Annotated in this window: 132 protein-coding genes, 20 pseudogenes, 1 riboswitch and 1 other annotated feature (1 of these 154 only partly in view); of the genes and pseudogenes, 58 read left to right on the top strand and 94 right to left on the bottom strand. The window is 59.1% G+C overall.

The genetic code is table 11. The annotated features are described in order from the left end of the window. Positions 1 to 204 precede the first annotated feature (204 nt). Positions 205 to 480 carry an acyl carrier protein gene (locus X757_RS142395; protein ID WP_023679571.1) on the top strand — a complete coding sequence of 92 codons (276 nt, stop codon included), beginning with the start codon at positions 205 to 207 and terminating at the stop codon, positions 478 to 480. 105 nt (positions 481 to 585) lie between these two features. Here X757_RS142395 and X757_RS142400 read toward each other — a convergent pair whose 3' ends face one another. The 3 genes and pseudogenes from X757_RS142400 to X757_RS01000000165235 all read right to left on the bottom strand — a co-directional run bounded on the left by X757_RS142400 (position 586) and on the right by X757_RS01000000165235 (position 2,110). Further along, positions 586 to 1,140, bottom strand: coding sequence for a hypothetical protein (locus X757_RS142400; RefSeq protein ID WP_156933478.1), 555 nt, complete (start codon positions 1,138 to 1,140; stop codon positions 586 to 588). 51 nt (positions 1,141 to 1,191) lie between these two features. Next, entirely contained in the window at positions 1,192 to 1,371 is a 180-nt protein-coding gene (locus X757_RS142405; protein WP_031194388.1) for a hypothetical protein, read from the bottom strand. After that, positions 1,368 to 2,110, bottom strand: a pseudogene (locus X757_RS01000000165235) (IS6 family transposase). Before X757_RS01000000165235 ends, X757_RS142405 begins: the two are co-directional and overlap by 4 nt. 278 nt (positions 2,111 to 2,388) lie before the next feature. Between X757_RS01000000165235 and X757_RS142410 the strand changes: the two are divergent. From X757_RS142410 to X757_RS01000000165230, 3 genes and pseudogenes are all read left to right on the top strand, one after another. Beyond that, on the top strand, positions 2,389 to 2,766 hold the full coding sequence (locus X757_RS142410) for a hypothetical protein (protein WP_023693588.1): 378 nt from the start codon (positions 2,389 to 2,391) through the stop codon (positions 2,764 to 2,766). A 234-nt stretch (positions 2,767 to 3,000) separates the two neighbouring features. Next, positions 3,001 to 3,164 (top strand): annotated as a pseudogene (locus X757_RS1000000167025) (DUF1403 family protein); the annotation flags it as partial. A 154-nt stretch (positions 3,165 to 3,318) separates the two neighbouring features. Next, positions 3,319 to 4,002, top strand: a complete 684-nt coding sequence (locus tag X757_RS01000000165230) for an IS6 family transposase (RefSeq protein WP_245275100.1) — start codon at positions 3,319 to 3,321, stop codon at positions 4,000 to 4,002. A gap of 137 nt (positions 4,003 to 4,139) precedes the next feature. Here X757_RS01000000165230 and X757_RS01000000165225 read toward each other — a convergent pair. Then, a pseudogene (locus X757_RS01000000165225) lies at positions 4,140 to 5,997 on the bottom strand (potassium transporter Kup); the annotation flags it as partial. Positions 5,998 to 6,499: 502 nt separating this feature from the next. On the opposite strand from X757_RS01000000165225, the pseudogene X757_RS1000000167020 reads away from it, so the two are divergent. Then, positions 6,500 to 7,391 (top strand): annotated as a pseudogene (locus tag X757_RS1000000167020) (IS3 family transposase); the annotation flags it as partial. Next, positions 6,751 to 6,867: a sequence feature (AL1L pseudoknot), on the top strand. It overlaps the preceding pseudogene by 117 nt. Here X757_RS1000000167020 and X757_RS1000000167015 read toward each other — a convergent pair. Continuing rightward, a pseudogene (locus X757_RS1000000167015) lies at positions 7,370 to 8,817 on the bottom strand (IS30 family transposase). The pseudogenes X757_RS1000000167020 and X757_RS1000000167015 sit on opposite strands and share 22 nt — an antisense overlap. A gap of 30 nt (positions 8,818 to 8,847) precedes the next feature. Here X757_RS1000000167015 and X757_RS142415 point away from each other — a divergent pair. From X757_RS142415 to X757_RS142435, 4 genes and pseudogenes are all read left to right on the top strand, one after another. Then, a pseudogene (locus tag X757_RS142415) lies at positions 8,848 to 9,150 on the top strand (integrase core domain-containing protein); the annotation flags it as partial. Positions 9,151 to 9,683: 533 nt separating this feature from the next. Then, entirely contained in the window at positions 9,684 to 10,226 is a 543-nt protein-coding gene (locus X757_RS1000000169120; protein WP_245261469.1) for a hypothetical protein, read from the top strand. A 247-nt stretch (positions 10,227 to 10,473) separates the two neighbouring features. After that, on the top strand, positions 10,474 to 12,219 hold the full coding sequence (gene virD4 / locus X757_RS142425) for a type IV secretion system ATPase VirD4 (protein ID WP_023727267.1): 1,746 nt from the start codon (positions 10,474 to 10,476) through the stop codon (positions 12,217 to 12,219). A 642-nt stretch (positions 12,220 to 12,861) separates the two neighbouring features. Beyond that, positions 12,862 to 15,396, top strand: coding sequence for a two-component system VirA-like sensor kinase (locus X757_RS142435; protein WP_031251512.1), 2,535 nt, complete (start codon positions 12,862 to 12,864; stop codon positions 15,394 to 15,396). A gap of 863 nt (positions 15,397 to 16,259) precedes the next feature. Here X757_RS142435 and X757_RS01000000165220 read toward each other — a convergent pair. The 4 genes and pseudogenes from X757_RS01000000165220 to X757_RS1000000167010 all read right to left on the bottom strand — a co-directional run. After that, positions 16,260 to 16,866: pseudogene (locus X757_RS01000000165220) on the bottom strand (coproporphyrinogen III oxidase); the annotation flags it as partial. Between the two features lie 912 nt (positions 16,867 to 17,778). Next, positions 17,779 to 18,156: a ParB N-terminal domain-containing protein gene (locus X757_RS142445; protein WP_023727262.1), complete on the bottom strand. Its 378-nt coding sequence runs from the start codon at positions 18,154 to 18,156 to the stop codon at positions 17,779 to 17,781. Positions 18,157 to 18,642: 486 nt separating this feature from the next. Then, complete coding sequence (locus tag X757_RS142450) at positions 18,643 to 19,440, bottom strand: hypothetical protein (protein WP_156933477.1); 798 nt, start codon at positions 19,438 to 19,440, stop codon at positions 18,643 to 18,645. 138 nt (positions 19,441 to 19,578) lie between these two features. Beyond that, on the bottom strand, positions 19,579 to 19,866 hold the full coding sequence (locus X757_RS1000000167010) for a hypothetical protein (RefSeq protein WP_081726247.1): 288 nt from the start codon (positions 19,864 to 19,866) through the stop codon (positions 19,579 to 19,581). 565 nt (positions 19,867 to 20,431) lie between these two features. On the opposite strand from X757_RS1000000167010, the gene X757_RS1000000167005 reads away from it, so the two are divergent. The 4 genes from X757_RS1000000167005 to X757_RS1000000169110 all read left to right on the top strand — a co-directional run bounded on the left by X757_RS1000000167005 (position 20,432) and on the right by X757_RS1000000169110 (position 24,432). Then, a complete protein-coding gene (locus X757_RS1000000167005; protein ID WP_084567147.1) occupies positions 20,432 to 20,851 on the top strand; it encodes a hypothetical protein in 420 nt (139 codons plus the stop codon). A 193-nt stretch (positions 20,852 to 21,044) separates the two neighbouring features. Then, the gene (locus tag X757_RS142460) at positions 21,045 to 22,700 is read left to right on the top strand and encodes an MFS transporter (protein WP_031242934.1); all 1,656 of its coding nucleotides are present in this window, start codon (positions 21,045 to 21,047) and stop codon (positions 22,698 to 22,700) included. A 258-nt stretch (positions 22,701 to 22,958) separates the two neighbouring features. Next, a complete protein-coding gene (locus X757_RS142465; RefSeq protein ID WP_023727258.1) occupies positions 22,959 to 23,741 on the top strand; it encodes an NAD(P)/FAD-dependent oxidoreductase in 783 nt (260 codons plus the stop codon). Between the two features lie 499 nt (positions 23,742 to 24,240). Beyond that, positions 24,241 to 24,432, top strand: coding sequence for a hypothetical protein (locus X757_RS1000000169110; protein WP_023727257.1), 192 nt, complete (start codon positions 24,241 to 24,243; stop codon positions 24,430 to 24,432). Between the two features lie 176 nt (positions 24,433 to 24,608). Here X757_RS1000000169110 and X757_RS01000000165210 read toward each other — a convergent pair. Further along, a pseudogene (locus X757_RS01000000165210) lies at positions 24,609 to 25,962 on the bottom strand (radical SAM protein). A gap of 1,010 nt (positions 25,963 to 26,972) precedes the next feature. Here X757_RS01000000165210 and X757_RS142475 point away from each other — a divergent pair. The 5 genes and pseudogenes from X757_RS142475 to X757_RS142485 all read left to right on the top strand — a co-directional run bounded on the left by X757_RS142475 (position 26,973) and on the right by X757_RS142485 (position 30,369). Next, positions 26,973 to 28,130, top strand: coding sequence for a porin (locus X757_RS142475; protein ID WP_023727254.1), 1,158 nt, complete (start codon positions 26,973 to 26,975; stop codon positions 28,128 to 28,130). A 33-nt stretch (positions 28,131 to 28,163) separates the two neighbouring features. Then, positions 28,164 to 28,410 (top strand): annotated as a pseudogene (locus X757_RS0134740) (thiazole synthase); the annotation flags it as partial. Further along, positions 28,407 to 29,004, top strand: a pseudogene (locus tag X757_RS01000000165205) (thiamine phosphate synthase); the annotation flags it as partial. The pseudogenes X757_RS0134740 and X757_RS01000000165205, both read left to right, overlap by 4 nt. A gap of 48 nt (positions 29,005 to 29,052) precedes the next feature. Then, positions 29,053 to 29,364 (top strand): bifunctional hydroxymethylpyrimidine kinase/phosphomethylpyrimidine kinase, encoded by a 312-nt coding sequence (locus tag X757_RS1000000169105; protein WP_352840212.1) that lies wholly within the window; start codon positions 29,053 to 29,055, stop codon positions 29,362 to 29,364. A gap of 510 nt (positions 29,365 to 29,874) precedes the next feature. Continuing rightward, positions 29,875 to 30,369, top strand: a complete 495-nt coding sequence (locus X757_RS142485) for a MaoC family dehydratase (RefSeq protein WP_031246656.1) — start codon at positions 29,875 to 29,877, stop codon at positions 30,367 to 30,369. An 800-nt stretch (positions 30,370 to 31,169) separates the two neighbouring features. On the opposite strand, the gene X757_RS142490 is transcribed toward X757_RS142485, so the two are convergent. Further along, entirely contained in the window at positions 31,170 to 31,646 is a 477-nt protein-coding gene (locus X757_RS142490; RefSeq protein WP_023727249.1) for a type II toxin-antitoxin system VapC family toxin, read from the bottom strand. Beyond that, positions 31,643 to 31,945, bottom strand: a complete 303-nt coding sequence (locus X757_RS142495; RefSeq protein ID WP_023671839.1) for a hypothetical protein — start codon at positions 31,943 to 31,945, stop codon at positions 31,643 to 31,645. The genes X757_RS142490 and X757_RS142495 overlap by 4 nt, the downstream gene beginning before the upstream one ends. A 390-nt stretch (positions 31,946 to 32,335) precedes the next feature. Between X757_RS142495 and X757_RS1000000166990 the strand changes: the two genes are divergently transcribed. The 4 genes from X757_RS1000000166990 (at position 32,336) to X757_RS142510 (ending at position 36,913) form a co-directional block, all read left to right on the top strand. After that, positions 32,336 to 32,680 (top strand): recombinase family protein, encoded by a 345-nt coding sequence (locus X757_RS1000000166990; RefSeq protein WP_023727248.1) that lies wholly within the window; start codon positions 32,336 to 32,338, stop codon positions 32,678 to 32,680. A gap of 623 nt (positions 32,681 to 33,303) precedes the next feature. Continuing rightward, positions 33,304 to 34,641 carry a serine hydroxymethyltransferase gene (gene glyA / locus X757_RS142500; protein ID WP_023727247.1) on the top strand — a complete coding sequence of 446 codons (1,338 nt, stop codon included), beginning with the start codon at positions 33,304 to 33,306 and terminating at the stop codon, positions 34,639 to 34,641. 54 nt (positions 34,642 to 34,695) lie between these two features. After that, complete coding sequence (metK, locus tag X757_RS142505) at positions 34,696 to 35,871, top strand: methionine adenosyltransferase (RefSeq protein WP_023727246.1); 1,176 nt, start codon at positions 34,696 to 34,698, stop codon at positions 35,869 to 35,871. Positions 35,872 to 35,920: 49 nt separating this feature from the next. Then, a complete protein-coding gene (locus X757_RS142510) occupies positions 35,921 to 36,913 on the top strand; it encodes an adenosine kinase (RefSeq protein ID WP_023727245.1) in 993 nt (330 codons plus the stop codon). A gap of 615 nt (positions 36,914 to 37,528) precedes the next feature. Here the strand turns inward: X757_RS142510 and X757_RS142515 are convergent. Continuing rightward, positions 37,529 to 37,717 (bottom strand): hypothetical protein, encoded by a 189-nt coding sequence (locus X757_RS142515; protein WP_023727244.1) that lies wholly within the window; start codon positions 37,715 to 37,717, stop codon positions 37,529 to 37,531. A gap of 25 nt (positions 37,718 to 37,742) precedes the next feature. Between X757_RS142515 and X757_RS01000000165200 the strand changes: the two genes are divergently transcribed. Both X757_RS01000000165200 and metE read left to right on the top strand, forming a co-directional pair. Further along, positions 37,743 to 39,437 (top strand): trehalose-6-phosphate synthase, encoded by a 1,695-nt coding sequence (locus X757_RS01000000165200; protein WP_023727243.1) that lies wholly within the window; start codon positions 37,743 to 37,745, stop codon positions 39,435 to 39,437. A gap of 568 nt (positions 39,438 to 40,005) precedes the next feature. Then, positions 40,006 to 40,208, top strand: a riboswitch (cobalamin riboswitch). A gap of 94 nt (positions 40,209 to 40,302) precedes the next feature. Further along, positions 40,303 to 42,654, top strand: coding sequence for a 5-methyltetrahydropteroyltriglutamate--homocysteine S-methyltransferase (metE, locus tag X757_RS142520; RefSeq protein ID WP_031251506.1), 2,352 nt, complete (start codon positions 40,303 to 40,305; stop codon positions 42,652 to 42,654). Positions 42,655 to 43,099: 445 nt separating this feature from the next. On the opposite strand, the gene X757_RS142525 is transcribed toward metE, so the two are convergent. Next, complete coding sequence (locus X757_RS142525) at positions 43,100 to 44,155, bottom strand: cytochrome-c peroxidase (protein ID WP_023727240.1); 1,056 nt, start codon at positions 44,153 to 44,155, stop codon at positions 43,100 to 43,102. Between the two features lie 911 nt (positions 44,156 to 45,066). Between X757_RS142525 and X757_RS142530 the strand changes: the two genes are divergently transcribed. Then, a complete protein-coding gene (locus tag X757_RS142530; protein ID WP_023671848.1) occupies positions 45,067 to 45,420 on the top strand; it encodes a hypothetical protein in 354 nt (117 codons plus the stop codon). 137 nt (positions 45,421 to 45,557) lie between these two features. On the opposite strand, the gene X757_RS1000000168145 is transcribed toward X757_RS142530, so the two are convergent. Then, positions 45,558 to 46,640 carry a glycosyltransferase family 10 domain-containing protein gene (locus tag X757_RS1000000168145; RefSeq protein ID WP_198024426.1) on the bottom strand — a complete coding sequence of 361 codons (1,083 nt, stop codon included), beginning with the start codon at positions 46,638 to 46,640 and terminating at the stop codon, positions 45,558 to 45,560. A gap of 1,083 nt (positions 46,641 to 47,723) precedes the next feature. On the opposite strand from X757_RS1000000168145, the gene X757_RS142535 reads away from it, so the two are divergent. Further along, positions 47,724 to 48,197, top strand: a complete 474-nt coding sequence (locus X757_RS142535) for a MucR family transcriptional regulator (protein ID WP_023727239.1) — start codon at positions 47,724 to 47,726, stop codon at positions 48,195 to 48,197. Between the two features lie 203 nt (positions 48,198 to 48,400). Here the strand turns inward: X757_RS142535 and X757_RS142540 are convergent, their stop codons facing one another. Then, on the bottom strand, positions 48,401 to 48,613 hold the full coding sequence (locus tag X757_RS142540) for a cold-shock protein (protein WP_023671852.1): 213 nt from the start codon (positions 48,611 to 48,613) through the stop codon (positions 48,401 to 48,403). Between the two features lie 371 nt (positions 48,614 to 48,984). Here X757_RS142540 and X757_RS142545 point away from each other — a divergent pair, with 371 nt between their 5' ends. The 3 genes from X757_RS142545 (at position 48,985) to X757_RS142550 (ending at position 52,472) form a co-directional block, all read left to right on the top strand. Continuing rightward, entirely contained in the window at positions 48,985 to 49,212 is a 228-nt protein-coding gene (locus X757_RS142545; RefSeq protein ID WP_245275098.1) for a hypothetical protein, read from the top strand. A gap of 1,098 nt (positions 49,213 to 50,310) precedes the next feature. Further along, positions 50,311 to 50,493, top strand: coding sequence for a hypothetical protein (locus X757_RS1000000165855; RefSeq protein ID WP_023727237.1), 183 nt, complete (start codon positions 50,311 to 50,313; stop codon positions 50,491 to 50,493). Between the two features lie 521 nt (positions 50,494 to 51,014). Next, positions 51,015 to 52,472 carry an NAD-dependent succinate-semialdehyde dehydrogenase gene (locus tag X757_RS142550; RefSeq protein ID WP_198024425.1) on the top strand — a complete coding sequence of 486 codons (1,458 nt, stop codon included), beginning with the start codon at positions 51,015 to 51,017 and terminating at the stop codon, positions 52,470 to 52,472. Between the two features lie 52 nt (positions 52,473 to 52,524). On the opposite strand, the gene X757_RS142555 is transcribed toward X757_RS142550, so the two are convergent. From X757_RS142555 to X757_RS142575, 6 genes are all read right to left on the bottom strand, one after another. Then, the gene (locus X757_RS142555; RefSeq protein WP_023727235.1) at positions 52,525 to 54,528 is read right to left on the bottom strand and encodes a class I tRNA ligase family protein; all 2,004 of its coding nucleotides are present in this window, start codon (positions 54,526 to 54,528) and stop codon (positions 52,525 to 52,527) included. Between the two features lie 338 nt (positions 54,529 to 54,866). Next, positions 54,867 to 55,646: a phytanoyl-CoA dioxygenase family protein gene (locus tag X757_RS142560; protein WP_023727234.1), complete on the bottom strand. Its 780-nt coding sequence runs from the start codon at positions 55,644 to 55,646 to the stop codon at positions 54,867 to 54,869. A gap of 93 nt (positions 55,647 to 55,739) precedes the next feature. Then, a complete protein-coding gene (locus X757_RS142565; protein WP_023727233.1) occupies positions 55,740 to 56,153 on the bottom strand; it encodes an FAD-dependent oxidoreductase in 414 nt (137 codons plus the stop codon). Next, positions 56,150 to 57,412, bottom strand: a complete 1,263-nt coding sequence (locus X757_RS142570; RefSeq protein WP_245275097.1) for a lysine N(6)-hydroxylase/L-ornithine N(5)-oxygenase family protein — start codon at positions 57,410 to 57,412, stop codon at positions 56,150 to 56,152. Before X757_RS142570 ends, X757_RS142565 begins: the two co-directional genes overlap by 4 nt. A gap of 275 nt (positions 57,413 to 57,687) precedes the next feature. Then, positions 57,688 to 57,951 carry a hypothetical protein gene (locus X757_RS1000000169785; protein WP_373432852.1) on the bottom strand — a complete coding sequence of 88 codons (264 nt, stop codon included), beginning with the start codon at positions 57,949 to 57,951 and terminating at the stop codon, positions 57,688 to 57,690. 774 nt (positions 57,952 to 58,725) lie between these two features. After that, complete coding sequence (locus tag X757_RS142575; RefSeq protein WP_031215249.1) at positions 58,726 to 58,944, bottom strand: hypothetical protein; 219 nt, start codon at positions 58,942 to 58,944, stop codon at positions 58,726 to 58,728. 83 nt (positions 58,945 to 59,027) lie between these two features. Between X757_RS142575 and X757_RS142580 the strand changes: the two genes are divergently transcribed. After that, positions 59,028 to 59,723: an OmpW family protein gene (locus X757_RS142580; RefSeq protein WP_023671865.1), complete on the top strand. Its 696-nt coding sequence runs from the start codon at positions 59,028 to 59,030 to the stop codon at positions 59,721 to 59,723. Positions 59,724 to 60,067: 344 nt separating this feature from the next. On the opposite strand, the gene X757_RS1000000169780 is transcribed toward X757_RS142580, so the two are convergent. The 3 genes from X757_RS1000000169780 to X757_RS1000000166965 all read right to left on the bottom strand — a co-directional run bounded on the left by X757_RS1000000169780 (position 60,068) and on the right by X757_RS1000000166965 (position 61,380). Further along, the gene (locus tag X757_RS1000000169780) at positions 60,068 to 60,319 is read right to left on the bottom strand and encodes an ArdC-like ssDNA-binding domain-containing protein (protein WP_023671866.1); all 252 of its coding nucleotides are present in this window, start codon (positions 60,317 to 60,319) and stop codon (positions 60,068 to 60,070) included. 426 nt (positions 60,320 to 60,745) lie between these two features. Then, the gene (locus X757_RS142590; RefSeq protein WP_023671867.1) at positions 60,746 to 60,961 is read right to left on the bottom strand and encodes a helix-turn-helix domain-containing protein; all 216 of its coding nucleotides are present in this window, start codon (positions 60,959 to 60,961) and stop codon (positions 60,746 to 60,748) included. Positions 60,962 to 61,134: 173 nt separating this feature from the next. Next, entirely contained in the window at positions 61,135 to 61,380 is a 246-nt protein-coding gene (locus X757_RS1000000166965; RefSeq protein ID WP_084629627.1) for a helix-turn-helix domain-containing protein, read from the bottom strand. A gap of 128 nt (positions 61,381 to 61,508) precedes the next feature. Here X757_RS1000000166965 and X757_RS142595 point away from each other — a divergent pair, with 128 nt between their 5' ends. Beyond that, the gene (locus X757_RS142595; protein ID WP_023671869.1) at positions 61,509 to 61,787 is read left to right on the top strand and encodes a DNA -binding domain-containing protein; all 279 of its coding nucleotides are present in this window, start codon (positions 61,509 to 61,511) and stop codon (positions 61,785 to 61,787) included. An 8-nt stretch (positions 61,788 to 61,795) separates the two neighbouring features. Here X757_RS142595 and X757_RS1000000169100 read toward each other — a convergent pair whose 3' ends face one another. From X757_RS1000000169100 to X757_RS0134690, 8 genes and pseudogenes are all read right to left on the bottom strand, one after another. Then, positions 61,796 to 62,227, bottom strand: coding sequence for a DUF2285 domain-containing protein (locus X757_RS1000000169100; RefSeq protein WP_245272149.1), 432 nt, complete (start codon positions 62,225 to 62,227; stop codon positions 61,796 to 61,798). 121 nt (positions 62,228 to 62,348) lie between these two features. After that, positions 62,349 to 62,606: a transcriptional regulator domain-containing protein gene (locus tag X757_RS1000000169775; RefSeq protein WP_023671871.1), complete on the bottom strand. Its 258-nt coding sequence runs from the start codon at positions 62,604 to 62,606 to the stop codon at positions 62,349 to 62,351. Positions 62,607 to 62,639: 33 nt separating this feature from the next. Beyond that, positions 62,640 to 63,266 carry an acyl-homoserine-lactone synthase gene (locus tag X757_RS142605; protein ID WP_023671872.1) on the bottom strand — a complete coding sequence of 209 codons (627 nt, stop codon included), beginning with the start codon at positions 63,264 to 63,266 and terminating at the stop codon, positions 62,640 to 62,642. Between the two features lie 90 nt (positions 63,267 to 63,356). Beyond that, the gene (locus X757_RS142610; RefSeq protein WP_023671873.1) at positions 63,357 to 64,085 is read right to left on the bottom strand and encodes a LuxR family transcriptional regulator; all 729 of its coding nucleotides are present in this window, start codon (positions 64,083 to 64,085) and stop codon (positions 63,357 to 63,359) included. Between the two features lie 538 nt (positions 64,086 to 64,623). Continuing rightward, positions 64,624 to 66,030 carry an aminotransferase gene (locus X757_RS142620; RefSeq protein WP_023727228.1) on the bottom strand — a complete coding sequence of 469 codons (1,407 nt, stop codon included), beginning with the start codon at positions 66,028 to 66,030 and terminating at the stop codon, positions 64,624 to 64,626. Positions 66,031 to 66,280: 250 nt separating this feature from the next. Beyond that, positions 66,281 to 69,346 carry a TrlF family AAA-like ATPase gene (locus X757_RS142625; protein WP_023727227.1) on the bottom strand — a complete coding sequence of 1,022 codons (3,066 nt, stop codon included), beginning with the start codon at positions 69,344 to 69,346 and terminating at the stop codon, positions 66,281 to 66,283. Between the two features lie 516 nt (positions 69,347 to 69,862). After that, complete coding sequence (locus tag X757_RS1000000168135) at positions 69,863 to 70,072, bottom strand: hypothetical protein (RefSeq protein WP_023727226.1); 210 nt, start codon at positions 70,070 to 70,072, stop codon at positions 69,863 to 69,865. Between the two features lie 380 nt (positions 70,073 to 70,452). Next, positions 70,453 to 70,701: pseudogene (locus X757_RS0134690) on the bottom strand (Lrp/AsnC ligand binding domain-containing protein); the annotation flags it as partial. 154 nt (positions 70,702 to 70,855) lie between these two features. On the opposite strand from X757_RS0134690, the pseudogene X757_RS1000000166960 reads away from it, so the two are divergent. Then, a pseudogene (locus tag X757_RS1000000166960) lies at positions 70,856 to 71,185 on the top strand (IS21 family transposase); the annotation flags it as partial. A gap of 310 nt (positions 71,186 to 71,495) precedes the next feature. Here the strand turns inward: X757_RS1000000166960 and X757_RS1000000169095 are convergent. The 15 genes and pseudogenes from X757_RS1000000169095 to X757_RS1000000168125 form a co-directional block, all read right to left on the bottom strand. Further along, a pseudogene (locus tag X757_RS1000000169095) lies at positions 71,496 to 71,696 on the bottom strand (Lrp/AsnC family transcriptional regulator); the annotation flags it as partial. Positions 71,697 to 72,290: 594 nt separating this feature from the next. Continuing rightward, the gene (locus X757_RS142635; protein ID WP_023727223.1) at positions 72,291 to 73,835 is read right to left on the bottom strand and encodes a fumarate hydratase; all 1,545 of its coding nucleotides are present in this window, start codon (positions 73,833 to 73,835) and stop codon (positions 72,291 to 72,293) included. A gap of 6 nt (positions 73,836 to 73,841) precedes the next feature. Next, a complete protein-coding gene (locus tag X757_RS142640; protein ID WP_023727222.1) occupies positions 73,842 to 75,275 on the bottom strand; it encodes an NAD-dependent succinate-semialdehyde dehydrogenase in 1,434 nt (477 codons plus the stop codon). 201 nt (positions 75,276 to 75,476) lie between these two features. Then, complete coding sequence (locus X757_RS142645; RefSeq protein ID WP_023727221.1) at positions 75,477 to 76,403, bottom strand: LysR family transcriptional regulator; 927 nt, start codon at positions 76,401 to 76,403, stop codon at positions 75,477 to 75,479. Positions 76,404 to 76,536: 133 nt separating this feature from the next. Then, positions 76,537 to 77,433 (bottom strand): CoA ester lyase, encoded by an 897-nt coding sequence (locus X757_RS142650; RefSeq protein WP_245275096.1) that lies wholly within the window; start codon positions 77,431 to 77,433, stop codon positions 76,537 to 76,539. Between the two features lie 123 nt (positions 77,434 to 77,556). After that, positions 77,557 to 78,708 (bottom strand): CaiB/BaiF CoA-transferase family protein, encoded by a 1,152-nt coding sequence (locus tag X757_RS142655; protein ID WP_023727219.1) that lies wholly within the window; start codon positions 78,706 to 78,708, stop codon positions 77,557 to 77,559. Positions 78,709 to 78,721: 13 nt separating this feature from the next. Continuing rightward, a complete protein-coding gene (locus X757_RS142660) occupies positions 78,722 to 79,975 on the bottom strand; it encodes a methylaspartate ammonia-lyase (RefSeq protein ID WP_023727218.1) in 1,254 nt (417 codons plus the stop codon). Between the two features lie 1,222 nt (positions 79,976 to 81,197). Then, positions 81,198 to 82,753: pseudogene (locus X757_RS01000000165175) on the bottom strand (IS66 family transposase). Between the two features lie 410 nt (positions 82,754 to 83,163). After that, on the bottom strand, positions 83,164 to 84,207 hold the full coding sequence (locus tag X757_RS142665) for an IS110 family transposase (protein WP_023727215.1): 1,044 nt from the start codon (positions 84,205 to 84,207) through the stop codon (positions 83,164 to 83,166). Positions 84,208 to 84,231: 24 nt separating this feature from the next. Continuing rightward, positions 84,232 to 84,567, bottom strand: coding sequence for an IS66 family insertion sequence element accessory protein TnpB (gene tnpB / locus X757_RS01000000165170; RefSeq protein WP_084629622.1), 336 nt, complete (start codon positions 84,565 to 84,567; stop codon positions 84,232 to 84,234). Further along, on the bottom strand, positions 84,548 to 85,021 hold the full coding sequence (locus tag X757_RS1000000166945) for a transposase (protein ID WP_084629619.1): 474 nt from the start codon (positions 85,019 to 85,021) through the stop codon (positions 84,548 to 84,550). Before X757_RS1000000166945 ends, tnpB begins: the two co-directional genes overlap by 20 nt. A gap of 382 nt (positions 85,022 to 85,403) precedes the next feature. Further along, complete coding sequence (locus X757_RS142675; protein ID WP_023727213.1) at positions 85,404 to 86,561, bottom strand: IS110 family transposase; 1,158 nt, start codon at positions 86,559 to 86,561, stop codon at positions 85,404 to 85,406. Positions 86,562 to 87,180: 619 nt separating this feature from the next. Further along, positions 87,181 to 88,023 carry a hypothetical protein gene (locus X757_RS142680; RefSeq protein ID WP_023727212.1) on the bottom strand — a complete coding sequence of 281 codons (843 nt, stop codon included), beginning with the start codon at positions 88,021 to 88,023 and terminating at the stop codon, positions 87,181 to 87,183. Beyond that, the gene (gene ectB / locus X757_RS142685; RefSeq protein WP_023727211.1) at positions 88,013 to 89,272 is read right to left on the bottom strand and encodes a diaminobutyrate--2-oxoglutarate transaminase; all 1,260 of its coding nucleotides are present in this window, start codon (positions 89,270 to 89,272) and stop codon (positions 88,013 to 88,015) included. Before ectB ends, X757_RS142680 begins: the two co-directional genes overlap by 11 nt. 118 nt (positions 89,273 to 89,390) lie before the next feature. Then, entirely contained in the window at positions 89,391 to 89,762 is a 372-nt protein-coding gene (locus X757_RS1000000168125) for a hypothetical protein (protein ID WP_156933473.1), read from the bottom strand. Positions 89,763 to 90,341: 579 nt separating this feature from the next. Here X757_RS1000000168125 and X757_RS142690 point away from each other — a divergent pair. Then, positions 90,342 to 91,601 (top strand): acetyl-CoA carboxylase biotin carboxylase subunit family protein, encoded by a 1,260-nt coding sequence (locus X757_RS142690; RefSeq protein ID WP_023727210.1) that lies wholly within the window; start codon positions 90,342 to 90,344, stop codon positions 91,599 to 91,601. A 49-nt stretch (positions 91,602 to 91,650) separates the two neighbouring features. Then, a pseudogene (locus X757_RS1000000166940) lies at positions 91,651 to 91,871 on the top strand (transposase); the annotation flags it as partial. A 289-nt stretch (positions 91,872 to 92,160) separates the two neighbouring features. Here the strand turns inward: X757_RS1000000166940 and X757_RS1000000165850 are convergent. Then, on the bottom strand, positions 92,161 to 92,961 hold the full coding sequence (locus X757_RS1000000165850; protein WP_198024424.1) for a bifunctional 2-polyprenyl-6-hydroxyphenol methylase/3-demethylubiquinol 3-O-methyltransferase UbiG: 801 nt from the start codon (positions 92,959 to 92,961) through the stop codon (positions 92,161 to 92,163). A gap of 11 nt (positions 92,962 to 92,972) precedes the next feature. After that, positions 92,973 to 93,188 carry a hypothetical protein gene (locus tag X757_RS1000000168620; protein WP_198024423.1) on the bottom strand — a complete coding sequence of 72 codons (216 nt, stop codon included), beginning with the start codon at positions 93,186 to 93,188 and terminating at the stop codon, positions 92,973 to 92,975. A gap of 799 nt (positions 93,189 to 93,987) precedes the next feature. Here X757_RS1000000168620 and X757_RS142695 point away from each other — a divergent pair. After that, entirely contained in the window at positions 93,988 to 94,782 is a 795-nt protein-coding gene (locus tag X757_RS142695; protein WP_023727206.1) for a winged helix-turn-helix domain-containing protein, read from the top strand. Between the two features lie 560 nt (positions 94,783 to 95,342). On the opposite strand, the pseudogene X757_RS1000000166935 reads toward X757_RS142695, so the two are convergent. Both X757_RS1000000166935 and X757_RS142705 read right to left on the bottom strand, forming a co-directional pair. Further along, positions 95,343 to 96,295, bottom strand: a pseudogene (locus X757_RS1000000166935) (IS630 family transposase). 41 nt (positions 96,296 to 96,336) lie between these two features. Further along, positions 96,337 to 96,975, bottom strand: a complete 639-nt coding sequence (locus X757_RS142705) for a 4'-phosphopantetheinyl transferase superfamily protein (protein ID WP_198024422.1) — start codon at positions 96,973 to 96,975, stop codon at positions 96,337 to 96,339. Positions 96,976 to 97,442: 467 nt separating this feature from the next. On the opposite strand from X757_RS142705, the gene X757_RS142710 reads away from it, so the two are divergent. Both X757_RS142710 and X757_RS142715 read left to right on the top strand, forming a co-directional pair. Then, positions 97,443 to 104,513, top strand: a complete 7,071-nt coding sequence (locus X757_RS142710; RefSeq protein WP_023727203.1) for a hybrid non-ribosomal peptide synthetase/type I polyketide synthase — start codon at positions 97,443 to 97,445, stop codon at positions 104,511 to 104,513. Positions 104,514 to 104,777: 264 nt separating this feature from the next. After that, positions 104,778 to 106,127: an aspartate aminotransferase family protein gene (locus tag X757_RS142715; RefSeq protein WP_023727202.1), complete on the top strand. Its 1,350-nt coding sequence runs from the start codon at positions 104,778 to 104,780 to the stop codon at positions 106,125 to 106,127. Between the two features lie 205 nt (positions 106,128 to 106,332). Here X757_RS142715 and X757_RS142720 read toward each other — a convergent pair whose 3' ends face one another. The 13 genes from X757_RS142720 to X757_RS1000000169455 form a co-directional block, all read right to left on the bottom strand. Next, positions 106,333 to 107,520 carry a M20 aminoacylase family protein gene (locus tag X757_RS142720; protein ID WP_023727201.1) on the bottom strand — a complete coding sequence of 396 codons (1,188 nt, stop codon included), beginning with the start codon at positions 107,518 to 107,520 and terminating at the stop codon, positions 106,333 to 106,335. A 75-nt stretch (positions 107,521 to 107,595) separates the two neighbouring features. Then, positions 107,596 to 108,480, bottom strand: a complete 885-nt coding sequence (locus X757_RS142725; RefSeq protein ID WP_050593967.1) for an ABC transporter permease — start codon at positions 108,478 to 108,480, stop codon at positions 107,596 to 107,598. A 16-nt stretch (positions 108,481 to 108,496) separates the two neighbouring features. Further along, the gene (locus X757_RS142730; protein ID WP_031251493.1) at positions 108,497 to 109,318 is read right to left on the bottom strand and encodes an ABC transporter permease; all 822 of its coding nucleotides are present in this window, start codon (positions 109,316 to 109,318) and stop codon (positions 108,497 to 108,499) included. A 155-nt stretch (positions 109,319 to 109,473) separates the two neighbouring features. Further along, the gene (locus tag X757_RS142735; protein ID WP_023727198.1) at positions 109,474 to 110,517 is read right to left on the bottom strand and encodes an extracellular solute-binding protein; all 1,044 of its coding nucleotides are present in this window, start codon (positions 110,515 to 110,517) and stop codon (positions 109,474 to 109,476) included. A 29-nt stretch (positions 110,518 to 110,546) separates the two neighbouring features. Further along, positions 110,547 to 111,671, bottom strand: a complete 1,125-nt coding sequence (locus tag X757_RS142740; protein WP_031251491.1) for an ABC transporter ATP-binding protein — start codon at positions 111,669 to 111,671, stop codon at positions 110,547 to 110,549. Continuing rightward, positions 111,653 to 113,056, bottom strand: coding sequence for an amidohydrolase family protein (locus tag X757_RS142745; protein WP_023727196.1), 1,404 nt, complete (start codon positions 113,054 to 113,056; stop codon positions 111,653 to 111,655). The genes X757_RS142740 and X757_RS142745 overlap by 19 nt, the downstream gene beginning before the upstream one ends. Continuing rightward, on the bottom strand, positions 113,053 to 114,702 hold the full coding sequence (locus X757_RS142750) for a class I adenylate-forming enzyme family protein (protein WP_050593966.1): 1,650 nt from the start codon (positions 114,700 to 114,702) through the stop codon (positions 113,053 to 113,055). Before X757_RS142750 ends, X757_RS142745 begins: the two co-directional genes overlap by 4 nt. After that, positions 114,699 to 115,538, bottom strand: a complete 840-nt coding sequence (locus X757_RS142755; RefSeq protein ID WP_023727194.1) for a MaoC/PaaZ C-terminal domain-containing protein — start codon at positions 115,536 to 115,538, stop codon at positions 114,699 to 114,701. Before X757_RS142755 ends, X757_RS142750 begins: the two co-directional genes overlap by 4 nt. Then, positions 115,535 to 116,458: an SDR family NAD(P)-dependent oxidoreductase gene (locus X757_RS142760; RefSeq protein WP_023727193.1), complete on the bottom strand. Its 924-nt coding sequence runs from the start codon at positions 116,456 to 116,458 to the stop codon at positions 115,535 to 115,537. Before X757_RS142760 ends, X757_RS142755 begins: the two co-directional genes overlap by 4 nt. Beyond that, positions 116,458 to 116,859, bottom strand: a complete 402-nt coding sequence (locus tag X757_RS1000000169770) for a Zn-ribbon domain-containing OB-fold protein (protein ID WP_023727192.1) — start codon at positions 116,857 to 116,859, stop codon at positions 116,458 to 116,460. Before X757_RS1000000169770 ends, X757_RS142760 begins: the two co-directional genes overlap by 1 nt. A gap of 14 nt (positions 116,860 to 116,873) precedes the next feature. After that, positions 116,874 to 117,986, bottom strand: a complete 1,113-nt coding sequence (locus X757_RS142770) for an acetyl-CoA acetyltransferase (protein WP_023727191.1) — start codon at positions 117,984 to 117,986, stop codon at positions 116,874 to 116,876. Positions 117,987 to 118,581: 595 nt separating this feature from the next. Then, positions 118,582 to 119,346, bottom strand: a complete 765-nt coding sequence (locus tag X757_RS1000000166930; protein WP_050593965.1) for a serine hydrolase — start codon at positions 119,344 to 119,346, stop codon at positions 118,582 to 118,584. Positions 119,347 to 119,350: 4 nt separating this feature from the next. After that, on the bottom strand, positions 119,351 to 119,854 hold the full coding sequence (locus X757_RS1000000169455; RefSeq protein WP_280940385.1) for a serine hydrolase: 504 nt from the start codon (positions 119,852 to 119,854) through the stop codon (positions 119,351 to 119,353). Between the two features lie 363 nt (positions 119,855 to 120,217). Between X757_RS1000000169455 and X757_RS0134660 the strand changes: the two genes are divergently transcribed. The 4 genes from X757_RS0134660 to X757_RS1000000169445 all read left to right on the top strand — a co-directional run bounded on the left by X757_RS0134660 (position 120,218) and on the right by X757_RS1000000169445 (position 122,790). Continuing rightward, positions 120,218 to 121,075: a MaoC family dehydratase gene (locus X757_RS0134660; protein ID WP_031251486.1), complete on the top strand. Its 858-nt coding sequence runs from the start codon at positions 120,218 to 120,220 to the stop codon at positions 121,073 to 121,075. Positions 121,076 to 121,204: 129 nt separating this feature from the next. After that, positions 121,205 to 122,065 carry an IclR family transcriptional regulator gene (locus X757_RS142775; protein ID WP_156933471.1) on the top strand — a complete coding sequence of 287 codons (861 nt, stop codon included), beginning with the start codon at positions 121,205 to 121,207 and terminating at the stop codon, positions 122,063 to 122,065. A 325-nt stretch (positions 122,066 to 122,390) separates the two neighbouring features. Next, entirely contained in the window at positions 122,391 to 122,564 is a 174-nt protein-coding gene (locus X757_RS1000000169450) for a 7-cyano-7-deazaguanine synthase (RefSeq protein ID WP_280940384.1), read from the top strand. A 64-nt stretch (positions 122,565 to 122,628) separates the two neighbouring features. After that, positions 122,629 to 122,790: a 7-cyano-7-deazaguanine synthase gene (locus X757_RS1000000169445; protein ID WP_023727186.1), complete on the top strand. Its 162-nt coding sequence runs from the start codon at positions 122,629 to 122,631 to the stop codon at positions 122,788 to 122,790. Positions 122,791 to 123,124: 334 nt separating this feature from the next. On the opposite strand, the gene X757_RS142780 is transcribed toward X757_RS1000000169445, so the two are convergent. The 6 genes and pseudogenes from X757_RS142780 to X757_RS142790 form a co-directional block, all read right to left on the bottom strand. Next, positions 123,125 to 123,970 carry a radical SAM/SPASM domain-containing protein gene (locus X757_RS142780; protein WP_023727185.1) on the bottom strand — a complete coding sequence of 282 codons (846 nt, stop codon included), beginning with the start codon at positions 123,968 to 123,970 and terminating at the stop codon, positions 123,125 to 123,127. A 359-nt stretch (positions 123,971 to 124,329) separates the two neighbouring features. Beyond that, positions 124,330 to 125,329, bottom strand: a pseudogene (locus X757_RS01000000165155) (1-aminocyclopropane-1-carboxylate deaminase); the annotation flags it as partial. Positions 125,330 to 125,654: 325 nt separating this feature from the next. Continuing rightward, positions 125,655 to 125,966, bottom strand: coding sequence for an exopolysaccharide production repressor protein (locus tag X757_RS1000000166920; protein WP_245275101.1), 312 nt, complete (start codon positions 125,964 to 125,966; stop codon positions 125,655 to 125,657). A gap of 41 nt (positions 125,967 to 126,007) precedes the next feature. Then, a complete protein-coding gene (gene fdxB, locus X757_RS142785; protein ID WP_023727183.1) occupies positions 126,008 to 126,325 on the bottom strand; it encodes a ferredoxin III, nif-specific in 318 nt (105 codons plus the stop codon). Positions 126,326 to 126,565: 240 nt separating this feature from the next. Then, a pseudogene (locus X757_RS01000000165150) lies at positions 126,566 to 127,011 on the bottom strand (DUF269 domain-containing protein). 330 nt (positions 127,012 to 127,341) lie between these two features. Next, entirely contained in the window at positions 127,342 to 128,511 is a 1,170-nt protein-coding gene (locus X757_RS142790; RefSeq protein ID WP_023727181.1) for a TlpA disulfide reductase family protein, read from the bottom strand. A 725-nt stretch (positions 128,512 to 129,236) separates the two neighbouring features. Here X757_RS142790 and X757_RS142795 point away from each other — a divergent pair. Then, on the top strand, positions 129,237 to 129,518 hold the full coding sequence (locus X757_RS142795) for a hypothetical protein (RefSeq protein WP_156933470.1): 282 nt from the start codon (positions 129,237 to 129,239) through the stop codon (positions 129,516 to 129,518). Positions 129,519 to 129,821: 303 nt separating this feature from the next. Here the strand turns inward: X757_RS142795 and X757_RS142800 are convergent, their stop codons facing one another. From X757_RS142800 to X757_RS01000000165145, 12 genes and pseudogenes are all read right to left on the bottom strand, one after another. Next, entirely contained in the window at positions 129,822 to 130,709 is an 888-nt protein-coding gene (locus X757_RS142800) for a universal stress protein (RefSeq protein ID WP_023727179.1), read from the bottom strand. A gap of 98 nt (positions 130,710 to 130,807) precedes the next feature. Next, positions 130,808 to 131,512 carry a response regulator transcription factor gene (locus X757_RS142805; RefSeq protein ID WP_023727178.1) on the bottom strand — a complete coding sequence of 235 codons (705 nt, stop codon included), beginning with the start codon at positions 131,510 to 131,512 and terminating at the stop codon, positions 130,808 to 130,810. A gap of 108 nt (positions 131,513 to 131,620) precedes the next feature. After that, on the bottom strand, positions 131,621 to 132,100 hold the full coding sequence (locus tag X757_RS142810; RefSeq protein ID WP_023727177.1) for a NifX-associated nitrogen fixation protein: 480 nt from the start codon (positions 132,098 to 132,100) through the stop codon (positions 131,621 to 131,623). Between the two features lie 17 nt (positions 132,101 to 132,117). Further along, positions 132,118 to 132,615 carry a nitrogen fixation protein NifX gene (gene nifX / locus X757_RS142815; RefSeq protein ID WP_023727176.1) on the bottom strand — a complete coding sequence of 166 codons (498 nt, stop codon included), beginning with the start codon at positions 132,613 to 132,615 and terminating at the stop codon, positions 132,118 to 132,120. Continuing rightward, entirely contained in the window at positions 132,581 to 133,963 is a 1,383-nt protein-coding gene (nifN, locus tag X757_RS142820; RefSeq protein ID WP_023727175.1) for a nitrogenase iron-molybdenum cofactor biosynthesis protein NifN, read from the bottom strand. The genes nifX and nifN overlap by 35 nt, the downstream gene beginning before the upstream one ends. Before the next feature lie 9 nt (positions 133,964 to 133,972). Then, on the bottom strand, positions 133,973 to 135,463 hold the full coding sequence (gene nifE, locus X757_RS142825; protein WP_023727174.1) for a nitrogenase iron-molybdenum cofactor biosynthesis protein NifE: 1,491 nt from the start codon (positions 135,461 to 135,463) through the stop codon (positions 133,973 to 133,975). Positions 135,464 to 135,525: 62 nt separating this feature from the next. After that, on the bottom strand, positions 135,526 to 137,067 hold the full coding sequence (nifK, locus tag X757_RS142830; RefSeq protein WP_023727173.1) for a nitrogenase molybdenum-iron protein subunit beta: 1,542 nt from the start codon (positions 137,065 to 137,067) through the stop codon (positions 135,526 to 135,528). A gap of 126 nt (positions 137,068 to 137,193) precedes the next feature. Continuing rightward, positions 137,194 to 138,696: a nitrogenase molybdenum-iron protein alpha chain gene (nifD, locus tag X757_RS142835; RefSeq protein WP_023727172.1), complete on the bottom strand. Its 1,503-nt coding sequence runs from the start codon at positions 138,694 to 138,696 to the stop codon at positions 137,194 to 137,196. A 97-nt stretch (positions 138,697 to 138,793) separates the two neighbouring features. Next, positions 138,794 to 139,687, bottom strand: coding sequence for a nitrogenase iron protein (nifH, locus tag X757_RS142840; RefSeq protein WP_023706403.1), 894 nt, complete (start codon positions 139,685 to 139,687; stop codon positions 138,794 to 138,796). Positions 139,688 to 140,161: 474 nt separating this feature from the next. Then, positions 140,162 to 141,418, bottom strand: coding sequence for a type II toxin-antitoxin system HipA family toxin (locus tag X757_RS142845; protein ID WP_023727171.1), 1,257 nt, complete (start codon positions 141,416 to 141,418; stop codon positions 140,162 to 140,164). Further along, positions 141,393 to 141,719: a helix-turn-helix domain-containing protein gene (locus tag X757_RS142850; protein WP_023727170.1), complete on the bottom strand. Its 327-nt coding sequence runs from the start codon at positions 141,717 to 141,719 to the stop codon at positions 141,393 to 141,395. Before X757_RS142850 ends, X757_RS142845 begins: the two co-directional genes overlap by 26 nt. Before the next feature lie 215 nt (positions 141,720 to 141,934). Then, positions 141,935 to 142,806, bottom strand: a pseudogene (locus X757_RS01000000165145) (IS3 family transposase); the annotation flags it as partial. 864 nt (positions 142,807 to 143,670) lie between these two features. Here X757_RS01000000165145 and X757_RS1000000165835 point away from each other — a divergent pair. Continuing rightward, complete coding sequence (locus tag X757_RS1000000165835; RefSeq protein ID WP_023727169.1) at positions 143,671 to 144,381, top strand: toll/interleukin-1 receptor domain-containing protein; 711 nt, start codon at positions 143,671 to 143,673, stop codon at positions 144,379 to 144,381. A gap of 134 nt (positions 144,382 to 144,515) precedes the next feature. After that, positions 144,516 to 144,959 (top strand): SOS response-associated peptidase family protein, encoded by a 444-nt coding sequence (locus X757_RS01000000165135; protein WP_245275095.1) that lies wholly within the window; start codon positions 144,516 to 144,518, stop codon positions 144,957 to 144,959. Positions 144,960 to 145,375: 416 nt separating this feature from the next. On the opposite strand, the gene fni is transcribed toward X757_RS01000000165135, so the two are convergent. From fni to X757_RS142890, 9 genes and pseudogenes are all read right to left on the bottom strand, one after another. Next, on the bottom strand, positions 145,376 to 146,479 hold the full coding sequence (fni, locus tag X757_RS142855) for a type 2 isopentenyl-diphosphate Delta-isomerase (RefSeq protein WP_373432853.1): 1,104 nt from the start codon (positions 146,477 to 146,479) through the stop codon (positions 145,376 to 145,378). A gap of 28 nt (positions 146,480 to 146,507) precedes the next feature. After that, positions 146,508 to 147,410 (bottom strand): hypothetical protein, encoded by a 903-nt coding sequence (locus X757_RS142860; protein WP_023727165.1) that lies wholly within the window; start codon positions 147,408 to 147,410, stop codon positions 146,508 to 146,510. Beyond that, a complete protein-coding gene (locus X757_RS142865) occupies positions 147,407 to 148,966 on the bottom strand; it encodes a hypothetical protein (RefSeq protein WP_023727164.1) in 1,560 nt (519 codons plus the stop codon). Before X757_RS142865 ends, X757_RS142860 begins: the two co-directional genes overlap by 4 nt. A 134-nt stretch (positions 148,967 to 149,100) precedes the next feature. Then, a complete protein-coding gene (locus X757_RS142870; protein WP_023727163.1) occupies positions 149,101 to 150,090 on the bottom strand; it encodes a polyprenyl synthetase family protein in 990 nt (329 codons plus the stop codon). A 148-nt stretch (positions 150,091 to 150,238) separates the two neighbouring features. Beyond that, a complete protein-coding gene (locus X757_RS142875; protein WP_023727162.1) occupies positions 150,239 to 151,582 on the bottom strand; it encodes a cytochrome P450 in 1,344 nt (447 codons plus the stop codon). Next, positions 151,582 to 152,424 (bottom strand): SDR family oxidoreductase, encoded by an 843-nt coding sequence (locus tag X757_RS142880; RefSeq protein ID WP_023727161.1) that lies wholly within the window; start codon positions 152,422 to 152,424, stop codon positions 151,582 to 151,584. The genes X757_RS142875 and X757_RS142880 overlap by 1 nt, the downstream gene beginning before the upstream one ends. Positions 152,425 to 152,592: 168 nt before the next feature. After that, positions 152,593 to 152,718 (bottom strand): annotated as a pseudogene (locus tag X757_RS1000000169765) (ferredoxin); the annotation flags it as partial. 1 nt (position 152,719) lies between these two features. Further along, positions 152,720 to 154,009, bottom strand: a complete 1,290-nt coding sequence (locus X757_RS142885; protein ID WP_023727160.1) for a cytochrome P450 — start codon at positions 154,007 to 154,009, stop codon at positions 152,720 to 152,722. 91 nt (positions 154,010 to 154,100) lie between these two features. Next, entirely contained in the window at positions 154,101 to 155,303 is a 1,203-nt protein-coding gene (locus tag X757_RS142890; RefSeq protein ID WP_023727159.1) for a cytochrome P450, read from the bottom strand. Between the two features lie 1,555 nt (positions 155,304 to 156,858). Here X757_RS142890 and X757_RS142900 point away from each other — a divergent pair. The 7 genes from X757_RS142900 to X757_RS142930 all read left to right on the top strand — a co-directional run bounded on the left by X757_RS142900 (position 156,859) and on the right by X757_RS142930 (position 162,794). Further along, complete coding sequence (locus X757_RS142900) at positions 156,859 to 157,392, top strand: peroxiredoxin (protein ID WP_023727157.1); 534 nt, start codon at positions 156,859 to 156,861, stop codon at positions 157,390 to 157,392. A gap of 68 nt (positions 157,393 to 157,460) precedes the next feature. Then, complete coding sequence (gene rpoN, locus X757_RS142905) at positions 157,461 to 158,897, top strand: RNA polymerase factor sigma-54 (protein ID WP_023727156.1); 1,437 nt, start codon at positions 157,461 to 157,463, stop codon at positions 158,895 to 158,897. A gap of 56 nt (positions 158,898 to 158,953) precedes the next feature. Then, positions 158,954 to 160,171, top strand: coding sequence for an MFS transporter (locus tag X757_RS142910; RefSeq protein ID WP_023727155.1), 1,218 nt, complete (start codon positions 158,954 to 158,956; stop codon positions 160,169 to 160,171). Positions 160,172 to 160,295: 124 nt separating this feature from the next. Beyond that, positions 160,296 to 160,586, top strand: a complete 291-nt coding sequence (locus X757_RS142915) for a hypothetical protein (RefSeq protein ID WP_023727154.1) — start codon at positions 160,296 to 160,298, stop codon at positions 160,584 to 160,586. 31 nt (positions 160,587 to 160,617) lie between these two features. Then, complete coding sequence (locus X757_RS142920) at positions 160,618 to 160,989, top strand: type II toxin-antitoxin system RelE/ParE family toxin (protein WP_023727153.1); 372 nt, start codon at positions 160,618 to 160,620, stop codon at positions 160,987 to 160,989. Then, complete coding sequence (locus tag X757_RS142925) at positions 160,989 to 161,384, top strand: XRE family transcriptional regulator (RefSeq protein WP_023727152.1); 396 nt, start codon at positions 160,989 to 160,991, stop codon at positions 161,382 to 161,384. Before X757_RS142920 ends, X757_RS142925 begins: the two co-directional genes overlap by 1 nt. 66 nt (positions 161,385 to 161,450) lie before the next feature. Further along, a complete protein-coding gene (locus X757_RS142930; protein WP_031251478.1) occupies positions 161,451 to 162,794 on the top strand; it encodes a hypothetical protein in 1,344 nt (447 codons plus the stop codon). A 171-nt stretch (positions 162,795 to 162,965) separates the two neighbouring features. Here X757_RS142930 and X757_RS01000000165130 read toward each other — a convergent pair whose 3' ends face one another. Both X757_RS01000000165130 and X757_RS142935 read right to left on the bottom strand, forming a co-directional pair. Further along, positions 162,966 to 163,637 (bottom strand): reverse transcriptase domain-containing protein, encoded by a 672-nt coding sequence (locus tag X757_RS01000000165130; RefSeq protein ID WP_245275094.1) that lies wholly within the window; start codon positions 163,635 to 163,637, stop codon positions 162,966 to 162,968. 850 nt (positions 163,638 to 164,487) lie between these two features. Next, positions 164,488 to 164,784 (bottom strand): hypothetical protein, encoded by a 297-nt coding sequence (locus tag X757_RS142935; RefSeq protein WP_023727149.1) that lies wholly within the window; start codon positions 164,782 to 164,784, stop codon positions 164,488 to 164,490. A gap of 1,179 nt (positions 164,785 to 165,963) precedes the next feature. On the opposite strand from X757_RS142935, the gene X757_RS142940 reads away from it, so the two are divergent. The 7 genes from X757_RS142940 to pglZ all read left to right on the top strand — a co-directional run. Next, positions 165,964 to 166,569, top strand: coding sequence for a DUF1819 family protein (locus tag X757_RS142940; RefSeq protein WP_023727148.1), 606 nt, complete (start codon positions 165,964 to 165,966; stop codon positions 166,567 to 166,569). Further along, positions 166,566 to 167,174 (top strand): DUF1788 domain-containing protein, encoded by a 609-nt coding sequence (locus X757_RS142945; protein WP_245275093.1) that lies wholly within the window; start codon positions 166,566 to 166,568, stop codon positions 167,172 to 167,174. Before X757_RS142940 ends, X757_RS142945 begins: the two co-directional genes overlap by 4 nt. Before the next feature lie 5 nt (positions 167,175 to 167,179). After that, entirely contained in the window at positions 167,180 to 170,719 is a 3,540-nt protein-coding gene (brxC, locus tag X757_RS142950) for a BREX system P-loop protein BrxC (protein WP_156933469.1), read from the top strand. Positions 170,720 to 170,825: 106 nt separating this feature from the next. Next, positions 170,826 to 171,989, top strand: coding sequence for an ATP/GTP-binding protein (locus X757_RS142955; protein ID WP_023727145.1), 1,164 nt, complete (start codon positions 170,826 to 170,828; stop codon positions 171,987 to 171,989). A 10-nt stretch (positions 171,990 to 171,999) separates the two neighbouring features. Further along, positions 172,000 to 172,551 carry a hypothetical protein gene (locus tag X757_RS142960; RefSeq protein WP_023727144.1) on the top strand — a complete coding sequence of 184 codons (552 nt, stop codon included), beginning with the start codon at positions 172,000 to 172,002 and terminating at the stop codon, positions 172,549 to 172,551. Then, positions 172,551 to 175,997 (top strand): BREX-1 system adenine-specific DNA-methyltransferase PglX, encoded by a 3,447-nt coding sequence (gene pglX, locus X757_RS142965; protein ID WP_023727143.1) that lies wholly within the window; start codon positions 172,551 to 172,553, stop codon positions 175,995 to 175,997. The genes X757_RS142960 and pglX overlap by 1 nt, the downstream gene beginning before the upstream one ends. Beyond that, positions 175,997 to 176,924, top strand: partial view of a BREX-1 system phosphatase PglZ type A gene (pglZ, locus tag X757_RS142970; RefSeq protein WP_245275092.1) — the 5' portion only. 1,580 nt of this gene lie beyond the right edge of the window; 928 of the gene's 2,508 nt are visible here — the first part of the coding sequence; its start codon is at positions 175,997 to 175,999; its stop codon lies off the right edge, out of view. Before pglX ends, pglZ begins: the two co-directional genes overlap by 1 nt.

The raw sequence follows: 176,924 nt of genomic DNA, 5'->3' as shown, positions 1-176,924 counted from the left end.
GACTGGCTCACGTGAAAGAACATAGTCAAACTGCTTGCTATCGTGGACTGCGGTTACCTTCAGGGCATGCATCGGCGATGAGGCGCCGCATTGCGGCATCATCGTCAATGACAAGAACATGTTTCAACGGCACACCTGGTTTGGGGGTTGCGCCCCGATCAGGGTTGCATTACCTGAATCTGCAAGCAAAAGGCTGTATTAGTGATGACATTACTTGAAATTGAACAACTGGTTCTCAAAACCCTCAATGCTCTAGTTGCCGAAAAAGTAGAGGTGTCGATGACAACCAGAATGCGGGATCTCGGCCTCGACAGCCTCGACTATAACGAGCTTGCTACGGCGATCGAGAGCCGACTTGGCTGGTTTGTCGACGATTACAAGCTCTGGCAATACGAGTCCGTAAGGCATGTCGCCGACGCCGTCGCCAGTCAGGAGTTGCGCACCGCGGAACCACCAGCAGTGCGACAAGTGCTGGAGTAGTGCTGTAGGCACAGGTTACGGTGAGGGCAGCTTGGGCGGCGGTAGCTATTGCCATTGCTCCGCTGTGGTTTCTATTCGTGACTGGTGTGTTTGAGAACTGTTGGGTCAGCCCGGTCCATGTCGCAGTGCCGATGCCCCTTTGGTGGCGTTGCCCGCAATTGCGATCGCTGCGCCCAGGGCACCAATGCTGACGGTCGTTGTCAGGCCACCCGTTGAATTGTTGTCAGAGGCAACAGTGCCCACCACACCATCCCAATTGGTGGTCGTATAGACCGACATGTTGTCACGGAACACGCTCTCACTATACGTGGTCACGATCGTTGCCGTCGTACCGGTTGGCACGAGGGCCGACCACACTGACAGATAGACCACACCAGAATTGAAGATGCTTTCCACCTGAGCGAGAAGGGTGGCAGCCACACCCCCAATCGTCATACTGTTGACGGTCACTGCACTTTCGGTCTCAGTTGTCACGATGACACGACGATTAGCGTGTGGCGCGACAAGAAGCGGAATGCTGGTGTGGGTGTAAACGGTCGTGGCAGTCGAGTCTTCGTGAGTGCCATTGAAGACCAGATCTATCGGGAACATTTTCTCCCAGACGCCCGAGCTGCGCACATAGACCTGTCGAGCCTTGGTCCAGAGGCTTGAGATTTTCACCCATACGGCTAGCCGCCCCCCAGACCCCGGAGGCTTTGACGTAAAGGGCCATTACGGCTGCACCCAGAAATCACCGTCCACGCCGCCAGAAGGGGCAGCGGCCGAGATCGTGACGCTGCGATTTGCCATCGTGCCGACGCCGAGAAGCGCCTTGGTCTGGGCAATGGACTGCGGTCGACGATAATTGTCCCCGGTGCCGTCACTCGACACGCGACCGACGAAGCTCGTCACAGCGTCGGCACCTGTGGCGTAGGTCGAGCGGTACAAACGCGTCGTGATATCACCAGCGCCATCGCGCTGAGGCGATGAACATGTATGGCGAGAGCAGAACGTTTGGGGCGGGACGAAGAGGTTGCGGAGGGCTGACAAGGTCGAGACGAAGCGTTGCAGGCCTCCCGGCGATCGGACCTCTGCATCATCCGCTCCCGTTTTCGCGGCGGCACATGGGAATTCTCCGCTCCGTTGTTCAACCCCTTGTGCGACCGGTGCTTGACGTCCGGCATCACCTGTCGCTTTGCCGCTCCATACGAGCGCAGCTAGTCGATGATCATGCGCTTCGGCGCGAGCCCCTGCTTCTTCAACGGCCGCGTCAGCAAGCGCTTGGCGGCCTTGGTGTTGCGGCGGTTTTGCACGATTTCGTCCAGCACATATCCATCCTGGTCGACGGCGCGCCACAACCAAAGCTTTTTGCCGGGCGATGGTGACGACCACTTCGTTCAGGTACCAGACATCATTCCGGCACGGCGGCTTGCGGCGCAAGCAGCGAGCGCAGTCCAGCCCGAACTTAGATGCCCCACCGGCGACTTGTCTCATACGAAACCACGATGCCGCGTTCCAGCAGCATTTCCTCAACCAGGCGCAGGCTCAGCGGAAACCGGAAATAAAGCCAGAGCGCGTGGGCGATAATAGGCGGCGGAAATCGGGGGGCGTGTAGCTGACGGCGGGCGTATTCATGCCCCCCGGCGTCCATGTCGCAAATCTTGATGATTGCTTTGTGTGTCAAGCCCGCCGCAGGTCTCAACGCGTTCATATGCAGACATTGTGAAAATCGCCCTATTCCGCCTTTTTTTACCGCCCCTTAAGTCCCCCGCTCGCATGCTTGTCGATGCATTGAACTCATAGCCATCGGCCAAGGATTTTGGAAAATATGGTTCCGCTCGCAGCAGAAAACGTGAGAGTCGCTGTAGGCCTAACGTCAAGGGGAGAGAGCGGTTTGATTGGACGAAATGGGTACCGGAGTACCGAGTCATGAAGCCACGAGGTAATCTGGTCCGACTGAAGCAATTTCAGGTGAATGAGAAGCGGCGACAGTTGCACCAGCTAGACATCATGATTGCCGATTTCGAACGCATGGCGCGAGAACTGGACTTCCAGATAAACGCCGAGGAAACGAAGGGCGGCATCTCCGATGTCAATCATTTCGCTTATCCGACGTTCGCCAAGGCCGCTCGCCTACGTCGTGACAACGTCAAGAATTCGCAATCGGACCTTCTGCGGCAGAGAACCGCAGCCGAGCCATGCCTCGCCGAGGCTGAAGCAGAGCTCTCCAAGGCGCAATTGCTAGAATCGCGCAGCGGCAGAGGCCACGACCTCGAACCCGGCAACCGAAGCGCCATGATCGGCTGAGCCGGACGGCTTCAGTGCGCCTCAATTCGCGACACCGACTGGCCGTTGGCGCGCGAGAGGCGTGCGGGCACTGTAAAGATATCAGCGTCTTGATGCAGCGATAGCTGGTCGGGACGGCTGTCATGCTGCGGCGACATACGCGATTTTGTCCAGATTTGCATAGCGGCGTTACGCAGGTATGGGGGAAAGTGGAATTGGTTGGCAATCGGATCATCGGTGGAGACGAACCGCTGCCGGCGGACCGGCGCCTGGCGGCAACGCCTGGCGCTTTCGGCGGCGGCGGTAACGGCAAAGCAGGCTGGCCGCGTCGAGGATGAAGCGGCCCCTGCGTGATGCCGTTCTGCTCACGGCCGGGAGACGGGGTCGGCCCCGCCGGCCGGATGCTGCTCGCTTGGCGCGGCACCGTAAAGTCAACCGACAGCTTATGAAGATGTGCTTACATTGGGCCATGTCAGAAGTTGCTCGTGGTCCGCTCTATGGTCGCCACCGCTTTCCCCCGAGATCATTGCGCACGCGGTATGGCTCTACTTTCGCTTTCCGCTCAGCCTGCGCATGGTTGAGGACATGCTGGCGGCCCGCGGCATCATCGTCACGCATCAGACCGTTCGAAGCTGCGCGGAGAAATTCGGACGGCATTTCGCCCAGGAGATCAATATCAGCCGGCTGCCTGGGCGACAAATGGCATCTCGACGAATGTGTCGTGGCTATCAGTGCAAGAAGCAGTGGCTCTGGCGTGCCGTCGATCAGGACGGCTTCGTCCTCGAAGTGCTGGTACAAAGCCGCCGAAATGCCAAGGCGGCAAAGCGTCTGATGCGCAAGTTGCTGAAAGCTCAAGGGCGGACACCACGGATCATGATCACCGACAAGCTCCGATCCTATGATGCCGCCATGCGCGACCTCATGCCCGGCCTCGAACACCGGTCGCACACAGGCCTGAATAATCGAGCGGAAAATTCGCACCAGCCGACCCGACGACGCCAAAGGATCATGAAACGCTTCAAGTCGGCACGCCAGCTTCAGCGGTTCGTTTCCATCCATGATCCGATTGCCGACCTGCTCACTTTCCCTGCAATGCGCTGTCATCGGCTCAACATCGAGACCTGCGTAACGCTCCCATGCAAATCTGAACAAAATCGCGTGTGTCGCCACAGCGTGACAGCCGTCCCGGCCAGCTATCGCTGCATCAAGCCGCTGAAACTTACAGTGCCGGGCGCGCTGCTACCTGAATTTCCTTAACGCTCATTCAATGTGACAGCACCGATTCTTCTCAACCGCGGCATGCCCTAAATCGCCACCTGCGTGCCGATCTCGACCACACGTCCGGTCGGGATCTGGAAATACTCCGTCGCATCGGCCGCCGAGCGGGCGAGCNGCGTGCCGATCTCGACCACACGTCCGGTCGGGATCTGGAAATACTCCGTCGCATCGGCCGCCGAGCGGGCGAGCGCGATGAACAGCTTGTCCTGCCACACCGGCATGCCGGAATTGGGCGATGCTTTGAGCGAGCGCCGCGACAAGAAGAACGACGTCGTCATGATGTCGAACTTCCAGCCCTGCTTGCGGCAGATCGCCAGCGCGCGCGGAATGTTGGGCTGCTCCATANGCGGTGCCGGACACCAGCTGCGGCTTCTTCTTCAACAGATTGCCGGCGAGGAAATCGAGCGGGATTTCGTTGCGACGGGTCTTGTCGAACAGATAGCGGCTGCCGCGCACCCAGGTCCACATCGCCAGAACGATGGTGAAGGCCACCGCAAGCGACGCCCAGCCGCCCTCGAACACCTTGACGATGTTGGAGGCAAAGAAGCCGATGTCGATGAATGCGAACACCGCCGTCATCGCCACCGCCACCCACAGGCGCCATTTCCAAATGCGCGTCATGACGACGAACAGCAGCACCGTCGTCACCAGCATGTTGCCGGTCACCGAGATGCCATAGGCGGAGGCNATGCGCGTCATGACGACGAACAGCAGCACCGTCGTCACCAGCATGTTGCCGGTCACCGAGATGCCATAGGCGGAGGCCAGCTTGCTCGATTCGCCGAAACCGACCACCAGCAGCATCACCGCCAGCGCCAGCAACAGATTGACACGTGGCATGTAGATCTGGCCCGACTGCCGTTCCGAGGTGTGCAGGATTTCGAGACGCGGCAGCATATTGAGCTGCACCGCCTGCCTGGTCAGCGAGAAGGCGCCGGAGATCACCGCCTGGCTGGCGATAACCGTCGCGGCGGTTGCCAGCACCACCATCGGGATCAGCGTCCAGCCTTCGTTCATCTCGAAGAATGGGTGGCCGACGTGACCGTTCTTCGCCAGCACGAAAGCGCCCTGCCCAGCATAGTTGAGCAGCAGGCAGGGAAACACGATCCACAGCCAGGCGACCACGATGGGCCTGCATCCGAAATGGCCGAGATCGGCATAGAGTGCTTCGGCGCCGGTGACGGCGAGGAAGATGGCGCCGATGGTCACGAAAGCGACGTCGGGCGAATGGATCAGGAAGGCGACGATGTAGTGCGGGCTCACCGCCCACAGGATTTCTGGATCGGCGATGATGTGGTTGAGACCGGAAAGGCCAATTGCCAGGAACCATACGGCGGTCACCGGGCCGAACACCAATCCCACCCCGCCGGTGCCAAAGCGCTGCACCGCGAACACCATGGCCAGGATGACCAGTGTCAGCGGCACCACATAGGGCTGGAAGGTCGGCGTGACGACGTTCATACCCTCGACAGCCGACAGCACCGAAATCGCGGGCGTGATGACCGCGTCGCCGAAAAACAGCGAGGCGCCGACGATGCCGATGCCCAGGATCACCGCCGACCGCTTGGGGAAACTGCCGCGCGCTAGCGCCATCAGCGACAGCACGCCGCCCTCGCCGCCGTTATCGGCGCGCAGCACGAACATGATGTACTTGATNGCCATCAGCGACAGCACGCCGCCCTCGCCGCCGTTATCGGCGCGCAGCACGAACATGATGTACTTGATGGTGACGATGATAGTCAGCGACCAGATGATCAGCGACAGCACGCCGAGGATATCGCCGCGCTCGGCGACATTGCCGCCCGACGACGCCACCAGCGCCTCACGGAACGCGTAGATCGGGCTGGTGCCAATATCGCCATAGACAACGCCGAGCGCGCCTAGCATCAGCACCTTGGGGCTTTGCTGTTCGATTGCCGGATGGCTCGACTGTTCGACGGGTTCTGCCTCGCTACCGGTATTGGTAAGGACCATGGACGACACTCCGATAAGGGGCGGCCCTCTACCTTTGCTGCACTGCAATATCAAGTGCCGCGACGTAATGGCTCCGGATGCGGACCGCATTTGTTGCCGCACCGGCGGATTGTCTCATACGAAACCACGATCCCGCTCCCGGGCCATTTCCTCGACGAGACACAGGCTCAAGGGGACCTGAAGGAGGGCCAGACCGGATGGGCGATGATCTGCGGCAGGAAACGATGGCGCTGCTTGTAGCTGACGGCATATCTTTCTCCTTTGTGTGTCTGCCAGACGAGCGGGCGGGCACGGAAGTGGTCGCGCTCTGGCTGCCAGACATACTCGTCCAACCTGATGAAAACCTGACTTGTACACCCAGCCCAAACAGGTGCGAGGGATCGGTTATTACCAAAGGCTCTGAGGGCTGATTCTCTAGGGTTTCCGCCCAGATTGATCCGTGCCCCTTGTTGTGTTCCGCCCCGGGTTGATCGGAGGCTCCAACTCCTGAGAAGGTGGAACCATGACAAGCAAGGCGACCAACAAGTTCTCTCCCGAGGTCCGGACCCCCCGCGGTGCGGCTGGTTCTGGATCACGAACGCGAGCATACGTCGCGCTGGGCGGCGGTTTCATCGATCGCCGCCAAGATCGGCTGCAAGAAAGCCGAGCGTGACGGCGGCGTGCGCGCCGGAGTTCCCACGGATGCTGCGACGAAACTGAAGGCTCTGGAACGCGAGAGCCGCGAGCTTCGCAGGCCAACGAGAGCAGGGCTTCCGCGTATTTTGCCCAGGCGAAGCTCGACCGCCGGTTCAGGCCACGATCGCGTTCATCGACGATCACCGCAAGGCGCATGGGGTTGAGCCGATCTGCAAGGTGCTGCCGATCGCCCCGTCGACCTACCACGACCATGTCGCCAAGCGCGTCGACCCCTGCCGGCTGTCGGCTCGGGCAAGATGGGATACAGCCTCGAAGCATGAGGTCCGACGGTTTGAGGCGAACTTCCGCGTCTACGGCGTTCGCAAGGTCTGGCGGCGGTTGCGTCGCGAGGGCTTCGACGTCGCCCGCTGCACGGTTGCCCGCTTGATGAAGGCCATGAGCCTCGAAGGCATCGTCCGCCGATCCGCACTACGGTGAGCGACAAGGCCGCACCTTGCCCTCTCGACCACGTCAACCACCAGTTCCACTGCTCCGCGCCGAACATGCTGCGGGTCTCCGACTTCACCTGCGTCGCGACCTGGACGGGCTTCGTCTATGTCGCCTTTGTCATCGACACCTATGCCCGTCGGATCGTCGGCTGGCGGGTGAGCCGGACGGCGCATGCAGCCTTCGTTCTCGATGCCCTGGAACAGGCTCTCGATGATCGGCGGCCCGTGCGGGGAGGCGGGCTCATCCATCACAGCGATAGAGGCAGCCAAGGCGGATTCAACCGGATCGTCGCAACACCGGCATCATACTGTCCCCCAAGGAGTTGGTCGAGGAGTTCGGCAGGTGTTTTCCAGCCGAGCGTTTTGCGCGGTCTTGTGTTGATAGCATGGGCGACTGCGTCCAGTTCCCGGGCTGTGTGCCGACTGAGATCCGTGCCCTTTGGAAAGTACTGTCTCAGCAAGCCGTTGGTGTTTTCGTTGGAGTCTCGCTGCCACGGGCTTGGGGATCGCAGAAGAAAATCTCGAGCCCGGTGTCGATGCGCAGGTCGGCTGCTGCGCCATTTCCGCTCCATGGGCCCAAGTCAGCGACTGACGCAGTTGCTCGGGAAGTTTGCCCATGGATCGGGCTATGGCTCTGCGGACTGCTTCAACGCCGTGGCCGGCAAGTGGTGGACCGTTCTTGATGCGCAGGCTCTGCTGATAGCCATTGCATGCGCGGCAGGTGAAGCACGCATTGTGAAGCGTGAACTTCGTTCCACGAGCGTACCGATCGCCTAGCTTCCGAGGCCAAGGATGAGGTCGCCTTCCCAATGTCCGGGGACAGCCCGATCGGCAATTTCGGCCGGACGGTCGCTTATTATAAGGGCGTCTCCAATGAAGGACTTGTTGCGAACTCGGGCCCGTTCGCGCGGTACGCGCGTTCGGGCGGTACGCGCAACGCTCGGCCTGAACGCAGACATGCGGTCAGTCCTCGGCGCAATGCTCCGCGTCCTTGAATGTACAAGGACTGATAGATCGTCTCGTGGCTGATCCGCATGGTTTGATCCTCTGGGTAATCGATCTGAAGCCGATTTAGCGATCTGCTCGGGGCTCCAGGTTGCCGACCACCTCCGGCTCTGTCGTTTTTTCCACACCCACCTTGGGGCCCTCGAATGAGGCGCCATTGGGGTTGGTGACTTTGCCGGCCAAGCGCTCCTCAACATATTCACGCAGAGCCGGATTGACCGCCAGCTTGCCAGGAGGCCGGCGGGACTCACGATCGGCGTGCCATTGGGCGGCACTGGCCGGTAATCCAGATTGCCGCTACGCGTCGCGGCATTGCGCCTGACCTCCCGCGAGATTGTGCTCGGCGGCCGACCTAGCTTACGAGCAATGGCCCGGATGCCGATCCCCTTGGCAAGCTCAAGCGCAATATCCTCGCGCTCCCGAAAGAAAGATATCGCCCCGAAGGCGGCTTCGCCCACGGCGCCAAATGCGTTGGCGGCATCCCTCCTGTACTCCGAAACCAGCGCGGACCAAGAGGCGTTGATGTACCGGCATCCAGTGCGGCCTCCTCGCTCGAATGTCCCAAGGCAATAGCTTGCCAGAACCGGAAGCGATTCTCACGCTGCCAGGCAGGCGGACGCCCGGGCGAATCCAGCTTCTTTCGAGTGCACCGATCTAAGCGCGTTGGTGAACCGTCATTGCCACCTCCAATCCCTTGGTGTCGCGACGACCGGTTGAATCCGCCCAATACGTCAGCATTCGATACACCGAGCGCTTGGCGGAGGCCGGCGTCGAACCCTCGGTGGGCAGTGCCGGCGACTCTTTCGATAATGCTCTCGTCGAAACGATCAACGGTCTTTACAAGGCCGAGGTGATCCATCGACGCGGACCCTGGCGCTCATTTGAGGCCGTCGAGTTCGCCACGCTCGAATGGGTCGACTGCTTCAACAATCGCCGGCTGCTGGAGCCCATCGGCAACATCCCGCCGGCCGAAGCCGAGGAACGCTACTACGCCATGTTGGATGAACCAGCCATAGCCGCGTAACTCAAACGAAACGGCCTCCGGAAAGCCCGGGGCAGTTCACATCGCATTTGATGCCAGCTTCATCGTATTTTCTTCGGCTTGGACGGGCACTTGGCAGACCCACAGAGCTGGGAACCCTTTGCCATACTACAACTGTAACATCATATCGGTTTAGCAGGTCAAGCTTCGGTGGTAACCTCTGGGTAGAATAACTACTTTGGAGGCGAGCAATGGATCGCGATAACAAACGGGCACGCGCAGCTGCAAGATCATCTCAAGGCGTGGGGAGCAGTAGCCTCCGTGACGTTCCAGAGGGGCCATTGAGCGATGTTGCAGAACGGCTGGTAACCGCTAACCCGCGCGATACAGCGCGAAATCTTGGGGGCTTCAAAGGCCTCGGGACGCACGAGCGAACAGCCGTTCGGGGCACTCAACCCGGGCCAGAAACTGACCTCGCGAGATTTGAAAGGCGGACCAATCGGCTTGGACGATCAGCCATCAATCTGGCCGCGACATTAACAGCCGAATTGGGGTACAGCACGGATGACATAGCATTGCAGAAAGTCGGAGCGGCCAGTAATCTAGGCAATTACCTAACGCCAGGGCTGCAAGATGCTATTGTTAATCGCATTGGCAACATGGATCCGCCGTCGCAAGCTCTCGGAACTTATTACGTTGCGCCACACTTCAGTAAGTTTACTGAGGAAAACAAATCTCGCATTCTTGATCAGGCCATTGGATTGGCTTCTTCTGATCCGGATGGCAATGTCAGAAACATGGCATCCAATGCTATTCTCAACATGTATCACCAGTTCGACGCAAATCAACAGGCCCAAGCTCACTCAGTTTTTCCCGGCATGCAAGACATCTTGCCGCACATGCCGCCGCCGCAGCATGCAGCAGAGGAACGGAGTGCGAATCTGGACGGCCACATAGCAGGTATTGAGGCTGCAGTCCGTGATACAGTAGGCCCGCAAACCTCCTATGAACAGCTGCAGCGGGGTGCTCAAGTCGGGCGGTCCATAAGCCAAGCCTACAATCACGCCCGAGAGGACCTAATGGAGGCCACCAGAAGCAGAGATCGCTCCGGCCGTTGATGTCTCGGCCATGGTACAGTGACGCTTTCTCTCCCGAATTCCGTCTACGGCCTTGCCGTTTCCAATTCGCTGGCCGTTGACGTACCTGCTTAGTGTAACTTTCAAAAACCACGTCTGCCGGGTGATGCGCTGCAAGCATCGCACCACCCACTGCGGCATCGATCTGTCGAGCGGCGACATCGCGCGACGCCGGTTCGGTCTCTGAAGCACGCGCAGCATTAGCTACGGCTAATCCGGCAATGGAACAATGCTTTCAACAAAAACGACGCCCCCCAACATAGCCATTAGCATCGCGTGCTCACTCGCCGTGGGCTTCTGTGCGGCAAGTCTTTACGCAACCTTCCGCCACGGCGGCAGCGGCGAGGCTCTGATGGCGTTTGATGTCCGTGCCTTTTGGTTTGAAACGCCCTTCTATTTGGGTTTCGCAACCCCCGTTTTCTATCGGGGCGCGGCTATCGTGCTCTCGACGTCCGCGGTCGTCTTGCTGATTCAGCAGATCGTATTGCGCCGCAAGCTCGAACACCACGGGACGGCTCGTTGGGCTCGAGTGGATGAAATGCGACGCACGGGATATCTGCGACGATACCGTGGCGTGACAGGGCCGGTGTTTGGGAAGACAAGTGGCCCTTTCTGGCCTGGCTACTTCCTGACCAATGGCGAGCAGCCTCACAGCCTCATCGTTGCACCGACCCGCGCTGGCAAGGGCGTCGGCATAGTCATTCCAACGCTACTTACATTCAAAGGCTCGGTGATAGCTCTGGACGTCAAGGGGGAGCTCTTTGAGCTCACCTCGAGGGCGCGCAAAGCCGCAGGTGACGACGTGTTTAAATTCGCGCCGCTGGATTCGGAGCGGCGCACAAACTGCTACAATCCGCTGTTGGATCTTATAGCGCTGCCTCCACAGCAGCAATTCACCGAAGCCCGCCGCTTGGCGGCAAACCTGATTACGGCCAAGGGGGAGGGCGCGGAAGGTTTCGTCAGCGGCGCGCGAGATATCTTTGTCGCGGGAATCCTTGCCTGCATCGAGCGGGGCACGCCAACAATCGGCGCCGTCTATGACCTCTTCGCCCAGCCGGGGGAGAAGTTTAAGCTCTTCGCGCGACTCGCCATGGAGACTCAGAACAAAGAGGCACAACGCATCTTCGACGACATGGCGGGGAACGATACGAAAATCCTAACCTCCTACACTTCCGTGCTCGGCGATGGCGGGCTCAACCTGTGGGCGGATCCCGCTGTAAAGGCGGCCACAAGTCGCTCGGACTTTTCGGTCTATGATCTTCGCCGTCGCAGAACGTGCATCTATCTTTGCGTTGGTCCGAACGACCTTGAGGTGATCGCGCCTTTGATACGCTTGTTTTTTCAGCAAATCGTTTCAATTCTGCAGCGGTCGCTGGCCCGCCGGGATGAAAAGCACGAGGTTCTCTTCCTGCTCGACGAGTTCAAGCACTTGGGTAAGCTTGAGGCGATCGAGACCGCAATCACGACTATCGCGGGCTACAAGGGGCGTTTCATGCTCATCATCCAAAGCCTTTCGGCACTGACGGGGGCTTATGGAGAGGCTGGCAAGCAGAATTTTCTCAGCAATACCGGACTGCAAGTGTTCATGGCCACGGCTGATGACGAGACTCCGAACTACATTTCCAAGGCCATCGGTGAATACACCTTTGAAGCAAAATCGATTTCCCACAGCCAGGCGCGAACGTTCGACTGGACCATTCAGAATTCACATCAAGGTGCACCGCTATTGCGTCCCGAACAGGTTCGGCTGCTCGATGACGACTACGAGATTGTTCTCATCAAAGGTCTGCCACCATTAAAATTGAGGAAGGTGCGTTATTTCTCGGATCGCATTCTGAAACGCATCTTTGAACGCCAGACAGGCGCCCTCCCGGAGCCGGCGCCCTTGACGGGAGCAGAGGAGGCGCTCTCCGCCGAATCTCAACTCGATGACCCGCTGTGTGAATTGGCGCAGGACTTTGACGATACAGTTTGATGTGAGGCTGGTGTGGACCCGGCGAAATAGTAATCCATCCCGTGTAACAGCTTTGTCGCAGGTGCAGGACGCCGGCTTGGAAGACGGGCAAGCGGTCCAGGCCCGGCGAGTGGGCTTTGAGCAGCACGTGTCCGAGGCGCTCCGGCCGCTGTTCGATGGTCGAGCTGACGAGCCGCCTACCGATCCAGAGGAGCTTCTGCGACTGGAAAAGGGGTTTCGCGAGGTGCTTCAGCGAGGGCAGGATCATCAAGCCGCCTCGTCTTTTTTCAGCGATCCAAGGATGCCCGCTGGACGGGATGACCCCAAGGGAAGCGTGTCGGACGCTTTCGCAGCAGCCGGCTCTAGGCACGCCGGAGTTGAGGCCGCCGCCCCGCCAGTGTTAGCTGCCAGCCAACAGCAGATCCGGCCCTCGCCAGTTGCGTTTGACCGACCGGTATCATCCTCGGCTGCTGCAGGCGTGCGCTTGTATGCCCCTTCGATGATCTCTCGGAAGACCAGTTCCGAAAACTGCGATCAGTTGCCCGCCTTGTGCTGCCGCCTCGCCGTCGAGGTCGAAACGCCCGCGAATCAATGGAAGGTCAGCGGGCCATGGGGGCAGAGTGCTACGGCGTCTACACCGCCTATTTGAGGGGAGAGGTACACTTGGCTTTCCTGTTCCAGCAGCATCCGGCCGCACACCGACGCGATGGGGAGCTAGAATTCAAATCGGACCTTCGCAAGGCACGCACCGCGGATCAAACGCCGTTCGTTTGGGAAAAATGGCTCAGTACCGACAAAGCTTCTGTAATGGCCCTAGTGGCCTCGGTCGCGCTCTTGGTCGCGATACAGTGGCAAGACCCCCAGATCAACGAGGCGGTCCTAAGCGAACTGCGGACGATTCAGATCAACTACGCATTGCTCCAGCGAGACGTCGCCCGCGCAGACATGGTATTGGACTTCCGTTCCGTTGCTTCTACCGGGCAAGCATTAAAAAGGAACCTTCAAAACTACCAACGCCTTGTTGAGATCTCGCCCAATGAGAGCTCCGGGGTGCACTCCAGGTTGGTTGCACAGCTCAAAAATTCCCTCGAAAACACAGAAGCTGCCATCTCGGCCTCGGCCGCGCAAAATGAGCTTCTGCAAAGCTCTCTGGTACGCTTTGCTCGCTCGGCTAATCGCCTTCGGGGGGGAGTGTCGAACAGGCCTGAATTTTCCAATCTGATCCTTCAATTTTCGGCCAGACCGGGATTCAGCCTCGCATTACAAATCGATCAGTCTCTCCGCCGACTTCCTCCTAGCCAGGACCAAGTCACGGAGGATGTTGCCCGCGAGGGCCGCGCTATCCTGTCCTCAATGTTGAGGTTGGACCGCGCTGTCAATCGGATCCCATCCTTCGACACGTTCGCCAAGGCTGCCGAATTGGAGCGAGAACATCTGAAAGCCTACAGCTTCGCCAGCGCGCAAGCGCAGCGTACACGACTTTTCTTTGGCTTGGTGTCCATATGCCTCTGCTTGTTTGCGACCATTCGAGCCTCCACGCTGCATGTGCGGACGAACCGGTTGGAAAGGCGGTTAGAGCTTGAAGCGGCGATGAGTGAGATCGAAGCTTGTTTCATCGACAGTCAAGCAACGAAGGCTTCGCGGCGCTTCTCCACCGAAGCAGCGCTTAGACTCATTCAATGCGTTTTCAATGCGGATCAATGCGCGCTTGCTCTGGTGGATCCGAGTATCAGCAGGAATACCGAGTACTTTGTCGCGAACAAGCGCATGCGCGTCTGGAACGCCACGCTAATCAATGAAGTCGTCTCACTTGTACACCCGGAACAGCCAGTGTTTCGCGTCGTTCCCGCCTCGGAAGTGGTTCGGACTGCCGTAGGCACTACCGGTGTTTGTCAAATTGTTGGTTGCAGGGCCTCCGATCAGCAGGCTGCGGTTTGTATCCTTGTTTTTGAAGGAGATCGCTCACCACCCTCCACAGACGACCTCCTGGTTCTGGCGAGCGCTACTGTGCGTTTAGGCAACCATCTTGAAATGCAACGTGTACACACGGAACGTAACCTTTTTGAGAGTCGATGGGAGCATGCGGAAAGGCTGACGGCTGTCGGCACAATCGCAAGCGGCGTTACACATGAATTCAATAATGTTCTAGGAGCAATAGTCGGCTACGCAGAGATGGCTAAAGGTCTTGTGCGTCGCCCCTCGAGAATTCGGGGCCACATCGGCCAAATTATCTTGGCCAGCAACCGAGCCAAACTGATTATTGACCAAATTTTGTCACTAAGCCGAAATCGGAAGCGCGTGACGATGCCTTTCGACGTCTCGGAGAGTGTAATGGATCTCGCGCCATTGCTGCGGGTTGCACTTCGTGTGGATGTTCAGTTGAACTTCAAGATCAACGAGTGGCAAACGGTAATCGAGGGCAGCCCGACCGAGATACAGCAGATCCTTATGAATCTATGCAAGAACGCATCGGAGGCTCTCTTGAATGAGGGCCGTGTCGAGATTAGCGTTTCTCGCGCTCACGTCTGTCAAACGAAGCCCGTGGCTAAGGGCACCTTGAAACCGGGAGATTACGTTCTCCTCTCCATCAGCGACGATGGCCAAGGAATCGCAAGTTCGGTGCTTCCGCATATCTTTGAGCCCTTTTTTACCACGCGCTCTCGCGTCGGCGGGACCGGACTGGGTCTTGCTGCAGTGGACCGCCATGTGAGCGCGCTCGCAGGATGCCTTGACGTCACCTCGGCTGTTGGCCGAGGTACACGCTTCGATCTCTACTTACCGGCCTGCGCTGAGGAGCAGGTCAGAGCTGATAGCGCGTTCGGCCCATGCGATGGATCACTTGGCAACGGAGAAATCATTGCAGTCGTTGACCCCGATCCAGCAGCGTTGGAGATCTACAAGGATAAGATCGCCGCGCTGGGTTATAAGCCGGTCGGCTTCGCGACCTTCGAGAGTCTTTGCGACTGGATCGAGAGCGGGAAGGCAGCCGACCTCCTAATTTTCGATAAAGCGACTTTCCTCGGGCCAGGACAGCCCGAAGCCGTACGTACCACCCTGATGACGGTGCCGATCATCGTCGTTGGTGGAAGCGACCCCATGCCGATCACATCTGGTAATCAGACCTTCGTCCTTTGGCTAGCCAAACCGGTCTCGTCCAGGACGATGGAGCATGCAATTCGTAGGATGATAATGGCATGATGCCGCCGACGCGCTCAGGATACCGAGCTACCGAGGCAGTCGGAGGCGGAGCCGGCTGGGATCCAGCAAATACAAGAGCGTCGGACGATCTCTGCGCACCCGGCTCATGGCGAGTTCCCCTCGAACACTGTCGTCGGCTTCCGCCCAAGGAAGGGCTCCCCGACCACGGCAAACCTGCCGCCGTGCTCGTTACCATCAAGGACAAGTCGCCCCGCGATGGGGTCTGCGGGCCTCCATCCTTGACAAGTCACTGCGCGCTGGCGGCGATAGGCGACGGGTAATATAAGGTCGGGACGAGGAGATGGTCGCCAATCGGTCACGCAAGATGGTTGACGAAATGACTCGAGAGCAAAGCTTGACAATCATCGCCCCATTCACGCCAGACTTCTCCTGTGCGTTCATCATCGGCTACGGCTCCTCGCTGCCCCGACAAGGCTATCGCCGCCCGGCCGGGCAAGCGATATCCCAGGTTCCGACGTGTTCCTTTCATACTAGATGGACCTAGGCCCGGCAGGGCGGGAACATGAGGCTGGGTTCTCGGTCGCGGATCTGTGAGGCAAGCACGGGGTAAGCGACGGCTCGACCCACCATTGGGAAGGCCGGCTTCGGCACGGAGGTGCGGCCTCGGCGTTGAGAGGCATCGGATCGGGTGTAGCAGGACTTTCGAACTAACTGCCGACAACACACTGAATAGGCTGTCCTCGTCGTTCGGTCCAGTTCACCAACGCCTATGTCGACATTTTACGGCGCTTCACTACTAACCGGGCACCGCACGATGGCAGCTCGTTCTCTCCGGCAAAAGATACTCCCTGTGTTAGCTTCCGTCTTGTGTGCTTGCCCTCACCTGCGGGATACGTAAGGCCATCGCTAAAAGCATCGAATGCGGCAGCGACAGCGCGAATCCCAAAGCGATGCTCCCGCCGTACGCGGACAAAACCGTTTTCGAAGTCCACTATTCCGTCCTTGGCCAGCATCGCCAAGCGCTCAGCCGAATCGCGAAGACGGATCGGATCAGATCCGTGGGCGACACAGATTGCCGGCACGTCAGCCTCGAAATCGCACATTAGTCGCTCGATAATTGCGGCTCGCACGCGGTCGTCGTCTGTGAGGCGATGGCCCTTCGATGTCGCCAGTCGGCCAGCTGCGATGTGCTGGATGTAGAAATCCCGTGTAACTTCGTTTTGAACGTACCCCTGGCCGATGCGGCCGATAGCCGACGCGCCGAAACCGATCAGGGTTCTGCAGGTATCGGCAGAGTAGCCCAACNCCGATCTCCCGGTAGCCGGCGGCAACCAGCGTCACGGCGACAGCCGCATGCTGTTCAGCGCGGGCAGCGCTGTGGGGAAGAAATTCCGCCTCAATGAGGCGCTGGTTCTTTATTTGGGATGGGATATGCGAGTAGCCGAACAAGGCAAGCCGGTCGGGGCGCATGGCGACCGCTGCCCTCGCCGTCTCGACCCACGACACCACCGCGGCAGGCGTCCCATGGTGATAACAAACCACCTTGCCGCTGAGCTCGCCTGTGTCTTTGCGTTATGCCAGTCCGTTCCGCTTAGATGTCTTGGCTGTTCCCGACGAGACCTCACGCGCACCGTTTTATTCCCACCATCCCCCCGTCAGCTCCGCCTGGGAAATTCTGCCAGCTTGCCGGATCCGACGAGATAATGCAGCGCTGGGACGGACTTTGCTCGCCAGCTAGCGACCGTGGTGATCTCTGCCAAAAGGACGAGGCCATGAACGCGATCGGCGCTAACGGTGGCGGTTTGTATAAGCCTTGGGGTGGGAACTGGGCCTTCTATGCTGGCGCCACATACAAGCTCAACGAGACAACTTCGTTCTACCTTCGGCTCTCCCGGTGACCAGCTCTCAGTAGCGTCGCGGCAAACGTTGCCTATTGGCTTCTTTTCGATTTCACAGCTACGGCCACTCCAAACTCAGCAGTCGGCAAGATGGAAGGCTCCAACGGGAACTGCCCAATGCGAACAAGAAGAGCAGTGTCGGCAGTAATCCTGCGCCTCGAACGCTCATCCTAACCCCGTGAAGCGTTGAGCTCCGAGGTTGAGCAGACCAAGCCCGCAACACGCTCCAAGAGAACGGCGCATAGAAGCCATACGAGATTGCAGCCTAGCCTCGGGGCCGGACGTTGTTTCATATCAGACCGGTGGGGATGAAGCCTGCCATCCAGCACCCGGTCAGTTTCAGGTCAAACTTGAACTCCCAGTCGGGTCAGAACGCGATCAACTGGCAGTCCGGGCACTTAAAAATGACAAATGGATCGCCTGCTTTTGGGCCATCCATGGGGAATTCGGGCGCGAGAGAACAAGCTCACACACATAAGCGAAGCTCCAGGCGAATGTTGCGCTGGCCGAGGCAGAACCATGTTTAAAGCTGCCTGTTTTCCACCTCGAACCTGTCTGAGTCCGGCCGATCGTCATGGATCGGCCAAAGCATCGGCCAGATTGCTCCCTCAATTACGGTTTGTGCATAGTTGTCAGTGCGATAGGCCTGCCGAACATCGGCCATGATCATCATCGGCAGCATCGATTTGTGTCCAAGCCTGGCAGCGGTGGCAGTGCCGATGCGGCCCTCGTCCAGCAGCAACCGCAACGCCCCCAGTCGCCGCCCTCCGGCGACGACTTCGAACTTGGCTCCCTTCGGCGCCTTGCGGGTCACAAGGTTATGGATGAGGCCATGGGCCTCGATCGTGGCGGCCAGTTCGGCCCTACCTGCGAGCGGGATAGTGATTTCAGCAGTATTCATCGACTTGCTCGTTGTTGATTTCAGGGATTGACCTGAATTGTTCAGGTCCCCTGAACCCCTGCCTCGCGGCGAGTAGCGGGGAGCGAGGGGGGCAAGTCCCGGGGGCGGAGGGGTCTCCCCGGTCTGCACCTAGCGAAGCGGAGGAAGATGGGGGAACCCGCCCGCGGCGGCTTGCTAGGGAGAGAGGGCCGCGCGCCTCTCTTCCCGCTACATAGGAAAGGTGCCGCTAGGCACATCCATGTCGGCGCAGCCGTGCCGCGAAGCGGCCCAAGAGAGAAGAGCGTACAAAACGGAAGCACCGAAATGCACGCCAGCGGGACCAAGTCAGATCGGTGCAGGAGAAAGACCGTGGCCCTGAGACCGGCTCAACAGGGCGGCCGTAGGAGCATCAGCAACGCGCCGCCGTCAGGCGGGATGCGGAACGGACGGCCCCCGGCGAAGGGCGCCGTTCTCTTTGAGCTGCGACCCTGGTGAGCGCCTTCGTGCCTAAAGCTGTGCCGTCGGGCTAAGCTTCAGCTTAAGATCGTTCTGAAAAGTCGAACATGGTTCGTCGAGGTAACCCTTGAGGGAAGGATCCTTGTCGGGTTCCCTGTTTTTCGACAAAATCGCCCTGCAGAATTTATATTGCGATTTGGCGGCATCGCACTGCTGGGTGTCCGCCTTATAGCAAGCGTGGACCAAAACGGCTCCCACGTAATCATGCTCGACGTTGTTGGAAGAAAGGTGGGTCTGAATGTCTTGGAGAATGGCAACTCCATGGGACATCCCATCTGCTCCGGAGTAGGTCATTACGAGTTGACCGGGTCGTTCAAAGCCGCTTACCGAGCCGCTCCCTGCAACGTTCTCGTAGGTGCCAGACAAATCCGGGGCCGACGTGAATGTCACCTTGAAGGGGTGCCCCAGGCCGACGGGGGTGACATCCGTAAAGTCGGGACCGTAGTACACCGAGAGATACCACTCGCCCTCTGTAAGAGCGTTGGGGGCTTTCCCGAGCCCAAGGCGCTGCATGCTCTTGTCGATGACAGTCCGAACGACGTTGGACGTGCCCTGCTGGATGCCTTCGCCGAAGCCGGTCCAGATGAAGGCGCCTACGGCCAACACAGCCACACCCAGCAGGCCGAACCTCGCACCTGTTGACTTCGTTTCACGCCCTGGCTCGATTTCCGGCTGGTCCTGCATCCGCCCCTCGCAACGCTCGTCGGGAACAACTTGGGACCCGATTAAGGGCTCCAAGGGATCGGTCAGCAGGCTTCCAGATGAACTTTCTTCTTCATGTGCATTCATCCTCGACTCAAGGGCACTTGCCGTGCGGAGCCGAACACACGCAGTATGGAGATGATAACCCGATTGCGGCTTTCAAGTGTCCTCGCATCCCCCGAGGGCGCCACCTGATCTCTCGGGCAACCTTGTTCGGCGCCGCAGTTATTGAGGCGGTCGGCTTGGAAGCAGTTCCTTATGGCCCTCATGCATAAACCAGAGCACCCGTTTGAGATGACTGCGAAGGGCCTTACGGGCGCGGATTGGCTCTTTGACCGGATCGATACCCAGTACATCCAGCGCCATCTCCTCTTCGCTGGCACTGTCGGCGCAAGCGTCCATGAGCTTCAAATAGAGCTCGAAATGCTTGTCATCATATGCGGTTAGGCTTTCCGACCAGGGGACTTCCGTTGCAATGGTTGGATCAGGCGTTGGGCGCGATCTGCTTTTCATCCATGTCTCGCTTTGGCGATGAACCATGCCCCCGTTCCGATTCAGAATATCTCCATCTAGCGCACTTTCAACAGTTCTCGGCCTTCTTTCGGACAGTGCCCAATCGTTGCATATGGTCGTGGGTTCCAAATTGGCACGCGGCTGCTCGCGACCAATACATCCTCAACTTGGCGAGGCCATGTAACGCCCGGCTGAACCAGAATGGCGCGGCTAACGCATCGCCGATTGGATCGAACCTCTTATTTTAGCTTCGCGATAATCTTGTCTGGATGCTTGCAAGCGTCCATCATGCCGCCGTACATACGCTTAAGGATCTCGCCCATCACCGTACGAGCAGCAAACATTTCCAAACTCGATCTTGCAACTTGAGCCTTTGCGTTACTGCATAGCTGCATTGCACAAAGTGTGTTTGCGCATTGCACAACTTTTAGCCATTAAGCTTACAGCTGATGCACGCGATGGTTTGCTCCCATTCCATCGTATCAGCTGTCCCCCTCTGAAGGTTTTGACTTTACATACCTCGGTTTTCCGATGGCCCTTTTTTTGGCAGTCGCCACGTCGCTAATTGGAACGCGGCTCGATCGCCGGTTCAGCCATCAGGCTTTGGAACCCGTTCTGCCCGGCCGACCCCTCCCGACAACAGTCTGACCTTCGCCAGCCTTCTACGGGCAAGCATTCGCGCCAAAAGTTCAAAGCCGCGTCCGTAACATTCGACGATGAAAGCCAATGTCATCAGGTCAAGCAGAAACTCGTCGATCGCATGTGTGAGCGCATCAGACTTTTGTCCGAACTGAAGGAGCAGGGCGCGCGCGTCTTCGATCGCGGCCTGGCAATCGTCTGCATCTATCAGGGAACTGATCCTGTCAAAGATCTGCAAGCGTCCTCACTTTTCGGAAGCCACACTCAGCATCGGAACAGGGTAACGTTTCGCGAAAAATCGCTCGGCAGCGCGTCGAACGAGCATGATGCCTCAAATGACATGTGAATTCCGGCTCACCAACATGTCGTCGAAGGCGAGTGAGCCGGCCCATGTCTGCGTCTCGGCCGCCAGACCACTGGTCAGGAGGAACTGTGGCCACATTCGTCGGAGACAAATGGGTCCATCTATTCTTCCAGCCGCCACGGTTCAGCCTAGATTACATGGGAAGCGACAATAACGGAAAGCAAAGGATCGCAAAATGAGTAGGGTGGCTGGATCAAACGAAGATTTGGCTGCACCAACGACCTTTGGGCCACTTCTGCAGCCCACTTTTCGCTCGATCTGGCTCGCCACGCAGGTTTCAAGCCTCGGCTGGTTGATGCAGACTGTCGCCATCAGCTGGCTGATGGCAACGATCTCGACTTCCGATCTGATGGTTGCGTTGGTTCAGGCTTCATCGAACCTGCCCGCCTTCGTCTTGTCTGTCTTCGCCGGGGCTCTCGCTGACAATTTCAGCCGGCGCCGGGTCATGTTCGCCGGTCGGTGCCTTATGGTGACTGCCTCCGCGATGCTGACCGCATCGGTGGCGCTGGGCTTTGTCAGTCCGTGGATGATCCTCGGCTTCAGCTTCTTGATCGCAAGCGGCGGTGCTCTCAATGATCCGGCCTGGCAAGCGTCGGTTGGCGATATTGTGGATCGACGAGATGTTCCCGCTGCCGTCACCCTGCTTTCTGTTGGATTCAATACCGTCCGGACTGTGGGCCCGGCGCTCGGCGGCATTGTAGTTGCCTCGTTTGGCCTTATGGCGGCATTCGCGGTGACCACGCTCACCTATTTCGTACCCTTGGCCACTATTTGGCGCTGCAAGTGGAAGGTTCGTTCTTCCCCTCTTCCACGCGAGTCGATGAGGACGGCGATCTATGACGGGCTGCGCTTCACGGCGATGTCATCGGAAATCAAGGCCGCGATCGCGCGCGGAACCCTCTTTGGCTTGGCGAGCATCGCCATACTCGCGCTGCTGCCGGTGGTTGTCCGCGATCAGCTGGGAGGAGGCCCGCTCGCCTATGGCGCGCTCATGGCCGGCTTCGGGACCGGAGCCGTTTTCGCTGGCCTGTCCAACAGCCTGTTCAGACGGAGCTTGTCGCAGGAGCGGCTGATGAGGCTCTCCTGCGTCGCCTGCGCGGCGTGCTCACTTTCCCTGGCACTGACAACTTCGATCGGGGTGGCGGCAATTGCACTCGCTTTGGGCGGCGCGGGCTGGGTCACCGCCTGGTCAGGGGTCGGTGTGAGCGTGCAGCTGGCAAGCCCGCGCTGGGTCGTGGGGCGCACCATCTCGATCTACTATGCTTTGATAGATGGTGGAATCGCGCTCGGCAGCTGGGTGTGGGGCACGGTGGCCGAAAACCATTCGCTGGCCCTGGCGCTGCAGGGTTCCGCTGCCTCCCTGATGTTCGTCGCTGCAGCCGGCGTTCTGTTTCCTCTTCGCGAGCGCCGCGACTCAGAGCCCGATCCTCTGGAGGAATTCGATGCCCCGGCTGTCGCTCTCAATCTGAAGCCGAGAAGCGGCCCGATCGTGGTCAAGGTCGAATATCTGATAGCCGAGAGAAATCTCGAGGCTTTCCTCGACCTCATGCGGCAGCGGCGTCATGTACACAGCCGGGTCGGTGCTCGGAATTGGACGCTCCAGCGGAACTTGCAGAAGCCTATGCATTGGACGGAAACGTTCCGCACGCCGACCTGGACGGACTACCTTCGCCTCAATCATCGTCTGACGGAAGTGGACAAGGAACTGGACGAGCGTGTCTTCCAGTTGCACGCGGGAGAGGAAGCGCCTCAGATGACACTTTCCATCGAGCGACCGACAAGCTCGGCCCGCAAGCCCGAGCACTCAGCTTTTCGCCATCCCCGTCATTGAAGCCCGGCCGGCACAGAAAACGCGATTCTTGTCTATCGCGCTCAAACCGGTGCGGGAGACGGACAATCCACCAAAATTCGATGATGGGTGGCAGAGAAGAACCCCAGGCTTGGAGAGTGCGACCGATCGGTCCCCACGGTGAAGCGGAGCCTGGGGCTACAGCGGCACGCGACTATTGCCACGTGTCACCTTTTGAATTTAAAGTCTTCCTCAGTCCGCCTCGCTGATCCGGGCCAACGCTATCTTGAGGTTGGCATTTTGTCCCGCCAGCTCGCTGAGACGATCACGTTCGGCGGCGACCACATCCGGACTGGCGTTGGCAACGATGCACCCGCGCGGAGCGTGCTGTTGCTGGAAGCAGGAAGGCATGATCGGCCAAAGCCGGGAGAGGTGCTGCCGGCAGTAGCGAATGGGCTGCTGCGTCAGCTTGGTGTCTGGACGCCGTTCGCCGAGGCCGGCTTCGTTGAAAATCGTGCGCTTGTTTCGGTGTGGGCCAATGAAGTTCCCAGCGAGCGGCACGGCATGTTTTCCGCTCAAGGTGCCGGCTGGCAGCTCGACCGGACGCGATTCGACCGGCTGATGGTGCAGGCGGCCAAGGCGGCAGGTGTGGACACGCGGTTTGGCTCGGCCGTGGGTTCGGCAGTGCGCGACGATCAAGGCTGGCTGCTCAAGCTGGCCGATGAAGCTATCGTTGCCCGCGCCGTGGTTTGGGCGACCGGTCGCAGTTGGAGGCTGGCGCGATGTTTCGGCGCCAAGCTCACCATGCACGGACATCTTGCCGCCTACACACGCTTTTTCGACCGCGCACCGGGCGATTGCAGCATGGTCGTCGAGGCGCGTCCCGAAGGCTGGTGGTACAGCGCCGACTTGCGCGTGCCTCACCGATCCGGATCTGGGCAGCGAACTGCGCAAAGCCGGACATTGGTACCGCGCTTTAGCCGCAACGCAGTCCATCGCGCCGCTCGTGCCGCCCAACGCAATCGAGACCGCCAGCATGATCAAGGCGGCGGGAACCGCAACGATCGATCCCGCCGCCGGTGACCGCTGGGTCGCGGCGGGCGACTGCCTGTTCTGTGCCGATCCACTGTCATCACGCGGGATCGTGCATGCACTCCGCTCAGGGATCCTGGCGGCCTACGGGGCATCGGACATGCTGGACGGGCGTGGCGATTCGCCTGCGCCCGCTATGCAAAATCGCCACACGCGGCTTTGCCGATTAGCTCCCGGCGCTGGCTGCCCACTATGCAGCCGCCGCGCGATGGGACACGCCTTTCTCGCAGCGGCGGCGCAGCCATGTCTTCCACGCGTCTAGCATCGAAGGAGGGAGGTCAGAGGTGGTCTCGGGACGGGGTGCTCGGCATTTATGAACCGACCGAGCGCCAGCGAGTGGTCGTCGGCGGGCTCGATGGCGGCATCAGGTCAGGGAACTCGGCCTCCATGATCATCTCCGATTTAATTCAAATTTGTCTGTATATATTGACGATTGCACTACCTTCACCTCGTAGACGGCAATGCGGGCGGGTAGAGAGGGTTCTATGATATGACAAGCGATTTTTCCGCCGCCCGAGTGCATTTAGATCGAGCGTATGACTACCTTTGTGGGGATGACCCGATGAGTCAAAGGGGCCGCGAAGCCTTGGACCTGCTAATTGAGGCCGTTGCCGTCGAAGAGTTCAAGCAGCCACGCCAAAGCGCTGAGGTGCTAAGGTTTCCGATCGGGCGCCGCTGCTGAGGTAATCTCCACGGCCGCCATGTAGCCTCGCGGGTGAGGCGCTCACGGCAGGGACTCGCCGCCCCGTGAGGGCCGGGAACGAACGCATTGGCAAACGGAAAGCCCACTTGCCAGACCAGCGCCCGGCCGGCGTGGCAAGTAGGCCGGCGGTTCCAAGCGGAGACATTGATGCCGGACTATGTCGTGCTTTGCATCGCATTAAGCTGCTGCGGGATATACGTAACGCCATCCCTAAAAACATCGAATGCGGCAGCGACAGCGCGAATCCCAAAGCGATGCTCCCGCCGTACGCGGACAAAGCCGTTTTCGAAGTCCACTATCCCGTCCTTGGCCAGCATCGCCAAGCGCTCAGCGGAATCGCGAAGACNCACGCGGTCGTCGTCTGTGAGGCGATGGCCCTTCGATGTCGCCAGTCGGCCAGCTGCGATGTGCTGGATGTAGGAATCCCGTGTAACTTCGTTTTGAACGTATCCCTGGCCGATGCGGCCGATAGCCGACGCGCCGAAACCGATCAGGGTTCTGCAGGTATCGGCAGAGTAGCCCAACNCCCTGGCCGATGCGGCCGATAGCCGACGCGCCGAAACCGATCAGGGTTCTGCAGGTATCGGCAGAGTAGCCCAACGAGTTACGTCGCAGGCGACCTGTTTCCTGTGCCAGCGCGAGCTCGTCGTGCGGCAAGGCGAAATGGTCGAGCCCGATCTCCCGGTAGCCGGCGGCAACCAGCGTCACGGCGACAGCCGCATGCTGTTCAGCGCGGGCAGCGCTGTCGGGAAGAAATTCCGCCTCGATGAGGCGCTGATTCTTTATTTGGGATGGGATATGCGAGTAGCCGAACAAGGCAAGCCGGTCGGGGCGCATGGCGACCGCCGCCCTCACTGTTTCGACGCACGACTCCACCGTTTGACGCGGCAGGCCGTAGATGACGTCGAAGTTGATGCGGCTTACTCCATGCCGGCGCAGCACTTCCACGGCAGCCGACGTCTGGGCCTCGCTCTGGATTCGGTTGATCGCTTTTTGAACAATGGGATCGAAGCTCTGTACGCCCAGGCTCGCGCGGTTCACGCCGGCCGCTCCCAAGCCTTCCGCCATCTCGGGCGTGAGTGTGCGTGGATCGATCTCGATGGCGACCGTAGCTGTTTTCGAGATGGCGAAGCGGCATCGCAGGAACTCCATCAGAGCGAGGAACTCGGCTGGTCCGATGAGAGACGGCGTTCCGCCGCCGAAATGTATGTCGCTCACGGGCAACGTCTTCGGCACTCGCTCCGAAACCAGACGGATCTCGTCACGCAGCGCCGCCAGATAGTTGAGGATGGGCGCATCACGGCGGGTGATGGTGGTTGGGAAGCCGCAATACCAGCAGGCTGATCGGCAGAACGGAACGTGCAGATAGAGTGACACCGGATCATCAGCCGGCAGGTTCCTGAGCCATTCCTCATAAGCCTCGGCGCCGACCGCCCCAGAGAACTCCGACACAGCCGGATAGATAGTGTACCAAGGCAGCCGGGCCTCTCGAAATTTCGTGGTCTGCAACGGTCACCGTCCCATGCTGATAACATCCAACCTTACCGCTGCGCTCGCCTGCGTCTTTGCGCTATGTCAGTCCGTTCCGCTTTGGGCTCGAAATTTTTTAGCAATGGGCGCCGTTCAGTCTTGGCTGGACAGCGATGGTCTGAGCGCACTCGGTCAGCGACTGACGATGGTGTTCCCGCCGAAACCCTCACGCGCACCGTTTTGTTCCACCGTCCCTTCCCTTCATCTGCGCGTGGGAGACTCTTCTGAGCGCAGATGAAGCATCCGATGAGACAATATACGGTGTTGGAGCCAGACTTTGCACGCCAGCTACCGCCGCCCATAATGATCTCTGCCGTCTCGATGAGCTCGTTGTGTGAATTGCTGGCAAGAAGCATTAGCTGTGCCGCGCCGCTTTCAGCACGAAAACCTGCTCGACGCGACCGTCAGGTCCGCCGCAATGCCAAGGCTGGCGCCTACCGACTCAGTGGTGCAAGGCTGCGGCGCGTGGTTATCGACCATCAGCTCGCCAAAGTGACGGCGTCGTACCGAGCGGTGGCCGCCGCATGATGCCTCGACGGCGGGGCTCACAGCAAACAATGCCGTCGCCATTAAGCCAAACTGTCGCGAAGCGAACAGACGAACCGTAGCCGAAACGTTTGCCGTTCGTGCTTGGGTGGATCCGCAAGGCAAAAAGAACGGAAGCGCGAACCAAGGTCCGCCCGCACATTTGAGCTTCAAGCCGCAGCTGGGTCGTCAGGGTGGCACGTCATTTGCAGTAGTACCCTTTGTGAGGCCCGCCGCGGAGGTGAAAAGGGTGATTGTACAAAAATGTTGTATGACCGTCTGGGAGTGATAACTACTTAATATATGTGACAACAAGTCTCAATCACATTCTAAATTCTCCTGAGCATTAGCACGACAGGTGCAGCAACACTCCTAGAATTCAGCTTGATGCGCTATCAACCGTTTGCTTAGCAAAAATCATTTATCGGTCTCGATTCCTTTTACTATTTAGACGGAGATCAACAATGACCATTGGGAGCCTCCTCCTCGGCTCAACTGCGGCACTGGTCGCCGTTTCCGACGCTCGCGCCGTGATCATCGTCCCCGAGCCTGATCCGACTGAGTACCTCAAGATCTGCGACGTCTACGGCTCGGGCTACATCTACATTTCAGGCACCGAGGCCTGCCTGCGCATCGGCGGCTATGTCAGTTACGACGTCGGCTTGGGCCATGTCGGATTGTTTGACCACGCAAGAACCTCAGATGTGAGGACTGGTGAGGATCAGGGTACATGGCAAAACAATACGCGCTTCACACTGAAAGCTTGGACCGGCCAGGAGACCGAACTCGGCACGTTGAAGACCTATACCGAAACCCGCGTGAATTTCGGTAACCGCCACACTTCGGTTTCGGACAGTTCTCGGTCCTATGCCTTCAACGGAGACAGCATCTTGACTTTCGCCTGGATTCAGCTTGGTGGCCTCCGAGTTGGTAAGGACTGGTCGGCCTTCGACATGTTTATTGGCGGCGCGGGTGACGTACTCAACCAGACGCCGGTTCCGTACGGCGCTTTGGATACCGATGTGGTCCAGTACTACTTCGACGCCGCGAACGGCTTTTCCGCCGTGGTTTCGCTCGAAGAAGGCTCAGGCGTGGTGGGCACAATCGACAACTACGCTCCGCACATAGTCGGCGGCTTGAAATACACACATGGCTGGGGAGCGATCACCGGCGTTGCTGGTTATGATAGCAACTACGAATCGGTAGCCGCCAAGGTCCGTGTCGACATCAATGTCACCAACGAACTGTTGCTGTTCGGAATGTTCGGCTACGGTTCCAATGGCAAGCTCAACGACGACTCCATGAACGCGATCGACGCTCATGGTCGCGGCTTCTATAAGATTTGGGGCGGGAACTGGGCTTTCTGGGCTGGCGCCGCTTACGAGCTCAACGAGACAACTTCGTTCAACCTTCAGCTCTCGGGTGATCAGCTCAAGAACTATGGTGTCGCTGCGAACGTCGCCTATGCGCTTCTTCCAGATTTCACAGTTACGGCTGAACTCGACTACGACCGCTACGGAGGCTCCGCCGTCGGAAAGGTGAAAGCTTCCGAAGTGAACTGGGCCAATGCCAACAAGAAGAGCAGTGTCGGCGGTATCCTGCGTTTCGAACGCTCATTCTAATGCGATGAAGCGTTGAGCTCCGAGGTGCAGTTGATGCGCGGACATTTCCCCTACATTCCGTTTGATTGTGGATGCGTGGCTCGGACGGCCGTCGTACGCGGCGACGTCATGGAGCTCGGGTTTGACGCCGTGCTCCTGAACACGGCGGTCCCGAGGGCGGCCGATCCGGTCGGGATGGCGCGTGCGTTCGGCAAGGGCGGTCGATGCCATTCGTGAAGCTAGCACTGGAATGCTCGAACCGCGCTACTCACCGAAGGTCGGCAGGGCTGTCTTCTCATGAAGCTCGATCCCTTCTATCTGAATTTCGACGTGCCGGCTGGGTTGACCGGCTGGCGCCGCTCGGCGTGCGTCTGCTGCAGCTCCGGATAAAGGATATGGACGAGAAAGGACTGCAGACGGAAATCCGCCGCGCGAACGACGCCTGCGCGGTCCATGGTTGCCAAGTGAGCGTCAACGACAATTGGCGCACGGCAATCGAGGAAGGCTGCGACTTCGTCCATCTTGGTCAAAAGGATTTGGCTGCCGCCGATGCTGACGATTAAATACGCCGGATTGAAGCTCGGTCTTTCGATCCACGATCACACCGAACTGGAAACGGCGCCAGTGGCCGAGCCGGAGTATGTGGCGCTCGGCCCAGTCTATCCAACTAGCCTCAAGAAGATGAATGGGCGTCGCAAGGGCTCGAGCGGATCAGCGAGTGGAAGCACCAGGTCGCGCCGATCCCATTGGTCTCCATCGGCGGCCTCAACCTGACCGGCTCGAAGGCGTTTTTCGAGGCTGGCGCGGAAAGCGCAGCCGTGGTCACCGACTTTGCGCTGAACGACGCCCCAGAAGCGCGCACGCGAGAATGCATCGAAAGACAGAACAATGGCGCTGGGGCGAGAACCGCATCTGCTCGTTGTTGTCGGGTCAGATTCCCGCGGTGGGGCTGGAATTGCCCGCGAGATCGAGACGATCGCTTGCCTTGACGTGCGCACCTGCCTTTGCTGTCAGCGCGCTGACGGTGCAAACCCAGGAAGACGCCTTGGAAATCCAAGTTACGCAACCCGGTCTGGTGACGGGTCAAATGCGCGTTGCGCTTCAAGCTAACAGAGTGGCCGGCACCAAGGTTGGCATGCTCGCAACGGCTGAGATCATCGTCGCTGCGGTTGCAGGCTGTGCTGCGCGAATATCGGGCGCATATCGACAGTCCAGATCCGGTGCTGGCTTCCACGTCAGGCCGAGCGCTTCTTGAAGCAAGCGCCATCCCGCATCATGAAGTAGCATCTGATGCCGCTTTGCCGTGTCGACACCCAATGTCATTGAACTGGCGCTTCTTGCCGGCTCAGAGCTAGCGGCCAATGAGGTCGGCGCGCTTCAAGAAGGACCACAAGCTACCCCGTCTGCTGGACTACTCCTCCACCATTCGAGACACGGATGGTTCCTATCCAGACAATTGATTTTATCAATCTGCGACAATACCGCATAGCGGCGCCGGCGGAATGATCATCCGGAGCAAGACGAGCTGCTTTCGGCTGCCTGCACGACGCGCACCGCGACCGAGTACAAGCCGGCTCGTCTGCAGCCATGTTCGGATCGGCCGCATCGGTGCGCCGAATGAGATTGCCGGCGGAACGCTCTATTCGTGCAGCTGTGACGGCAGTCATCTCACCGGAGCCATCCTGCCGATGGATGGCCGGCAGTCGGTGCAGCATGGGCTGACACTGTTCACGGAATGAAGCCGCTCGCGCTTCGGACGGTTGAAATGGAGGACATTAGCTTGGAACCGATCAGTCTCGACGAGCTTCTGGCCAGCGTCGGCAAGGAAGTCGGCGTGTCGCCGTGGCGGGTGGTCTCGCAGCGGATGATCGACCAGTTCGCCGAGTCCACCGATGACCACCAGTTCATCCACTGCGATCCGGAGCGCGCCAAGCGCGAGACGCCGTTCGGCGGCACCATCGCACATGGCTTCCTGTCGCTTTCGCTTTTGTCGGCGATGACTTTCGAGACCATGCGGCCGCTCGAAAACTGCAAGATGGGTGTCAACTATGGCTTCGAATCGCTGCGCTTCCTGGCGCCGGTGAAAACCGGATCGCGCATCCGCACCCGTTTCGTACTGGCCGACATCAAGGTCAGGCCGTCGGGCTGGGTGCAGACGGCGCTGGGCGTGACGATTGAGATCGAGGGCTCGAAAAAGCCGGCGCTGACCGCGCGCTGGTTGACGCTGACGCTGATCAAACGCCAGCCGGAGGCGGCCTGAATTGTCAACGAGCGTCAGCAGAGACGATCTTCACGTGCCGGGGCGATGTAGGCGACCAGTGCGCACCGATCGGCAACGCGGCCACGGGGGTCGGCTAGATAGAGTGGCAGGAATGCCTAATCGGGGCTCCGTCTCGGAAGGGGCGTCGATGTATCGGAAGCGCTTCGGCTTTCGGCGCTGCATTCCTTCTTCACGAAGTCCATGGAGAATTCCCGACCACGGGGTTGAAAGATCGGCTTGTGATCGGAGTGGGCAGATCCTCCCCGACTAAATCTGCCAATAGGGTGTTATCGAGTTAATCGGGTCGAACTTGAGGTCGCGGGTGTCGCTGATCGGCTGCTCGTCGAGCTCGAGAGCTGCCAGCTAAAGGCAGAACACGGCGATGCCAAGAGCCTCCGCAGTTGATGTGGACGCCCAGAGCTGGGAGTACAGACCGACGAGTTCCCGGCGGGCGAACTTGCCATTGGTAGCGCGCCAGACCAGTCGCGAGAAAGCCTCGATGAGAAGGCCCCGAGCCGCGCGCGGCATCGACTACAGTGGCGTTTGGCGAGAGGCCTTCGAAGACGAGATCGAGTGTAAGATGGACGAGCTCGACACGCATATCGCGCAGTCCCTGCGATCGCGCCTTGTCCGCGGCGCTCGTGCGAGCGAACTGTTGGTAGATCGAGCTGACTAGATGAACCGGGATGGCATTAAAGCGGAACTGGAAGAGACGCCCTGGCCGAACTAAGCAAGATCAATCCAGCCATCGCTAAAGGTAGGCGAACACGAGACGTTCGGACTCCGTGCCGCTGAAATCCTCAAATTGAATTGGCCGGACCGTTGGAGCTATCATCACCCGCTTGGCTTCCAGAGCTACGGAGCGGGTTGATTATCTGAACGTCCTCGAAGTCCTTTTCATTGTCGGTCACTACGACACACTCGTTGGCTTCGGCTACAGCGGCAATGATTGTGTCTAGGGCGCTCCGCGAACGGCCTCTGGCTTTGCCGTTGGCCATCAGCCGCGCCCACACGAGGCCAGCTTTCTCGTCGAACGATAGCACGCGGCCAGCGAACAGCGCTTGCGGGCCTTCGGAGCCCTCGAACCAAGTTTCAAGGCTGCTGCGCTTTTTCCCCTTCGGCTTCTCTAGGATGCCTCGGCGAATTTCGGCGACAGTAAGCGAAGCAATGAAGAGGTCTTCGTCCTTCTGCGCGCCCATCCAGGCCAGCAACGAGCCCGAAGGCTCCGGCTTTATGACGTTGCTGATGATATTGGTATGAAGAAGGTAGCGCGTCACAGGTCGATCTTGCGCCCCTCTTCGCGCGGCCGGCTGAGGTCGAGATTGGAGCCAACCAGAGGCGAGCGACGCAACGCGGCGAGAATGCTGCCCGCTTTCGGTGGCTCACCCGCCACGGCTTGCTGTATGGTCCGACGAAGCTGTCGGGCATCCGGCCCGCTCTCCGTTAATTTTCGGGCAAGAGTTCGCAGTAGATCGCGGTCTGCGTCGAACGCCTGGATCTCGAACCGCGCGATGCCGCGCTCAGCCAGGCGAGAGCGATAATTCTCGATGGCTCTCTTCTGTGCAGTGTTGCCCATCGCGTGCCTCCGTTCTCTATCCGGATATATAGCCATGGCTTCTTCGGAGCACAAGGTGCCCCGTCATCGGCCAGCACTGGCTCCTGCGCGACGCGCGTTATTGATAGAATCCAGCTTGTCGAAGCACTGTGACTTGGCATCATTGTCGCGAAACGGAGTATTTCGCGTCAGGACAGGAACGCGATCATAGCGCGCCGAAACGGCAACAGCCGAAAAGCTTCGTGTGGTCGCCGGCGCGGCCCGCGAATCGGCTGTGTCTGCGTCGCCGAAGCCCGATCGACGCTTCGTCAATCTGGTCCGGCTGCTGGCGCGACAGGCCGCACGGGATTTCGTTCAAGCCGAAACGGATAGCCAGACGCGAGACCGCGTCCCGGAGTAAGGGGCCGCCTCATGAAGGTCGCGCTTGGCGCTCGCTACTCAACTGACAATCACCGAGACGCCTCGATCGAGGATCAGTTGCGGCTCTGCTGCTTGCGTGCTGAAAAGCAAGGCTGGACAGTCGTCCACAGCAATACCCACCGCGCGATCTGCGGTGCGTCGCTGTTGCGTCCCGGCCTTCAGGAGCTGATCAGCGATGCGATGCAGGGCAAATTCCTGATCGTGCTCGCAGAGGCGATGGATCGCCTGACCATGACCGCTGCAAACCGGGAGCAGGCCAGGCTGGGCAAACGTTGCAACAGATCCTTCAAGGAAATTCATAGACTCTTAGCAACTCCGGCTCGCTGTGAATGGTAGGCTTATTGCAACGTCTGAGGTCAGTGGTCCCAAACCGTGGCCCCGCTTGTCTTCGACTGGCCGAACTGCTTGCAATTTCGGCTAAAGGCAAGAAGAGCGCCCATTTGTTTGTTCGACACAGGATATCGACGGTCGTCACGGCCACCGAGATTTGTCCGGTCGTTGGACAACCCTTCGAAATCTGCAACTTCTGCGGAGAACGCGAAATGAGAAATTCGGTAGGACTTGGTCCTGAGCCATGATGACACTGGTTAGTCGCCTACGCATGGCAGCGCATCCTGACCGCCTTCGAATCCTGGGCCTTTGTGCGCATGCGGACCTAACTGTCTGCGAGCTAGCGGAGATTCTGAGCGTGTGTCGAGAGCGGGTTGCGCGACACGTCCGGCTGCTCGCCAGAGCCGACTTTCTTTGCTGCAACGAACAGCCTCCGTGGCGCTCGTACCATCTCAACGCAGGATCCAACGACGGCGGGCTGGTTCAATTATTGGTCGATCTCCTGCCCCATCGCGACGGCTATCATAAACAGGACCTGCAGCGGCTCGAAGCGGTACGAGACACGCGGCCGAAAGGGACCGCGTGCTTGATCGTGAAATAGGTCAATCCAATTGGAGCGCGAAGCTACCATGGACAACTCCGCAGACGGCGCGATCGCACAGCCGGACACCCACGGGCGGTCTTCCTTGGCCGCGGTTGATTGCCGCGTCCACGAGCTGCTTCTGAGACAGGAGCGGCAGGAGCGGACGACCCTCAAGCTCATCGCCTCAGAGAACTTTGCGTCCTCGGCCGTGCTGGAAGCGAACGGCTCGATTTTCACGAACAAGTACGCCGAGGGGTACCCCGGCGCGCGCTACTACGCTGGAAACGAGATCGTTGATGAGCTTGAGAACCTGGCCATTGAGCGCCTGAAAACGCTATTTGGCAGCGAGCATGCCAACGTCCAGCCTTATTCCGGCTCGCCGGCCAACCAGGCTGTCTATCGTGCGCTTTTGAGTCCCGGTGACAAAGTCATGGGCTTGCCCCTTCCGGAAGGGGGCCATCTGACTCATGGTTGGGCCATCAACTTTTCCGGAACTGACTATCAACGCGTGCCCTATGGACTAGATGAAAAGACACAGCAGATTGACTATGACCGCTTGCGCGAGACAGCCAAGCGGGAACGGCCGCGGCTCATTTGGGTCGGCGGAACTGCTTACCCGCGTGTCTTTGACTACGCGGCAATGGCAGAAATCGCCCTGGAAGCGAACTCCTATCTCGTAGCCGACATTGCGCACATCAGCGGCCTGATTGCCGCAGGAGCGCACCCGAATCCCGTGGGCCATTGCGACGTGGTCAGCAGCACGTCCCACAAGTCGATCCGCGGTCCCCGCGGTGGCTTCATTTTGTCAAGGAACGAAGATCGCTATCAGGCGCTGTATCATACAAAGAGCAAATACAATCTCGCCAGACGAATAGACCGGGCGGTCTTCCCTCACCTGCAAGGCGGGCCCCACATGAATGCCATCGCTGCGCTAGCGGTTGCCTTGCACGAAGCCGCGAACCCGTCCTTCCGAAGCTACGGCCAACAGACGGTCAAGAATGCCAAGGCTCTGGCACATGCACTGCTTGAGCGAGGTTATGACCTGGTGACCGGGGGGACGGACAATCACATGCTGATCCTTGATCTTCGCGATCGGCCACTATCGGGCAAGGCCTATGCCGAGCGACTAGCAAAGGCAGGAATCATCACAAACTTTAATATGGTGCTTGGCGACCCGCGGCATCCGGCGGTCACAAGCGGAATTCGCCTGGGGGCGCCAGCAGTGACGTCAATGGGCATGCGCGATGTGGAAATGGTGCAAATTGCTGGCTTCATTGACTCCGTCCTCCAGCGGCCAGACGACGAAGATCTCCATGCCTGCGTGCGAAGAGACGTTGCCGACTTGTGCGCTGCGTTCGAGGTCCCGGGCATCTGCGACAAGTAAGGTCGGCCAAGCAAAATGCCCATACCACATCCAACACCCCGAAGCGAGGTATTCATGGCTAGGCAGTTCGTGTTCTCTTCCGAATCGGTTGGCGCGGGGCACCCGGATAAGTTGGCCGACAACATCTCGGATGCCATCCTCGATGCCATCCTCCGCACAGATCCCAAGGCGCGCGTCGCCTGTGAAGCGTTGGTAAAATCAGGGATAGTCGTTCTGGCTGGCGAGATCACCAGCGATGCGCAGGTGGATTATAGCCAAGTTGCGCGCGATACGATTCTCGACATTGGGTACGACGACGAGGCCGTCGGCTTTGACGGCCGGCGTTGCGCCGTCGTTCATGCCCTCACCGAGCAGTCGCCCGACATCAGCCAAGGCGTTGACGAGGGAAGAGGGCAAGACCTCCAGCAGGGAGCGGGAGATCAGGGCCTCATGTTCGGCTACGCATGCCGCGAAACCGATACCCTGATGCCTTTGCCGATCCAGCTCGCTCATCGCTTGACGAAACGGCAGGCGTATGTCCGGAAGGCACAACAGCTTGGCTGGTTGCGTCCTGACATGAAATCCCAAGTCTCAGTGCGCTATGAGGGGTTGCGCCCGGTCGCCCTGGATACCATCGTCGTGTCGACGCAACATGACGAGCAGGTCTCGCAAGAGACTGTCCGCGAGGGCGTCATTGAGGAAATCATCAAGCCTGTCCTGCCGACCCACCTGGAGACGGAAGGCATCAGAATTCTGGTCAACCCGACGGGGCGGTTCGTAGTCGGCGGGCCGCGCGGCGACTGCGGTCTCACTGGACGCAAGATCATCGTCGATTCCTATGGCGGGATGGGTCGTCATGGCGGCGGCGCCTTCTCGGGCAAGGACCCGTCCAAGGTTGACCGCTCAGCTGCCTATGCAGCCCGCTATGTCGCAAAGAACATCGTCGCTAGCGGACTTGCGGACGTGTGCGAGGTGCAGCTTGCTTACGCAATCGGCGTGGCCAGTCCGGTTTCCGTCATGGTCAACACGTTCGGGACAGCCAGGGTTGAGGAAAGCAGGATCGAGCGCCTCATTCTTGAGTTGTTCGATCTCAGACCGAAAGGCATTATCAAGATGCTTGATCTCTTGCGCCCTATATACCGCAATACAGCCACCTATGGCCATTTCGGCCGTGAAGAGCCTGATTTCACCTGGGAGAAGACAGACAGGGCGGACGAATTGCGTCGCGAGGCAGGACTAGCCGCCCCGTGAAGCCGCCGGCGAGCGAATTGGCAAGCGGAAAGCCCAAGCGGAGACATTGATGCCGGATTATGACGTGCTTTGCATCGGCAATGCCATTGTCGACATCATCGCCCAGTGCGACGACGCTTTTCTGGTGACCAACGGCATCATCAAGGGTGCCATGAACCTCATCGATACCAAGCGCGCCGAGCTGCTCTACAGCCACATGGGGCCGGCGATCGAGGCCTCCGGTGGCAGCGCCGGCAACACGGCGGCCGGCGTCGCCAGCTTCGGCGGCCGCGCCGCCTTCTTCGGCAAGGTGTCCAACGATGCGCTGGGCGAAATCTATGCGCACGACATCCATGCGCAGGGCGTTGCCTTCGACACCAGGCCGCTCGAGGGCGAGCCGCCGACGGCGCGCTCGATGATCTTCGTCACCCCGGACGGCGAGCGCTCGATGAACACCTATCTCGGCGCCTGCGTCGAGCTTGGGCCGGAGGATGTCGAGGCCGACAAGGCGTCTGGCGCCAAGGTCACCTATTTCGAGGGCTATCTGTGGGACCCGCCGCGCGCCAAGGAGGCGATCCGGCAGACGGCGAAGCTCGCGCACGAGGCCGGGCGCGAAGTCTCGATGACACTGTCGGATTCGTTTTGCGTTGACCGCTACCGCGACGAGTTCCTCGATCTGATGCGCTCGCGCACGGTCGACATCGTCTTTGCCAACAGCGACGAGATCAAGTCGCTCTACCAGACCTCGTCCTTCGACGAGGCGGTGGCGCAGATCCGCAAGGACTGCAAGATCGCCGCCGTCACACGCTCGGAAAAAGGCTCGGTTATCGTGCGCGGCGACGAGACCGTGGTCATCCATGCGACCGCCATCAAGGAGCTGGTCGACACGACGGGCGCCGGCGATCTCTACGCCGCCGGTTTCCTGCATGGCTACACGCAAGGCCGCGACCTCAAGACCTGCGGCGACCTTGGCTCGCTGGCGGCCGGCCTGGTGATCCAGCAGATCGGCCCAAGGCCAAGGCAGAATTTGCGCCGCGAGGCGGAACGGGCTGGGTTGCTGTAGATGCGCGGGCAACTAACCAGCCGCCCTACTGACGCGATCATCGCAGTGGCGGAACTGTGTCAAAGCTCGCTGATAGCGACAGCCATTCGCTTCGGAGAACTGACCGATTCTGCTGCCGTGAAGCTCGCTGGAAGAGCGGTGCAAGGCGGGCTTGCCTTGACGGCATTCACCGTCATCGAGATCGCCACCGGCATTTTCCAGAAGCTCAGCTTGGGGAAGGCCAGTAAGGTTCCTGAGGTAACGGAGAACTCGCGGCGTCCGTCGGAGCACTTGACTTGCGATCACGTCCCACGATGCCGAATGCGGGCAGACTGGTTCGCCATTGGTATGGGACCAGCGGAATTGGCAGCAGGGCTTCATCTTCGTCAATCTCGACGAGGCGCCGGATGTGGAGCCCGGCATTCGCGGATTCAGGAAGTGCTCGCCTGGCTGGTATTCACATCGCGGTCTGGCTCGGGCCCTGACGGGCGGAAAGGGACTATCCCGCCCTCTCCGATCTCCGTGTCAAAACTCTTCGGCAGACGCAGGATCGCATCACGGTGCCCGGCAGCCTTGGCGGCAGCGACATAGTTTCAGTTCATTTCAACAGGTGCTGGCATCTACTGGGTGTATCTCTTATCCGAACAATCCAACAATTACCGCAAGCACGGTCCGCTCGATCGGGTCGCCAGCTATTTTCGCGATAAGCCGGTTCTTGAGGGCGCCGAAGCCGAAACGCGACAATCGGTCGCCATTTGCTCTGACGCTCGTCAGATTCTCGTCAGCAGGGGTGTGCCAATCTGGGAATGCCAGTTGCTCCATCATGGGGAATATTCAACGGAGGCATGAAATGGACGCATTGAACAACGCCAACTCGCCGCGCCGGAACCTCACATGGCAAACTGGGGCTGTTCACGAACTAATCGCTTTTGAACAACCCCTGAGAGACTTGCCACAGGAGCGAGAACAACAAGCCGAAGTTGGCCCGTCCCGTCCTGTTGTCTCAGCCGCAGACCAGCGCTTCAACACGGCGGCCCAGCAGCCACATAGGAGTCTTATCGCAATTTCCAACCGCGGTGCGACTGTCAATTCTGATCAGCCCAAGACAGGCGGGCTTTCGGCGGCCCTGGAGTGCGTCGTGGAGCGTTCCGGCGCGGTCTGGGTAGGTTTTTCCGAGCATCTTGGCGACGGGGATAAGCAACAGGTGCCCCTCGTGCAGCGTGGCAAAGGTCAAATCGGGTGGCTCGATGGGCCGGCAGCGGACTATTCTCGGTACTATCAAGGTTTTGCAAATTCAATATTGTGGCCGGCGCTCCACTCGCTGCCGGACCGGATCTCAGGCTCGGAAGAGGATTATAAAAGTTATCGCGACGTCAATGCCTTCATGGCGCGCGCGGTGTCCGAATTGGGAGATAACGCAGTCTACTGGGTTCATGACTACCATTTCCTGCCGCTCGGCGCTGATTTGCACAGACTCGGCATTGACCGGCCGATCGGCCATTTCCTGCATACGCCATGGCCCGAGTCTGACATGATGGAGCGCGTGCCCAATTCTGGCGAGCTAATGAAATGTATGCTCGAGTATGATCTGCTCGGATTCCAGACCGACCGTGATGTGAGCAATTTCCTCGCCTGTGTCCAATCTCATTTGGGGCTGGAGAGCAAGAACGGGGTCGTTTTCTCGGACCATGGCCAGACGCAATGCCAAAATTTTCCTATAGGTATCGATCCGAAGCAATTCGAACAGTGTGCCGCAGATTCGCTTGAGGCGCAGAAAGCCTACATTTCGCAGTTGAAACTTGGCGGAGCAAAGCTAGTTATCGGCGTCGATCGGCTCGACTACACCAAGGGCATCGACAATCGGATTAAAGCTTTCGATCTGCTGGCAGTCGAGCCGCAACGTGTCTCGCTCTTGCAAATCGCAACTCCCTCACGTGGCGACATCCAAGCGTACAGCGAATATCGGCGCGACGTCGAAAGACTCGTCAATCAAGTCAACAACCGGCATGGCACGGACGAGTGGATGCCGATTATCTATGAGAACAGGTCGTTCACCCAAGCTGAGATATCGGGTCTTTACAGAGCCGCGCGTGTTTGCGTTGTGACGCCGTTGCGCGATGGCATGAATCTTGTGGCGAAAGAATACATTGCTGCACAAGATCCGAGCGACCCTGGCGTTCTGGTGTTATCGAAGTTTGCCGGCGCGGCCGAAGACTTCGGCGAGGACGCCCTGCTGGTAAATCCGAGGCTCTCCGACGAGATAGCTACCGCGATCTCAAGAGCGGCCAGCATGCCGCGCGAAGAACGCATCCAACGCTGGCGGAGGATGATGGACAAACTTGAAGCGTATACGATCCACCATTGGTCAGCGGACTTCGTTCGGCAACTGGACAGCAGCCGGGTTACGGTCCCTGCGGATCACTTCCACTATGTTGGCTTGGGCTGGATCAGCGAGGCCCAAATGCCTTCGTATCGGACCGAGCCAGAATTGCACACCGCGCTGACGCGTGCACTGGATAAAAACTGGGTCCTGCCGATCGTATGATGCAGAATATGAAGCACGCGAGCTTTGCCTGCATTTGCGCATCCCTCAATGCCGAGCGCTTGGAGAGAGAGATACTTATCCTGACCGCCTGAATGCGGCTTAAGCGGCTTATCGGGACCACAGTCGGGCTTTGCATCAAACCCTTGAGCCAGGCTCCGTCAGTGTGGTCTCTTGCCGCCGAGCGGAGTCATCACGATTGCCTAGTCACCCGTGATGACGACTGGCGTGCCAATTCCCCTCGGACCACGGTTTGGCGCTCACTCCGAGAAAACCGCTTCTACCACGCACGCACGGCTTGCGGCCGCATCGTTAAACATCGCCACCAATGCGATCTTCTGCATTCTAATGACGTTGTCACGCGCTTGAAGTCTTGTCCGAAATCCTTCATCGGCGACCTGCGAGGGATGTCGCAGCCCGACAGGGATCCATTAGTTGGACAATGGTGGCAGCGGAGCAGCGCCGCCAATGGGCGACTGAATATTTCACAATGTTAGACAAGCGTAAAAGCGAAATCACATAACGACATAAACATTTCGTTATGCGTCATTGACAAAAGAGCAGACTGCTGTGATTGTCTGCGTGTCGTGGTTCTCGCGTGCGGCGCTGCCGCAGCGGAGCTAAGAGGGAAGCCGGTGCAATGCCGGCGCTGCCCCCGCAACTGTTAGCGGCGAGCCAACCCCACTCATGTCACTGAGGCGAATACCCTCAGGAAGACGGGTAGAGGCTATGACCCCGCGAGCCAGGAGACCTGCCACGGCGAATTACGTCCACGGGCGGGGTGTCTCGGTGGCCGCTGCAAGCCGGCGTTCGTGCCGGCCTGCTAGCGCCTTCCTTGTCATCGGCGCCCCAACCATCGGGGTATGACATGACTGACTCTCAGGAAATTCCTGTAGCAACGCTCGGCGTGCCGCGCTTCGGTCGTCGGCGAGAACTGAAATTCGCGCTTGAAAGCTACTGGTCCGGAACATCGTCCGCTGGCGACCTTCTCACGACGTCGAAGGCGCTCCGTGCCGCTAGCTGGGAAGAGCAGCGCGATCGCGGCGTGTCGAAAATCCCGTCGAACGACTTCTCGCTTTACGACCATGTGCTCGACACCGCAGCCATGGTCGGGGCCGTTCCATCCCGTTACGGCTGGAATAGCGGCGAGGTCCCACTTGACATCTACTTCGCAATGGCGCGCGGCAACCAGGGTCAGACGGAGGATTGTGGACACGATGGTCACCAGGAGGAGGCTCATGGACCTGGTGTAACCGCGATGGAAATGACCAAGTGGTTTGACACCAACTACCACTACATTGTGCCGGAACTCGATGATGATCAGACGTTCGCCCTCTCGTCATCGAAGCCGGTCGATTACTTCCTCGAGGCTAAAGCTCTCGGCATTCACACACGCCCAGTCATCCTTGGACCCATCACCTTCCTCAAGCTTGCGAAATCGCCTGCCGAGGGGTTCGGTCCCATCGCGCTCCTACCGCGGCTGCTGCCCGTTTACGAGCAAGTCCTGCAGAAGCTGAAGCTGTCGGGAGCCGACTGGGTGCAGATCGATGAGCCAGCGCTTGTCCTCGATCTGAACCCGAACGAACGAGCTGCGTTCGAATTCGCCTATGGCCAGCTGTCGAAAGCCGCGCCCGAGCTGAAGATCATGCTGGCTACGTATTTCGGGTCGCTGGGAGACAATCTCGAAACCGCGGTTTCTCTGCCCCTGGCCGGGCTGCATATTGATCTCGTGCGCGCTCCCGAGCAGCTGGAAACGGTGGGTCGGCTCGCTCCGAAGGATCTGGTGCTCTCGCTTGGCTTGATCGATGGCCGCAACGTCTGGCGTGCGAACCTGCCCGCCATTCTCGACCGCATCAAACCGATCGTCGCCGGCTGGCCCTTGGACCGCGTCGAGATCGCGCCTTCTTGCTCGATGCTGCATGTGCCGATTGATCTGCGCATGGAGACGGAACTCGACGCCGACATCAGGTCGTGGCTCGCCTTCGCGGCCCAGAAGACCGACGAGCTGGTCTTGCTGGCCCGGGCCGTGTCCCAAGGCAGGGATGCGGTGGCAGGCGCGTTGAAAGCCTCTGCCGAGGCTGCCGCCACGCGCGTGACATCCACGAGGATCCATGACCCGCTTGTTCAGGGGCGGATCGCTAGCATTGAGGACAGCGCGAAGCGACGAGAGAGCGCTTTTGGCGAGCGCTCCAGAGTCCAAGCCGGCTCACTCGGGCTGCCGCCGTTCCCGACGACGACCATCGGGTCCTTCCCGCAGACGCCGCAGGTACGCAAGGCGCGGGCCGCTCATGCGAAGGGCCAGCTGAGCTATGTCGACTATGAGACGTTCCTGAAGAAGGAGATCGAGGCTGCAATTCGCTGGCAGGAAGAGATCGGGCTGGACGTGCTGGTGCACGGTGAGTTCGAGCGAAACGACATGGTACAGCATTTCGGCGAGCAGTTGTCCGGCTTCGCGCTCACCCAGCATGCCTGGGTACAAAGCTATGGGTCGCGCTACGTGCGTCCCCCCATCATTTTCGGCGACGTATCGAGGCGCAATCCGATGACAGTGCGCTGGTGGCAATTCGCCCAGTCGCTTACGGAAAAGCCCGTGAAGGGAATGCTCACAGGCCCAGTCACCATTCTCAACTGGTCTTTTGTTCGCGACGACGTACCCCGCTCCGAAGCCTGCCGCCAGATCGCGCTCGCCATCCGCGACGAAGTGACGGATCTCGAAAGATCCGGCGCAAGGATGGTCCAGATCGATGAGGCCGCGTTTCGCGAAGGATTGCCACTGCGCCAATCTGACTGGAAAGTCTATCTCGACTGGGCTGTCGAATGTTTCCGGATCGCTTCAACGGGTGTAAAGGACGCGACTCAAATTCATACCCACATGTGCTATTCGGAGTTCAACGAGATCATTCACGCGATTGCTGGAATGGATGCGGATGTCATTTCGATTGAGACGTCGCGCTCGAAGATGGAACTGTTGGACGCCTTCACGAGCTCCAAATATCCGAACGAAATCGGTCCCGGCGTCTATGATATTCACTCACCACGCGTCCCGGAAGTCGGCGAGATTTCGGACTTAGTCATGCTTGCCCGCGAGCGACTGTCCGACGGCCAACTGTGGATAAACCCGGACTGTGGCCTCAAAACACGCAAATGGGAGGAGGTCCGCCCTGCCCTCATGAACATGGTCGCTGCAGCGCGCGCGCTCCGGCAGAAAGTGCAGGCGTGAGGCTTCTCTTCCTCACCGTGTGGGGAGTTGCCGGCCGGCGGATGTCGGCCGGGAATATGCCAACCCGATCACACTCTTGAAAATAAGCCACACGGCGAAAATGTGCAATTTTCCTTCGGCACGTGTCCTCATCCCGCAGAAATATAAATGTGACACCACGCTATAGTATTGGTCCTTGGGAACATACAGGCCCCGCGCCTCGAACAAATCGTACACACGTCGTTTCTCAAAGTAGACTGCTTGGCATGTTCGCTCAGGCGGCGACAATATATGATGCTGCGCGTCTGTCCGCTTCCCCAGTTGATTTGCGCAGACTACGGGCGAGGTTGCAGGTTTCGGGTATTGCTAGCGTGTCCCGCCAATTCGGAGATGGACGTGGCAATTCGTGTGGCCCAAGTAAAAGCCGCAATCATTTTCGATTGCGACGTCCGCAGCCAGTTGGCCCTTATTTTCCTAAGATCTGCGTTACAGGCCGGGGCGTTGTCGCCGTTTCGGAGGGTAAGATGGGATAGGTGACCTCGGGTGCCTCTCCGGTCAGCGAGTTGAGGAAGGCAACAAGCAGATCAACTTCTTCGTCCGCCAGTACTACGCCAAGCTGGGTGGTCCCCATAATAGCGACGGCCTGTTTCAGATCCCAAACCTTGCCCGAATGAAAGTATGGCGCGGTGAGTGCAACGTTGCGCAGCGGCGCCACGCGGAAAACATAGTAGTCATCGGCTGCATTGGTGACCGCGAATCGGCCCTTGTCTTTGTCCGGCAGGACCTCGGCGCTGGGCTGTTCCACGAGGCCAAAGGGGAAATAGGCTTGCCCACCAACGTTGATGCCGGCATGGCAGGACGAGCAGCCTTTGTCCATGAAAAGCACCAGGCCCTGTTTCTGTTCGGAAGTCATGGCAACCTCATCACCATTCAGGAAGCTGTCGAACGGGGCAGGTGTGACCAGTGTCGCCTCGAAGGCTTCGATCGCCTTGGCGAAGTTGTCGAAGGTGACCCGATCGGCTTCAGCCGGAAAAGCTGCATCGAACCACTCGACATATTGCGGCATGGACTTGAGAGTGGCGATGAGTTGGCCCGGTGTATTGGCCATTTCGATCCCGGCTTGGACCGGTCCCTTCGCCTGAGCCTTCAGGTCTTCGGCACGACCATCCCAGAACTGGGCGATGTTGAAGACAGCGTTCAGTACAGTCGGCGCGTTGCGCTGTCCCTTCTGCCAACCATGGCCAATCGAGGTTTCGTGATTGTCGTCGCCGCCGGTGGCCAGGTTGTGGCATGAATTGCACGACAAGACGCCTGACGCCGAGACGCGTGGATCGAAGAACAGTGCCTTGCCGAGAGCGATCTTTTCCGGGGTGATCGGGTTATTGGCGACTGTCGGCGTGGTGGATGGCAAAGCCGTGAAGGTGGCCAATGCCGTATCTCTGAGGTCGGTGGGGATCGAATCCGCAGCAAAGGCGGTGGGTGCCAGCAAGGTGACAGCCATCGTACTGAATAGGATTTTCATAATTGGTCTTCCTGCGTCGTCCACGCAGCCATTATGCGATCTGCGGCTCATGAACGCCCTGAGCTAGATCAGCTTGAGGGAGAGGACGGGGTCTCACACCTGTTTTCGCAGCTGAGCTGGGACCCTCTTGGAAGTGATCGCTCTTCTCGATTGGACTTCAGGGAGGAGGAGTATCCCTGGTTGGCAACCGGTTTTATGGATCAAAGCACGCCCTGAGGGCGGCTTCGTAGATTCGGTCACTGCGATCTTCCAGCCAAGGTTGAGAAAGTCGACAGCATCCGCAAGACTGGCAATCTCTTGCACGATGTGCGCTGCACGCCTTGCGAAAAGTGAGCTTCTGAAGCGTCAGGGTTCATTCGTTCCTCCTGACCTGCTGATTGCGTGAATCGGCCTTGTCGACACCCGCCGACTGCACATTGTGATGTCACCAGCGATGGCGGTTTCAATACCTAAGCAGCGACGGTCTGTGCGACAGTATGGAGGTCGTAGCGGAATAGCCGTTCTGCCTTCATCGATCGTCACACCGGCATATAGCTCCGCTTCTACGAACATCCCATCACGCGAGGATGGCGCGGCGCTTGAGCAGGTCCACCCGCTGCAACTGCCTCACACCTTGATCCACAGATCCTAGGCGATGACCATGTTGTCGCCATCATTTGACGGGCGCGGGGCATTGGCTCATAAGCGAGCCACCGCAAACTGTGCGGTTGCCAGTGCGTAATGAAGTGAATTGGAATGATCTTCGGTTTGGGAAACACGCACGTCCGACGCAGCTTGCGTTGACAGAGGCGGTTTTAGGCGCAATAGCACCTCCGCTGGCCTATTTTGTGGAGTTCAATTGTGGTTCGGCCAAAGGCGCGGGGCGCCGGACCGGCCCCTTGTAAACGTAATCAAAGAGAGAGAGACCCTGCATGGAAGAAATCTTACCGCGCATCGCCACTGGTGCCGGCATCGGCCCGGCTGTCGCAGAGAAGGCCGTTGGGTTAATGCTGGGTTTCCTGCGGAGCCACGCGGCCGACGGTCCCGGCGCGCGCATGATCGAGGCCATTCCGGGAGCTTCGGAATTAGTAGCGAAGTATCATGGCGACGACCCAGAGGGTGGCGGCCTTATGGGGCTCGGGCAGCAATTGATGAGTGAGGGTCTCAGCATGGCAAAGATCGCCGCCCTCGCCAACGAGACGATCGCCTGCGCCAAGGAACATGCCGGCGACGAACTCGTGGACGAGGTCCTCAATTCCGTTCCTGGCCTTCCCCAGTTCGTCTGATTAGCGGCAGCCGGGGGCGCATGACCTTGTGCGCCCGTGCCGGCCCGTTTGCGCAGCAGGCATTCTCCGCCGGGCGTTCCGCACCGATCTCGTGAGACCACCAACCGCCGGGCACGCGAAGCGAGCGTTGGAGTACTTCATTCGTCTATCGAAAAATCAACTTCAGGCGATTCGATGTGTATAATTTCTGGCGGTAAGGGTTTATCCTGAACGCTTTCGATGAAGCCCGCGAGATAGGCAAACGTATTATATTTCTCGAGGACTAGCCGCTTCGCCTCTCTTATTGCGCCGCGACGTTCCTTCCAGAGGTCTGAGTTGATAATTTCTTGAATTTTTTGGATTACGTTCTTGTCCTCTGGGTCAATCAGAACCATAGAGTCCGAAGGGAAGAACCTCGTGATTGCCGGGCTGCCGTAATAGATCGGCATTGTTTCAGCGACGAAGCAGTCCATAAGCTTCTCTGTAAAATAGTAATCAGCACGAGTATTCTCGAACGCTATACTGTAGCGATAAGGTGCGAGTGCGTTCCATTTATCTCCAATCAGCCGAAAACCTCGGCCGAACAGGTCAAAATCGAGCTCCTTTCTTAGCCGTTCCAGAAACGCCAGCCGATACCGATGTCCTTTAAGCAGGGCGATGTTACTGGTAATCCATGAGAGCCGAAGTGGCTTATCCATGACTTCGCTGACCAGAAGTTGGTCATATGTCTTGTTTACAGACCAAGACCGAGTGATCGGTGGAGACAAAACGAATCTGCGAGCTGCATTCTGCCGAGCAACCAGCTCTGCGTCAGACGTCAGGACGATAGTATTTTTCCCCTGCCCTTCATGAAATGCACGATGAGCTTTCGTCGGCGGTTCGCCGATTGCAAAAATTGTCCTGTTGGGGCTCGCCTCGATATCAACAGGGAGCCCAAAAAGAGAAGCAGAGTTAAAGACAATATGCCAATCGGGCACGAAGGATGTCGTGCGTACAAAAGCGACATTGTTCCAGATTCCACCGCCCTTTGGAGTGAGGTGGTGGATTGCATCATCCAAAACGCCCCAAGAATCTAGACATGTAGCAACAATGGGCGCCGGGCGTTCCGTCAACAATTTGGCCGACAAAGCAGTTCCACTCCCTTCACTCGTGAAGGTACTCAATCGCCATTCAGGATTGCGGTAACATCGGGCAGCATAAACCTTCCTGGACCTGCTGTCGAGGCAATTGTCGCTTTGCACTTGACCAGGTTCTTCCTCGCTTCGTGTGGTGATTAGGCCGGCTGAGTGGCAGCATGCGTGCCTAGGGAGTTCGCAGCCGGCGCTGCCTAATGGTACGTTTGATCGTCTTCAGGCGGTTGATCAGCCCTTCCGCCTCGGCCGTTCTCCACGGCAGTTCAATGGCATCGCGAACGGAGTCAACGTCACGGCGTAGGACCAGACCGAAACGCGTGATGGCGATGAGCCGGGTGACGCCAAGTCGATCGAAGTGCCGAGCTTGCCCAACTCACAGGCCCCGCAAAATGCCGCGGAAGGGCAAGGCAAGCCTGCGCATAGTGGCAAACTCATGTCATCCCTGCTTCAGGACGTCGACCTTTCTGGCCTGGTTGATCGTCAGCACATCCGGAGGCTTCATGCAGAGGGCCTCGGCGACTACCGGCGAGATCACACGGCCGGTCGCGGCATTCTGTATGAGGACGCGTCGCTGGCTGGTTGATGCGTATGATTGATGCAGGCGGCTCACTGTCCTTGCCCGGCCTCTCGGCGCGGCGCCAACTTGCGAGAAGCCGCTCCAGATTCGAGAAGCTGCCGGTCGCCGCGTTGTTTGATTTCGTGGAACAGGTGTCATCCGCAGCCATTGCCGCCTCTCCAGGACCGGCTAAGAAACGCCTCGAAATACATTCATGCCCTAGGTTTATCAGCGGCGGTTCCCAGCCCCTTTGCAAAAGCGGCTCACCGGCGATGAACTTACATCACTTTGGCCATTGCCAATGAACGTTTGTTCCATCGTCCCTGACGCCCACCATCAACCGACCACTATCGCTCGATTTCACAGTCCAAAGAAGCAAGGCGAGACAAAAACAGCGCGCTTAGCCTCGAGGCTACTAGCGACTTCGGCGCTAAGTTAGAGCGGCACGCGCCACGCACCTCGGCAGGGTCGCCAACAACGAGTGGCTCAGCGGTCACGCCGCGAAATATGGCGCATCGATGTCGCTTCTGGACGAGCATTGGCAATAACGCAGTCAGAGACATTGTTGCTTTCAGCGGCAACCGGCCCTATGAAGCGACGCTTCGCTGACTATGTTTCACCGCCTGGAGAGTTTCATGACAGAAGAAGCCGGAAAAAACGTCGACACCCTCATTGAGCTTGCCGCCGATGTCGTGTCGGCCTACGTGTCCAACAATCCGATCCCGATGGGGGATCTCCCTGCCCTCATCGGCCAAGTGCATGCGGCTCTGAGAGCGACGGCCGGAGGTATCTCTGCACAAGAGCCGGTTGCCCTTACGCCTGCAGTCCCGATCAGGAAGTCGGTGACACCGGACTACATCATCTCCCTTGAAGACGGGAAGAAATTCAAATCTTTAAAGCGCCATCTGTCGACCCACTATGGGCTGACGCCGGGTGAATATCGGGCCAAATGGGGCCTGCCGGTGGATTATCCCATGGTGGCGCCGAACTACGCCGCGAAGCGTTCGTCATTGGCCAAAACGATGGGGCTCGGCCGCAAACAGAAAGCGCCGAAAGAGCCGGAAGCGCCGGTGCCGACGAAGCGAACTCGCAAGAAGGTCGCGGCTTGATTTCGGTCGTTCTGGAGCGTTGCATCCATCGGCTTAATCTGCGCGTCATATAAAAAGGCGGGGACAACCCCGCCTTCCTTTTAAACAACTTGTTTCATGAGGAATTCGCGACGCCTGCAGCAATCTGTTGGCCTCAGTTTTTGCTCGGTCCCATCGAGCGGCCGTGAGGACCTACGTGCCTACTCTTGCCAAGACGCAGGAGATCAACCAGCTTTGCTGAGGCTGCCAGCGGAGGACTTGCCAGTGCGGCGATCCTGCTCGATCTCATAGTTGATCTTCTGGCCGTCAGCGAGGGTCGAGAGGCCCGCGCGTTCGACAGCGGAAATGTGGACGAAAACATCCGGACCGCCATTGTCGGGCTGGATAAATCCAAACCCCTTGGTGCTGTTGAACCACTTTACCGTTCCAGTCGTCATATACTTGTTCCTTCTTCTACAATGCACGTGGGCGGCCATTAGGCCTGTCCGAGTCATAGCCGAGAGTTGGGCGCAGCAAAAAGCGAAAAATTGTTAAGCCCCGATCAGCTGGCGCACTCCATTGTGGGCGTAGCCGCCAGCAAGCACTGTCCTATACTACCGCTCGAGCGTGGCCGGAAGCGCCCAATTTCTTCCAACGCTCCTCAGCGCCACGTCGATGGCTCGTGTTTGGAGGCGCGGGACGTAAGGCCGACCGCTGCTCGTGCCGCCAGGTCAAAAGGCCGGGTAGTTCACGGAGCTGCCTTCGTGCATAACACCTTGGGAGCGCCTTAAGGAGTTTCGAGTTGGATTGTTTCAAGAGGGTCGAGGGGTTGATCGATGCGACCGGCGTGGAAGCGATCGATAGCGCGCGCGTTTTGCTGGACCAGTTCAAGGGCAAGTCAGAAACAATCGCCCAAGCGATTGACGACTTCCTGCTTGATTTCATGACCTTGCTGTTTGTGGTAGAAGCCACCCGCGAGCAGTTCCACAATCCGGCGAGGCGGTTAGCGCGCATCAGATTGAGCAAGGTCAGGCTGTTACTCACGCGATGCTCTTGACCTAAGCGACCAATCCGCCAAGCATGCATTTGCAGCCGAGCGCACCAGGCGGTATTTTACGCACATGAAATCAATCGCGACCGCCAAATTCTGCTGTTTGGTTCCCATGGACGACGGCAGGCGCGGACAGCTTCCGTGCTGCTTTCCTGCAGCGGCAAATGTGCTGCATGCCCCCATCCAAGGCGAGCTCGACGTTTGTTTCTTACCTTGACCAAGGTCCCGCGAAAACACTCCCTTTCCCGCAGCAACTCATCACGTTCAACGGCCTCGCGGCAGGCCATCACGCCAAAAGAGAGCAACGGCATCGTTTTTCCCGCCCAGTCCTACGACCTCGTTTTCCAGCGCCTCGCGAATGTCGCCACCCGCCGTTTTTTTTCAGGTCCGTCTTCGCGCGCGAGCTGGGTCCGCGCCCAATTAGCTACGCTGCTCACGCCTCTACCCTTCAGCACCGCCCGGTCTGACTGTCGAGGACATCGGTCCGCTGGACCAACATTTCAATTCTGACCGTCGGTGCAGCGGCCTTCGAAGCGCATCTTGTCCCCCTTCCCCAGCAGCGCGCCCAATCGTCTCCAATGAAGAAGATATTCTCAGCCGTGCTCGCGTCGCCTTCAGCCCTGTTCGATGGCCCACAATGTCGGATGCACAACATGTCAGACGGACTTGTCCACATGCCTCGAATGTTTTCTGATCTGGCACGGTGCATGCGTGGTCGTCCGCAAGGCGTCGCGATCAAGGAAAATCCCACCAATGACCATCCCCCAAGAACACCGCCGCCGGGTCTCCTGGGCTGATCCCAAGATGAGGCTCGAGTGAGCCTTGGCCGCATGATTCATCTGGCTCGGCCTGCCCGCCGATCCTCCCACGGGGATCGAAGACGCAGCCCGTTCAGGAAAATGAGGAACAAATCACTGCCTCGAAACTTGCCTTTCCAACCGGAGCCATCGATCGCCCCCTGGCTGCAAGGCATTCACTGCCACCGCCCTGGCCCTGGCGACGACCGCTCCCGCTCTGGCCGCCACCGACGGCGGCAAGATTACGGATTTCCTGCTCGATGATGGCATGGAACGGTCGACATGACCCCGCGCAAAGGTCACTCATATGATCTGGCACAAGGTCCGCAGCGCCGACGAGCCACCGGGCAAACCCGAACTTGCCCCTTCCCTCGAGCGTCTGATCTTTAGGGCGACGCCCAACCGCGCCGACAGCGAGTTCGACGGAGCCGTCTCAGTCAGCGGCTATAATACCGCCCTCACCGCCTATAAATCGCTTTGGGCGAGATGATGGGCTTCGAGGCCGCTAAACGACCATGATCTACAGCGAGCGAAACGCGATCCTGAAGGAGCGCCGTTGCCGCACAGAGACGAACTGCTGGACGGGAAGGTCAACGCGACGTTGCAGCCAATCAGGCCTACCGCATTCCGGTCAACGGCTGGAGGCAGGAGATGGAGAAGCTGAACGGCACCGACGCATTCACGATCTCCAACGGATACCGAACAACGCCGTGCTGGTGGTGGCCGGCGACGCAGAGCCTGAGATGGTGAAGGCGCTGGCAGCGAAGAGCTATGGAAAGGTTGCGCGCGGGCCAGACCTGCCACCGCGCAACCGACCGTCGAGCCCGACTAGTAGAACCGCTAGGCGTCTTGTAGCGAATTCAGATATTCTCCCTCCCACTTGTGTACCGTGGTCTGCTAGCTGTATGGCCGAGGCCCTATAAGGAACCTTTACGTCCGGAATACACACCCCACCGACTATATACACCTGCTGCGTTGAGGAGGAATCCGGTATTGCCCCTGTGCCCGCCGATGATCCGTCACCTGCGATCCCCTGACCTGTTTGGACCCATCGATCGCCTGCCTGCACTTGGCACGCGGATGGGCGAGCGGACACTTGAGGTTCTCAACCCGTCGACAGGCGAAGTGCTGGCAGAGCTACCCGATATGGGTGTCGAGGAGACATGCGCTGCGATCGACAAGGCCTATGTCGCGCAGCCTGGATGGGCAGGGTTTACCGCACGTGAGCGCAGCGACGTTCTATGGCGATGGCATCAGTTGATCATCGACCACGCCGACGATCTCGCTGCAATTCTCACCGCGGAGATGGGCAAGCCGCTTGCGGAAGCCAAATCGGAGATATCGCATGCTGCGGCGTATCTGCAATGGTATGCCGAGGAGGCAAATCGCGTCTATGGCGAGACGATCTCCGCACCATCGACGGACCGCCGAATGTTGGTGATCAAGCAGCCCATCGGGGTCGTCGGCACGATAACGCCATGGAATTTCCCAGCCTCGATGGTGGCGCGCAAAATCTCGCCAGCCTTGGCAGCGGGCTGCACGATCGTCCTCAAGCCCGCTGAACAGACGCCGCTCGTGGCTGGAGCAATGTTCGCCCTCGCCCATCAGGCAGGCTTTCCCGAAGGCGTCGTCAACCTGATCTATGCATCCGAAGGTGACGCGGTCGGCCGCGAACTTTGCACAAATCCCAAGGTCCGCAAGATCAGCTTCACCGGGTCTACGGAGATCGGGCGCCTACTCATGCGCCAGTGCTCGGACCAGATCAAAAAAGTCAGCCTAGAGCTCGGCGGCAATGCACCTTTCATCGTGTTCGATGATGCGGATGTCGATGCCGCAGTTGACGGTGCGATCCAGGCGAAGTACCGCAATGCCGGCCAGACCTGCGTTTCAGCGAACCGCCTTTACGTCCAGTCGGGCGTTCACGACGAGTTCGTCGAGAAATTCGTGGAACGGGCTCGCCTACTTCAAGTTGGTGACGGTTTCGCGCCCGGAGTGGACATCGGACCCCTCATCGACAAGCAGGCTTTGGCCAAGATTGAATCCCATATTGCCGATGCCGTAACTAAAGGCGGCGCAATTCGATGCGGGGGCAAACGCCTCGGCACGAATGGCACGTTTTTCCAACCAACGGTCCTGACCGGTGTCACCAGTGAGATGACCGTCGCGCAAGAAGAGACATTCGGGCCGCTCGCACCGATTATTCGCTTCAAAGATGCGGATCAGGTCGTGCGTGATGCCAATGAAACGATCTACGGCCTCGCGGCCTATTTTTATGCCTCCAACCTGAAGCGTGTCTGGCGTGTCGCCGAGGCCTTGGAATATGGAATGGTCGGGGTAAATACCGGCCGGATGTCTTCGGAAGCGGCGCCGTTCGGTGGGATAAAACAGTCCGGCATCGGTCGTGAGGGATCCCGCCATGGCCTCGAGGACTACCTCGAAATGAAATACCTCTGCATGGGCGGCATCTGAAGCATCGGCTTGCAGGTCGAGATTGGGACAGCTCACTGGTGCACCTTCGGGCTCATAGTGCTTCCTCCTCATCGAGATGAGGATTGCAGGACTTGGCGTAGAACACCAACACGGGTCTGAGATCAAAGCGCGTCCCGGGTGCAAGGCGCTGGACGGACCGGGGCCATGTTTCGGTTGAGACGCCATCGATGCCTCGCGCCAGCGTTCTGGCGAACCGGGGCATTAACGGCGCGACTGTCGGTGCCATGATCGCAGCGGCCGTCGTCTGAAGGGCTAGCGAAGTTCGATTGCGGGCGGGGTAGAAACATCGCGCAGCCGCATAGTCTCGCGCCCGACGGTAGATCACGCAATCGCGCACGAAATCGCAGGCCTGAGCGGCCGCGCGCCGGACCGAGAAGCCTTCGTCCGAATATGCCCGCTCCATCGCCGCGCGATAGATCTCTATCCGAGCAAAAAAGGCGCGGTCGACTGGGCTCCAGTCGCCTGCATCGGGTACACGGCCGGCAAAATCCTGCTTGATTTCCTGGTCCAACGCAACAAGCCAGTTCAGCCAAATCCCTTGGAAGACCTCCTTCTCGGTGCGGCGCAGCCCGTCCAGCGTGAAATCCGTCCGCTCACCTTCCGGGCGTGTCAGGCCCAAATGAAGGCGCACGACGTCGACTGTCTTTGGGCTCAGAACCTCCTTGCCCCAGACCGCATGGCGGCAGCTGGTTGAGAATTTCTTGCCGTCGAGCAGGTAGAACTCGTTGACGTGATAGCGAATGCGTGGCGTCCAGTGGGAGAAGACCTCGGCGTAAAGAGCGGGGTAGAGTAGCGCGTGGTAGAACGAATTGTCGAAGCCGAAGAAATGGACAATCTGCCAGTCGTTGCCGGGCATCTCCGCCTTCCAGTCGCGACCCATCGAGCGGCCGAGCGCCTGGATGTTGTACAGAAAACCGAATGCCATCTCCGGCCACACCCAGATCACTTGCCCCGGGAACCCCTCGGCCGGCAGGCCCCAGTCCGAGGGGTGGGTAATGGGCACTGAAAAGTCGCCGCGTTGGCGTAGGCGCGCGAAGAGGTCCAAGATCCGTAGCGGGGCGCCCGACCCCCTTAGATGCCGGTCGATATTGTCGTAGCATTGGTCCATGGCAAGTTCCGGACGGCGGAGGGAGCCGACCACCGGCGCCTCGGCAGACTGCCGTGACCGCGCTGCACCTAAGTCGTGGCAAAGGTTTGGGGCACCGCATTCCTCGCAGATGTTGCCAGCGGCGGAGCCGCCGCAATCGGGGCAGAGGCCGCCAACATCCGGCTCGTAAAGATAATGGCCTGTCACAGCATCAAAAAGCGCAGGGCTCTGGCGCAAATCTACCGCCGCGCTGCTCAGAAGACTCCGGAAACACGCGGTTTGGAACTCGCCGTAACCGTCATCGCCCATTGTGGCTTGGAAGCTGTGGACCTCACAATCGAGAAGTGCAAGCGTGGCGCGAATCTCGTCGGCGTAGTAGCGCGCCACGTTTGCAGGCGTCGATTGATCGGCATCGGCGCGTGTCGCGACGTAGCTCTGGTAATCGTCGCTTCCGGTCAGGTGATAGGCCTCGACTCCTTTCATGCGCAGGAAACGGGTATAGACGTCAGCGCCGAAATAGGGGCCAGAAAGATGCCCCAGATGCAGATCGCCATTTGGCGTTGGCGGCGTGGAGAAGACGAAGATTGGGCCGCGTGGAGCCGTGGTCTTTGCAGCGGCATCAAGGGCGGCCTCGCCGTCTCGCCAGTAGACAGCGACGAAATCTAGGTCTTTGTTTCCGTCATTGCGCAGCACATGCGCTTCAAAAGGGTGGAACAGAACGACATCGCCGGCCTCGACCGAGATTTCCCCCCGGTCGGTCCTGACATTGCCCGATCCTGACAGGAACACGAACGCCTCGATTTCGTCGTGCCGATGGGGCTCGGATGTGACGCCGGGTCCAACCTTTCCGAATGAAAACCCCGTGCGAGCGCTGCCCGTTCCAAGCGTGGCCGTGTCGATACCGAACGCCCGCGACAGTTCCGTTCGAGAAAACGTGTATTTGCGCATGACAAAGAACCTAAGCTGTTGAAGAGTGGGACGGACCTTCGGCTGCCAACGCAACAGCCTCAAATGCACTTCGTGGAGAGAAACGGCAGCCCGACCCGTTGGCGGCACGGCCAGGATAGTGCAGCTCTGGGCCGGCAAGCGGGCGACCAAGGGGGGCACTCGTCGGGCTGTAGGCGCACAGAAGACCGCCTGCGACCACCTTCGCAATCCACGTGCCAAAGCGTCGTAACGGGCTGCGGTCGATGCTCCGCGAGCCGCAAATCAGAACGCGATACTCCCCGCGCATTTTTGAGCGGTCGATCAGTTTCGTGTGCATGCCTCCGCCTGGCTGCGTGATCTCAATCGCGATAGAAAATGCCATTTGGGGGCTTGAGTTTGTCGAGATCGGCCACTTTGCCCTCGGGCGGGTTAAGGGCGCGCTTAAGCACGTTATATTCAGCGCGGGTCGGTCCACCGGTTGAAGCACGCTGGAACACCAAGTAGAGTGTCCGCCGCGAACGATTGCTTTTGTTCGGTCGTGAGTAGTGCGGTGCGTAATCGTCGAAGATGAAGATGTCGCCAGCCTTCCATACTACGGGTTCCCAGGAGAACATTTCGGCGACTTGAGGATCGATCACCCCACCGGCATCCATGGGAAACACCCCCTTCTTGTGGTTGCCGGGGCTGAAGAAAAGCCCGCCGTTTTCCTCGTCGGAGTCGTCGATGCCTATGGCAACCACCGCATGGACCATCCGATCCGGGAGTTTGTGTGGAATGTGATAAATGTCCTGATGCGGGAGATAGCCGCCGCTGTCGGGGTAGTGGAAAATCAGCAACTCCTTGAGCCTGCGCGAATCTTCGCCAAGCAACTCCTCGACCGCTGACTTTATGCGCTGATCTTCTAAGAGCAAACGACGCAATGGATCATGGAAGTCGAGAAAATTCTCCATCTTGGAGGTGATCTTTCGATTGTCCGTCGTCTTCTCGAACCACATGAGCCATTTGTCATCGCTGACGGCCCAGCGTGACATATCTTCGACAAAGGTAGAGATATCTTCCTGAGCCGCTGGATCGAAGAACCTTTCGAGCCTGACGTATCCGTCCTTCTGCCACTTTTCTCTTTGTGCATCAGTCAACATGCGAAAAGCCTCCTGTTGGAAACACTGGTTTGGTTGGACATGCCAATTAGGGCGGTCGGGCGCTGATCAAGTTGCGGGTCCACAGAGACGGACTCACGTGATGAGGGAGGCGATGCTAAGTGCGTTCCGCTCCGACGGATTTTGTCCGCAGAAGCTCGGCGCGAGACTGGCTATGTCAGGCTCAGCCGGGTCCAGGGCTTCGGTAAACTGGGCCGGATCAATCGGTTCACCCGGTCCAGCCGCGACACGCATCGCTAAAGGCCGGCACCATCCCACCGCCGACCCAGCCATGGCCGCCAAGATCACAGCGCTCTTTCGAGTGAGCGACCTGGTACGGTCTTGACAACCGTAGGGGAAATGCACGCCCCCAGAATAATGCGATGCGCCGCTTGGTCCAAGAACTTGTTCGGTCACGATGATTTCGGAGAAGCCTCCGGCCTTCGCCGCAACGGAGGCGGACATCATTCCCAGGATGCCACCGCCGATGATCAGAAGTTTACGAGTCATATCCCGCTGCCCATTTCTTCGGCTACGGGGGCGGGCCAGCTCTCGATCGAGGTATGGCTGATGAAGCCAGGATGCTCCGGGTTCGCGCATGGCGCGCGCCCAAGAAGGCTATCGAGGATGCGGCGCGCGCGCCAGGCCAGCAGGCTTAGGTTCGGATCGGCCAGGCCGCGCTGCCCGAGGCTCGCATTTTGTACGAAGATGCGGCTGTCACGCGGTCCGTCCCAGCTCACCGAAAAGTCCTCGCGAATAGCTAATTCATTGTCGATATGCTCCAGCCGGTGCGCGATGGGTTCCAAGAAGTCTGGGATCGCGTTCTCGTAACCGGTTGCCAGGATGACGATGTCAGCCGTGACTTCTTCGACCTCGACCATGCCGTGCTGCAGGGTCAGCCTGTGACCCGCGCCGGCGTTGATGCAGTGCGAGACGGTGCAGCCCGGCCGCAGTGTGATGTCGGATCGGTTTGGCTCGAAAAATGCGTGGCGGTAGAGCGCCTGATAGATCGCGCGCAATGTGCTTTCCGAAATGCCGTCCGAGGCAAGCACGAAACGCCGCAGGAGCAGCTTACGCTGCGACTCGCTCATGGCCGCGAAACGATCCGAAAAGCAGGGCATGAACAACTCGTTTGTGAACGGGCTGTTGTCCAGAGGCAGATAGTTTTCGCGCTGCGAGACCCAAGTGATCGAGGCAGGCCGCCGTTCGTTCGGCAGGCCGACAAGGTGCAACATCACCTCGGCTCCCGACTGGCCTCCGCCGACCACGCAGACATGCTTTCTCCGCACCTCAGGGTGGATGTGCAGTAAAACAGATGAGTGGAACAGGTTGCGTCCAATCCAGCCCTGAAATTGAGGCGGAATTTGCGCCTGCTTGCCAATGCCGACCACAACGTTTCTGGCGCCGAGAACCGCCTTATCGGTCCGCACCTGAAACTCGCCGTCAAAGCGGATTTCGCGCACTGTCTCGCCGCCGCGCACAAGTGGGTTCCTGTGGAAGACCCAGTTCAGGTATTGTTCGAACTCCACTCTGAGCACGGCTTCGAACTGTGCGTTCAGGAAGTGATACAGACGCCCGTTCTCGTGCAGGAAGTTTACGAAAGTGTAGGCTGATCGCGGATTCACCAGCGTGACCAGATCCTTGAAGTGGCTGACCTGGAGCTCCGAGGAATCGAACGCGATGCCCGGATGCCAGCGGAAGTCGATCTGCCGATCCAGGAACAGTGCCCCTTGCCCAACTTGCTCGTGTATCTGACACGCAAGGCTCAAATTAGACGGCCCGGCACCGACCCCTACGCAAGATAACTCCACTTGCTTTCCTCCTATAGAGTCTTCGCACTAGGTGGCTTGTTCTCGGCGAATATCGGTCATAACCATTGGGCCCGGTCGCGGGCGTTTTCGAGCCCCGGTGCCGACCGGATTTGCGAGAATTGTCCTGCGCGTTCGGGTCGTCGAGTGTAGACCGGAGCATTCCAGCGCGGTGACAATCGAGGGGTCAGGCCGGCGACGTGGGGCAACGACGTATGTCTTTTCCCGCGTCGCCGTCACGCGAGACGCTTTCCAAGCCCATTAAGGTGTTTGAAGCCGGCGCAGGCGCCCGCCTCAACCATGACGCGCCGGCCCTTCGGCGGCTTGATGGCAGGCGAGAGCGCGATTTTCACTGGGGCGACGGCATTTTCGGTGCGCATGATCATGGAGGACGTCTCGCTGATGCGTTCGCAGAGCCCCATGCATGGGCCGTGCCAGAGAAGGAAAAATTTATTAAACAATGGGTTGGCGGATTTGCGATCCTGTCGGAAATCCGACATTTGGGGGGACGCCTCACGGCGGCGCCCGATTTGCACGTCGATGTCGCCTTTTTCCGAATAGCTAATCGGGCACCTTCTGCACCAGAATACTTCTCATGGAGACCAGCATCATAACGGACAGTGCAGAACCTTGTGTCTCTGCCGGACAAATCGCGATGTGCCTCTCCCATTGAGGTCGGCAGTTGCAAGAGCTGCCAGACCCTTCGCCCTATCGTGCCGTTGCACTGGCTCGATCCCGACATCCTCGGAGGCGGCGATCATGAAGAGTGACGCAATCTCATGTCCGCCGCGACGCCTCTCTCATGAGGAACCAATTCTCTGTGTTGGTGTCGGATCGATGCTCTTGATGACATGGTTGCGGATGGGCGCATGCCCGACCTGAGCGCATCAATGATTGAATGATTGCGCGATCTGGGGCCTTCACCAACTGGATTGTCGAATCTCTGTAAAGATAGCGGGAAGGAGAATTGCGTTCTGACCAGTCTGCCGGTTCCAAAAGCACGACGCCGTTCGGTCCCTGCATCAATCCAGGCGGAGGAGGAGGCCGCACAGCAGTCTTTGCGCGCCCACCGGTCGGCCAGGATGGAGCCGTCGTAAACGCAGTTATTCGATGATCGCCGCCGCAGATTCCGCAGACTGTGCCGCGCCCGACACCGGCGACGTAGTGGCCGTAGATCGCCCCGTCGCCGATGTCGATCCGAAGCTCGGCCAGTTTCGCAGTGAGCTTCACTGCTTATTCCGCAGTGCCCACCGAGCTCGCACAGGAGGTTCTCATCAGGCGGTCACGGCTGCATTCGTTGTCGGATCTTCGACGATGTCGGACATCAGACACAGCGCAATCAGGTTAATCGCATTGTTCTGATATGGTTTTCTCATTTGGCACGACACCTGCAAAGCAGTCCGCAAAACGCGCTGCGGCACGGACTGAGGAGAAATCATGCCATGATCAAGCGCGCCGAACATGCGGTCGCAGCCGCGAAGCAGACTGGGCAATGAGCGCTCCGCCACTATCAAGCAATTCGAGCAGGATTTTTCGTAATTCAGTCCACATTTCTGAAGAGCAAGGAGAGAATATCATGGCGAGAAACCAAATGCGCGCGGCGCGGGGAGTAACAGCGGCCGTTGTCCTCATTGTGATGGGACAGCAGGCCGTCGCGGCGGACCTTGCGCAAGCGGCGAGCGTCCCGCAGGCGGGAGCCTCGGTGACGGAAGAGCCAAGCCCTTGGCAGCTCCGCCTGCGTGCGTTGGGGGTCGTCACTGAGGATTCGGGCTACGTCAATGCAGTGCCCGGCTCCGATCTTTCGTATTCGAACACCGTGACGCCGGAACTCGATATCTCCTACTTCTTCACGGACAACATCGCCGCCGAGCTCATACTCGGCACCACCTATGCTAACATCGGGGGCCAAGGTACGATCGGCGGGCTGGGCAATATCGGCAAGGTTTGGCTGCTGCCGCCCACGCTCACCTTGCAGTATCATTTTACCGATTTAGGCGCGTTCAAGCCCTATGTAGGCGCCGGCGTGAACTACACGATCTTCTATAACCAGGGTGCCGGCAGTGCCGATGCTCTCAAGGTCAAGAACACGTTCGGCACCGCGCTGCAGGTCGGATTCGACTACATGGTGGATCAGCACTGGGGCGTCAACTTCGACGTGAAGAAGCTTTTCCTTAAGCCAGACTTCGACGTCACGGTCGACGGCGCGAAGCTGACGGGAAAGGCGGAGCTCGATCCCTGGTTGATAGGCGCAGGTGTCACCTACCGCTTCTAACTACGAAAGGTGAAGACGGCTGCTGATCGCCGATCGGAAATAAGGGCGCCTCGTGCGCCCTTTTTTACGGTCTCCCTGCACGCGCGACCTGAAGAAGCCGTTGTCGAGGGGCGGCCGCCCTCCTCCAGCGGACCAAGAAGGGTAACTTCGTGGTCAATGCGGGCTCGACTAACGCCTGAAATGGAGGTGCTTAGATGCGCTTCGGACCAGGATGGCTATTGGGTATTGTTGATGGAAACCAAAGTTAGGCTCTATGCGCGGCATCATTCTCCCGGACGTCATGTTTGAGCTATGCGCCTGTGTTGAGCAATCACGGAACTCCTCGACGCCGACAAGATGCCTTGTCAGCCACGCTGCGGCAGCTGCTGTTCTTTTGCTGCAGGAGCGGCGACTGGCGCATTGGCTGCATTCCTCGGCAGGACGAGGCCTGCTTTTGCGCTGCCCCATGGCTTGACCCATGGCACGGTCACGGGCTCCAGCTCGGCAATGATGCGGTCGGTGATCTCCTGATAAAAGGCTGGCGCCGGGGCGCCTGCCCTTGCCTGCGCGAGCCTCTGTGCAGGCACAACGCTTACTGTTTGCATGCGCCGTTTCATCCTCCGCTCACCAATCGCCGCGGCTTTCCCCGCTAGCGGGGTGGGCGGCGAGTCGCGACCGGAAGGGCCCGCCGTAGTAGGCGGACCGCACCCGAAGGACCGGAACGAAGAGGAGGACCCTGAGCGGCACGCGAAGGGTTGCGGCTGCCGCGGCGGGCCTAGAAGCGAGTGCCGCCCACCCCGCTTCCGGGGAAAGGCCAACAGACAAACCGCGCGGCCGCAAAGGCGGTGGCCGTCACAGCCCGAAGGCTGCCCACGCCAAGGGGCGAAGCCGAATGGCCGAGACCGCCTGAGCTTGCCGAAGAACGCGGGCTCGGTTCACGAGCACCGGCTGCGAAGGCGCGCGGGCGTTCCTGTCAGCAGCATGAATGCCTGAAAACCTTCTGGCCGAGTCTCATCAACCGCGTTTCCGTCCCCGCTTCCAGATTATTCAGAATGAGGGTTGAGTAGATCGGCCGGATCGATTCCGAGCACTCTGGCGAGTTTCGCCACCGTATCAATGCTGGCGGCATAGACCGAGCGCTCAAGTGCGCTGACATATGTTCGGTCAATGCCAGCCTCATGCGCCAGCGCTTCCTGGGACAATTTCTTTTTGTGACGATGCCTACGCAGATTGCGGGCAAAGACCTCTCGGATTTCCATGCACGAGAAGCCACCCTCTTGTCGAGGATTTCACCACGGTGTATTCTCTACAAAGATCAGAGACAACAAAGGGCGAGCGGCTGCACGACAACATTTCGCGAGGGCAAATCCCCTGCCCGTGAACTCAAGGACGGGAATCGTGGAGTTTGGCAGCCAAACAAAGCGCACGCCATCTACAGGTCACGAGCGCGACGCAATTGTGCCAGAAGCTCGCAAGGATCGATACCGAGAGCCTCGGCGACGTCGAGAAACTTAATGACGTCCAGCCGACGTTCACCACCCTCGTACTTGGCCACGAAGGATTGTGGGCGGCCCAACATATCAGCAACCTGGGTCTGGGTGGCCCCTTTGGTTTTGCGCGCCGCAATCAGCCGGCGTAGCAGCCGGCGCTGGCGAGCTGATCGAAGTGATTTCGGCATCAGAGACGAACCGGGCCAAGAAGGAACCGGCTCATGGATCTAATCCCAGTTTCGGATTATCCCATTTTAGGATATTGTGCGGTCAAAGATCTGCGCGGCGCGGGATAGGTCTTACGGCGAGAGATGAAATGGTAGACAGATTGCTCAAACCTGCTGTTGCCGACGAGGTCCCATGGGCGGAGAGCCTGACCGCTTACGACGATGAGCACTTCACGACATATTTGAAGCTCTTAGATGCATGTGCCGGCAATGCCAGCGAAGAAGAAATGGCCCAGGCGATATTGGGAATCGACCCGGTGCAAGAGCCAGCGCGCGCCCAAAGGGCGGTTCGCAGCCATCTCGCGCGCGCCCACTGGCTGGTGGTGGCGGGGTACAAGGAGCTGTTCTCTGGCCGCCAAAAGGCCTGATGGTGGCGTTATAGAAGAAGACGCTTATAACCACCGTACATTAGCGAGCGCCCGCGTCTGACTGCACGGCGGACGCTGTCTCGAAGATGGTCACCGGGGTCGGCCCAGTCCTGCTCGACACGGGCTCTGCCGAAGAGAGCAAGGCCGATTTCGCGGTGTGATACGCCAGCGATGAAGCCGTCGAGGGCATGCAAGACTCGGCGCAACCGCGAGCTACGGGGTTCGGTCGGAAAGAATCCTGATTGCAGCCTGCCGGTCCAACAGAGGCTGTTCAGACATTCCAACGCGTTCAGGCGCTGCTTCAGTTCCTCTGGCGACCAGAGGACGGAGGATGTCAATCGCACAGGTTCGAGGATGCTGACGCCGGAAGCAGCCAGCTGCAAGCTCCTGCCACTGTCCTCGACCAGGAGGTGCTGATGCCCGTCCCGCGTGACCAGCATGGAGATGCGGCAGGAGTGCCGGGCGAGATCAAGCAAGCCGACCCCGCGCGGCCGCGCCGCCGTTTCGGCCACAACGGGCAAAACATGCGGACATTGGCAGGGGCACCAAAAGACGCTCGCATCAGTTCCTTTTGAGCTTGCAAAACAGAAGGCCCCAGCGCGAGAGATCAACAGTATTCGAGGCCAGGCTGATAGTGTCCATGGACCGGGCGTTCGTGCGTTCGGCGCCGCGTAGCGCGTTCGCCAGATCCTTTTGAAAGTCCGGATTGCGCCTGAGGAATTCCCAGGCCCAGCCTCGGCTGGTGAGCTGCTCGACATGGCCATAGGCACGATCATCTTGCCTGTCCGGCCAAGCAGTGCCAGGTCTTGTTTGGTCCATTGCATCATTTCCAGAAAGGGTTGGATTGCAGGTTCAGGCGATCTTAATGACCGGGGTCCACAGGACCGGGCCTTTGAGCCCGCCATTGCGACGGAGGGCTTCCAAGCTCTCTCTCGAGACGTCGAGATATCCGGCAACGGCGCGTGTGTTGCCAATTGTTTGCGGATCGGACAACCGTTCGAGTGGCCAGCCGGCGCGACGCAAAATCCGCTCTATGCGCAGATCGGTTACGGTGACGATGCTGCGCAGACCGCGTGACAAGCCAAACTCAACCATTCCGGCAAACAGCTCGTAGGTGCCAATTGCGATGCCCGCCTGTTTGGGCGCGGAAGGCGGCAGATCAAGCGCAAAACGGCTGCTTTCCCAAACACGTGGATCTTCCGGCGCTGGACGGTCGGCAAGAAGAGCGAAGAAGCTATCACGCAGCATCGTCGGTCCTGTAGTCGGCAACAGGCGCACGCAGCCGTCGATGCGTCCGGCGGGCGCACGCAGCAATAGGTAATGGGGACGAAGCGCATCGAACGGATCGACCTCAAAGCCCCCGCTGAACGAAACGTCCCAATCAAGTCGATCCCTGAAAACGCGATACCGCAAGCGATGCATCTGCTCGAGCTCGTCGCTGAACTCAACGTAACAACCCGGCGTGATCAACTGCAACATGATGGCCTTTTCCTCGCATGGATAGCACCTGCGATTGAAGGCAAAGGCCGGAGTTGAAACAACCTGTGTATGTGCCCAGGTTCCGGGAGGTCAGGTGAAGAGAGATGGCCGCGATAGTGCAAGCCGAACAGCTGCCTGAATAGCCGTCTTCACGCCAAGCTTCTTCCTGGCGTTATCCCGATGATAGGCTGCGGTGCTCCGACTGATTCCCAAGATGCGGCCGATTTCCCACGCCGTCTTGCCCCGAGCCGCCCACTTCAGACACTCCATTTCCCTTCGAGATAGGGTAACGCCATCCACGGTCCTGCCGTCGGCCAGCTTGCGACAGGCATGAAGGTGGAAGAAGATCGCGATGAGTTCGAGCGCGCGGTCATATCGATTAATCAGGCGAAAGAACGGTGGTCGCCTTTCATCGGAGGCGAAGGTCAGTGCTGCAAAATTACCGGTGCTGTCATGGATCGGGATCGTGAAGCCGCAGTGAATGCCAAATTGCGTCGCCTCATCCATCAGTTGTCGCTGCTGCGTCGATAGTTCGAGATCAGCACCGTGCGCATCCCAGCTGAATGGTTCCTGACCACCACGCGCTTGATGAATTACAGGGTCAATCTTTTCATACCGACTGTGAAGGTAGTGAGATGTCCAGGATTGAGGGTAGGTGGAAATCAGGCGCACGTTGCGGCCCTTGCCAGAAGAAGGGAAAAGATAGGCGAAAGACGGCAAATCGAGCGAAGAGGCAATCTCGCCCAGAGCGTTGCGCAGGTCAGTCGCGTCAGCGCTGTCTGCGATCTGCCCTACAAATCTATGAAAAGCGTCTTGCATAGCTAAACTGCAGTGAGTTCTGGCCCTCCAGGGGCCAAGACGGGCGGGCCAATGCGCCGCCATTCTGGGTTGAAGGCCCGGACGGAGACTGAGCTCCGTGCCGGGCCGTGCGCCTTGGGAGGGCGATACGTGCTTCGACGGCGCTGTTATCGACACCGAGACTCATTCCAGCGTCATCTGTTAGAGGTGATAGTCGTCCTTTTGGCTTTGCACTTCATCGCGGTCGGGGTGTCTGGTTTGCGCGCTGTTTAGACTGTCTCAATGGAGGAGCTCAGCCTCGCAGTAGATTGCGGTCTGTGGTCTCTGAGAGCGTCACCTCTACAATTCTTGCAGCAGCCCTACGTCCCCGTCTCGGACGCGAATGCCGCCTGCGTTTTTCGGGATTGGCACCGCATTTCGGCATCGGCTCGCACATCCTCCATGCAAGTTGCCTTAAAAAACGGAGCGGATTGTTGCGCCCCCTGCTCATGATGCCACAGGGGCTGCCGCACGTGAATATCCCGGCCGATCCGAGTTGAAGGCGTCATCTCACGCCAGATCATATCGCGCCTCCCGCCTTCAGCGCACGATAGGTCGTATCGACTGATTTCGCAGTCGCATCGACGATGATGTCGATCTCTTTTCGGGTAATGATCAGAGGTGGGGCAAAGCCGAGAATATCCCCATGCGGCATGGCGCGGCCTATGACACCATTTTCAAACAAAGCAGCGGCGACCCGCACGCCGACCTGAAGTCCAGGTTCAAATGGCACCCGGCCCTTCGGATCCCGCATCAGCTCCACGGCGGCTAAAATGCCGATGCCGCGAACCTCGCCGACAATGGGATGTCCTTCCAGTTCGGCTTTCATGCGGGTTTGCCAATAGGGTCCGACGTCCCGAACATGTTCCAGGATGTTTCTTTCCTTTAGCAATTTAATGTTGGCAAGCGCGGCGGCAGCGCAAAGCGTGTGACCGGAATATGTCCAGCCATGGCCGAGTGGGCCGTGCTTTTCCGTTCCTTGTTCCAACACCGACCAGATGCGATCGCCGATGATTGACCCGGAGATAGGCAGGTAGGCTGAACTCAAGCCCTTGGCGATGGTCACGAAATCCGGACGCATGCCATAGAGATGGGAACCGAATTTCTCACCGGTTCGCGCGAAGCCGCAGACGACCTCATCGGCTATAAGAAGGATATCGTACTTGTCAAGCACCCCTTGGATCGCGGCCCAATATCCCTTAGGGGGCGGAACGATGCCGCCGGTCCCAAGTACCGGCTCTCCGATGAAGGCTGCAACCGTCTCTGGACCCTCAGCAAGAATAAGGGCTTCAAGTTCGTTGGCACAGCGCCTGGAGAACGCTTCCTCATTTTCGCCATCATGCGCCTGGCGGTAATGGTGGGGCGCCGTCGTATGGCGCACCAAATTCAGAGGCAGGTCGAAGAAATCGTGAAAAAAGGGAAGGCCTGTTAGGCTACCGGTGACCAGCCCGGACCCGTGATATCCGCGATGCCGCGAGATGATCTTCTTCTTTTCAGGGCGGCCGAGGATGTTATTGTAGTACCACACCAGCTTGATGTTGGTTTCGTTGGCATCGGAGCCGGAAAGGCCGAAATAGACCCTTCGCATGTTCTGACCGAAATATTCGACCACGGCCTCTGCCAAGAGGGCAACCGGCGCCGTGCCTTGGCTGGCATAGACATGCGCGAACGGCAGCTCATGCGCTTGCCGGGCGATGGCTTCGGCGATCTCCGTGCATCCATATCCCATATTAACGCAGTAGAGCCCGCCGAAACCGTCGAGACTTTTCCGACCCTCCGTATCCCAGATGTACACGCCTTCCGCACCGGCCATGATCCTGTTTGGCGTCTCGCCGCGGCTGTGCTTGGCCAAGTGTGTAGACGGATGAAAGACGAAGCTTCGGTCCTTCTCCCGCAGCTGCTCAGTCCCCAAATTGCTCAAGCTCATAGTCCTCTCCGATTCCTTGGCTGGAAACACTCGGCCAGCCGCCCGTTGGACCAGCATAGTGGCAAACGTGTATCGGGTTCGCTGGAATGCATACCTTTAAGCGACGAATTCACGGAATCGACGCCAATCGGCGTGAAAACCAAGGCTTCGTGAATTTGCCTTCGCCTTGTGGGGACAAGGGTGCGGGCGTGACGAAGCGATGTATCGGCTAGGCACTCTTCGCATCCGGCCGATATCGCGCTCGGAACTCTCAATGGTACTTCTGACCTCTGTTATCGAATGCAATCTTTGTGCCCTCCAGCACGTCAACGACAGCCCTATTTATGATCCCGTCTTCGATCGAGCCTGACTGATAGGAAATTCGCGCGCCGGTCTTCCTGTCGAATGTTGCGTGTATGATCTGCTCGGCATCACACACCACTGCCAAGTTTGGATTGTGCGTGACCATAATGATTTGTCGGGCCTTCTTTGCCTCATTGAGGACTGGCACGAGTAGGCTAACAACCGTCTCATTGTCCAGATTCTCCTCGGGCTGATCGAGCACTAATGGGTTTCGTCCCTTGTCAACCAGCAGATAGAAAATTAACAATAAGGCGCCTCGCTGCCCGGGCGATAGCTGTTCTATCTGCGTATCCTGAAAGAGCAGGGTGTACTTCGGCTCCAGATATTGAAGACCGAAAAGATAATTGTAGACCTCTGCCGGCTCCTTGTCCTTGCGCATGAGAGCCCTGATCCCTGGAACATTGCTCGCTGCCTTCTCCGCGCTCTCCGTCAGCAGGGAAGCGATGTCCCCGGCAAAGTCCGTCGCATCGGCCGCGCTCTCGAAACGATATCTCTCGAACCTGCTTCGAACCGCGATGAAGCTCTCGTCTTCCCCACGAAGCTCACCGATATTCTGCTTGATGGCACCGAATAGATTGGTTGCAATCGCGTCAGTTGAGCCCAGGAGCTTGGCTTGAAATTGAAGCTTGTATTCGTCCCGGATCAGAGAATTGCTCTGTATCAAACGTTGCAGCGGCGTGAACAACTCCTCCCGCGCAGCTCGCTGTTCTTCCAGAACCGAAAAGATCTGAGCGGTTACCTCCCGTCGTGATGCCCGCTTTTGCGCAAGCTTCGTCGGCAGTTCGTTTATCTGAGCGACCCTTAGCTGCAGTCCTTTGAGGCTTTCAGGCTCCGTTTCCGAACCTTCAATCGCCTCCAGTGCGGTTTGCCATTCCTTCAAGGCTTGTTTGTACGTTTGATACTTCTGCTGCGGCTCGTTCAATTTCTCCGAAAGCCGCTTCTGCTCCGCGATCAGCGCCGTCTCGGTCGTAGCGGCGCTTTCGACCCTCTTTGTGATCGTGTCGTCACTGCTGGCCAGCGTTTGCTGATGCTCTGTCAGGACATTACAATTGACGGTTACGGTGATCAGCTCTTCCGCTTTCAAACCGGCAGTGGCAAGGTCGTCGGCGATCTCGGACATGAAGGCTGCGAGTTGCTTCTCAAAAAGCCCAATTTGCTCGCGGATGTTGCGGATCGATCGCTGCTTTCTGCCGATGATCTGCCTGTCATCCGCAGCCTTTTTGGCCTCATTTTTCAATTGCTCCAGCGCCGCGCCGATCTCCGCGAGTCTGGCGCTCGCCTGCTCCTGATCGGCAGTGAGTTCGACCGTGGGCTGCTCGACTACGGACGGTTTAATTGCGGCGTGTTCCTCAATCTGCTTCCCCTTGAGCCGGATCTGCTCCTCAAGGTTTTTTTGCACGTTGGGATGAAGCTGATCTTCGATATCCACAATATGCTCGTTGAGCGCCCGCAGCGATTTGCGAAGTTCATTCGCCCGAGCCCGGAAGACGTTTTCTTGCTTGTCGATGAGCTGGTCGAAGCTCAGAGCCTCAAGGCGCACGTTGTTCGGGACATGAGAAAAAATCACCTCTCGGAGTTCCTTCTCGAACTCGTCAGTCTTCCCTGACACATGATCATTGCACAGGGCTTCGAATCGCCCTTGGGGTATGTACCGAACGAGTTCGACCCGTTCGGCCGACGGATCGGTGGCAAGGCTCATCACACATGGATCGCCAGCGAGCCAAGAGAGTTCGCCAACGAACTGGCGAGCCGGCTCGCCTGCTTTCCCACGGAATCGATCCCGTTTCAGAAACGAGAAATGGGCACTTTGCTGGGAGTTGCCCAACAAAGCCAGGATATCGGCGAGAGCGCTCTTGCCGCTCCCCTTATTGCCGATGATTGCGATGAGGTCGGGGTTTAGAGGAATCTCTGTTCCATGCAGCCAAGTGTCGGCAAGCGTGCTGTCAGGCACCTTGTCTATGCGAATCCGATCTATGTAGAACGTCTTGTGCCGGTTGATACGCTCCAGCTTCGGTGGACGTTCACCTAGAAATGAGCGCTTCGCGGGCTCTCTCAGCGCCTGCAACAATCCCTTCCAGGTTGGATCAGCCTTGATCCACGTGCGCTTGCCGGACGGAAAATCGCCGTATCCACGCTTATCATTGGTTCCGTTTCCACGGAAGCAATGGGCATCGCTGCCCGAGACAGCAAGTCGAGGGATGCCCTTCAGTGCAGCCTGGAAGTTGCCAAGCCATTTCTTATTGTTCTCTGTCTCAACACCACAAAAGGCTGACCAGAGATCTGGCCTTCTTGTCTCAAATATCGGAGACGATTCGAACAGGCCTAGTGCGTAGGCGTAATGGTCGGTCCAGTTGACGGTATCGAGACCGTCGTTGGTTGAGAAGGGCATAAAGCCGACTGCACGAGCACCGGGCACAAGGCGGATTGCCTCCTTATAAGAGTCAACATTTACTTCTGCGATTTTGCAGCCGGCGATGAACGCCTCCGCCTCGTCCGACGCAACTTTGTTCTTATCAAACCCATGTTTGGCCAGTTTGTCTGCGCCAGCATATCGCGCATATTCTATGAGCGCGTCGCGAGACAGGGGTTGGTTGATCAGTTCGAGCTTCAACCGGGAGAGAAAGTCTCTGAGATGTTGATCACTGATCTCATTGGAGAAAAGAACGTGAGCATTTAATCGTCCCTCCATCGGCGCCGCCAAACGCAGTTCGATACCAGGGAAAATAGTTTTCATCAGTATCGGCGCAGCGGGTTGGACCTGCCGCGCCTTGAGGGCGAACCAACCATCGAGTGTCCAATAATCCATGAGCCCAAACGCGGTCGGAGTAGCGTCATTCAGCGCGCAGATCATCTCGTCAATGAGCTGATCGTTTCGAGCTTTATCAGGCCCGAACCGTTCGCCGTCCCAATGGAATGATGCTGGGGAGTGTACGTGTAAGTCCCACTCACGCCACTCAGATCCTCTGGAGTACATCTTCCGGAGCCCTCCGGATCAAAGCATTAACTGGCCGTGATCCGCCCAATTCTTTCAATACTATCCACTGGTCATGCTTTTATCGCTTCGAAGCGACCCGATTCCGCTGCCGTTGACGGGCGGATGCAGTTCGATCCGATGGATGCTAAGTTTATGCCCCGCTTAGCGTTGAATTCGCCAATATAATGTTCCGGACCGTATCATCTCGATTTCAGATGGCTGGCGCCTGCCCCGAAGTGGCCGCCATCACTCCAGCGCATCTACACGAGAGCGCCCAGCATCTGCTTGGTATCTGCAGCGTCGTTTCGTTCGATGGCTACAACTATCGCAAACCATCCGAACTGCCCGATTATAAGCCGCACGCCCAAATTCCCGCTGAATGAAGTAAACGGCGGTTCACGAGGTAACCTCGGGCTTCGCTCGATATTGGGGGATATCGGCCTCGTCTCCTGCAGGATCGTAACGTGGCGAGAATTTGCCTCCCGAAGGCGGTGCAGAGCTCGGCCTAGCACTGGTTCATTCTTTCCCGCTGCCGACGAGGCACGGGATATGTGCTACGCCGAAGCGCTCCGCGGCTGCATCAGTGATCGCCGCTACGGCCGCGTGGATTACGGCATTCAGGTCCACGGCCTCGCGAATAATCGGACTGCGGCGAAATGGCGCGCAGCAGACGTGGTGCAATTCCGTTGCCGGGTTTTCCCGGCTTCTCCCTGCCTTCTTGCGCATTACACCAGGTCGGGGTTTCAGCTCCGAGGCATGTGACACCGAACTGATGTGGATGCTTTGTGACGCCGACGCGCACGACGGCCTTGCCGATAGGGAAACGAGCATGGCCCGATCACCGGATCGATTGGCGACGATAAGCGGATCGGGCGAACCTCGATGGGACCGGCATCGCTCGCGCGATAGAGGACGCTGGACAAAAAACGCCGAGACTTCGATCACGACGTTGTCGTAGCCCGACCAACAGCAGGGCCAGTATCTCGCCTTCATCTGGACCTACATGGCAACCCGACGCTCCGCTCGCTGCTCGTTTGGCGACCTGGGGCTTCTGGATGAGGTCCGTGGTGCGGGTGAACATGAGATCGACAAAAGGCTTCGCGAGTTTACCGTTGCCTCAAGGAGGACAGAGGGATCGGTGAGTTTGATTTCACTGGTTTCGTCACGACAAGGCTGTAGTATTGCTCGATACCCAAGCCTGCCTGCAGCAATTCCTCCATGAAATCCTGATACGCGGCCATGGAAGGAGATGAAACCCGCATTAAATAGTCGATCCGCCCCCCGATGGCCCAGCAGTCCAGGATTTCCGGAATCTGTTGGATCGCAGTCTCGAAGTGTCTTTGATCCTCGAGACCGCCAGCGGCACGAATGTCCTGCGGCCCGACGTCTGCAATTCCCTCTGCCGACCGGCTTTCCAGTCCCGAGCGAATGCCGCAACACGATTAAGACTGCCTGGCTTTGGGCCTATGCCAGGGATGACCGCCTCCTGGCTAAAGACGGAAGCGAACCGAAGAGGCTGGGGCGCTTCGCCCTCTGGGCGGACGGGCGCCGTTCGGGCAGCTGCGGGATCTCGTGCGCAAGGTCCAGGCAGACTGCGCAATCGACCTGGACACGAACAGTTACTCGGTTCCCTGGCGGCTGATCGGGGAGAGCGTCCAAGTCGTGGTGTTGGGCGGCCGTGTTATCCTGCGTCATGCGGGCGAGGTGGTGGCGGATCATGCCTTGTGCCGGGGACGTCGCCAACGGATTGTCGAGCGCGCGCATCTTGCCGGCGTGATCGGCGCTGCTGCGCCGGTACAATCGTCGGATATCGCCGTCATCACCAAGCTGCCTCCACCAGTGCCTCATATTCGGCTAGTGGCCACAGAGCGGAAGGTGCAACGCGATCACGAGATGTTGGTCGCAATGCTCGACCGGCTGAAGCTGACCGCGATCCGGGATCAGTTCTTCTTCCTCAGTTGCTCGGTTCCTGGATTGCTCAAACGCATTGTCCCTCTCCTCGCGAATCTCGGCTGGGAACACTCGGCCAGCTGCCGTTGGAAACCAGCATGGTGACAAACATGCCTCGGGCTTCGCGGGAATGCACACCTTTAGCCGACGAATTCACGGAATCGGCACCAATCGGCGTGAAAACCAAAGAAGCGCTCCCTCAAGCAGTTGCACGCCGACCTGATGAGCCTGGGCTATGACGGCTCCTATAGCGGCGATCCAGAACCACCCCCACCATTATAGAGATGATCCCCCCGATGAGGGCTGGACTGAGTCGCGCGTAGAACCCCTCAATGATGCCCGCGGCTTGCAGCACGCGGAGCCGTTCTGAACAGGCCGAGGCTGAAAGGTGAACACGCTTTGCGAGCTCGCTTTTTTAAATCCGACCAACTGATTGGATCTCTGAGAGAGTCCGGATATCCCAATCGTCTAGTTGCACAGGATTCTTTGGTTTCGACTTCATGATCTGTTGCTCTCAAACTGGTCGAACGGGCAATTGGTGCCAGAAATTCTATCATCGATCGAAGCGAGGGAGTTTAGTGGACATATCTGTCTTCGGCCCGAAACGGGTTAGTGTGAGGTTAGGAATGTCATCTGACTGAGAGCGATCCAATCAGAAGGGATGCAGAACAGTTGGGCATTGCCCTCCCCTATGCGATGACGCACAGAGCGGTGATCACCTGTCGGCATCGGCGTAAATGGATGGTCAGTACCGGCGCTACTTTGCCTGATTGGCACCCTCGGCAGTTCCCGAGCATCGATCGCGTGGACGGCATGGTCGATGCAGTGTTTACATCAGCGCATTTGGCTTCGAGATGAATTGAAGGCCTTTCTTCTTTGGGTTGCCGAGGAGCCTAGGCACCGCAAATGTCGCCCGTGTTGCCGCTACGGCGCAGAGTCCGGCCCGGCCCGATGTCGCGACATTGAGCCTGGCCGGATCGCCCAGCCGGGAGACTCAAACGCCGATGCTGCGTGCGATGCTATCGGCCGCCATGCGCTTTCGCCACTCGAGAGGCCCGGAATTGTGAATGGAGTTTCCGTCCACATCGACAGCCATGATGACCGGCATGTCCTGCACCTCGAATTCATAGATGGCTTCCATGCCCAGGTCTTCAAAGGCAACGATCCGCGCCGCCTTGATCGATTTTGAAATCAGGTACGCAGCGCCACCCACCGCGATGAGATAGGGTGTTCTGTGTCTGACAATCGACTCGATGGCCGCCGGGCCCCTCTCCGCTTTACCGACCATCGCGTATAGCCCAGTCTCGGCGAGTATCTTTTCAGTAAAAACGTCCATGCGGCTGGAGGTTGTCGGGCCAGCCGGCCCGACGACCTCATCTCTCACCGCGCGGACCGGTCCGACGTAGTAGATTACGCGTCCCCGCAGATCGACCGGGAGCGGCTTGCCGGCATCGATCAGATCGATCATTCGCTGGTGGGCGGCGTCACGGCCCGTCAGCATCTTTCCGGACAGAAGAAGGGTTTCTCCGCAGCGCCAGGATGCCGTGTCTTCCTTCGTGAGCGCATCGAGATTTATCCGCCGGACGTCGGTTGTGTGCAAATCCTCATGACCGATCTGGGGCCATTCGGAAAAGTCAGGTGGTTCGAGCTTGATGGGTCCAGAGCCGTCCAAGGTAAACTTCAGGTGCCGGTTGGCCGCGCATTGCGGAATGAGTGCCACGGGCTTCGACGCGGCATGTGTAGGATAGGTAGCAACCTTTACGTCAACGACCGTGGTCAGGCCGCCTAGGCCCTGAGCGCCGATGCCTAGCGCATTAATTCTTTCATAAAGCTCGATCCGCAGCGCCTCCTCCGCGTTGGACGGCCCCCTGGCAATCAGTTCCGACATGTCGATCGGCTCGTTCATGGCCTCCTTGGCCAGCAGCATCGCCTTTTCAGCGCTGCCACCGATGCCGACCGAGATCAGGCCGGGCGGACACCATCCGCTGCCCAGCGTCGAAACGGTGTCGACTACCCAGTCGGCAACGGACGCACTGGGGTTCAGGGTGGTGAAACGCGCCTTGTTTTCCGATCCGCCCCCTTTTGCGGCGATGGTGATCTCAATCTGGTTGCCTTGCACAAGGTCGACGTGGACGACTGCCGGTGTGTTGTCCCGCGTGTTCACCCGCCCGGCAAGCGGATCCGAGACGATCGATGGTCGAAGGGGATTGTCCGGGTCGAGATATGCCTGGCGGACGCCCTCGTTGACGAGGTCCGCGAAACTGGCCGTTGATTTGATGCGGGCGTCCATGCCGACCTTGGCAAAGACAACTACGAGACCGGTATCCTGGCAGATCGGCCTCCGCCCGAAGGCCGCCATGCGGGAGTTCAGCAGGATCTGCCCGATGGCGTTCTTCGCCGCCGGGCTCTGTTCGCGAGTGTATGCCTGCGAAAGGTACCGGATATAATCCGGGGGGTGGTAGTATGAAATGTACTGAAGGGCGTCGGCGACGCTCTTTGTAATATCCTTGCCGGCTATGGTCCGTCTTGTCTTATTCACGAAATCTCATCCGAATGAACCGAACCCGTTGATCAGTTTCAGGCTCTGGAAGCTCCGCACCCCCTGCTCGCCCCCTTCATATCCATATCCGCTCTGTTTAACGCCTCCATACGGCGCATCTGCGGAAACCCCTTTCAGATAATTCACACTAAGAGTCCCCGCCGAAAGACCGCCGATCAGCGCCCGTTTGGTATCGTCACCACCGGTGAAGAAGTAGGCGGCCAAGCCATAGTCAGTGGCGTTGGCTTCTTCGATCGCCTCCTCGATCGTGTCGAACGGCGCCACGGTGAGGATCGGTCCGAACGGCTCGTCATGGAGCACTCTGGCACCCTTTGGCACGCCTGTCAGGATGGTTGGCGGCCAGTAAAAACCCGGTTGGTCGAGGCGGGTGCCCCCGGTTTCGATGCGGGCGCCGCGATCGACCGCATCCTTGATCAGACGCTGCATGGCCTCGATTCGCCGTGCATTTGCCATTGGCCCCATCTCCGTCGTCGGGTCGTCCGGTGGGCCGATCTTGATCTTGCGGGCAGCTTCCGTCATCCGGGACAGGAATTCCTCATAGAGAGGCCGCGCGACGAGAATCCTGCTGGGCGCATTACAGCTTTGGCCCGCGCACTCGAACTTGTATTCCGAAATTGCCGGTATGGCTTTTGCCAGGTCGGCATCCTCGCATACAACGACCGGGGAGTGCCCACCGAGTTCAAGAATGCACCGCTGTAAGTTGTTCGCGGCGAGCTTGGCGAGCTGTTTTCCAACCTCGGTAGAGCCCGTGAAAGTTAAGACCTTCACGATCGGCGAGCTGAGGAGATGCCGGGAAATTTGCACCGGAACGCCAAAGACGAGATTGACCACGCCGTCCGGAATACCCGCTTGTTGCAAGGCTTCGACGAAATGGACAGCCGCGCTTGGTGTCTCTTCAGCCCCCTTGAGGATCACGGGGCAGCCTGCCGCCAAAGCGGGGGCGAGTTTGCGGGCGATGAGAACGGCGGGATAATTCCAAGGCGTAAAGGCAGCAACGACGCCAAGTGGCTCGGGGACGATCATCCGGTTCGGGCCCATCGGAATAGGGGTCGACAACTGTTCGGCGTGCGTTCCGTTCCACTCCAGCGTTTCGACAGCGCGCACGTACTCGCCTGTTGCTTCGGCAATCGTCTTTCCCTGTTCTGCTGATAGGTCCCTAGCTGCCGCTTCAACCTTCGCTGCCAGAATCCTGGCGGCTGCTACGAGAATCTCGCCACGAGCTTTTGCAGGCCGCGAGGACCAGGCCTTGCGGCTGCGCTCTGCCGAAGCGAGGGCCTCATCCAGATCCGGTATCGTCGCCGAGGCGACCGAGGCAAATACCATCTCCGTCGCCGGATTGATTACCGGCAGAGTGGCTCCGCTACCACCGGCTCGCCATCTGCCATTGATGAAAAGTTGATAGCTCGTGGCGTTGGACATCCCATGCTCCGCGTGAGTATTTCTGCCAATGCGAGACTAGCCGATCTCCGACCATGGGCTCACTTCTCTGCAGTCTCATCGCGATGGTCACGCTGGGTCAAATATGGAATGTCGCCCAAAACCATCTCGAATCCAGATTGATGGCCGGCTCGGGCCCGCCGTGGAAGCGTGATAGCACTGGACTCGGTTTGACGGATCCGCCTAAACCCGGTCCGGAGCCGTGGCCGACCAGTGCCTGCTCTCGATCAATGTCCTGGCGACCTTGGGGATCAGCTTGCGGACCGCAGAGACGGCTGGAGAGCGGTCGTCTTTCGGGTTGACGGCAAGGACAACGGAACGGGTGATCACTGGATCAATGATCTTAACCGTTCGGACTTGGCCTTGAGACGCCTCTTTCTGAATGGCCGAAGGGGTAAGGATGGAATACGCCTTTCCTTCCATGACCATATTGATGATCGTAGAAAGGGAGTCGACTTCGAATCTGACGTCCAGAACACAACCGTGTTGGGCAACGACATCAGCCACCGAACGCCTGACATTGTTGTTGCGCATTGGAACCGCCAGCGGAAACGCATGCAGGTCGGCGAGCGGTATCGAATCCTCGAAAGGCGGTTCACCCGGAGGCACCACCAGGCAAAACTCTTCGCGGGCCAGCACCGTCATTTGCCCCACGCTCTCCGCAGTGCGGTACAGGACTGCCAGATTGAAGCGGCCAGCAGCCATCCACTCTTCCAGCGGTCCAGTCATGCCCTCGATCATCTTAAGTGAGATCCTCGGCAATTCGCTTCTCATCGATTCAAGCAGGGGACCGCTAAGGACGCGAGCGGCTCCGGACGGAATGCCAATGGTCACCTCTCCAGAAGGAGCAGCCACCGAGTTGGTAAGTTCGGCCTCAGTGAGCTGAATTTCCTTCAGGATGTTCCGCGCGCGCTCAAGCAGCTTGTCTCCGGCCGCCGTGACGCTGACACCGGTCCTATCGCGAACCAGCAGCTGGGTGCCGAATCCTTCCTCGAGTTGACGCACATGCAGGCTAAGGGCGCTTTGAGCAACGTTGAGGGTTGCAGCTGCCTTCGTGAAACTCCCGGCTTCGACGACCCCGACAAAGTATCTTAACTGCCTGATGTCCACGATGAACGAATCCAATCGGGGCGCGATGCCCAGCGTGCTTGTATCTATCTCGAAACGAGATGGTGGGCAAGTCACAAAACTGTCAAATCATGGCTCAAAACCAGCGCCTGTCTGGATGCCGACTAATGCTCAGCTACTGCGCGAGAGCCAGGATCTCGTGGGCGCGCCGCACTACTGGCGGATCAATCATCTTACCATCCAACGAGAATGCAGACAGTCCGCGAGCGGCGGCATCATTTTCGGCGGCAACGACACGACGGGCCCATTCGACTTCCTGTGCGCTTGGCGAGAAAGCCTCATTGAATATGGCCACCTGTGTCGGATGGATCGCCAAGGCTCCGGCAAAGCCAAGCCGCCGCGCATGCACCGCGGCTTCACGAAGTTTCTGCGTGTCCGTGAACTCGCCGATGCTCCCTACGAAGCCCAGCGGGAGCAACCCGGCCGCACGGGCGGCAAACAGAACAGAAAGGTTCGGCGCCAACAGAAGGTCGAACTCCGGGGAGCCACCAACAGCGGCACTGAAGTCTTCAGGACCAAGCGCCATTGCGACCATCCTTGGATGCGCCGACGCAATGGCCGCGAGCCTTTGCAAGGCGCCCGGGGTTTCGATCTGAGCAAGGAACCGGATGCGTCCCAGCGGGAGATTTCTTTCTCGTTCAAGATCCGATACCACATTCGCGATCTCGGATATCCACTCTGCGGAATCCGTCTTGGTAAGAACAATTGCGTCAACACCGGCCATCACGGCGGCATCCAGATCGGCTGCCAAGGCACGAAAACCACGATTCACGCGGACCAAAACAGATGCGCCCTTGCGGGCCACCTTTGCCACGGATTCAGGAAGCCGCTTCCGTGCCTCGCCCTTCTGATCCTGGGGAACGGAATCCTCCAGGTCGAGAATGACGCCGTCTGCACCCCGCTCATAGGCCGTCTCTACAAAGCGCGGAACGTGAGCGGGCACGAAGAGTAGGGATCGCCAGCGGGGCATAGACATCGCGCTTTCAGCGGCCGCAACGGTGTCCTTGATCATGGAGTCTCCTCTGCGGTCGATTTTAGCGAGGGCGACAGTGGGCTGCGATGTGCTGAGATGACCCAAAGTATGCACGCTCTCTGTAAATCGCGAGCGCACTCACCTTGCCGACAAAACGCGCACTCACGCTGACGCGGCTTTTTCCCGCAAAAGACCCAGAACCTCCTCGCGAATTGCCTCGGTATGAGCACCAAGAGCTGGAACTGGGCGCAGCGAGGGGCGCTCAGAGTTGAAAATCGCCGCCGGCGCTATCGTCTCGACGGTTCCTTCGGGTGTTCCAACCTGCACTCTGCGAATGTGTGGATGCCTTGAAATATCCGCCACTTCGTTCAGTCGGCCGTATGCCAAACCGGCCGCCTCAAGCTCCTGCATTGCTTCTTGGCACGACAGTTCGGAAAACCGCCGTTCGATGATCTCATCAAGTTGCGCCCGATGACTGAGGCGTTCCATATTATCGACAAAATCAGGTGCCCGTGTGAGCTCTGGCTGCCTAAGGAATTTCTCGCAAAAATTCACCCATTCGCGGTCATTCTGAACCGAAAAGATGACGTCTTTGCCATCGGCGCAACGATATGCGCCATACGGCGCCAGCGACGGGTGTTTCACGCCGGCGCGTACCGTATGGTAGCTGCTATAATCGTGTTGCAGAACCGGTACGTTCATCCAGTCGGCGACGGCATCGAACAGTGACACCTGGATGCTTATGCCTTCGCCGGTGATCTCGCGGTGATACAGCGCCTGAAGAATGGCACTAAGTGCCGTCATCCCTGCCGAGATGTCGCAAACCGATACCCCTACACGCGCGGGCCCTTGTTGGTTACCGGTGATCGCGCATAGACCTGTTTCGGCCTGGACGATAAGATCGTACGCCTTCAAATGGGAATACGGCCCTTTCTCCCCGAAACCAGAGATGTCGCAGGTGATCAGCCGCGGAAAACGCCGACGGAGATCCGCAGACCCGAAACCCAGTTTTTCGATACTGCCCGGCTTAAGGTTCTGGATAAAGACATCAGCACTGGCAATGAGCGTGTCCAGGACGGCGCGGTCCGCCTCCGACCTAAGGTCCAGACAGACTGACTCCTTTCCCCGATTAAGCCAGACGAAATAAGCGCTTTGGCCCTGCACCAACTTGTCGTACTTGCGGGCAAAATCCCCTTCGGGCCTCTCGATCTTGATCACCCGGGCGCCGGCGTCCGCAAGGCGAGACGAAGCGTAAGGTGCAGCTACGGCCTGCTCCACGGCAACGACGGTGATTCCCTCAAGAGAGTTCTGCATGCGACACCGTGTTTCATCCAAAATTTTCGTTTTGAGCCCGACGACGGTTCAGCATCGCCAGCAACCGGTTTTGTTCGTTCCCAACAATTGAGAATGCCTCGTCGACACCCATTCCGGGCTTTGCAAGCATCATGTCGGCCTGGGTTGCCACCGATAGGTGGACAGAAGCTTGGGCGGAGAGATCTGTCTCGGTACAGCTTCCCCCGACATACGCTCCGACCTTGTTTTCCTTGCAGAGGAGAACGGCCCGCGCTGTGTCGGCAATTGAGCCGACATCGGGCGTCTTGATTTGAACGAGATGCGCAGCCTTGGCTTCGGCAAAGAGTCGAATATCCTCAAGCGTATTGCATCTCTCATCCACGACAATCCGCGCGCTCGAACCCCGGTTGTCCAAAATCGATACGATCTTGGCGTAGTTCTCAATTTGAGCTTGCGTCGAACCAAAATCAGCCGGGAACTCGACGTTGAGCGTAAAACCCGGAATGTTATCTGCAACCTTGCAGATAAAGTCGGCGATGCGTTGCGGCTCCAAGCCGATTTCCTGGCCGATCCAGCCATACACATCGAAATGCAGTATTGGATGATACCCCGGACGGCCAATTTGGCGCGTGCGCGTTGCAACCCATTTCACGAACTCCATGAAGGTCTGACCATCGACGCCGAATTTCTGCCGTGAGTTGATCAGGCCGTGGGGAAGGATGTCCACGCCTTTCAGAATCATCTTGTCAACGTTGATTTCGCGAGCATCCCCGCTCTGGCAGTAGATTGGAATTCTACGCGTAGGCAGTGGCAGGTTAAATTCACTGCATACAATCTCTGCCATTGTCGTACGTTGAAGGTGGGCGGCTGCGCGCAGAAGCGCCTGGCTGACCCCGTACTCAATCGCGAGAGGTAACCGCTTGTGTCCGAGGGGCTCGAAAACCTTCGCGCAGGCATCAAGGTAAAGAGAAGCATCCACATCGAGAAGCCGTGGCGCCACAACCCGCGACGTGAAATCCGAAATTTGGTCAGTTTCAAACAAATCATCGCGCCCGCCAGCACCAGAGTACTGAACGCCCATCATGTCGCCCCAAACGACAGCGTCGTCGGCAAGGACAAGTCCGACACTCAGCGAAAATGCCGGAACGCGAATGGATTCGAAGTTGGGCGTGACGGGTTCGCCCAAATAGACAAAACCGTCCTGCGAGGCACCGGCTCTTATGGCTGCCTGATCGTCGTAGAAAAACGCGCCGTTTCCTGGCGCGAGGAGCACGTCTTTGATCTGCACTTCAGTTCGCTCGATTTCTGTCGGACGGCGTTGATGGGCGGATGCAGTTCGATCCGCTACGCGCCAAGTATGTGCCACTTGGCGTTCGGGTCGGCCAATATAATGTTCCGGACAGTGCCATCGCGTTTTGAGATGGCTGGCGCCTTACTTTTAGGACGGCCGTCGCTCTTTTTTCTTTGCAATACGATATGGCTGCTGCGCTCTTGGCGATCTTTTCATCATAGTCCAGCGAACTGTCGGTATATGGAGGAACTTGCCCAGCCGTGAGAATCGGGGTGGCCAGGACCAAATGGGGCGCCATCGATTTGGATACGGAAGTCCTGCGCACCCTGGAGGCGACGGGTTCACTCCTCGAGGAAATGGGTCACGTGCTGGTGGAAGTCACACCATACTAGGTGTTTGATCCCGGGCTTTGATGGTTGCAGTCTTCTCGCAGGAATGGAGGGATGCGCTATGGGCCAGGTTCTACACGGGAGCGCCACGACGACAGAGGCGATCCGTCGAGCGATACAAAATAGTCAAGAGAGCATGAGGGAGTTGTGGGGCAGTTTGATAAGGGTTGGCTGTACAACGTTCCCGGCCAGACGAAACAAGGCTGTGGGGCACCTTCATTTGCCAAAGCGCATCCCATCCCAACCCGAGGCACCCGGTTCTCGAGAGTTTCTGCAGTTCAAGGTATTGCTGCTCGGTATGAGCCTATGATCTGGCGGGGGTTCAGGTCCCATCATACTAACTCTGCGGGAACTGGCACGGTGTCATCCAGGTGGCGATGGGCTGAAGGCATCCACCTATTCCAGTTCACGCTTTTGCAAAGCGGTTCTGCTCCCTGGAGCTGGCGGTCTCAGGATGTCCCGCTCTCTGAGCTTCGGCTCCGCCTGCCGACGATAGTCCCCAGAAAGCCTTCCCATGACGATCCCGCAATCGTCTTTTCTGACATCGGCGTCCAATTTTGGGTCTGACTCAATTCGATGATTTTGCATGGGGGCGTGGTGCTGTTTTCTGAGGGGAATCCAGGGCGAACATTTTCCGGTTGTCGTCTCTGATCCCGCCGGATTGGTCGTCGAGAGGTAAGCGCTATTTTCGCTGCACGTTGACGCGGGGGCTTTCGACGGATGGCCTTCGAATCGGGAACGGTATCTGGTCTGATCNGCTATTTTCGCTGCACGTTGACGCGGGGGCTTTCGACGGATGGCCTTCGAATCGGGAACGGTATCTGGTCTGATCAGGCTGCTGTTACTTTGGCGAAGTTGAAGGGCAGCAGATCCTCGATGGCTGCGTTCTCGGGGCGCTGAGGTAGTTCAGTGAGGACGTGGCGCAGCCACGCTAACGGCTCGACGCCACAGGCGCGGCAGGTCAACATCAGGCTGTAGATGACGGCGCTGGCCCTGGCTCCGTCGACGGTATCGCTGAACAGCCAACTTTTCCGGCCAGTGGCAAAGATTCTGATGTCACGCTCGAGAAGATTGTTGTCGATCGGCATGCTGCCGTCCTCGGTGTAACGAGTCAGATATCCCCATTGATTCAGGGTGTAGGAGACGGCGTCGCCGAGCTTGCTGTCCGGCAAGACTTTTGGGGCGATGTCGTCGAGCCATGCCTTGAGAGCCTGGAGGATCGGGACACTATGTTGCTGGCGGAAGCGGCGAATGCAGTGATCTCGCGTTTCGCCGTCATCGGGGATTTCGTTCCGCGCCTGCCTTTCAACCCGATAGAGCTGTTCAAAGAACCGGAGTGCCTGTTCCGGCGGGCCGCCGCCCTTCTTCCTCGCCTTTAGGGCATCGACGAAGCGCCGCCTCGAATGGGCCATGCAGCCAAGATGCGTTGCCCCTTCCAGCGTGCGCCAGGCGGAATAACCGTCACTCATCACGATGCCGCGGTAATCGCCCAAGAAGGTCTGCGGGTGTATCTGGCCGCGACCCGGCTGATAATCGAGCAGCACGATCGGCTCGTCACTGTCGTGGCCGCTCCGGTATGCCCACATGTACGAGGTGCTGGTGGCCTCTCTGTCCATTTCCTTCAGCACCTGGACCGTGGTCTCGTCGCCATGGATGAGGGGCTGCGATCTGAGCCGCAGCTTCAGCACGTCATAGATGCGGGCGAGATGCTTTTCGCTCGAGCCGATCACCCAGTGACCCAGAGCGCCACGGCTGACAGGAACGCCCGCGCGCTCGAAGGCCTGCGCCAGGCGGTAGAGCGGTGTGCCGTCGACGTATTTGTGAATGAGCACGAAGGCCAGCGTCGAGGCCGTGGCGATGCTGCCCGGCAAGGGTTGCGCGGGCATCGGCGCGGTCACGACCGGCGNTCGCAATGACGGCAAGCATATTTGAACCGCACATTCTGCAGGACCTTCGCCTTCACCTCGATATGAAGTTGCTCGGTAACGGCCTCGCCCATGCGATGCATCTGGTGACCGCAGCAAGGACAAGCCTTCTGATCGTCGGGAAGGTCATACTCGACGCGCTCGCGCGGCAGGTTTTCCGGCAAGGCCTTGCGGCCGCGCTTCTTTCCCGTCGCCCCTTCGCTCGCCGGCAAGCCCGTGTCCGGCAGGACAACGACGCCGCCATCTTCGTTGTCGGCGGCGTCCTCATCCGCGGCCTGTTCGGCTTCATTGAAGAGGCGGTCAATGTGCTTTTCACTGCGCGGCGCAAAACGATGCAGTCGTGCAAGCGCCAGCTCTTCCTCGAGTTTGACGACGCGTTCGGTGAGTTGACGGTTCTGCGCCTGCAGCGCAGCAATACGCGCCATCAACGCTTCAACAGTCGGTTCGCCGGGTCGATTCATCAGATTCTTGAATCGAAAGCATGCCGCCGCGTCAACCGCTCAATTCGAGAGCCCTCAACCCGCAACCTGATATTGCCGCACCGGATGGCGGACCATCGCATCGATGTCGATGCCGTCGAGGATCCATATGTGGACGGCCCCTCCTTGCAAGAACTCTTTTGATGATTTTGATCGGATCGCTTGCGTTCATATGTCCGGCCTGTTGGTGCGCTCCCACATGAACGCTGGCCAAGATGGGTTCCGCGACGTGGGTTCCAAACAGTGCATCGACCACGTTGGGCCATTGGATCCTACGGAGTGCCCCGCGTCTCGGATCGATCGATCACACCATCTGCTCGTTTCCTGCAAGTTCACGCATCAGTTCAGCACGGTAGCGTCTGTATCCTGCTCACCGTTACCGACTGATTTCGTTATGCCGCGCAGGCCAGAGCCGGTCGCGCAGCATTGCCCTTATAGGCTTCGCCGGTCACCATCATTTTCCAGGCGGTCCTGGCGATCTTGTTGGCCAGTGCGACAGCCGCGAGTTTTGGCGGCTTGCGCTTAAGCAACTCGATGAGCCAGAGCGAAGCGTTCCTGCCTCTTCCCGCTCTCACCTGTCGAAGCAACGAGGTTGCACCCACGACCAATGTTTTGCGCAATGCCTCATCGCCGGCCCTCGTACTGATACCGAGCCTGACTTTGCCAGCAGTCGAATGATCCTTGGGCGTCAGGCCCATCCAGGCGGCAAACTGCCTTCCGGATGTGAACTGTTCCGGTGCGGGCGCTTTCATCACCAGCAAGACCGCGCCGATCGGTCCGACACCAGGGATCTTTGCAAGACGGCGACAACATTCATTGTTGCGATACCAGGCCATCAGCTTTGCCTCCACCTCTTTCAGGCGCTCACCCAACTGCGCGAATTCCTCAGCGAGGGACGCAAACAGCTCACGTGCCGCAGCCGGAATGCTTTCATCAATCATGATGCGTTCCAGAAGGAGCGGAATATGAGACATGCCTTTGGCCGCGGTCAGTCCGAACTCAGCTGCATAGCCACGAATCGTATTGGCAAGCTGCGTCTGTGCGACGACAGCGCGCTCGCGCATGCCCACTAACATCAGCGCGGCTTGCTGATCCGCACTCTTCACCGGAACGAACCGCATCGTCGGGCGGCTCATCGCCTCGCATAGCGCTTCGGCATCGGCCGCATCATTCTTGCCGCGCTTGACGTAGGGCTCCGCCAGTTGTGGCGCGATCAGTTTTACCTCATGTCCGAGCTCCCTCAGCAACCGCGCCCAGTGATGCGAAGCGCCGCAGGCTTCGATCGCAATCACGGTCGGTGGGCATTTCGCAAAGAAATCCACCATCTCCTTGCGGCGCATCTTCTTGTGCAGGATCGGTTGCTCTGCGGCGTTGACGCCATGCAATTGAAAGACGTGCTTTGACGTATCCATGCCAATACGGATAATCTGATCCACGGGCGGCTCCTTCGTTTGAGACCGTTAACGACTCACTCTGGCACATTTCGGCGCCCCGTTCGGGGCCGTCCACCCCAACAGTGCAATTGCTCGGTCGTAAGCGTGACCACCGCTGCCTCCCGGCGCGGCCACCGGAACTTGTCCTCGGTCACGCTTCAGGACCAGCACAAAGCCCGACCGATCGAAGAACAGGAGCTTCATCCGGTCGCGACGGCGATTGCAGAACGCAAAAACCGCCGGAGCAAACGGATCGAGCGCCATCGTCTCTTGGACCAGAACCGCAAGGCTGTTGATGCCGGCCCGGAAGTCGATCGGCTCGCGGTGCAGGTAGACTTTCAGGTCAGCGCCCAGTCTGAACATGACCCAGTGCTCCGATGGTCGCCGTCAACGCATCCACATCACCGCATTCCAGCGTCAACTTCACGCCGTTCGGCAGCGACGCGCTCACCTTGGCTGGAGAGGAAAAAGGCGCTGTCCTTTTCGATGCCGACCTACGTGCCCCATCGCAAGTCCCCGGCAAATCCACCGCAGCCATGCTGCTCTGTCGCAGCAAGGCCCGATCGGAAGTGCTTTCAATCTGAACCGGGATGAACGCCGATGGTGGGGGCTGTGGGAGGGACTGGGTCTCCGCCCGCTTCTTTATCCACTTCCGAAGAAGGTTCGCATTGACCCCATGTTCGAGCGCAAGCCTCGATACCGACACGCCAGACTCAAGACAGGCCGAGACAAGACGGTCCTTCGATGCCGGGTCGTATCGGCGTCGCCCGTCCCGACCGATAAGCCTCACCCGCAGTTTCTGCTCATCTTCTTCCATCACAAGGTGTCCACCTATTTTGGTGGACACCTTGTATGGGGATTTCGTTGTCAAGGGGCCTTCACTGATTTCGCGGTAAAGCGGTCAGGATAGCCATAACAGGACGGTTGGTCACTGCCTTGTGCATTGGTCCGCGAGCATCAAATTCGAGGGGAGCCTGCCTTTGGGCGCATCGCATTACGCCGCAACCTTGTATTCGGTGGGTCTGCAAAAGACCCGGACCATGAAGCAGTCATTGGCTTCAGCAGCAAGGCTCCGAGGCGGCGGGCCCATTCTCATGACGGCAAATAACGCCATGGTGTCCATCGGGACACCGCCCCCTCGAATCGATACACGCGGGCGTCATTACGGCGGTTGATCCGTCAGGCGCCCTGCAGTGTGTTCAGTTCATCGGGCGCAATGTGACGCCCATCGGGATTTCGCCGACGGTAACCAATCGCCAGAGCGCGATGAGTAACTTGCGTGCGAGCGCCACGATCATCGTCGTCTTGCGGGCGCCCTGTGCCGCTCGTGCCTGGAACGATTGCGTCAGTTCGCTATTCTTTTGGAATCTCAGGAAGCGCCAGGCCAATTGGATCAGCCCGCGTCGCACCCGGGCGTTGCCTGCCTTGGCCAACCCCTTTTCGCGTCGTTTAGATCCGCTCTCGTCGGGGGAGCCTGTCAGACCGGCGTAACGCGCCACCGCGCGCCGGTCTCTGAGGTTGCGGCTAAGCACCTCGTGGACCAGCATGTCGGCTGTCTCAATCCCGACACCAATCACGCGCGCCAATAGCACAACCATTGCATTATACCCCGACGCGGGCGCCTGCTCAAGCTGGGCAATTCTGGCTTTTTCAATCGTCGTGATCTGATCGCGCACCACCGCAAGCCGAGCCATGTCGCGCCGCATCTCTTCCAGCATATTCGGCGGAAGCGGCTGTCCTTCCGAAGTGCGCAGGTCCGGCAACTTCTTCGGCGCCCGGCGAAGCTCGGGCTTGAAGCCACGGATGCCGAGCCGAGCCAGCGCCCCTTTCATGCGATTGACTATCCGCGTTTTCTCGCTGACCAGGTTCTCCCGCTCGCGGCTCGGCCGCTTGGCATCCTCTTCCGCCAGTGATGGGATCGCCACCATGCGGCAGTGGCCACGCTCGCCACGCAGCCAACCCAGGAACACGCGCATCAGCATGGCCGTGTCTAGCCTGTCGGTTTTCGCCCGTCGGTGTTCACGGTTCACGGCGACGCTGGTTGAATGGATGACGTGAGCGTCTATGCCTCGCGTCTGCAGCCACCGGGCCAGCCAGAAGCCGTCTCGCCCAGCCTCGAAGGCCAGCGCGACCCGGTCTATCGGCATGCCCGCAGCCTCCGCCTCCGATCGCCAACGCGCGATCAAACCGAGCAATGCATTGGGATCGGGATCGAGTTTCTTGAGGGGGTGTCGCTGAACGCCGGGAAGCATTCCGGCCACCAGCCAGTTATTTTGACTCATTTCTACAACGACGAGCACAGTGCGAGCTTGATCCAATACAGTGATGGATCGGCTGAGATCGTCGACTTTGGACATGATAGTCTATCCTTCGGGTTGATCGTACGACGATGGTGCCACCTCGCCGCTCCCCCGCATAGCTTCTCATGCATCAGAGCACTCAACAGCAAAAGGTGCGGGGCAATTCGCGCTTACCAGCAATTCAATGACACGGAGACGGGCCAATTCTTCACGCGGGGTGGTTTCTCCGCCTTGGCCAAGCCAAATCCGAGGAGGAAATTGTCTCCCTAATCCAAGAGAAGTCTTGGCGCCTTGCCATGAAGTTCGTCTTACGGCCTAGTTCCGCGATGAAACGGGTGATGCTACTGGCTCGAAGTCGACCATTGTCTGACTGACAGCTCTATCGCTGGCGCACCGGCGAATTGCCCATGGTGGTAACCGCGGTGATTTCCAATCACGGTCGCGAGCACCTGGCGTCAACCCATCTGGGCAAATTGCCATTTTACCACTTCCTGTCGTATCAGCGGTCGTGTCCTCGCGCCATGCGCTCCAAAACTCAAAAAGCGTGAGCTTCGGTCTCCGCAGCGAGGTTAGCGCGACCGAGATCCGACCGGGTGCGCCCCTTTTCCGCGCCTCCGGCCGGCTGCCTTGCGTGGCAGTGAAGAGGCACAACGTATCAAACTTTCGGCCACCCACATTAGGTCCACCAGAGAACAAGATCCGGGCGTGCGAATCCAAAGAAGCTGTTCAGCACTAGGCGACGCTTTCCGTTGCCTGATTGACCGGTGACCCCGTGAACGAAACCGCCATCGATCAGGCCGATATCCCCCGCTCTGAGCTGGAAGTCGCGACAAGGAACGCCCTCGAGATAGGCTGCCGAATAGGGATAGCCCGTAGTCTCCACACCTTGAGACTTTCGGTCGGTGACCGTCGGCTTGTGGCTCCAGAGCCGCAGATTGCCACCTTCCTCGGGCATGCTGGGATAGAAGTTGAGTGCTGCGACGGTGTTGTGCGCCACCGCAGAAAGCTCGTAATCGTTCCCAGCACATAACACTTGAGCGACGTCGTCGTGAGGGTCCAAGGAGAATGTGCCGCTGCCAGACCAACTGAGAGCGCGACAAACATTAGCCTGCCCGTGCTCCGAACGGGCCAGCCGCAATTCAATGCCCTGTTTGCGAAGCTCGCGCTTCAACGCGTCGAACAGTGCTCGGACCGGATCAACCATATTCTCAAAAAGGGCGTCGACGTACGGTCGCGCAGTTTCCGCCTCTGCGAAATAGGTGGCTGCATCCTTCCTGTAGTGGGATGCGCCGACATATTGTCCGGGGACGCCATCCTTACGCTCCTTGAGACCGGGACTGCCACTGAAGTTCGCGGTGATCTCCTCGGCTATTTCGGTGCTGAAAGCTTGCCTGATGTGCAGAGCGGTGATCTCACCTTTGAGGACGGAGATGATGTCCGCAGTGCTGATCGAGCCGGTTCGTTCTCTGATCGCAACTGGCGAGGTGGCTGGGGCTTGGGATACTTGATTAATCTCCATTGGCTTGCTCCTTTAGTGCGTGATCAAGGATGGCGATGCCCCGATCGAGTTCGTCATCGGTGATGGTTATCGGTGGGAGGACTTTGATGACGTCTCGATTTGGTCCTGAAGATTCGATCAGCAGGCCATTTTCGAATGCGACATCGTGCATACGGCCGACAACGGCCTGTGAACGGCATTTGAGACCGGCCATCAGACCACGGCCGCGCTTTTGTTCGATGCACGTGGGAAATTTCGCAACAAGGCTGTCCAGGTGTCTTTGCAGTTTGGCGGCCGTCCGCTCAACGCCTTTAGTAAACTGTCCGTCGGACCACATTTCGCACATCGCTCCTGCAGTCACGAAGGCGAGATTGTTGCCTCTGAAAGTCCCGCTATGTTCGCCGGGATTCCAAATATCCAAGTCGGGGCGAATTAGAACAATGGAGAACGGACTACCAGACCCGCTTAGGGACTTCGAAAGGCATACGATGTCGGGATTGATCTTCGCGAATTCGAATGAGAAGAACTCGCCCGTTCGGCCCGCACCAGCCTGAATATCGTCGACGATCAATACAACGCCGTGTTCGCGGCAAATGCGCTGGATTTCCGTTAGCCAAGCTGCTGATGCGGCGTTCATGCCGCCTTCTGCCTGAATGGTCTCCAGAATGATGGCGGCGGGCTTTTCAATGCCGCTTCCCGGGTCGCCCAATAAGGAGTCTATGTAACTCGCGGAATCGAAATCTTGGTTCGGGTATCCGTCATAAGGGACACGGATCACATCGTGGCGAGCAACGCCGCCTAGTTCCCTGGTCGACGCCGAACCCGAGACCGCCAGAGAGCCGAGCGACATACCATGGAACGCATTCGTGAAAGCCATGACGCTTGAGCGGCCGGTATATTTTCGCGCCAGGGCCAGTGCCGCTTCGTTAGCGTTTGTGCCGGTCGGCCCAGGAAACTGTATTTTGTAGGAAAGGCCTCTAGGCTTCAGAATCGAATCCACAAACACTTCAATGAATTCACGCTTTGCCACCGTATACATGTCGAGCGATAGAAGAATGTTCTCGCCAACCAGGTATTCGATTGCTGGTGCAATAATATTCGGGTTGTTGTGTCCGTAATTGAGTGCGCCGGACCCTACGAGGAAATCGATATATGGCTTACCGGCCTCGTCCCAGATTGTCGCTCCAAGGGCCTTCGTAAAGACTGCGGGAAACGACCGCCCGTAGCGACGAACGTTCGACTCATGAGCCGTAAAAATGTCGGTGTTCATTTTAGGGTCCTGTGCACTTGGCATCGCATTCAACGAGATACAGATTAATCGCATTGGGTCAGGGATAGATCTTCTTCACCACACTCGGAGCGGCCGGCCCGGTATGACGCATTTGAATTCAATTGGAGATCGCATCTGCAGGCTGTTGTCTCGAAGCGCAGCAGCGTCGTAAGCTCCAAACCTTTTCGGGATGGGTGGCGCCATAGTAGCCGGCACGTATCGCGCCGTACGAAATCGCAGTGATATGTGGCGAAGAAGCGTTCGTGTCGCTCAGAACCCTATCGACCGCGCGGTCTATGTCGCGAATCCGCGTTTCAGCGGCCCCCAATTTGCGCGGATCGCTGTCCGGAGAGGAATCATCGCACGGGTACGTATCGGATTCGGCATTTTCAAGGAAATGATCCCCCCACGGACGCGATTCTGAGCGGACGGTTGGTTTTAGGATTTCGAGATTCTGCATATTGCGTGGTTCGCCAATCACTCCACTCATAGTGGTCTCCTTCGGAGAGTATGTAGTTCAATTACCAAGCATGCTTCTCTCAACAGCGACGGCCGGGAGGTGCGCCAATTCGATAGGATTTCCCGACAATGGCTCCACTCACTTACCTGAGAACCTCGAATAACAAACCTACTAAGACTGGTAGTCCTCCGTGAGGTACGTCTGCATCCTGCCATTTAGGCGCCCGTGGTCGATTTCGGAAAACTTGAGGCCTGTTGAGTGTTTCGATGAGGGTGTGCGAACAGGGGGCTAGCCCTGAGATACCCAGGCGTAGAAGATGACTCCGGCATAGATGAAGCGGGTTGGCTGGCGTTTGCGGCGCCGGTCGGCTGAGGCTTCCCGGGTGTGAACAGCCTCGTGAGCCATGCCCCTCCGGCCGATTCGCCTGCCCCACGCAGCTGCGCCAGCGTTCCGGCCAGTTTGGCATTCGACTAAATTTACAAAATCTTTGCGATCACCAATCGCTGACAATGGTACCTTCACCGCAACGTCTGAGGTCAGGCACCGATAAAAAGCTGATGCCTGTTTACGCTCAGACCGCCGCACAGCTCGCAACGGAGGTTAACGCCAATGGCAAGAAGAGCGCTCATCCTGGTTGAAGGCACAAGGAGCAATGGTCCGCTATACGTCCAAGCGGCTCAGCGTCTTGGTCTTCATCCAATTACCCTGTCGGCTGATCCAGCTCGGTACGACTATCTTGCGGCGGAAGGCACTGAGGCAATCCGTGTCGATACTGACAATCTCGATGCGCTGATCCGCGAATGTGCCCGGCTGCGTGCGACCTATGATATTGCTGGCATTACGAGCGCCACGGAGTCGTTCTATGCAACAGCCAGCAAGCTCTGCCCGCATTTCGATCTACCGGGACCGAACCCCGCATCGATTGAACGATGCTGCGATAAATTCACTCAACGTCAGCTCCTCGCGGAAGGCGGTGTTCCAATACCTGCTTATTGCGTTGCAGCCAATGCGACGGAGGTAGAAAGTTCTGCTGCGGAGATCGGCCTGCCGGTGATTCTCAAGCCAGCCGTAGGCAGCGGCAGCAGCGGTGTCCGATTGTGCCGCAGCGTCGAGGAGCTAGCCGAACATACGGCCTATCTGTTGGGCGGGAAGTACATATGGCGGTCTTCGCCGCGGATACTGGTCGAAGAATTCGCACAAGGTCCCAATTATGGCGCTGAGTTAATGGGAAGTGAGGTCATTGGGACTGCCGCCATTGACTGGGGCGGCCCACCGCATTTCGTCTGTCGTGAGTGCACCTATCCGGCCCTGCTGACAGATGACGAGCATAGGCGTATCATCGACGCTTCGCTTAGCTGTTTGCGAGCTCTCGACCTTGGCTGGGGACCAACGAATATTGAATTTAAGTGGACGAAACTCGGCCCCGTCGTCATTGAAGTGAACCCGCGTCTTGCTGGTACGCCCACACCTCAACTGGTTCAGCTGGCTTACGGTGTTGATCTCATTACCGAACACATCAAGCTTGTGATCGGCGAGGAATGGGATTTGCGCAGAAGCCATTCGCACACTGCGGTCGCTCGGAACCTAATCCCTGATCGCGATGGTATCCTCGATTGGATCGATGGCGACAGTCGGGCGGCTGCTGTTCCAGGTGTCGCCGAGGTCAAATTCTATGTTGAACCCAAGACGCCGATCCTTAGGAACGGCAATTACCGAGACAAGATCGGACATGTAATGGCCTCTTCACCCACCCTTGCTCAGACGGAGGCGGTAATTCAGCGCGCCGTCGACTTAATCGATTGGTCGATCACGCCATTTGCGACCCTTCGCGAACGGGAACAATATGCGGCCCCTTACTTCCCGGACTGAAGAAGAGAAAGCGGTTTACGAACGGGCAGATCATCGCGGGTATTGCGACGAGGGTGCGCGCGACATGGCCCGCGATATTGCCGCCACCGAGGCCTATGTCACCTCGCGTCGCGAGCGGAAGAAGGTCGAGAGCTGTTTGCCCACCTGCCCACCTCAAGCGCATTCTGAATGCTTGATCGCCTGCGATTACGAGGACCAAACGGTGCCCAAGACGAGTTCTACCTAGCAGCAACGGCCCAAAACCTCCGGAAACTCGCAAAGCCGATCCCGAGCCAAGGCCGACGCAGGCATGAGGCGGAGGACGTCTGCCCACGACCCAACTCTCTCGTGTCGCGGCCGAGACGCCACCGACTTCTTCAGCGATATCCGCCAAGATCAATCCCAAAATCAGGGTCTTCGGACACCTCGACGCTTAGCGGGTCTCACTCGCGGAGCCTTCTCCCGTACTGCCGTTGCTGGCCGCGATGCGGCCAGAAAGCATTTCGGTCACTGGACGCGGCTCCGGCGGCCAAGATGCCATCGGGGCACAGTGGACACCTCGATCTATCTCGGCATTCTTCTAGTCAACCTTGGCGACCACCAGTAACTCCTTTCCATAAGTAGGCGGAGAATGCCGATAGTCACTGTACTCTGCCTCAACCGAAAAGGCGCAGCGCGCCAGCAAGTGGCGCAGCTCCCACCGGTGCGTCCAACGCAGAACCAGATCACGCGTCTCTTCCTGCAATGTTTCGCCATCTTTTCCAATTTCCAAAAAGCGCCAAACATCATGCCGTGTTTGCGCAAAGTGATCATAGCGGGTATTCAGGAGATTCCGGACATACCGCCGTCCGCTAGGCTCATGTACGGCAGAGCGCGACCGGGGAGGCACCAGCTTTTCTGAGAGGACTTCAACGTGGAGGTCGACAAGATCGAGCACAAGTCGGCCACCAGGCCGGATATGCTGATGAATGGCCTTCAAGGCTCTAATCTGCAGCTCGCTTGTGAGAAGATGCTGAAAGGAGTGGAAGGGTGCCAAAGCGACAGAGAACTGCTCACCCAGCTGGAGGTCTGACATGTCCTGCTGCACAAATCGCAATCGTTGTTGTGCCGCGATTGGAATCCCGGCCGCCTTGCGTGCCGCAATTGAAAGCAGGCCGCCCGACAAGTCGACACCGGTAACATTGAAGCCAAGCTCTGCGAGTGGCAATGCGACTCGCCCGGTTCCGCATCCCAGTTCGAGTACGTTTCCGCCGGCTTCCTGCGCGATCCCTGCGTAAAAATCGATGTCTTCGATGGGCGTCTGCGGCATGTTGGGGCCATAGAAGGCATCGTACGATTGAACGAAAAGTGAATTGGCTTCGTCGTCGTAGAAACGTTTCAAGAGAACCTCCATCATCTGGCAATCGAAGTCGCCTCGTGCTGGTGTACCAGCGGCGCATCGCGGCTAATGCTGAAACCAAAGGCTTCAATGCCGTGGCGATCAGCAAGATTATGCGTCGTATTGTGGTCGCGACCCAGCGGTTTGCAAAACAATATTGTGTAACGTTTCAGTTGCGAATACGTCTGATCACTCCCTTCTTGCTGCGACACTGCTGCGGGTTTCAGCAATCCCCTGATAGCGATTCCGTTAACCAGAGGGCCTGTCCGGTAATTCCCGGGCAGCTAATCCGCTAAGGTCCGGACGCCTTCCGCTGTGGGTTTGGGCCGGTGCTCGGCTCCGCGCCGTTTTGGCATTTGGCCTCTCGCCATCCAGTGCGAGAAGCGATGCGAAGACGAACGCAAGTGTGACGTGGGACCGTGAAGACGTCCGATCAATCCTACGCCCGACCTATGATGCTGTTGCAGCAGTTGAAGATCAGTAAGGCGACGGTTTTCCTAGTACACCAGCGGAGGAGCTTTTCCCGCCTGGCCGCTGCCAAGCTATGAGGACGATGCGGTGCTGGAACGCGGCTCTTCTGGCGAGCTGGGCCGACCGCGAAGACGACACTGCCCCCAGCAACCAGCAACGACAGCCTCGACGTTCCGAAAGGGCTTGCATTCTACCGATTAGGCGACATCCATCCGACGATGTCGGACATGCGACATGGCAGTATTAGAGCCACATATTGTTTTGAAAGGAGTTTCTCCTTGGCACGGAACATGCAACGTGATCCGCAAACGCGTGACGGACTTAAGGAGAAATCGAGCCATAATTACGCTCACCGACAACGCTGTTGCCGCCGTCAAGACTGCTCTTTCCCGCGCCAGCGAGCCGGCGTCCTAGAACAGCCAATGCTGTTGGAGAGGTCGGCACCATCGGCTGCAGGGATGCACGTCCACTGTCCTTGATTTGAATCAGATGGTCGATGAGGTCGGCGACTCGAACGGCGAGCCACGAGACTGACGGCTAAGACGATCGGAGGATTCCATGTGCAACTACATCCAGCGGCCGGTCGAAACGACCCCTGAGGGATTTGACTCAACGTCCAATGACGATACTGGCCGGGATTCCCCACCGCCGCCTATGGTGCTGATCGCCGCGGCAGACGATAGCTTTCGCTCGTTGCTGGAATATATCGTTAAGAAGAAGGGGCTTGTTGTTACGGGGGTGACGGATGCGGGGGCGCTGGCCAAGTGCCTTCAGGAGCTGACGCCGGACGTACCCGGTGTTGAGACGAAGACGCTGTGTGCAGGCCCGCGGCTGGAGCACCGGACGCGGTCGATGTCGATTATCGCGCTTGCGGCCCAAGGTGACGAAGCAGGTCGGCAAAAGAACCTCAAGTCCGGCGCTAACCAGTATGTTAGCAGACCATTCTCGCCCGAGCCACTGATGGGGACTAGGCTTCGGGAATTCCTGTTCTCTTGGCTGACAAGTGTTCGTGCGATCGGGCACGACTCGAATAGGGATCCCGCTGTCGGTGGACGAGACCTGCTGACCTTTCTCGATCTGGAAATGGATGCGACCAGTTATCGCGTACGGCGAAACGGCCGGATGATCCATCTCGCTCCAACCGAGTTCCGCCTGCTGCACCATCTCATGAAGAACCCACGCACGGTATACTCCAGAGATGAACTGCGCAATGTAGCTTGGCCGCGCGCTGTTCATATTGGCCCCCGCACCATCGACGTTCACATTGGCCGCTTGCGCGCGGCTCTCAATGGGGTCGGCGAGCAGGATCTCATAAGGACCGTAAGGTGCGTCGGCTACTCGCTTTCCGAATAGGCGCGCGTTCAGGTATCTTGACTGCGGGTACTAACCGAGATTGTTGAAAAAGTCCGCGTCGCGGTCGCCCGTGGCACTTTCGTAGCATGGCATTCCGCAGAGACCCCAAAATTGAATCCTGATTCCACGCAATGCGCCGGGGTGGAACTGGATTCTAATATCGATGGCGATTTGCGGTGCGCCGGACTTTTTCAACACTATCAACCTGGCTGACCTTGGCCGCCACCCTGTATATGTCCATGCCCACGGATCCGGTCGCAGCGCATCCGGGCTAATCGCAGGGGTGGCCGGATCACGACTCGGCACCGACAACCATGCCATATAACGTTCGACGGGAAATTCCGGGCCGAATGCCTGAACGCCACTGTTCCTCAAACCTTGACGATTCCGCTCATAGATGGCGGAAGGCACGAGGACTTCAATACTGTCCGGGCCAATGGCGCGATCGCCAACAACCCGCCGATTCGCTCACTCTTCGGCGGCTATGCCACCCTGAGCCGGACACCCCGGAAAATTCCGCCCGGGCGATCCAGAGTCGAGGAGTCTAGAGCGGCGGACTTTCATGTGAGTCCATACCCTGCGGCTGCGAAGTAGTTTCTCCATTCTGTTGGAGAGAAGAGATTGCAGATATCGCCAATGGCCTGCCACAGGGCGTCGATGGTTCTGATGGCCTGTGCGCGCAGGTGCGCCTTGAGCTTGGCGAATGCCATTTCGATGGGATTGAGATCTGGGCTGTAGGTCGGCAGGAAGAGCAGCCATGCGCCTCTGGCCCGGATCGCTGCCTCAGCGGCCGGGCTCTTGTGGGCAGCGAGATCTGAGGATGACGACATCGCCCTTTGCCAGCGTCGGAGCGAGCTGCGTCTCGACATAGGTTTCGAAGATGCGCCGATTTATCGGCGTGTCGATAACAAAAGGGGCCGTGAGCCCATGACAGCGCAACCCGGCGATGAAGGTCTGCGTCTTCCAATGCCCGAACGGTGCCTTTGAGCGCAGCCGTTGGCCCTTTAGGCAGCGGCCGCGCAGACGTGTCATCTTCGTAGTGGTTCCGGTTTCGTCGATGAACACCAGCCGATGTGACTCAAGCCGCATCCGCGACTGGCGCCTGGTCTGCCACTCCTGCCGCGCCTTGCTGACGTCGGGACGATCTTGCTCGCTGGCCAGCAGCGTTTTTTTTGAAGCGATAGCCATTCCTGATGAGCCAGCGCGAGATCGAGGCAGGAGCGACCTGGACGCCTGCAGCAGTAACCAGCTCGGCGGCAAGCTCCGGCATGGTGATGTCATCCTTCTCGGCCACACGGCCAAGCAGGAACGCTCGATGCGGGTCGAGCTTGGAATGGCGGCGGCCACCGCTGGCCTTGGGCGCCAGGCTCTCGGTCTTTCGATAGTTCCTCATCAGGATCACGACAAACGAAACCGACACCCTAAAATGTGCCGCCGCCGCACGCCGCGAGTGGCCAGCCTCGACAAACCGCACAACACGTTCACGCAAATCGAGCGAATAGGGCTTGGGTATGGCAAATCACCTCCTACGGGAAGTGAATCATGAACCACGCCTCACTGGAATCCCTCGCGATTCAAACTGAACATCTGACGCTCTAATTGTGATGGCATGCAGCGCATGATGATCTTTTGCGGAGCATGCGATGCTAAATGCCCTACCAACTGCTCGCAGACTGGCAGTGCGTTGAGGTAATATTGCACATCACCAAATTGCACGGCCGGCTCATCCCAGCCCGTATGAAGGCCGCGCGGGTCTTCGCGGAGACCCAGACCTGCGCATTTCAGTACGGCCTCTTTTCTGGTCCACAGCTCCAGGAACTTTCGCGCACGCAGCTCTTGTGGAAGTTCTTCAAAAATTCTTGCCTCTTGGTCAGTCATAATGTGGCAAGCCAGCTGTCGGCAATTCGCCAGGGGGCGCGAACGCTCAATATCTATCCCAACCATGCTCATGGCTGATACGGCGACGGCGGACCAATCGTGGCTATGAGACTGGCTCAGTTCAATATCATGCGCTGGCAATCGGGGCTTGCCAAAGTGTGAAATGGTCACTTGGAGATCTTTCGGCGGAACATGCAAGTGCGCAGCAAGGATGGTTCGAAAAGCAAACTTTGCCTGAAGATACGAAAGACGCAGGTCTGAGCGATGGATTTTTTCTGCCCGTTCCCGCTCAGCTGGACTCAGCACCTCGCGCATGTGCAACGTCGGGATCGTCAGCTGTGAATGCCGGAAAACCCAAACGTCGATTGTGCCCGTCTGCCTATTCGAATGCATGCATCACAGCGTGCTCCACCACAAGCCCTTGCCTGATCAGCACAACGTAAGTCGATCACGCTTTGGCCGTTCACACCCTTCAGCTGCATTAGGTGGCGTAGTCGTTACTGACTAGGAGCCACTTCTACGCTACCGGCGGCTCGCGATGTGCAAAGATATATTAAGCCACTTCAACGATCGTGAAACGGTTTGATACTCCGCTGTCCACTTTTGAATTTTCCTTTCAAAATTTATATCGCCAGGTCATCTGCGATTCTTACTTCGACTGAATATGTATTCCTCCGTACGACAAGTTCACATGAACGACCGAATAGTTCTCCGAAAATTCAAACCGTTTCCAAAAGAAGACGGGTAGCGTTCTCCGCACGACTATGTGGCTGGAGAAAGCAATGGATCATGTTACGCGTCCGCTGTCGCATGGCCAGATGGGCCTTTGGATACATCATAAAAAACGACCGACTGGTAGCGAATACAATCTGCCAGTCGAACTGCGCATAAAGGCGCCGTTCGAGATTGACGCCCTGCGGGGTGCGCTCCAATCATTGATCGACCGCCATGAAATGCTGCGCACGACCTTTCACCAGGAAGGCGAGAAGGTCGTTCAGCGCATTCATGAGACAGCCTGTCTAAGTCTTCATATCGTTCGCCTGCAAGGTGTGGACGAGGCGGGCTTCCGTCACTCTATCGCGGCGGAAGCTCGCTCGCCTTTCGATCTGGAACATGGGCCAGTGTTTCGCGCTCACCTGTTCATCAGCAGTGCCACGGAAGAGGTTCTCCTCCTCAATTTCCATCACATCATTTCCGACGGCTACAGCATTCGCACCTTCCTGCACGAGTTCGGCAGGCTCTACCAGGCGTTCTGCGGCAACACGGATCTGCCGGGTCTGACCGCGGCGCCTCCTTATGGGGACTTCGTAGCCTGGCAAGAGCGCCTCCTTGCCGGCGACGACGGAGAACGCATGTGGGCCTACTGGCGCAGTCAGTTTGTTGATCATGAGCCGGAGCTGGCCCTTCCGACCGACAGACCACGAGCTGCGCTTGCCGCGTATACCGGATCAGTTTTCTCCCTGGATATTGAGATGCCGCTGGTCACGCGCTTGGAGCGACTGGCGCGCAAAGAAAAAGTGACGCTCGCCACCGTCCTGCTCGCTGCCTATTATGTCTTGCTGCATCGCTATTGCGACCAGGACGACATCACCCTCTACGTGCCACGCCTCGGTCGTCCTGCAGGAAATTTCTCGGGGACCTTCGGCTGCTTTGTGACCCTAGGGGGCCTACGGCAGGATCTTTCCGGAAATCCAATTTTCCTCGAACATTTGCAGCGGGTCCGTCATCTGATGCGAAGCGCGCGCAGGCACGAGTATTTTCCTCTTCCGCTGCTGCTGGAGAAGCTCAAGCTCTCTCCTGCACCCGATCGCAATCCGCTCGCGCAAGCTGTTTTCAACTTCATCCCGGAGGCGGTGAGTTCTCTTGCCTTCAGGCCGTGCGACGTCGACCTCTCCGGCTTGCCTGCGCAAATCCGACTTTGCGAGACCGATGTCTGGATCGATCTTGATGTCCGAATCCTCGTCGGAAAAGAAAGCGTCCGCCTTTACGTCGTATACAACGCGGATTTGTGGGATCCCAGCACCATCGAGCGGCTGGCGAAGCACTATTGTTTTCTGCTTGAGGGGATTGCGGATGCGCCAGCCCGACGCATAGGCAACTATAGTCTTCTGACGCCAGAGGAAGAGTATCAGCTTCTGCATAGTTGGAACGAGACAGCCGCACCTTTTCCGTCCGACATTTGCCTGCACAACCTGATTGAAGCGCAGGCTGCCGCTTACCCAGACAATATCGCTGCCAGCTGCCCAGCGGAGGCGCTCAGCTATGCCGTACTTGAGCAAAGGGCAAACAGGCTCGCCCGCCACTTGATTTCAAAGGGCATCTGCCTTGGAGACGTGGTCGGCGTCCTCGTCGAGCGTTCGTGCGATCTCATTGTCGGCTTTCTAGCGGTCTTGAAGGCGGGGGCCGTCTATCTTCCTCTCGATCCGCGACTACCACCCGAGCGCCTGCGCTTCATGATGCGGGACGCGGGCTCCACTGCAGTGATCAGCAAAGCAGAGCTTACAGAACGGGCGTTCGGGAGAGCCCTATCAGGGCTAAACTTTGAAGGTGCGAATGGATGCGCGGTGGTTCTCCTCGACAAGGACCGTACCGAAATTGCTCTACATGAAGTCACGCCTCCGCGCTGCCCAGCCGGCCCCTCCGATTTGGCTTACGTGATCTATACGTCTGGTTCCACTGGTCAGCCGAAAGGCGTGATGATTGAACATCGCAGCGCCTGCAACATGGTGGATGATCTGAAACGCACCTATCAGCTGGGGCCGGATAGCCGGGTATTGCAGTTCGCTTCCTGCGGATTTGATGCATCGCTGTTTGATTTTATGCTGGCCTTATCTTCTGGTGGTCAATTGTGCCTGGCGCCCCCGTCAGCGTCGCTGCCTGGAGCAGAGCTTGTCCAGTTCATGCGCCGTGAGCGCATTACCGCTGCCGGTCTTACGCCGACAGCGTGGACGTCCTTGCCTTCGACTGATCTTCCTGATCTCACCGTAATCAAGTCAGGTGGAGAGCCCTTGCCGTCGAGCCTCATTGAGCGATGGGGTGAGAAGCGCCGCATCTTTAATTCCTATGGGCCCACCGAAACGACCGTCTATTGCATAAGGACCGAGGTGAAAGCCGATGGGCGAAAGCCACCCATTGGGCGCCCCTCAATCAATAGCAAGGCTTACATCCTCGATCGCTATGGTAATCCGGCACCTGTCGGCGCAATCGGCGAGCTTTACATCGGGGGCGTCGGCATAGCCCGTGGCTACATCAATAGCGATAAACTCACGGGCGAGCTTTTCCGGCCAAACCCGTTCGACGATGAGCCGCAATCCAGGCTCTACAGGACTGGGGATCGGGCCCGGTATCGGCAAGATGGCGCCATTGAGTTCCTAGGCCGAAAGGACGGACAGATCAAGATCCGCGGCATGCGGGTTGAACTTGCCGAAATCGAGCAGTGTCTGATGGAGCACCAAAACGTCAAAGCATGCTGCGTCACGCTGACAGAGCGTCTCGACGAAAATGCGAGCCTGACAGCCTACGTAGTGAGGCGGCTGGAGAGTTCGGAGGATATCGATGAATTTCAGGCTTTCTTGCGCTCCGCGCTGCCTGGCTACATGATTCCCTCACAGTTCGCGTTCCTCCCGCAGCTACCGACCAATCGCAGCGGCAAGATCGATCGGCGCGCTCTTCCCGAGCCGAGAAACGCCTCGAAATTGAAGGCCGCAACTTTTCCGACCGGCAGGTTTCAAACGGAAGTGGCTGAGATCTGGAAGGACGTGCTGAAGCTGGACTCCGTTGGCGTTGAAGACAATTTCTTCGATGTTGGCGGACATTCCCTAGCTATCGTCCAGGTTCAGGCGCGTATCCAAGATCGTCTGGGCGTTGATTGCAAGATTCTGGATCTTTTCGAGCACCCCACCATAAGAACGCTCGCTGCGCATTTGGCCGCAACTCCAGCTGCTCCTCACTCCGCTGAAGACTCAAAGAATACAACTGGTTTGGCCGGAAGCGGAAACGAGCCCAAACAGGACCGCAATGCTGTTGCGATCATAGGTATGGCGGGCAGGTTTCCGGGGGCGGAGAACGTCGATCAATTCTGGAGCAATCTGGTCGATGGCATAGAGTCCATCGCGGATCTGGATGAACAGACGTTGCGAGAAGCTGGCGTCGCTCCCGACACTTTTGGCAGACCTGATTATGTGAGGCGGGAAGCCGTTATCAGCGGAATTGATCTGTTTGACGCAGCGTTCTTCGGCATCTCGCCTAAGGAAGCAGCGTGGATGGACCCGCAACAGCGAATCCTGCTGGAAACGGCGCATCAGGCGCTCGATCATGCAGGATACGGATCGCGCGAGACCGCCGAGGGCCGAGTCGGTGTCTTTGCCGGCGTGGGGGCCAACCACTATCTCGCTGAACGTGAAGCAGGCCGGGACCTGCTGGATTCAGAGAAGTTGCAGATCCGCATTCTTAATGGCCACGATTTCACGGCCACGCGCATTGCCTACAAGCTCAACTTGACCGGCCCCTGCGTCTCAGTTCAGACCGCCTGCTCCACTTCGCTGGTTGCTGTCCACCTCGCTTGCCAGAGCCTGCGAAGCAATGAGTGCGATATGGCCCTGGCAGGCGGTGCATCGATTTCCCTGCCCCATGGAAAAGGCTATCTCCATCAACAAGGCCATATCTTGTCCCCTGACGGCCACTGCCGTGCGTTCGATGCTAAAGCACAAGGAACGGTGAGAGGCAGCGGAGCAGCGGTCGTCGTTCTCAAGCGGCTGAGCGATGCCTGTAGAGACGGCGACTATGTCTGGGCAGTCATAAAGGGGACTGCCATCAACAATGATGGCGCCGCCAAGGTAGGGTTCACCGCCCCCAGTGCTGACGGACAGGCTGCGGTGATACATGCTGCCCTCTCCGATGCTGCCGTCTCCGCAGACTCCATTGGTTATGTGGAGGCGCATGGCACGGGAACTCACCTTGGAGACCCCATCGAAATCTCAAGCCTAACCAAGGCTTTCCGTTCCCATACCGCACGGAAACAATTCTGCGCAATAGGTTCGGTGAAGACAAATATCGGCCATCTCGACGCCGCAGCGGGTGTAGCGGGATTGATCAAGCTCGCCACGATGCTGAACAGAGGCACCATTCCCGCCAGCCTGCATTTCGATAAGCCCAACCCAAATATCGACTTCAAGGAGAGCCCGGTGTTCGTAAACAAGACCTGCACCGCTTGGCCTAAGGGCGGTGAACCGCGGCGCGGCGGGATCAGCTCATTTGGCATTGGCGGCACGAATGCGCACGTGATTCTCGAGGAGGCTCCGCCGCAGAGGGGTCAACAAAGCGGTCGCAGGTTACAAGTTTTTCCAGTATCGGGTGCGAGTTTGTCTGCACTAACCGAAATGCTCCGGCAACTGGCCGGCTTTGTGCGCCGAAGCGATGTTCAGCACAGCGCAGCAAATGTCGCATACACTCTGCAGAAGGGTCGAGCCGCTCTTAGATATCGGACAGGTTTCGTCGGATCCGATTTGGCGGAACTAGCCGACCAATTAGATCAGGCGGCACTGCATGCGGGCGCATCGGGGGAAGCGTCAAGCAGTGAACATCGCATCGTGTTCATGTTCTCCGGCCAGGGCGGGCAGCAGATTGGAATGGGTCGGGAGCTTTATGAAGAAGAGCCAGTCTTCCGGTGCGCCATCGACGAATGCGCAAACTGGCTTAACGAACTCGCACATATTGATTTCCGCCCTCTGCTGTACAGGGAAGACAAACCCGATGGCGAACTTGGGCCTCAGCTGGAAGCCGTCATACAGCCCGTCATCTTCGCTACGCAATTCGCAATGGCGAAGCTCTTCATGTCGTGGGGCATCTTCCCTGCAGCTGTGATCGGCCACAGCATCGGCGAATATGCAGCCGCCCATATTGCAGGCATCATCTCGTTACCCGATGCCATTCGACTGACGCTAATAAGAGGACAGTTAACGTCGCGTATGCCTGCCGGCGGCATTGTTGCAGTCAGCCTGTCGCCGGAAGATCTGCAGCCCTATTGGAACGAACGCCTTTCATTGGCAGCCATAAACGGTCCACGTCAGTGCGTCGTTTCGGGGGCCGCATCCGAGATCGAAGCGCTTCATGAGCGATTGCAGGCGAAATCTATTGCGAGCAAACGAATACGTGGAAGTCATGCCGTGCATTCGTCCCTACTCGATCCAATCCTGCCGGAGTTCAAGATTCACGCAGCACAAGTCGATTTGCACGCGCCGCAAATGTCTTTCATGTCAACAGTACTGGGTGACTGGCTTGAGCCGGCCGTGCGGCTCGATAGCAGCTATTGGGTCCGCAACTTGCGAGAGACGGTGCAGTTCCATCAGGCCTTCGATCGGCTAGTGCAATCGGGCCACGAGTTGTTCATTGAGCTGGGGCCTGGCGCAGCCCTGACGGGACATTCCAAGCGGTTCAAGTCAAATATCAACCGTCGCAGTCCCCTCGCCTTTGCAGCCTTGCCAGGAGGCGATCATGGGCAAGGTGATCGCCTCAGACTGTTACAGACACTGGGCAAGCTTTGGAGCTGCGGCGTTCACATCGATTGGTCTGGCATGCACGATCATAAACCGCCGCAGCGTACCCCCCTCCCGCCTTATCCTTTTGATCGCAAGCATTATTGGCTTGATGCGGTCGCCAGCAAAGAGGGGGGACAAAACGCTGCTTTGAATGAACCGGATCCTACGGCCATATCCGCCGATGCCCAGACTAAGAACGATGAACCACGCAGCCCGATTTTGGGTGAGATGTCTGCTGAGGCGGCTTTAGACCGCCAAATTGCGGCGGTCTACCGGGACATTTTGGGCTTGGAAGAAGTTGCCGCAAGCGACAGCTTCTTTGATCTTGGTGGCGATTCGTTGAGTGCTTTAAGCGTCATCGATCGCGTCGAGCAGCTTACGGGAGAGAGATTGGCTGTCTCCCTGCTGCTGGAACACCAGACTCCAAGAGGGCTCGCAATAGCCCTCTCGAAGACCCGTGGAAGCGCGCGTCCGAACGCATTGGTGGCGATACAAACGGGCGGTTCACGGACGCCTCTGTTTTGCCCCCACCCTTTTGGGGGACATGTACTCCTATATACGCCACTTGCTAAGGCATTGGGTGCAGACCAGCCGGTCTTCGGATTACAGGCGCGAGGCCTGAATGGTGAGGCAAAACCTCACCTGAGCATTGCCGAGATGGCAGGGGAATATGTTGAGGCCATCAAAAGCGTTCAGCCACGCGGCCCTTATCAGCTCGCCGGCTTGTCCATGGGCGGCAGCATTGCTTGGGAAATGGCCTGTCAATTGCGCGATGCTGGTGACGTGGTAGCAATCCTTGCGCTGCTCGATGCTAAAGCGCTTCACAAGGATGAAGAAGTCGCAAGCGGCCGGTATCATCAGCTGGTCGGCAACAGCCCCATTCCTGATTGGCTTAGCGAGCAAGCGGTCACATTGAGTGTCCTTGTTCCAGCGCTGAAGAAACATTGGCCAAAGTTGAATTCCATCAAACGTGAGTGTCAGGTTACGGCATTGCTCGATTTCGGAATGCGATCAGGTAACGTACCCGACATGAGCGAAACGCAGCTCAATAATATCCTGGCAGTTGCCGAGGCAAATAAAATTGCGCTGCGTGAATATACGCCTCGGGCCAACGACAGCAGGTCCGTGCTTTTTGCAGCCAAGAAGGGGCTGCGCACATCCACGAATGAACCTGATGGCGATCTTGGGTGGAAGCAATTCGCGAGGGCGCGCCTGGAAATTCATGAGGTGCCAGGTGACCATTACACGCTGGTCGCTCCGCCTCATGTGAGGGTCCTGGCGAAGAAGCTTAATAGCTTTCTTAATCGAAAGGACTAAGCCATGGCCCCGCCCAGACACTGGCGAAAATGTCTCCGTCTGTGCACCGGTTGTTTGGCAACATCAGTTCCGTCGCTGCGATGGAGGCGCCAACGTTCGGATCGGATTTACGACAATTTCTACAACGAGAGAGGACGACGGGCGCAAAATGTTGCCGAGCAGATCACCCGCATGTGCGACATTCGCCGGCTGTTATCCTTCAACGTGGCGACGCCTGACAAGGCGCAAGATGCGTTAGCCCCAACGCAAATGTGAGGACCCACGATGAACCTATCGGCCGTCGAGCAATCTACCCTCGAACGCGAAATCGAAGAATTGGAAGGCCGCTATTCCAGGACCAATCCCAAGAGTCGAATGCAGGTTTCCATGGCCCGCCGGGTGCTCCCCGGCGGCAATACAAGGATCGCGCTCTACTACGATCCGTTTCCCGTGTCCATCGAAAGCGCGGAGGGATCCCGCGTCATCGACGTCGACGGGCATAGCTATATGGATTTCACGAACGACCTGACAGCCGGGTTCTACGGTCATTCCAACCCCGTCATAGTGGCCGCCATTCGGGGCGCGCTCGATAACGGCATCAGCTTCGGTGGTCCTCATAGGCATGAAGAAGCGCTGGCCGAAGCGATATGTACTCGTTTCTCGTCTATCGAGCGTGTCCGCTTCTGCAATTCCGGGACCGAGGCCAATCTGATGGCCATGGGCCTAGCGCGCGCAGTAACGGATCGGCCGCTGGTGCTCGCCTTCCACGGTGGCTATCATGGAAGCTTTGCCAACTACCTCGACGTAAAAACGCCGCTCAATGTTGACAAACGGCGGCTTCGCTTCGCTCAGTTCAACGACGAGGAGGACGTCCGGCAAGTCCTAGAAAAAGATGGTGCACAGACCGCCGCCATCATCGTCGAACCCATGATGGGGAGCGGCGGCGGCATTCTGGCCCGCCCTGGCTTCCTTGCCGCTCTTCGGGCCATTGCGGATGAGTGCGGGGCGCTTCTCATCTTCGATGAAGTGCAGACCGCCCGGTTCTCCCCTGGCGGCCTTCAAGATCTAGTCCAGGTTCGCGCTGACTTCACAACGCTTGGCAAGTCGCTGGGTGGCGGCCTGACCTTCGGTGCCTTCGGCGGGCGGGCGGACCTGATGGACCGGCTGGACCCGTCACGTCCTGGCGCTATCGGACATGGCGGTACGTTCAACAATAATGTGCTGACTATGATCGCCGGCCAGGTCGGTCTTACGAAGGTGGCGACCGCCGAAGCGCTTCATGCGGCCAACGCTCGCGGCGACTGGCTGCGCCAGAGCCTCCTTTCAGCCGCGAGGACGCGCGGAGTGGTGCTTTCGATCGGAGCTTACGGATCCATTCTATCGCTGCATTTTCAGCCCATAGCACCCCGCAACCCCGCCGAGATCGCGACCACGCCAGTCCAACGCAAGCTCTTTCATCTCGACATGCTACTACGCGGCTTCTACGTGCAACGGCGTGGCACCATCAATCTCTCCCTGACCACCACCGATGAAGATTGTTTCGCATTCACCGAGGCCTTCGGGGGTTTTCTTGACCGTTATTCGGCCTTCCTGCCGCGTGACAAAAACGCTCAGCCAGCACGCGATCGTGCTTGACCGCATACAGCCGTGTTCAGGCAGCCAATGCCCTGAGACCCTATGTGCTTGCACAGCTGATCCATGTTGGGGTAGCTGGTGGCTCCGAGCCAGCTCTCGTGAACTTACACGGCCAGCGCCCGCATTAGGGTGACTTCGACGCAGGTGAGGTCATTCAGCTCTGGCCGCTTTCTGTTTCCGTTCTGTGTAGCCGCTAGTTTGCGGCTTAGTTCCGTTCTCTGGTCACCAGCTCGACCCATAGAGCAACTCCGAAGGGCAGGGCCTCGTCGTTAAAATCATATCTGTGATTATGAAGGGGGGCCGTCATACCATTGCCCATGAAGATGAAAGCGCCGGGCCGGGTTTTCAGCATGTAGGAGAAATCTTCTGCACCCATTATGGGCGCCGTATTGCGCCGCACTGGAGCGTCTCCAGCCACGCGTGCGGCGGCATCCCCAAGAATGCCGGCCGGGATGGGATGATTGACTGTCGGCGGGTAACCACGGCGATAGTCGAACTCGGCCTCAGCGCCAAACGCCTTGGCGACGGAGGAGACCAGGGCGCCGACGCGGCTTTCGATTTTGTCGCGGCTGGTTTCTGACAAGGTGCGGACAGTGCCCTTCAGCAGGACTTCGGACGGTATGACGTTGTAGGCATCTCCAGCGTGGATGGACGTGACCGAGAGCACGACCGGGTCAATAGGGTCGACGCTCCTTGAGACGATACTCTGCAGTGCGCCGACCACGTGATTTGCTACCAGGATTGGATCGATGGTTTCGTGCGGCTGGGCCGCGTGTCCGCCCTTGCCGAGGATTTTGATGTCGAAGCGGTCGGATGCGGCGAGCATGACGCCGTCCGATATGGCGAAGGTGCCGACGTCCATGCCCGGCATGTTGTGAAGGCCGTAGACCTCCTCGATGCCGAAGCGCTCGAAGAGGCCGTCCTCGATCATGACCTTGGCGCCGCCGCCGCCTTCCTCCGCAGGCTGGAAGATTGCGACCAATGTGCCGGAAAAGGCGCGCGTTGCGGTAAGGTGCTTCACCGCCCCAAGCAGGATCGCCATATGCCCGTCATGCCCACAGGCATGCATGTGTCCGGGCACGGCCGAGGCGTAGGGCAGACCTGTCGCCTCAAGGATGGGCAGAGCGTCCATGTCAGCACGAATGCCGATGGTGCGACTGGTCGGTGCGGTTCGGCCTCGGATCACTGCGACGACCCCGCTTCGACCAATGCCGGTCGTAACTTCGTCGCATCCGAAATCCCGGAGAAGGCCGGCGACGCGTGCGGCCGTGCGGTCGACATCAAACAGAAGCTCAGGATGGCGATGGAAATCGCGGCGCCATTCGATGGCCTGCCCGCACACTGCCTCGCCTGTCTCGAAGGCTTCCGCGCTCACACTGTCGCTGCACGGCATTGAACAATCTTTTTTCGGCATCGAGGGTTCCTTCTCGCACCGATTGCTGTTCGTCATGTCCTCCCTTGCGTCGACTCATCGGTGCAAGAGCAGGCCAGATTGGCGAGTAAGCAGGGCGACGCAGCCAAGCGAAACGACCGTGAACAATATCAGCAGCGTGGCAATTGCTGTGACCGTTGGATCGACCTGCAGTTCCAGCCTATTGAACATAAGTTTTGGGATGGTGAAATTCGTGCCATACAAGAAAATAGTCAGTACAACTTCATCGAAGCTAACTATAAATACCAGTATTCCGACAGCTGCAATTGACGGCATTACATTCGGTAAAAGAACTCGAAGAAAGACTACTCGATCGCTCGCGCCAAGCGTCCGGGCAGCCTCCTCAATACGTCTGTCGAAAGAGGAGATGGCGACAGACATCAGTATGACTACATATGGCACGCTTTGCAGAGTGTGCGCGATGATGACCGCAGCATGGGAGCCGAGCAGGCCAGTTCGTGCGAAGGTGATGTAGAGGGCGATCGCAAGGATGATCGACGGCAGGACCAGGGGGGCCATGAAGTTGGCCTCCATTGCCCATCGCCCGGCAAATCGACCCCGCACCAGTGCGTAAGCCGCCGCTGTGCCCATTGCGAGGGCGAGCACCGAAGAGATGCTTGCGATGAGAAATGAATTCCACAGCGCGTTCAGCCAAGCCGGATCGTTGAAGAAGGCCGCGTACCAGCGCAGGGAAAAGCCCGGTGGCGGAAAGGTCAGCGACTGCGCAGAGGAAAATGACATCGGAACCACGATCAGGATAGGCAGAAACAGGAATAGGATCGCTGCGACTGCAAGCAGGACCACAAGAGTGCGCTCCACCATGGAAATAACCCGCTGCGCCCGTCCCTGCGATCGGTGCCCCTCTCCCCGTCGCGGCACCTCCTCGACCGAAGCAGCCGGATATCGCCCGTTGCTGTTCATACGCCCCTCTCCTTCGTCAATTCGCATCGTCAGCGCGCAGCCTCTGGCTGATCGCGTATAGAAGCAGGACCGTGATCATGAGTATGGTCGACAACGCTGCCGCTGTTTCCCAGCTCGGAAGCGTGTTGATGAGTCCGTCCAGCATGTTGGCAATCATGGTCACATTGCCGCCGCCTAAGATCGCAGGCGTGATGTAGAAGCCGAGCGACAGGATGAAGACGAGAGTCGCGCTCGCTGCAACTGCCGGCCCGCTCATCGGAAGGAAAAGGCGCCAGAAAATCGCGCGCCTGGAGGCACCAAGCGACGCAGCCGCCTGGAAGCATCTCTCATCGAATCGGCTGAATGCCGCGTAGAGCGGGAGCACGAAAAACGGCAGCAGCACATTTATGGTGCCGATCAGAACGCCCAGTTCGTTGTAGATAAACCGGAGCGGCTCGTCGACCAGTCCGATCGCAAGAAGCGCCCGATTGACGATGCCGTCATTTCCGAGAATGACAATCCAGGCATAGGTGCGGATCAATATGCTGATCCAAAACGGCAGCAACACAAGCACCAAACAGATCGAGCGTCCACGCGGCGACAGCCCCCGCATCCAATAGGTGAGCGGATAGCCCAGGATGATGCAGCCAAGCGTTGTCATGGCTGCAATGCGCATTGTGTTGCCGATCACCCGTAAATAGACCGGCGTTTCGAGAAGATAGAGGTAGTGCTGCGCTGTCGGCGTCGGATTTGTGAAGCTCCACCCGAGCATGGTTAGGACCGGCAGATTGAACGCGAGCACCATGAATAGCAGGAGCGGCGCTGCCATGACGGCAAAACGGAGCTCTCCATTTTTCATGCGGGCTAGCCACATACCTGTTACTCCCCATCAAATCGTAAGGCGCCAAGCGAGTGCGGAACGACGCCCGTTAAGCCTCTGCACCGAACCCAGATGAAAAAGTGTGGGTTCGGTGCAGCCATCCCTGCTTCGGACGCTACTGTCACCGCGTCGATTTAACGGGCAAGCTTCCACTCTTGCCAGCGCCGCGCGACTTCCTCACCGTGCTCGATCCACCACTTGCTGTCCGGCTGGAGCTGCCGATCCTTGTTATTGGGCGAAGTCGGCAGCTTGTCCTTGAGCTGTTCAGGCAGGTACTCGACCATCTGTGGGCTGGGGCCGGGGTAGAAGACCCGTTCGGCAAAGATCGCCTGCTTCTCCGGATCGCTCATATCGTGCAGCGCCAACATCGCCGCCTCGACTTCCTGAGCAGGCGCTCCTTTCGGCACGATATACCACGCAATGTCGACTAAAGCTTGGTTGTAGTTGAACTCGAGCTCAGAGTTGGCCATGATCCGACCATTCCATGCTAGACAATATGCAACCTCGTTATCCACGAGGAGCTGCGTGGGCTGCTGACCCGAGGTCCACCATACCGAGACATAAGGCGCAATCCTCTCGAGGGAACGGAAGGCGCGATCAACATCGAGCGGAAAGACCTCATCAAGCGGTACGCCGTCCGCCATCAACGCTGCCGGAAGCACGTTCTCGGGTTGGTCCTGCAGGCAGCGCTTTCCGGGAAACTTCTTGACGTCCCAGAAATCCGCCCAGGTCTCAATCGGCTGCGTGCCTTTCTTGTAAGCCATGCCTGTCGAGAAATAACTCCCCCCAAAGCCGTATTCGCGCCGAGCCTCCGGGAACATTGGCAAGGGATTGATTTGGTCCCAGTTGAGCTTCTCCATCAGGCCGAGAGACAACGCCTGCTCATAGGTCTGGCTGTTTACGTCCCATAACGACGCGGTGACGGCACCCGATTCGACCATAGCACGAAGCTTGCCGAAGCTGGTGGGCGAGACATAATCGACTTGAATTCCGGTGCGTTCGGTGAACGGCTTGAGGAATGCCTCGACCGTAGCCTCATGGCTTGCGCCTCCGGAATCTGCGAAGGTGAACTTCTTCGCCGGCTCACTCGCTGCTATCGTTGGGTGAACCACGGTTGCGAGTGACAGGCATGCGATTGCCAAAGCAGTTGTTGCTGTAAAAAAGGATGTTATTTTCATTTGAGTTCTCCTCCTGGGTGGCACAATTGTTACTTTTCACTTTCCTGGAGAAGCCACCCATCTTCAGGTCTCCAGGTAATACATACGTGGTCCCCCGGTGAGAACCTGGGGACCACGTGCTGACACGACGCGATCACAGTACCGATGGGCTGTGCCTGCACGGTGTAACGGACGACCTCACCGTGATAGACCACGTCCACAACTTCGCAATCGATGCCAAACCGGCTGGTTCGGGCGTCGGTCGCTGGTTTGAGGTCGATGCGCTCTGGTCGAACAACCATGGTCGCGCGGCTTCCGGGCAATGCGTTGCCAGACGGAAGCGGCAACTTCATTCCGCCGTCGAGAGTGAGAACCGCGTCGTCGCCCTCTCGCGCCACAACGCCCTCGAGCAGGTTGGCGATGCCGAGAAAGCCCGCGACGAAGCGATTAGCAGGTTGCCTGTACAGCTCTGCCGGTGTGGCTATCTGCTGGATGAGGCCTTGTGCGAGCACAGCAATGCGGTCGCTCGTCGACATCGCCTCGTCCTGGTCATGCGTAACCAGGACGGTGGTCACACCCAACGTGCGCTGCAGGCGGCGCAGTTCCACCCGGACCTCATCACGAAGCTTCCGGTCGAGCGCGGCCAGAGGTTCATCCAGCAACAGAAGCCTCGGCCCGAACACCACCGCGCGGGCGATGGCGACACGCTGCTGCTGACCGCCCGAAAGCTGTGAAGGCTTCCTGTTCTCCAGGCCGTTCAGGCGCACGAGATCGATCACCCATTCGACGCGTGCCTTCATGTCACGCTTGTTGGCGCCCCGCACGGCCAAAGGGAAGGCGATGTTGCCAGCGACCGTCATGTTCGGGAACAATGCGTAGGACTGGAAAACCAGGCCTATGTCACGTTGGGCCGGGGGGACGAGTGTGACGTCACGTGATCCGATCATGATGCGGCCGCCGGTCGGTTGGACAAGTCCGGCAATCAGTCCCAGAAGAGTGGACTTGCCGGAGCCGCTTGGGCCGAGAATGGAAAGGAACTCACCCTCGGCAACCGTGAGATCGATACCCGCGACGGCGGCCACTCCGCCGTAATCTTTGCGTAGCCCCAAGACCTCGATGACAGGTGACTGACTGGCTATTTGCTTGGCATTGTTAATTAATTGATGACTGGCCATGAGACCCTCGGAACATAACCCGCTCTGCTAAGCACGCGACGCGCCATCTCGCGGGCCGCGGCTAACACGGCATCCTGATCCAGTTGCGTCGCTTGGCCGTTCAGGAGCACCAGCTTTCCATTCACAAATACTGTCGAAGCGAGCGTGCTATGGCCGGTCAATAACAACTCTTGGACCGGATTGATGCCCGGCAGCGTTTCGGGCTCGCGATTGCTTCTGATCACGATATCTGCCCTCTTGCCGACCTCGATGGAGCCTATCATCTCGGACAGTCCGAGTGCCCGGGCGGCTTGTATTGTCCGCATTTCCAAGAGCCGCGTTGCGGGAATGTAGTGCTTGTCCTGCCTGGCAACCAAGTATCCGATGTGTTCCAAGCCGCCGAAGGTCCACACTTTTGCTACGTCAACTCCGAAGACGACATTGCATCCGCGATCGATAAGCTCTGGAATACGGGGCTTGTCGTCGGAGCTGATGCCATAGTACATGGCGTTCCCAGGATGCCATACCAGAGACATGGCAGAGTCGAGAATGATGGGAATCTCGTCATCACGGATCACGTTCATGTGGACAAACAGGCAATTTGGGCCGAGTAATCCTTGTCGAGCAAAGTGGACCATGCTGCTTCCGCCACCGAAGCGAGCATCCTCGCGCTTTGCCTGCTCCTCCGTGAAGTTGTGGTGCATGGTGAAGGTCACGCCAGCAGCATCGGCGCAATCTTTGGCGGCGCGCATTAGGTGTTCCGACTGGGAGCCCTCTCCGTAAATTGCCACGTGCCCGCGAACGAGCCCGTCAGGATCCTTATTGCGCGCCAGTTGCCCGCCAAGAACCTTAAATGCGCGCTCGGAGTCGTTCGGAATGCGCGCCGTTTTTGAGGGCCGAGAATTCCCGGCATCGCTCACATCCCAGAGATAGGGATCTGCTAGCCCGGCTCTAACTCCTACCGATTCTACGGCTGCAGCTGCCGCATCCGGTTCATAAACGGTACCTGGCTCGAGAAAGAAGGTGTAACCGCGCCTGAGCATCTCGAGGCCAACGACCTGAGTTTGGATATACTCATCTTCAGCCTCAAGTTGGTTCGTCCAGTCGGAAAATGCTAACGGCGCTGTTGTCTTCGGGTCGTCAGGTGCAATTCCTCGGATGAGGTGAATGTTCGCGTGATAGTGGCAGTCGATAAAACCCGGATGGATCACAGCGCCTTTAGCTTCAATCAGCCGACGAGGCCGGAAACGGGCCGACAGCTCTGCATCTCGACCGACGGCGATGATCGTTTTGCCATTGATCGCAACCGCACCGCAGCTATAGACACTGCGCTCGGCGTCCATTGTAATGAGGTAGCCGTTGCGGATTAGGGTGTCACAGGATTCTGGGACCGATTTGCCCGTCATAATTGGCTGCTCCCATCGACAGTTGATTTCGGTAATTCGCGATCCCAGCAGTCAGCCCGAAGATCGGGTTTCTCCTCCTTGAGTTGCCGCTTGTCGACGCGTTCCGAAGGGGTACGTGGAAAGTTCTGCCGGTATTCGATGAAGCGCGGAACCTTGAAAGGCGCTAGATGACTGCTGCAGAAGGCGGCGATTCGCTCAGGCGGCAGTTCGGAGGGGTTGATATCGTCGACGAGTAGGATGTAGGCCTTGACCTCCTCGCCGCGGACTTCATCGGGCACCGGAACGACCGCCGCATCCTTGATCTCAGGCATCTGGCGGAGAACTGTTTCGACCTCTGCCGCGGAGATATTCTCGCCCGATCGCCTGACAACGTCTTTCTTGCGACCCATGAAATAGACGAACGAGCGAGCATCTTGCCTGACCAGATCGCCCGAATGGAACCAGCCATCGCACAGCGCTTCCTGCGTCGCGTCGGGCAATCGGAAATAACCGCTGAACATGCCAGGACCGCGGATCAGCGCTTCGCCGATCTGATCCGGCAGCACATCCTTGCCCACATCGTCGGTGATCCGCAAATCGACCTCTGGCGCCGGTATGCCGATTGATCCCGACCCGATCATTTCGTCATGCATGTGCCAGGGCATACGGCAAATCGTGCCGGCCTCGGTGGAACCGTAATTGTCCAGCCAGGGAAACCCGAACCGTCCCACCAGCGTGGCGTGAAGATCCGCGGGAACGGCAGCGCAGATCGCATGATCCACACGATGCGCCCGTTCAAGGGGATGCGGCGGCGCCTTCGCGAGCAGCACTGGCATCGACGCGATGGCATGAACACGCGTAACGTCAAAGCGATGAACGATGTCCCAGTATCTCGAGACGCTGAATCGGCGCGCAACCACCAATGAGCCGCCTGACTGAAGCATCATGAGAAGGAACAATGCTGGATCGGCATAGAAGAATGGTCCGGTGGAAAATGCACGGTCGCGACCACCTGGTACCATGCGCATGTCGGTATCGATCGATCGCAGCCAGCGTTCGTGACTGAAGAGACAGCCCTTAGGCACGCCGGTCGTACCCGAAGTGTAAAAGATCGCGATCATGTCATCGCGCTGGCATTGGGCGGCGCGCAGATCGAATGGTGCGGAGCCGCGCTCCGGCGTCGGGAGCCCTCGTGGTTCCTGCCCATCCAACGTGACTACCAAGCAGGGGTTTGGAAGACTTTTGGCCAGGCGAGCGAGTAAATCGCCGTTGCCGGACTCGGTGATCAAGACAGTCGGCTCGCTGTCGCGGAGGATATACCCCGCGTCGTGCTCGCGCGCCGTAGGATTGATTGATACGAGTATGCCCCGGTTGGCCATGGCTGCGAACAATGCAACGAGATACTCGGTGCGGTTGCCGATCGCGATCGCGACACGGTCGCCCGGCTTGATGAGGGGGCGCAGATAGGCAGCGAAGCTAGAGGTTAGCTCCATGAATTCGGCGCGGCCTACCGTCACCCCGTCCTCGAACATAAGCAGCGGGCGGTCACCGTTGCGATCACACCCCGTGCAAAGCAGTTCGATCAGTGTCTTGGCAGAGCAGCCGCTCCACCGCGCTCCGGCATTCAAATGCGACACAGCTGCGCCGAGCTTTACGGCCTCGATCATGCTGCAACCTCCGCCCATCCATTGCTAATGATCCTGGCGCCCGCGCGGTCGACCGCCTCGAACATGTAATTCTTGGCCTGAAGAGTTGAGCCAGCAGGGCCGAGCCTCACGGAAATCGTCTGACCCGGCTCCATCAAGAGCAAGCCCGAGAAGCGCATAGCGAGCCTGCGCAGCCGCCGCGAGTCCCCTCCACAGCACAGATCGACCAGTGCACGGGAAACGAAGGCCATCGTGCAGATGCCGTGAACGATCGGGCCCGGCAGACCAAGCGCCTTCGCGGCGTCGGCATCGAATGTATAGGGGCTCCGGTCGCCGGAAGCCTCTGCAAATCGCAGCGTTTGGTCAGGATCAAGCGGATAGACCAGCGTCGTGGTGAATCGATGCTTGGCACCGACTCCGCCATGGGCCGGCGCCATCCGACCGCAATCCTCGGCCGCGAACGCACCTTTTGCCAGGCTGTATTGGAAATGCTCCGCGATCAGGTTCTCCCGTTGATCCTTCATGATCGCGTGGGTCACCACCACTGTGCCGATCGAGCGGCGCTGAATGCCGATGACCCGCGCCTCCATGAGCACTGTCATATCCGGCTCGATTGCGCGGTGAAGGATGAGGTCATGTTCGCCGTGGAATGCGAAGCCGTCGAATACGGCGCGCCTGGCCCTGCCGATCACATCAAGCGCCGGCACGACCGCGAACACCGGCGGCGCAAGCATCCCTTCGACGTGAGATGGTACCGTATCATTGGTTGACCGTGCAAAGGCGGCGATTTGCTGCGTATCGACACCGAAACTGCCGATCTCCGCCTGGCCGCCGACCTGATCGAGAGCCCACGTCACGAACAGAGCCCTCCCTGATGCGCATGGAGATCAGCTATCAATTCCTTCCCCGACGGATGCGCAATAAGCCGGGGCGGAACCTCCCGGTCCAGATCCTCGAAGGCCCATTGTCCCGAAGGATTCATCAGATCGCTGACAACCTGCGGCAGGGAAAGGATAAGCAACCGGCTGCCATAGACTTGGAAGAGTTGCCCATTTGCCGGACATCCCTTTGCGGCAAGCCACGCGACGACCGACGACACATTGCTCGGATCCAGCGGGTCGAAGCCGTTCTCAACGGGCGCCGTCTGAATCGATCCGATCATACGGGTGCGTGCCGACGGCGAGACCACGTTCGAACGCACGCCATAGCGACTGGCCTCGATCTCGATCACCCGTGAGAGTGCGACGATACCGAGCTTTGCTGCAGCATAATTGGCTTGGCCAAAATTTCCCCGATATCCGGAGACGGAAGACGTGTGGACGATGGAGGCGTCGATCTGGTGGCCGGCCTTCGCACGATCTCGCCAGTAGGTCACCGCATGCTTGGACGTCGCCGCGTGTCCCTTCAGGTGAACGGCGATCACGGAGTCCCAGTCCCTCTCTTCCATATTGGCAAAGGCGCGGTCACGAAGAATGCCTGCATTGTTTACCAGCGCGTGCAGATCTCCAAAGGTGTCAATGGCGAACCTGACCATATCCGCCGCCGCGTCCCAGTCCGAGACGTCATGGCGGCTTACCACCGCCTCGCCGCCTCCAGCGCGTATTTCCGCTACCACTTCGTCAGCGGGCGAAAGTCCGGAGTGCGAGCCGTCGAGGCCCACTCCGAGATCATTGACGACCACCTTGGCGCCATGGCTCGCCAGCATCAGCGCATGCGAACGCCCGAGACCCGAGCCGGCGCCGGTGACGATGGCCACCCTATCCTTCAGACGCGTCATTAAGCAAAACTCCCTGAGTATGGTTCGAAGACCGGCAATCGAGGTTGGCCCCCGCGTTCCAGCCAGGCGACCCTCACCCTGTCGCCAATTGAAGGCTCACCATTGACCAGCCTGGTCATTAGGCGCGGCCCCTCGTCGAGCTCGACAATTGCGCCCACATAAGGGGGAGGCAGTGTGGGCAGGACCTGCCGCCATACCTTGGTCTTGCTGAAGACTATACCGAGGCCAGAAGCCGCTTCCCATTCGAGGGTGTCAGAGTGGCAGCTGACGCAGAAAGGCCGTGGATAGAGACTGCTCTGACCGCAGTTCCGGCACCGCTGGAAGACCAACTCGCAACGGGCCGCGGCTTGCCAGAAGGGAGCGGAGAGAGGGTCCGAGAATTCTGAAACGAGATCGGTCACGGCGATGCCCTTTTTCAGTTCGAGCCAAGGACGAGGGTGGCTGCGGAGCCGAAACAGGCGCCGCCGATGCCGTGAACCACAGCAAGCTGGGGATCGGTCACTTGGCGAAGTCCCGCCTCCCCTCGCAATTGCCGTACCGCTTCGACGATCAACAGCAGGCCAAGCATCCCGGGATGGTTGTAGGAGAGCCCCCCACCCATAGGGTTGACGGGCAGCTTGCCGCCCGGGCCAATCCGCTCGGGAGCAGCGAAGACTCCGCCTTCTCCTTTCCGGCAGAAGCCAAGGTCTTCCAGTTGCATGATCACCGCGATAGTGAAGTTGTCGTAAAGGAGGACCACGTCCATATCGTCCGGCACCACCCCGGCCATGCCATACGCTTGTCTGCTTGAGGCTACACCAGGGGTGACCGTGGGGTCGGGTATCTGACTGACCATCCAATGCGTGACCTTTTCACCCATACCGAGCACACGGACGGCAGACTTACGGGCATCACGCGCCCTTGCGGCGGTCGTCACGACGGCGGCACCGCCACCATCGGTCAGCAGGCAGCAGTCCAGCGTGCGCAAAGGCTCCGCAACATAGGGCGATTCCAAGACCTTTTGCTTCGTGAGCGGCGCGCGCACCCAGGCCTTGGGGTTCATCGCCGCCCATTGGCGGGCGGCAACGGCAACGCCGGCCATCTGGTCCTCAGTGGTGCCGTACTGGTGCATGTGGCGAGCAGCTATCAACGCATAGTTTCCGATGGGGCGCGGCAAACCGAAGGGGGCCTCGAACTGGCCACTTAGAGACCTGTCCTGTCCGACACCCATCACCCGGGAGCGCAAGCTACGCTGCCTAGAGGCGTATGCGATGAGTGCAACCTCGCAGCGCCCGGCCTGAACCGCGGCGAACGCGTGGTGCACGTAAGCCTCGAACGAGGCGCCGCCGATATCAGTGCTGTCGACGTAGCTTGGCTCAACGCCAAGGTACTCGGCGACTTCCGCTACCGGCTGCCTTCCAGAGACACTGACGAACAAACCATCGACGTCGCGGAGCGTCATCCCGGCTTCATCCAGCGCCTCACGGCAGGCCAAGGCGATCATCGACAGCTCGGTCTGGTCTGTCACTTTGCCAAGAGGAGNCTTCATCCAGCGCCTCACGGCAGGCCAAGGCGATCATCGACAGCTCGGTCTGGTCTGTCACTTTGCCAAGAGGAGTCTCGGCAACGCCGGCGATAAAGACATCCTCTCGACCGCTTGCCATGATTACGTCCTCCATCGTCGTCCGAGCAGCTTGTCGTGGACAGTGCCTATAACGGAGCTATGAGGATGTCCAGCAACTTTTCCGCTATTCGGAAAAGAAAATGTCAACATACGGAAACGCGCCATGAAAGGTGCTTCCTTACCGCGGCGGCCTCACAGCAAGGGCGCCTTCGAGCCATGAGGAGGTGACGGAGTTTGCGCATAATTTTCCCTGACCCCGCACAGCAGTAATCGGCACCGCTGGTGGGCGACCGCATCGCCTCGATACTGGTCGAGACAGGTGCGAGTTCTTTCACAGCTGCACCTATTCAGGCCACCCTGTCCCATGCGCCGTCGCCCACAGCCTGATGGAAGGGGTGACACCCGAGACTGGGATCAAGAGTCGTTCGGAAGGATTGATTGGGGGCACCGAGAACATAAGGACAAGCGCTCATCCGTCGAGAAATAGTTCCGGCGCTACACGCCTCCGTCGCAAACATGCTCAGCATCCGCTCAGCGCGGCACGAATCGCAAGCACCGCCGCTCGATCGTCAATCCAACGTTGGTTGACGGTATCGTCGGGGAAGGCGGACAGCTTCACGGCTGCAAACTTAGCGTCGCGATCGACATACACGGTCTGTCCGCCATGGCCGCGCGCCCAAATGGTGCGACGGCCGGTATCTTCAATCCACCATTGGTTGTGATACGCGCCGACGGGCAACAATTGACGGTCGCCATCCTGAAGCTCGACTCTACCGTTCCTTGCTTCTTCTATCCAGCTTCGGGGAACGATCTGGCGCCCGCCCCAGGCACCTCCCTCGATCAGCAACTGGGCAAACCGCCCCAAGTCGCGCAGCGTCGCACACAAGCCTCCGCTGGCGACTCCGAAACCGGCATCGTCCACAACGATATAGGCGTCCTCTTCGGCCCCCATTGGTGCCCAGATCTCTTGGCTCATCAGGTCGGCCATCGACAGCCCAGACACCTGCTGCAGGACAAAGCCCAGCACTGAGGTCTCGACCGACCGATAATTAAACCGGGCGCCGTGTGGTCCCTCTGCTTTATCAAGCGAGAGGATCAACTCCCAATAAGTGCGCGGCCAGCCTGGCACATGCTGGCGGTACCAGCCGGCGTATAGGCTTTTCCGCATATGGGAGCCTTCGTTCAGCGATTCGTCGTAGGCCACCCCGCTTGACATGTCGAGAAGGTGCTGCACCGTCGCCCCCCGGTAGGCGGTCGAAGCGAGTTCCGGCAGATAGTGCGTCACCGGTTCATNCGAGAAGGTGCTGCACCGTCGCCCCCCGGTAGGCGGTCGAAGCGAGTTCCGGCAGATAGTGCGTCACCGGTTCATTAGCATCGAGCAGGCCTTTGTTGACTAGAATTCCGGTGAGCGTCCCCGTGAAAGATTTCGTCGCCGACATCAAAAGATGCTGCTTGCGCGGGGCGAGACTGTTCAAATAACGCTCAAAGACGATCCGGCCCTTATGCAGCACCAGGAACCCGTCTGTAAAGCTCCGTCCGAGGAACTCGTCCACCGATCGCTTCCCGTCGCCGAAATGGACCGTAACATCCCCCAGCGGCTGAAGCGACTCGGGTAATGGCCGCACGGGGCCGGGACCGCGCCATATCGGAGCCGTCGCCGTCATCTCGCGGATGTGCTGAAAGGTCCACTGGTTCCAAGGCGATAAGTCCCACCCCACTCGCGGGATGAGCGGTGCGCCGGGGTTGCGTGGATCGCGAGGGTTAAGTGGATCGAGGGGGTTCGTGTCAGCCATGTCCTCTACTTCCCGCAGTCGCAACTGCCACAAGGTTCAGTTCACAGTGTTGAACTAGCGGCGCAAGCCCCCACTCCTGCCAGTGCCGCTGTGCGTCTTCCCGGTGCGTGAACCAGCATTCGCTAATCCGACGGAGCCGAGAATTCTTGTTCTCAGGGCAACCGATTGAATGAAGATGCCGTCTATCATGCAAACGGCTTCGGTGAAAAATGCCTACACCGTCCAGCAAGAATGTCCAGATCAATTTCCAATTTACGGAAAAATAAATTTCAGTATGCGGAAATTATGCTATGACATGTGTCCACTTGATCGCGTCGGCGGCTTCCGCAAGGCGCGTCGGCGCCCACGAGGAGGTCACCGCAGTTGCGCACAGATATCGTACGGTCCTGGGAATTCACGGATAGTCAACATCGATATGAAGGCCGAGATGCTATCCTATATGCACTCGCGATCGGCCTGGGAGGAAGCCCGCTTGATCCTCATGAGCTCCGCTTCGTGACCGAAAGCAGGCTTCAGCATCCATTGCCGACATTCGGCACAGTGCTCGCACGGCCGGCGCTCGATGAGCTTTTCGAGGCCGGCGAAATTGATCGCGTTAAGGTAGTACAAGGCGAGCAACGAATGGTGTTCGACCGCCCATTTCCTGTCGCTGGCGAGGTCGTCGGCCGAGCGAAGGTTTCGGGCGTGTGGGACAAGGGCGCTGGACGTGGCGCGTTGATCAGCTGGGACCATGAGCTGTTCGCCCCCCGTTCCGGAGAGCGCTACTGCCTCTCACGCAGCATCACGTTTGCCAGGGGTGACGGCGGGAGTGGTGGGGATGACGGACGGCCTCCCCCGCCTCATCCTCTGCCCAAGGTGCCGGCCGAAGCGTTCTGTGATCACGCCACACTCCCCCAATCGGCCTTGATCTATCGACAGTTGGGCGATCGCAACCCGCTGCACAGTGATCCCCAAGTGGCGAACCAGGCGGGCTTCGACCGCCCGATCCTGCATGGGTTGTGCACGTACGGCATAGCCGGATGGGCGGTGATACGGACATTTTTGGACGGCCGGGCGGAAGATCTTGCGGAACTTGACTGCCGCTTCTCGAAACCCGTATTTCCTGGCGAAATGCTGCGAACCGAAATGTGGCGAAACGGCAACGTTGTCTCCTTCCGCGTGCGCATATTGGGCCGCGATATCGTCGCGATCGACAATGGTCGTGCACTGATCCGAAACTAAAAATCGCCGTCTAGGTTGAGACGCTGGGCTGGGCACGGCGTATGAGGCTTCACTTCAAGAAGTGAGAAAGTTGTTTGGGTCTGTTTTCCGCCTGTGATATTGGGGTTCAGCGCTATCGGAGAAGCGAAAGTGAGAATCGTAACTAGGGAGATGAACGGCGAGGATCGTGCGTCGGCGCGGAAGGTGTCATCATCCAAGACGGGTCGCAATTCTGATCGTTCCGGGGAAGGATCGAAAAGCCTGCGCCGCGCGCTTCTCTTGCTGCGCACCGTTGCCGCGCATGATGACACCGGCATGCGGCTGACGGACCTTGCAAGCTCGACCGAGATGCACACCACGACGACGCATCGCCTGCTTTCGGCGCTGCAGGACGAAGGCATGATCTCGTTTGATCCCAACACGAAGCTCTATAAGCTCGGCATCGAGATGCTGCTCTTCGCCGAATCGACCCATCGCTTGAAGGTAAAAGATCAGTTGCATCCTGTTCTCATGACGTTAGCGGAGGAGTGTGGCGAGGACGTCCATTCGGTTGTTCCGACGGGAGATGATCATGTGCTCATAGACAAGGTCGAAGGTACAGAGGTCGGGCGCATTACGAGCCCGGCGGTCGGCTGCCGTCGGCCCATTGGCGTTGGTGCCGGTTCCATCGCACTCTTGACCGCTGTTTCAGAGGCCGAGGCACGCAGCCTCTACGAGCGTAATTTGCCCCACCTTGCCAACATCCGGTGGACGACGCCTGATCGCATCTGGCGCGATATTGTTGCCGCCCGCCGCCGGGGCTTCTCGGTGGTCAAGGGCCAATTGGTGAAGGACGCCACCGCAATCAGCGTCGCAGCGTTGAACGACGCCGGGGAGCCGGTGGCAAGTGTTACTGTATTCGGCCCCAACTCTAGGCTGACACCATCAAGATACGAATGGATCGCCGACCGGATCCGGCAGGAGATCATAGCGAAGGGCAAATTCCACACGGTTCTATGCCCTTCCTCCTGACTGGACTAAAGTGTTTTGGTGTAAGGACATGGTGATCACGCGGGACTTGAACGTCGGTCAACAATCTCTTCTTTCGTCAAAAGCGGTCCGAAAGCAGCCCCGACATCCCAGAAATCGGCAACAAAGCCCGTATCTGGATCTAAGGGGCCTTTCAGACGCATGGCAGCGTCTCGACCATCTCTGTCTGAATGAGGTTTAAGGTCTCGAAAAGCCGAGGGAGAATATTTCAATCTGGATTTGGGACCGGCCTAAGCCGGTTCTTCCCAACTGGGTCAGTAAAAGTTTACGAGACACCTCGTGCTGGGCTGAGCACGAGCGTTGAACAATGCAACGACATCGAAAAAACGCGCTCATTCTCTTCTCCGGCAGGCAAGATTCTACAACCTGCCTAGCTTGGGCGTTTGAGAAATTCGAACGCGTCGAGACCATTTGCTTCGATTGTGGGCAGCGGCATCGAATGGAACTCGACGCCCGGCCACCGCTGCGTGAGCGCATTTGAAGAAATTTTCGGTCTCGCGTGACCGACTGCGCGGGGACCATACGGCGGAGACCATACGGTTGATATGGCCTGCTCGGCCAAGTCAGCGATGCCGCGCTCACGCGGGACGATCGAGATCGCGACGGAAGTAAGCGGTCTGCCAAATACGTTCGTGCCCGGCCGCAACCTTCTGATCCTCGGCTTCGCGGCCGTCTTAGCTTACCGGAGGAGGACGAAGCATCCATAACGCCAAGTTCGAGGTCCCGGTCGAAGGGCGCGCTGAGAATGGCCGAATCGCCCTTCACATTGATCCGGCTCAAGATGATGCGAAAGTGTGCGCCGAAGCGGCAAGCCCGGCTAACCATGGGCGTGCCTTGCGTGCCCGGCTTCACGTTCGATGCGCCGCACATTGGGGCCAAGGACATAAGGCCACCTGCCTCGATGCGGCCACGATATATATTGAAAAATCGGCGACTAGACTCCATCGACTGGATTCAGGCGAGGCAGATGGAGGCGGCCCCGCCTTATGCAGTCTCGACATTCGCTCCGGCCCCGCTTTCAGGCGGTTCGCCGGCCCCCAATCAGCTTGCGGACGCCTTTGCATGGGCATATTCGCACATCCTACAAAGCAGAAAACCATCCGCCCCATTCATGCGATCGACGATTCCGCTAAAAACTTGCCCTTCAAAAAGATCTTCGTATTCGTCGCGCAGAAGATTGCCCAATACGTGGCGCCGTTCAAAATCCATGCAGCAGAGCGTAACGTCACCGTTTGGGAGAAGAACATTCCGATACTGCCGTCCGTCAACGCATGTCAGCGGTCCGATGACTGGCTGCCGTGGTTCGATGATCTTCGGATCGACGCTTCCACCCCTGCTGCTCAGAGGCCGCGCGCGAACTAGCGCGTCGGCGGGGATTATGTCGACGATATCGGGATGGACCTCGCCCAGGACTATAAACCGAATTGAGGCAATGTCTGTGTCGACCACTTGTCGAATCAAAGCGAGATAATTGTCTCCGACGAGACGGCTATTCATGTATGCGCCATCATCGAGAACATGGACCACGAATACCCTTGAGCGCAGCGCTTGCATGCGGTGTAGATCCCGCCCCTTCATTCCTACAAGCGTCGTGAAAATCCGGATCCCATGGCCTCTGGCGTAAGCGTGCTCGACCATTTCGGTGCAATCCGGATTGAGCCAAGGCTCGGAGTATCCGGCGAAACTAATGTCGACGGAAGTTGGTACGCGCGCCAGACATCGCTTGAAATCTTCAAGACGAAGATGCTTCACATGAGAAACAGCCCTTTGCCGATGGGCGAACTTGTCCTGCGGGCAATAAGAACATCCGACGATGCAGCCGGTGGTCGTCGTTATTTCTAAAACCCTGCCGCCCGGAATGGCAGAGCCCAGTTCCTGTAAGATCATCGGATAATCCTCCACTCTTCTGGCGCACTTGGCCAATCCTGAACTTTCACATACAACAACTTAGTTGATTAAGTTGGTAGTAATTGTTTCGCCAGTCACATTGAATTAGTTATCTTGCGGTATCGGTCCATCAACTTTGTCTAATATTCCGCGGTTATACTTTGAGCGAACTGACTTCCTCAGCAAATATCCATCGATCAGAATTTCCCAAATCAATTCAGTCAGCTTCTTCGCGTTTAGCGGCTAATTAACCGCCGGCTCCCTCGGTTTGCTGGGCGGCCCTCGAACCAACTTTGGTCGCATCGCCGGCACGCAGGACGGCGAAATCGCAATCTGTCGAGCGTCAGCCGTTGCGGAAGGAAGGTGTAACTGAAACCGTTAATGGCCGGCCCGCCGCCGAGGTGCGCGTAGAGCACCCTCGATCCCTCTTGAAAGAAGCCTTTCTGGAAGAGGTCGATCATCCCTTGCATCGATTTGCCCTCGTAGACGGGATCGGTAATTATACCCTCGAGCCGCGCACACAGGCGGATGGCCTCCTTGGTTTCCTCGGACGGAAGGCCGTAACAGGGAGACGCGTACCCGTCGAGCAACACCACGTTATCCTCCACGATTTCCGTGCCAAGGGCGACGAGCTTCGCAGTATACCGGGCAATGTTTAGCACCTGCGCCTTGGTTTGGGCGGGGATGGCAGAAGCATCGATACCGAGGAGATTGCGCTGTCGACTGTCCTTGGCAAATCCAACGAGCATGCCGGCATGCGTCGAGCCCGTGACCGTGCAAACGACAATGTAGTCGAAGGCAAACCCAAGCTGTTTCTCCTGGGCGCGCACCTCCTCCGCGAACCCGACGTACCCAAGCCGGCCATATTTGTGAACTGAGGCCCCGGCCGGTATCGCGTAGGGCCTGCCGCCCCTTGACTTGACCTCATCGAGCGCCTGTTCCCAACTACGGCGGATGCCGATATCGAAGCCCTCGTCGACAAGGCGCACTTCTGCTGCCATGATCCGACTCAAGAGAATGTTGCCGACCCGGTCGTAGACGGCGTCCTCATGTACTACCCAGCTCTCCTGAACCAGGAGACATTTCATGCCGATCTTGGCGGCGACCGCGGCGACCATCCGCGTGTGGTTGGACTGCACGCCGCCGATGGAGACAAGCGTCGGCATTTGACACGATCGCGTCGGGGATGATGTATTCGAGCTGACGGAGCTTGTTTCCGCCAAATGCGAGACCGGAGTTGCAGTCCTCGCGCTCGGCGTAGTTTCCACCCTGCCCCCCAGCTGCTTGGAGATGGCGGTCGAGCTTCTCAGTGGGCGTGGGCCCAAAGGTGAGCGGATAGCGTTCGAACTTTTCCAGCATGTTCTCTCCGGCAACACGCGATGGAGCTGAATTGGCCATGCATGAGTCATTCTAGAGGTGTCTTTGGTTTGAGGTCATCTGCGTTATCCGGCGCCGAAGAGTCCCATTACTATTTCCAGGGTCATTGAGAGTTGCAACCGCACGCCGGCGTACTGCGAAAGGGCTACGATGGTATGGCATTCAAGAACTGCGTCTCCTGGAATACTGGAATGACCGGATTGCGGTCGCCAATCGACTTCTCACGCAAAGGAGTCTTCGAATATCTGCTCAATATTTATGGTTGGTCCAAAGTGGTGCCAGCTTGAGCACCGACCTTGTCATGACCTCAAGGCAGCAGCAGCGATATGGCTAGCATTTGATCGCGCTGGAGCAAATCTGCGGATTCATTCGTCACCTCATCAAGGTCTGGCGGCTCGGATCCAACTTCCTTGCAACTGCCGAAATGCTCAGCCCTTTGGCCAACTCGGCTATCGCAGCCAGACCGCCAGATCAGAAAGAGCACGCTTGCGAAATACGCCAGCTGAAGGAGCAGAGAACAAGCCAGGGTCGTGACGACTACTGTGCCGATTGAACGAGATGTGAAGTAGACAGTCAGTGCGGTGCTGCACAGCACCACCCCCAGGACTCGACAAAACATTCTAAAGGGCAACGCCGTTCTCCTGGCTTTGTCTCCTCAGATCACGCTGCGACCTGATCGGCCGCAACATGGGTCTGGGAGTTCTTCGGGCAGACGCGGGCGCAGGCCCCGCAGCCAATGCAGCGGCCAGCATGATCGACGACCATGATCATGCGATTGAGCTCGCCATCGAAATCGTCGTCTTCGCCGTCGCAGGCGCCGAGGATTTCACCCGCGTCATCGACGCCGTAAAGATGCATGACCTCGCGAGAGCAGACTTTGAAACAGCGGCCGCAGCCGATGCAGGTCGTGACGTCTATAGCGGTGAGATATTCCGGCACCCATCCGGAGCCGTCGCGGGTGACAAATGTGTTCGTCATCGTAACTTCTTCATTTCAGCGGGCGCTCTCTTGGCACCATCCAACTCGGCAAAAACCGCCGACGTTTCCTGAGCAACTCCTCTATCTCAGTCCATTTCCGGGAGATCCTCTGCAAGGTCGCAATTGCATCTTGGCAACTGCCGCGCGCAGCTGAAGCTTCGGACTTTCTTCCCCATTTCGTCTAGCTTTGACATAAATCCTTCCTCGAAATCTGTTTCTTCACGCCCGTGCCACGTCGGGCTAGGCTTCGATGGCTGAAGTCGAATCGTCGACCAGTTTCGTACCGGCCTCCGCGATCTTCCTGAACGTCTCGAAGCCGAACCCATGGACGTCTGAACAGAGGGACGAGTTGCCCGACCATGAAAAGCACGGCCCGAAGTCCTTACGGTTTCATCTCCACGATTGGCGATGTCACCGGGCGGAGACGCTCTGCAATCGCAAGCCCGACGACGGTGTAAAACATATCGAGCCTCCACAGCACGTCCGGATCGGGGTAGCCCATGCCACGGATCGCTTGGCGCTTTTCTGGTGATGATGAAGTCGGCCAGCAGCGTGGCGTCAGATTTGCCTTGCCATAAGCAGTAGGACTCCTGAGCACGGATCATCCGCACCAGGCATTTGACGAACGGGGTGGCAAGGGCCGCCTGGTCCTCGTTGACAGCCGGGCTGACCGCGGCATCAGACATTTCGCCTTTTGCTCATTTCAGTCCTCTTCCTCGAAGCACGATGTCTTTTTTCTGGGGCGCCTACTTCGGGCACACTTGCGCAGCCGACGCTTGGCTCGGCCCCGCTGATTCCACGCAATTGATGTCCCTCGGGCCGACCTTGAACACGTCCTTGACTGCGAAGTCTTCCATGCGAATTCGCGTCGAAGATCGCTTCCGCCGCAATGCGGGAGGCCATGAACATTCGAGCCTCGATCCTGCTGCAAACGATGGACCAAGTGCTGCATGGACCTCCTTCCTGCGGTCACGCCAGGGAAATGGACGAATTGGCCAGTAAGCCATTTCGACCAATTACCCTTTTTTATCTTTCTTCCTCGGCCGACCGCGATTTGGCACCCTCGGGAAACTGTTTTGCGGAGCCGCAAAGAGAGCGCCCCAACAAGCCTTCGCACCCCTGTACCTGGCGAGGGCCTGGAGCAAATTCGGCAGATGCTGCTCTTTCAATTCGGCTGGGATAGGCTCCGCACCGTCCAGCGACGTCAGTGCCAGTTCGACCAACTCGATCGCGCGATCATTGTTGCCGTTCTCGTGATAGTACCGGGCGACCGCGGGATAGGACCGGAACTTAGGACTGTCGCCTTGCGGGGGATTCAGCGCCAGGATGTGTTCGGACAGCTCCTTGCCCATCGCGAAGCGCTCAGCAGGGGGAAGGCGCGAATGGTCATTGGCCGGATGGAAAAGTTGGTCTAGCGCCGAAACCATCCAATCCTCGGTATTTTCGTCGATGGCGTCGCGAACCAATTGCCGCATCACGGGCAAGCCGGTCCACATGTCTTGGATTTTGTGAAGCAACAGATGCGCATGAGCTAGGCGGAAATTGAGGTCGTCCGGCATCAAGGCAATGCCCTCTTCGATAGCCCAGAGCGCCGTCTTCCAATCTTCCAACTTCACCGCCGCCCAGAACCTGTCATCGATCGGCTTCTTCAACGCTTGTCCGCTCGCCAGGGGTTCGCTTGTTGCGATCCGCTCCTGATCGGCCGCTTTCGCTTTGTTTCTGGTACACCAGCTGCCGTTGAGCACTTTCGGCAAAACCTCACCGAGTTGGCTCAGATGACCGATAAAGGCGATGCAGCCGTCTCGGTCGACTACGAACGAGGTCGGAATCCCGACGCAAAAGCTGGGTTCCCTCCAAAGCTTCTTCATTTCGCCTGTGACGTCGAACGCAATTCGATGATTCAGATCCGGGCACTTTTCGGCCAACCACGCGTCCAACTTGGTCCGGGCCTCGACGGCCGTTGGAGCGTCTTCATCAGCCGCGATCCCGACGACCTCAAGTCCGCTGTCCTTGTATTTCTCCTGTAGCTGCATCAGCTCGAGCATCTCCGCCGCAGATAGTTCGCACCAAGTTGCCCAAAATTCGACGATATAGACTTTGCCGGGCTGGAAGTCCGCAAGGGGCTCGCCACGCAGCCAGTCCTCCACTTTGATCGAAGGAGCCGGTGACCCCATCCGCAACATCATCTTGCCCTCCAAAGCTATTGCCAAAGGTTGCGTGACCTTATGCGCAAGCTTGTTCCCCTTTGAGACGGGGCACGAGGGTTCAACGAAGGGAGAGCATCGTTCGTCTTGCGCATCTGCGTGCAGTCAGCCCTTCACTCAGTGTTGCTGAATCTCAATTCGCAAAGGCCGTGCCAACGCGCTCAGCGTGCGGTAAACGCTTGTTATGCTTTGAAAAACTTCTGTGGCGCCCAAGATCGCCGGTTGTATTGGACGCGACATATTTTCCGCCACTGTCAGGTCTTGGACACGCATCACCCGCTTCCCGTCGGCGCAGAAGCGTGGCCACCGACGTCTCGATATATATTGGGACGAACAGACGCATGACCGCGTTGGCTACCGCCAGCCTCGTCATCATCGTCCGCCTCAAGCCTTGCTTGAGCTTCTTTGTCGTTTCGGTCGCTCAGGTGGTAGCGCAACGCCATTGCGATTGCAGGCGCCGCTCCATCCGAGCATCGCCTCTGCCCTACCTCTTCCGCTGTGCGCTTGAATTCCTGGTGGCGACCAGGAGTTCTTCACGACGACGCCGGTTATGTCCGGCTGCGGGTCGCGAGTACCGTTATCGCCAGATGATGATCGTGGGAAGAGGGCCAGGATAAGTGCCGGCCTGTGCCGGGCCGGTGAACTCTCCCGGATTCCTGCTTTTGTTGTTCTATATCCCTTTGCACAGGTCCTACAGGGACCGCCTGGTGCCGAATGTGAGCGTTGTGGGAATTGACCGGCCTCAAGGCCGCTCGGTCGCCACGCGGTGGGCCGGGCAGACTGAAAACGCCGAAGATGCGGCCGCCCTCGCCGCTGACCCGACTACCATCCCAGGCGATGACAACGTGATTGATGCCATCGTTCGCGCCGAGGCCGGCAAGAGCGCGACCGTCGGACTCGAAGGTCGGTGCCTTGGCCGCTGCACGGTCGTTGCCGTGTTCCGTTCCCGGCCAGTGGTGAAGGAAATCGTGATAACGCCAATACGATGAGGCTACGGTCCGAACGCGGCCTGCCGCGCTGAAACGACTCTCTTTCTCGACCTCGAGTATCGGTGTTTTGAGCGCATTGAGGACGCCTGGGCTTCTGCCCGGCCGTTTGTCTGCGCGTTACGGGTTGTCTCGGCGAGCAGACACCGAGCGCGTTAGAGGCGCGGGGAATGTTCTTCGCGACGGCGCTTGCAAGTTGCTCATGAGCTTCGCGAAACTTGCGCCTTTGCCGCGACCTTTCTTGGCATCAGGATAGGTGACCAGGGGAGTAGAGCTTCGAACAGCATCGGTGCTACTTCAAGCCCGTCAGCGAGCCAAAAACAGCGGCAATGGCGGCTTCCGAACTATCCATCTCGTCACGCCACCGAAGAGCCGCTCGCGCAGCCGGCGGCTGCCATAAGCACCCATGACTATCATTTCTGCAGACGTGTCGATTGCGTGCTGCGCGAGCACCGTGGCTGCCGATTTTCCGGCGCTCGCCAGCAGGTCAACCGACACCCGAGCACCGTGCCTAGTGAGATAGGCAGCGATATCGGCTCCCGGCTCGGTACCGTTTCCGGTGCAGGTCGCCTCCGGATCGACGAGTGCGACACGAACTTCCTCAGCACCGGCTAGCAGATGCAGCGCTTCCCGAACCGAACGGGACGCCTCGACTCGCGAATCCCAGCCGACCAGCACCCGTCGTGGAGACAGAGTCGCCTCAGCGCCCTCCGGCACGACAAGCACCGGCTTTCCGGTGTCGAACAGGCTGCCGTTGATAACAAGGGGACCGACGTTAACGTCGTTGAGAAGTGCAGGGCCGACGATTGTCAGGTCGTTGCAGAGCGCCCGCGCTCGCACTGAGTCACCGAGGCTGGCCTGATCGCAGTTGACAACATCGACATCATAGCACCGCCACGTGGCTCTCAGCAGTTTGTGAATTTCCCTAGATGTTTTTTCCAGACTGGCCGCGTCCTGTGAAAATCTCTCGATTTGCCTGTACCGTTTTTCCAGTGCGGCAATGGCGTGTGCGCGTTGTCTGGGCCATCCGGGGAGGCCATCACCCAGCGGCGGAGGCGACATAACGAGAGGCGGAGGCGACATAATCAGGACGGACAAATGTGCGCCGACCTCGGCGCACAAGCTCGCAGCTGTTGTGACGTCCCGATCGGAGTGGTCAGCTCCCGCTACGCTGAGTATGCTTTTGAAGGCCATCTGACTGCTCCCCCTGTATGTCCGCCCGTAGCGCGTTTCGAAGCCGCAAGACTTGCCTTCCAACGAAGATGGAGAGTGGCACACCATCCGTTCGCGATTCAGTCGTCCGGCTTCTCGAGCGAGTAGCCGGCAGACCTGACAGTACGAATGACGCTACCTGGCGAGGCCGCCTTCAGCGCCTTTCTGATCCGGCTGATATGAACGTCGACAGTGCGTTCACCGATATGGATATTGTCCGGCCAGGCCGCGTCGATCAGCTCGTCTCGGCTGAAGACCTTGCCGGGAGCCTCAAGAAATTGCCGCAGCAGGTTGAATTCGAGAGGTCCGAGATGGATGTCGTGGCCATTACCTCGAACCCGGTGAGCATCGAGCTTCATCTCAAGGCTGCCGCAACAGAGCCAGCTGCCGTTTCTTATCCCGTTTGAACCCGGCTGTGGCAGCGCCAGCTTCGTGCGTAGACAGTCAAGCAGCTTGGCCGGCGCGAAGGGCCGCACAAAGCTCTCGTCAACACCTGCCTTCAAGAGATCGAGGTGCTGGTTCTCGGCGCCGGGCGCGATCAGGGCAATAACGGGCAGGCCGCCGGTCCGGGGCTCCCCCTTGAGCCGGGCGCAGATTGTGGAGCCTGTCGCGCTTGCTGGCCCGCAGTCCAGCACTACCGCCTGGAGCTCCCGTTCATCGGCCAATGCAAGTGCTTCCTTCACCCCGCCTGCCGGCTCACTCGTAAAGCCGTCCACTCCCAGAATGTGGCTGAGGAATAGATACAACTCAGCATCTTGCGAACAGATCAGGACCAGTGGCTTCATCAGCGCTACCCCAAGAACCAAATCGGCATCGACCGCCTCGGTTGAGTGGGCTGGCCATGGCATGTCCTCAAGGCCTGACATGATCCCTTGGCTCGAAAATCGGTTCCATCACGCCCGCGCCACCTCGGGATAAGCCTCAATGGCTGCGGTGGCATCGCCGGCCAGTTGGGTACCGGCCGCGGCGAGTTTCCAGAACGTCTCGAAGCCGAACCGATGGACATCGCGCAGGGTCTTGGACAGAACGACCAGTCGCCCGGCCGTGAAGAGCACGCGCCCGAAGCCCTCGTGGCTTATCTCCATCATCGGCGATGCCATCAGGCCCGTGCGCTCCTCAATCGCAAGCCCGACGGCGGTGTAGAACTTATCGAGCCTCCACAGCACGTCCGGATTGGGATCGCCGATGATTGGAATTGCACGGCGCTGTTCCCTGGTGATGATGAAGTCTCCCAGCAGCTCGGCGTCCGATTTGCCTTCCCATGACCCGTGGGAATCATTGGCACGGATCAGCCGCACGAGGCATTTGACGAACGGGGTGGCAAGGGCAGCCCCGTCCTCGGTGGCGGTAGGGCTAACAGCGACTTCAAACATAGCGCCCACTCCTCATTTCAGCTTTCGTCCTCGAAGGACAGTTTCTGTCCGGCGGCACCTGCCTGCGCCAGCACCTTGCGCAGCCAAGGGGGAGGACACGTCCTGAGCATCATCTGCGTGCGCAACAACACCTCTTGGATGGTCTGGGGCTGCGGCACTTTGATCGGATGGATCTTTGCGGAAACAAGTTTGGCTGCCGAAGGTCCGCCGATCGCCAGACAAAACAGCAAATGGCAGCCCTTTAGCGCCTCCACCTTCGGGGTGATGCGGTCATCGCCCTCGGTTCGGTGCTTCCCGCTCTCGTCGGAAACGTCGTCAAAGGCCACGGCTTCCACGAGATTCCACTCCTCGCGCATCACGTCGTAGACAGCAAAGCGCCTGGCCGATCCGAAATGGGCGTTGAGGTTCTTCATGTCCTGCGTGGCGATGGCCACGCGCAATGCGCCGGCTTGGCGTTCCGGCTTCGGTGCGTGAACCTCGTCAGTGACGAGCGAGAGGCGACGAACGGAGCGCATCTGGCATTTCTCGCTTACGGAATGGATCAAGCGCCTCAGGCGTCGGCGCGTGCCGGTTGGCTTCAAAAATGTTGGCGACCTCGAAGATCAGGTCGCGGGTCCCCTGGTAGAGGATTGTGAGCTTGTGCTGGCTGCCGAGCCGGTCGAAGATCGGGAAGCCGACCCGCATGAGCGGAATGCCGAGGCGCTGCGCCGCCTGGCGGCCGTGGGAATGAGTAACGAAAAGATCAGCACCGGCGCCAAGAGCTTCCAAATCGCCGAGATCGCCGACCTGAACCGACTGCGCCGGTACTTCCTCCAGAATTTTCGACATAGCGGCCGTTGTGACCGCCGCCGCGATTTCGGAGCCCATGCCGATGAAGAAGCTCGCGAGTTGGTAGAGTTGGTCTGGTTCAGCAGCGATCGCAATTTTCTTGCCTCCAAAGTGGAAATGTCCGTCGAGCAACGCGTCCTGCAACTGCGCCCGGCGACGGCGTACCCCAGCCGGCGCCGACGCGCCCGAAACTGCGGAGAGCAGCGAGACGAACCGGTCGGCGTCCTTCAATCCAGTCAGCGACCGGAACAGCACGTAAGGCACGCCGGTTAACGTGTGCAGCAGCTCGGCCGGGCGGCGCATATGCTCACCGATGACAATGCATCGCTCGGCCGTGCCAAGCTCGCGAATATCCTCGACGCTGGTGCCGCCATAGGTGGTCGTGACCCAACGGTCGGGCACCGTACCGTCGAGCGAGCCGGAGAGGTCCGGCAAAATTACCGGCTTCAGTCCAAAGCTCTCAACCATCTCGCGCAAATGCTGAATGTCAGCCACAGTGAGGTTCCAGCCAGGCAGGATCACGATCTTCTTCGATTGCCGCGCCTGCTCGCCGGGCCGTGTAATCCCTTCGATCATCGCGGTGACAGCTTTGGCCCAGCCCTCTTCCATCGCGCCATCGAAATCCGGTGTGTTGGCTAGCACCACCTCCGTACCCGCGAGTTCTTTGGTGCGCTTCAGCCTGATATTGGCGATATCTCCTGCGCAGTCGTCGCCCCGGGTTTCCACAAGTGCGGTCGTGCAAACCCCGATCAGCGTTGGCTTTGTGCGGGCCTTGAGGTTGAGGATAGCCTCTTCCAGATGGTCTGGCCCGCCGAGGATCGTTGCCACCTCGTCCATCGCGGTTGTCTGCAAGGGAATGGCTTCCTTGAAATGTCGCACGAAGAGCACGAGCGCGAAGCTGGTGCACCCCTGGCTGCCGTGGAACAACGGCATCGCGCCGTCGACGCCAAGAAAGGCCAAGGCGGCACCCAGCGGCTGCGATGACTTCAGCGGATTGACCGCCGCCGCTTTGGTCTGGGGAAGGATGCGGACCATCGGCTTTCCTCAACACTCGCCGAAATCACCGGCCGTCGTGCCGGCGAATTCCTGGACAACATGCAAGGTCGCGGTCTCGCTTTTCGTGCGCGGCAGTTCCTGCCTCACCGCAGGCTGGCAATCCCATGGTGCCGGTTGCCGCACCTGGCACCAGATGGGGTTTTGAATGGCCAGGTCGATCTGGCGTACGAGTTCCACCATGCCGTCATAGCCGGCGTAAGGATGTTGCCGCTCCTGGTTGATATCGAGCCAGGGTGTCTTGGCCTTCAGAGCGATGAATTGCGTGCGCCCGCCTGATAGCAGGATATCGGCCTTGTGTTCGGAGAGCATGGCGTAAAGCTCGCGCGCTGCCATCTGCTCGAATATATGGTTGTCGTCCTTGAGGATCTGCTTGATCCGCTCCTTGTCTTCGACGGTCGACTTCTTGATAGAGGTGCCGACGATCTCGATGCCGATCTCCATCAGCGCATGGACGACCGACCAGGACTTCACGCCGCCGGTGTTGAGCAGCACGCGCTTGCCTTCGAGCCTCGGCCGGTAGGCGGCTAGCTTCTTCCAAGCGATCGCCTCCTCCTCTGCAATCAACGCCTCGGTGCGGCCGAGGATCTCCGGATCAGCACCCTGCTTCACGAGCTGCTCAGCTATGTTCCGGAGTGCATCCGAGGTATCGGTGATGCCGTAGAAGGAGCCTTCGAAGAACGGGATGTCCCAGCGCTCGTCCATCTTGCGTGCCAGATTGATGAGCGCGGTCGAGCACACCATCATAGCCGCCCGGGCGCGGTGCGCGCCGGCAATGTCGAGGTAACGTGCGTCACCCGGAATGCAGGCGCGCACCCGGATCCCGAGCCGATCCAGCAGCGGCTTCACCAGCCAGAATTCGCCCGAGAGGTTGAATTCGCCAAGAATGTTGATGTCGTAAGGGCCGGCATCGTCGGGCTCCACTGTGCCGATGACATGCTCGTGCAACGCCTCGCCGGCAAGCTTGTTGCCAAGATTCTTGGAGCCGACGAAGCCCGGCGCATTGACCGGCACCACCGGAAAACCGAACTTTTCCGCAGCGCGTTTGCAGACGGCCTCAATGTCGTCGCCGATCAGCGCCGTCACGCAGGTCGGATAGACGAAGATCGCCGGCGGCCCATACGCTTCCTTGATCTCGCGGATCGCTTTGAAAAGCTTGCGCTCGCCCTGCCCCATCACAACATCGAGTTCGGTGAGGTCGGTCGTGAAGCTTGTGCGCCACAGCGTTGGCCCGGACGAAGCCGCACCGCGGTTGTCCCAGGAATTGCCCTCGCAGGCGAGCGACCCATGGACCAGGTGTGCGACGTCGGTGATCGGCTGCAGTACGATCTTGGCGCCATCGAAGGCACAGCCACCGGCCGCCGCTCCGGGGGTCAGTGGCTTCGAACAGCCCTTTTTGCGCGCCTTGGCATCCTTGCCGCGGTTGTTTTCGCAGGCAGGCTCGTTGAAGACATCCTGGATTTTCGCTCTGAGCGAGGACATTGCGTCAGTCTCCAAAGTCCCTCGAGAAGACGACCGGCCTAACCGAAGAGCGGCCGCCATGCTTAGCGGGTAAGGTCATACGAATAGTCCGTCACGCCCGTCTCGCTTGTCTCGCGATCGAGCTTGTCGAAGATCTTGTCGAGGATCGTCGTCAGGACGCGCAATCCGCCTTGGTAGCCCATGAGCGCAAACCGATGGTGATGGTGGCGGTCGAAGATCGGAAACGTCAGCCGGATCAGCGGCGTGCCCGTGTCGCGCTCCAGATACTTGCCATAGGAGTTGCCGATCAACAGGTCCACCGGCTCCGTGAAGAGCAGTGAGCGCATCGCCCAGAGGTCCTTGCCCGCCCAGACTTGAGCACCCTTGCCGAAGGGCGATGATGCAAGCAGCTCCTTCAACTCCGCTTCCCATGCCGAGGTGCCGTTGGTGGCGAGGCAATGGATGGGCTCGCCGCCCGTCTCCATGATGAAGCGGGCCATGGCATAGACAAAGTCAGGATCGCCGTAGATGGCGTATTTCTTACCGTGCAGCCAGGATTGGCTGTCGGCCATGGCGTCAACAAGTCGACCGCGCTCGAGGCGGATTGCCTCGGGGATTTGCTTGCCGGAAATCGCAGAGACCTCCATCAGGAAGTCGTCGGTTGCCTGGACTCCGAGAGGGTAATGGAACGAGGCAGTCGCCTGCCCTACCCCCTCGCAATACTCCAGCGTTTTTCGGGTGTTGTAACGCTGCAGCGACAGCGTCGCCTCGGCGTTGATTGCCTTACTCACCTCTTCGATCTTCGTGCCGCCGTCGTACATGCGGTATTCGCCGTCGGACGGCGTGTCGAACTGGTCAGAGGCGTCTTGGATGAAAGTATAGGACACGCCTATCAGATCGAGCAGGCGCTTGAGTTCCCGGTTGTTGCCGACACAGAACCCGTCGAAGCCCGGAATGATGTTGATGGTTCCCTCGGCTTCCGTTCGCTCCTCGCCCTTCCAGAAATGCTCCAAAATGCCCTTGACCGCAACGTCATAGCCGTCGACATGGCTGCCGACAAAGGCCGGCGTGTGGGCGAAGGGCACGTCGAAGTCGCGCGGGACCGAGCCTTCGTCCTTGGCGTTCTCGATGAAGCTGTGCAGGTCGTCGCCAATGACCTCCGCCATACAAGTGGTCGAGACGGCGATCATCTTTGGGTCGTAAAGTTGGTACGTGTTGGCGAGCCCGTCGACCATGTTCTTCAGGCCGCCGAACACTGCCGCGTCCTCGGTCATCGAGGAGGAAACCGCCGAAGCAGGCTCCTTGAAATGGCGCGACAGGTGCGAGCGGTAATAGGCCACGCAGCCCTGGCTGCCGTGGACGAAGGACATGGTTCGCTCGAAGCCTGCGGCCGCGAACACCGCGCCGAGCGGCTGGCAGGCCTTGGCAGGGTTCACGACAAGCGCTTCGCGAGCAAGGTTCTTTTCGCGGTATTCCCACGTCTTGGTGAATTCGCCTTGGTCGGTAACGATCTGGTCCGGGTGAGGACATTCGAAATTCAGCCTCTTCTCGGCGAGCATCTGCCTGTATTCCGGCTCGCGGAACAGGGGCGCGTGGTCGAGAACTTTTTCAGCCGACTGCGGCATGGGTGATTACCTCTTTCCATCTGGCCCGCCATACGGCGGCACAGGGACGTCGAAACGTTTCAAGTCTCCCGCGGACAAAGGGCCACAGGCGTTTAACGGCCTCCCGGCTTACGGGAGGCCAGGGCTTCATTCGGCTGCGATCGCTGCCGACGGCTCGGCTTTTTTCTTCCAGGGGGCGTCGTAGAGGTTCCAGACCGGGTTGTTGATGGCCAGATCCATGTCGCGGGCGAAGATCGCGAAGCCGTCGTAGCCGTGATACGGGCCGGAATAATCCCAGGAATGCATTTGACGGAACGGTATGCCCATCTTCTGGACCGGGTACTTTTCTTTGATGCCGGAGCCCACGAGATCAGGACGGATCCCCTCGATGAACTTCTCCAGCTCGTAACCAGTCACGTCGTCATAGATCAGTGTGCCCTTCTTCACGTAGTGGCCAGTGCGCTGATAGTCGTCGTTATGGCCAAATTCGTAGCCAGTGCCGACGATCACCATGCCCAGGTCCTCATATGCCGTGACGACGTGACGGGGGCGCAGCCCGCCGACATAGAGCATCACCGTCCTGCCTTCGAGGCGCGGCCGGTACTTGGCGATTATGGCATCGACCAAGGGCCGGTATTTGGCGATGACCGCCTCGGCCTTGGCCTCGATTTCCGGCCCGAAGTGCTTGGCTATCTTGCGCAGAGAGGCTTCGGTCTGGGAGGGGCCGAAGAAATTGTACTCCATCCAGGCGATGCCATACTTTTCCTCCATGTGCCGGCAGATGTAGTTCATCGACCTGTAGCAATGGATGAGATTGAGTTTCGCCTTTGGCGCTCGCTCTATTTCGGCCAGCGTAGCGTCGCCCGACCAGTTGCCGACCACGCGCAGACCCATCTCCTCGAGCAGGATGCGCGAAGCCCAGGCGTCGCCGCCGATATTATAGTCGCCGACCACATTGACATCGTACGGCCCGGCCTCGAACTCGAGGTCCTTCTTCTCGAACACCCAGTCGCGGATCGCGTCGTTGGCGATGTGGTGGCCGAGCGATTGCGAGACGCCGCGGAACCCCTCGCAGCGCACCGGAACGATTGTCTTTTCGTGCTCCTTGGCCTTGTTGCGGGACACAGCTTCGGTGTCGTCACCAATCAGGCCAATCGGGCATTCTGATTGCACAGTCATGCCCTTGTTCAGCGGAAACAGTTCCTCGATCTCGTCGATGATCCGTTCGAGCTTCTTGTCGCCGCCGAAAACAATGTCCTTCTCCTGGAAATCGGAGGTGAACTGCATGGTGACGAACGTGTCGATGCCGGTCGTGCCGACGTAGTAGTTGCGGCGTTGCGACCAGGAATATTGTCCGCAGCCGACCGGGCCGTGGGAGATATGGACCATATCCTTGACTGGACCCCACACCACGCCTTTCGAGCCGGCATAGGCGCAGCCGCGAATCGTCATCACGCCGGGGATGGACTTGATGTTCGATTTGACCTCGCATTCGGAAAGGATCTCGCTTTCCTCGCCAACCTCGCCGCCGCTCTTTGCGACGTTGAGGTGCTTTTTGCGGCGCTTCGCCGACTTGTCAGGATATTGCGACAGCACCTCCTCGATAAGCTTCGCATGGAGGGCACCGTCATTCTCGTATTCCAGGCTCATGGGACCACTTTCAAGGTTCAGGGTGACGCCTCACCGACGAGGCGCCGTTCTTTGAAAGGCGCACCAGGTCAGGCGGCGCCTCATGTCGCAGCGGTCGCTACTGCGCGGCCGCCTTGGCCGCTTCCTTGACCTGAAGCTCGGCAAGCATCTGCTCGTCCGTCTTCATGATGCCGAAGTCGAGCAGCATGTCCTCGAGCTCCTCCATGGTGATCGGGGTCGGAATGGTGCCCTGGCCCGAATTCCCATGGATCTTCTCGGCCAGCGCCCTGTATTCCCCGGCCTGCTTGGAGTCCGGCGCATACTGGATCACAGACATCTTCCTGAGCTCGGCGTGCTGGACGATGTTGTCGCGCGGCACGAAGTGGATAAGCTTGGAATTGAGCCTGGAAGCCAGCGCTTCGGCGAGGTCGAGCTCGCGGTCGGTTTGGCGCTCATTGCAGATCAGGCCGCCGAGCCGCACGCCGCCCGAATGGGCGTATTTCAGGATACCCTTGGCGATGTTGTTGGCGGCATAGAGCGCCATCATCTCGCCGGACATGACGATATAGATTTCCTGGGCCTTGTTCTCGCGGATCGGCATCGCGAAACCGCCACACACCACATCCCCGAGCACGTCGTAGGAGACATAGTCGACGTCGTCGTAGGCGCCGTTCTCCTCGAGGAAGTTGATTGAGGTGATCACGCCGCGGCCGGCGCAGCCGACACCCGGCTCGGGCCCGCCCGACTCCACGCATTTGATGCCTTTGTACCCGACCTTGAGCACGTCCGCGAGTTCCAGGTCTTCCACCGAACCTTCCTCTGCCGCGAGGTGCAGCACCGTATCCTGCGCCTTCGCGTTCAGGATCAGGCGGGTGGAGTCGGCTTTGGGGTCGCAGCCGACGATGAGGATTCTCTGCCCGAGGTCGACAAGGGCGGCGAGCGTATTTTGGGAGGTGGTGGACTTGCCGATGCCGCCCTTTCCGTAAAAGGCGATCTGACGCAAACCTGACATGTAGCTTTCCTTCCTTCGTTCCATTCATCGCGGCTGCCGCGACATGAATGCCGGTCGGGCAGCTGTAGCCGCCTCGCACCTAAGGATCTCAAGACTCGTGCCAATTTGGCTGATCGAACCGAAGAATAATTTAATGGTTGCTTTTCAGGGGTTTAGCCTGAGGGCCAAAGAAAGGATCGTCGCAACAGACCGTGTAGCGGACCCGACAATGGCGACACAAAGCGTCGGATCGCGATCCTCAGTCACCGAATTCGTTTGAACCGCGTCGTTATGTTGAAGTGGACGAACAGCAGCTCGATCCTGTTGGGTGAATTGCGGGATGCTGTCTGTTCCGGCGAGCTGACGTGCTTGCTCACGCGTGTCATCGTGGAGACTCCGCGGAATCTTGCGCCACGCTGGCATGCCTTCGATCCAGCCATCCATAGGGCCGCGGATCGAAAGTTCCGCTATATCAGCAACCCGAGGGGACTCGGCTCACTTATCGGCGCAGGAGTTCAGTATCGGCGTCATCGCCTTCACATGTTCGTCCATCCGCTCGAGCACTTTCGCTGCGACAACGTCGCGCTCAGGCAGATGCCACCAGTACTCGTTGACGAGTTTGACCGTCTGGACCACTGCCGTTAGGACTGCCGGCTCCGGAAGCCTTGCGCGGTTCGCAAATGCTTTCCATCGCGGTGCTGCTAGCGCCTTGAACGAGCGCTCTCCTCCAAGCGACAGCGCCATGGCGTCGGCGGGAATATATGGCACAGTGGACAGGACGTCGTAGATTGGTGCAAGCGCCGGCTTGTCGCCGTTTCCGGGATACATCAAAGACCAATTCTTCAGGTGCATGTCGCCATTGCCGGTGATGACGCTCAGTGCCAGGCGGCGGACGAAATCGAGAGCCGCCGTAGGCGAGACGGCCACGCCAAGAGCCAAGGCTATGTCGTGATAAGCGGCCCCCTCATATTTGCGCGAGGGGTAGACACTGAAGACCTGAGCGAAATCCTCGATGTGTATCCTCTCGCCACCGGCGCCGCGATCGAAGCGTTTGACGAGAAGGACCTTGCCCTCCGACATCGTATTGAATTCTTCGGGAACGCCCTCAAAATCGGACTTCTCGACCAGTTCGCATTCAGGAACCTCCATGCCGATTGCTGCTGCCAGCGCCAGGTTGGCGAATTCGTTCTCGGAAACGCCCGGAAACGCCGTCGAAGGGAACTTGGCAATGTACCGGCCCTGCTCGTCGTCCATCGGCAAGGTAAGGCCGCCGCCTTTTCCAATGTTCTTCATGACCGACAGCTTCATCTGCACGCCGGCAAGCGAGAACCGTGCCTTGGGGTGATCCTTTGGGCCATCCTTCGAAACCGTTATCGCGCCGTCACTGGGCAACGCCCGTACGGCTCCCGGCAGATCGGCGCCCAGTGCCGCTAAAAGATCGAAATCATTGCCTGGCCGCACATTGCCTTCGTGATGCCTTTCCATCGCCTCCCGCAATTTCTCCTCCGGCAGGAGGTTCGCGAAGAAAGCGGGCAAGGCGCTTGCCAGAGGCTTTGGATCTTTCCGCAATCCTCCCGTCGCTGCCCGGAACGACAGGCTGAGAACCGGAAAGCCGCCCGTCGCGCGGTAGGCGTCATCGAAGTTGAACGCATTGAAATCGCCCGGCGTCCTGACGATTGTGCCGATCTTTACTGCATTCAAGAGCACGTCCAGTGACGGGATCGTCTTAGGTGCGCGAAAGACTGGAGCCATGATCGTCATCGTCAGGTTGAGAAACAAAGGCGGGTTGATCGTCATCATCATGCGGACGCAATAGAGCCTGGACAGCCGGCACCATGGCTTGCGGAACCAGCATCATTTCCAGACCGAGCGCGCGAGCGATATTCATGAGCGTCGTCGCACGCGCGGCTGCGGCTCCCTTTTCGATGTCGCGATATCGGGGACGGGATATACCCGCCGAATCGGCGACCTGCTCCTGCGTCATCGCAGCGGCCAACCTCGCCTGCCTGAAAAACCCACCGATTTCCCGTAGAATTTCCGATTGAGAGTCCATAACGCAACCTATACGATCTATTCCAATGTGCGATGGTACGCAAAGGTATCTCATCCAGCGAGTAGTTTCAATGCTTCAATGATCTGTTTACATATCATATGTGAAGAAAATGATATGGAAAGAGATCAATCTTCCTCTCTCTTTAGCGCCGCGCGGCAACGTCGTTCCTCCGAGAACTGAACCGCATCGGGTTTTCCGGAGGCCGTTTCGTTGAGTCACGCGGCCATGGCTGGGTCATACAGAATGGCGTAGTAGCGTTCCTCGGCTTCGGCCGGCGGAATGTTGCCGATGGCCTCCAGCAGCCGGCGATTGTTGAACCAATCGACCCAATCGAGCTACCGAACTCGACGGCTTCGAAGTTGCGCCATGGTCCGCGTCGATGGATCACCTCGGCCTTGTAAAGGCCGTTGAGCGTTTCGGCGAGAGCATTGTCGTAGCTGTCGCCGACGCTGCCTACCGAAGGCTCAACGCCGGCCTCCGCCAGGCGCTCGGTGTATCTGATAGAGTCGTATTGGGCGGCCTCTATCGCTGTGATGGATCAGCCTGCCCCCCTGCACGGGCCGCCGATCATGGAGAGCCTGTTCCAGAGCGTCCAGAACGAAGCTGGCATGCGCCGTCCGGCTCACCCGCTAGCCGACGATCCTTCGCGCATAGGTGTCGATGACAAAGGCGACATAGACGGAGCCCGTCCAGGTCGCGACGCAGGTCAAGTCGGAGACCCACAGCATGTTCGGCGCCGGGGCATGGAACTGGCGATTAACGTGATCGAGAGGGCAAGGTGCGGCCTTGTCGCTCACCGTGGTGCGGATCGGCTTGCCGCGGATGATGCCCTCAAGACCCATGGCCCTCATCAGTGGGGCAACCGTGCAGCGGGCGACGTCGAGCCCTCACGCTGTAACTCTCGCCAGACCTTGCGAACGCCGTAGACGCGGAAGTTGGCCTCGAACACGCGTCGGACCTCATCCTTCAAGGCCAGGGCCTCATCCCGCTTCGCCCGAGCCGACAGCCGGGAAGGATCGATGCGCTTGGCGACATGGTGGTGGTAGCTCGACGGGGCGATCGGCAGCACCTTCCAGATCGGCTCGACCCGATGCGGTTGCCACGTCCGAAGGCACGCCGGCGAGCACGGTTCATACAGCTGCTGTGGCCACCGTCCACCGGCTTTTCTTCGTAATAGGCCTAGTGCATGCGTCGCTGCAGACGGCCAACTGAAAGAACATTCAGCCAACGGCTATTTGACCTCGGCGCCGATGCGCTCGACGGTGGTCCTATGAAAGAGACGGGCTGCTTCAGATGCCGCACAGCCTTCATTTAGCTGAGTCGAGTGATTTCGGAGCGCTGATTGGGTTTGTTTCGGACGGCGTCCACCCTTTCGCCCGCGTTCGCGGGCTGCCTGTAACCGGGGCACCGTGGGCATTTTTAGAATAATACCCGCTAAGGTAATTCGAAGTTGTTTGGATTGACCGGTTAGCTCGGATCGGCCTGGAGCGTTCCCGGGTCGGTCAATCTCGTTCCAGAGATAGTCTTTGGTGATGCGATATGAGCCAAGGAGCGGTGCGACCTGGGAGAGCAATTCGACGGAATATCGATGCCCTGGCCTGGACATAACCGACAGGGGCTGAGATGACGGTAAGCGCGTAGACTAGGCCCCGTGTCAGCATCACCAAAGCTGACAACCCTTGGACGGCTCGCAGCGTCGGGGACGACTATGGGGTGGCGACAAGGCGCAGCTTGAGGTGCCCAGACCGGCGCTTGAGAAGGGCTCTAACTCAGGCTGGCTAGACCTCCGACCCGACAAGCTAACACAAAGACGCAACGCACCGTTCGAGTTTATTGCTGGCAACAAGCCGGCTCCCCAATTAGAGGATTTCCCGGCTTAATTTCCAGCGTCGACTTGACTGCAAAAGACTTTCGCTGGAAGTGTCGACCTAGATTCGGGGGGCTCCATAAAATGGCAAGCAAGGCAAAATCGCGGAAGCGCGTTGGAACTCTAGAAGACCGGTTTATGGACGCCGTTAGAGAATTGTCGGGGGGCGGAAAAGTGAGCGTTAAGAACGCAGCCCTTTTCAATAAACTGGGTTGGATAGAAGAACGTTACACGACAACTAAGGACCGCCTGAGGAAGAATGGACTGATAAGAGGAGGTCCCGGTGGGACTATGTCCCTCCCCCAAAATGCGGCTAGCCCCAGTCCCAAGCCTCTCAAGGCGTTTATCTCCTACTCGCATGCAGATGCGGCTATCAAGGTTGACCTTCTAAAGCACCTCACGCCGCTGAGCCGACTTGGTCTTGTCGAGGCTTGGCACGATGGCGAAATCGAGACTGGCGACAAATGGGCGGACGCCATCAAGGGCAATCTAGAGAGCGCCGACATTATCATCCTCCTGATAAGCGTTGACTTTATCAACTCGCGTTATTGCAACCAGATTGAGCTAACTCACGCGATGGAGAGAGAGGCCAACAACACGACGGTTGTTATTCCAGTGATCGCGAGAAATTGCCTGTGGCAGGAAGAGCTCTTCGGCTCTTTTCAGGCGACCCTCAAGGGTACATCGATCGCAAGTTTCAAGGATCGCGACGAAGCTCTGACTTTGGTCGCGGCAGATATCAAGGAAAAAGCCCTTTCCATGCTTGCCAAAAAGAACGGGGTTGCTCCTTCCTAGATGTGCAATCTGCACAACATCACCACGTCGCAAGAAGCCATACGCCAGTGCACCAGGGCTCTGCGCGACCATCTCAGGCAACCTGAACCGTCCATCGACATCTACCCCAACCAGCCCCCAACCAGCCCGGTCCGGTGGTCCGCAATGCGGCAGACGGGCAACGTGAAGTCGCCAACCTGCTTTGGGGAATGCCGACACCGCTCGAACGGGTCAAGGGCAAGGCCGACTACGGCACGACCAATATCCGCAACCCACAATACGGCCATTGGCAGCAGTATCTTGGGGTTGAGCATCGCTGTGTGGTGCCTGTGACGAGTTTCTCGGAGCCCAGCCCAACACCCGGCATAAGGACCCTGAGACAGGTATTCAGCGGATTGGTTCGCGCGCTCAATGAGGACCGGCCGCTTTTCTTCTTCGCTGGCCTCTGGACGCCATGGCATGGGGTGCGCAAGGTCAAGGACGGCGCCGGCGATTTCGAGCTTTACGGCTTCATGACGACCGCGCCCAACGCCCTGATCAAGCCGATCCATGCGCCTCTAATGGGCGTTGGGCACCTTGCCGGGAAGTGCTGTGGATAGCCGGAGGCACCTCACGACCGACCGCGCATGACTCGGGGGCAATGTGGATCGGTGCCTAATTTGCATAACACCAAGCAAACACAAGGGATTGAGGCTGGCTTACCTTCTCCGTTGCTTGCAGGAATACTCCTTCATTGCAATGGATTTGCACCATCTGCTCCTGCCGGTCTCCCGCCGCACCTGGTGTTCCGGCCCTTTCAGGGGCTCGGCTCGATCGGCGTGACCACCCTGATCAAGCATCGACATAGCCGTCGAATACCGCTTTACTCTCGGCTGTCCGTTCGGGGCATGGCGGGGTGCCTCCCCGATCACGAAGCAGCACCCGAACAAGCCCGTGACCAGCGCGTCCCCGCTTCCGAGACTTTCTCACTCAGTAAGGCTATGCGCCCGCCGCCAACCTGCGGGCTACGCCGGCATCAACCGGCGGGCAGATGGGCCGAGGGCAATAAGCGGGCCTGGCGCAACGCCGCCAGATCAGCCGAGCCGGTGCAGAAGCAGGCGACGGCCAACTGGCGGATGACGATCTCGAAATGCGCGACAACCGCCTCGCTGGATTGCGTAGCCGCGCGCAGCACGCCGGCTGCCTGCCCGGCGATGTCCGCGCCAAGACGGATAGCCTTGGCCACGTCGACGCCGTCGCTGATCCCGCCCGACGCGATGAGCTTTACCGCTGGCAGCGCCCGACGTACCGCCTGCACGCTGGCCGGGGTCGCAATCCCCCAATCCGCGAATGCCATTGCCACTGCGCGGTCGGCGGCATCGCGGGCCCGCTCGCCCTCCACCGCGGCCCAGCTGGTGCCGCCGGCGCCGGCGACATCGATCACCGCCACGCCCGCCTCGACGAGCGCACGGGCCACCGAGGCGGACAGGCCCGACCCCACTTCCTTCGCCACGATCGGCACGCCGACGCTGCGTGCGGCGCGAGCGATCTGCGCCAGGACGCCGCGCCAGTCGCGGTCGCCCTCCGGCTGTACTGCTTCCTGCAGCGGATTGAGATGGACGATGAGTCCATCGGCCTCCAGTGCATCCACCGCCCGGCGCGCGAGGTCCAGGCCGTCGGGCTGGCGCAGTTGCGCGGCGCCGATATTGGCCAGCAAGGGAACGTCTGGGGCCAGGCGGCGCAGCGCGCGCGTCAGCCCCTGGGAGTTGCGGGATTGCAGGCTCACGCGCTGCGAACCGACGCACATGGCGATCCCCAAGGCTTGCGCTGCCTCGCTCAGATGGCGGTTAATGGCCTCGGCGCGTGGCATGCCGCCGGTCATGGAGCTGATCAGCAGAGGCGCGCGCATGGTCTTGCCCAGCAGCGAGGCGCTGAGGTCGATCTGCGTCAGGTCCAACTCGGGCAATGCGCAGTGTTCGAAACGAATGCACTCCCAGCCGGCGGCCTTGGCCCACGCCGTTCGCCGATCCAGCACGATGTCCAGGTGGTCGTCCTTGCGCCGGCTCAGCTTGGTGTCGCTGATGCTCGCCCCATCCGCCGCATCGGGCGACGGCGTTGCGTCGGATCGGACCGACGGCAGCGCGCGCACGCCGCCGTTTCCCGCGCGTTCAGGCCGGCGCACGCTCGCCTCCCCCCGCAGCGTCGCTGCGGTAGCGGCTGGTTGAGGTCTGGTAGTACTGCGCGCGGATGGCCGCCATGGCTTCGATCAACGGTCCCCACGGCGGTGGAAAGGGTTCTTGCGCCATCACCCGGTGCAGCATGCGCGTATGGCCGGCCAGCTCGTCCTTGAGGAACTCCACCACAGGCATAGCCGGATAGCGCTGCAGCAGCAGGATCGCCGCGTTAGCTCCTTCGCCGGCCGACTTATCCTTTTCGCGTCCATGCAGATCGTTCTGCAAGCGCCCTATCGCGGAGATGAGCCGCAGGACCTGGCGAAACGCCGGATGCGCGCGCAAGGTCGCCATGTCCAGCCCCCACAGCAAGGACAGGCAACAGAACACGTTCGTGTAGGCGATCGAATCCACGCCGTTCTGCAAGTACTCGGCGTAGGACCAGCGCTCTGCCCCTGCCGCCTGCGCGTGTCCGGCACGCAGCGCCGCGCAGTAGCACCGGGTATGGTAGAGAAGCTGAGCATAGTCGCGACGATCGTAGGCGAGCGCGGCGAGCGAAGCGCGCAGCACAGCACAGCCCTCGAATCCGGGGAGCGCGCACGGCACGCCTTGCCCGAGCGCCTGCTCCACCGCGGCGAGCTGCTCCGGCGCGATCAGGTCAAGGTCGTTGCAATCGTCGAGCCAGAACAGCAGCGCCAGTTCTCGATAGAACGCCACGATCAGCGTCTCGTCCAGCGGATCGCGGCCGGTGCGGGCGCTGGTGTCGCGCAGGCTCGGCTGGATGCGCTGCAGGATGTACTGGCCGCCCCGGACTGCTTCCACGCCATGCTCGTCGGCGAACCCGGTCAGGGAACGCCCCCACTCCAGCACCTGTTGCAGCGCGCGATGGGTCGGGATCATGGCCCCGCTCCTGCTCCCTCGGCCGAGACGCGCCGCCCCCAACGAAGCGCCAGCCACAACCCGGCGAGTTCGGCCACGCGCACCACCCGGGTGGGGCAATACAGTTCCTTGCCGATCCACAGCGGTGTCTGGGGCAGTGCGTGCGCTGCGTGGCGGGCGAGCATCCACTTCAGCGCACCCGCCACCGCCTGCGCAATGCGCCGGCGCCCTGCCGGCTCTTCGCTCCCGTCCATCACGTGCAACGCGAACAGCGCATAGGCGGTTTCCTCGAATGTGGACGCGCGACCGGCGCCCCAGCCGCCGTCATCGCGCTGCGCCTGCAGCAGCGCTGTCAGCGCGCGCTCCTCGCGCCACTGGGGCTTGCCTTGCGCGAGCGCAGCAATCGCATGCGCGGTGGGATACAGCCACGAAACGTGCCATTTTTCGTTGTCCCATAGACCATGCGGGTTGCGATTGGCCTCGACGTAGGCGCTGGTGCCGGCGGCGGGCTTTCCCAAAATTCGCAACGCATGCAGGGCATGGATGTTGGTCGACACCGAGGCATTGCGCTCGCCGGGGAAGGTGACGAAGAGCTCGCCGGTTGCGAAATGGCGCAACGCGTCGACCGCCGGGTCGCGGCCTGCAAGGCGAAGGACGCACAACGCAACGGCGGTGTCGTCCGCATCGGCCGCGAAGTGCAAGGCCGGGCCCAGACCGCGCGCTCCGAGGCGGGCGTCGAGCTGCGCGATGATCACTTGCACCGCCTCGGCGAAAGCGGGATGCGCGAACAGACCGGCCAGATGCAAGGTGTACAGCGACCAGCATGGCTCGAACACATTGATCGGCCAGACGTTGGGAACGACACCTTCGATGCCGCTGCGCGTCGCCCGCGATGCCGCCTGCAGATACCCGTCGGCGCGCCCGACCTGCGGCGTGTTCCCCTGTGTCACGGCGTGGGCACGCCACGTGGCGGTGGCCGCTGGACTGATGCCGATGCTGCCGTCGTCGTCCGGGCATGCGGTGGCCGGCAACGTCCCCCAGGCTTCCCAGGAGTGCAGCAACGGATGGCCGCTCGGCAACGTCGCCACATCCCCCAGCTTGACCAGGCGTGCTTGCCGCAACGGCAACAGCGCCGGGTGGCGCGGAAACGCCAAGCCGCCCAGCAAGGATGCGGCCTCGTTGCACAACTGCGGCAGGATCAGCTCCGCGCCGATGGGCGCGTCTTCCGGCACCGAATGCGCGTAGGGATCGGGCTGGCGCTCGAGGAACCGGATTGCAGCCTGGGCTGCGTCGGCAGCGTCGGCAGCGTCGGGAAGAGGATCGGCACGCTGCAATGCCAGCAACGCCGCCCAGGTAGGCGCATGGCGAAACAGCGGGAAGTCCGCACTTCCCCATCCGCCATCGGCCTGTTGCTGCGCGATGAGCCACGCGTATGCGTCGTGCCGACCGGTGACGTTGCCGTCGAACTGCAGAGCTCGCGCCGTGTCGTATACGGACGGACCGACGCTGCCGCCGTCGCTCATCTCGCTCAGCAGGTGACGCAATTCGGAAAGGATCTGTTCGGACAGCGCGTTCAGGGGGGATGTTCCTTCTGCAGAGGGCTAACGAGAACAGACCTGGCAGACGGCGCGCACGTCGCCGCCGACACGGGATGCAGCGCCCGCCGGCCGATCGCAGCAGCACAGGGGCGAGTCCTTACGGATGGGCGCGCTCATGCGCATGGCGCGGACAGATAGGCGTTGGCCCGCTGCAGCATCTGCGCCAACCCTTCCGCGCGCGGCCCCAGAGTGGCGATGGCCTCCCCGGCGTCGTGCAACAAATACAGGGCGAACTGGCGCGCTGCCTGCAGCCCCATGATCGACGCGCAGGTCGGCTTCTGCGCCGCCGCGTCCTTGCCGGGGGTCTTGCCAAGAGTCGCGGTATCCGCCGTCGCGTCGAGAATGTCGTCGGCCACCTGCAAAGCCAGGCCATAACAGGCGGTGTAGCGATCGAGCGCAGCATACAGCGCAGCGTGCGCGGCATCCTCCGCGATGGAGTATAGCGCGCCCATGCGAACCGACGCGCGCACTAGCGCTCCGGTTTTCATCCCGTGCATCGCGAGGATCCGGTCCAGCCCGGCGTGCTTTCCGACCAACGACAGATCGATGGCCTGCCCGCCTGCGGCACCCTCGGCGGACACCGCCTGCGCCAGTTCGCGCACGAGCGCGATACGGTTGTCGCCCGGCGCATCCAGGCTCGCCAGGGTGAGGAAGGCGTGCGCCTGCAGCGCATCGCCGACCAGGATCGCAGTGGCTTCGCCGAACTTTACGTGCACGGTCGGAAGGCCGCGGCGAAGCACGTCGTCATCCATCGCGGGCAGGTCGTCGTGGACCAGGGTACAGGCGTGCATCATCTCGATGGCGGCACCGACGTCGTCGAGCATGTGCGCCGGCGTGCCCGCCAGTGCGCCGGCAGCCAGACAGAGCAAGGCGCGGGTGCGCTTCCCGCCATGCAAGGTGGCGTAGCGCATGGCCGCCATCAGCTCTGTCTCACCGCCGTCTTCAGCGCAGAGCAGACGCCCCAGAGCCTGTTCGACCCGCTTTGCGCCGTCCTGCATCCAGATCTCGGGGAGCAGCCCGCCAGATGCGCCGCGCGCCTGCGCGCCCAATCCGCCGAATGCGGAAACGCCAATTCGGCCGCGTGGAGTGGAACCGGTCTGCATGTTGTTGATGTCCTTGTAGCTGAGACGGCCACGGCGAGCGCAAGTCGTCACGGTGTTGCCTGGCGTCACACGAGTGCGTGCGCTGAGTGCAGCAATGCCGCGCCCCGCCGGCGCCGCTGCCTTGCCACACAGGGCATGCGATGCCAGCTCATGAAAAGCCTATTCGAATTTTCATTGACGGATGTGCGGTAGGGTAATAGCGCCGGCCTTTTTCGACGTCGCTCAGCAACTGCGGCCGCACCCCGGCCTTATGCATGGTCAGCGCCAAGGCGATGCAGAACTGCACCATTTCCAGCCATACCAGGTGGTAGCCGATGCAGACGTGTGGGCCAGTACCGAACTGCAGCATGTCCACGGGCCGGATCGGCTCCGTGCGTTGCAGCCACCGCGCCAGGCGGAACTGATCAGGCGCCTCGTGCAGCAGCGCCGAGGTCGAGAAATGCAGCAGCGGGATGCATAGATGGGTGCCTGCGGGAATGCGCCGTTGGCCGAGTTGCAATTCCTGCAGCGCGCGACGCGGCAGGAGCGTGGTCGCCGGATGCAGGCGCAGTGTCTCGCGGAACAGCGCCTCGGCGACCGGACACTGCGCCAGGTCCGCGTGCCGGGTCGGCACCGCGCCCACGCGTTGCGCCTCCTCAACCAGGGCATCCCACAGCACAGGCTGCCGCGCCAGCTCGATTACAATCCAGGCCATCGTCGAGGCAGTGGTGTCGTGACCGGCAAGCAGCAGCAAGCGAATATTCGCGACCAGGACGTCATCGGAGAGCGGACCGTCGCTGCGGTCGAAGGCGCTCACCATGTCGTTGATCAACCCGGTGCGCGCGGCATGCGCTCGTGCGTCGCGGACGAACTGGCGCAACTGCGCGTCGATCCAGTCGCGGGCGGCACGGCCGCGCCGCAAAGGCAGTCCGGGCAGGTCGACCGGTGGCGCGACGATCAACTGCAGCAATTGCCGGTACTTGCGATGCCATCCCGGCAGGTCCTGCGCGGGGATTCCCATGAGGCTGAAGATAAGCTTCAGCATCAGGTCGCCGGTTTCGCGCAGGATGAGTACCTCGCCGCGGGCGCGCCATGCCTGCACCCGCGCCTGGATGACGGGCGCGAACAGGTCGCCGATCCCGGCCTGGGTCAGCCCCCTGGGCAAGAACGCTGCCTTGATGGCATCGCGCGCCTGCCGGTGCGCGCCGCCGTCCAGCGCAACCAACGTTCCGCCAAGCAATTCGGGCGCGATCTCTTCGATCAGCGCCGAGGACACGTCCTTGTGCCTGAGCAGTGAGAATGCGTCCGGATCCACACAGGTCATGAGATGTCCGGCAGGGCCGAAATCCAGCCAGAAGTGGCTGCCCAGCGTGCGTTGCGCGCGCCGCAGCAGGCGCGGCAGGTCGCAGACAATGGCGGGAAGATGCCCGACCAAGGGGAAAGCGCCAGGCATGACCGGGATGTCGCATCGCAGCCGGTGCCGACGGTTGAGTGGATTGAGCAGCATGTCCATCAGCAGCGCGCCGCCGCCGCCGATTCGGTGTCGCCTGCAGGGCGCGCGGCGCAGCTGTTGCCACCGTCGGCATATGTCGGCACATGCGCCAGCATGCCGCCGTCGATGCACACGAGCTGGCCGGTGATGAACGCAGCATCGTCGGAGAGCAGGAACGCCACCAGCGCGGCCACATCCTCGGGGCGGCCGACGCGCTGCAGGAGCTGGTGCCGGCGCAGATGCCGTTGCATGCACTCGTCCAGCTTGGCAAGGAGACGCTCGGTCATGATAAGACCCGGCGCAACCGCGTTGCAGCGTATCTGAGAGTGACCGTACTGGGTGGCGAGCGAAGCCGAGAGCATGTTCATCGCCGCCTTCGACGCGGCGTAGGACGTCTGCGCCGTGTCACCGCTGAGCCCTTGGCACGACGACATGTTGACGATCGCGCCACCGCCGCGGGCGATCATCCGTGGGATGGTCTGCCGGCAGCAGAGCAGCGTGCCGCGCAGATTGGTCGCCATTGTCTGGTCCCAGACTGCCAGGTCCAGGTCGAGGATGGCGCGGTCGCGCGGGGTCAGATGCATGGCGCTCGCATTGTTCACCAGCAGGTCGACCCCCCCGAAGTGCCGCTCCGCCGTCTCGAACAGCGCTGCCACCGCCTGCTCATCGGCGATATCCATGGCTATGGCCAGCGCGTGGCCTGCTTCGGCCGCGATCTGCGCGGTGCAGGCGATGGCCGCCGGGCCATCAATGTCGGCCACCACCACTCTGCCCCCTCCGCGAGCGATGGCGAGAGCGCATGCCTTGCCGATGCCGGCGCCAGCGCCGGTCACCACGGCCACCTTGCCTTCAAACCTTCCCATCGTGTCTCCTGAATTGCATTGGTCTTTCGCGGCATGCCGCTGGGCCTGCGTCGGAGAAGGCGCCGGGTCGGCGCTGGCGCACTCGTCATGGCCAGCGTCGCTTTCGATGACCCGAATGGCGGCGACCGGGCACTGGTTCGCCGCAAGCCGCACGGCGGCGTGCAGCGCCTGCGGGACCGTCGCAACGCACACTTCGGCCACGCCGTCCGGTTCGCGCTGGCGAAAGGTGCCCGGCAGCGTCAGCACGCACTGCCCGGTCGTTCCGCACAGATCCTGATCGACCAGGACGCGCATCTCAGCCCTCCTGCCCATGCAGCCGTACCGGCAGCGCGCGGAACGTCCTAAGGAACGCGGAGGGCTCCCGGGTCGGCTGCTCGGCCAATGCCAGCGTGGGGAAGCGCGCCTGGATCCGCGGCAGGCTCTCGGCCAACTGCACCCGGGCCAGTTGCGCACCAAGGCAGAAGTGGATGCCGTGGCCGAAGGTCAGCATGATCTTCCCGTCGATCGACATGCCAGGACTGGTGCCGTAGAACCGCACGGCATCGAAGCGATCGGGATCGGCGAAGGCGTCCGGGTCGCGATTGCCGGACGCGATCAGCACGCGCACGTCCGCGTTCTTCGGGATCACCACGCCGCCCAGTTCGATGTCGCGCTGGGCGATACGCGGAATGGAGCTGAACATGGCGGGCGCGTCATAGCGCAGGGCTTCTTCGACGAAAGCCTTCACCCCCACGGCATCTCCCTTCAGCCAGTGCCGCTGTTCGGGATACGCCAGCATCGCCAGGACCGCATGGCCGATGGCCGCGGCAGTGGTGGCGAAGCCGCCCAGCAGCATGCCCCAAAGCATGCTGATCAATTCCGCATCCGACAGCGTCTCGGCATCGTCGTCGTGTGCGCCGACCAGCATTGACACGATGTCGTAGCGGGAGTCGGTGCGCTTGCGCTGTATGAGGTCGCCGAAGTAGGCCTGCACCCTGGCGCTGGCCGCGTCCCCCGCGGCGAGTTGGGGATCGCTGGCGTGCGGGCTCAGGCCTTCCAGAATGGCGCTGATGCCGGTAATGAGCCCGAGAATGTCATCCGGGGGCATGCCGAACAGTTCGCCGAAAACCAGCATGGGCAAGGCCAGCGCGAATTCCTGATGCAGGTCCACTGCCTCCCCGCGCTCCAGTGCGGGCGCCATGCCGTCCAGGCGCGCTGCGACAATGCGAGCGATGGTCGGCCTCAGCTTGTCGATCTGGCCGATGGTGAAATCGCGCGAGATCAGCCGGCGCAGACGCGTATGCGTTGGAGGTTCCTTCATCGCTAAAGTGGACGCCAGCAAACTTAGCGACAGGCTGGTCGCCGCTCGCGGGAAATAGCGCGCCAGTTCGCCTGGCGCCGGCCCCCGAAAAGCATCGCCAGTGGCCTTGAGCGCCCAGTAGATGTCGGCGTGGCGGCTCAACAGAAAGAGGCCCGACGCCGCGCGATGTACCGGATCGTGCTCGCGCAACCACCGCATGAATGGGTACGGGTCCTGAATGCACGCTGGCGACGCCAGTTCGGCGAAGGCGTCCCGGCATGCTGCCGTGGTTTCTTGCACGTCCATCTTGGTCACCTGTTGGCTGGCTGATCTGATCGGCGCGCGGCAGGCGCGCCGGCAATTCGAGAACATCGCGATTCCTGGTGGCATCCGAGCATCACCAGAGCACCGGGAACTCCTCGAACCCACCAGTGATGATCTCCTTGCGCAACTTCAGTTCTTCGGGCGCCACGGCCAGGCGCAGCGCGGGAAAGCGCTGGAAGATCGAACCGAACACCGCCTTGAGTTCCAGCCTGGCCAGCGCCAAGCCGACGCAGTTGTGCGGCCCGTAGGAGAACGCCAGGTGCGGGTTTTCGTCACGTCCTATGTCGAAGATTTCCGGGTCGTCGAAATGGCGCGGATCGAACGACGTCGCCGGCAGGCCGACCAGCACCTTGCTCTCCGCGGGAACATGCACGCCCGCGATGGTCACGTCGGTCCTCGGATAGCGCATGATGCCGTCCCAGCCGGCGCCCGGCGGGTACATGCGCAGGATTTCCTCTACCGCCTTGTCCACCAGGGATGGATCGCCGATCAGGCGTTCGCGCTGTTGCGGATGGCGGAACATGGCCAGCAGGCCGAATTCGATCTGCGCGACGGTGCTCTCGTGCCCCGCCACCAGCATGCCCGCCGCCAGGCCGATCGCCTCTTCCTCGGTCGCCTTGCCCTGGTCGACCGCCGCGAGCAGATCCGTCAGCACGTTGTCGCCCGGATCCTGGCGCTTGTCCCGCATCTTGCCGCGAATGTAGGCGCGGAGTTCTTCCCAGGCCAAGCGCGACGCGCTTCGCGGGCCGCTTTCATGCTGGTGCGTCATCACTTCGTCGGACAGCCCGGCGAAAAAGGCGTGGTCCTCGTAGAGCACGCCCATCAGCGCGCCAATGACCATGGCTGGAAGCGGAAAGGAGAGGTGGCGCCGCAGATCGGCGGGCTGGGGCTGGGCCGCCAGCGTCTCAAACAACTGCGCGGCGATCGCCTCGACCTGCTGCGCGAGCTGCTTCACCCTGCCGTTGCTGAAGGCCGGCGCCACGATCGTGCGTAGCCGCGTATGCTCGCCCCCCTCGTGCGAGACCAGCCATCCTGGCGAACCGAGAATCACCGAATCCGGGGTGAATGCGGCCGGCGGCATTCCCGCGGGCCGGAACGCCGCGTCGGACAACACCGCCTTGGCCTCGTCATAGCCTGTGACCCACCAGCCTTCGTGCCCGGACGGGAAGCGCACGCGGTGGATCGGACCGTTGGCCCGCAGCGCCAACATCTCGGTCGAGGGCTCAATGTGATCGACGCGCCACATCGGCAGCGTCGGCAAAGGTTGTTCGGGCATGATGGCACTTCACTCGGTAGCGATGGAAGGGCGGAAGGTGACCGGCGGACGCTGCGGCAGCGAAGACCTAAGATGGCATGTAGACGACGTCGTCCGGAGGCAGACCGATTATCAAGATCGGCTAACGCGTAACTGTCTAGGCACATCGCGCGGCGAGATGCAGAACATTATCCTGCACCTTCCAGGTCAGGATAAAGTCGGTGTGGTGGGCCTTTGACTCGCCGCCGGCCAAGATTTCCTGCGCAAGGGTCGACAAGAGCGGCGAGCTGTTGCGTAAGGGCTTTCGCCGAGGCCCCCCTGCCCATAGACGCTATCCGACGCAGATTTGACATTTTGCTTTTCTTTCTTCGTTCCATTCGTGTCATCCACGAAATGAAAGTCGGTCGGCGGCTCCCGGCCCGCAACCAAGGTGCTTCAAATCTCGTGCCAATTTGGCCGCAGCAGAAAAAAATCGTGGCAGCTTCTCAGCGGCTTAGCCTGAGGCCAGAGAAGAGCTAGGCGAAATAAGCCGGTGTCGCGGGCAACAAAGGCGACGGTACAGTGTCGGACAGAACGCCTCGGGCGACCTTTAGGTCGGGCTTGCGACATTCTGGTCCAGTTTCGAACATAAGAGGGCGGCAAACAGACACGATTGGGAATTCGATCCTCACCGCGCCAAGGCGCTTGCCCAAGAGCGCGCGCTCATGTTGCCGCGACAGGCGCGTGTTCGCGATAGCCGTGCCTGCGCACCCATGAACGCTAGCGGGCACACGCTACGACTGGAGTGCCCGCCAGCCTCAGGTAGTGCATCGGCTCGGCTTCCGGTTCTTCTTTGCCCAGCCGGGGCTGAAGCGCCGAATATCCGCACCATACAGCATCGTTGTTGCCTGTGTGACGAGGCGGCATAGCGCGCGCCCGATCTTCTAAGACACGGCCTCCGAGAAGAAGGTGCGGTCCAACAGCACCTCTATTTGAAATGGCACGCCGCTTGCTGCTCCTGGTTAGAGCACCATCAAATCACGATGAAAGCGACTTGCACCATGCCCGACGCGCGAAGCTCTAGACAGTGGCCTGAGGAGACGGTGCCCGTTCCCGCTGAACATCGGGACATCGTCTCCTCCGGAAGGCCGTTCTCGGTGGCCGCTTTGCGCATGGCTGGTCCGATGCCGGCACGCCAACACGGGCCGCTCGCGCAAATGCCGTTTACCGGTTCTGTTCAGCATGGGAGTGCCCAAGGGCCCCGTCAAAGGGTCACCCAAGCCAAGGCCGGCGGGTCACTGCCACATATCGACAACACGCTGAACCAGTCCCGTGACCCGAGTCTGCGTGAAGTGACATTTCAGGCCCCCACATGCTTGCGATATTGGCTACTTCCGGCCGCTATCCCTTTTCCAAACGCACTATCGCTAGTGACCGATCCCGGTTCCGGCGCCATAGCCGTGGAAAGCAAGCGGCTCGACGATCTCCAGCTCGCTCAGATCCCTCATTCCCGTGCCCGAGCATACGAGCCTTTGCTCGGAATTGCGCCAGCCTCTGCCAGAATTCAACGGCAGTTTTCTTCTTTAGGAGCAACTTGATGACAGTTCAAAAGAAAGTTCCCTTCGTCACCTTTCTCACGCGCGTTCACGATAAGTCAGTCCAGGGGTCAAATCCATATCGCTGGGAAGAAAAGACATCTGACGACTACTTTGCCGGCAAGCGGGTCATCCTGTTCTCGCTGCCTGGCGCCTTCACGCCGACCTGCTCGACCTACCAATTGCCCAAGTTCGAAGAGCTCTATGATGAGTTTGAGAAGGAGGGAATTGACGCGATTTACTGCCTCTCAGTCAACGACGCCTTCGTCATGAATGCGTGGGGGAAGTCCTTGGGCCTGAAGCAGGTCGAGCTCATCCCCGATGGCTCAGGCGAGTTCACACGCAAAATGGGCATGCTGGTCGCCAAGGACAATCTTGGCTTCGGGATGCGCTCCTGGCGCTACGCCGCCCTGATCAACGATGGCGTGGTGGAGCACTGGTTCGAGGAGGAGGGTTTCTCCGACAACTGCGAGGCCGACCCCTATGGCGTCTCGTCCCCGCAAAACGTTCTCGAAACGCTGAAAGCCGCCGCATGACCTAGAAACCGTCTCACTGGTGCCATTGCCGCCCCAAGAGGCTCCTCGACAGGATTATCGCGCTCACCATGCAATCCTCAGCAAGCCTGCTTCAGCGCCAGAAGCAATCCATAGTCGCATCGCCTCAACTCATTGAGTCGATTCGCTTGCTGCAACTGGCGCATACTGAACTGCATCAGTTCGTGGAGGGGGAAATTGAGAAGAACCCGCTGTTGGAATCTGCATCAAGCGATGGCGGGCCTTTTGACGACGTTTCGATTTCGGGAGCGGATCAGCCTATCGGCCCTGGCGCAAACGCCGTTGAAGGACCGACCGGGGCAGGTTCGCCTGAACGGCTCGGGCAATGGAAATCCCTTCGCAACACGACCAACAACCCGCCGGGCAATGGCCCTTCCCTCGACGAGTTTGCCACCCTCGCCGAAACATTGCACGACCATGTCGCTCGTCAGATCGCCCTCACTGCGTTCACACCACAGGAGCGGCTGATCGCTGGCCAGCTTGCCGCCGATCTGGAAGACACTGGCTATCTTCGGGCAAACCTTTTGGAGCTGGCCGAGAGCCTGAATGTCCGTGAGGCTGTTGTGGAACGGGTTCTTGGGACGTTGCAGCAATTTGATCCACCGGGAGTTTTTGCGCGAAATCTCAGAGAATGCCTCGAGATCCAGTTGCGCCAGCGAAACCGGCTCGACCCGGCAATGGCAGCTTTGGTTGCCAATCTTGAAATGCTTGCGCGACGCGATTTTGAGGCGCTGAAGCAGCATTGCGGCGTCGATGAAGAAGACCTTCTCGACATGATGCATGAGATTCGGGCGCTCGATCCCAAGCCTGGGAACAGATTCGAATCCGGTGCGTCTGAATCAATCATACCCGACGTCTGGGTCACGCCCTCGCCGCAAGGCGGGTGGCAGATCGAACTTGATCCCGCCACGCTGCCGAAGCTGCTGATCAACCAAACCTACTATGCCGAAGTCACGCGTCAAACTGCCCAAAATTCGAAAGATCAAGCATTTCTCGACGAATGCTTGCAAAATGCGAACTGGCTAATCCGCAGCCTCGATCAGCGCGCCAAGACCATTGTTAAGGTTGCGGCTGAAATCGTGCGTCAGCAGGATGCCTTTTTGGAACATGGCGTCGCCCACCTGCGGCCTCTCAATCTTAGAAACGTCGCTGACGCGATCGGCGTGCACGAGTCGACGGTAAGCCGGGTGACCTCGAACAAGTACATGCTTACCCCGCGCGGAGTCTTTGAACTGAAGTATTTTTTCACCGTCGCGATCGCGTCCTGCCAAGGCGGCGATGCGCACTCCGCCGAAGCTGTCCGGCATCGGATCAAAGCGATCATTGCCGCAGAATCTCCCGGCGACGTGCTTTCCGATGAGGACATCGCTGTCCGGCTGAAGGAAACCGGCATCGATGTTGCGCGCCGCACCGTCACAAAATATCGCGAAGCAATGAACATCCCCTCCTCCGTGCAACGCCGCCGGGAAATGCGCTTGTGTTTTTGAATTGGGTCAGGGCAACCAACATCACGTTGCATTGCATCAAAGTGGAGACTTCGTTCATGACCCAATCCGCGGCATGCGTCATGGACGCTGTTCTGCACGACCCAGAAAAACCCGTCCCACCGTCTGGTCCCGCATGGGGTGCGGTGATTTCGCTTTCCTTGGGCACCTTCGGGCTGGTCACGGCAGAGTTTCTGCCTGTCAGCCTGCTCACGCCCCTCGCGCATGATCTCGGCACAACCGAGGGAGCGGCTGGACAGGCGATGACGGCGACCGCTATCGTCGGGGCGATCTCGGCGCCCACGGTGGCCATCATCACAAAGCGCCTGGACCGCAGGACCGTCATGTGGACCATGACGCTGCTGCTGATCCTGTCGGACCTTCTGGCGGCCGGCGCGTGGTCGCTGGCGGTTCTCCTGACTGCACGCGTCGTGCTCGGCATAGCGCTCGGAGGCTTCTGGTCGATGTCGGCAGCACTGGCGATGCGGCTCGTTCCAAGCCACCTCCTGGCGCGCGCTATGTCGATCATCCTCACCGGCGTTTCGGTGGCTACCGTTTGCGCAGCTCCAATCGGCGCTTATGTCGGCGATATCTGGGGATGGCGAAGCGCCTTCATACTCGCCGCAGTCGGCGGCGCTGCTACACTGCTGGTGCAACTCATAACCATTCCGAGACTGCCTCCGATTGGAGTGGCTAGCTTCCGCAGCATGCTGGATGTGGCCAAGATTCCGATGGTCAAAATTGCGCTTTTAGTCGTCCTGCTGGTCGCTTCCGGCCACTTCGCCGGAATCACCTATATCCGCGCCTTCCTCGAGAAGATTCCCGCGCTGGATGTCGAGACGATCTCGCTTGTGTTGCTGGCTTTTGGCATCGGCGGATTCTTCGGCAATTTGGCCGGCGGGCTTCTGGCCGAGTACAGTCTCAAGGCAGTCGCGGCCCTTGCACCGCTGCTCATAGCGATAGCCGCTGTTTCGCTGCTGACGGCGGGAGCATCGGCCTTGGCCTCGGCGATTGCTGTTGCCGCGTGGGGGTTTGCCTTCGGCGCGGTGCCAGTGGGATTGCAGACGTGGATGGTACGGAGGGTCGTTCCCGAGCAGGCCCAAAGCGCCGGTGTGCTGCTGGTCACAGTATTCCAAGTGGCAATCGCTGCCGGCGCGATCTTCGGCGGACTATTGGTGGACAATGCCGGGGTTACCAGTGCCATTGCCTACAGTGCTGTTGCCACGTTCGTCGCTGCCCTCATAGTATTCCTGCTCGGCCCGAAGCGCGAAACCTAGACCGCCTGACAGAAAAGGCCTCAGCAGCGCAGCGGGACGAGAGATGCGATGCACGGCGCGGCGCGGTTCTCCGCACGATTACGCATGGACCAGCGCAGCGCCTCGCCGGCTTCACCTCCGGGCCATGGCGACCTTCGCCGCCAGACAAGCGAACCTCGCCGGCACCGGTTTCCATTTGGCGACGGTGAGCGCTGCCGGCGCGATGGAACCCTTTGCTGGCGGTCATATCCTTCACGACAAGCCGGCATTCTGGGCAAGCGACAGCTACGCGCCGGCCACGCCCGTCAGAACGCCGGTGACGATGCCGCTCGATAGCGCAGACAGGTCGCGAATTGCCAGTCGTGTCAACGGCGGCCGGATTATCGTCGACCGCGCGTACCTTGTTTCGGCCGCAGACTATCGTTCGGCAGCTTGATGATGTTGACCACATAGCCTAGGAGCTATATATGACTTGGGAAGTCGTTTTTGGCGATGAGTTCGATGGGGAGTTCGAGGCGTTGCCCCAGACAGTCCAAGATGAGCTATTGGCCTCGGCTAAGCTGCTCGGTGTGTTCGGGCCCCAGCTGGGGCGACCCCATGCGGATACCTTGAATGACTCGTCGTTTGCGAACATGAAAGAACTTCGCTTCGGCGCTGATGATGGTGTCTGGCGGGTTGCGTTCGCATTCGACCGGAAGCGGAAGGCGATCCTGCTCGTCGCCGGCGATAAGTCGGGCCTAAGTGAGAAGCGCTTCTATAAAAGTCTGATCGCCAAGGCGGACAAGCGCTATCAAGGGCATCTCGACCGTTTGGCGGCGGCGAAGAAGGAGAAGAAGTGATGGGACGCAAGCTTGACGACCTAATCGCTGCGCTCCCCGAGGATCGTCGGGAGCGAGTCGACGCGCGTTTCGAAGAGTTAAGGGGAGAAGTCGAGAGTCTCGGCGAGTTGCGGCGTGCCGCTGGAAAGGCCCAGGCCGAAATCGCTTCGGTCCTCAAGATCAAGCAGCCTTCGGTCTCGAAGATCGAGAAACAAGCCGACATGTACTTATCTACTCTTAAAAGCTACGTCGAGGCGATCGGGGGGCAACTCGAACTCGTCGTTCGCCTTCCCTCGCGCGCGCCCCTCCGTATAGAGCGGCTCGGCGACGTCGTGGCTCCCAAAGCCGTCTCCGTGCGTAGCGTTAAAAGAGCGGCAGGTGGACGTAATCGCACAAAGGCCGCACGCGCCGGCTGACCTCACTCTGTTTCGGCTAAAGACTACCGATGGGGCGAGATGGTCTCGTCGATGCAGGGAGTAAGTATGAGCAACGTCCTAGTTAAGCCAAAGACCGATCTGCCCGCCGTCACACTGCCCGACGTGACCCCTCTCTCCTCGCCCATGCTAGCCCAACTTACCGCCGCGTTGGGAGTCCCCCGCAATGTGCTCGCCGAGGACGACCAGATCGCCCATGCTTGGTCCCAGCTCCCACGCCTGATCAAGAAGATCCCTCCGCACCTGCGCGATGAGCGGATCGTCAAAATGTGTGTCGCCGTCGCCAGCGGACTGTTCGACGCAGCCATCAACTATGTTTGGAACGCGGCCGTGGTGGAACTGCGTGACAAGGTGCGACGGTTCGGCATCAACGTCGTCCCTCAGATCCTCGACGACAAGTCCTTCGACGAGGACACGCTCCTCGACCTCAAGGACGCCGAGCTGCTCGACCTCTGCCGTAAGCTCAACCTGATCGGTGACGACGACTTCTTCTTCCTCGATCAGTGCAGGGCCACACGCAACAGTTTCTCTATCGCACACCCAGCTGCGGGGACGGTCGACGAAGACGAGTTCCTGAGCTTCCTAAGCCGCTGTCAGAAGCATGCGCTCTCGAGCGCCCACAACCCTAAGGGGGTGGACACAAAGTCCCTGCTCGCCGCGCTGAAAGCAACGAAGTTCAAGAAGGATCAACGACAAGAATGGGAACGCCGTATCCAAGAAACATTCGAGGCCCAGCGCGAGCTGATCTTCGTCATGTTACACGGCATCTACTGTGACCCAGCGTCGGGAGAGGAAGCCCGCCTGAACGCCATCGCAATCTGCGAATCGTTCAGTAACGACCTTAGCCCCCGGACCAGGTCGGCGCTGGTGGATCGACACCAGGACTATAAAGCAAAAGGCGACGAAGCCCGTCAGAAGGCTTCGCTGCAGTTCTTCGAGACACTGGGCCAATTGTCGCTGCTGAGCGAAGCCGAGGTCCACAGTATCTTCACATCAGCGAGTAGGAAGCTCTTAAGTGTGCACAATGGCTGGGATAACTTCCACAACGAGCCGCCCTTCGCCGATCGGCTCCTCAAGCTGTCGCGGAAAAACCGCGTTCCGGAAACAGCGCAGGCCACTTTTGTGGAGGGAGTCGTGACGGCAGCGACTGGCAACTCATACGGCGTCTCGAACGCGGCGTCGCCATCCTACAATGAGATGGTCAAGTCGTTCTCGCCAAACGAGGTCAAGCTGATGCTGGATCTACCGAAGGCCTCAACCCTCGTCGCAAGTCGCATCAACTCGAACAGCGGCTGCGAGAAGCGGTTCCGCTCGCTCGTCGCTCTCGTTGATGCCAAGACGGTTCCCACGGCCTCGAAGAGCCTTTACGCAAAATGGGTTCCTAAGCCTTGATTCGCTGCGTTCCCGCTGACCCTGTTTCGTAGGAACCGCAGTGCCGAGACCGAGCCATTGATCGTCTGCCGCGCGACAATCAAGTTGAGAGCGGCTTTTCGCGGTAGGGACGCTCATTACTGAGCGCCCCCCCGCACAGATCCACGCGGGCGGCTTTCCCGCACGTGGCTCCTACCTCGAGTGTTTGACGGCGAAGCGGACACTCGGCCATGGATGAAGGTTGCAAGGCTTGGGAAGGTAGTCGTTGGCTAACTGCGCGATCCGTTCCCACGTAGCGCCGTCCTTCTGGCTGCGTCGCTGAAGCGTACGCCTCCAAAGGTCGATCACCCGATACCTGAACGCCGTGAGCGCCCGGATATTCGTTGGAACCGCGAAATATGCGAAGTGGCCTGTCACGATCTGCCTTAGCCACTTCCCCTGCTTGGGGATCGGCCAGTGCATTCGCCGTCGCAGCTCGACCTTAATGTCCTGAAGCTTCGCCCGCATGCGGTCGCCGCGGGTCTTCCTTTGAAGCTGGAAGCGCCCTCGACGCGATTTTCCGCAGATGAACGTGAATCCCAGAAAGGCAAAGGTCTCCGGTTTGCCGAGCCCGCACTTCTTTCGACTGGCCGCCGCCAGGCGACCAAACTCAATCAGGCGAGTCTTGTCCGGATGAAGCGACAGCAGGAACTCCTCAAGCCTCGCGCGCATCGCTTCGAGAAAGCGACGAGCGTCGCTCTCATGCTCGAAGCCAACGACCACATCATCGGCATAGCGCACGATGATCATGTCGCCGGTAGCCTCGCGCTGTCGCCAGCGCTGGGCCCACAGGTCCAGAACGTAATGCAGGTAGATATTGGCCAAAAGCGGCGAAATCACCGAGCTTGACCGGTTCCCCTGTCATCCACAGTCACGACCCCGTCTTTGAGGATGCCCGCCTTGAGCCATTTCTGGATCTGGCGGATGATGCGCGTCGACGATCCAGTTCACCTTCCGTCGGTCGATCGCGACGTACAAGGCATCCAATGCATCGTGCGGCCCTCTTGGGTCGGAACCCGTAGGAGAAACCACAGAAGTCGCCTTCGTAGATGGCATTGAGCACCATGACCGTTGCACCCTGAACGATCTTATCTTCCAGGGTGGCAATCGCCAACGGCCGCTGCTTGTCGCCGATCCGATGCTCCAGGAAGCGAACCAGCCATTCCCGGCTAACAACGACTCGCCGGACTTGCGGTGCGCCCTTGCGGATCACCGCCGCGAGCAGTTGCGGGTCGGACGCGCACTTGCCCCGTCAAATCCTCTGGCCGTCCTGCCGGATCGATATTGCCCTCTCTGTCGATATTGCCCTCTCTTTCGTGGACACGTCGAGACCGATATACTGTTCCATGGCTGTCCTCCATTCGATGCCTGGGCCCGGTGTCAATCGTGAGCCCGTTCTTCATCCTATCGGGGGGCAGCCAGCCGGCTAGAGGTTCGAACATCGCCGCCACGTCTCAGGTGGCCACCGCTGCCGCGATTACGTCATGTTCGTGCATGAAGCGCATTGCAGCCCGGCGGCTGTTAGGCCGCAAGCGGCACGTCCGGTTCGGGCCAAGGGCGGATGAAAAGCTGACGTTCGTTTGTTTGGCCGACGAGAAACCTGAGCGACCTAACACGCAACATAGGCCGTTGCTAATCTTTCGATCGGCTCTCGACGCGAAGGCTGCGGCGGCGCCTAACGTGGCGACTTCAACACACCTGACGAGAGGCAAGGTACACCAAAAGGCTTCATCTCCCGTTTGATGTTCACCGTTTCAGCGGGGCTTGCGTGAGGTGTAATCATCACTTGGTCGATGAACGTCTTCGCCTTGATGTCGATATAGACCCCCTCTCTCAATGCCTGCTTGTCCAGCCAAAGGAGTCTCACCTCGTCTTCGAACTTGAAGGCACGCCGCTTGTGCAACAGCATGGTCGCGGCCATCCGGGTAACTTCTTTCTTCGCCTTCTGCGACCGACTGCGCCAGACGAACAAGCGTTCTCTCGCCACGATATTGAACGCGGCCTAAAAAAGCGGAGCCGGCACCGTTCTTGAGGAGGCCTTTTGCCGCGTTCACCATAGCGTCCACCCGACAGCGGATTCGGACTACAGGAGTTTCCTTGTCGGGACCAAAGCCGGCCATTCGCCAACGCGGTTCGTCATGTGCACCTGTGGTCCAACACGAGCCGTACGGTTGGAACCCCGACAACGGACCGGGGCGATTGAACAGACCATCGCACCACCACCGCTCGTAGGGGTCCTGCCAACTTCGGACGGGCGAGAGCCGCAATTTGTTAGTTTCGAAAATCACCTTGGCGTAACGCCATTCAAGCATGTGATAGAGGAATGGCTTCGTGAGTGCGGGGTCCTTCATCACTTTCCGGCCGTCTGCGCCGCGCTCGACGAGTGACCAAGAGATGGGATGCTTCTGGTCGATGATCATGACAGATTCCCAAGAGCCGGGTCGGCACTCTAGTCAGCTATGAACTCTCTGTCATTTGGCATCACGCGTCTAAATTCAGGCCATTCAGACCTAGCGGCGTGCGCGCGGCAGTCGGCATGGTCTTGCGTGATTCCGGCCAGTCGACTAGAATAGCCCTATGATTAATCTAGCAACCCGTGCGTTTGAGTTTATCACGGCGCCACTTGGAATGGCAGCAGCAAGCTTTCCTGCGCTCTTGGTTTTTAAAAATACTTAAAAAATCGATATCTGTTATTTTAGTAGAATCGAAAGCGCCCTCGCCAGATCATAAATCTTGAAGGACATTGGCACAAAGGACTGGAAAGACCTTTGCGAGACTTCTGGCGCAAGCCGAGATGAATGGCCGACAGTCAAATCTCAGCCCCAGAGTTTACCCGGACGGTAGCGGCGGGGCAACCGGCGCGAACCGGCACGCGAGATCTGGAGCCCTATACGCGCGTAGCAGCTCTTGAGAAGCTGGTCGTTTCTCGAGCAATGGAGAAAGTCAATTCTCGATCATGAGGATGCGACACGGCGCAAGGTTGGCACGCCGCCTCAAATCGCTAGTATGGCCACGGGATTCGGTGTCCGAGCAGGACCCGGGGAGGCAGCCACATTTCGTAACGTGACCGCCGGTCCGTCGCGAGCCGTCAGCTCGGGATAACGCTCGGATATTGCATGCCCGCCGCCCAAACAAAGTGTAATACCGCCCGATGCTCACAACAGGACCTGCCACGTACCGTCTGTCATTCTCGATTGGATCGTTGTTCCTCGACGAATCCATTCTGCTGGCCCGGTCGTATCAGGAGCGGTCCGACTGGCCGCACGTTGCCGAGCAGGCACTGCAGTCGCTCTCCTTCCGGACTCAAAGTTCGGCCCGGCGCACCGTCCGGGAGATCATTGCTCGGCTCCGGTCGTTGCATATGGATGAGCTGGAGTTCTTCACACGCAGCAGCAGGCACGAGCAGGGTCATCTTCTCTGGTTGGCGATCTGCCGCACCTACGGTTTTGTTGCTGATTTCGCGTCGGAAATTCTCCAGGAGCGATATGCCAGGTTCCAAGAGGATTTGGGATATGACCATTTCGATTCCTTCTTCGATGCGAAGGCGGAATGGCATCCCGAACTGGCGGAATTGAAACCTTCCACCCGCGCCAAGCTCCGTCAGGTCCTGTTTCGGATAGTGCGCGAGGCTGATCTCGTCTCGCCGTCCGGAAAGATCATGAGGACCCTGCTCTCCCCCGCCCTGCAGGAGTTGATTGTCGCGCACGATCCCAAGGAGTTGCGTTTCTTCCCAGGCGCATCTGGGTTCTCCGCATGATGTCGCGCGAACTGGCATCTCCGAAGCGCCGTTTCGAACACCTCGTGAAGGTGATGTCGAGCGAGCGATTTCTTGCACGCCAAGGGTTGCGGAACGAAGTTCCATTCTTCATCTGCCCCTACCCTCCAGAGGAAGCGGTATCCATGGAGCAGCAGCGTGGGCAGCTGATCAATCAGCTGGCCAACCACGGTGTGGCCGTCTTGGAGGTTAATCTTTACGACCTGGCCATCGATCTGCTGAGGCAGCGAGGAATTTGGGATCAGATTCTGGAGATGGAACCGTCGACTGCGAAGGCCGAGCTGAAGGAATTACTACAGGGAGTCCTCGATCCGGAGGCGCATCTTGTACCGGAAATCGGCCGCAGGCTCGAATCTCAGGAATATGCGGTCCTCTTTCTGTCAGGCGTGGGCGAGGTCTTTCCTTACATCAGGTCCCACAACGTTCTGAACAATCTCCAGAGCACGGCCAAGGAAAAGCCCACGGTCATGTTCTTTCCTGGTCGATACACACAGAGCCTGGAAACCGGGGCGTCTCTCGACCTCTTCGGGCTGCTGCACGACGACAAGTACTACAGGGCCTTCAATATCTTCCATTACGAGGTGTGACGGGGATGCCGATTCATCTGAAGGAAATCTTCGAGAAGCCTGTCGACCGCGCGATTGAGGGTGTCATCAAGGCCGATGACGAGGCGAGTCTCCGCCAGGAACTGGAGGAGTATGTCATCACGAACGAAGTCGAGAAGCGCCTGGAGCATTTTCTCGATGCCTACAACAACTACGAAACGGCGAACGGCGTCTGGATTTCCGGCTTCTTCGGTTCCGGCAAGTCGCACCTGCTGAAGATGCTCGCCCTGGTTCTTGAGAACAGGGTGATCGACGGGACTCCCGCACTGGACATCTTCCTGCAGAAATCCGTCGAGAACGAAATCCTCAGCGCAGACCTGAAGCGCGCCGTCGCGATTCCTTCGAAGAGCATTCTCTTCAACATCGACCAGAAGGCGGACGTCATCACCAAGACCCAAATCGATGCCCTGCTGGCGGTGTTCCAGAAGGTCTTCGACGAGATGTGCGGCTATTATGGCAAGCAGGGTCATGTTGCCCAGTTTGAGCGCGATCTCGACAGCCGAGAGCAATACGCCGGCTTCAAGACCGTCTACCAGCGCATCGCCGGAAAGACGTGGGAACGCGGCCGGGAGCAGGCGCTGCTGGAGGGTCCGAGCATCGCAAAAGCCTATGCGGAGGCAAGCGGCGCCGACGCGGCGTCTGCCGAGGGAATCCTTGGGAAGTACCGCTCCGACTACAAGGTTTCGATCGAGGACTTCGCCCAGCAAGTGAAGGATTACGTCGAGAGGCAGGGACTGCAGTTCCGATTGAATTTCTTCGTCGACGAGGTTGGCCAATACATCGCCGACAACGTCAAGCTGATGACCAACCTCCAGACGATCGCGGAAAGCCTGAACACCAAGTGCCGGGGCCGAGCATGGCTCGTCGTCACGGCGCAGCAGGAAATTCGCGCCGTGATCGGCGAGTTGACCCAGCGCCAGGAAAACGACTTCTCCAAGATCCAGGCGCGTTTCGCCAACCGGATGTCGTTAACTAGCGCCAACGCCGACGAAGTCATCCAGAAGCGGCTGCTGAAGAAGACCGAAGGTGGGGTGTTCGCGCTGTCGGACCTCTTCCACAAGCAGTCAGGCAACTTCAAAACCCTGTTCGACTTCTCCGACGGCTCGATCCACTTCCGGAACTTTGCCGACCGGGATCATTTCATCCAGAGCTATCCTTTCATTCCCTACCAGTACTCGCTGTTCCAGATGTCCATCCAGGCATTGTCGGAGCACAACGCTTTCGAGGGACGACACAGCTCTGTCGGCGAAAGGTCGATGCTGGGAGTCTTCCAGGACGTTGCGGTCCATATCGCTGGTCTTGAACTCGGCGGCATTGCCCCTTTCGACATGATGTTCGAGGGCATTCGGTCCGCACTCAAATCAGGGGTTCAGCAATCGATCCAGATTGCCGAGCGAAACCTGGACAATCCGTTCGCTGTGCGCGTCCTCAAGGCCCTGTTCCTCGTTAAATATGTCCGGCCCTTCAAGACAACACTCCGGAACGTCTGCATCCTCCTTCTACGGTGGTTCGACGAGGATCTGACCCGGTTGAGGAAGCAGGTAGAGGAAGCCGTCAGCGTCCTTGAGCAACAGACCTACATCCAGCGGAACGGCGAGCTCTTCGAGTTCCTGACGGATGAGGAAAAGGATATCGAGCAGGAGATTAAGGCGGTCGAGGTCGACCTGACCGAGGTCGCCCAGGAATTCGAGGAGCTGGTATTTGACGGGATCGTCAAGACGCGAAAGATCCGACACGAGGCGAGCGGACACGATTACGCCTATGCGAGGCGACTCGATGACCGGCTGAGTGGTCGCGATCACGAGCTTTCCATCAACCTCTACACGCCCTTCCACGAGCACGTGGGGAATCCTGACGCAACCAAAATGCAGAGCATGTCGCGCGACGAGCTAGCTGTCGTGCTGAAGCCCGATGACCGTCTGATGACCGACATCATGATGTACAAGCGGACGGAAAAGTATGTGCGACAGAACCGCGCGATGACGCTGCAGCCCAGCGTCGAGCGGATCATCGGGGACAAGGGCGCCCAGAACGCGCAGCGGCACCGCGACCTGACCAGCCGCCTGAAGGCACTGCTTTCAGAAGCTCGGCTCTTCGTCCGGGGCGAGGAGATCGACATCCGCGCCGAGGATGCCCAGCTCCGGATCATGAAAGCCTTTCAGGTTCTCGTCGACAAGGTGCACGTCAACCTCGGCATGCTTCGAGGCGTTCAGTATTTGGAGAGCGACCTCGGCAGATTTATGAAGCAGGCGGAAGACGGGTTATTCGGGAACGAAGCCGCAGGACTGAGCGAAGCCGAGCAAGAAATCCAGAACTTCATCCAGGGCAACAGCCGTAACGGCGTGCGGACCACCGTCAAGGCTGTTACGGAAAGATTTGAGCGCAAGCCATATGGCTGGCCATATGCCGCCGTCCTTTGCAACCTCGCCAGCCTTTTTGCACGAGGAAAGTTAGAGGCTCGTGCCGACGGGAACCTGCTCGAGGGGCAATCGCTCGAACGAACGCTGAAGAACACGCAGGCTCACGGCAACATCGTGCTGGAGCCGCAGGTGGAGTTCTCGCAGGCCCAGCTGCGCCAGCTGAAAGAGTTCTATTCCGAGTTCTTCGACACTCAGCCTTCGGCTACGGACGCGCGGATCATCGGCAAGGAAGTTGCCGAGGCTTTCCACCAGACGGTTCAGGAAGTCCAGGGATATCTGGACCAGAGGGACCGATATCCATTCTTGGTGGCGCTGCAGCCCGTTCTCGAAGCCCTGAAGCCGGCGACCGGGAAACCCTATGGCTGGTACGTGACCGACTTCCCCAAACAGGCCGATTCCTTGGTCAACCTCAAGGAGGATGTTCTCGATCCCGTTCGGAAGTTCATGAAAGGCGCCCAGCGTGGGATTTACGATGACGCGAGGCAATTCCTTCGCGAGCAGGAGGCGAACCTCGCCTACGCGGGTGGTGTCGAGGCGCAGGCCATAAAGGTTGTCCTAGAAGATCCCACGTGCTTCCGAAACAACGCCATCCAGCAGCTGAAGGCTGGTCTGGATCGCATCCGCGGTATCATCGAGGAGCGTCTGAAGCACGAACGGGACGCCGCGATCAAGGAACTAGATGAACTTGCGTCAAAGCTCAACGCGCTTCCGGAGCTGGGCAACTTGCCCGAGGTCGAACGCCAGCTGATCCTTGCCGATGCCGAGGCAGGGCTGGCCCCACTGCGCAGCGCCACGCTCATCGCCATCGTCCGGGAACGGGCCAATGACTTCCGGACGAGGCTCTATCCGGAGCTTCTCGCACGGATCACCTCCCCTTCCAGGCAAGCAGCCGCAAAGCCGGACAATGATCGAGGCGCGGCGAAAGGATTCGAGGACGGTAATGCAAGTAAGGTGGAGCCGCCGGTCCTGTTTGTAGCCCACACCTCGCTGCCTATCCCCTTCGGAAAGGCATTCCTGGAAAACGAGGGCGATGTCGAGGCATTTCTCGAATCCATGCGCAAGACGCTGATCCGGGAAATCCGGGCAGGCAAAAGGATTACGGTATGAACAAGCGGGTTACGCGCATTCGAGCGATGTCGCAGAGATCTATTCCTGATTACGGGGTCCGCCGAGCAGGTCGGTACCTTCCGCTCACTGCGCGGGGCACCGAGGAATGATCACTGGCTTCGAAATCCAAAACTTTACGGCGTTCAAGGAATTGAACGTTTCGCTTTCACCGCGGATCAACGTTGTCATCGGCAGCAATGGCACCGGCAAAACGCACCTCCTCAAGGCGATTTATGCGCTCACGATGGCAGGCCATCTACCTCCTAACGTGGAGCGGGCAAAGCAGGATATCGAAGCAGCTCTTTCGGACAAGTTCCTCCGTCTTTTCCTGCCGAGGGAGAACAAGATCGGCAGCTTGCGATCGGATGGATCAAACGAGCGGGCGCGGCTACACGTGAAGAAAAGCGACGAGACCATCGCTGCCGTAGGGTTCAACTACAATTCCGAGAAACTGAGGCTTGAGTCTGGGTCGCATTTCGATGGAAAAGATGCTCGGCCGGTCTTCATTCCCACCAAGGAGGTGCTCTCTCTTGCACGCGGTATCCGTCATCCAGATCACGATCGCGCCACTGTGGAGATGATTTTTGACGATACATACATCGACTTGGCTGAACAGCTGGTGCGGCCAGGCTTTGAGGACGAAGACTCGACCATCAGCGAGGATCCAAGGTTGTCGAGGGTCGTTCGCGAGTTAGTAGATTTGGTCGGCGGGCGGTACCTCCTGACGGCTGACGGCGGCTTTAGCTTTGAGGCAGGAAAGTATCAGGAAAAGGCCGATCCGGAGCGTTCGAAATCCAAAGCGGCTCAAATATATCAAGATTCGACTGTCCTCCATTTCGTGCCGAAGGGAGAGAACTCTCTTGCAAGCAGCATGACGGCCGAAGGCTTCCGGAAGATCGGAGTGCTCCACCGTCTGTTGTGCAATGGGTCAATTAACCCCGGCGGCAGTGGTGTTCTCCTCTGGGATGAACCTGAGGCGAACTTGAACCCAAAGCTGATGAAGAAGCTTGTTCAAGTTCTGCTGGAGTTGTCCCGAAACGGCCAGCAAATCATCCTCGCCACACACGACTATGTCCTTCTGAAGTGGATCGATCTGCTGATGGATCCGGGAAAGGATGATCACGTGAGATTCCACGCTCTTTACCGCGATCCAGATACACAGAAGGTGGGGGTTAAAAGCGCCGACAATTATTCGCTTATCTCAAAGTCCGCCATTTCCGACACATTTGCTGAATTGTACGACGAAGACGTGAAGCGGGCATTGGGTTGAGCGCTAGAACATGAAAACATACAGAGCAGAGGCAAACGCAGAGCTTGAGTTTTCTTTTCCGGACGACCTTCCCTGGCACGAGTTGGATCAACAGGGCATAAGACTGCCCCAGCAGATGAAGTTCGTAGACCTCGTGATCGAACGAGACCAGGACGTCTTGCTCGTGGAAATAAAGGATCCGTCAATCTCCAGATGCCCCGACGATGAACGTCAGCGGTATTTCAAGAGGCTAGCCGACAACACGGTCCTCAAAGAGGAACTAACGCCTAAGGCGCGTGACTCCTACACGTTCCTTCATCTGATGGAGCGCGATGGCAAGCCCATCAAATTCGTGGTCCTGATCGGCCTCGACGCCTTCGACCACGAGAAGCAGAAAGCTCTTCTCGCAGGCTTCAAGGACCGATTGTTCGCCGACATCAAATGCGAGACAGATACGCCTTGGCGGCGTCAGCACATCGCTGATTGCGTCGTGCTTTCCGTGGACATCTGGAACAAAACGTTCGCCGATTGGCCCGTCAAACGGATTCCCACAACGGCAACTAGCGCGCAAGCGGCTGCCTGATGGATACTTCGAAACTCAAGAAATTCGCCCAGTTCGCCCGCCGCACCTTGATCGGGCAGGTCGGCGCCAAGCTCGACTCCGTACTGGCCGAAGGCGCCGCCGCGCGTCGTGAGCATCCGGAAGCTGTGAAGAAGCTTGAGGTGGCCATCGCGACCGACGGTAAGCGGCAGGTAATCGAGCGGGTCGCCTACACGTGGTTCAACCGATTCTGCGCCCTGCGCTACATGGACGTCAACGACCTGAATCCTGTCAGGGTCGTCTCGCCTCTGCCGGGCCAGTTCCAGCCAGAGATCCTGGCAGAAGCCAAGGCCGGGAACATCGATGAGGGTCGCGTGCCGGAGAAGGTTCGCGGTCAGATCCGCGCCCAGCTCGACGGACGCTCCCCCAGCCAGGACCCGCAGGCCGAGGCCTACCAGTTGCTACTCGTTGCGATCTGCAACGACTGGCACAAGGCAATGCCCTTCCTATTCGAGCGAATCGACGATTTTACCGAACTGCTGATGCCTGAGGATCTGCTGTCGAACAACTCAATACTCGCATATACGCGCGAAGCCATGACGCCTGATGTCTGCGAAGACGTCGAGGTCATCGGCTGGCTCTACCAATTCTACATTTCGGAGAAGAAGGACGAGGTCTTCGCCGGGCTGAAGAAAAACCAGAAGATCACCCCAGAAAACATTCCCTCCGCGACACAGTTGTTCACTCCGCACTGGATAGTGCGTTACCTCGTCGAGAATTCGCTCGGCCGGCTCTGGATGCTCAATCGCCCCGGATCGAAGCTCGCCCAGCAGATGGACTACTACATCGCGCCGGAAGAGCCGGAGGACGACTTCCTACGCGTCTCCTCACCAGAGGAGATCAAGGTCTGCGATCCGGCCTGCGGGTCCGGACACATGCTGACCTACGCCTTCGACCTGCTCTACGCGATCTACGAGGAGGAAGGATACGATCCCGCCGAGATCCCCGAAACGATTCTGACCCACAACCTCTACGGCATCGAGATCGATGACCGCGCCGGAGCGTTGGCAGCCTTTGCGCTGGTGATGAAGGCGGCTAGCCGACGCAAGCGGTTCCTGCGGCGGCCCGTCCAGCCCAATGTCTGCGTGCTGGAGAACGTTGCTTTTAAGGACGGGGAGTTGGCGGACTATACAGCCACGGTCGGACGCGACCTATTCACCAGCGACCTTCGCGAGACATTAAGCCAGTTTGCCGAGGCCAAGAACTTCGGCTCACTGATTGTTCCCAAGCTGGGGGACCTGACCGAGGTAGCCCGGCTTATTGCGACGAAGGATTTTGAGAGCAACCTGTTTTTGCGCGACGTGCATACTCGGGTCCAAGCAGCGCTGCGTATCGCCGACTATCTGAGCCCGAAATACCATGTGGTGGTAGCGAATCCGCCGTACATGGGCTGGGGCGGGATGAACCAAGGTTTGAAGGCGTGGGTCGAGCGAAAATTTCCCAATAGCAAGCAAGATTTAATGACATGCTTCATGGAACGCAGCTTAATTTTTCTTTTACGCCATGGTATTCTTGGAATGATTAACATTCCTTCGTGGATGTTTTTGATATCTTTCGAACAACTTCGTCTATCACTAATCAGAAACGCGAGTGTCCGTTCGTTACTGCATCTAGGGCGTGGTATTTTCGGTGCTGACTTCGGAACCGTCGCCTTTTGTTTGGAGAATTCAAAACCTTCATCATCATCGCGAGGTATATATAGACGACTGTTTGATGCGCATGTACAGGTGCGCGCGCCAGAAAAGATTGAAAGGCTATTCAGGGACCATTCGTACAACTGCTTTGTCGTTGATCAGATGGAGTTCCTGAAAATCCCCGGATATCCGTTTGCATATTGGCCAACCAGCGAAGCCCGTTCCGCTTTTCAGAAAGGGAAAAGTCTCGATCAGTTTGCCTCTATCGGAAAAGGCTTCGACACAGGTGACAATGATCGCTTCCTTCGGTTGTGGCACGAGGTTGAAAGTCCTTTTGATCGCTGGATACCGTGTCAGAAAGGCGGGCCTTTTCGCAAGTGGTACGGAAACAATGACTATGTCGCTGACTGGCAGGATGATGGCGCGACCCTTAAAGCTTTTCCAAAATCTAACCTCAGGAATTCTCACAACTACTTCAAGCGCGGTCTCACTTGGACACGAGTTTCAAGCGGATCAACCGCGTTCAGATACTTTCCTTCCGGGCAGTTATTCGAATCTACGGGGCCTTGCCTCTTTAGTGAAACACATGCGCTCGAATCGATTGCGTCCTTTCTGAATAGTAAAGTGACTCTAGAGTTTCTGAAGGTTCTGGCTCCCATGCTGGATTTCCAGAGCGGGCACATCTCAAATCTTCCGATGGTGGACAACGCATCCACCGAGGACGCTACAAAGCAGATCGGTATGCAGGCAATAAGCATCACGAAATCCGACTGGGACGCTTACGAAACCTCTTGGGATTTCACCACGCTCCCGCTTCTTTCACCTAACCACCGGCAAGTCACGCTGGCCGAAACCTACGCCGGTCTCCGCTCCCATTGGCGCCGGGTGATCGAGGAGATGCAGTTGCTGGAGGAAGAGAATAACCGCATCTTCATCAACGCCTATGGCCTCCAGGACGAGCTGACCACTGTAGTGCCCCCGCAGGAGATAACCCTGACCTGCAACCCGGCCTATCACTATGGTGGCATGAAATCAGAGGCCGAGCTTGAGGATCTGCAGCGCGCTGACACGATGGGCGAGTTCCTTAGCTATGCTGTAGGCTGTATGTTCGGCCGCTACAGCCTCGATGCGCCGGGCTTGATCCTGGCCAACAAGGGCGAAGGATTCGAGGACTACCTGAAGCGCATACCGGAACCAAGCTTCCCGCCCGACAGGGACAATGTGATCCCAATTCTGGACGGCGACTGGTTTGCCGACGACATGGCAGACCGATTCCGCCATTTCCTTCGCTTGACTTTCGGGGAGGAGCGCCGTGTCGAAAACCTGGCGTTCATCGAGACGGCGCTCGGTAAGGATATCCGGCGCTTCTTCCTGCGAGACTTCTACGAAGACCATGTCCGCCGCTACAAAAAGCGCCCGATCTATTGGCTGTTCTCGAGCCCGAAAGGCACATTCAACGCGCTGGTCTACATGCACCGCTACCGTCCCGACACTGTGAGCACTGTGCTGGATTACCTGCGCGAGTTCCGCCGCAAGCTGGACTCGCATCGGAACGAACTGGCGGCGATCAGCATCAGTTCCGCATCTGCACAGGCCGACAAGGCCAAGGCTCTGAAAGAGATTGAGAGCGTCAGCCGGAATATCGATGAACTGGACGGCTATGAACGTGAGATCCTCTACCCCCTTGCGACGCGCCGGCTTGAGATCGACCTCGATGATGGGGTCAAGGTGAACTACGCCAAGTTCGGCAGCGCGCTCAAGCCGATCAAAGGCCTGGGCGATGCGGAAGACTGATGATGCAAGATCGCATAGCCCTCGGCCTTCAGGCCCAATTCGAAAAGCACGACATTGTCTTCTGGTACGATGCGGAGCGTAGCTTCCGCAACTCCTTCGAGGCGGTGTCGATTCCTGGTGTGGAGAAGGTCGAGATTGCCAATAACGAATTTGGCGTGAAGCACCGAATCCTTCGTGAGGCGGCGCCGAAGCAGAAGTTCCTGCTCTATAGGGAAGGTCCCGAACCGGATCAGCTCGAGAACTGGCTGCTGGACGTGCAACTTGCCAATGGCGTGTTTCGGATGGACCAGGTCTCGAACTGGCTCTCCGAGCTGGGCCTCGGGGTCGGCTTCTCCGATCTCGTCCGGAAGCACAAGGAGTTCTTCGGCGCGGCCAGGCGCATCGAGCAACTCAAGCGATTGCTCAGGTCGGACGATACGGCAAATTCCCTCCGCCTGAAGATGCTGGCGGTCTGCACCAACGCGGATCCGACCTTCGACACGGTAGTCGAGAGCCTGTTGGCCGAGCACGCCGAGAAGAAGGACGACAGGCTGCGGCTGATATCCCGTGTCGCCCTAGACGAATTCGTGTGGGAGCAGATGGGCCGGCACTACGGTTATCGCGCCAAGGATCCGTCTATTCCCGATTTCGCAATCGAGCTGTTCAAGTCCTGTTATGCCTTTGGTGTCGGGTCGGATGCGCGCCTCTCCTCTGAGGCGCTGGTGTTCTTTCGGCGGTGGAAGAACAACCGCAACACGGCCGAAACTTTCGAAACGCTCTCGGCGGAATATGAGGAGGCACTCGCCATTCCGGCTGATCTCGCCAAGCGCGATTTTCGGACGCTGATGGAACTTGACTATTTCCGCGAGATCGACCGGGAAATCATCCGGAACCTTGTGCGCGAGGTCGGCGCGCAGACGTTGCCCTACGCTGACGTGGTCAGCTGGC

It is taken from the genome of Mesorhizobium sp. LSHC412B00 (genome assembly GCF_000503035.1).
GTDB lineage: Bacteria > Pseudomonadota > Alphaproteobacteria > Rhizobiales > Rhizobiaceae > Mesorhizobium.
Note: the sequence above shows the minus strand (reverse complement) of the source record. Positions and strands in the feature narration are given on the sequence as shown.

Excerpts from the sequence above, each read along its gene's own strand:
- X757_RS142395 (WP_023679571.1), top strand. The coding sequence starts at position 205 with ATGACATTACTTGAAATTGAACAACTGGTTCTCAAAACCCTCAATGCT.
- X757_RS142410 (WP_023693588.1), top strand. The coding sequence starts at position 2,389 with ATGAAGCCACGAGGTAATCTGGTCCGACTGAAGCAATTTCAGGTGAAT.
- X757_RS01000000165230 (WP_245275100.1), top strand. The coding sequence starts at position 3,319 with ATGGTTGAGGACATGCTGGCGGCCCGCGGCATCATCGTCACGCATCAG.
- virD4 (WP_023727267.1), top strand. The coding sequence starts at position 10,474 with ATGCTTTCAACAAAAACGACGCCCCCCAACATAGCCATTAGCATCGCG.
- X757_RS142445 (WP_023727262.1), bottom strand. The coding sequence starts at position 18,156 with ATGAATACTGCTGAAATCACTATCCCGCTCGCAGGTAGGGCCGAACTG.
- X757_RS142450 (WP_156933477.1), bottom strand. The coding sequence starts at position 19,440 with ATGAATGCACATGAAGAAGAAAGTTCATCTGGAAGCCTGCTGACCGAT.
- X757_RS1000000167010 (WP_081726247.1), bottom strand. The coding sequence starts at position 19,866 with ATGAAAAGCAGATCGCGCCCAACGCCTGATCCAACCATTGCAACGGAA.
- X757_RS142460 (WP_031242934.1), top strand. The coding sequence starts at position 21,045 with ATGAGTAGGGTGGCTGGATCAAACGAAGATTTGGCTGCACCAACGACC.
- X757_RS1000000169110 (WP_023727257.1), top strand. The coding sequence starts at position 24,241 with ATGACAAGCGATTTTTCCGCCGCCCGAGTGCATTTAGATCGAGCGTAT.
- X757_RS142475 (WP_023727254.1), top strand. The coding sequence starts at position 26,973 with ATGACCATTGGGAGCCTCCTCCTCGGCTCAACTGCGGCACTGGTCGCC.
- X757_RS142485 (WP_031246656.1), top strand. The coding sequence starts at position 29,875 with ATGGAGGACATTAGCTTGGAACCGATCAGTCTCGACGAGCTTCTGGCC.
- X757_RS142495 (WP_023671839.1), bottom strand. The coding sequence starts at position 31,945 with ATGGGCAACACTGCACAGAAGAGAGCCATCGAGAATTATCGCTCTCGC.
- X757_RS1000000166990 (WP_023727248.1), top strand. The coding sequence starts at position 32,336 with ATGAAGGTCGCGCTTGGCGCTCGCTACTCAACTGACAATCACCGAGAC.
- glyA (WP_023727247.1), top strand. The coding sequence starts at position 33,304 with ATGGACAACTCCGCAGACGGCGCGATCGCACAGCCGGACACCCACGGG.
- metK (WP_023727246.1), top strand. The coding sequence starts at position 34,696 with ATGGCTAGGCAGTTCGTGTTCTCTTCCGAATCGGTTGGCGCGGGGCAC.
- X757_RS142510 (WP_023727245.1), top strand. The coding sequence starts at position 35,921 with ATGCCGGATTATGACGTGCTTTGCATCGGCAATGCCATTGTCGACATC.
- X757_RS142515 (WP_023727244.1), bottom strand. The coding sequence starts at position 37,717 with ATGATGGAGCAACTGGCATTCCCAGATTGGCACACCCCTGCTGACGAG.
- X757_RS01000000165200 (WP_023727243.1), top strand. The coding sequence starts at position 37,743 with ATGGACGCATTGAACAACGCCAACTCGCCGCGCCGGAACCTCACATGG.
- metE (WP_031251506.1), top strand. The coding sequence starts at position 40,303 with ATGACTGACTCTCAGGAAATTCCTGTAGCAACGCTCGGCGTGCCGCGC.
- X757_RS142525 (WP_023727240.1), bottom strand. The coding sequence starts at position 44,155 with ATGAAAATCCTATTCAGTACGATGGCTGTCACCTTGCTGGCACCCACC.
- X757_RS142530 (WP_023671848.1), top strand. The coding sequence starts at position 45,067 with ATGGAAGAAATCTTACCGCGCATCGCCACTGGTGCCGGCATCGGCCCG.
- X757_RS142535 (WP_023727239.1), top strand. The coding sequence starts at position 47,724 with ATGACAGAAGAAGCCGGAAAAAACGTCGACACCCTCATTGAGCTTGCC.
- X757_RS142540 (WP_023671852.1), bottom strand. The coding sequence starts at position 48,613 with ATGACGACTGGAACGGTAAAGTGGTTCAACAGCACCAAGGGGTTTGGA.
- X757_RS1000000165855 (WP_023727237.1), top strand. The coding sequence starts at position 50,311 with ATGATCTGGCACAAGGTCCGCAGCGCCGACGAGCCACCGGGCAAACCC.
- X757_RS142550 (WP_198024425.1), top strand. The coding sequence starts at position 51,015 with ATGATCCGTCACCTGCGATCCCCTGACCTGTTTGGACCCATCGATCGC.
- X757_RS142555 (WP_023727235.1), bottom strand. The coding sequence starts at position 54,528 with ATGCGCAAATACACGTTTTCTCGAACGGAACTGTCGCGGGCGTTCGGT.
- X757_RS142560 (WP_023727234.1), bottom strand. The coding sequence starts at position 55,646 with ATGTTGACTGATGCACAAAGAGAAAAGTGGCAGAAGGACGGATACGTC.
- X757_RS142565 (WP_023727233.1), bottom strand. The coding sequence starts at position 56,153 with ATGACTCGTAAACTTCTGATCATCGGCGGTGGCATCCTGGGAATGATG.
- X757_RS1000000169785 (WP_373432852.1), bottom strand. The coding sequence starts at position 57,951 with ATGTCGGATTTCCGACAGGATCGCAAATCCGCCAACCCATTGTTTAAT.
- X757_RS142580 (WP_023671865.1), top strand. The coding sequence starts at position 59,028 with ATGGCGAGAAACCAAATGCGCGCGGCGCGGGGAGTAACAGCGGCCGTT.
- X757_RS1000000169780 (WP_023671866.1), bottom strand. The coding sequence starts at position 60,319 with ATGAAACGGCGCATGCAAACAGTAAGCGTTGTGCCTGCACAGAGGCTC.
- X757_RS142590 (WP_023671867.1), bottom strand. The coding sequence starts at position 60,961 with ATGGAAATCCGAGAGGTCTTTGCCCGCAATCTGCGTAGGCATCGTCAC.
- X757_RS1000000166965 (WP_084629627.1), bottom strand. The coding sequence starts at position 61,380 with ATGCCGAAATCACTTCGATCAGCTCGCCAGCGCCGGCTGCTACGCCGG.
- X757_RS142595 (WP_023671869.1), top strand. The coding sequence starts at position 61,509 with ATGGTAGACAGATTGCTCAAACCTGCTGTTGCCGACGAGGTCCCATGG.
- X757_RS1000000169100 (WP_245272149.1), bottom strand. The coding sequence starts at position 62,227 with ATGCTGGTCACGCGGGACGGGCATCAGCACCTCCTGGTCGAGGACAGT.
- X757_RS1000000169775 (WP_023671871.1), bottom strand. The coding sequence starts at position 62,606 with ATGGACCAAACAAGACCTGGCACTGCTTGGCCGGACAGGCAAGATGAT.
- X757_RS142605 (WP_023671872.1), bottom strand. The coding sequence starts at position 63,266 with ATGTTGCAGTTGATCACGCCGGGTTGTTACGTTGAGTTCAGCGACGAG.
- X757_RS142610 (WP_023671873.1), bottom strand. The coding sequence starts at position 64,085 with ATGCAAGACGCTTTTCATAGATTTGTAGGGCAGATCGCAGACAGCGCT.
- X757_RS142620 (WP_023727228.1), bottom strand. The coding sequence starts at position 66,030 with ATGAGCTTGAGCAATTTGGGGACTGAGCAGCTGCGGGAGAAGGACCGA.
- X757_RS142625 (WP_023727227.1), bottom strand. The coding sequence starts at position 69,346 with ATGTACTCCAGAGGATCTGAGTGGCGTGAGTGGGACTTACACGTACAC.
- X757_RS1000000168135 (WP_023727226.1), bottom strand. The coding sequence starts at position 70,072 with ATGCGCAAGAAGGCAGGGAGAAGCCGGGAAAACCCGGCAACGGAATTG.
- X757_RS142640 (WP_023727222.1), bottom strand. The coding sequence starts at position 75,275 with ATGTCCAACGCCACGAGCTATCAACTTTTCATCAATGGCAGATGGCGA.
- X757_RS142650 (WP_245275096.1), bottom strand. The coding sequence starts at position 77,433 with ATGATCAAGGACACCGTTGCGGCCGCTGAAAGCGCGATGTCTATGCCC.
- X757_RS142655 (WP_023727219.1), bottom strand. The coding sequence starts at position 78,708 with ATGCAGAACTCTCTTGAGGGAATCACCGTCGTTGCCGTGGAGCAGGCC.
- tnpB (WP_084629622.1), bottom strand. The coding sequence starts at position 84,567 with ATGTTCAGACTGGGCGCTGACCTGAAAGTCTACCTGCACCGCGAGCCG.
- X757_RS1000000166945 (WP_084629619.1), bottom strand. The coding sequence starts at position 85,021 with ATGGAAGAAGATGAGCAGAAACTGCGGGTGAGGCTTATCGGTCGGGAC.
- X757_RS142675 (WP_023727213.1), bottom strand. The coding sequence starts at position 86,561 with ATGTCCAAAGTCGACGATCTCAGCCGATCCATCACTGTATTGGATCAA.
- X757_RS142680 (WP_023727212.1), bottom strand. The coding sequence starts at position 88,023 with ATGGAGATTAATCAAGTATCCCAAGCCCCAGCCACCTCGCCAGTTGCG.
- ectB (WP_023727211.1), bottom strand. The coding sequence starts at position 89,272 with ATGAACACCGACATTTTTACGGCTCATGAGTCGAACGTTCGTCGCTAC.
- X757_RS1000000168125 (WP_156933473.1), bottom strand. The coding sequence starts at position 89,762 with ATGAGTGGAGTGATTGGCGAACCACGCAATATGCAGAATCTCGAAATC.
- X757_RS142690 (WP_023727210.1), top strand. The coding sequence starts at position 90,342 with ATGGCAAGAAGAGCGCTCATCCTGGTTGAAGGCACAAGGAGCAATGGT.
- X757_RS142695 (WP_023727206.1), top strand. The coding sequence starts at position 93,988 with ATGTGCAACTACATCCAGCGGCCGGTCGAAACGACCCCTGAGGGATTT.
- X757_RS142705 (WP_198024422.1), bottom strand. The coding sequence starts at position 96,975 with ATGCGCGAGGTGCTGAGTCCAGCTGAGCGGGAACGGGCAGAAAAAATC.
- X757_RS142710 (WP_023727203.1), top strand. The coding sequence starts at position 97,443 with ATGGATCATGTTACGCGTCCGCTGTCGCATGGCCAGATGGGCCTTTGG.
- X757_RS142715 (WP_023727202.1), top strand. The coding sequence starts at position 104,778 with ATGAACCTATCGGCCGTCGAGCAATCTACCCTCGAACGCGAAATCGAA.
- X757_RS142720 (WP_023727201.1), bottom strand. The coding sequence starts at position 107,520 with ATGCCGTGCAGCGACAGTGTGAGCGCGGAAGCCTTCGAGACAGGCGAG.
- X757_RS142725 (WP_050593967.1), bottom strand. The coding sequence starts at position 108,480 with ATGAACAGCAACGGGCGATATCCGGCTGCTTCGGTCGAGGAGGTGCCG.
- X757_RS142730 (WP_031251493.1), bottom strand. The coding sequence starts at position 109,318 with ATGAAAAATGGAGAGCTCCGTTTTGCCGTCATGGCAGCGCCGCTCCTG.
- X757_RS142735 (WP_023727198.1), bottom strand. The coding sequence starts at position 110,517 with ATGAAAATAACATCCTTTTTTACAGCAACAACTGCTTTGGCAATCGCA.
- X757_RS142740 (WP_031251491.1), bottom strand. The coding sequence starts at position 111,671 with ATGGCCAGTCATCAATTAATTAACAATGCCAAGCAAATAGCCAGTCAG.
- X757_RS142745 (WP_023727196.1), bottom strand. The coding sequence starts at position 113,056 with ATGACGGGCAAATCGGTCCCAGAATCCTGTGACACCCTAATCCGCAAC.
- X757_RS142750 (WP_050593966.1), bottom strand. The coding sequence starts at position 114,702 with ATGATCGAGGCCGTAAAGCTCGGCGCAGCTGTGTCGCATTTGAATGCC.
- X757_RS142760 (WP_023727193.1), bottom strand. The coding sequence starts at position 116,458 with ATGACGCGTCTGAAGGATAGGGTGGCCATCGTCACCGGCGCCGGCTCG.
- X757_RS1000000169450 (WP_280940384.1), top strand. The coding sequence starts at position 122,391 with ATGCAACGACATCGAAAAAACGCGCTCATTCTCTTCTCCGGCAGGCAA.
- X757_RS1000000169445 (WP_023727186.1), top strand. The coding sequence starts at position 122,629 with ATGGCCTGCTCGGCCAAGTCAGCGATGCCGCGCTCACGCGGGACGATC.
- X757_RS142780 (WP_023727185.1), bottom strand. The coding sequence starts at position 123,970 with ATGATCTTACAGGAACTGGGCTCTGCCATTCCGGGCGGCAGGGTTTTA.
- X757_RS1000000166920 (WP_245275101.1), bottom strand. The coding sequence starts at position 125,966 with ATGTTTTGTCGAGTCCTGGGGGTGGTGCTGTGCAGCACCGCACTGACT.
- fdxB (WP_023727183.1), bottom strand. The coding sequence starts at position 126,325 with ATGACGAACACATTTGTCACCCGCGACGGCTCCGGATGGGTGCCGGAA.
- X757_RS142790 (WP_023727181.1), bottom strand. The coding sequence starts at position 128,511 with ATGATGTTGCGGATGGGGTCACCGGCTCCTTCGATCAAAGTGGAGGAC.
- X757_RS142800 (WP_023727179.1), bottom strand. The coding sequence starts at position 130,709 with ATGGCCTTCAAAAGCATACTCAGCGTAGCGGGAGCTGACCACTCCGAT.
- X757_RS142805 (WP_023727178.1), bottom strand. The coding sequence starts at position 131,512 with ATGAAGCCACTGGTCCTGATCTGTTCGCAAGATGCTGAGTTGTATCTA.
- X757_RS142810 (WP_023727177.1), bottom strand. The coding sequence starts at position 132,100 with ATGTTTGAAGTCGCTGTTAGCCCTACCGCCACCGAGGACGGGGCTGCC.
- nifX (WP_023727176.1), bottom strand. The coding sequence starts at position 132,615 with ATGCGCTCCGTTCGTCGCCTCTCGCTCGTCACTGACGAGGTTCACGCA.
- nifN (WP_023727175.1), bottom strand. The coding sequence starts at position 133,963 with ATGGTCCGCATCCTTCCCCAGACCAAAGCGGCGGCGGTCAATCCGCTG.
- nifE (WP_023727174.1), bottom strand. The coding sequence starts at position 135,463 with ATGTCCTCGCTCAGAGCGAAAATCCAGGATGTCTTCAACGAGCCTGCC.
- nifK (WP_023727173.1), bottom strand. The coding sequence starts at position 137,067 with ATGCCGCAGTCGGCTGAAAAAGTTCTCGACCACGCGCCCCTGTTCCGC.
- nifD (WP_023727172.1), bottom strand. The coding sequence starts at position 138,696 with ATGAGCCTGGAATACGAGAATGACGGTGCCCTCCATGCGAAGCTTATC.
- nifH (WP_023706403.1), bottom strand. The coding sequence starts at position 139,687 with ATGTCAGGTTTGCGTCAGATCGCCTTTTACGGAAAGGGCGGCATCGGC.
- X757_RS142845 (WP_023727171.1), bottom strand. The coding sequence starts at position 141,418 with ATGGCTCCAGTCTTTCGCGCACCTAAGACGATCCCGTCACTGGACGTG.
- X757_RS142850 (WP_023727170.1), bottom strand. The coding sequence starts at position 141,719 with ATGGACTCTCAATCGGAAATTCTACGGGAAATCGGTGGGTTTTTCAGG.
- X757_RS1000000165835 (WP_023727169.1), top strand. The coding sequence starts at position 143,671 with ATGGCAAGCAAGGCAAAATCGCGGAAGCGCGTTGGAACTCTAGAAGAC.
- X757_RS142860 (WP_023727165.1), bottom strand. The coding sequence starts at position 147,410 with ATGATCCCGACCCATCGCGCGCTGCAACAGGTGCTGGAGTGGGGGCGT.
- X757_RS142870 (WP_023727163.1), bottom strand. The coding sequence starts at position 150,090 with ATGCAGACCGGTTCCACTCCACGCGGCCGAATTGGCGTTTCCGCATTC.
- X757_RS142875 (WP_023727162.1), bottom strand. The coding sequence starts at position 151,582 with ATGGACATGCTGCTCAATCCACTCAACCGTCGGCACCGGCTGCGATGC.
- X757_RS142880 (WP_023727161.1), bottom strand. The coding sequence starts at position 152,424 with ATGGGAAGGTTTGAAGGCAAGGTGGCCGTGGTGACCGGCGCTGGCGCC.
- X757_RS142885 (WP_023727160.1), bottom strand. The coding sequence starts at position 154,009 with ATGGACGTGCAAGAAACCACGGCAGCATGCCGGGACGCCTTCGCCGAA.
- X757_RS142890 (WP_023727159.1), bottom strand. The coding sequence starts at position 155,303 with ATGCCCGAACAACCTTTGCCGACGCTGCCGATGTGGCGCGTCGATCAC.
- X757_RS142900 (WP_023727157.1), top strand. The coding sequence starts at position 156,859 with ATGACAGTTCAAAAGAAAGTTCCCTTCGTCACCTTTCTCACGCGCGTT.
- rpoN (WP_023727156.1), top strand. The coding sequence starts at position 157,461 with ATGCAATCCTCAGCAAGCCTGCTTCAGCGCCAGAAGCAATCCATAGTC.
- X757_RS142910 (WP_023727155.1), top strand. The coding sequence starts at position 158,954 with ATGACCCAATCCGCGGCATGCGTCATGGACGCTGTTCTGCACGACCCA.
- X757_RS142915 (WP_023727154.1), top strand. The coding sequence starts at position 160,296 with ATGGCGACCTTCGCCGCCAGACAAGCGAACCTCGCCGGCACCGGTTTC.
- X757_RS142920 (WP_023727153.1), top strand. The coding sequence starts at position 160,618 with ATGACTTGGGAAGTCGTTTTTGGCGATGAGTTCGATGGGGAGTTCGAG.
- X757_RS142925 (WP_023727152.1), top strand. The coding sequence starts at position 160,989 with ATGGGACGCAAGCTTGACGACCTAATCGCTGCGCTCCCCGAGGATCGT.
- X757_RS142930 (WP_031251478.1), top strand. The coding sequence starts at position 161,451 with ATGAGCAACGTCCTAGTTAAGCCAAAGACCGATCTGCCCGCCGTCACA.
- X757_RS142940 (WP_023727148.1), top strand. The coding sequence starts at position 165,964 with ATGCTCACAACAGGACCTGCCACGTACCGTCTGTCATTCTCGATTGGA.
- X757_RS142945 (WP_245275093.1), top strand. The coding sequence starts at position 166,566 with ATGATGTCGCGCGAACTGGCATCTCCGAAGCGCCGTTTCGAACACCTC.
- brxC (WP_156933469.1), top strand. The coding sequence starts at position 167,180 with ATGCCGATTCATCTGAAGGAAATCTTCGAGAAGCCTGTCGACCGCGCG.
- X757_RS142955 (WP_023727145.1), top strand. The coding sequence starts at position 170,826 with ATGATCACTGGCTTCGAAATCCAAAACTTTACGGCGTTCAAGGAATTG.
- X757_RS142960 (WP_023727144.1), top strand. The coding sequence starts at position 172,000 with ATGAAAACATACAGAGCAGAGGCAAACGCAGAGCTTGAGTTTTCTTTT.
- pglX (WP_023727143.1), top strand. The coding sequence starts at position 172,551 with ATGGATACTTCGAAACTCAAGAAATTCGCCCAGTTCGCCCGCCGCACC.